This is a genomic window from Burkholderia pyrrocinia (assembly GCF_022809715.1).
GTDB classification, from domain to species: domain Bacteria; phylum Pseudomonadota; class Gammaproteobacteria; order Burkholderiales; family Burkholderiaceae; genus Burkholderia; species Burkholderia pyrrocinia_C.
The window spans coordinates 1249718-1475144 of record NZ_CP094460.1 but is presented as its reverse complement, the minus strand read 5'-3'; the positions used below and the strand labels follow the sequence as shown (position 1 = coordinate 1475144).

214 protein-coding genes, 1 tRNA gene and 3 pseudogenes are annotated in these 225427 nt (G+C 66.1%); 122 read left to right on the top strand and 96 right to left on the bottom strand.

Features of this window, described 5'->3' with window-relative positions; translation table 11 throughout:
- Positions 1-56: 56 nt before the first annotated feature.
- Positions 57-317: a hypothetical protein gene (locus MRS60_RS23545; protein WP_243566804.1), complete on the bottom strand. Its 261-nt coding sequence runs from the start codon at positions 315-317 to the stop codon at positions 57-59.
- Positions 318-615: 298 nt separating this feature from the next.
- On the opposite strand from MRS60_RS23545, the gene MRS60_RS23540 reads away from it, so the two are divergent.
- The 6 genes from MRS60_RS23540 (at position 616) to MRS60_RS23515 (ending at position 6341) form a co-directional block, all read left to right on the top strand.
- The gene (locus MRS60_RS23540) at positions 616-1569 is read left to right on the top strand and encodes a choline ABC transporter substrate-binding protein (protein ID WP_072441929.1); all 954 of its coding nucleotides are present in this window, start codon (positions 616-618) and stop codon (positions 1567-1569) included.
- Positions 1570-1648: 79 nt separating this feature from the next.
- Complete coding sequence (locus MRS60_RS23535; RefSeq protein ID WP_174417569.1) at positions 1649-2578, top strand: 3-keto-5-aminohexanoate cleavage protein; 930 nt, start codon at positions 1649-1651, stop codon at positions 2576-2578.
- An 84-nt stretch (positions 2579-2662) separates the two neighbouring features.
- Positions 2663-3628, top strand: a complete 966-nt coding sequence (locus MRS60_RS23530) for an L-carnitine dehydrogenase (RefSeq protein ID WP_243566803.1) — start codon at positions 2663-2665, stop codon at positions 3626-3628.
- A 10-nt stretch (positions 3629-3638) separates the two neighbouring features.
- The gene (locus MRS60_RS23525; protein ID WP_243566802.1) at positions 3639-4127 is read left to right on the top strand and encodes a thioesterase family protein; all 489 of its coding nucleotides are present in this window, start codon (positions 3639-3641) and stop codon (positions 4125-4127) included.
- Between the two features lie 29 nt (positions 4128-4156).
- Entirely contained in the window at positions 4157-5113 is a 957-nt protein-coding gene (locus MRS60_RS23520; protein ID WP_243566801.1) for an alpha/beta hydrolase, read from the top strand.
- Between the two features lie 22 nt (positions 5114-5135).
- The gene (locus tag MRS60_RS23515; protein ID WP_217591234.1) at positions 5136-6341 is read left to right on the top strand and encodes a TauD/TfdA family dioxygenase; all 1206 of its coding nucleotides are present in this window, start codon (positions 5136-5138) and stop codon (positions 6339-6341) included.
- Between the two features lie 200 nt (positions 6342-6541).
- On the opposite strand, the gene MRS60_RS23510 is transcribed toward MRS60_RS23515, so the two are convergent.
- The 3 genes from MRS60_RS23510 to MRS60_RS23500 form a co-directional block, all read right to left on the bottom strand.
- A complete protein-coding gene (locus tag MRS60_RS23510; RefSeq protein ID WP_034180712.1) occupies positions 6542-6844 on the bottom strand; it encodes a DUF4148 domain-containing protein in 303 nt (100 codons plus the stop codon).
- A gap of 214 nt (positions 6845-7058) precedes the next feature.
- Positions 7059-8045, bottom strand: a complete 987-nt coding sequence (locus MRS60_RS23505; protein WP_243566800.1) for an oxidoreductase — start codon at positions 8043-8045, stop codon at positions 7059-7061.
- Between the two features lie 167 nt (positions 8046-8212).
- Positions 8213-8503, bottom strand: coding sequence for a DUF3331 domain-containing protein (locus tag MRS60_RS23500; protein ID WP_034180711.1), 291 nt, complete (start codon positions 8501-8503; stop codon positions 8213-8215).
- Between the two features lie 665 nt (positions 8504-9168).
- Between MRS60_RS23500 and MRS60_RS23495 the strand changes: the two genes are divergently transcribed.
- The 9 genes from MRS60_RS23495 to MRS60_RS23455 all read left to right on the top strand — a co-directional run bounded on the left by MRS60_RS23495 (position 9169) and on the right by MRS60_RS23455 (position 18420).
- Positions 9169-9933, top strand: a complete 765-nt coding sequence (locus MRS60_RS23495; protein ID WP_105391675.1) for an SDR family oxidoreductase — start codon at positions 9169-9171, stop codon at positions 9931-9933.
- A gap of 71 nt (positions 9934-10004) precedes the next feature.
- Complete coding sequence (locus MRS60_RS23490; protein ID WP_065501325.1) at positions 10005-10847, top strand: ureidoglycolate lyase; 843 nt, start codon at positions 10005-10007, stop codon at positions 10845-10847.
- A gap of 23 nt (positions 10848-10870) precedes the next feature.
- On the top strand, positions 10871-12148 hold the full coding sequence (locus tag MRS60_RS23485; protein WP_243566799.1) for an L-fuconate dehydratase: 1278 nt from the start codon (positions 10871-10873) through the stop codon (positions 12146-12148).
- A gap of 60 nt (positions 12149-12208) precedes the next feature.
- Positions 12209-12985, top strand: a complete 777-nt coding sequence (locus MRS60_RS23480; protein WP_034180707.1) for an SDR family oxidoreductase — start codon at positions 12209-12211, stop codon at positions 12983-12985.
- Between the two features lie 21 nt (positions 12986-13006).
- Complete coding sequence (locus tag MRS60_RS23475) at positions 13007-14545, top strand: sugar ABC transporter ATP-binding protein (protein WP_217591237.1); 1539 nt, start codon at positions 13007-13009, stop codon at positions 14543-14545.
- A 19-nt stretch (positions 14546-14564) separates the two neighbouring features.
- Positions 14565-15602 (top strand): ABC transporter permease, encoded by a 1038-nt coding sequence (locus MRS60_RS23470; protein WP_243566798.1) that lies wholly within the window; start codon positions 14565-14567, stop codon positions 15600-15602.
- Between the two features lie 70 nt (positions 15603-15672).
- Entirely contained in the window at positions 15673-16614 is a 942-nt protein-coding gene (locus MRS60_RS23465) for an ABC transporter substrate-binding protein (protein WP_243566797.1), read from the top strand.
- Between the two features lie 85 nt (positions 16615-16699).
- Positions 16700-17590: an amidohydrolase family protein gene (locus tag MRS60_RS23460; RefSeq protein WP_243566796.1), complete on the top strand. Its 891-nt coding sequence runs from the start codon at positions 16700-16702 to the stop codon at positions 17588-17590.
- Positions 17591-17658: 68 nt separating this feature from the next.
- Positions 17659-18420 (top strand): FadR/GntR family transcriptional regulator, encoded by a 762-nt coding sequence (locus tag MRS60_RS23455; protein ID WP_105391668.1) that lies wholly within the window; start codon positions 17659-17661, stop codon positions 18418-18420.
- A 31-nt stretch (positions 18421-18451) separates the two neighbouring features.
- Here the strand turns inward: MRS60_RS23455 and MRS60_RS23450 are convergent, their stop codons facing one another.
- Complete coding sequence (locus MRS60_RS23450) at positions 18452-19693, bottom strand: NAD(P)/FAD-dependent oxidoreductase (protein ID WP_243566795.1); 1242 nt, start codon at positions 19691-19693, stop codon at positions 18452-18454.
- A 149-nt stretch (positions 19694-19842) separates the two neighbouring features.
- Here MRS60_RS23450 and MRS60_RS23445 point away from each other — a divergent pair, with 149 nt between their 5' ends.
- The 13 genes from MRS60_RS23445 (at position 19843) to MRS60_RS23385 (ending at position 35559) form a co-directional block, all read left to right on the top strand.
- Positions 19843-20055 carry a hypothetical protein gene (locus tag MRS60_RS23445; RefSeq protein WP_217591240.1) on the top strand — a complete coding sequence of 71 codons (213 nt, stop codon included), beginning with the start codon at positions 19843-19845 and terminating at the stop codon, positions 20053-20055.
- Between the two features lie 525 nt (positions 20056-20580).
- The gene (locus MRS60_RS23440) at positions 20581-21279 is read left to right on the top strand and encodes a YfiR family protein (protein WP_243566794.1); all 699 of its coding nucleotides are present in this window, start codon (positions 20581-20583) and stop codon (positions 21277-21279) included.
- Positions 21276-22544, top strand: coding sequence for a diguanylate cyclase domain-containing protein (locus MRS60_RS23435; RefSeq protein WP_243566793.1), 1269 nt, complete (start codon positions 21276-21278; stop codon positions 22542-22544). Before MRS60_RS23440 ends, MRS60_RS23435 begins: the two co-directional genes overlap by 4 nt.
- 85 nt (positions 22545-22629) lie before the next feature.
- On the top strand, positions 22630-23139 hold the full coding sequence (locus tag MRS60_RS23430) for an OmpA family protein (RefSeq protein ID WP_034180698.1): 510 nt from the start codon (positions 22630-22632) through the stop codon (positions 23137-23139).
- Between the two features lie 346 nt (positions 23140-23485).
- The gene (gene tssF / locus MRS60_RS23425) at positions 23486-25360 is read left to right on the top strand and encodes a type VI secretion system baseplate subunit TssF (protein ID WP_243566792.1); all 1875 of its coding nucleotides are present in this window, start codon (positions 23486-23488) and stop codon (positions 25358-25360) included.
- 133 nt (positions 25361-25493) lie between these two features.
- Positions 25494-27632, top strand: coding sequence for a type VI secretion system Vgr family protein (locus tag MRS60_RS23420; protein WP_105391663.1), 2139 nt, complete (start codon positions 25494-25496; stop codon positions 27630-27632).
- A 17-nt stretch (positions 27633-27649) separates the two neighbouring features.
- Positions 27650-28108: a DcrB-related protein gene (locus tag MRS60_RS23415; RefSeq protein ID WP_175747174.1), complete on the top strand. Its 459-nt coding sequence runs from the start codon at positions 27650-27652 to the stop codon at positions 28106-28108.
- Positions 28105-32427, top strand: a complete 4323-nt coding sequence (locus MRS60_RS23410) for an RHS repeat-associated core domain-containing protein (protein ID WP_243566791.1) — start codon at positions 28105-28107, stop codon at positions 32425-32427. Before MRS60_RS23415 ends, MRS60_RS23410 begins: the two co-directional genes overlap by 4 nt.
- Positions 32424-33176: a macro domain-containing protein gene (locus MRS60_RS23405; RefSeq protein WP_243566790.1), complete on the top strand. Its 753-nt coding sequence runs from the start codon at positions 32424-32426 to the stop codon at positions 33174-33176. The genes MRS60_RS23410 and MRS60_RS23405 overlap by 4 nt, the downstream gene beginning before the upstream one ends.
- 98 nt (positions 33177-33274) lie before the next feature.
- Positions 33275-33580 carry a DUF7716 domain-containing protein gene (locus MRS60_RS23400; protein ID WP_432207849.1) on the top strand — a complete coding sequence of 102 codons (306 nt, stop codon included), beginning with the start codon at positions 33275-33277 and terminating at the stop codon, positions 33578-33580.
- A gap of 252 nt (positions 33581-33832) precedes the next feature.
- Complete coding sequence (locus MRS60_RS23395) at positions 33833-34381, top strand: SMI1/KNR4 family protein (RefSeq protein WP_226128047.1); 549 nt, start codon at positions 33833-33835, stop codon at positions 34379-34381.
- Between the two features lie 61 nt (positions 34382-34442).
- Positions 34443-34856, top strand: coding sequence for a hypothetical protein (locus tag MRS60_RS23390; RefSeq protein ID WP_175897671.1), 414 nt, complete (start codon positions 34443-34445; stop codon positions 34854-34856).
- A gap of 139 nt (positions 34857-34995) precedes the next feature.
- The gene (locus tag MRS60_RS23385) at positions 34996-35559 is read left to right on the top strand and encodes a hypothetical protein (RefSeq protein WP_243566788.1); all 564 of its coding nucleotides are present in this window, start codon (positions 34996-34998) and stop codon (positions 35557-35559) included.
- Between the two features lie 215 nt (positions 35560-35774).
- Here the strand turns inward: MRS60_RS23385 and MRS60_RS23380 are convergent, their stop codons facing one another.
- The 4 genes from MRS60_RS23380 to MRS60_RS23365 all read right to left on the bottom strand — a co-directional run bounded on the left by MRS60_RS23380 (position 35775) and on the right by MRS60_RS23365 (position 40410).
- Complete coding sequence (locus MRS60_RS23380) at positions 35775-37502, bottom strand: TIGR04141 family sporadically distributed protein (RefSeq protein WP_243566787.1); 1728 nt, start codon at positions 37500-37502, stop codon at positions 35775-35777.
- A gap of 319 nt (positions 37503-37821) precedes the next feature.
- On the bottom strand, positions 37822-38409 hold the full coding sequence (locus MRS60_RS23375; RefSeq protein ID WP_243566786.1) for an AAA family ATPase: 588 nt from the start codon (positions 38407-38409) through the stop codon (positions 37822-37824).
- Positions 38409-39017, bottom strand: a complete 609-nt coding sequence (locus tag MRS60_RS23370) for a 3'-5' exonuclease (RefSeq protein WP_226128111.1) — start codon at positions 39015-39017, stop codon at positions 38409-38411. Before MRS60_RS23370 ends, MRS60_RS23375 begins: the two co-directional genes overlap by 1 nt.
- Entirely contained in the window at positions 39010-40410 is a 1401-nt protein-coding gene (locus tag MRS60_RS23365) for a radical SAM protein (RefSeq protein ID WP_175897666.1), read from the bottom strand. The genes MRS60_RS23370 and MRS60_RS23365 overlap by 8 nt, the downstream gene beginning before the upstream one ends.
- A 1007-nt stretch (positions 40411-41417) precedes the next feature.
- On the opposite strand from MRS60_RS23365, the gene MRS60_RS23360 reads away from it, so the two are divergent.
- The gene (locus tag MRS60_RS23360) at positions 41418-41636 is read left to right on the top strand and encodes a type I toxin-antitoxin system SymE family toxin (RefSeq protein WP_243566785.1); all 219 of its coding nucleotides are present in this window, start codon (positions 41418-41420) and stop codon (positions 41634-41636) included.
- 84 nt (positions 41637-41720) lie between these two features.
- Here the strand turns inward: MRS60_RS23360 and MRS60_RS23355 are convergent, their stop codons facing one another.
- Entirely contained in the window at positions 41721-42344 is a 624-nt protein-coding gene (locus tag MRS60_RS23355; RefSeq protein WP_243566784.1) for a hypothetical protein, read from the bottom strand.
- Positions 42345-43148: 804 nt separating this feature from the next.
- On the opposite strand from MRS60_RS23355, the gene MRS60_RS23350 reads away from it, so the two are divergent.
- The 8 genes and pseudogenes from MRS60_RS23350 to MRS60_RS23315 form a co-directional block, all read left to right on the top strand.
- Complete coding sequence (locus MRS60_RS23350) at positions 43149-44267, top strand: branched-chain amino acid ABC transporter substrate-binding protein (protein ID WP_047902577.1); 1119 nt, start codon at positions 43149-43151, stop codon at positions 44265-44267.
- Positions 44268-44438: 171 nt separating this feature from the next.
- Positions 44439-45365 (top strand): high-affinity branched-chain amino acid ABC transporter permease LivH, encoded by a 927-nt coding sequence (gene livH / locus MRS60_RS23345; RefSeq protein WP_034181013.1) that lies wholly within the window; start codon positions 44439-44441, stop codon positions 45363-45365.
- Between the two features lie 11 nt (positions 45366-45376).
- Entirely contained in the window at positions 45377-46648 is a 1272-nt protein-coding gene (locus MRS60_RS23340; protein WP_243566783.1) for a high-affinity branched-chain amino acid ABC transporter permease LivM, read from the top strand.
- Positions 46645-47418, top strand: coding sequence for a high-affinity branched-chain amino acid ABC transporter ATP-binding protein LivG (gene livG, locus MRS60_RS23335; RefSeq protein WP_034180686.1), 774 nt, complete (start codon positions 46645-46647; stop codon positions 47416-47418). Before MRS60_RS23340 ends, livG begins: the two co-directional genes overlap by 4 nt.
- Entirely contained in the window at positions 47418-48119 is a 702-nt protein-coding gene (locus MRS60_RS23330) for an ABC transporter ATP-binding protein (protein ID WP_011694813.1), read from the top strand. Before livG ends, MRS60_RS23330 begins: the two co-directional genes overlap by 1 nt.
- A gap of 220 nt (positions 48120-48339) precedes the next feature.
- Complete coding sequence (locus MRS60_RS23325) at positions 48340-48939, top strand: nucleotidyltransferase domain-containing protein (RefSeq protein ID WP_034180684.1); 600 nt, start codon at positions 48340-48342, stop codon at positions 48937-48939.
- On the top strand, positions 48911-49357 hold the full coding sequence (locus tag MRS60_RS23320; protein ID WP_243566782.1) for a DNA-binding protein: 447 nt from the start codon (positions 48911-48913) through the stop codon (positions 49355-49357). The genes MRS60_RS23325 and MRS60_RS23320 overlap by 29 nt, the downstream gene beginning before the upstream one ends.
- Before the next feature lie 90 nt (positions 49358-49447).
- A pseudogene (locus MRS60_RS23315) lies at positions 49448-49690 on the top strand (branched-chain amino acid ABC transporter ATP-binding protein); the annotation flags it as partial.
- Positions 49691-49767: 77 nt separating this feature from the next.
- Here the strand turns inward: MRS60_RS23315 and MRS60_RS23310 are convergent.
- Positions 49768-50622 (bottom strand): LysR substrate-binding domain-containing protein, encoded by an 855-nt coding sequence (locus MRS60_RS23310; protein WP_347814848.1) that lies wholly within the window; start codon positions 50620-50622, stop codon positions 49768-49770.
- Between the two features lie 148 nt (positions 50623-50770).
- Between MRS60_RS23310 and MRS60_RS23300 the strand changes: the two genes are divergently transcribed.
- The 7 genes from MRS60_RS23300 to MRS60_RS23270 all read left to right on the top strand — a co-directional run bounded on the left by MRS60_RS23300 (position 50771) and on the right by MRS60_RS23270 (position 59145).
- Positions 50771-51694: a DMT family transporter gene (locus MRS60_RS23300; RefSeq protein WP_034180681.1), complete on the top strand. Its 924-nt coding sequence runs from the start codon at positions 50771-50773 to the stop codon at positions 51692-51694.
- Positions 51695-51759: 65 nt separating this feature from the next.
- Complete coding sequence (locus MRS60_RS23295) at positions 51760-52110, top strand: VOC family protein (protein ID WP_034180680.1); 351 nt, start codon at positions 51760-51762, stop codon at positions 52108-52110.
- A 116-nt stretch (positions 52111-52226) separates the two neighbouring features.
- A complete protein-coding gene (locus tag MRS60_RS23290; RefSeq protein WP_243566781.1) occupies positions 52227-54158 on the top strand; it encodes a clostripain-related cysteine peptidase in 1932 nt (643 codons plus the stop codon).
- Positions 54159-54309: 151 nt separating this feature from the next.
- Entirely contained in the window at positions 54310-55107 is a 798-nt protein-coding gene (locus MRS60_RS23285; protein WP_051983683.1) for an Lnb N-terminal periplasmic domain-containing protein, read from the top strand.
- A 50-nt stretch (positions 55108-55157) separates the two neighbouring features.
- Positions 55158-56534 (top strand): HdeD family acid-resistance protein, encoded by a 1377-nt coding sequence (locus tag MRS60_RS23280; protein ID WP_243566780.1) that lies wholly within the window; start codon positions 55158-55160, stop codon positions 56532-56534.
- Between the two features lie 719 nt (positions 56535-57253).
- Complete coding sequence (locus MRS60_RS23275) at positions 57254-58375, top strand: glycosyltransferase (protein WP_034181009.1); 1122 nt, start codon at positions 57254-57256, stop codon at positions 58373-58375.
- 35 nt (positions 58376-58410) lie between these two features.
- Positions 58411-59145, top strand: a complete 735-nt coding sequence (locus tag MRS60_RS23270) for a polysaccharide deacetylase family protein (protein ID WP_051983703.1) — start codon at positions 58411-58413, stop codon at positions 59143-59145.
- Positions 59146-59419: 274 nt separating this feature from the next.
- Here MRS60_RS23270 and MRS60_RS23265 read toward each other — a convergent pair whose 3' ends face one another.
- From MRS60_RS23265 to MRS60_RS23250, 4 genes are all read right to left on the bottom strand, one after another.
- Positions 59420-60745 (bottom strand): helix-turn-helix domain-containing protein, encoded by a 1326-nt coding sequence (locus tag MRS60_RS23265; protein WP_034180678.1) that lies wholly within the window; start codon positions 60743-60745, stop codon positions 59420-59422.
- Positions 60746-60888: 143 nt separating this feature from the next.
- Positions 60889-61296, bottom strand: coding sequence for a DUF2000 domain-containing protein (locus MRS60_RS23260; RefSeq protein WP_243566779.1), 408 nt, complete (start codon positions 61294-61296; stop codon positions 60889-60891).
- 44 nt (positions 61297-61340) lie between these two features.
- A complete protein-coding gene (locus tag MRS60_RS23255; RefSeq protein WP_131946043.1) occupies positions 61341-62198 on the bottom strand; it encodes an AraC family transcriptional regulator in 858 nt (285 codons plus the stop codon).
- Between the two features lie 154 nt (positions 62199-62352).
- Entirely contained in the window at positions 62353-63330 is a 978-nt protein-coding gene (locus MRS60_RS23250) for an AraC family transcriptional regulator (protein ID WP_243566778.1), read from the bottom strand.
- 41 nt (positions 63331-63371) lie between these two features.
- On the opposite strand from MRS60_RS23250, the gene MRS60_RS23245 reads away from it, so the two are divergent.
- Positions 63372-64121, top strand: coding sequence for an SDR family oxidoreductase (locus tag MRS60_RS23245; protein WP_243566777.1), 750 nt, complete (start codon positions 63372-63374; stop codon positions 64119-64121).
- 81 nt (positions 64122-64202) lie between these two features.
- Here MRS60_RS23245 and MRS60_RS23240 read toward each other — a convergent pair whose 3' ends face one another.
- Complete coding sequence (locus MRS60_RS23240) at positions 64203-65504, bottom strand: aspartate aminotransferase family protein (protein WP_243566776.1); 1302 nt, start codon at positions 65502-65504, stop codon at positions 64203-64205.
- Positions 65505-65583: 79 nt separating this feature from the next.
- Here MRS60_RS23240 and MRS60_RS23235 point away from each other — a divergent pair, with 79 nt between their 5' ends.
- Complete coding sequence (locus MRS60_RS23235) at positions 65584-66468, top strand: LysR family transcriptional regulator (RefSeq protein WP_243566775.1); 885 nt, start codon at positions 65584-65586, stop codon at positions 66466-66468.
- A gap of 86 nt (positions 66469-66554) precedes the next feature.
- On the opposite strand, the gene MRS60_RS23230 is transcribed toward MRS60_RS23235, so the two are convergent.
- Positions 66555-67463, bottom strand: a complete 909-nt coding sequence (locus MRS60_RS23230; RefSeq protein ID WP_034180671.1) for a LysR substrate-binding domain-containing protein — start codon at positions 67461-67463, stop codon at positions 66555-66557.
- 198 nt (positions 67464-67661) lie between these two features.
- Here MRS60_RS23230 and MRS60_RS23225 point away from each other — a divergent pair, with 198 nt between their 5' ends.
- The 5 genes from MRS60_RS23225 (at position 67662) to MRS60_RS23205 (ending at position 71787) form a co-directional block, all read left to right on the top strand.
- A complete protein-coding gene (locus tag MRS60_RS23225) occupies positions 67662-68321 on the top strand; it encodes an RraA family protein (protein ID WP_034180670.1) in 660 nt (219 codons plus the stop codon).
- A 29-nt stretch (positions 68322-68350) separates the two neighbouring features.
- A complete protein-coding gene (locus tag MRS60_RS23220; protein WP_034180669.1) occupies positions 68351-69031 on the top strand; it encodes an RraA family protein in 681 nt (226 codons plus the stop codon).
- Complete coding sequence (locus tag MRS60_RS23215; RefSeq protein WP_034180668.1) at positions 69031-69675, top strand: RraA family protein; 645 nt, start codon at positions 69031-69033, stop codon at positions 69673-69675. Before MRS60_RS23220 ends, MRS60_RS23215 begins: the two co-directional genes overlap by 1 nt.
- Positions 69672-70889: a pyridoxal phosphate-dependent aminotransferase gene (locus tag MRS60_RS23210; RefSeq protein WP_243566774.1), complete on the top strand. Its 1218-nt coding sequence runs from the start codon at positions 69672-69674 to the stop codon at positions 70887-70889. Before MRS60_RS23215 ends, MRS60_RS23210 begins: the two co-directional genes overlap by 4 nt.
- Before the next feature lie 91 nt (positions 70890-70980).
- A complete protein-coding gene (locus tag MRS60_RS23205) occupies positions 70981-71787 on the top strand; it encodes an alpha/beta fold hydrolase (protein ID WP_243566773.1) in 807 nt (268 codons plus the stop codon).
- 61 nt (positions 71788-71848) lie between these two features.
- On the opposite strand, the gene MRS60_RS23200 is transcribed toward MRS60_RS23205, so the two are convergent.
- The gene (locus MRS60_RS23200; RefSeq protein WP_034180665.1) at positions 71849-72763 is read right to left on the bottom strand and encodes a LysR family transcriptional regulator; all 915 of its coding nucleotides are present in this window, start codon (positions 72761-72763) and stop codon (positions 71849-71851) included.
- A gap of 185 nt (positions 72764-72948) precedes the next feature.
- Between MRS60_RS23200 and MRS60_RS23195 the strand changes: the two genes are divergently transcribed.
- The 4 genes from MRS60_RS23195 to MRS60_RS23180 are packed head-to-tail and all read left to right on the top strand — an operon-like array spanning position 72949 to position 77203.
- Positions 72949-74121 (top strand): CaiB/BaiF CoA transferase family protein, encoded by a 1173-nt coding sequence (locus MRS60_RS23195; protein WP_034180664.1) that lies wholly within the window; start codon positions 72949-72951, stop codon positions 74119-74121.
- Complete coding sequence (locus MRS60_RS23190; protein WP_034180663.1) at positions 74118-74957, top strand: FAS1-like dehydratase domain-containing protein; 840 nt, start codon at positions 74118-74120, stop codon at positions 74955-74957. The genes MRS60_RS23195 and MRS60_RS23190 overlap by 4 nt, the downstream gene beginning before the upstream one ends.
- A 51-nt stretch (positions 74958-75008) precedes the next feature.
- Entirely contained in the window at positions 75009-76340 is a 1332-nt protein-coding gene (locus tag MRS60_RS23185) for an MFS transporter (protein ID WP_051983681.1), read from the top strand.
- Positions 76341-76363: 23 nt separating this feature from the next.
- Entirely contained in the window at positions 76364-77203 is an 840-nt protein-coding gene (locus MRS60_RS23180) for an HpcH/HpaI aldolase/citrate lyase family protein (protein WP_243566772.1), read from the top strand.
- A 114-nt stretch (positions 77204-77317) separates the two neighbouring features.
- Here MRS60_RS23180 and MRS60_RS23175 read toward each other — a convergent pair whose 3' ends face one another.
- Complete coding sequence (locus MRS60_RS23175; protein ID WP_243566771.1) at positions 77318-78559, bottom strand: MFS transporter; 1242 nt, start codon at positions 78557-78559, stop codon at positions 77318-77320.
- A 139-nt stretch (positions 78560-78698) separates the two neighbouring features.
- Here MRS60_RS23175 and MRS60_RS23170 point away from each other — a divergent pair, with 139 nt between their 5' ends.
- Complete coding sequence (locus tag MRS60_RS23170; RefSeq protein WP_034180660.1) at positions 78699-79571, top strand: LysR family transcriptional regulator; 873 nt, start codon at positions 78699-78701, stop codon at positions 79569-79571.
- A gap of 171 nt (positions 79572-79742) precedes the next feature.
- Here the strand turns inward: MRS60_RS23170 and MRS60_RS23165 are convergent.
- Positions 79743-79827: transfer RNA gene (locus MRS60_RS23165), tRNA-Leu, on the bottom strand.
- Positions 79828-79973: 146 nt separating this feature from the next.
- On the opposite strand from MRS60_RS23165, the gene MRS60_RS23160 reads away from it, so the two are divergent.
- Positions 79974-81299 (top strand): leucine-rich repeat-containing protein kinase family protein, encoded by a 1326-nt coding sequence (locus tag MRS60_RS23160; RefSeq protein ID WP_105392217.1) that lies wholly within the window; start codon positions 79974-79976, stop codon positions 81297-81299.
- Between the two features lie 32 nt (positions 81300-81331).
- On the opposite strand, the gene MRS60_RS23155 is transcribed toward MRS60_RS23160, so the two are convergent.
- The 8 genes from MRS60_RS23155 to MRS60_RS23120 form a co-directional block, all read right to left on the bottom strand.
- Positions 81332-81961: a LysE family translocator gene (locus tag MRS60_RS23155; protein ID WP_034180655.1), complete on the bottom strand. Its 630-nt coding sequence runs from the start codon at positions 81959-81961 to the stop codon at positions 81332-81334.
- Positions 81962-82053: 92 nt separating this feature from the next.
- A complete protein-coding gene (locus tag MRS60_RS23150; protein ID WP_165948044.1) occupies positions 82054-82227 on the bottom strand; it encodes a hypothetical protein in 174 nt (57 codons plus the stop codon).
- 39 nt (positions 82228-82266) lie between these two features.
- The gene (locus MRS60_RS23145) at positions 82267-82713 is read right to left on the bottom strand and encodes a copper chaperone PCu(A)C (protein WP_034180653.1); all 447 of its coding nucleotides are present in this window, start codon (positions 82711-82713) and stop codon (positions 82267-82269) included.
- An 83-nt stretch (positions 82714-82796) separates the two neighbouring features.
- Positions 82797-83162 carry a copper homeostasis periplasmic binding protein CopC gene (copC, locus tag MRS60_RS23140; RefSeq protein WP_175747217.1) on the bottom strand — a complete coding sequence of 122 codons (366 nt, stop codon included), beginning with the start codon at positions 83160-83162 and terminating at the stop codon, positions 82797-82799.
- 256 nt (positions 83163-83418) lie between these two features.
- Positions 83419-83796, bottom strand: a complete 378-nt coding sequence (locus tag MRS60_RS23135) for a DUF2946 domain-containing protein (protein WP_034180651.1) — start codon at positions 83794-83796, stop codon at positions 83419-83421.
- A 92-nt stretch (positions 83797-83888) separates the two neighbouring features.
- A complete protein-coding gene (locus MRS60_RS23130; protein WP_034181004.1) occupies positions 83889-84383 on the bottom strand; it encodes an SRPBCC family protein in 495 nt (164 codons plus the stop codon).
- Positions 84384-84441: 58 nt separating this feature from the next.
- Complete coding sequence (locus tag MRS60_RS23125) at positions 84442-84744, bottom strand: 2Fe-2S iron-sulfur cluster-binding protein (RefSeq protein WP_034180650.1); 303 nt, start codon at positions 84742-84744, stop codon at positions 84442-84444.
- Between the two features lie 79 nt (positions 84745-84823).
- Positions 84824-86728 (bottom strand): sigma-54-dependent Fis family transcriptional regulator, encoded by a 1905-nt coding sequence (locus MRS60_RS23120; protein ID WP_243566770.1) that lies wholly within the window; start codon positions 86726-86728, stop codon positions 84824-84826.
- A gap of 298 nt (positions 86729-87026) precedes the next feature.
- Here MRS60_RS23120 and MRS60_RS23115 point away from each other — a divergent pair, with 298 nt between their 5' ends.
- Both MRS60_RS23115 and MRS60_RS23110 read left to right on the top strand, forming a co-directional pair.
- Positions 87027-87302 (top strand): DUF2964 family protein, encoded by a 276-nt coding sequence (locus MRS60_RS23115; RefSeq protein WP_235212474.1) that lies wholly within the window; start codon positions 87027-87029, stop codon positions 87300-87302.
- A 239-nt stretch (positions 87303-87541) separates the two neighbouring features.
- On the top strand, positions 87542-87829 hold the full coding sequence (locus MRS60_RS23110; protein ID WP_034180648.1) for a DUF1488 domain-containing protein: 288 nt from the start codon (positions 87542-87544) through the stop codon (positions 87827-87829).
- 152 nt (positions 87830-87981) lie between these two features.
- On the opposite strand, the gene MRS60_RS23105 is transcribed toward MRS60_RS23110, so the two are convergent.
- From MRS60_RS23105 to MRS60_RS23095, 3 genes are read right to left on the bottom strand one after another with little or no spacing between them, the layout of a single operon-like run.
- The gene (locus MRS60_RS23105; RefSeq protein WP_243566769.1) at positions 87982-88845 is read right to left on the bottom strand and encodes an MBL fold metallo-hydrolase; all 864 of its coding nucleotides are present in this window, start codon (positions 88843-88845) and stop codon (positions 87982-87984) included.
- 3 nt (positions 88846-88848) lie between these two features.
- Entirely contained in the window at positions 88849-89175 is a 327-nt protein-coding gene (locus tag MRS60_RS23100) for a hypothetical protein (RefSeq protein WP_243566768.1), read from the bottom strand.
- 13 nt (positions 89176-89188) lie between these two features.
- On the bottom strand, positions 89189-89728 hold the full coding sequence (locus tag MRS60_RS23095) for a sugar ABC transporter (protein WP_243566767.1): 540 nt from the start codon (positions 89726-89728) through the stop codon (positions 89189-89191).
- Positions 89729-89928: 200 nt separating this feature from the next.
- Between MRS60_RS23095 and MRS60_RS23090 the strand changes: the two genes are divergently transcribed.
- Positions 89929-90780, top strand: coding sequence for a LysR substrate-binding domain-containing protein (locus tag MRS60_RS23090; RefSeq protein WP_243566766.1), 852 nt, complete (start codon positions 89929-89931; stop codon positions 90778-90780).
- Between the two features lie 90 nt (positions 90781-90870).
- Here the strand turns inward: MRS60_RS23090 and MRS60_RS23085 are convergent, their stop codons facing one another.
- The gene (locus tag MRS60_RS23085; protein ID WP_034180643.1) at positions 90871-92172 is read right to left on the bottom strand and encodes an NCS2 family permease; all 1302 of its coding nucleotides are present in this window, start codon (positions 92170-92172) and stop codon (positions 90871-90873) included.
- A 770-nt stretch (positions 92173-92942) separates the two neighbouring features.
- Here MRS60_RS23085 and MRS60_RS23080 point away from each other — a divergent pair.
- Positions 92943-93221: a hypothetical protein gene (locus tag MRS60_RS23080; protein ID WP_072441829.1), complete on the top strand. Its 279-nt coding sequence runs from the start codon at positions 92943-92945 to the stop codon at positions 93219-93221.
- A 160-nt stretch (positions 93222-93381) separates the two neighbouring features.
- Here the strand turns inward: MRS60_RS23080 and MRS60_RS23075 are convergent, their stop codons facing one another.
- The 5 genes from MRS60_RS23075 to MRS60_RS23055 form a co-directional block, all read right to left on the bottom strand.
- Positions 93382-93756 carry a DUF2917 domain-containing protein gene (locus MRS60_RS23075; RefSeq protein ID WP_243566765.1) on the bottom strand — a complete coding sequence of 125 codons (375 nt, stop codon included), beginning with the start codon at positions 93754-93756 and terminating at the stop codon, positions 93382-93384.
- 250 nt (positions 93757-94006) lie between these two features.
- Positions 94007-94294 carry a hypothetical protein gene (locus tag MRS60_RS23070; protein WP_105392205.1) on the bottom strand — a complete coding sequence of 96 codons (288 nt, stop codon included), beginning with the start codon at positions 94292-94294 and terminating at the stop codon, positions 94007-94009.
- A gap of 78 nt (positions 94295-94372) precedes the next feature.
- The gene (locus MRS60_RS23065) at positions 94373-95278 is read right to left on the bottom strand and encodes a metal-dependent hydrolase (protein ID WP_243566764.1); all 906 of its coding nucleotides are present in this window, start codon (positions 95276-95278) and stop codon (positions 94373-94375) included.
- A gap of 34 nt (positions 95279-95312) precedes the next feature.
- On the bottom strand, positions 95313-97100 hold the full coding sequence (locus MRS60_RS23060) for an SDR family oxidoreductase (RefSeq protein WP_034180639.1): 1788 nt from the start codon (positions 97098-97100) through the stop codon (positions 95313-95315).
- Between the two features lie 45 nt (positions 97101-97145).
- On the bottom strand, positions 97146-98045 hold the full coding sequence (locus tag MRS60_RS23055) for a M24 family metallopeptidase (protein WP_217591107.1): 900 nt from the start codon (positions 98043-98045) through the stop codon (positions 97146-97148).
- Positions 98046-98661: 616 nt separating this feature from the next.
- Here MRS60_RS23055 and MRS60_RS23050 point away from each other — a divergent pair.
- The gene (locus MRS60_RS23050; protein ID WP_131946291.1) at positions 98662-99939 is read left to right on the top strand and encodes an HAD family hydrolase; all 1278 of its coding nucleotides are present in this window, start codon (positions 98662-98664) and stop codon (positions 99937-99939) included.
- A 90-nt stretch (positions 99940-100029) separates the two neighbouring features.
- On the opposite strand, the gene MRS60_RS23045 is transcribed toward MRS60_RS23050, so the two are convergent.
- From MRS60_RS23045 to MRS60_RS23035, 3 genes are all read right to left on the bottom strand, one after another.
- Positions 100030-100803, bottom strand: coding sequence for a slipin family protein (locus MRS60_RS23045; RefSeq protein WP_034180634.1), 774 nt, complete (start codon positions 100801-100803; stop codon positions 100030-100032).
- Positions 100800-102368, bottom strand: coding sequence for an NfeD family protein (locus tag MRS60_RS23040; protein ID WP_243566763.1), 1569 nt, complete (start codon positions 102366-102368; stop codon positions 100800-100802). Before MRS60_RS23040 ends, MRS60_RS23045 begins: the two co-directional genes overlap by 4 nt.
- 121 nt (positions 102369-102489) lie before the next feature.
- Entirely contained in the window at positions 102490-103524 is a 1035-nt protein-coding gene (locus MRS60_RS23035) for an AraC family transcriptional regulator (protein WP_243566762.1), read from the bottom strand.
- Between the two features lie 136 nt (positions 103525-103660).
- Between MRS60_RS23035 and MRS60_RS23030 the strand changes: the two genes are divergently transcribed.
- The 6 genes from MRS60_RS23030 to MRS60_RS23005 all read left to right on the top strand — a co-directional run bounded on the left by MRS60_RS23030 (position 103661) and on the right by MRS60_RS23005 (position 111156).
- A complete protein-coding gene (locus tag MRS60_RS23030; protein WP_131946287.1) occupies positions 103661-104794 on the top strand; it encodes an acyl-CoA dehydrogenase family protein in 1134 nt (377 codons plus the stop codon).
- A 166-nt stretch (positions 104795-104960) separates the two neighbouring features.
- Positions 104961-106667 (top strand): AMP-binding protein, encoded by a 1707-nt coding sequence (locus MRS60_RS23025; RefSeq protein ID WP_243566761.1) that lies wholly within the window; start codon positions 104961-104963, stop codon positions 106665-106667.
- Between the two features lie 114 nt (positions 106668-106781).
- Entirely contained in the window at positions 106782-108311 is a 1530-nt protein-coding gene (locus MRS60_RS23020; protein WP_034180630.1) for a CoA-acylating methylmalonate-semialdehyde dehydrogenase, read from the top strand.
- Positions 108312-108329: 18 nt separating this feature from the next.
- On the top strand, positions 108330-109232 hold the full coding sequence (mmsB, locus tag MRS60_RS23015; protein ID WP_175747241.1) for a 3-hydroxyisobutyrate dehydrogenase: 903 nt from the start codon (positions 108330-108332) through the stop codon (positions 109230-109232).
- Positions 109229-110020: an enoyl-CoA hydratase gene (locus MRS60_RS23010; protein ID WP_243566760.1), complete on the top strand. Its 792-nt coding sequence runs from the start codon at positions 109229-109231 to the stop codon at positions 110018-110020. The genes mmsB and MRS60_RS23010 overlap by 4 nt, the downstream gene beginning before the upstream one ends.
- Positions 110017-111156: an enoyl-CoA hydratase/isomerase family protein gene (locus MRS60_RS23005; RefSeq protein ID WP_034180627.1), complete on the top strand. Its 1140-nt coding sequence runs from the start codon at positions 110017-110019 to the stop codon at positions 111154-111156. Before MRS60_RS23010 ends, MRS60_RS23005 begins: the two co-directional genes overlap by 4 nt.
- A 31-nt stretch (positions 111157-111187) precedes the next feature.
- Here MRS60_RS23005 and MRS60_RS23000 read toward each other — a convergent pair whose 3' ends face one another.
- The gene (locus MRS60_RS23000; RefSeq protein ID WP_243566759.1) at positions 111188-112117 is read right to left on the bottom strand and encodes a LysR family transcriptional regulator; all 930 of its coding nucleotides are present in this window, start codon (positions 112115-112117) and stop codon (positions 111188-111190) included.
- 178 nt (positions 112118-112295) lie between these two features.
- On the opposite strand from MRS60_RS23000, the gene MRS60_RS22995 reads away from it, so the two are divergent.
- Complete coding sequence (locus MRS60_RS22995) at positions 112296-113834, top strand: MFS transporter (RefSeq protein ID WP_243566758.1); 1539 nt, start codon at positions 112296-112298, stop codon at positions 113832-113834.
- A gap of 104 nt (positions 113835-113938) precedes the next feature.
- Here MRS60_RS22995 and MRS60_RS22990 read toward each other — a convergent pair whose 3' ends face one another.
- From MRS60_RS22990 to MRS60_RS22965, 6 genes are all read right to left on the bottom strand, one after another.
- Positions 113939-115312, bottom strand: coding sequence for an efflux transporter outer membrane subunit (locus MRS60_RS22990; protein ID WP_243566757.1), 1374 nt, complete (start codon positions 115310-115312; stop codon positions 113939-113941).
- Positions 115313-115324: 12 nt separating this feature from the next.
- On the bottom strand, positions 115325-117355 hold the full coding sequence (locus MRS60_RS22985; protein ID WP_243566756.1) for a MacB family efflux pump subunit: 2031 nt from the start codon (positions 117353-117355) through the stop codon (positions 115325-115327).
- 2 nt (positions 117356-117357) lie between these two features.
- Positions 117358-118551 carry an efflux RND transporter periplasmic adaptor subunit gene (locus MRS60_RS22980; RefSeq protein ID WP_243566755.1) on the bottom strand — a complete coding sequence of 398 codons (1194 nt, stop codon included), beginning with the start codon at positions 118549-118551 and terminating at the stop codon, positions 117358-117360.
- Positions 118552-118837: 286 nt separating this feature from the next.
- The gene (locus tag MRS60_RS22975; protein WP_243566754.1) at positions 118838-119419 is read right to left on the bottom strand and encodes an HD domain-containing protein; all 582 of its coding nucleotides are present in this window, start codon (positions 119417-119419) and stop codon (positions 118838-118840) included.
- A 79-nt stretch (positions 119420-119498) separates the two neighbouring features.
- On the bottom strand, positions 119499-120056 hold the full coding sequence (locus MRS60_RS22970) for a helix-turn-helix domain-containing protein (RefSeq protein ID WP_243566753.1): 558 nt from the start codon (positions 120054-120056) through the stop codon (positions 119499-119501).
- An 81-nt stretch (positions 120057-120137) separates the two neighbouring features.
- The gene (locus MRS60_RS22965; protein WP_243566752.1) at positions 120138-120776 is read right to left on the bottom strand and encodes a hypothetical protein; all 639 of its coding nucleotides are present in this window, start codon (positions 120774-120776) and stop codon (positions 120138-120140) included.
- A 362-nt stretch (positions 120777-121138) separates the two neighbouring features.
- On the opposite strand from MRS60_RS22965, the gene MRS60_RS22960 reads away from it, so the two are divergent.
- The 3 genes from MRS60_RS22960 (at position 121139) to MRS60_RS22950 (ending at position 124187) form a co-directional block, all read left to right on the top strand.
- Entirely contained in the window at positions 121139-122542 is a 1404-nt protein-coding gene (locus MRS60_RS22960) for an HdeD family acid-resistance protein (protein WP_034180618.1), read from the top strand.
- A 94-nt stretch (positions 122543-122636) separates the two neighbouring features.
- Entirely contained in the window at positions 122637-123215 is a 579-nt protein-coding gene (locus tag MRS60_RS22955) for a hypothetical protein (RefSeq protein ID WP_243566751.1), read from the top strand.
- A gap of 240 nt (positions 123216-123455) precedes the next feature.
- Positions 123456-124187: a ribonuclease T2 gene (locus tag MRS60_RS22950; RefSeq protein WP_034180616.1), complete on the top strand. Its 732-nt coding sequence runs from the start codon at positions 123456-123458 to the stop codon at positions 124185-124187.
- Positions 124188-124430: 243 nt separating this feature from the next.
- Here MRS60_RS22950 and MRS60_RS22945 read toward each other — a convergent pair whose 3' ends face one another.
- Complete coding sequence (locus MRS60_RS22945) at positions 124431-125021, bottom strand: isochorismatase family cysteine hydrolase (RefSeq protein WP_243566750.1); 591 nt, start codon at positions 125019-125021, stop codon at positions 124431-124433.
- Between the two features lie 508 nt (positions 125022-125529).
- Between MRS60_RS22945 and MRS60_RS22940 the strand changes: the two genes are divergently transcribed.
- The 4 genes from MRS60_RS22940 (at position 125530) to MRS60_RS22925 (ending at position 130533) form a co-directional block, all read left to right on the top strand.
- Complete coding sequence (locus tag MRS60_RS22940; RefSeq protein WP_034180607.1) at positions 125530-126483, top strand: LysR family transcriptional regulator; 954 nt, start codon at positions 125530-125532, stop codon at positions 126481-126483.
- Between the two features lie 63 nt (positions 126484-126546).
- Entirely contained in the window at positions 126547-127956 is a 1410-nt protein-coding gene (gene tcuA, locus MRS60_RS22935) for an FAD-dependent tricarballylate dehydrogenase TcuA (protein ID WP_243566749.1), read from the top strand.
- Entirely contained in the window at positions 127943-129157 is a 1215-nt protein-coding gene (gene tcuB / locus MRS60_RS22930; RefSeq protein WP_279388976.1) for a tricarballylate utilization 4Fe-4S protein TcuB, read from the top strand. The genes tcuA and tcuB overlap by 14 nt, the downstream gene beginning before the upstream one ends.
- 56 nt (positions 129158-129213) lie before the next feature.
- Positions 129214-130533 (top strand): MFS transporter, encoded by a 1320-nt coding sequence (locus MRS60_RS22925; RefSeq protein ID WP_243566747.1) that lies wholly within the window; start codon positions 129214-129216, stop codon positions 130531-130533.
- Between the two features lie 63 nt (positions 130534-130596).
- On the opposite strand, the pseudogene MRS60_RS22920 reads toward MRS60_RS22925, so the two are convergent.
- Positions 130597-130689 (bottom strand): annotated as a pseudogene (locus MRS60_RS22920) (class II aldolase/adducin family protein); the annotation flags it as partial.
- A 508-nt stretch (positions 130690-131197) separates the two neighbouring features.
- On the opposite strand from MRS60_RS22920, the gene MRS60_RS22915 reads away from it, so the two are divergent.
- Positions 131198-131674 carry a DUF6678 family protein gene (locus MRS60_RS22915; protein WP_231944133.1) on the top strand — a complete coding sequence of 159 codons (477 nt, stop codon included), beginning with the start codon at positions 131198-131200 and terminating at the stop codon, positions 131672-131674.
- A 135-nt stretch (positions 131675-131809) separates the two neighbouring features.
- Here the strand turns inward: MRS60_RS22915 and MRS60_RS22910 are convergent, their stop codons facing one another.
- Complete coding sequence (locus MRS60_RS22910; RefSeq protein WP_034180602.1) at positions 131810-132724, bottom strand: glutaminase; 915 nt, start codon at positions 132722-132724, stop codon at positions 131810-131812.
- 220 nt (positions 132725-132944) lie between these two features.
- On the opposite strand from MRS60_RS22910, the gene MRS60_RS22905 reads away from it, so the two are divergent.
- Positions 132945-133655, top strand: coding sequence for a response regulator (locus tag MRS60_RS22905; RefSeq protein WP_243566746.1), 711 nt, complete (start codon positions 132945-132947; stop codon positions 133653-133655).
- A gap of 64 nt (positions 133656-133719) precedes the next feature.
- Positions 133720-134883: an ATP-binding protein gene (locus tag MRS60_RS22900; RefSeq protein WP_217587921.1), complete on the top strand. Its 1164-nt coding sequence runs from the start codon at positions 133720-133722 to the stop codon at positions 134881-134883.
- Positions 134884-134922: 39 nt separating this feature from the next.
- Here the strand turns inward: MRS60_RS22900 and MRS60_RS22895 are convergent, their stop codons facing one another.
- Positions 134923-137337, bottom strand: a complete 2415-nt coding sequence (locus tag MRS60_RS22895) for a patatin-like phospholipase family protein (RefSeq protein WP_105392180.1) — start codon at positions 137335-137337, stop codon at positions 134923-134925.
- Between the two features lie 268 nt (positions 137338-137605).
- On the opposite strand from MRS60_RS22895, the gene MRS60_RS22890 reads away from it, so the two are divergent.
- Both MRS60_RS22890 and MRS60_RS22885 read left to right on the top strand, forming a co-directional pair.
- Complete coding sequence (locus tag MRS60_RS22890) at positions 137606-138640, top strand: rod shape-determining protein (RefSeq protein ID WP_034180600.1); 1035 nt, start codon at positions 137606-137608, stop codon at positions 138638-138640.
- A gap of 240 nt (positions 138641-138880) precedes the next feature.
- Positions 138881-139540 carry a YdcF family protein gene (locus MRS60_RS22885; protein ID WP_034180599.1) on the top strand — a complete coding sequence of 220 codons (660 nt, stop codon included), beginning with the start codon at positions 138881-138883 and terminating at the stop codon, positions 139538-139540.
- A gap of 611 nt (positions 139541-140151) precedes the next feature.
- Here MRS60_RS22885 and MRS60_RS22880 read toward each other — a convergent pair.
- On the bottom strand, positions 140152-140385 hold the full coding sequence (locus MRS60_RS22880) for a hypothetical protein (protein ID WP_243566745.1): 234 nt from the start codon (positions 140383-140385) through the stop codon (positions 140152-140154).
- A gap of 13 nt (positions 140386-140398) precedes the next feature.
- On the opposite strand from MRS60_RS22880, the gene MRS60_RS22875 reads away from it, so the two are divergent.
- From MRS60_RS22875 to MRS60_RS22865, 3 genes are all read left to right on the top strand, one after another.
- Entirely contained in the window at positions 140399-145867 is a 5469-nt protein-coding gene (locus tag MRS60_RS22875; protein ID WP_243566744.1) for an autotransporter domain-containing protein, read from the top strand.
- Positions 145868-146047: 180 nt separating this feature from the next.
- Positions 146048-148270: an amylo-alpha-1,6-glucosidase gene (locus MRS60_RS22870; RefSeq protein ID WP_034180597.1), complete on the top strand. Its 2223-nt coding sequence runs from the start codon at positions 146048-146050 to the stop codon at positions 148268-148270.
- 96 nt (positions 148271-148366) lie between these two features.
- The gene (locus MRS60_RS22865; protein ID WP_034180596.1) at positions 148367-148618 is read left to right on the top strand and encodes a hypothetical protein; all 252 of its coding nucleotides are present in this window, start codon (positions 148367-148369) and stop codon (positions 148616-148618) included.
- 496 nt (positions 148619-149114) lie between these two features.
- Here the strand turns inward: MRS60_RS22865 and penR are convergent, their stop codons facing one another.
- Positions 149115-150005 carry a beta-lactamase transcriptional regulator PenR gene (penR, locus tag MRS60_RS22860; RefSeq protein WP_034180595.1) on the bottom strand — a complete coding sequence of 297 codons (891 nt, stop codon included), beginning with the start codon at positions 150003-150005 and terminating at the stop codon, positions 149115-149117.
- Positions 150006-150133: 128 nt separating this feature from the next.
- On the opposite strand from penR, the gene blaPEN-bcc reads away from it, so the two are divergent.
- Positions 150134-151054, top strand: a complete 921-nt coding sequence (gene blaPEN-bcc / locus MRS60_RS22855) for a PEN family class A beta-lactamase, Bcc-type (RefSeq protein ID WP_034180594.1) — start codon at positions 150134-150136, stop codon at positions 151052-151054.
- 465 nt (positions 151055-151519) lie between these two features.
- Here the strand turns inward: blaPEN-bcc and MRS60_RS22850 are convergent, their stop codons facing one another.
- Positions 151520-151720 (bottom strand): membrane protein, encoded by a 201-nt coding sequence (locus MRS60_RS22850; RefSeq protein ID WP_034180593.1) that lies wholly within the window; start codon positions 151718-151720, stop codon positions 151520-151522.
- Between MRS60_RS22850 and MRS60_RS22845 the strand changes: the two genes are divergently transcribed.
- On the top strand, positions 151719-152111 hold the full coding sequence (locus MRS60_RS22845) for a hypothetical protein (RefSeq protein WP_243566743.1): 393 nt from the start codon (positions 151719-151721) through the stop codon (positions 152109-152111). The genes MRS60_RS22850 and MRS60_RS22845 overlap by 2 nt on opposite strands.
- Positions 152112-152292: 181 nt before the next feature.
- On the opposite strand, the gene MRS60_RS22840 is transcribed toward MRS60_RS22845, so the two are convergent.
- The 4 genes from MRS60_RS22840 to MRS60_RS22825 all read right to left on the bottom strand — a co-directional run bounded on the left by MRS60_RS22840 (position 152293) and on the right by MRS60_RS22825 (position 155379).
- Entirely contained in the window at positions 152293-152661 is a 369-nt protein-coding gene (locus tag MRS60_RS22840) for an antibiotic biosynthesis monooxygenase family protein (RefSeq protein ID WP_034180591.1), read from the bottom strand.
- A 34-nt stretch (positions 152662-152695) separates the two neighbouring features.
- Complete coding sequence (locus tag MRS60_RS22835) at positions 152696-153142, bottom strand: MarR family winged helix-turn-helix transcriptional regulator (protein ID WP_034180590.1); 447 nt, start codon at positions 153140-153142, stop codon at positions 152696-152698.
- A 201-nt stretch (positions 153143-153343) separates the two neighbouring features.
- Positions 153344-154720, bottom strand: coding sequence for an ATP-binding protein (locus MRS60_RS22830; RefSeq protein WP_034180589.1), 1377 nt, complete (start codon positions 154718-154720; stop codon positions 153344-153346).
- Positions 154717-155379: a response regulator gene (locus tag MRS60_RS22825; RefSeq protein WP_105392178.1), complete on the bottom strand. Its 663-nt coding sequence runs from the start codon at positions 155377-155379 to the stop codon at positions 154717-154719. The genes MRS60_RS22830 and MRS60_RS22825 overlap by 4 nt, the downstream gene beginning before the upstream one ends.
- Before the next feature lie 232 nt (positions 155380-155611).
- On the opposite strand from MRS60_RS22825, the gene MRS60_RS22820 reads away from it, so the two are divergent.
- The 6 genes from MRS60_RS22820 to MRS60_RS22795 all read left to right on the top strand — a co-directional run bounded on the left by MRS60_RS22820 (position 155612) and on the right by MRS60_RS22795 (position 161718).
- Positions 155612-155965 carry a NirD/YgiW/YdeI family stress tolerance protein gene (locus MRS60_RS22820; protein WP_034180587.1) on the top strand — a complete coding sequence of 118 codons (354 nt, stop codon included), beginning with the start codon at positions 155612-155614 and terminating at the stop codon, positions 155963-155965.
- A 55-nt stretch (positions 155966-156020) separates the two neighbouring features.
- Entirely contained in the window at positions 156021-156881 is an 861-nt protein-coding gene (locus MRS60_RS22815; RefSeq protein ID WP_034180586.1) for a MurR/RpiR family transcriptional regulator, read from the top strand.
- Between the two features lie 231 nt (positions 156882-157112).
- Entirely contained in the window at positions 157113-158780 is a 1668-nt protein-coding gene (locus MRS60_RS22810; RefSeq protein WP_243566742.1) for an ankyrin repeat domain-containing protein, read from the top strand.
- A 179-nt stretch (positions 158781-158959) separates the two neighbouring features.
- Positions 158960-159808, top strand: coding sequence for an isocitrate lyase/PEP mutase family protein (locus tag MRS60_RS22805; protein ID WP_243566741.1), 849 nt, complete (start codon positions 158960-158962; stop codon positions 159806-159808).
- Between the two features lie 357 nt (positions 159809-160165).
- Positions 160166-160432, top strand: coding sequence for a YodC family protein (locus MRS60_RS22800; protein WP_034180583.1), 267 nt, complete (start codon positions 160166-160168; stop codon positions 160430-160432).
- Positions 160433-160542: 110 nt separating this feature from the next.
- Positions 160543-161718, top strand: coding sequence for a cytochrome P450 (locus MRS60_RS22795; protein WP_243566740.1), 1176 nt, complete (start codon positions 160543-160545; stop codon positions 161716-161718).
- Between the two features lie 15 nt (positions 161719-161733).
- Here MRS60_RS22795 and MRS60_RS22790 read toward each other — a convergent pair whose 3' ends face one another.
- Both MRS60_RS22790 and MRS60_RS22785 read right to left on the bottom strand, forming a co-directional pair.
- The gene (locus MRS60_RS22790; RefSeq protein ID WP_034180582.1) at positions 161734-162060 is read right to left on the bottom strand and encodes a superinfection immunity protein; all 327 of its coding nucleotides are present in this window, start codon (positions 162058-162060) and stop codon (positions 161734-161736) included.
- Positions 162061-162150: 90 nt separating this feature from the next.
- The gene (locus MRS60_RS22785; RefSeq protein WP_034180581.1) at positions 162151-162570 is read right to left on the bottom strand and encodes a rhodanese-like domain-containing protein; all 420 of its coding nucleotides are present in this window, start codon (positions 162568-162570) and stop codon (positions 162151-162153) included.
- Positions 162571-162684: 114 nt separating this feature from the next.
- Here MRS60_RS22785 and ftrA point away from each other — a divergent pair, with 114 nt between their 5' ends.
- Positions 162685-163647, top strand: a complete 963-nt coding sequence (gene ftrA / locus MRS60_RS22780; RefSeq protein WP_105391208.1) for a transcriptional regulator FtrA — start codon at positions 162685-162687, stop codon at positions 163645-163647.
- A gap of 24 nt (positions 163648-163671) precedes the next feature.
- On the opposite strand, the gene MRS60_RS22775 is transcribed toward ftrA, so the two are convergent.
- A complete protein-coding gene (locus MRS60_RS22775; protein WP_243566739.1) occupies positions 163672-164412 on the bottom strand; it encodes a DUF1460 domain-containing protein in 741 nt (246 codons plus the stop codon).
- A gap of 365 nt (positions 164413-164777) precedes the next feature.
- Between MRS60_RS22775 and MRS60_RS22770 the strand changes: the two genes are divergently transcribed.
- The 5 genes from MRS60_RS22770 to MRS60_RS22750 all read left to right on the top strand — a co-directional run bounded on the left by MRS60_RS22770 (position 164778) and on the right by MRS60_RS22750 (position 170129).
- Positions 164778-165896, top strand: a complete 1119-nt coding sequence (locus tag MRS60_RS22770) for an NAD(P)H-dependent flavin oxidoreductase (RefSeq protein ID WP_217587903.1) — start codon at positions 164778-164780, stop codon at positions 165894-165896.
- Positions 165897-165975: 79 nt separating this feature from the next.
- Positions 165976-167430, top strand: coding sequence for a M20 family metallopeptidase (locus tag MRS60_RS22765; RefSeq protein ID WP_105391205.1), 1455 nt, complete (start codon positions 165976-165978; stop codon positions 167428-167430).
- 61 nt (positions 167431-167491) lie between these two features.
- A complete protein-coding gene (locus tag MRS60_RS22760; RefSeq protein ID WP_034180577.1) occupies positions 167492-168601 on the top strand; it encodes a malate/lactate/ureidoglycolate dehydrogenase in 1110 nt (369 codons plus the stop codon).
- 16 nt (positions 168602-168617) lie between these two features.
- The gene (locus MRS60_RS22755; protein WP_243566738.1) at positions 168618-169157 is read left to right on the top strand and encodes a TfoX/Sxy family protein; all 540 of its coding nucleotides are present in this window, start codon (positions 168618-168620) and stop codon (positions 169155-169157) included.
- A 393-nt stretch (positions 169158-169550) separates the two neighbouring features.
- Positions 169551-170129: an NnrU family protein gene (locus tag MRS60_RS22750; protein ID WP_034180575.1), complete on the top strand. Its 579-nt coding sequence runs from the start codon at positions 169551-169553 to the stop codon at positions 170127-170129.
- 133 nt (positions 170130-170262) lie between these two features.
- On the opposite strand, the gene MRS60_RS22745 is transcribed toward MRS60_RS22750, so the two are convergent.
- On the bottom strand, positions 170263-171000 hold the full coding sequence (locus MRS60_RS22745) for a sulfite exporter TauE/SafE family protein (RefSeq protein ID WP_105391201.1): 738 nt from the start codon (positions 170998-171000) through the stop codon (positions 170263-170265).
- 294 nt (positions 171001-171294) lie between these two features.
- Here MRS60_RS22745 and MRS60_RS22740 point away from each other — a divergent pair, with 294 nt between their 5' ends.
- Positions 171295-171732 carry a hypothetical protein gene (locus MRS60_RS22740; protein WP_034180573.1) on the top strand — a complete coding sequence of 146 codons (438 nt, stop codon included), beginning with the start codon at positions 171295-171297 and terminating at the stop codon, positions 171730-171732.
- Between the two features lie 216 nt (positions 171733-171948).
- Here MRS60_RS22740 and MRS60_RS22735 read toward each other — a convergent pair whose 3' ends face one another.
- Genes MRS60_RS22735 through codB form a run of 3 tightly spaced genes read right to left on the bottom strand, consistent with a single transcriptional unit; the run spans position 171949 to position 175264 of the window.
- Positions 171949-172623, bottom strand: a complete 675-nt coding sequence (locus MRS60_RS22735; RefSeq protein ID WP_243566737.1) for a TetR/AcrR family transcriptional regulator — start codon at positions 172621-172623, stop codon at positions 171949-171951.
- A 46-nt stretch (positions 172624-172669) separates the two neighbouring features.
- A complete protein-coding gene (gene codA, locus MRS60_RS22730; protein WP_243566736.1) occupies positions 172670-173923 on the bottom strand; it encodes a cytosine deaminase in 1254 nt (417 codons plus the stop codon).
- Between the two features lie 45 nt (positions 173924-173968).
- Complete coding sequence (gene codB, locus MRS60_RS22725; protein WP_217587894.1) at positions 173969-175264, bottom strand: cytosine permease; 1296 nt, start codon at positions 175262-175264, stop codon at positions 173969-173971.
- A 782-nt stretch (positions 175265-176046) separates the two neighbouring features.
- On the opposite strand from codB, the gene MRS60_RS22720 reads away from it, so the two are divergent.
- The gene (locus MRS60_RS22720) at positions 176047-176961 is read left to right on the top strand and encodes a LysR family transcriptional regulator (protein ID WP_243566735.1); all 915 of its coding nucleotides are present in this window, start codon (positions 176047-176049) and stop codon (positions 176959-176961) included.
- Between the two features lie 322 nt (positions 176962-177283).
- Positions 177284-177490 (top strand): annotated as a pseudogene (locus MRS60_RS22715) (LuxR C-terminal-related transcriptional regulator); the annotation flags it as partial.
- A 41-nt stretch (positions 177491-177531) separates the two neighbouring features.
- Here MRS60_RS22715 and MRS60_RS22710 read toward each other — a convergent pair.
- Positions 177532-177972 carry an acyl-CoA thioesterase gene (locus MRS60_RS22710; RefSeq protein ID WP_034180568.1) on the bottom strand — a complete coding sequence of 147 codons (441 nt, stop codon included), beginning with the start codon at positions 177970-177972 and terminating at the stop codon, positions 177532-177534.
- Between the two features lie 207 nt (positions 177973-178179).
- Here MRS60_RS22710 and MRS60_RS22705 point away from each other — a divergent pair, with 207 nt between their 5' ends.
- From MRS60_RS22705 to MRS60_RS22685, 5 genes are read left to right on the top strand one after another with little or no spacing between them, the layout of a single operon-like run.
- The gene (locus MRS60_RS22705) at positions 178180-179286 is read left to right on the top strand and encodes a 3-deoxy-7-phosphoheptulonate synthase (RefSeq protein WP_175747280.1); all 1107 of its coding nucleotides are present in this window, start codon (positions 178180-178182) and stop codon (positions 179284-179286) included.
- 11 nt (positions 179287-179297) lie between these two features.
- Positions 179298-180557: an aromatic ring-hydroxylating oxygenase subunit alpha gene (locus MRS60_RS22700; RefSeq protein ID WP_034180567.1), complete on the top strand. Its 1260-nt coding sequence runs from the start codon at positions 179298-179300 to the stop codon at positions 180555-180557.
- Positions 180558-181085, top strand: coding sequence for an aromatic-ring-hydroxylating dioxygenase subunit beta (locus tag MRS60_RS22695; protein ID WP_105391194.1), 528 nt, complete (start codon positions 180558-180560; stop codon positions 181083-181085).
- A gap of 14 nt (positions 181086-181099) precedes the next feature.
- Positions 181100-181450, top strand: a complete 351-nt coding sequence (locus MRS60_RS22690) for a non-heme iron oxygenase ferredoxin subunit (protein WP_131948458.1) — start codon at positions 181100-181102, stop codon at positions 181448-181450.
- On the top strand, positions 181447-181758 hold the full coding sequence (locus MRS60_RS22685) for a DUF1330 domain-containing protein (RefSeq protein ID WP_034180566.1): 312 nt from the start codon (positions 181447-181449) through the stop codon (positions 181756-181758). The genes MRS60_RS22690 and MRS60_RS22685 overlap by 4 nt, the downstream gene beginning before the upstream one ends.
- Positions 181759-182038: 280 nt before the next feature.
- Here MRS60_RS22685 and MRS60_RS22680 read toward each other — a convergent pair whose 3' ends face one another.
- From MRS60_RS22680 to MRS60_RS22640, 9 genes are all read right to left on the bottom strand, one after another.
- Positions 182039-183577 (bottom strand): DHA2 family efflux MFS transporter permease subunit, encoded by a 1539-nt coding sequence (locus MRS60_RS22680; RefSeq protein ID WP_034180565.1) that lies wholly within the window; start codon positions 183575-183577, stop codon positions 182039-182041.
- 2 nt (positions 183578-183579) lie between these two features.
- A complete protein-coding gene (locus MRS60_RS22675; protein WP_217587892.1) occupies positions 183580-184779 on the bottom strand; it encodes an efflux RND transporter periplasmic adaptor subunit in 1200 nt (399 codons plus the stop codon).
- Positions 184776-186221: an efflux transporter outer membrane subunit gene (locus tag MRS60_RS22670; protein ID WP_175747285.1), complete on the bottom strand. Its 1446-nt coding sequence runs from the start codon at positions 186219-186221 to the stop codon at positions 184776-184778. Before MRS60_RS22670 ends, MRS60_RS22675 begins: the two co-directional genes overlap by 4 nt.
- Positions 186222-186373: 152 nt before the next feature.
- A complete protein-coding gene (locus MRS60_RS22665) occupies positions 186374-186898 on the bottom strand; it encodes a shikimate kinase (protein WP_207921126.1) in 525 nt (174 codons plus the stop codon).
- Positions 186895-187569 (bottom strand): hypothetical protein, encoded by a 675-nt coding sequence (locus MRS60_RS22660; protein ID WP_243566734.1) that lies wholly within the window; start codon positions 187567-187569, stop codon positions 186895-186897. Before MRS60_RS22660 ends, MRS60_RS22665 begins: the two co-directional genes overlap by 4 nt.
- Positions 187566-188705 (bottom strand): prephenate dehydratase, encoded by a 1140-nt coding sequence (gene pheA / locus MRS60_RS22655; RefSeq protein WP_034180562.1) that lies wholly within the window; start codon positions 188703-188705, stop codon positions 187566-187568. The genes MRS60_RS22660 and pheA overlap by 4 nt, the downstream gene beginning before the upstream one ends.
- Positions 188702-189721: an NAD(P)H-dependent flavin oxidoreductase gene (locus MRS60_RS22650; RefSeq protein ID WP_243566733.1), complete on the bottom strand. Its 1020-nt coding sequence runs from the start codon at positions 189719-189721 to the stop codon at positions 188702-188704. Before MRS60_RS22650 ends, pheA begins: the two co-directional genes overlap by 4 nt.
- Positions 189722-189738: 17 nt before the next feature.
- The gene (locus tag MRS60_RS22645; protein ID WP_034180561.1) at positions 189739-190143 is read right to left on the bottom strand and encodes a thioesterase family protein; all 405 of its coding nucleotides are present in this window, start codon (positions 190141-190143) and stop codon (positions 189739-189741) included.
- A gap of 36 nt (positions 190144-190179) precedes the next feature.
- Positions 190180-191328, bottom strand: coding sequence for an acyl-CoA dehydrogenase family protein (locus MRS60_RS22640; RefSeq protein WP_243566732.1), 1149 nt, complete (start codon positions 191326-191328; stop codon positions 190180-190182).
- A 591-nt stretch (positions 191329-191919) separates the two neighbouring features.
- Here MRS60_RS22640 and MRS60_RS22635 point away from each other — a divergent pair.
- The 3 genes from MRS60_RS22635 (at position 191920) to MRS60_RS22625 (ending at position 195282) form a co-directional block, all read left to right on the top strand.
- Complete coding sequence (locus MRS60_RS22635) at positions 191920-193209, top strand: NAD(P)/FAD-dependent oxidoreductase (RefSeq protein WP_243566731.1); 1290 nt, start codon at positions 191920-191922, stop codon at positions 193207-193209.
- 17 nt (positions 193210-193226) lie between these two features.
- On the top strand, positions 193227-193784 hold the full coding sequence (locus tag MRS60_RS22630; protein ID WP_034180557.1) for a helix-turn-helix domain-containing protein: 558 nt from the start codon (positions 193227-193229) through the stop codon (positions 193782-193784).
- A gap of 151 nt (positions 193785-193935) precedes the next feature.
- Positions 193936-195282 carry a glutamine synthetase family protein gene (locus tag MRS60_RS22625; protein ID WP_243566730.1) on the top strand — a complete coding sequence of 449 codons (1347 nt, stop codon included), beginning with the start codon at positions 193936-193938 and terminating at the stop codon, positions 195280-195282.
- 25 nt (positions 195283-195307) lie between these two features.
- On the opposite strand, the gene MRS60_RS22620 is transcribed toward MRS60_RS22625, so the two are convergent.
- From MRS60_RS22620 to MRS60_RS22600, 5 genes are all read right to left on the bottom strand, one after another.
- Entirely contained in the window at positions 195308-195835 is a 528-nt protein-coding gene (locus tag MRS60_RS22620) for a GNAT family N-acetyltransferase (RefSeq protein WP_243566729.1), read from the bottom strand.
- Between the two features lie 85 nt (positions 195836-195920).
- Positions 195921-196310 carry a lysozyme inhibitor LprI family protein gene (locus MRS60_RS22615; RefSeq protein ID WP_034180554.1) on the bottom strand — a complete coding sequence of 130 codons (390 nt, stop codon included), beginning with the start codon at positions 196308-196310 and terminating at the stop codon, positions 195921-195923.
- Between the two features lie 50 nt (positions 196311-196360).
- Positions 196361-197116: an N-acetylmuramoyl-L-alanine amidase family protein gene (locus tag MRS60_RS22610; RefSeq protein WP_243566728.1), complete on the bottom strand. Its 756-nt coding sequence runs from the start codon at positions 197114-197116 to the stop codon at positions 196361-196363.
- A 124-nt stretch (positions 197117-197240) separates the two neighbouring features.
- Positions 197241-198860: an NAD(P)-binding protein gene (locus MRS60_RS22605; RefSeq protein WP_243566727.1), complete on the bottom strand. Its 1620-nt coding sequence runs from the start codon at positions 198858-198860 to the stop codon at positions 197241-197243.
- Positions 198860-200374 carry a polyamine aminopropyltransferase gene (locus tag MRS60_RS22600; protein ID WP_243566726.1) on the bottom strand — a complete coding sequence of 505 codons (1515 nt, stop codon included), beginning with the start codon at positions 200372-200374 and terminating at the stop codon, positions 198860-198862. The genes MRS60_RS22605 and MRS60_RS22600 overlap by 1 nt, the downstream gene beginning before the upstream one ends.
- 121 nt (positions 200375-200495) lie before the next feature.
- Between MRS60_RS22600 and MRS60_RS22595 the strand changes: the two genes are divergently transcribed.
- The 5 genes from MRS60_RS22595 to speD are packed head-to-tail and all read left to right on the top strand — an operon-like array spanning position 200496 to position 204008.
- Positions 200496-200882 (top strand): DUF350 domain-containing protein, encoded by a 387-nt coding sequence (locus MRS60_RS22595; protein ID WP_034180550.1) that lies wholly within the window; start codon positions 200496-200498, stop codon positions 200880-200882.
- A 26-nt stretch (positions 200883-200908) separates the two neighbouring features.
- The gene (locus MRS60_RS22590; RefSeq protein ID WP_243566725.1) at positions 200909-201961 is read left to right on the top strand and encodes an SPFH domain-containing protein; all 1053 of its coding nucleotides are present in this window, start codon (positions 200909-200911) and stop codon (positions 201959-201961) included.
- Positions 201962-201970: 9 nt separating this feature from the next.
- A complete protein-coding gene (locus MRS60_RS22585) occupies positions 201971-203482 on the top strand; it encodes a DUF4178 domain-containing protein (protein ID WP_243566724.1) in 1512 nt (503 codons plus the stop codon).
- Positions 203479-203628, top strand: a complete 150-nt coding sequence (locus MRS60_RS22580; RefSeq protein WP_153489189.1) for a hypothetical protein — start codon at positions 203479-203481, stop codon at positions 203626-203628. Before MRS60_RS22585 ends, MRS60_RS22580 begins: the two co-directional genes overlap by 4 nt.
- On the top strand, positions 203625-204008 hold the full coding sequence (gene speD, locus MRS60_RS22575; protein ID WP_034180547.1) for an adenosylmethionine decarboxylase: 384 nt from the start codon (positions 203625-203627) through the stop codon (positions 204006-204008). The genes MRS60_RS22580 and speD overlap by 4 nt, the downstream gene beginning before the upstream one ends.
- A gap of 127 nt (positions 204009-204135) precedes the next feature.
- Here the strand turns inward: speD and MRS60_RS22570 are convergent, their stop codons facing one another.
- A complete protein-coding gene (locus MRS60_RS22570) occupies positions 204136-205023 on the bottom strand; it encodes a DUF4261 domain-containing protein (RefSeq protein WP_217587867.1) in 888 nt (295 codons plus the stop codon).
- Positions 205024-205221: 198 nt separating this feature from the next.
- Positions 205222-205674 carry a type II toxin-antitoxin system RatA family toxin gene (locus MRS60_RS22565; protein ID WP_243566723.1) on the bottom strand — a complete coding sequence of 151 codons (453 nt, stop codon included), beginning with the start codon at positions 205672-205674 and terminating at the stop codon, positions 205222-205224.
- 181 nt (positions 205675-205855) lie between these two features.
- Here MRS60_RS22565 and MRS60_RS22560 point away from each other — a divergent pair, with 181 nt between their 5' ends.
- Together MRS60_RS22560 and MRS60_RS22555 are read left to right on the top strand one after the other, a co-directional pair.
- Positions 205856-206896 carry a bifunctional nicotinamide-nucleotide adenylyltransferase/Nudix hydroxylase gene (locus MRS60_RS22560; protein ID WP_175747335.1) on the top strand — a complete coding sequence of 347 codons (1041 nt, stop codon included), beginning with the start codon at positions 205856-205858 and terminating at the stop codon, positions 206894-206896.
- Between the two features lie 74 nt (positions 206897-206970).
- Positions 206971-208404, top strand: coding sequence for a nicotinate phosphoribosyltransferase (locus MRS60_RS22555; protein WP_243566722.1), 1434 nt, complete (start codon positions 206971-206973; stop codon positions 208402-208404).
- 61 nt (positions 208405-208465) lie between these two features.
- Here the strand turns inward: MRS60_RS22555 and MRS60_RS22550 are convergent, their stop codons facing one another.
- Positions 208466-209332, bottom strand: coding sequence for an NAD(P)H-binding protein (locus tag MRS60_RS22550; protein WP_243566721.1), 867 nt, complete (start codon positions 209330-209332; stop codon positions 208466-208468).
- A 195-nt stretch (positions 209333-209527) separates the two neighbouring features.
- Here MRS60_RS22550 and MRS60_RS22545 point away from each other — a divergent pair, with 195 nt between their 5' ends.
- The gene (locus tag MRS60_RS22545) at positions 209528-210436 is read left to right on the top strand and encodes a LysR family transcriptional regulator (protein WP_243566720.1); all 909 of its coding nucleotides are present in this window, start codon (positions 209528-209530) and stop codon (positions 210434-210436) included.
- 15 nt (positions 210437-210451) lie between these two features.
- On the opposite strand, the gene MRS60_RS22540 is transcribed toward MRS60_RS22545, so the two are convergent.
- Entirely contained in the window at positions 210452-211918 is a 1467-nt protein-coding gene (locus MRS60_RS22540; protein WP_243566719.1) for a PLP-dependent aminotransferase family protein, read from the bottom strand.
- A 128-nt stretch (positions 211919-212046) separates the two neighbouring features.
- Between MRS60_RS22540 and MRS60_RS22535 the strand changes: the two genes are divergently transcribed.
- Positions 212047-212934, top strand: coding sequence for a DMT family transporter (locus MRS60_RS22535; protein ID WP_243566718.1), 888 nt, complete (start codon positions 212047-212049; stop codon positions 212932-212934).
- Positions 212935-212981: 47 nt separating this feature from the next.
- Here the strand turns inward: MRS60_RS22535 and MRS60_RS22530 are convergent, their stop codons facing one another.
- The 6 genes from MRS60_RS22530 to lysA all read right to left on the bottom strand — a co-directional run bounded on the left by MRS60_RS22530 (position 212982) and on the right by lysA (position 218823).
- On the bottom strand, positions 212982-213326 hold the full coding sequence (locus tag MRS60_RS22530) for a DUF3088 domain-containing protein (protein ID WP_243566717.1): 345 nt from the start codon (positions 213324-213326) through the stop codon (positions 212982-212984).
- A 76-nt stretch (positions 213327-213402) separates the two neighbouring features.
- The gene (metC, locus tag MRS60_RS22525) at positions 213403-214584 is read right to left on the bottom strand and encodes a cystathionine beta-lyase (RefSeq protein WP_243566716.1); all 1182 of its coding nucleotides are present in this window, start codon (positions 214582-214584) and stop codon (positions 213403-213405) included.
- A gap of 64 nt (positions 214585-214648) precedes the next feature.
- Positions 214649-215374, bottom strand: a complete 726-nt coding sequence (locus tag MRS60_RS22520; RefSeq protein WP_034180538.1) for an amino acid ABC transporter ATP-binding protein — start codon at positions 215372-215374, stop codon at positions 214649-214651.
- Between the two features lie 44 nt (positions 215375-215418).
- Positions 215419-216078, bottom strand: coding sequence for an amino acid ABC transporter permease (locus MRS60_RS22515; protein ID WP_131948438.1), 660 nt, complete (start codon positions 216076-216078; stop codon positions 215419-215421).
- Positions 216079-216145: 67 nt separating this feature from the next.
- Positions 216146-216946, bottom strand: a complete 801-nt coding sequence (locus MRS60_RS22510; RefSeq protein ID WP_243566715.1) for a transporter substrate-binding domain-containing protein — start codon at positions 216944-216946, stop codon at positions 216146-216148.
- Positions 216947-217584: 638 nt separating this feature from the next.
- A complete protein-coding gene (gene lysA, locus MRS60_RS22505; protein WP_034180535.1) occupies positions 217585-218823 on the bottom strand; it encodes a diaminopimelate decarboxylase in 1239 nt (412 codons plus the stop codon).
- Between the two features lie 109 nt (positions 218824-218932).
- Between lysA and MRS60_RS22500 the strand changes: the two genes are divergently transcribed.
- Both MRS60_RS22500 and MRS60_RS22495 read left to right on the top strand, forming a co-directional pair.
- The gene (locus MRS60_RS22500; protein WP_243566714.1) at positions 218933-219847 is read left to right on the top strand and encodes a LysR family transcriptional regulator; all 915 of its coding nucleotides are present in this window, start codon (positions 218933-218935) and stop codon (positions 219845-219847) included.
- Between the two features lie 56 nt (positions 219848-219903).
- Positions 219904-220503: a GNAT family N-acetyltransferase gene (locus tag MRS60_RS22495; RefSeq protein WP_243566713.1), complete on the top strand. Its 600-nt coding sequence runs from the start codon at positions 219904-219906 to the stop codon at positions 220501-220503.
- Between the two features lie 141 nt (positions 220504-220644).
- Here the strand turns inward: MRS60_RS22495 and MRS60_RS22490 are convergent, their stop codons facing one another.
- The 4 genes from MRS60_RS22490 to MRS60_RS22475 form a co-directional block, all read right to left on the bottom strand.
- Positions 220645-221223 carry a DUF4142 domain-containing protein gene (locus tag MRS60_RS22490; protein ID WP_243566712.1) on the bottom strand — a complete coding sequence of 193 codons (579 nt, stop codon included), beginning with the start codon at positions 221221-221223 and terminating at the stop codon, positions 220645-220647.
- Positions 221224-221614: 391 nt separating this feature from the next.
- The gene (locus MRS60_RS22485; protein ID WP_243566711.1) at positions 221615-222238 is read right to left on the bottom strand and encodes an HAD hydrolase-like protein; all 624 of its coding nucleotides are present in this window, start codon (positions 222236-222238) and stop codon (positions 221615-221617) included.
- 301 nt (positions 222239-222539) lie between these two features.
- Positions 222540-222806 carry a Txe/YoeB family addiction module toxin gene (locus tag MRS60_RS22480; RefSeq protein ID WP_034180530.1) on the bottom strand — a complete coding sequence of 89 codons (267 nt, stop codon included), beginning with the start codon at positions 222804-222806 and terminating at the stop codon, positions 222540-222542.
- Positions 222803-223063 (bottom strand): type II toxin-antitoxin system Phd/YefM family antitoxin, encoded by a 261-nt coding sequence (locus MRS60_RS22475; RefSeq protein ID WP_034180529.1) that lies wholly within the window; start codon positions 223061-223063, stop codon positions 222803-222805. Before MRS60_RS22475 ends, MRS60_RS22480 begins: the two co-directional genes overlap by 4 nt.
- Before the next feature lie 224 nt (positions 223064-223287).
- Here MRS60_RS22475 and MRS60_RS22470 point away from each other — a divergent pair, with 224 nt between their 5' ends.
- Entirely contained in the window at positions 223288-223731 is a 444-nt protein-coding gene (locus MRS60_RS22470) for a GNAT family N-acetyltransferase (protein WP_034180528.1), read from the top strand.
- 57 nt (positions 223732-223788) lie between these two features.
- Positions 223789-224007 (top strand): DUF1653 domain-containing protein, encoded by a 219-nt coding sequence (locus tag MRS60_RS22465; protein WP_006480837.1) that lies wholly within the window; start codon positions 223789-223791, stop codon positions 224005-224007.
- A 23-nt stretch (positions 224008-224030) separates the two neighbouring features.
- Here MRS60_RS22465 and atpC read toward each other — a convergent pair whose 3' ends face one another.
- Both atpC and atpG read right to left on the bottom strand, forming a co-directional pair.
- Entirely contained in the window at positions 224031-224489 is a 459-nt protein-coding gene (gene atpC, locus MRS60_RS22460; RefSeq protein WP_034180527.1) for an ATP synthase F1 subunit epsilon, read from the bottom strand.
- Between the two features lie 11 nt (positions 224490-224500).
- Positions 224501-225370: an ATP synthase F1 subunit gamma gene (gene atpG / locus MRS60_RS22455; RefSeq protein WP_034180526.1), complete on the bottom strand. Its 870-nt coding sequence runs from the start codon at positions 225368-225370 to the stop codon at positions 224501-224503.
- Positions 225371-225427 lie beyond the last annotated feature (57 nt).

Below are 225427 nucleotides of genomic sequence, written 5' to 3'. Positions count from 1 at the left end.
GCCGCCCGATGCGCTTTTGGGGATGTCTTATATAAGACATAAGACATAAATTTCTGTTATTTTTCAATGGGATACGTGGCGATTTTTGCGATGCAAAACAAGTTTTCAAGCGGCGAAAAAGAGATGCCGCGGGAATTCGACGTGGGTTCCGTAATGTGAAATAGCCTTTCGGCTGCTGGAGGAAGGGCAAGCACGATGGTTCGAGCAACGATGGCTCGCGGGATGATTGTGTAGCCGCCTGTTTCGACGAACGGACGGCTTTCCAACATGCGGCTCATCGCGCTGCGGAAGCCGCGAGGCTGACCTGTCCAATTCATCCGTGCGGCTCCAGCGCCCCGAGCCCGAAGCCGCATCGGTATCCCGCCGCTTCCGACAGAATCGAAAGCCTCGCGCCGCATGTGGACAAGCCGGTTTCTTCAAAAACACGCGCGAAAACCCCACCCATCAAGCCTCTACAAAAACCTAGTGGTTTCCACCCATAGTCGCAAATAGTCAAGAACAGGTCGCCGCCGGTCTTCTCGCGGCCAATATGGCTCGTTACTTTTACTCCCACGATGCAGGTCGGCGCACACCCGCGCACCGGCTGCCACGCGTCCCAACGGGAGGAACCGAACCATGAAGTCGACGAAGATCGCCGCGCTTGTCGCGGCCGTGCTGGCGACCGCCGCGTTCACGAACGCGGCGCGTGCCGAAACGGATGCCGCGACCTGCCGCACCGTGCGTTTCGCGGATATCGGCTGGACCGACATCACGTCGACCACGGCGCTCGCGTCGACCGTGTTCGAGGCGCTCGGCTACAAGCCGACCACGACGATCGCGTCGGTGCCGATCTCGTTCGCCGGCCTGAAGAGCAAGCAGCTCGACGTGTCGCTCGGCTACTGGTGGCCCGTGCAGCAGAAACAGCTCCAGCCGTTCCTCGACAGCAAGTCGATCAACGTCGTCGAAACGCCGAACCTGTCCGGCGCGAAGGCCACGCTCGCGGTGCCGAGCTACGAATACCAGGCCGGCCTGAAGACCTTCGAGGACATCGCGAAGCATCGCGCGGAACTCGACGGCAAGATCTACGGGATCGAGCCGGGCAGCAGCGCGAACGCGACGATCCAGAAGATGATCGACACGAACCAGTACGGGCTCGGCGGCTTCAAGCTGGTCGAATCGAGCGAGGCCGGGATGCTGGTGACGGTCGAGCGCGCGATCCGCGAGAAGAAATGGGTCGTATTTCTCGGCTGGGAGCCGCATCCGATGAACATCCAGCTCAGCATGAACTATCTGTCCGGCGGCGACGCGTCGTTCGGCCCGAACTACGGCGAAGCGCGCGTGTACACGCTGACGGCGCCCGACTTCATCGCGCGCTGCCCGAACGCGGGCAAGCTCGTCACGAACCTGCGCTTCTCGACGCAGCTCGAGAACCAGCTGATGCAGTCGGTGATGAACAAGACGAAGCCGGCCGACGCCGCGAAGGCCTACCTGAAGAAGAACCCGCAGGTGCTCGATCCGTGGCTCGCCGGCGTCAAGACGTTCGACGGCAAGGACGGCTTGCCGGCGGTCAAGGCGTATCTCGGCCTGTAATGGCCTGCACGTTGCACGACGCGTGCACCGATGAAACATCAGCAATGCGAAATAACCAGAGTCAAGCGAGGCAAACAGCATGAACCATGAAGTCATCGTGACCTGCGCCGTCACCGGCGCGGGCGATACGGTCGGCAAGCATCCGGCGATTCCGGTCACGCCGAAGGAGATCGCGGCCGCCGCGATCGAAGCCGCGAAGGCCGGTGCCACCGTCGCGCACTGCCACGTGCGCGACCCGCAGACGGGGCGCGGCAGCCGCGACCCGAACCTGTACCGCGAAGTGGTCGACCGCATCCGCTCGGCCGACGTCGACGTGATCATCAACCTGACGGCCGGCATGGGCGGCGATCTCGAGATCGGCCCGGGCGAAGACCCGATGCGTTTCGGCAAGGGCACCGATCTGGTCGGCGGCCTCACGCGACTCGCGCACGTCGAGGAGCTGCTGCCCGAGATCTGCACGCTCGACTGCGGCACGCTGAATTTCGGCGACGGCGACTACATCTACGTGTCGACGCCCGCGCAGTTGCGCGCCGGCGCGAAGCGCATCCAGGAGCTCGGCGTGAAGCCGGAGCTGGAGATCTTCGATACGGGCCATCTGTGGTTCGCGAAGCAGTTGCTGAAGGAAGGGCTGCTCGACGATCCGCCGCTGTTCCAGCTTTGCCTCGGCATTCCGTGGGGCGCGCCGGCCGATACGGGCACGATGAAGGCGATGGTCGACAACCTGCCGCCGGGCGCGCACTGGGCCGGCTTCGGGATCGGCCGCATGCAGATGCCGATGGTCGCGCAGGCGATGCTGCTCGGCGGCCACGTGCGCGTTGGCCTCGAAGACAACATCTGGCTCGACCGCGGCGTGCATGCGACCAACGGCACGCTCGTCGAGCGCGCACGCGAGATCGTCGAGCGGCTCGGCGGCCGCGTGCTGACGCCGGCCGAAGGCCGCCGCAAGCTCGGCTTGCCGGCGCGCGGCGAGCGTCCGCTCGAACGCCGCGCGATCGCCGAATTCGCGTGAGTTTTTTCGCTGACCGATACGACAGGGCGGCGCGCATGGGCGCGGCCGCCCACCGATTTCCCCTGATTCGAAGGATGCGTTGACATGGCTGTGAAGACCGACATCAAGACGTTCGCCGCCATCGGCACCGGCGTGATCGGCAGCGGGTGGATTTCCCGCGCGCTGGCCCACGGTTTGGACGTGGTTGTATGGGACCCCGCGCCGGGCGCGGAAGAGCGGCTGCGCGCGAACGTCGCTAATGCGTGGCCCGCGCTCGAACGCGTCGGCCTCGCGCCGGGCGCCGATCCCGCGCGGCTGCGGTTCGTGCCGACGATCGAAGCGTGCGTCGCCGATGCCGATTTCATCCAGGAAAGCGCGCCCGAGCGCGAGGCGTTGAAGCTCGAGCTGCACGAGCAGATCAGCCGCGCGGCGAAGCCCGACGCGATCATCGCGTCGTCGACATCGGGGCTGCTGCCGACGGATTTCTACGCGCGTGCGACGCATCCGGAGCGCTGCGTGGTCGGCCATCCGTTCAATCCGGTCTACCTGCTGCCGCTCGTCGAGGTGCTCGGCGGCGAGCGCACGTCGCCGGAAGCGGTCGAAGCGGCGATGCAGATCTATCGCAAGCTCGGCATGCGGCCGCTGCACGTGCGCAAGGAAGTGCCGGGCTTCATCGCGGACCGGCTGCTCGAAGCGCTGTGGCGCGAGGCGCTGCACCTGGTCAACGAAGGTGTCGCGACGACCGGCGAGATCGACGACGCGATCCGTTTCGGCGCGGGCATCCGCTGGTCGTTCATGGGCACGTTCCTGACCTACACGCTGGCGGGCGGCGACGCGGGCATGCGACACTTCATGCAGCAGTTCGGCCCTGCGCTCGAACTGCCGTGGACGAAGCTGGTCGCGCCGACGCTTACCGACGCGCTGATCGACAGCGTCGTCGAAGGCACGACCGAACAGCAGGGCACGCGCAGCATCAAGGAGCTCGAACGCTATCGCGACGAGTGCATCACCGAGGTGCTGAAGTCGATCGCCGCGGTGAAGGCGCGGCACGGGATGCGATTCGAGGACTAAAGGACAGGCGATGACGGGCGATACCCCGCTGACGATTTACCGCGACGTGGTGCGGCCCGAATGGGTCGACTACAACGGCCACCTGCGCGATGCGTTCTACCTGCTGATCTTCAGCTTCGCGACCGATGCGTTGCTGGATCGCATCGGGCTTGATGACGCCGCGCGTTGCGAGCGGGGCCGCTCGGTCTACACGCTCGAAGCGCACGTGAACTACCTGCACGAGATCAAGGAAGGCACGCAGGTGCGCGTCGATGCGCGCGTGCTCGCGCACGACGCGAAGCGGCTGCACCTGTATCTCGAACTGTTCGCGGATGGGCACGAGGACGCGGTATCGGCGAGCGAGCAGATGCTGCTGCACGTCGATACGCGCGACGGCGCGAAGTCGGCGCCGTTCGACGAAGACGTCGCCGCGCGCGTGGCCGAGCTTCATGCGTTGCAGCGCGATTGCGCGGCGCCTGCGTATGCGGGCCGCGTGATCGGGCTGCCGCCGCGCCGCTAGCGTCGATCTTCAAACGCGGAGCGCACGCGATGCTCGAACCGGAAATCGCGGCGTTCGTCGCAGCCGTCGACGCGTGGTATCCGGCCGACACGGCGGCGCGCTCGCCCGACGAGCAGCGCCGCCTCTACGACCGCTTCGCGGCCGAGTGGACACCGGCGGCCCTGCCGGCCGGCATCGTGCAGCAGGATGCCGTGTGGCACGCACCGGACGGACGCGCGATCGCGCTGCGGCGCTACACGGCCGCGCACGGCAAGCCGCGCGGCACGGTGCTGTTTTTTCATGGCGGCGGCTTCGTCGTCGGCTCGCTCGACAGTCACGCGCTGATCACCGCGCAACTGGCGGCCGACACGGGGCTCGACGTGATCGCGGTCGACTACCGGCTGGCGCCCGAACACCGCGCACCGGCTGCTCTTGAAGATTGCCTCGCCGTCACACGCGCCGCGCGCGATGCGCGCTGGCCGTTCGGGCCGTGCGCGTGGCCGCTGACGCTTGCGGGCGACAGCGCGGGCGGCATGCTCGCCGCGGCCGTCGCGACCGCGCTGCGCGATGCGGGCGAAGGCGGTATCGACGGTATCGCGCTCGTTTATCCGATGCTCGGGTTCGAACCGCAATCGCCCGCGCGCGAAACGGAAGCGCATGCGCCGATGCTGACGCTCGATGATGTCCATCGCTATCGCGCGCTGTATTGGGAAGGCGGCCTGTCCGACGCACTGACGGACGGCAACCCGCTGCTGCGCGCGTCGGTGCCGCTCGCGGCTTCGCGTTTCGATGGCCTGCCGCCCGTGCTCGCGATCGGCGCCGAGCACGATCCGCTGCGCGACGATGCGCGCGTGTACGTCGAACGGATTCGCGCGGCCGGCGGCACCGCGCGCTACTGGATGGGAGAGGGGCTGGTGCACGGCTGCTGGCGCGCGCTCGGGACGAGCCCGCAGGCGGCGCGGATGCACCGGACGGTCGGCGGGTTTCTGCTCGCACCACACGCGTAGCGGGCGTTTCCGGGAGGCAACGATGCAGGCAGCGCAACACCGTATCGAGGACTGGCGGACGTTTTCCGCCGACGCGGCCAACGCGGCCATTGCCGCGGTGGCAATCGGCGACGGAGCGGTGGACGTCGAGTGGAGCGACACGCGACGATCGCCGTTCCATTTCGACTGGCTGCGCGACAACTGCGCGTGTTCCGCGTGCGTGCATGCGGTCACACGCGAACAGGTGTTCGAGATCGCCGACGCGCGCGAGGATCTGTCGGCGCTCGCCGTGCACGTCGAAGCCGACGGCGCGCTGCATGTGGAGTGGAACGACGGGCATCGCAGCGCGTGGTCGCCGGGCTGGTTGCGCGCGCATGCATACGACGACGCGTCGCGCGCCGAGCGTCAGGCCGCGCACGGGCGGCACGTATGGGCCGGCGACGATGCGACGGCGATCGGCGTGTTCGCGTGGCGCGACGTGATGCAGGACGACGGCGCATTGCTCGCGTGGCTCGCCGCGTTGCAGCGCACCGGGTTGACGCTCGTCGAAGGCGTGCCGGCCGAGCGCGGCCGCGTCGACGAGATCGCGCGCCGCGTCGGCCTGATCCGCGAAAGCAATTTCGGTGTGCTGTTCGACGTCGAATCGAAGCCGCGCCCGGACAGCAATGCGTATACGTCGCTCAACCTGCCGCCGCACACCGACCTGCCGACGCGCGAGTTGCAGCCGGGCGTGCAGTTCCTGCATTGCCTCGCGAACGACGCGACGGGCGGCGACAGCGTATTCCTCGACGGGTTCGCGCTTGCGGATGCGCTGCGGCGCGAGCATCCGGCCGATTTCGAGCAGCTTGCGTCGACGCCGTTCGAGTTCTGGAACAAGAGTGCGAACAGCGACTACCGCTGTTCGGCACCGGTGATCGGGCTCGATGCGCGCGGCAACGTGACCGAGGTGCGTGTCGCGAACTTCCTGCGCGGGCCGCTCGATGCGCCGGCCGGATCGGTCACGGCCGTCTATCGCGCGTACCGGCGGTTTCTCGCGCTCGCGCGCGAGCCGCGCTTTCGCGTGCAGCGCCGGCTGCGGGCGGGCGACATGTGGGCGTTCGACAACCGGCGTGTGCTGCATGCGCGCACCGAGTTCGATCCGTCGACCGGCCGCCGGCATCTGCAGGGCTGCTATGTCGATCGCGACGAATTGCTGTCGCGGTGGCGCGTGTTGTCGCGGTCGGTGCCTGCCGCGGCCGTGCCGCGCTGACCGGCGGCGTACACGGCTTCATCTCGCACACATGCATGTGCAGACGAAAAAGCGCCCGGACGCAAAGCGTCCGGGCGAAGCCACCCGCTGCCGGGCGGCGGAGGTATGCGTTTCATAAAAATAAGACGAGCCCCGCGAAGGGGCTCGTCCGGATACGGCTTCATCGCGCGGCGCGCGGCGCCCGCCGGGGGCGCATCGGCTTACTGGCCGAAGAAGATCGAATCGCGTGCGTTCGACGACGCTGCGGCAGCCGGGGCGCCCGAGTGGACGAGCGGGGCCGGTTGCGCGCCGTAGCCGCTGGCGTCGGCGCCATGAACGCGCGCTTCGGCGCTCTGGATGTCGTTCGGGTAGTACGGGCTCGACACGCCCGGTTTGTAGCCGGCTTGTTCGAGCTGGACCAGTTCATTCTTCACTTGCGCGCGGGTCACGGTGCTTTGGGCGAATGCGCCGAACGAAGCGGACAGGGCGGCAGCGGCAACGACTGCGGAAACGAGCGATTTCATGATGACCTCCGGTGTTTTATTGAGTTCGCTGTCGACACCATGTCTTAAGCGATTGATCAAATCTTAGTCATCGGATGGTTGAGGGTAAACGCTGATTTTGACGATAAATTGTTTTCTGAGCGGTAACAATGGGGCGCCGAATCAGTCTTTCAACCGGCTTTCTTTTCGGTTGATGTAATAAGTATGAAGAATGTTGCGGATCGCGACGCGCGGTTCAGCGCGCTTCGGCCGCCGTGTCGAACGGCCGGCCCGGCGAACGCCCGGCCGGCGCGCCCGAGCTGAGGAAGCGCACGCCGGTCGCGGCTTCCGATGCTTCCCACAGCAGCGCAGCCGAAGCCACGTCGCGTGCCGCGCGCGGCACGCTCGCGGGCGCCGGCAGCCCGCGCGATTCGAACCAGCCGGACGGCCCGATATACGCACCGCCGGCGAGATCGGGTGAGGTCGCCGCGTGGATCGCGGGCAGCGCGCCCTGGTCGGCCGGTTGCGCGAGATAACGGTTCGCGGCACGCGTCAGCGCGGCGCGGGCGGGCGAACTGTCCATCGCCGGGCCCGCGAACTGCAGGTTGGTCGCCGCATAGCCGGGATGCGCGGCGACGCTGATCCCGGCGAACGCGGCGCGCTCGAAGCGGCGCTGCAGTTCGATCGCGAACACGAGGTTCGCGAGCTTGCTGTCGCAATAGGCGAGATAACGGTTGTAGCGATGCTCGGCGCGCAGGTCGTCGACGCGAATCCGGCCGCCGCGATTGAAGCCGCTCGACATCGTCACGACGCGTGCGCGTCGCGCGGCGCTCAGCGCGGGCAGCAAATGGCCGGTCAGCGCGAAATGGCCGAGGTGGTTGGTGCCGAACTGCATCTCGAAGCCGTCGCGCGTGTGCCGCAGCGGCAGGAACATCACGCCGGCGTTGTTGCAGAGGATGTCGACGCGGCCGTGGCGTTCGGACACGTCGGCCGCGAAGCGTTCGATCGACGCGAGATCGGCGAGGTCGAGCGCATCGACTTCGACGCGCGCATCGGGATGGAGCCGGCGGATCGCATCGACGGCCTGCGCGGCGCGTGCGGCGTCGCGGCAGCCCATCACGACGGTCGCGCCTTTTGCGGCCAGCGTTTCCGCGAGCTGCCAGCCGAGGCCGCTGTTGGCGCCGGTCACGACCGCGACCTTGCCGCCCTGCGCCGGGACGTGGCGCGCGCTCCATGCATGCATGTCTGCCTCCATCGGCGCGACCGGTCGGCCGCGGCACGTAATCGTTACATTGAGTGGTGTAACGATAGTGCGCGCGAGCGTGGCAGACAAGCGGGGGAATTAGACCGGCGCTTCTAGGGCCGGCGCGCGGCGTGGTGCAGCGGGCCGCGGTACGCGGCTGGCAGGATTTACCTGCCCCCGGCGAGGCCGAGCACTTCGGCGGCGGAGATCATCGCGGCCGCGTTCGCGGGTGCCGGGCGTTCGGCCGGGCGGAAGACTTCGTCGCCGCGATGGATGACCTGGCGCGACAATGCGCAGGTGCCGGTGCGTTGCGCGAAGCGGCGGCGCCAGCGCTGTTCGCCGTAGTGACAGCGGCCGGGTTCGACCCAGCGGACGACGAGCAGCGTATCGGACTGTTCGAGGATTTCGACGTGGACGTCGGGGGGATCGAGCACAGGCAGGGATTGGGAGGCCTTCATTTTGCCGTTTCCTAAAGCTCGTGCGGTTCGGTCGTGGCAGTGGATGTCACTACCCGATGGCGAATCCGTAGCGGGTTCCATGAGTGGTGCGCTAAATGTAAGCGTCTGTGACCGGAAAAAACATCCTGTCTGGCTCAAATTACCTTTTGCCGATTTAGAAACAATCCACGCTCATTTTTCTGGGGATCCACGGACAAAAACGCCCCGGACGAAAAGTCCGGGGCGGGAAATCGGCCCGCGCGCCGTGTCTGCTCGCCCAGACACGGAGTACATCGCCGGGGGACGGAGTGCCCGCAGGGATCGAACGCGGGCGGGGTGGCGATGTACCGGAAGCGCGGTCCGGCAACGCCATGATGGCGCGCGCATCCCGTTAAGACCCTGACGTGTACATGACTTTTTTGTCAGTTTGGCGCGGCAGCCGCGCCGCGCGTGCGCGAAAACCCGGCTGAGAGGCCCGCCGGCATTGGGTTTGAGCGAATCCGAAAGCGCGCAGCCATGGCCGGTCGAGCGCCGCATTCTTGTCCACCCGCCGGATTTGCCCGCTCGGGTAAATACTGAATCCCAAATTCGTGACAAACGGGCGATCACTTCCTATCATTGGTTGGACCTTTAGTCCTTTGTGCCAATCGGCCGACTGGTGGCCGGCTTTTCCGGGAGAAGCACTCATGAGATTGCAGGGCAAGCGTGCGCTGGTGACGGCGGCCGGGCAGGGCATCGGCCGCGCGACCGCGCTGCGGTTCGCAAGCGAGGGCGCCGATGTGCTGGCGACCGATATCAACGAAGCCGCGCTCGCGCGGCTCGCGGCCGACGCCGAACGCGCGGGCGGCCGGCTGACCACGCGGCGGCTCGACGTCACCGATGCGAACGACGTCGCCGCGCTCGCCGCGAGCGAACGCGCGTTCGACGTGCTGTTCAACTGCGCGGGCTACGTGCATCACGGCTCGATCCTCGACTGCGACGACGACGCGTGGGCGTTTTCGCTGAACCTGAACGTCACGTCGATGTACCGGCTGATCCGCACGCTGCTGCCCGCGATGCTCGCGGCGGGCGGCGCGTCGATCGTCAACATGTCGTCGGCCGCGTCGAGTGTGAAGGGCGTGCCGAACCGCTTCGTGTACGGCACCACCAAGGCGGCCGTGATCGGCCTGACCAAGGCGGTGGCCGCCGATTTCGTCGGTCAACGCATTCGTTGCAACGCGATCTGCCCCGGCACGGTCGAGTCGCCTTCGCTCGAGGCCCGTATTGCCGAGCAGGCGCGGACGCAGAACACGACCATCGACGCGGTGCGCGCCGCCTTTGTCGCGCGCCAGCCGATGGGGCGCGTCGGTACGGCGGACGAGATTGCCGCGCTGGCAACCTATCTGGCATCCGACGAGTCCGCATTTACCACCGGCGCCATTCACCTGATCGACGGCGGCTGGTCAAACTGACCGTGTCTAACCGACCGTGTCGAACTAACCGCGCCTTCCCATTCACGTTCCGTTTCCATTCAGACAACCCCATGAAACTGCTGAGATTTGGCGACAAACACCATGAAAAACCGGGCCTGCTCGATGCGCAGGGCCACATCCGCGACCTGTCCGGCGTGATCGACGACATCGCCGGTGACGCGCTGTCGCCGGCCTCGCTCGCGCGGCTGCGCGACATTCCGCCGTCGTCGCTGCCGCTCGTTGAAGGCACGCCGCGGCTCGGCGCGTGCGTCGGCCGCGTCGGCAAGTTCATCTGCATCGGGCTCAACTATTCCGATCACGCGGCCGAATCGGGGATGGAGGTGCCGAAGGAGCCCGTCGTGTTCGGCAAGTGGACGAGCGCGATCTCGGGGCCGAACGACGACGTCGAGATTCCGCGCGGCTCGGAAAAGACCGACTGGGAAGTCGAGCTCGGCGTGGTGATCGGCCGGGGCGGCCGCTATATCGACGAAGCCGACGCGCTGTCGCACGTTGCCGGCTACTGCGTCGTGAACGACGTGTCGGAGCGCGAATACCAGCTCGAACGCGGCGGCACGTGGGACAAGGGCAAGGGCAACGATACGTTCGGGCCGCTCGGCCCGTGGCTCGTGACGGCCGACGAAGTGCCCGATCCGCACGCGCTGCGGCTGTGGCTCGACGTCGACGGCCATCGCTACCAGAACGGCTCGACCGCGACGATGGTGTTCCGCGTGCCGCACCTGATCAGCTACCTGAGCCGCTTCATGAGCCTGCAGCCGGGCGACGTGATTTCCACCGGCACGCCGCCGGGCGTCGGCCTCGGGCAGAAACCGCCCGTCTATCTGCGCGCCGGGCAGGTGATCACGCTCGGCATCGACGGGCTCGGCGAGCAGCGCCAGCGCACCGTGCAGGCCTGATTTCCTTTAATGGACGGTTCGTCATGCCTATCATTCGATCGATGCGCGTCCTCGACGTGCGCTTTCCGACCTCGCAGCAGCTCGACGGCTCCGATGCGATGAATCCGGACCCCGATTATTCGGCGGCCTACGTCGTGCTCGAAACCGACCGCGACGGGCTCGAAGGTCACGGGCTCACGTTCACCATCGGGCGCGGCAACGAAATCTGCTGCGCGGCGATCGACGCGATGCGCCACCTCGTCGTCGGCCTCGACCTCGACTGGATCCGCGAGGACATGGGCCGCTTCTGGCGGCACGTCACGTCGGACAGCCAGTTGCGCTGGATCGGCCCCGACAAGGGCGCGATCCATCTGGCGACGGGTGCCGTCGTCAACGCGGTGTGGGATCTGTGGGCGAAGGCGGTGGGCAAGCCGCTGTGGCGGCTCGTCGCCGACATGAGCCCCGAGGAGCTGGTGCGCACGATCGACTTCCGCTACCTGACCGACTGCCTGACGCCGGACGAAGCGCTCGACCTGCTGCGCCGGCAGGCGCCCGGCAAGGCCGCGCGGATCGCGACGCTGGAGCGCGACGGCTACCCGTGCTACACGACGTCGGCCGGCTGGCTCGGCTACAGCGACGACAAGCTGCGCCGGCTGTGCCGCGAGGCCGTCGACGCGGGGTTCGACTACGTGAAGCTGAAGGTCGGCGCGAATCTCGAGGACGACATCCGCCGCGTGACGATTGCGCGCGAAGTGATCGGCCCGGATCGCAAGCTGATGATCGACGCGAACCAGGTGTGGGAAGTCGACGAGGCGATCGACTGGGTGCGCGAGCTCGCGTTCGCGCGGCCGTGGTTCATCGAGGAGCCGACGAGCCCCGACGACGTCGAAGGGCATCGCAAGATCCGCAAGGCGATCGCGCCCGTGCAGGTCGCGACCGGCGAGATGTGCCAGAACCGCGTGCTGTTCAAGCAGTTCATCGCGCGCGGCGCGATCGACGTCGTGCAGATCGACGCGTGCCGCCTCGGCGGCGTGAACGAGATTCTCGCGGTGATGCTGATGGCCGCGAAGTACGGGCTGCCGGTGTGCCCGCATGCGGGCGGCGTCGGGCTGTGCGAATACGTGCAGCACCTGTCGATGATCGACTACGTGTGCATTTCCGGCACGAAGGAAGGGCGCGTGACCGAATACGTCGATCACCTGCACGAGCATTTCGTCGAGCCGTGCGTGGTGCGCGGCGCGGCGTACATGCCGCCGACGGCGCCCGGTTTCTCGATCGAGATGAAGCCCGAATCGCTGGAGCAGTACCTGTTCCGCGGCTGAAGTACGGCGACGCACGACGTGCATCGTGCGCGGCGACAACATGAACGACGGAGACGCGAAGTGGATTTGAACCTGCAAGACAAGGTCGTGATCGTGACCGGCGGCGCCTCGGGCATCGGCGCCGCGATCTCGATGCGGCTCGCCGGCGAGGGCGCGATTCCGGTGGTGTTCGCGCGCCACACGCCCGACGACGCGTTCTGGCGCGAGCTTGTACGGAAGCAGCCGCGCGCCGAATGCGTGTCGGTCGAACTGCAGGACGACGCGCAATGCCGCGATGCGGTCGCGCAGACCGTCGCGCGCTTCGGCCGCATCGACGGCCTCGTCAACAACGCGGGCATCAACGACGGCATCGGCCTCGACGCCGGGCGCGACGCATTCGTCGCATCGCTCGAGCGCAACCTGATCCATTACTACGTGATGGCGCACTACTGCGTGCCGCACCTGAAGGCGGCGCGCGGCGCGATCGTCAACATCTCGTCGAAGACGGCCGTCACCGGGCAGGGCAACACGAGCGGCTATTGCGCGTCGAAGGGCGCGCAGCTCGCGTTGACGCGCGAATGGGCCGTCGCATTGCGCGACGACGGCGTGCGCGTGAACGCGGTGATCCCGGCCGAGGTGATGACGCCGCTTTACAAGAACTGGCTCGCCGGCTTTGACGATCCCGATGCGAAGCTTGCCGAAATCGCCGGCAAGGTGCCGCTCGGCAAGCGCTTCACGACGGCCGACGAGATCGCCGACACGACCGTGTTCCTGCTGTCGGATCGCGCATCGCACACGACGGGCCAGTGGTTGTTCGTCGATGGCGGCTATACGCATCTCGACCGTGCGATCGGCTGAATGCACCGGAACCCCGACCCCATGCAACCCGACCCGAACCTGAACGCCGCGCCGCCGCTGATTGCGTTGAGCGGCATCGGCAAGCGCTTTCCGGGCGTGCAGGCGCTCGACGACTGCCGTTTCGACCTGCATGCCGGCGAAGTGCATGCGCTGATGGGCGAGAACGGCGCCGGCAAGTCGACGCTGATGAAGATCCTCGCCGGCGTCTATCAGCGTGACGACGGCGAGATCCTGATGGAAGGCCGTGCGGTGGAGATCGCCGATCCGCGCACCGCGCAGGCGCTCGGGATCGGCATCATCCATCAGGAACTGAACCTGATGAACCACCTGAGCGTCGCGCAGAACATCTTCATCGGCCGCGAGCCGCGCGGCCGCTTCGGCGTGTTCGTCGACGAAGACAAATTGAACCGCGATGCGGCCGCGATCTTCCAGCGGATGCGGCTCGATCTCGACCCGCGCACGCCGGTCGGCAGGCTGACGGTCGCGAAGCAGCAGATGGTCGAGATCGCGAAGGCGCTGTCGTTCGACTCGCGCGTGCTGATCATGGACGAGCCGACCGCCGCGCTCAACAACGCGGAGATCGCCGAGCTGTTCCGCATCATCCGCGATTTGCGCGCGCACGGCGTCGGCATCGTCTACATCTCGCACAAGATGGACGAGCTGCGCCAGATCGCCGATCGAGTGACCGTGATGCGCGACGGCAAGTACGTCGCGACCGTGCCGATGGCGGAAACGTCGATGGACGCGATCATCGCGATGATGGTCGGCCGCCAGCTCGATACGGAGCACCGCACGCCGCCCGACACGTCCGCGAACGACGTCGCGCTCGAAGTGCGCGGGCTGTCGCGCGGCCGCGCGATCCGCGATGTCGGCTTCACGCTGCGGCGCGGCGAGATCCTCGGCTTCGCGGGCCTGATGGGCGCGGGCCGCACCGAGGTCGCGCGCGCGGTGTTCGGCGCGGACCCGGTCGACGCGGGCGAGATCCGCGTGCACGGCAAGACCGTGACGATCCGCACGCCGGCCGACGCGGTCGCGCATGGGATCGGCTACCTGTCCGAGGATCGCAAGCACTTCGGGCTCGCGGTCGGGATGGACGTGCAGAACAACATCGCGCTGTCGAGCATGCGCCGCTTCGTGCGCCGCGGCTTGTTTCTCGATGCGCGCAAGATGCGCGACACCGCGCAGGCGTACGTGCGGCAGCTCGCGATCCGCACGCCGTCGGTCGCGCAGCCCGCACGGCTGCTGTCGGGCGGCAACCAGCAGAAGATCGTGATTGCGAAGTGGCTGCTGCGCGACTGCGACATCCTGTTCTTCGACGAGCCGACGCGCGGCATCGACGTCGGCGCGAAAAGCGAGATCTACAAGCTGCTCGACGCGCTCGCCGCCGACGGCAAGGCGATCGTGATGATCTCGTCGGAACTGCCCGAGGTGCTGCGCATGAGCCACCGGATTCTCGTGATGTGCGAAGGCCGCGTCACCGGTGAATTGCGCGCGGCCGACGCCACGCAGGAAAAGATCATGCAGCTCGCGACGCAGCGCGAGTCGACCGTATTGTCCTGATTCAGACGCTTACCCGATCATGTCCAACGATACGCATCCCGTTCCGCCCCTCGCTTCCGGCGATACGCCGGCCGGCGCATCCGGCTTCCGCGCCCGCTTCTTCAACCCGACCGCGCGGCAGAAGCTGCTCGCGTTCGCGAGCCTCGTGCTGCTGATCGTGTTCTTCAGCATCGCGTCGCCGAACTTCCTCGAAGTCGACAACCTCGTCACGATCCTGCAGGCCACCGCCGTGAACGGCGTGCTGGCCGTCGCTTGTACCTACGTGATCATCACGTCGGGCATCGACCTGTCGGTCGGCACGCTGATGACGTTCTGCGCGGTGATGGCCGGCGTCGTGCTGACGAAGTGGGGGATGCCGCTGCCGCTCGGGATCCTGGCCGCACTGTGCTTCGGCGCGCTGTCCGGCTGCGTGTCGGGCTTCGTGATCGCGAAGATGAAGGTGCCGCCGTTCATCGCGACGCTCGGCATGATGATGCTGCTCAAGGGGCTGTCGCTCGTGATCTCCGGCACGCGGCCGATCTACTTCAACGACACGCCGGGCTTCACGTCGATCGCGCAGGATTCGCTGATCGGCAACCTGATTCCCGCGCTGCCGATTCCGAACGCGGTGCTGATCCTGTTTCTCGTCGCGGTCGGCGCATCGATCGTGCTGAACCGGACGATCTTCGGCCGCTACACGTTCGCGCTCGGCAGCAACGAGGAAGCGCTGCGGCTGTCCGGCGTGAACGTCGACGCGTGGAAGATCGCGGTCTACACGTTCAGCGGCGCGGTGTGCGGGATCGCCGGGCTTTTGATCGCGTCGCGGCTGAATTCCGCGCAGCCCGCGCTCGGACAGGGCTACGAGCTCGATGCGATCGCGGCCGTCGTGATCGGCGGCACGTCGCTGTCGGGCGGCGCGGGCAGCATCGTCGGCACCATCATCGGCGCGTTCATCATGAGCGTGCTGACCAACGGCCTGCGCATCATGTCGGTCGCGCAGGAATGGCAGACGGTCGTGACGGGCGTGATCATCATCCTCGCCGTCTACGTCGACATCCTGCGTCGGCGGCGCCGTTGACGCGCGCATGCATCCGCTTCACCGCCGGCATGGCCGGCATCCCAGCAGATACCAACCAAGGAGACGCGAAGTGATCAGGAGCAAGGTGTTGAACGCGATCGTCGGGCTGACGTTCGCCGCTGGCGTGACGGCCGGCGCGCAGGCGCAGGAAACCTACATCCCGCTGATCTCGAAGGGCTTCCAGCATCAGTTCTGGCAGGCCGTGAAATCGGGCGCGATGCAGGCCGCGAAGGACTACAAGGTGAAGGTGACGTTCGAAGGCCCCGAAACCGAGGCGATGGTCGACAAGCAGATCGACATGCTGTCCGCCGCGATCGCGAAGAAGCCGGCCGCGCTCGGCTTCGCGGCGCTCGACAGCAAGGCCGCGCTGCCGCTGCTGAAGAAGGCGCAGGCCGAGAAGATCCCGGTGATCGCGTTCGACTCGGGCGTCGACAGCGACATCCCGGTGACGACGGCCTCGACCAACAACAAGGCCGCCGCATCGCTCGCTGCCGACAAGCTCGCCGCGCTGATCGGCGACGAAGGCGAGGTGGCCGTGGTCGCGCACGACCAGACGAGCCGCACCGGCATCGACCGCCGCGACGGTTTTCTCGAACGGATGAAATCGGCGCACCCGAAGGTGAAGATCGTGACCGTGCAGTACGGCGAAGGCGACCAGTTGAAGTCGACCGAGGTGACGAAGTCGATCCTGCAGGGGTATCCGAAGCTCAAGGGGCTGTTCGGCACCAACGAAGGCTCGGCGATCGGCGTGGTCAACGGCGTGCGCGAGATGAAGCGCAAGGTCGTGATCGTCGGCTACGATTCCGGCAAGCAGCAGAAGGACGCGATCCGCAGCGGGCTGATGGCCGGCGCGATCACGCAGAACCCGGTCGGGATCGGCTACAAGACGGTCGAGGCGGCCGTGAAGGCGATCAAGGGCGAGAAGCTGCCGAAGGTCATCGATACCGGTTTCTATTGGTACGACAAGACCAATATCGACGATCCGAAGGTCGCGGCGGCGTTGTACGACTGATTGCCGTGTCATGGCGTCGCCGCACGCGGCGGGTAGCGTGTGCGGCGACGTGAGATGGCTTGCGGGAGCGGAACACGAGGACACCATGGGCGCAGTGCGAATCGATTCCCATCAGCACTTCTGGCGTTATCGCGCGGCCGACTATCCGTGGATCGGCGCCGGGATGGGCGTGCTCGCACGCGACTACTTGCCCGACGCGCTGTGGCCGCTGATGCATGCGCAGGCGATCGGCGCGTCGATCGCGGTGCAGGCGCGCGCGGGGCGTGACGAGACGGCGTTCCTGCTCGATCTCGCGCGCGACGACGCGCGCATCGCGGCGGTGGTCGGCTGGGAGGATCTCGGTGCGCCGCAGCTTGCCGATCGTGTCGCCGAATGGCGCAGCCCGAAGCTGCGCGGTTTTCGTCACCAGGTGCAGGACGAAGCCGACGTCGGCGCGTTCGTCGCGGATGCCGATTTCAATCGCGGCGTTGCGTGGCTGCAGGCGAACGGCTATGTGTACGACGTGCTCGTGTTCGAGCGCCAGTTGCCGGATGTGCGCGCATTCTGCGCACGGCACGACGCGCACTGGCTCGTGCTCGATCACGTCGGCAAGCCCGCGCTCGCCGAATTCGAGCGCGACGAAACCGCGCTGCCGCGCTGGCGCGCCGAGCTGCGCGAACTGGGCGCGCTGCCGCATGTCGCGTGCAAGCTGTCGGGGCTCGTGACCGAAGCCGACTGGCGGCGCGGCCTGCGCGCGCAGGACATCCGGCATATCGAGCAGTGTCTCGACGCGGCGCTCGATGCGTTCGGCCCGCAGCGGCTGATGTTCGGGTCGGACTGGCCTGTGTGCCTGCTCGCCGCGTCGTATGACGAAGTGGCGTCGATCGTCGAGCGCTGGGCCGAATCGCGGCTGTCGGCGGCCGAGCGCAACGCGCTGTGGGGCGGCACGGCCGCGCATTGTTATGCGGTGCCGGGCGACACGCAGCGCGGCATATAAAATAGGCGCGAACGGCCTGTGCGATTCGTCGGACCGTCCGCAACGCAACCGAAAACCTGCATCAACGTATGTCCATCCAGCCGATTCAGAACCGCCGCCTCTACCAGCAGATCGCCGACAAGCTCAGTGCGATGATCGAGTCCGGCGATTTTCCGCCGGGCAGCTATCTGCCGCCCGAGCGCGAACTGGCCGAGCAGTTCGGCGTGTCGCGCACGTCGGTGCGCGAGGCGCTGATCGCGCTCGAAGTAAGCGGGCTCGTCAGCGTGCGCGTCGGCGACGGCGTGAAGGTGCGCCATCCCGAAACGGCCGCCGCGCCCGAACCCGAACCCGATGCGAAGGCCGCGCCGTTCACGGTCGTCGAGATCGATCCCGAACTCGGCATCGCGCTCGACCTCGACACCGAAATCCCGCCGTTCGCGCTGTTGCAGGCGCGCCGGCTGATCGAGCCGGAAGCCGCGTCGCTCGCCGCGAAGCACGGCTCGGACGAGCAGATCGAAGGGATCCACGAAGCGTTCCTGCGCAACCAGGAAGACAACCGCAGCGGCTCGCTCACGCATCCGGGCGACCGGCTGTTTCATATCCGCATCGCGGAAGCGAGCGACAACCCCGCGTATGCGCTGATGATCAAGCAGTTGCTCGCGCACAAGTACGACCTGATGTTCCAGCGGCTGCAGTCGCTGTACATGCCGAACGACATGCCGCACCGGTCGGAACTGGAGCACCGCGCGATCCTCGACGCGATCCGCGCACGCGACCCGGAGGCCGCGCGCCGCGCGATGGCCGACCATCTCGACGAAGTGATCCGCATCTTCGGCCGCGCGCTCGACTGAGCGCGTGCGTTGATTTGCTACGCGTTCGGAATCAGAAGCGGTCGGCGCGATAGGGCGCCGGATCGGTGAAGGGCGTCTCGCCCGTCATCATCTCGGCCAGCAGCCGGCCGGTGACGGGGCCGAGCGTCAGCCCGTGATGGTTGTGCCCGAACGAGAACCACAGCCCGCGATGCGCGGGCGCGGGGCCGATCACCGGGCGCATGTCGGGCGTGCACGGCCGGAAGCCGAGCCACGGTTGCGGGTCGAGCCGCTCGCCGAAGCCGAACACGGGCCGCGCGACGCGTTCCGCGCGTTCGAGCTGCACGCCGGTCGGCGGTACGCCGCGCCGCGCGATCTCGACGCCGGTCGTCAGCCGCAGCCCGCGCCGCATCGGCGCGATCACGTAGCCGTATTCGCGATCGACGATCGGCGCCGACGGCACGCCGCGTGCCGACGGCGCGTAGTGCATGTGATAACCGCGCTTCTCGCGCAGCGGGATCTTGTAGCCGAACTTGCCGAACACCGTGTCGGACCACGGGCCGAGCGCGACGACGACGGCCGGCGCGGCGGCCATGCCGTCCTGCGTGCCGACCTGCCAGCCGGGCGACAGCGCGTCGAGGCTCGCGGCGTCGCCCGTCAGCAGCGTGCCGCCGCCTTGCACGAAGAGCTGCGCGTACGCTTTGACGAGCGCGGACGGATCGACGACGCTTTTCGGATCGAGCCAGTGCAGCGCGCCGCAGAAGCCGGGCGCGAGGCTCGGTTCGTGCGCGAGCAGCGCGGCGGCATCGAGCGGCGTGATGCCGAGCCCGTGGCGGCGCGCGGTGAGGCCGGCCTCGGCCACGCCGCGTTCGAAAGCGGCCGGCGTGCGGAACGCTTCGAGCCAGCCGCTCGCGCGCACGAGTTCCCCGGCACCGGCCCGCGCGATCAGCGCGTCGTGTTCGGCGATGCAGCGCTCGATCAGCGGCAGCATGTCGCGCGACGCTGCCGCGTGACGCAGCGGCGCCGATTCCCACCAGAACCGCGCGAGCCACGGCGCGAACGCGGGCAGCGACGCGCTGTGCCAGTAGAGATCGGTCGAGCGGTTCAGCGCATAGCGCATCAGCGTGAACGGGCTGCGCGGGAACGGATACGGTTCGACCGACGAGCGCTCGATCAGCCCCGCGTTGCCGAAGCTCGTGCCTTCGCCGGGCGCGCCGCGATCGACGAGGGCGACCTTGCGGCCGCGATCCTGCAGGTGCAGCGCGGCCGAGACGCCGACGATGCCGGCGCCGAGAACGATTACGTCGAAATCCATCGGTGGTGGTGAAAGACGGTTGGCGGTGCGCTCATCAACGGTGCGGTGTGCGCGCCCAGGTTGGAGATCGTTCGAACTGCAAGCATACTCGCGGCGGCGTGGGGGGCCAAGGGCAGGGTGCTACGCGACGGGATACGAGCGGGCGTTGCGTGGCGCCTGAGGATCGGCCCGGCGAAGCGGAACGGGAGGTTGCACCGGGGCCGGCATTCCACGGTCGTGTGATGATCGAGCGGTCGAAACAGGCCTGCGCGGCGGAGTTGAAGCGTTTCCGCGTGAACGGCAATGTCTGGATCGCGGCAGACGAGATGCGGACCGGCGTCGACGTGCCGATGACGTGGCGCGGAATTGCTGAACGCACCTAGCCATGCGCTTGCCGATCGGCCGGTGCGGAGGTGGGCCGGCGTCGTCGATCGTTTGCCGGCTGTCGCGCAGTTCTTCCGCAGCACGCACATGCGTCCGGCCGTCTTCGGGCGGGAGGGCGACGATACCATGCTGCTTTATCCCTATTCGATAGCGTGCGACGAGCTGAATTTCTTCATCGGTTATCCGCCGACAGGCGGTAACGCTTGGCACCCCGGATGTGCCGCAAAACGATCTGGCGTACCGCCGGGGAGCGTATGAAGTTTGAGCCGGCCGTGCGCCCAATCCGCTGATCAATTTGCCGACGTCGACACGCGATCGGCGTCGCGTATCACGTTCGCCCGCATCGTCGCGCACAGCGCCGATTCCGCATACTTTCCGACATTTCTCGCGGGTGTTTCCCACTGGTTGATCGCGCGGCTTTGTACCTAAGATGAAGGAATCATGCGCGTGATACGGAGCCATGCACGCGCATGACTGAAGGCAGAGGGCAACGCCGGGGGGCAACGCCAGCGGATGTTTCCATCATGGATGCGAGAGTGTGCGCGGCGGCTGCCAGTCTTGCGACTGCAACGACGCCAACGGGCGCGGCGGCGATCGCCGCGCGGACGACGTCCGGCCGGCCCGGCTGGGCCGCGTCGCTGCGTCATGCGCTGATCGCAATCGTTTGCGTTCTGGGTGCGGCATCCGTCGTGCTCGCCGGGGCTCCCGCCGATGCAGACGGTCCGGCCGACATCGTGCGTGCCGTCGCCACTGCAAGTCCCACCGATCCCGACATTTCGTCACACGACTCCGCCGTGCGTCAGGTCGTGCTCGGCATCATCAGCTTCACGCGCTGGCCGACGACACCCATTCGCCTGCATCTGTGCGTGACGGGCCGGCCCGACTACGCGCGCGGCCTGACCGACACGCTGCAGGCCGGCTCGACGCTGCTCGACGTGCAGCGCGTCCGCTCCGACGATCCGTCGCTCGGCATCGCCTGCGACGTCGTCTATCTCGGCACCCTGAGCGACGATGAGCGAACGCGAGTGAGAACCGCGGTGGCCGGCCATCCTGTGCTGACGATCGCGGAACACGATCCGTACTGCACCGCAGGCAGCATGTTCTGCCTCAATGTCGACGGCGAGCGCATCTCGTTCGACATCAATCTCGACGCCGTAGCGCGCAGCGGCGTGCGCGTACACCCGAACGTGCTCAATCTCGCGCGAAGGCCGGGGGCGCCATGATACGGTTCGCGCCTCATTTTCCCCATTCGCGCGTGTCGCGCCCGACGCTGCAAAGCGTATTGCGCCGCGCGCACCTGCGCCTCGCGTTCGTTGCCGTCGCGATGGCGGCCGTGTCGTTGATCGTCGTCGCCGTGATCGCGTTGCGTGCGTATGCCGGCAACAACCTGAACCTGTTGGCGCGCTCGCTCGGTTATACGGTCGAGGCGGCGCTCGTGTTCGGCGACCGCGTCGCGGCGAGCGAGGCGATCGGGATGATTGCCGGCGATGAGGACGTCGCGCAAGTGGTGGTCACGGACAGCAAGGGCCAACCGTTCGCGACGTGGCAGTTGCCCGCCGGAAACGGGCTCGCCCGGCTTGAGCGCGCCGTCGCCGACCTTGCGCTGCCCGGGCCCGTGACGGTTCCGGTGATGCACGACGGCATCGTCGTCGGCCACGTCGTCGTGCGCGGCCGCGGGCACCAGTTCTTCGGCTTCCTGCTCGGCGGCGTCGGCGGCATTCTCGGTTGCCTGGCGGTCAGCGTGTTCGGCGCATATGTCAGCTCGAAGCGTCTGCTGCGCAACATCGTTTCGCCGCTGCGCGCGCTGGCCGGCGTTGCGCATGCCGTGCGGCGCGAGCGTGCATTCGCGCAACGGGTCGAGCCCGCCGCGATCGCCGAGTTGAACCAGCTCGGTGACGACTTCAATGCGTTGCTCGACGAATTCGAAGACTGGCAGAACACGCTGCGCGATGAAAACGCGTCGCTCGAACACAAGGCGACGCACGATGCGCTCACGGGCCTGCCCAACCGCGTGCAGTTCGAGTCGCGCCTCGCGCTTGCGCTCTGCGAAGCCGCGGTGACGGGGCAGCGGGTCGGCATCCTGTATCTCGACTGCGACCGCTTCAAGGAGATCAACGATTGCCTCGGCCACGACGCCGGCGACGCGGTGCTGATCGGCATCGCGGCGCGGCTGCGCGCGCAGGTGCGCGAGGCCGATCTGGTCGCCCGCCTGGGCGGCGACGAATTTGCGGTGATGCTGGGGGCGGTGCGCGATGCGGGCAGCGTGTGCCGTGTCGCCGACGAGATATTGTCCGGCATGGTGCCGTCGATCGAGCTGTCCGACGGCCGCATGGTGGCCACCATGATGAGTGTCGGCATTGCGTTGTATCCCGACCACGCGTCGGACGCGAGCGGCCTGCTGCGCGCGGCGGATGCGGCGATGTACCGCGCCAAGCGTGCGCGGCCGGGGTCGTGGCAGTTGGCTGAAGGTGTTGCGGGACCGGTTTGATTGATCGCTTCGCGCTGCGGGCGAGGCCGCGGCAGCGGATTACAAAAAGCGCGCCCGACGCGGGCGCACTCGAAGGGGATGCGAAATGAACCACTCGTTTCCTGTGAGCATGGAGCGGATGTGCATCGGCAGCGCGCTGCTGCTGTGCATGCTGCTTGTGGGCTGCAAGACGCCGCCGCTTCATCGTGGGCTGACGCAGACGCAAGTCACGACGCTCAAGTCGGCCGGTTTCCACGAGACCGAACAGGGTTTCGAGTTCGGCTCGACCGGGCCGATCCTGTTCGATTTCGACCGCTATAACCTCAAGCCTGATGTGCGGCGGATCGTCGAAAGGATCGGGCGCACGCTCAGGTCGGCGGAGATTAACGGGGTGCGGGTTTATGGGTACTCGGATCGGGAGGGGGCGGACGATTACGACCTCGAGTTGTCCAGGCGGCGGGCTGAGGTCGTGGCGATCGAGCTTGTCGATGTCGGGCTGGATGCGAAGCGCATTGCGGTAGTCGGGAAAGGGAAGCGCGATCCGGTGGGGGATAACCGGACGCCGGCAGGGAGGGCACAGAATCGGCGGGCGGCGATTGTTGTTTCGCCGAGGTGAGGAGAGGGGCGTCGTGCGCGGGTATGTCGAGATGACGCGTGCTTTGCACGGCGACAAGCAAGCCGCTCAGCCTGTTCCTGAAAACACGGATACAGGAATGTCTCGGTGCGGTCAGTTGTAACTGTTTGCCATCATTGCCATGCAGGCACCTGAGCGTCTGCCCACAAGCAGCGGACCTTTATGTTCAAGGCTTATGGGACGGATCATTGGCTGAAGCTTGACTGGAGATCGGCGGCCGCTCAATAAATTCGAAACGAGATTATCAGTTGCCCGAATAGAATCGTTCCGCTCGTTTTCTTGAACTCCGCATCGCCACTTGGCGAACGCGGCGACGACCGGAACGTGTATGACCATCGATCCCAAGAATCTGCTTCCGCACTTCGAACGCGAGATGGCGCTGCTGCGTGGTTCAATGCAGACGTTCTCGCAGCGTTTTCCTAAAATCGCCGCTCGCCTGGCAATCACCGGCGAGCATTCCGAAGATCCGCACGTCGAACGTCTGTTGCAGTCGTTCGCATTGATGTCGTCGTCTCACGCCATTCGTCTCGAGGATGATGTGCCCGCGTTTACGCGTAGCCTTCTCGAGACGCTGCACGGTGCGTTCTTGCGCCCGTTTCCTTCCTGCGCGATTGCACAATTTCATGTCGACCGAACCAGCCAACAGACCGTGCCCCGCGTCATCCCGCGCGGCGAACACCTGGTTGCACCGGCCGATCGTGAAGTATTTCGCATGACGGATGAAGTCGCGATCGTGCCGCTGGCCGTTTCGGATGTGCGTTACACGACGTCGGCGATTGCGCCGCGCGATGCGGCGTTGCCGTCCGAAACGACCGGCTTGCTGACTGTCACGTTTGAGCTGACCTCGCCTGAAGCCACGTTCGCGATCGTGCCGGACAGGTTGCGTCTGCACTTCACCGGCGCGCGCGAGATCGTCGCGGCACTCACGGACGCCGTCCTGCTGTTTGCCGTACGCGGTTTCGCCGAGGCCGACGAATCCGGACGCTGGAAGCGTCTTCCGAACGCGGTATTCACGGCCGTCGGCCTCGAGCCGGCCGATGCGCTGCTCGATATGCCGCGTGACGACGCGCTCGGGCCTTTTCACCTGCTGATGGAGTACTGCGCCGTCCCGGAACGCTTCGATTTTGTCGAGCTGGATATGCGACCGCTCAAGCGGATCGCGGGCGGCAGTCGTCGCGTCGCGCTGCACCTGGCGATCGCCGGCGTGCATCCGGACTCCCATCGGGCGCAACGCCTGGCTGCCGCGACGGCTGAACATGTGCGCTTGTTCTGTACGCCCGTGATCAACCTTTTCCCGGACGACGCCGAGCCGATTGAGACTTATACCGGTTGTTCGTATTACCCGGTGAAATCGCTGGAACAGAAGAACGCGTCGCAGACGAACATCTGGTCGATCGACACGGTTCGCGAGACTTCCGACGCGGGTACGTCGCTGCTGCCGCCGTTCCAATCGTTGCAGCATGGGATGGGTGCCCACCTCGGGCTGTACTGGGTCGTGTTGCGCGACGAGGCTCGGCGGGCGCCGAAGAAGCCTGTCGATCCCAAGGACAAAAAGGCGGGCAAGACGCCGTCCCCGGACGAGATTGCAGACCTGCTCCGCGGCGTCGAACTGGCACTGATCGACCGGGACGGCCAACCTGCCGATCCCGGGCGTCGCAAACTGGCGATCCGGCTTTCCTGTACCCAGGGCGATCTGTCCGGGATGCAGGAGCGCGAGCTGGCGTTGCGCGCGGGCGATCCGGTGGGGACGATCGCGCTGTTGAACCGGCCGACCCGGAGCCGGCCGCCGGCTTTCCGCTATGGCGAGCTGTGGAATGTGTTGTCTTTGCTCGTGCCGCACGCGATTCGCCTCGACAAAGGCGGTCTGGCCCAACTGACGCAGCTCTGCGCCCGCTGGGCGGAATGCTCGGTCGACGCCGGGCGGCGCTTCGACGCGCTCGTGTCGTTGTCGACCGCACGCGTTCGGCGCTGGATGCCCGGCAAGCCGGCGTCGGCGTTCGTGCAGGGGCTCGAAGTGCGGTTGGTGGTCGATGAGCAGCGTTTCGCCGGGTTCAGTCTTGGCGGATTCGCGCACGTGATGGATCGGTTCTTCGCCCCCCACGTTCCTGTCACCAGTTTCGTGCAGATTGTGCTGTTTTCGGCACATACCGGCGCGCTGCTTCGCCGTGGGCAACCGTGCGCCGGCGTCCAGCCACTGGTCTAGGTTTTCGATTTTCGGGGCTCGAACGGAAACGTTTGCGGGTGCCTTTCGCGCGGTCGGATTTTGTCCTACATTATCGTGGCTTCGGGCCGGCCAGCCGGTCCACGGAACCTGAGATCACACGCAAGGAACAAGAATGAGTTTCGCTCCGAACGGGGGTATTCCCAATGGTTTGGGCGGCAGTGCGCTCGGCTCCTTGAGCGCGCTCGGCGGCCTGGCAGGCCCGGTCGCCTCGAGTGTTGCCGGGAGCCTCGGGCCGCTCGCGGGCCTCGCCGGGCACGTCGACACCGTCCAGCGTGCGATGCAGCTCGCACAGACCGGCTTTTCGCTGATGGACAAGACGCCCGGCGCGGTTGCCGAAGCGATCAACGGCGCTGCCAACCCCGCGCGCCTGACCCAGCTCAATCGCTACGTGACGCTCGATACGCCGCTCGGCCCGGATGTGCTGCTGGTCAGCGCCGCCGTCGTCGACGAGTACGTGAACCGCTTGCCGGAAATCCACCTCGACCTGCTGTCGCATCGCCACGACCTGCGCCCCGACGACCTGATCGGCCAGCAGGTCAAGATCCGGTTCGATCAGCAGGCGCGCCTGTCGACGCTCGAACGCGTCGTTGCATCGGGTGCCGGCGAGAACGACCGTTACTTCGACGGCTACGTCGCGTCGTTCGACCGCGCCGGCAATCCCGGGAATGTCACGCAGTACCACCTGACGGCGGTGCCGTGGTTCTGGTTCCTGACGCGCTCGACCGACTGCCGGATTTTCCAGAACAAGACCGCGCAGGACATCCTCACCGAGATTTTCCAGGAACACGGATTCTCCGACTTCGTGTTCGACATCCGGACGAGCCAGAAACCGCTCGAATACGTGGTGATGTACCAGGAGAGCTACTACAACTTCTGCGCGCGGTTGATGGAGCAGGAAGGGCTGGTCTGGACGCACCGCTACGAGAAGGACAAGCACATGCTCGTGATCGGCGACACGAATTTGCTGTTCCGTCCGATCGACGGCCTGGCAACTGTGCCGTTCGCCGCCACCGAGGCGAGTGAGGACAGCGGCATCGACCAGTTGCACGAAGGCCGGCGCTTTGGCGTCGGCAAGGTCACGTTCCGCGACTTCAATCATCAGAATCCGTCGTCGCCGCTGATGCTGGTGGAAGCCGGCCCGCAGAACCTCAAGCACGCGCGGCTCGACTCGACCGAGCGGTTCGAGCACCAGTCGCTGTACGACCACGGCGACGACGGCAACCGTTACGCGCGCTTTGCGATGGAGGCCGAGGAGGCGCAGGCCCATCGCTATACCGGCGGCGGCTACGCGTGGCGCATGACCACGGCCGGCGCCGTCAACGTGGCGAATCACCCGGTGCTCGAGAACAACCAGGAATACGTGATCCTGCACGTGCGTCACGAGGCGGTAAACGACTACACGCAGCACAGCGCAAAACTGCCGTACCGCAACAGCTTCGCGTTGCTGCCGAAGAAGATTCCGTACCGTGCGCCGCGCGGCACGCCGAAACCGGTGATTCACGGTACGCAGTCGGCGATCGTCGTCGGTCCGAAGGGCGAGGAAATCTACACCAACGGGAGCGCGGTGAAGGTGCACTTCCCGTGGGACCGGCGCGGCAAGAAGGACGGCTCCGACTCGATGTGGGTGCGCGTGTCGCAACCGTGGGCGGGCGATGGCTGGGGCGCGGCCGCGATTCCGCGGATCAAGCAGGAAGTGCTCGTGGCGTTCAATCAGGGCGATCCGGATAACCCGGTGATCGTGGGCCGCGTGTTCAACGGCGAGCAAGGCAACCCGTACCACGGTGCGGCCGGCCAGACGATGGGGATCAAGAGCCAGACGCACAAGGGGCAGGGGTCGAACGAGATCCGCATGACCGACACGAACGGCATGCAGGAATTCTTCATGCACGCGCAGAAGGACATGAACACCGTGGTCGAGAACAACGAGACGCACAAGGTGCTGGGGCCGATGCGTACCGTGCTGGTGGCGACGGGCAGCGAAGAAAAGCAGATTCCGCAGGGCAACCTGACCGAGACGATTTCCGAGAAGCGCAGTACCACCGCAACCACGGTCGAAGTGACGACGCCTGCCAAGGATGGCGGCGGCGGCACGCAGGTCTACGTGGCCGAGCGCGGCATCCTGCTGAAGGTGCAGGACAGCTCGATCTCGCTCGCGCCCGAAGGCATTCGCCTCGAGCACAAGGGCTCAGTGATCCTGATGACCGACGACGGCGTGATGGTCAACGGCCAGCGCATCGATCTCAACAAATAACACGAACAAAACCAGCCATGCACTACGCAATCCACGAAGGCACCTTCGAACTGCCGGACGCGGCGCTCGACCGCACCGTCAACATCCTCGTGATGAACGCCGGCCCCGGCGGCCTCAACCTCGTGATCGCCCGTGGGCGGCTGCGCGACGGGGAAGATATCGATGCGTTCGTCGCGCGCGAATGGGAAGTGGCGTCGCGCGATGCCAGGATGCTCACCGAGAAGGCGCGCCGGCCGGTGACGGTGGCGGGCCGTTCGGGCATCCAGATCGATTCCACGCACGAGCGGGATGGCCGGCTCTGGCATCAGGTGCAGACCATGTTCCCGTCGGACGACGCCGGCCGCGTGCTCGTGATGACGCTGACCAGCGCGGCACCGCTGACCGACGAGCAGCAGGCGATCGCCGACCGTATGCTCGCCAGTTTTCAGCCGCGCGCGGCGCGACCGACCCTGCTCGGACCGGGTGACGCGTCGTGAGCGCGGAAAACTTCGCGGCCGCGCGCTTCGAAGATCCGATCCAGCACACGTCGTTTCTGGGTGAGCTTGTCGGCACGGTCGGGTCGGTGGTCGGCGGTGCCATCGTCGGTGCATTGGTGGCGGAGGCGATGGAGGGGCTGGTGTTCGCCGGCCTCGCTGCGCTCGAGATCGGCACGGCAGGGTTGGCGACGCCGCTCGTGATTGCGATCGGCGTGGGGGTGGCGGTCGGCTCGGGCGCGCTGATGGAAGCGAGCGGGATGAACGAGGCCATCGACGACGGCGCGAAGGCGCTAGCCAATTCGATCGTGCCGCCCGAGATCAAAGGCAAGATCGCGAGCGGGTCGGGGAACGTTTACGTCAACAACAAGCCGGCGGCGCGGGCGGCGAAGCCGGGGGATCTCGATACCGTCGCGTGTACGGATCATCCTGGGCCGCAGATGATCGCCGATGGGTCGGGGAGCGTTTATATCAACGATCATCCGGCCGCGCGCGTCGGCGACAAGACGACTTGCGACGGGACGATCGCCGAAGGTTCCGATAACGTTTTCATCGGCGGCGGCACCCAGCGGGTGCGGGACGTGAAGTCGGCTTCCCGGCTCGGATGGCTGGGGGCGGCGCTTGGGATTGCGCTGGCGGTTTGCGGCCGCGGGAAGATGAGCTGGGGGCAGTTTCTGAAAGGCAAGCTGCCTTGCCTCGCGATCAATTTTGCGGCGGGTGCCTTCGGTACGTGGCTCGGCAGTTTGGCGAGGCCGTCGGCCGGCCACCCGGTCAACGTCATTACCGGCGGCAAGATTCTCGATGGCACGGACGATACCGATTTCGCATTGCCCGGGCCGCTGCCGATCGTGTGGCGACGTTTTTACAGCAGTCACGATGATCGTGCTGACAGCCTGTTCGGGCCGGGATGGAGCGTGCCGATCAGCGTTGAGCTGAGACTCGCGCGTGAGCATGGCGCGGTCACGTCGATTACGTATTGGGATGAGCAGGGGCGCGACATCGTGTTCCCGGCGGTGCCGCCGGGCGAGAGCCATTTCAGCGTTCCCGAAGGCATTTACCTGATCTGTACGGCCGGCGGCCACTACGTGGTTGAGACGGTCGACGGTTTGTATCGCGATTTCGGCCGTGCTCGCAGCGATGCGGACAGCGAGGTGCTCAAGCTGTGGCGTCTCGAGGATCGCAACGGTAACTGGATCGAGGTGGAGCAAGAGGCGGCCGATGAGGTTGTGCGGCCGGGCCGGCTGCATGACAGCGCTGGTCGCTTGCTGACGCTGGTCTACGATAAATCGCAGCCGCGACGCATTGCCACGATCGAGCTGACTCGTGGTGTGGACGGTGAGCAACCCGACACGCTGGTGCGTTACGCGTACAACGATGCCGGCGAGTTGGTGGCCGTTACTGATCGCAGTGGCCACACCGGGCGGCGCTTCGCTTATGAGCGTGGGCTGATGGTTCAGCACACTTTACGCGGCGGCTTGCAGTGCTTTTATGCGTGGCAAGGTATCGGCCGCGACGCGCGTGTCGTGCGCCACTGGACCGACGACGGTGAGGCGTACACGTTCGACGCGGACCTTGCGCAGCGTACGGTGACGATCACCGACCAGATCGGTCGCGTTACGCACTGGACGTGGAACGAGGATCAGCAGCCGACGAGCCATACGGATGCCGAAGGCCATGTTTGGCAATTCGAGTGGAACGCGATGCGGCAGTTGGTCAGTACGACCGATCCGGCCGGGCATACGACCCGCTTCGAATATGACGAGCGGGGGCGTCAGACTCAGCGCATAGATGCACTGGGTCAGGTTGAGCGTACCGAATGGAACGCGTACTACGACCTGCCGGTCGCGGAAACCGATCCGGCCAATTCGCGCTGGATCTACCGCTACGACGATCGCGGCAACTTGACGATGACGCGCGATCCGGCGGGATCTGCGACTGAGTATCACCGGGACGAGCGTGGGTTGGTGCACACGATTCGCGATGCACGTGGGGGGTACAAGTTCCTCGAATGGAATGGCCGTGCACAGCTGACCTCGTACACGGATTGTTCCGGCAAGGTCACGCGGTTTGCGTATGACGCACGTGGCGGACTCGCGCGCGTGACCGATGCGGCGGGACAGGCCACCGTGTATGAAACGGATGCGATGGGGCGTGTTACGGGGATCGGGACGGCCGATGGCGCCCGGCAGACGTTTCGTTACGACGCAGCCGGGCGTCTCGTCGAAGTTGTCGATGCGAATCAACGCAGCACGCGCTATGAAATCAATGCGCGGGGGCTGCTGCTGTCGCGTACTGATGCGGCTGATCGTGTCGTGCGGTTCGGTTACGACGATGCGTTCAGGCTGGCGAGTTTGACCAATGAGAACCGTGAGTCTTATCGCTTCCGTTACGACCGACGTGATCTTCTGAGCGAAGAGGTTGGGCTGGACGGTAGCGTCCGCTCGTACGAGTACGATGTTCGTGGACAGGGCATCGCGCTTAGAGAGGGGAAACGTCAGACCACCTACGAGCGCGACGCGCTCGGGCGGCTGACGGCCAAGGCATCCGGGCGCGAGCGTTGCGAATACCTGTACGACAAGGCTAGCCGAATCACGTCCGGTGAGTTGCATACGCTCACTGCGCGCGGCCCGTCGCTGAAGAATCGCGTCAACCTGAAATACGACGCGCGTGGCGAGGTGCTGGAGGAATACACCCCGACCGGCTGGCTCGCGCACACTTACGACGAGCTTGGCAATCGCGTCAGCACCACGATTTCCGGCGAGCGCACGATCGACTGGCTGCATTACGGCTCCGGTCACGTGCACCAGATCCGTGTTGACGGTGCGGCGATCACCGACATCGAACGCGACGACCTGCATCGAGAAGTGCTGCGCACGCAGGGCCGACTGACCAGCCAATTTGGATATGACGCGGTCGGCCGCCGCGCGCGATTTGCCGCACAGCGTGGCGCCGCAGTGGAGGCGCTGCTTGCCAAGCAGTGGCAATACGATGCGGCCGGTGATGTGATCCAGAAGCGCGACCAGCGCTACGGCACGACCAGCTATCGCTACGATCCGACCGGGCGCATCGAGCAGGCGATGGGGCCGGGGTTGCCGTCCGAGGTATTCCGTTGGGATGCGGCTGCGAACCTTGTATCGAGCGATCATCCGGGCGGCTATGTCGAGCACAACCGACTCAAGATGTTCGAAGACAAGCGCTTCGAATACGACGCGTATGGGCGGCTTGTTCGCAAGCTGAGCGGTCACGGGCCCGCCAAGGAACTGGTCCTTGAATACGACGATTGGAACCAACTGAAGACCGTCGTGACGAAGGACCGCCTTGGCATATCGACGACGCATTTCGAATACGACGCGTTCGGTCGCCGGATTCGTAAGCTCAATGGCGGGTACGCGAGTACGGATTTCCTGTGGGATGGCATGCGGCTCGTGCAGGAGACGTATCACGACCGTCAGGGCGAGGAAGCACTGACGTACTTGTACGAGTCCAACGGCTACGTGCCGCTTGCGAGGATCGACCACGGCAAGGCGGCCAACGATGGCAACGCAAGGGATGCTGTCTACTATTTCCACAACGACGTATCGGGGTTGCCGGAGGAACTGACCAACGCGGACGGCGAGTTGATCTGGCAGGCCCGCTACAAGGTGTGGGGCAACGCGGTGCAGGAGGAGTGGAATGCTCGGGCGCCGCTGCGGTCGACGCCGTCTTGGGGGGAAACGCTGGTAGTCGCGCCTACGTCTGCTGACATGCCGCGACCGCAGAACCTGCGCTTCCAGGGGCAGTATCTGGACCGCGAGACCGGGCTGCACTACAACACCTTTCGGTATTACGATCCGGACATTGGACGATTCATCAATCAGGATCCGATTGGGCTGGTGGGTGGAACGAACCTCTATCGGTACGCGCCCAACCCTGTCTCGTGGATTGATCCGTGGGGACTGACCGGCGACGACATAACAACGCTTTATCACTACACAACGCAGGATGGCTTAGAGGGCATTACGAGTAGCGGTCATTTGAATGCATCACAGGGTCCCGTACATGCAAGATTTGGAGATGGTCAGTATTTCACGGATATATCCCCCGATATGATTGGTGGTAGGACTATGGCAGACGCCGCCGGAACTGGAAAGATGTCGCTAGGACAGCTTGCGGCAAATATTTACGGTGATGCCCGAAAGCTTAATAGCATCACGCATTATGTTGAAGTAGATGTTACAGGCTTGGATGTCAAGGAGCCCCGCCCTGGAACTTTCTTGGTTGAAGGGAAAGGGCCACTTGATATTTCGAATCGCATAAAAAGAAGCGGATCAAGTTGCTCATGAAAAAAGAGTATTTTCACTCCAAGACAGAATTTCCGTGCGGCTCCGGAGAGATTTATACGGAATTTATCGACGGCGTCGCGACGCGTCAGATCAGCCATCCTGATAATGGGATTGCCTACACATCCTCATCCGTACAAGATTGGAATTCTGATGTGGGCTTTTTGCTCTTTGATGGAATGAAGGGCGAACTCGACATTTCTCCAGATGACGAAATTAAAAAGGAAGATTTCGAGCATGCCTGGAAGGCTGCCGTGGGCAATCCTCCGCAAGAGCAAGCGATCATCTACGGAGTTGGGGACGCAGCTGTACCACAACAAAATTCAACCCTTATAGCTCATGTGGTAAATAATCGCGGCAAGTGGGGGCGTGGCTTTGTCGTTTCCCTCGGCAAAAAATACACCGTCGCGCGGGATAGTTATCTCGACCTGTTCCGAGGTGAACAACGACCTCCACTCGGAATGGTTCAATTTCTATCTGTAGATGACGAAAATAGAATATATGTCGCAAACATGGTTTCTCAAGACGGGATTCGCAAGAATAGCCGGGATATTACTCAATACGTCTCGTACCCCGATCTCAGGAATTGCCTCAATCAAATTTGCGAATTTGCTTTGGCCAATCGACTTTCGGTGCAAATGCCCATGATCGGTGCCGGGCTTGGTGGTGGAAATTGGGAAATTATTTCAGAAGAAATCACTGAGGTTTTTTCGTACTATAAATTGACTTGCAAAGTTCTTAGACTTTCATAGTCAATCTCCGTTATGCCCTTGGGGCAGGACTGGAATCGCTGGTCAGATTTCCGTTGATTTGAGAGGTTTTCACGAAAACTTATAACTTAATCCAGGACTTGCTTAACGATCTAGATGGTCTTGATTGGGACTCGGCTCTTTTTATTAATCAGAGCGCTTGGGTGGCTGATCCATGGCATGCGAAGATCCTCGTGCTTGAAGGGGATGACGAACTCGAAGATGTTGCTCCAGGAACGCATTTGCCAAAAATTGCGAAGGATAGAGGTATGCGGCAGCTATTCGACATGGAGACTTTTCGAGAAATAGTTAATTTCGAGCGGAAGCGCAATCCAGTTGCGGATGTGAAGGATGTTATATGTGCAATTAACTACTATCGTGAAAAAGATGATTTCTACAGCCCGTAGGGATGGCTAAAATTTGATATTTATTTGTCGGCGGGCATTGTTTTAAAAATAATCAGATTTCCCGTTGATGGCGGGGTGTGCGTGGCGTCATGAGAGATATTGTGGTCGGGCGATTGGGGTGGGAGTGTATAGTTGGTGACGCGAGGCTAATGCTAAGAAACTTACCCGCGCGCTGGATTGGTTGGGCAACTTGACAATCAATTGTGTGCGAGGTTCGAACCCGAAAGTGTAGTTGCTGTTGGGAAGAAAGCAATGCTCAGGGACAGAAAGGTCACGTTTGAAGGAGGGGCGATGGAGGTTGGAAAATTCGCAAACTGTGCCTCGGGAATCAGTGTTGTTGATTTTGAAAATGTCGAAAAAGACCTGGGATACACATTGCCGGTGGCATTTCGCGTGCAGTATCTGGCAAGTAACGGAGGAAATCCTGTCAATGCCCTGTTCAAAAATGAAGATTGTGGTGAGCCTCTCGAGGTCGTCGGGTTTTATCCGATAAAATACAACACTTCAGCTTACGAAACGAAAGATTCATTGCTCCTTGAGCACTATAGAGTGATGTTCGGTCGAGGCGTAATCCCAGCTAATTTACTTCCATTTGCCCATGACCCGGGCGGAAACTTCTTTTGTATTGATATGAGTGATGGGGAAGTTGTCTTTTATGCTACTGATGCTCTCGATCCGGATTTGAGTGCAGAAGAGAATCACGCGGCAGTTCAGATCGTCCTGGCGAGTTCGTTTGAATCGTTCATGAACCAGTTGAGCGGAGATGCTAATTTTGACTCGAGTGAATGGCCGGAAGATTAACTAGGTTCGACCGAAAAATTGCAAATGCTTGTGATGAAGGGATTGTGATGAAGGGATTGTGATGAAGGTCACGATACATTCCGTAGGGGTTGATTTTGTCTATGATGTATTGAATACAAATGCCGTCACCTTCAAATTGAAGGGCGGATATCTCTCGATTCAGACTTGCGTTTACCTCGAAGACGACGAGAGACTGAATGAGCCGACGATAGAGTTGAATGACCAGGGAAGTTCGCAATGCGGCGGGTTGGTGCAGATTGTTATTTTCCCACGCGAGATGCAACTGGAGTTTCATGAAAATGCTCGATTTCTCGGTAAATATTCCTTCGTATCAATTCTCCTTGACGAATTTGTCGATGTAAGGCTGGTGGATTTCTTTGTTAATCATTTGTTCCTCGGCGGTATCGTGATGTATGGCGGTGATTTCGATTCCTCGAAAAAAGTGATTCAAATCAGAAAGAGAGATTATCTTTGATGTGATATAAGAGGATTATTATCAGTATTTTTTCAAATGGGGCGGGGCTGCTTGGTAAGGAGCTTTGCAGGTTGAGTTCCAATGGGGCGTCCCCGGTATCTATTGTCGGTCGCGCATCGACGAGGCCAAGGGATGTTAAATGACTACAGTCACTGAGCATAAAGAAAATTTGGCCCGGGAACTCGCCACGCTCGACTCAGCAGGTCAACTGAAATTTGCCGCGTGGTGCTGCTTCGCACTCGCTGGAGAAAGGTCAATATTTGACTTTCTGTCTCGTTATTCCGATTTGTCGGCATCAGACATTCGTGCGCGAATCATCAAAGGACTTGATGGTGTTTGGGAAGGGGGTGAGGCAGGGGCTGATTTCTCGGACTTGAATATTCGCGAGTGGGATGTAGATGAAATCAGTATGAGTGATGATGCAGCCGCCCAAGGAGCATTGGATCTATTGGCCGCACTGTCTTTTCTTTCTGCTTGGGTTCGTACTCACTCGACGGCCGATCTCGCAAGCTGTGCGGAGCAGGTTACCAATAGAATTGACTATCTGGAGGCGTTCGAAATTCTTTTGGCTGACATAAAATTCCCTGTTGAACAGGAAATTCTTGCACAAGCAGAATTTATTGATGATCTTCAGTGTGGGAGGGTTGGTGTGGGCGATAAAGCAGAATACCACGAACGATTATTACGTCTTGGCCGTTCATAAATCATGAAATCGAGGGCGGGTTACCCGTGGGACACGATCGGTTTGCAGAGCGAGCTGAGAGGCCGCCTTTCCGCGACGTGCACTTTCTGTGGGGAAAGGCGAGTCCTTGCCGGCGGCGCATTCGTCAAGCCAGCGCCTCTGGGCGGCAAGCAGTAACGGTCTGAACTCTAACGCGGCGATCAGGCGGAATTGTCTGAGTCGGTCGGTTTAGTGCTTCAGGCTTGAGATGCCGCCGGAGGCCTCGGTCGCCGATCTGGCGTCTGCACCAACTGGGCTAATGCGGGCGCCGCGGCTCGCGCCCGGCGCGATGGCTTACAGGATGCTGTGCTGGCGAACTCTGGATCGATAGCGATTCTCGCGATGGCGACGCCGAAGCCCAAGGCGATGAGGCTGGCGATTGCATTCTTCAATGTCACTTTCGAGAAAAACGGCAAAGCCTGGGGAAGATTTTTCGTTGTTACGATGGCGTAGACGATCCGATAATCGCTCGCATTGGGCCGGGCGGTGGGATCGCGAAGCTTGATTCCAGCCGGAAGCTGTTCATTCAGCTTCGCCCGGAAGACTTCGTCCGCGACGAAGGCTTCGGCTGCTACACTGCCTTGCGCGAACAGGTGGCTCAGGGTCGCCGAGTTCTTGTAGACTTTCACATGGATCAGGTCACGTCCATTTCGGACAAGGTCGCAAAATTCGATCTTGTCGTAAGCACCTCCGAATTGAACCGTCTTTCGATCAAGCAGTTCATAGCCGGTGGAATCGGAAGCCACGCTCGCGTTGTATGCAGTTTCACTATCGTGCTTAAAGGCTGGCATTTCTATTGTGTCAACTTCAAGCTTTGAGAGCTGCCCTTCCACCCGTTGAATAAAGCTTTGTTTGACCTGATGCCAATCGCCGTTGCGGAGAATGTATGTTTCGGGGCCGCTCGCGATTTCGGCATACAAGCAGCGATAGGCCGACCATTTGCGCAAGGGTGCGAAATGTTCGTCAATCGGGTATATGACGCGACTTCGCAGTGCTGCAGCGGTGAGTTCTTCACCTGCGTCAACCATGTATTCAATCAACTGATGCAATTGAAGCGTCTTGTGAACCAGAGTTCGCTCGCGTAAATCGAACGAGTAGCCAATCTGCGATTCCCAATCGACGATTTCTGGTTCGCCGAGCCACACGTTGTCGGGAAGGTCGTCCATTTGCAGCAGCTCCGTTAGCTCCATGTCGAGTATTTCCAGCGTGTCGCTGTCCTTGACACGTCGCAGATCTTCGATCCATGAAAATCGCTCAGGCACCCCGCTGCTGTAGCGGCGCAGCGCTTCGGTCAGCACCTTTGGCAAGTCGTTGAACGTGATCTCTGGCGCAATCGTCAAAGCGTCGCGACCGGTGATGTGGCTTCCGAACAAGGGTTCGGTCGACGCCCCGGTGATTGCATAGACCAGATCGGTTTCCGTGTTGATAAGCAAATCGAAGATGTCGACGTCCTTTGGGCTCTGACTTCTCATATTCAAGGGATTCGACGCGTAGCTCGATTTGTCCAAGCTCTTCAACTTGTCTGGATCGATCGAGCCGAGCGCCACACGGAGGCCAAAGTCACGCACGACGAAGTCAAGCTCAAGCAGATGGAAGCCCGTCCCGAATGTAAGGACGAAAACCGCGCTTTCTGCCCGAAAAATCAGTGCTGCACCTTCTGAGCGCCTGCCTTCGAACAGATCTTCTGGTACTTCTTGATTCGCTATTAAGAAATTCGCCCAAGCGGGTTTCGTTGGCGGCGGGCCGTCCTTGACATACAGGCGAGCACTTCCCGACGAGATTTTCAAATCGACAGGTCTCTTTGCTTTGCCGGTTTCGATTATCTGTTCGTCGCGTAGTGCCGAGTCCTTGATTAGGTAAATGGTCAAGTGTTCGCTTTTGGTTTGATACTCTCTCATCGCTGCCCCCGCCGCCCGTGAGGTCATGATTTTTAGCCAAACGTCAAGTTCTGTTGTGGCATGTCAGCGGATTTTGTACCTTTTATTTTTGGAGTCAATACAGTCATCCACAGGAAGGAAGAACGTCCAAAGAGCGATCGATAGACACCACAACTACGCCGTCCTCCTTGAGATAAGCCTAGTCGCGTTCTGAGTAAGAGGTGTGTATTGCCCCGTATCAATGTTGCATACATCAACTCCATGTGATTGCTCCCCATGCGCGCTTTGTCGTAATCCCAATTTCTTTTCCGCTCACATATTTGTATGCTGCCTCTATGATCGCTAGGACTAGCGATCCATACTGTGACTACGCGTTGACTCTTTTAATGGCTGACCTCGAAATCTTGTCCAAAAAATCTTCTACAAGACGCTGCGACTCCGGCGCCTCAGGGTTGTGCGTCGGAATGCCTAACTCCTTCAGCGAACGAGCTATATGCTCGTCGGCTGCTGCCCGGAAAGCTTGATCTGGGTCACGACCATCGCCCAACGGGATCGTTTTGTCGAGTTCTGTCTTGAAGAGCATCGCGTAACGCGATGAATGCAATCCGACGAGCGTGTACAGATAGTTCCGCTCCGCCGCGGTGATAGTGCGACGTGTTGATACAAGTGCGGCCTCAAGATAGCCAATCGCATCTGATGCCGGGCGATCTACGAGAATCAAATCACACTTCAGTTCATGCTCTAGCTCGCTCGAAATAACTGACGCGATGATCCAAAGCGTGCTTTCGAAGGTATGGTCGCGCAAGATGGGAAATCCGGCAGCTTGACAGCGCGTCGCGACATCGCCCACCCTCGCCACGTGAAGCCCGCGGCGTTCCGCCTGTTCGCGCACTTTCTCGAAAAACGTTGATTTTCCCGTCGAGTGTGTACCCGTAATGCCGATCATCTGCGCCATTAGAATAGGTCCTGTTGCTGATTGTTGATGAATTCAGGCGTCTCGATAGCTGCAATGTCGACGAGCTTCCTGAGCGTAGCTCGCCTTGAAGCCTCGAGTGTTTTGATCAAGTCGAGGAACAAATAGGCCGTTGCGCGTGCGTCGCCGGACGCTCGGTGAAAAGTGCTTGAGTGAATGTCGATTTGCCGCTCCGATACGAGAGATGACAAAGCGTAAGATCGAGCACTGGGATGCACTGCGCGAGCTAATTTGAGCGTGTCCAGGACGAGGACTGGGTGCCAGTTCGGGATGGCCTTCTTCAGAAGTTCAACGTCCACGCGCACGTTGTGACCGATCACGATTTTAGAGCCCAAAGCCGCAAACACTTGTTCCGCGACATCGGACAGGCTTGGCTGCCCCGCCAGCATCTCATTTTTGATACCGTGGAACGCGGTCGCCTGGGCCGTCACGGGTTTTTGGGGGCGAACAAGCCACTCATCGTGCTGAGGCATAAGCTCACCGGCACTGATATGAAATATCGCGAGCTCGATGATCTCTTGGGGCGTCTCGCCGTTTCCCTCTACATCAACGACAGCGAAATCCCACTGGGTCCATTGCGTATCAAGCATTTCCACCGTCACTCGTCTGCAATCGTTTCTGGAACACTAAGGGCCTTTCTTCAACCAGCCCCGCCTGATATTGCTGCATTTCTGCAAGCTTGATTTGTTGAAGCAACGACCGACGGGCCTCATCGTCTAGGAAACTCAGTTGCTGCTCAAACATCGCTGCTTTCATATTTGCTAGCTCGAGGCTCAGACGCGACAGCCGATACTCCTTGGTTTTATCGTCGATCTGGTCAGCATGGTGCTCAGCTGGCGTACCGGGCCTTGCCGAGAAAGGGATAGCGACGTTGATATGTAAGTTTAGTGCTCGAGCGAGCTTCAATGTTTGCTGAAAGTCGTTCTCGGTTTCGCCGGGAAACCCGACCATCCAGTTGCAGTAGAACACGACGTCAGTGGTGTTCCGGAAGGTTGCATACGCGTCCGAAATCTTCGACAAATCCGGATTGCGGTTCATGGCTCTAAGTATCTTCTCAGAACCACTTTGAAGTGACACGTAGAGAAGATCGATGTTTCCTGAGTCGCAGAGACTCTTCAGAAGCTCGGCGTTCTTCATGAACGGCTTTGGCTCGATGTATCGGATCGACAGACGCATCTGAGGACTGAGCGCCACCAGCGCTTGCAACAGGTCGGCAAACCTTGGTCCGGTTCCCTCTGCGCCATAGTTCCCTACTTCGTCACCTACGAGAATCAGTCGTTTGACGCCACGGTCGAGTGCGGCAGATGCTTTTCTCAGGATGTCGTCGATGGGTACCGACTCAAAATCACCTCTTCCCCGTGGAATGCTGCAGAACGAACAACGGAACAGGCAGCTTCGCGTCACTGTGATGAGTTCGGCCGACTCCTCCTCGTGGTAGAAAACGAACCCCTTCGTTGTACGTCTGTACAAACTCGCCAGCGCGGTTCCATGCTCACGATCCAGTTGTTCGAGTCGTGCGAGCACCTCGGCCTTCGCGGTTCCGACTCGTCGCCGCATTTGAGTCAATCCGTTGTCCACGTTGCCTTCGAAATCGTGCGCCGTATCCTGAGAAATGTCTCGATCGAGTGCTCGAAAGTCTTGGCCGGTGCGGTTGCGTAGGATGTCCGCGTGCGACTGAAAGTTGATAGGACGGCTCGCGATAGCCGCGCTTACAACGTCGGCACTTACGTTTGCGATACAGCCTGTCACTGTGATCTTTGCATCTGACGCCCGTGAACTGATCTGGCGAATCTGGCTTATGGCGTCATCCACCCAAGTGGATCGTACAGAGCACCCGGAAAAAATCACTTCATCGGCAAGCTCAGGCTGATCAACGATGACGAAGCCATCGCGTTCGAGCCCTACTTTTAGTACGTTAAGATCGTAGCTCGAATTTAAACAAGAATTATGCGCCAGGAAAACTCGGCGCCCGGTGTGGTTCATTTGGTCTCACATCGCCCCGCGTAGCGGGCACATTATCTTTTGCGCGACGGCATGTCGAAATCCAATGCGTTGCACAAACTTTTAGTGAATTCTTGAGAGGACCAAACCCTGCGCTGCGTCCTCAACGAAGTCTTCTAAAATGCCACTGCCTAGCTTTTAAAGCAATAGTCAGTTGAATGTGACGAGTCGTTGCCGATTGCTTCGAGCATATGCACCAAGACGAACTGCCATTCGAGGCCGCGTTTTGGAGTCAAAGGCACACGAGTACGGGTGCACCACGAAGGCGGGTCTGGGTAAACACGGGTATGGCGGACAACAACAGGACAGCTAGGAATAAGGCCTGCCAATGCCAGTGCAGTACCCTGGCTGTCGCCAGTACATATCAGCGCAATCGCAACGACAGCGCTATTCTTCTATCCCCGTAAACCGAAGAGATATCTTGCCATGGCAGGGGGGCACAACTACACATGTCGTCTGCAGCAGCAAGAGGATGACCGTCCGGTCGCCGCCTCATAGGGGACTTGTTTGTGCGGCACAAACGGGTCGATATAGGTCAGAGCGAGATGCTGAGGCCGGACATCATCCGCAAGCAATTTCCGGTGTCCCCGCACGACAACAAAGATTGAGCAGACTCATACAGTTCGTCCGTTCCAATCGAACTGTGTCGAAGCGTCAAATTCTGGTCAATTGCTTACTGTGACGGATCGACGTTCGCCATCACCTCTCGCAATGGCCGTGTGATTGACCTCAATGTCTGCCTATAACCACCGGCTAACGTGTGCCCAAGCAAAGAACACTGTCTAATAGGCAATGTCCAGCCGATGTTGATCGCGCGCGCGGATGGATACGTCGCACGTCCTGAACCACACGTCGAACCCTCATTTCCATCGACCCACCAACAAAGGAGGAATCCGAACCATAAAAACGCCGCAGTAAACGAGCGCGGGCCGCAAGTGCTACCAACACTCACGACCCGCTAACCACAGCCAACTAAGCAGGAGTTGCCCATGGCTAAGCCGAATCATAAAGCACGACCACCGAAGACGGAACGTTTCGTAACGATCCAGGAAATGTGGGGTACGCCGAAAACCGACCTCAAGCCGGAGAAGTTCTTCCCGTACATGAAGATTGGTGGAATGTGGCTGATCAGCGATGCGTGTTTTGTCCCGGGCCGAAAGGCGCGAATCGATATTGAGCCTGGCCGGCTGATCATCACGCAGTTGTAAAAGGCATCGCCGCGAGATGCGGCCGCGCTGCGCGAAGTCGCGCAGCGCGCCGGGTAGGGTGCTGCTACCAGCCGCCCCAACGCATCACCAGGCGATATTGCAAGACGACCGCGACGTCCTCGCACCGCCGGTAGCCGTGCAATGCGTGCCCGCGCCGTTGTCATAGAACGTGCGCGTCTCCGGTTGCGGCACCGACGGGTCGAACGGATTCGGCGTACCGTGCGGACCGCGCGCGGCATCGTACGGCCGCGTCGGCGCATACGAGCCGCCGCCGCCAGCTGGCCGCGAGCCGTTATCTCGCAGGTACTCGTTCCAGTTTTGCTCGCGCTGTTCATATCCAGGCAACGCGCGGCCAAGACTATCGCTGCCACCTGCGCCGAGCGCGACGCGATTCGGGGGCAATACCAAATCGGGTTCGTGCTCCGACGAAGGCGGCGGTGCCACAAGCCTATCGCCCGACACACGCAACGGCCGCGTATCAGGCGTATCGAACGGACTACGCTCCACGGGCGCAGCGTACTGCACGCGGCGACGGTTCATACGTGCCGCATGCCCATCATCGCGAACAGCAGCACGCCGCTCCGAACGAAACACATTTGCCCCTGCCGACCGCTCGACGAGCGTATCGTGCCCCGCAGCATCGGCAGCGGAAACAGAAAGCGCACACGCAAACGCGGCGGCAGAAGACAAGCGAAAAGGATGATTCATCGGCGATCCCAATCAGGTGATGTGCATTGAGCAAAAACGGCAGATCACTGGCTGGCGAGACTGAACGACGGACGGGCGTCGAAGCGGCCCTGAGGCGACGGCGAGGCGCGGCGGGCGCGACTCGCAGGAAGGCTGGCTGGATTGCAGAGGCGAATTCGTATTATTTCACACAAATATCAAATAGCTTTCTAAGTCGCCTGAAATGTCGGCAAACAGAAGGATTTACCGCCCACGCCGAGCGCCCCTTGTTGGTGCTTCCCCTTCAAATCGTCAGCTGATTGATTTTCAGCGATCGGACCCTTAGTAGGCCAAACACGCTCCACGAACAATCCAACATCGCCGAACACCATGCCCAGCAAGGCAACCACCCAAACTAACCCCCGCCAGCGCAACCCGATTGCACCGAAAGCAAACGTTCTCGCCCCCACTCGGTTGCCCTCCGGTCGCCACCCCATCCCTACGTGTTTTCCCTCAGTCGACCGGCATTTTTGACAGACAATTTAAAAACGCCCATATAATTTCGGCTGCCTTGCCAACAGCTGTCGGACCATCCCTCCGATCAAGCGATTTGGCAAGCGGGGCAGGCGAAACGCTTGCGCAATGCAAGACGCATCACGATGTCTTTCCGAACCAGACGTCCCCTCCGGGGACTGCAAGAGCCGGGCCCCGCTACGCAACATTCCGCCGGAGTTCCGTCTTCTATGTGTCTCGGGCGTGTCCCATGTCCTCGCCCCGGGTGCTGTTCGATTGCGCAAGTCATGCCGCCTTTGCCCGTATGACTAAACAACATCGAGGAGCTCCCAGATGACGCTGTCCCGTCTTACGTCCATTTCCGTCGCCGCCGTGCTGTTCGCCGCGGGCGCCGCCGCCGCGCAAGCGGAAACCGTGAAGATCGCCATCGCTGGTCCGATGAGCGGCTCGGTCGCCCAATATGGCGACATGGTGAAGGCCGGCGCGCTGACCGCGATCGAGCAGATCAACGCGGCAGGCGGTGCGGGCGGCAACAAGTTCGAAGTCGTGCTGATGGACGACGCCTGCGAACCGAAGCAGGCCGTCGCCGTCGCGAACAAGATCGTCAGCCAGAAGATCAAGTACGTGATCGGCCACGTGTGCTCGGGGTCGACGATCCCCGCATCCGACATCTACGAGAACGAAGGCATCGTGATGGTCACGCCGTCGGCCACCGCGCCGCAGCTGACCGAAGGCAAGAAGCGCCACTTCATCTTCCGCACGATCGGCCGCGACGACCAGCAAGGCCCGGCCGCCGCGCACTTCATCATCAACAACGTGAAGCCGAAGAAGGTCGCGGTGCTGCACGACAAGCAGTCGTACGGCCAGGGCATCGCGTCGTCGGTGAAGAAGGATCTCGAAGCCGCGAAGATCCCGGTCGTGCTGTTCGAAGGCATCAACGCCGGCGATTCGGACTACTCGGCGATCATCACGAAGCTGAAGTCGCAAGGCGTCGATTTCGTCTACTTCGGCGGCTACCACCCGGAAATGGGTCTGCTGATGCGCCAGGCGCGCGAGCAGGGCGTGAAGGCAACGTTCATGGGCCCTGAAGGCGTGGGCAACAAGGACGTGACGGCGATCGCCGGCCCGGCTTCGGAAGGCATGCTCGTCACGCTGCCGGCAGACTTCTCGGCCGACCCGGCCAACGCGGCGCTCGTGAAGGCGTTCGCGGACAAGAAGCGCGACCCGAACGGCCCGTTCCAGATGCCGTCGTACGCAGCGGTGAAGATCATCGCCGACGCGATCGCGGGCGCGAAGACGACCGATCCGACCAAGGTCGCCGCGTACATGCACAAGACGACGTTCGACACGCCGATCGGCAAGGTGTCGTATGACGCACAGGGCGACCTGAAGGCGTTCAAGTTCGTCGTGTACACGTGGCACAAGGACGCGACGAAGACCGCCGCCAAGTAATACGGAGTACCCGCCCCGCGCACCCGCTCTGCCCGTCACCCGGGCGGAGCGCGTGCGCATTCGGCCGTTCCGCGGCCAACGGGCGGCCCGAGACGACACCGTGCGTTGCGCGCGGCCGCAGCCGTGATCCGGCGCGGCACGCGACGCGGCGCCAACGGGAGCTTCCCGCACATGACTGACTTCTTTCCGCAATTCGCCCAGCAGCTGGTCAACGGCCTGACGCTGGGTGCGATCTATGCGCTGATCGCCATCGGCTATTCGATGGTCTACGGCATCATCGGCATGATCAACTTCGCCCACGGCGAGATCTACATGATCGGCGCGTACGTGGGCCTCGTGACCCTGACCGCCATCGGCATCTCCGCCGGCTATCCGCTGCCGCTCGTGCTCGGCGCCGCACTGATCGTGTCGGTGATCGTCACGGGCCTGTACGGCTTCGCGGTCGAGCGCGTCGCGTATCGGCCGCTGCGCGGCGGCCCGCGCCTCGTGCCGCTGATCTCCGCGATCGGCATGTCGATCTTCCTGCAGAACTACGTGCAGATCGGCCAGGGCGCGCGCGACGTGTCCGTGCCGGTGCTGATCTCCGGCGCGTTCGAGATTCATCTCGGCGGCGACTTCGACGTGACCGTTCCATATGCGCGTCTGCTGATCGTCTGCGTGACGATCGTGCTGATGATCGCGCTCACGCTGTTCATCTCGCATTCGCGGATGGGCCGTGCGTGCCGCGCGTGCGCCGAGGACATGAAGATGGCGAACCTGCTCGGCATCGACACGAACCGCGTGATCTCGTTCACGTTCGTGCTCGGCGCGATGCTGGCCGCCGTCGGCGGCGTGCTGATCGGGCTGACGATCGGCAAGCTGAATCCGTATATCGGCTTCGTCGCGGGCATCAAGGCGTTCACCGCCGCGGTGCTCGGCGGGATCGGCAGCATCCCGGGCGCGATGCTCGGCGGCGTGCTGCTCGGCCTCGCAGAAACCTTCGCCGCAGGCTACATGCCGGCCGAGTACAAGGACGTCGTTGCGTTCGGCCTGCTCGTGCTGATCCTGCTGTTCCGCCCGACCGGCCTGCTCGGCAAGTCGGACATCGAAAAGGTTTGACGGAGACGCAGATGAGTACAGTCATTTCCGTTCGCCGCCCGGCCGCCGACGCTTCGTTCGGCCAGGCGCTGAAAAATGCCACGGCCGCCGCGTTCCTGACGGCGATCCTCACGATCCCGGTGCTCGGCCTGCAGCTGAAGCTCGACGGCTATCAGGTCGTGCTCACGCCGCACTGGCGGCCGGTGTGGATCGCGGTCGCGGCCGTGTTCCTGTTCCAGTTGTTCAAGCCGTGGCTCGTGCGCGCGAAATCGGCGGTGAAGCTGCCTGCGATGCCCGCGATGGGCGCGCAGCAGCAGCGCGTGGTCGTGTGGGTGCTGCTCGCGGTCGGGCTCGTGTGGCCGTTCTTCGGTTCGCGCGGCGCGGTGGACGTCGCGACGCTCGCGCTGATCTACGTGATCCTCGGCCTCGGGCTGAACATCGTGGTCGGTTTCGCAGGGCTGCTCGATCTCGGTTATGTCGGGTTCTACGCGGTCGGCGGCTATACGTACGCGATGCTGAACCAGTATTTCGGGCTGTCGTTCTGGGAGTGCCTGCCGCTCGCCGCGATCGCGGCGGCGACGTTCGGCTTCCTGCTCGGCTTCCCGGTGCTGCGGCTGCGCGGCGACTATCTCGCGATCGTCACGCTCGGCTTCGGCGAAATCATCCGCCTGCTCGCGAACAACCTGACGAGCCTCACGGGCGGCCCGGACGGCATCTCGGGCATCGCGAAGCCGACGGTGTTCGGCTTCGAGATGGCGCGCTCGGCGAGCGTCGAAGGCGCGAAGACCTTCCATGAGCTGATCGGGCTGGAATACAGCGGCGAGCACATGGTGATCTTCCTGTACCTGATCGCGCTGCTGCTGGTCGGCTTCACGCTGTTCGTGACGAGCCGTCTGATCCGCATGCCGATGGGCCGTGCGTGGGAAGCGCTGCGCGACGACGAGATCGCGTGCCGTTCGCTGGGCCTGAACCCGACGCGCATCAAGCTGTCGGCGTTCACGCTCGGCGCATCGTTCGCGGGTATCGGCGGCGCGTTCTTCGCGGCGCGCCAGGGCCTCGTGAATCCCGAATCGTTCACCTTCATCGAATCGGCGCTGATCCTCGCGATCGTCGTGCTCGGCGGGATGGGCTCGCAGCTCGGCGTGATTCTCGCGGCGATCCTGCTGACCGTGCTGCCGGAAGTCGCGCGCGGCTTCGCCGAGTACCGGATGCTGATCTTCGGTCTGGTGATGGTGTTGATGATGATGTGGCGTCCGCAGGGCCTGCTGCCCGCGAGCCGTCCCCACGTGGAGCTGCCCCAATGAGCGCGAATGCAGAACTGTTGAAGGTCGCCGGGCTGCAGATGCGCTTCGGCGGGTTGCTCGCGGTGGACGGCATCGATTTCGACGTGCGCCGCGACGAGGTGTTCGCGATCATCGGGCCGAACGGCGCGGGCAAGACCACGGTGTTCAACTGCGTCGGCGGCTTCTACAAGCCGACCGGCGGCGACGTCGTGCTCGACGGCCACCCGATCGCGGGGCTGCCGAGCCACAAGATCGCGGTGAAGGGCCTGGTGCGCACGTTCCAGAACATTCGCCTGTTCAAGTCGCTGACGGTCGTCGAGAACCTGCTCGTCGCGCAGCATCGCAAGGTGAAGGCGGGGTTGCTGCCAGGCCTGTTCTCGACGCCCGCGTATCGCCGCGCCGAGAAGGAAGCGCTCGAACGCGCGGCCGTGTGGCTCGAACGGATGGGGCTGAAGTCGGTCGCCAACCGGCCGGCCGGCACGCTGTCGTACGGGCACCAGCGGCGTCTCGAGATCGCGCGTTGCATGATCACCGAGCCGCGTCTGCTGATGCTCGACGAGCCGGCGGCCGGCCTCAACCCGCAGGAAAAGATCGAACTGCAGCATCTGATCGACAAGCTGCGCCGCGAGTTCGGCGTGTCGGTGCTGCTGATCGAACACGACATGAGCCTCGTGATGGGCGTGTCGGACCGCATCCTCGTGATGGAGCACGGCCGGCCGATCGTGATCGGCACGCCGGAAGCGGTCCGCAACGACCCGCGCGTGATCAAGGCGTATCTGGGGGAAGAGTGATGCTGAAGCTGGAACAGGTCCATACGCACTACGGCGCGGTCGAGGCGCTCGCGGGCGTGTCGATCGAGGTGAACAAGGGCGAGATCGTCACGCTGATCGGCAGCAACGGCGCCGGCAAGACGACGCTGATGATGACCGTGTGCGGCACGCCGCGCGCATCGTCGGGCCGCGTGCTGTTCGAGGGCAACGACATCACCGCGATGTCGACGCACCAGATCATGCGGCAGGGGATGGCGATTTCGCCGGAAGGGCGGCGCGTGTTTCCGAGCCTGACGGTGCTCGAGAACCTGAAGATGGGCGGGTTCTTCGCGAGCCGTCACGAGATCGACGACGGCATCGAGCACGTGTTCAAGCTGTTTCCGCGCTTGAAGGAACGTGCGACGCAGCGGGCCGGCACGATGTCGGGCGGCGAGCAGCAGATGCTGGCGATCGGCCGTGCGCTGATGAGCAAGCCGCGTCTGCTGTTGCTCGATGAACCGACGCTCGGCCTCGCGCCGCTCGTGATCGCGCAGATCTTCGACATCATCCGGACGATTCGCGACGAAGGCGTTACGGTGTTCCTCGTCGAGCAGAATGCGAACAAGGCGCTGGGCGTGGCCGATCGCGGGTATGTGCTCGAAACGGGGCGCGTGGTGCTTGCCGATACGGGCGCGAATTTGCTTGCTAATGATCGGATCAAGCAGGCTTATCTCGGCGGTTGATGGTCGATGCCGCCGGCCTGCAACGGGCCGGCGGCGGTGCTGATCTGATTGGCGTGGTCTTCTTCTTGTGACGCTTTGGAATACAGGTTTGCAGCGATTGTGTAGCCGATCTAGCTTCGATCGTAGCCGAATCGGCTACATTTAAATGCCGATCCGGACCGACAAGAACATTCGGCGGGACGATATCTCGTAGCCAATTCGGCTACAATCGTAGCCAATCATGCTACGATCCATTGCCTCGACCCTATTTAGCGACTACCGGCGCCGTGTGCTGGGCCTGCTCCTGTTGCGGCCTGATCAGGCGTTACACGTACGCGAAATTGCCCGTTTGACGGGCACAACCCCCGGTACCCTGCACAAGGAACTGAGCAAACTGGCCGAAGCCGGCATCTTGAGCCGGGATCGACAGGGAAATCAGGTTGTTTATCGCGCCAATCGAAGCTGTCCGATCTATGAGGAGCTGGCTTCGATCATGCGAAAGACCTCGGGCATGGGTGACGTGCTGGCTGAAGCACTGCTGCCTTGCGCCGAGCAAATCGCCGTGGCGTTCGTGTTCGGCTCGGTCGCGCGCGGTCAGGAGACGGCGGACAGCGATGTCGACGTGATGGTGATCGGTTCGGTCGGGTTCGCAGCGGTGGTAGGGATGCTTTACGATGCTCAAGCGACATTGGGGCGGGATATCAATCCCCAGGTACTGTCGCCCGACGAGTTTCGTGCCGGTGTCGACAGGCAAGACGCATTCTTGCGGGACGTGCTTGGAAAACCCAAGATCTTCTTGATCGGTAGCGACGATGACCTTGCAGAACTTACTCGGCGTTAGCCTCGATGCGGTCCAGCCGGACCGGGAACAAGCGATGCGGCTATTCGCTGCCGCGGAGCGAAATCTGGCGGATGCGCAACTTGCGGGATTGAGCAACGAAAACCGCTTTGACGCGGCCTATAAGGCGATCATGCAACTCGCGATGCTGGCGTTGCACGCGAATGGCTTTCGCACGATGACGAGCCGACCGGGACATCACCAGACAGCGATCCAGACGCTCCCGCAGACGATCGGGCTGCCGGTCGCTCGCGTGATCGTGCTCGACGCGCTGCGCAAGCAGCGCAATCTGTCGGATTATTCCGGAGACGTGGTTCAAACGTCTGCTGTAAATGAGTGTTTTGCCAGTGCGACGGCGCTTATGACCGACGTGAAGGCGTGGTTGACGACGAACAAACGCGAGTTGCTGGAAGCGCAATAAATAGCCGCTGCCGTTTTGAAGGGCCAACGCAAGACCGACTCAATTCGGATTCGCCGCCCCTTCACCAACTCGTCGATCGTCCACGGATGGCTACTGCTGCTCGATGAACCGACGCCCGGCCTCGCGCCGCTCGTGATCGCGCAGATCTTCGACATCATCCGGACGATCCGCGACGAAGGCGTAACGGTGTTCCTGGTCGAGCAGAACGCGAACAAGGCACTCGGCGTGGCCGATCGCGGCTACGTGCTTGAAACAGGGCGCGTGGTGCTCGCCGATACGGGCGCGAATCTGCTCGCGAACGACCGGATCACTCAGGCGTATCTCGGCGGTTGACGGTCGATGCCGCCGGCCCGCAACGGGCCGGCGGCGCTTTCGCCTTCACGTATCCAGGGCCGTTCCAGGGCTTGTTTTCATGGTCCGATCCTGAACGTGCTTTTCAACACGTCGCGCAGATGCAGCGCGGCGCAATTGCTGTCGTCCGTGAGGATGGTGATCAGGTGCGGTGGGAGATCGGGGAGCGCGATTCCCGCGATGTTGCTCGTCAGGTTGCCGGACAGGCGCTCGTGCTCGATGAGGCCGATCGCGAGGCCGCTGGCGATGCAGGCTTCGACCGCAGGCGAACTCGCGCTCTCGAGCAGCAGCCGATACGCGATCCGGTGCTTCTTCAACGCGGCCAGCGCGGTGTCGCGGTACGGGCATCCCTGCGACGGCACCGCAATCGGCAGTGGCGCAGCCGGGTTGAACCGGAAGGTTCGCGCGGCCACCCAGACCGGATGGATCCTGCCGAGCAGTTCACCGTGCGGCAGCGCCTTCGGCACCACGGCGATCGTGATGTCCAGTTGGCCGCGCGCGAACAGCTGTTGCAGTTCCTCGCTGGAGCGCGCTTCGACCGTCAGTTCGAGCAACGGCCGGTCGGCGGCAAAGCGCGGCAGGAACTCGGCCATGAAGTGCGCCGCGTAGGAATCGGGGATGCCGAGCCGCAGCTTGCCGGTCAGCATCTGCGGCGACAGCGATTCGACGAGCCGGTCGTGGCTCAACAGGAATTCCGTGGTGTCGCTCAGCAGTTTATGGCCGTAGTGCGTGAGCTCGACCGCCTGATTGTTTCGCGTAAACAAGCGCTGCGCGACCATCTCTTCCAGCTTCTGAATCTGGGCCGTGACGGCGGAAGGGCTGCGGTTCACGGCGGCGGCGGCGTCCTTGAAGCGGCCGAGCTTCGCAACGGCATGGAAGGTACGCAGCAGATCAATGTCGAGCGTGCGCGGCATGGTTTCGAATTCCTGAATCAGTAATTCATGTAATGTCGTTTGACCAAATTATTGGGGATCCCTATCCTCGGGTCAACCGACAGGAAAACCGATCGCCGTGGCGTCCGCCCGAGGGGCGATTCATGTCGATGCCCGAGAACCGTCGCCCATGCAGCTATTCCTGATCCAGCTTGTTTTCGTGTTGTCGTGGAGTTCCGGCTTCATCGGCGCCAAGCTCGGCGCTCAGACGGCTGGCGCGTTCAACCTGCTGTTCTGGCGTTTCCTGCTCGTGACGCTGTGCCTGGCGATCGTCCTCAACCGGCAGCTCGGGCGCCTGACGCTGGAGAAAGTCCGCTATCACGCGGTGATCGGCTTCCTCTCGCAGTTCCTGTACCTGAGCTGCGTCTACGTGGCCATTCAGCATGGCCTGCCGCCGGGCATCGCGGCGGTCGTCGCCGCGTTGCAGCCGCTCATCACGGCGGCGATGACGACGCTGGAAGGCAGCGAGCGCAGCGGGGCGCGACAGTGGGCCGGGCTCGTCGTCGGATTCGTCGGCGTCGGCATCGTGATCGGCGGGCAATACGCGCTGCCGACCGAGTCGGTCGGTATCGTCATGTACATCCTGCCGCTGGTTTCCGCGCTGGGGCTGTCGGTCGCGACGATCTACCAGCGGCGGCGCGCGCTGACGGCCGCATGCAGCAACGAGGACGGGTTGTTTCTGCCGCTGTTCGTGCAAGGGGGCGTCAGCCTGGTCCTGTTCGCGGCGTGCGGGATCGTCACGGGCGACCTGCACGTGCCGACCCAGCCGAATGTCTGGGTGTCCGTGGTGTGGTTGACGGTATTCTCGACCTTCATGGCGTACCTGACGTTGTGGGCGCTGCTCAAGCGCATGCCCGCGACGCGCGTGGCGATCCTCGTCTATCTCGAACCGCCCGTGACGCTGACCTGGGCTGCGTGGATGTTCGGCGACAGCATCCAGGTGGCGACTTACGTCGGCATCGTGGTCGTCGCGATCGGCGTGTGGCTGGCCAGCAAGCAAGGCGATCGAACCGCCCGGGCCCGGTGCGCGGAAATGGAAGCGGCCGGGCGTTGAGCCGCTGGTTGCGCGGGCGGTTCCGGTGTAGCTTCGCGAGACGGCCCGGCTCGCGGAGGAACCCGATGAAAGTCAAACGGATCGTCGCCAATATCGACACGCGGTCGATCGACGACGCCAGGTGCTTTTACCAGCAGATTTTCGGCCTCGACCTGCTGATGGATCACGGCTGGATCGCGACGTACGGCAATGCCGAGCCGATGAGCGTGCAGATCAGCTTCGCGTCGCAGGGCGGGTCCGGGACGCCGACGCCCGACCTGTCGATCGAGGTCGACGATCTCGATGAAGCGCTCGCGCGTGTTCGTTCAGCTGGTATTCCCGTCGAATACGGCCCTGCCGACGAGCCGTGGGGCGTGCGGCGTTTCTATGTGCGCGATCCGTTCGGCAAGCTCGTGAATGTGCTGGTGCATCGCTGATGCTTCGCACGGCGTGCATTTCAAAATATTCCGATATTTTTATGAAAGAGGCGTTGGAGTAAATGATTTAATCTCCCCCCCCGATAATTCGCCGAAATGGAAGACCCGAGGGGAAAATGAAAATCATACTGAGAGGGGGGCGCCGGCATTTGTTGTCCATCGTCGGCAGTTTTCTGATTGTTTTCCTGGGTGCATGCGGCGGCGGGGGCGACGACATCGATTCGTCGGCGTCTGCCGATCGTACGTTGCTGGTCTATATGGTCGAGTCCGATTTAGCCAGCGACGCGCAGAAAAGTCTGGACGCGATGACCAAGGCGACTTTCGGCACTCGGCTGAACCTTGTGGTGACGACGGGGGCAGGACGCGACGTGGTAGACGGAGTCGACTGGTCGCACACCCAGCGCTGGTTCATCGGGAACGGGCAGAAAACCAAGCTCGCCGATCTCGGGCAGCAGGACATGACGAAACCGGATACCTTGCGCGACTTCCTGGTGTGGGGCATCCGGAACTATCCGGCCAAACGTTATGCGGTCGTTTTGAATGACCACGGTGGCGGGTATCGGGGATTTGGATTTGTGGGGGAGTCGGCACACCTGTCGCTCACGGATCTTGTTTCGGCATTTGACGGTGCGAAAAATGCTACAGGTGCAAGTTTCGACCTGATTGGCTTCGACGCCTGCCTGATGGCCAGCGTCGAGGTGGCCGCGGCGTTGCAGCCTTATGGCCGTTATCTCGCCGCCTCTGAAGATCTCGAGTATGGTGGTTGGGATTACGAGAGCATTCTCTCGGGCCTTGCAAATACTCCCGATCTGGACGGACTGGCACTTGGGACACTGATTGCCGATACGTACTCCAAGTCACCCGACAGGAGTTCGGACTTCACCTTTTCGGTAACGGATTTGCAGCAGATACCGCCTCTTGTCGCTGCGCTCAACAACTTCGGCTCCGAACTGAAGTCCGGAAATTACCCTGTCGCCCAGATGGCGAAAATCAGATCCGAAGCTCAATCGTTTTCGACAGACTGGATGCGCGATACGGACGTCGTGGATCTTGTGCAATTGTCTAAAGGGATGACAAACGGTCTGAAGCCGGCCATGGTTACCAGTGATGCAGTTATCGCACCGCTTGTCAAACGTGCCGCTATCTACCAGGTTGCCGGCGCCGCGCGCAAGGACACGGGCGGGTTGAATATCTTCATGCCGGCGGGTTCGATCTATCAGCCCGGTTATCTGAAAGAGTATGCCTCGCTGAAACAATGGATGGGTGGGTATCAGGATTTTGTCAGCCAGTACGCGGAAGCATTGACGCTGAACTTGGACGTTGCGATTGGTCTGACCGAGCCTATCATCGATAACGGAGTGGCATCTTCTTTTGTTACGTTCCCGCAATTTTGGAACAACAAAAATCCGCTTGCTTTCATCTCGTATCAAGATGGAAACAATACGAAGTATGCGATGCGATCGATCGATGCGGCATTGCCGGCCGTGATTGATGATGTCAACATCGATCCATCATCAATATTGATGGTCAAATGGAATCTTGATGACAGGATTTATGCAATTTCACGAGTTCCGGTGTCGTTAATTCCGACGACAACTCCTGATTCAGGAGGCGCTGGAAAATATGTGATTCCTGTCATGAGATTGAAAAAAGGGTTGCAGAGAAAAATTGAAGAAAGCGACTATGAGGCGGGATTTTTGCTGGTTGATAAAAATGTGGAAAGTGGCAGGTTGACGATAACGCATTATGTGACGAGTCTCGGCGGGGCAGTTGGGCATGCCACTCCCGTTAGCGAATTGGGCGGCGACTGGACGATATATCCAAGTTATTGGACTGGCGCTTCGTGGTGGAGGAACGACAGTCAATCGATTGATTCAGCCGCGAACCAGTGGTACCTCGATGAAATTTCCGTGCCCGCGAAGAGCTATGTATTGTCATTTGCAGTAGCAGACTTCGCTAATCGCCTGCATGTTTCCGAATCCGTTTCTGTTTCGACTCCACTTGCGGGGCTGGCTCGGACGCAAGCACGCGTTTCGGCATTGCATTGAGTGATCGAGCCGGCGATCCATTTGAATTTCGCGCTGCCGAGCGCTGGTCATGTGGATTCGCGCCGCTTCCCGATTCGTGCCGGGTTGGCCCGCACGGCGCGATGCTTGAACCGTGACGGTCACGACGATTGAACAGGGTGACGTTATCGACATGAACCGATTGTCATCGCTGATCCGGGCCAGGCGCGCGGCGCCGGTCTGGGTCCCCGAATACGAACGCGCCGCCCGCGTCGAATGGCGCGGAACGCGCGTCACCGTACGCGATGTGCGCGATTTCGCGTATCGCACGCGCGATGACTGCGCGCCGGCCTATTACGACGCGACCTACACGCTCGCCGCGGTGCAAACCGTCGATCTCGTCGTGTCGCGCTGGACCGCGGAGGCGATCGCGCACGCGTTCGTCAGTTTCGGTTTCGACGACGGCCGTCATCTGGCGATCTCGATCGAGACGCGGCGGCGGCGTGGGCAACGCTATTCGCCGTATCGCGGGTTCCTGCCGCTGTACGACCTCGCGTATGTCGTCGCCGACGAGCGGGATCTGATCGGCGTGCGGACGGACGTGCGCAAGGAGCGCGTCTACCTGTTCCGTGCGGCTGTCGAGCGTGCGACCGCGCGGGCGCTGTTCGTCGACTATCTGCACCGCGTTCATGCGCTCGAGCGGGATCCGGAGTTCTACAACACGTTGTTCAACAACTGCACGACGAACATCCTTCGACATATCCGGGCCATCGCGCCCGACGTTCGCTATAGCTGGAAAGTTCTGCTGAGCGGTTATGCAGACCGGTATGGGCACGATCTCGGATTGCTCGACGGCTCGATGCCGTTCGATGCGCTGAAGGCGCGCAGCCTGATCCTTCGTCCGTCGGATGCGATGATCGGCCGGGATTATTCGGCGGCGATTCGCGCGTCGCTGCCGTTCGCGCAGCCGCACGACGCATCACGCGCATGACGCGAAACGCTTGAGTGACGCCGGCGCAGCCCGGCACGATGGAAGGAAGCATGGTCAGACTCGTGTTGCTTTTACTGGGCGTCGACTATCTGCGCACGCGTGCCCGCGCAATCTTCTGGATCGGCGTCGCCTGGGCGGTCGCGGGGCTCGTCGTTTTTGTCGACGCGCTCGACGGTGCGATGCATTTCCCGATCGTGCTGTTCGCGTGGCTCTTTCTCGTGGAGGGGCTCGCGACGCTCGCCGTCGCATGGACAGGCGTCGGTGGACAACGCGTGTTGCGCTACGTGAAGGGCACGGCGGTCGTGGTGGCATCGGTACTGATCTTCGCTGGGCATCACCACGGCAACTTCATCCTGTCGATGATCTTCGGCACGCTGTTCCTCGTCGACGGCCTGCTTCAATGCGTGTCCGCGTGGCTTGTGCGCTACCGCCGATGGCGGGTCGCCTTCGCCTGGGGCAGCGTCGAAATGCTGATCGCGCTGTTCTTCTACCAGCCGTACCCGACGCATTACGCGGGGACGCTGCCGTATTGCCTCGGGTTGTTCCTGGTCTTCGGCGGAACCAACCTGATGTCGCTTGCGTTGCGCGCGCGGCAACTCGTTCGCAATCCTGCACTGAACCGCTCGCGGCAGTCCGCGCTGTGGCCAGACGCGGGGCCGGCGGACGTTGCGCGTCGCTTCGACCGCACCGAGTGGGACGGCCCGCCGGCCGACCACGAGCGCGCGCTGACGGTTCATGTGTGGACGCCGACCGGATCGTCGAAGGCGCCGGCGCAGCATCATCCGATCGTCGATCGATATATCGCGGCTGTCGATGTCAACGGAACGATCTCGACCGGGCACGCGGCGCTCGAATCGCCGGAGGGCATCTATATCAGTCTCTATCCGGGCGTCGAGATCGACCGGTCACCGGACGAATTCGGCCGCATCCTGCGCGCGACCCGCGAAAACGATGTGCCGGGAATTTTCCAGCCGGATTACACGACGGAATCGAAGGCATGGTGTCCGTCGACGGTGCGCGTCCGGATCCGCAATTACGATCCGGCGAAACTGGCGGCATTCTGGGAACGCTATCGAGCGGACACGACTTACAACCTCACGCACCGGAACTGCTCGAGCACGGTCGCGCATGCGCTGGAAGCCGCGATAGACGGCGCGGTCGGCCGGCTTCGCGGTGATCGTGCGGGCTGGGGGAGTTTCGTGCGCGTACTCGTGACGCCGGAATTGTGGGTCGCGGCGCAGATCCGCAAGCGCGCGACCACGATGGCGTGGACGCCGGGTCTCACGCTCGACTATGCACGTGCACTCAGCATGCTTGCCGATCCCCGGCCATTCGCGTGGTGGCAAGCCGCGAGACTGGCGGCAGGCCGGCTGACGCGGCAGCGTCGCACGTGGCGCGTCGAGGATGCGAAGGCATCGCGTGGATGAGTGCCGGATAGGTCCGGTCGCCGATTTCATCCGCCGCACTCCTCCGATGTCCGCACCTCGCGTGTTGGCGCGCCGGACCCGAAGCCGGGTTGTCCGTGCGGGCTTTTTCCGGAAAATCCGAAACCCGTTCTCGCGGGAACGTGAAAGCGTCACGTCCGGGCGCTTGTTTTCCTTACGTAATTGCATCGGCTGATAGTGCGGGCCGGATTTCGTTTCAAATCAAATCGATCTCGTCAAAATGGTGTCGATTTCATAAGTGATGTCATATGAGAATCATATTCGTTTTGAAATATGCCGCTATTGGTCGGGATGCTGCTGTCGTGTGTTTCCACTCCCTGTTTATGGTCGATTGCAGCCAGATAGCTTGATTTACTGATGGCAATGGCAGTCTGATTTCCACTATTCATTCTTGTGGTTATTTAATTGGCGCAATCTGCCGACGCGTCGTGCCATTTTCCTGTTTCAAGATATTCGGTGAATATCTTGAAAGCAGCATCCTTTCAAATTAAATACAATTGTTTCGATAAGAGATTTTATTATCCGGGCTGCCTCGGGGCGCAATTGTCCGGATTCCCGGGAAAATCGCTGCCGGATTTTCCATTGATTGACTGGAGCCATTGCGAGCTCGATATACATGGCTGGAAGAACGGAATGCAAGTCTGAATCGGGAGATTCGGGGAAGAGGGCGCGCGTGCGTTGACCGTCAAATGAAAGAAGACATGAGAATCCTGTACACCAATTTTCACGGTGGCAACGGCGGAGGCCACGACACCTACATTCGCAATCTCGCTGTCGGAATGAGTCGCCGGCATCGGGTCACGGTCGCGTCTCCGGCGGGAAGCCGTCTGTCGCGGTTGGTGTGCACGGAGCCCGGGATTGCCGTCGTCGACCTGCAGTTCAAGCCGAAGTGGCGCGAATTCCTGCCCGAGCTCGCGCGATTGCGCAGCCTGATTACCCGCTCGCGGTTCGATATCGTGCACGTGAACGGATCCGCGGATCACCGGCAGGTCATGCTCGCGCTGCTTGGCTGCCGCCTGCGGCCCGCGATCGTCTTCACGAAACACAACACCTATGCGGCCGACAGCATGGGCAACTTCCTGCGCGCGCGGCTTGCCACGGATCGGACGATCGCGGTCAGCGACTACGTGCGACTGATGCTCGAGCGGCAATCGCCGTACGGCGACATCACGGTCGTCAAGCACGGCGTGAGCACGGCCACGCATGCATTGACGCCGGACGAAGTCAGGTGCAGCAGGATCGCGTGCTTCGGCGACGCGGCAGACGACGTGATCGTGCTCGGCAGTGTCGCGGGAACGGCACCGCACAAGGGCTGGAGCGATCTGATCGATGCGCTCGCGCGATTGCCGGACTCGGTGCGCGGCAGGTTCCGCGTGCTGCTCGCCGGGGATTGGCCGACGCCGGTGCAGCGCGCCTATGTCGAACGTAGTGGCGTCGATTCGCTGGTTGCGTTTGTCGGGCCGACCGATTGCACGCGCGACACGCTTGCGATGACGGATGTGTCGTTCGTGCTGTCGTACCACGAGAGTCTTTCGTATGCGTGCCGGGAAGCGATGGCGATGGGGTGTCCGGTGATCGTGACGGACGTCGGCGGATTGCCGGAAAACGTCGACGACCGCATCGACGGCTGGATCGTGCCGCCGCGGGCCCCCGACGCGATCGCCGCGATCCTGTGCGGAATCGCCGAACGGCCCGAGCTCGTTCGGTCGATGGGGCGTGCGGCGCGACTCAAGAGCGAGCGCGAGTTCTGCTTCGCGAGATTCATCGAGGAAACGAAGTCCGTGTACCAGGATTCGATCCGGCAACCGGCCGTCACGTCATGAGCGCGACGCCGATTCGACAAACCGGCACCGACGGCATGCCCGACGTCGCGGCCCGCCCGTCGGTGCGGGCCGAGACGTGTCCGATCCTGATGTATCACCAGATCCGGGCGTTACCCGCGAAGACGGACGTGTTGCGCAGTCTGAGCGTCGCGCCGCACGCGTTTCGCCGACAGATGCGGCTGCTGAAGGCGCTGGGCTATCGCGGTGTGTCGGTTGCGGAGCTGCAGCAACGCTGGCTGCGCGAGCCGCGCGCCCGACTGTTCGGTATCACGTTCGACGACGGATTCCGCAACGTGATCGAACATGCGATGCCGGTGCTCGGCGAGCTCGGTTTTACCGCGACCTGTTATTTCGTGTCCGGCAAGCTCGGCGGCAGCAACGACTGGGATCGCGATCTCGCCACCCGCGAGGCGGCGCTGATGGACCGCGACGCGATGCTCGAATGGCTTGCGCACGGGCACGAGGTCGGCGCGCACACGATCGATCACGTCGCGCTGCCCGATGTACCGGCGTCGGACGCTTGGCGGCAGATTTCGCACTCGAAGCAGCAACTCGAAGTCGTGACGGGGCGGCCCGTCGTGTCGTTCTGTTATCCGTACGGATCGTGGAACGCGAACGTGCGTCGGCTTGTCGTCGATGCGGGATTCCGGAACGCGACGACGACCGTGCGCGGGCATGCGAGCGAGCGCGATGATCCGTTCCAGTTGCCGCGCATCGCGGTATCGGGCGAGCGGGGCCTCGTGCGCTTTCTCGGACGATTCTTTCGATGACGCCCGGCGCGTTTCCCGGGCGACCTGAGCGGGGCGATTGTCGTCTATCGGGCTGTCGGCGAGGATCGCGTGCCGCAAGCCACGATCGTCGGTGACCGGACGACCGGGAGCGAACAATGAAGGGCATAGACCGCCGCGGAGGCGTGCTCGCCGCGATCGTGATCGGCGCAACGGCGCTACTCGTCGCAGAACTGATCGACATCGTTTCGCTGCTGGTCGACGCGACCTGATACGCGTGTCGGCGATTGCGGTCGTGCAACCTGATGCTGGCCGATCAATGCGGCGATTTCGACCGAGACACCCGGAGCTGGTGCGGCGTGACGCCGAAATGCTTCTTCATGGTCGTTGTCAGATGGCTTTGGGAGCCGAATCCGCATTCGAGCGCGATCGCCACGATACTGGTCGATGTGTCCTGCAGAAGCTTCCGGGCCCGTTCGAGACGGCGTTCGATGACGTACTGGATCGGCGTGCGCGCGAAGCATGCCTTGAACGCTGCAATCGTTGCCGCTTCGCCGAGCCCGACGAACCGCGCGAGGTCGGAGAGGTCGATCGACTGGTCCAGCCGTGCATCGATGAACTGGTTGATGGTGCGTTTGCACAACGCATCGCGCAAGGGCAGTGACGGATATGCGCGGCCCATGCCGTTCGGGTTGCGTCGATAGGTCGCATCGGGCAGTTCGCCGAAACGCAACCGGTATGCGTAAGCGAAGCGCTTCGACAACGAGAAGCCGTACTGGCCAAGCGTGGCGGAGAATGACAGATCCTGGGCACCGCGCAGCGCACCGTTGACCGCTTGCATGCGCGCCTCGTAGAACAGTTCCCGGACTGGCTTGCCGGTCGAGCGCACGATGCCGCTTTCGAGTTCGCTGGCCGGGCAGTCGAGCGCGAGCGCGACGGCGCTCAGTGTTTTCCAGCGCATCGGGTCGGCCCGGATCAACACGATCGCGGAATGGGTCAGCCGGTCGGTGGCATAGCGCTCGCGCGTGAGCAACGCGCTGTAGTTGCTGGGATGGCCGGTCACCAGAATCTTGAGCATGTGCTCGAACAGCGAATCAATCGCCGTGTCTGGCATCGGCGCCATGCTCGTCATCTGATACAGGCAGTGCGTGGCAATCTTCCACTCCGACGCGACATGCGCATCCAGCGGGCGCAGCGCGAAGCGGATCGGATGAGTCAGTTCCCTCCCGGTCCATCGATCGAGAAAGCTGCCGAGCCGCTCTGCGCTGACGACGATCGAGCGATGTCCGAAGCCGTCGCGGCCGGATTCGGTTTTTGCGATGCCGACGGACGAAGTCGGCACAACGTCGTCGATCGTGCAGATCGTCTTGTCGTGACCGCTTGTGCGTTGCGCGCTGCCGTGCGTGCCCAGTACGAAGAGATAGTTGGAGCGGACTTCCTCGGTCTCGAAGCTGAACGGCGCGCGGCTGTCGAAATCGTAGATGCCGACGTCGTTCCAGGTCCGCCCGACGATGCTGACGTCGTTCGCGGTGGCGCTGCGCGGCATGAAACGATTGCCGGAATAAATGTTGCCGATGTATTCGGACACTTCCTCGGCACTTCTGCTGTGAAAGCAGCGGGTGCGAACGTTGTCATCGCGCATTCGAGGCCCTCTCTCAGTCGCCGTCCATCCAGATCGTTGTGTATGCAGTGATGGCGAGTGCGCCGCCGCCGGCCTCGATTATCGGGACTTCCGATCGTCCGCGCCACCGGTTCTTCGTATTCGGGGCTGCGGGCAATGCGCGTTCACGCATGCAACGCCAGCCCCTTCACCGCCTTGTCCACGGCCTTCTTCGGCCCGTGCAGCGCCAACCCGACCAGATCGAGATTTGTCGCATCCTCGGCGCGAAACACCTCGCGGTTGGCCGCATCGTGCCCGGTCGAAAACATCGCGCGCACGTAAGGCACGATCGTGAGTTCGCGCGACAGCGCCTGCCGGTGCGCGGCCTGCAGACCGTTCAAATCCGCCGCGAACACCAGCATCGGCTGGCCGAGCATCCGGCTGTAGCGACGCCCTGCCGCATCCTCGTAAGGCTCGCCGAGCGCCTCGGGCGCGCCGGCCGCGACGCCCGTCGCGAGAAACGCGACGACATTGAGTTTCTGCCACGCCGCGAGATCGTCGCGCACGATCAGTGCCACTTTCGTATCGAACATGCTTGCTCCTCTTTGGAGCACTCATGATCGGATGCCGCGCGCGATCAGTCTGGAACGTTTGTGCACATTTGCCGGTAGGCGGCCGGCGTGATCCGGTACGCGCGGCGAAACCAGCGGCCCAGATGGCTCTGGTCGGCGAAGCCGACGTCCGCGGCCGCCTGCGCGGGCGTGCGGCCGGCCGCCAGCAGCCGGCGCGCGGCGCGCAGCCGCAAGCGCACCAGATACGCGTGCGGCGACGTGCCGAACGCTCGCTGGAACAACCGCGTCAGCCGGAACCGGTCGATCCCGGCGACGCTGGCGAGTTCGTCGAGCCCGAGGTTGCCGTCCATCTGCGCATGCAGCAGATCGCGCACGCGCGCGATCGCGGGCGGCACGATGCCGCTTTCCAGCGCGAGCGGGCCGCGCAGTTCGCCGCCGAGCCGCGTCAGCAGGCGGTCGAGCGTCTGGTCGCGCGCGAGCCGGCCTTCATTGCCGTGGATCGCGAGAAACGCCTGCCGGATCGCGTCGACGAGGCCGCGGTCGTCGACGAGCGTATGGCCGAACGTGGCCTCGACGCCGCCCAGGCCCGGCAAATCCAGCCGGCGCGCCGCGCGCTCGACCCATGCTTGCGGCAGGTACAGCATCCCGTAGGTGAAGCCGCTCGCCTCGGGCGCATGGCCGTCGTGCATCGCGCCCGGCTCGATCAGGATCGCGCGGCCCGGCACGCTCGTATGCAGCGACCGGTGGCACTGGAATTGCTGCACGCCCTGTTCGGTGAAGCCGACCAGCATGTCGTCGTGATCGTGCGCGTCGTATGCATGGCCGTTGAAATGCGCATGCAGGCTTTCGATGCCGGTTTCCTGATCGCGGCGCGCGACGAGCCAGTGGTCGGTCGTGCCGATGTCCTTTGCCGTTGTCGTCATCGGATGCCTCGCGCGTCGTCGTTGCGTGTCCGGTAGTGTACGCAGGTCGCGTGATGGCGGTGGCAGGCACGGGCCATACGTTCGGCGATCGCACGGGAAGCGGGGCGGAACCCCGGCGCGTATCGCGATACGCGCAGTGGTGTGCGTGCGCGGTTCATTCCTCGCTCACCACCGCCTGCTCGTCACGCGCGTACTGCGCCGGCGGCCGGCCGACATGCCGCGTGAACGCGACGCTGAACGTGCTCGCGGAACTGTAGCCGACGCGCCCCGCGATCTCGGCGATGCGGCCTTCGTTGCGGCGGAGCAGGTCCTTCGCGAGCGCCATCCGCCACGTAAGCAGGTATTCCATCGGCGCGACGCCGACCGCGCGGCTGAAGCGTTCGAAGAAGGTCGAGCGCGACAGCGCCGCTTCCTTCGCGAGCTCGACGACCGTCCACGGATGCGCGGGGCGTTCGTGCATCCGGCGGATCGCGGCCGCGAGTCGATTGTCGGCGAGCCCGCGTACGAGGCCGGGCGACGCGTTCGTGCCGGCCGTGAACCGCAGCGCCTCGATCAGCAGCACTTCCAGCAGGCGCGCCAGCACGATCTCGCGCGCAGGCCGCTGTGCACGCGATTCGTCGCGCACCAGTTGCACGAGCGTGGTCAGCCGCGGTTCGCCGCGCACGTGCACGAATTGCGGCAGCAGCGACACCAGCAGCGCCGCATCCGGCGAACCGAAGCTGCAGTTGCCGGCCATCATCCGCGTGTCGACCGGGTTGCCCGAATCGCCGATCCGGTATTCGCCGTTGTCGAGTGCGACCGGCGGCGCGGTTTCGACGCCCGGCGGCGGCGGTTCGAGGCTGGACATCGCGACGCCGTAGGCCGCCGGAATCAGCACGAAATCGCCGGGCAGCAGCTCGATCGGCGCGTGCCCGTCGATCGCGATCCGGCACCCGCCGTCGAGGATCGCGCAATAGAACGGCTCGCCGGCGACCGTGCGGTTGATCGACCACGGGCTCGCACCGTGAACGGACTTGGAGTACCGCGCGCCCGGTTGCAGCAGGGTCACGACTTCGGTCAACGGGTCGATCATCGCCGGACGCTCGCAAAAGAAAATCGGATTTTCGATTGTAGCGAATACGGATCCGGCCATCTATCGTACGGACAGGTGCCCAACACAACCCAGGAGTTCGCATGAAGACCGTACTGATCACCGGCTGTTCCTCCGGCTTCGGCCTCGAGATTGCCCGCCATTTCCTGGCTCGCGACTGGCAGGTCGTCGCGACGATGCGCACGCCGCGCGAGGACGTACTGCCGCCGGCGGAACGCCTGCGCGTGCTGGCGCTCGACGTGACGAACGCGGACAGCATCCGCGCCGCGATCGACGCGGCCGGTACGATCGACGTGCTCGTCAACAACGCGGGCTTCGGCGCGGCCGCGCCGGCCGAGCTCACGCCGCTCGACACGGTGCGTGCGCTGTTCGAGACCAACACGATCGGCACGATCGCGGTCACGCAGGCCGTGTTGCCGCAGTTTCGCCGGCGCGGGGCCGGCGTGGTCGTGAACGTCACGTCGAGCGTCACGCTGAAGGTGCTGCCGCTGGTCGGCGCGTATCGCGCCAGCAAGGCGGCGGTCAATGCGTTCACCGAATCGATGGCGGTCGAACTCGAACCGTTCGGCGTGCGCGCGCATCTCGTGCTGCCGGGCCGAGCGCCCGACACGCGCTTCGGCGACAACGCGCGTACGCACATGCACGGCTTCGAACACGACGCGTATGCGGAATTCGTCGGGAAGGCCGTTGCGCGCATGCTCGATGCGTCGGGGCCGATCACTCGTGCGCAGGACGTTGCCGAAGCGGTGTGGCGCGCGGCGACCGATCCGTCGAGCCCGATGCACATTCCGGCAGGCGCCGACGCCGAAGCGTGGGCGGCGCAAGCGCGCTGATCGATCGGGAATCCGTCGCGCCGGTCGGTCGAACCGGCGCGATGGATTGCGCGATGCGGGGAAGGGCGTTACCGCGTGCCGTTACAGCGCGCGTTCGATCGCCTGTCCGAGCAGCGACAGGCCGAGATCGATCTCTTCGTCGCTGACTGTCAGCGGCGGCGCGATCCGGAACACGCCGCCCATGCCCGGCAACTGCACGATGTTCATGCTGAGCCCGAGGTTCATGCACTCGCGCGTGATTTTCGCGCCGAGCCCGTCCGCCGGTTCTTTCGTCCGGCGATCCTTGACGATCTCGACGCCGAGCAGCAGCCCGCGTCCGCGCACGTCGCCGATGCAGTCGAACCGTTCCATCAGGTCGAGCAGGCCGCGCCTGAGCCGGTCGCCCATCGCGTTCGCGCGGGCGACGAGCCCGTCGCGCTGCACGACGTCCAGCACGCGCAGGCCGACGGCCGCGGGCAGCGGGTCGGACACGTGCGTCGTATAGAACAGGTAGCCGAGCTCGTGCGCGCGTTCCTCGATCGCCGCGGACGTCACGATGGCGGCCAGCGGCAGCCCGGCGCCGAGCGTCTTCGACAGCGTCAGGATGTCGGGCGTCACGCCATCGCGCTGGCACGCGAACATCGTGCCGGTGCGCCCGACACCCGTCTGCGCCTCGTCGAGGATCAGCAGCATCCCGCGTTCCTCGCACTTGCGCTTGAGCGCCGCCATATAGCCTTCCGGCAGTTCGATGATCCCGCCCGAACTGAGGATCGGCTCCGCGATGAATGCGGCGAGATTGCCGCTCGACTGGCGGTCGATCAGGTCGAACGCGTAGTCGAGTTCGGCGAGATAGTCGTAGGCGCCGTCGCGCTCGAAGCGCGGCCGGTACGTGAACGGCGCCGGAATCGCGAACGAGCCGACGGCGGCCGGGCCGACACCCTTGCGGCCGGCGCTGTACGTGGCCGATGCGGCCGCGCCCGTCATCCCGTGCCATGACTGCGCGAAGCCGACGATCTCGTACTTGCCGGTGACGAGCTTCGCCATCCGGATCGCCGCCTCGTTCGATTCCGCGCCGGTGCTGAGCAGCAGTGCGCGGTCGAGCCCGTCGGGCGTGATGTCGGCGAGGCGCGTCGCGAGCTCGACGACCGGCCGCGACAGCATCCCGCTGAACAGATGATCGAGCTTGCCCGCGTATTCTCCGATGACGGAGACGATCTCCGGATGGCAGTGGCCGAGCACCGCGCTCATCTGCCCCGACGTGAAATCGAGGATCGCGCGGCCGTCCGCGTCGTAGACGAAGCTGCCTTTCGCGCGCTCGATGATCATCGGCTCGAACGTGCCGCCGTAGCGGATCAGGTGCTGCCTGGCATTGCGCCAGAAGGTTGCGTCGTCGTTCAGGGACATCGGGCTTCTCCGGGCAAAGGGGGCAGGGATCGCTTGCAGTCTAGGCGCGCGTCTGGTTTGATGGAAACGAATAGTTCTTATGCAAGGTAGAAAAGGAGCTAATACCTTGGGACTCTCGCTCGAAATCGACCTGCTGCGTTCGTTCGTCGTGATCGCCGAGGTGCGAGCGCTCAGCCGCGCGGCGGCGCGCGTCGGGCGCACGCAGTCCGCGCTCAGCCAGCAGATGAAGCGGCTCGAGGATATCGTCGACCAGCCGCTGTTCCAGCGCACCGGCCGCGGCGTGGTGCTGACCCACCCGGGCGAGCGGCTGCTCGTGCATGCGCAGCGCATCCTGCGGCTGCACGACGAGGCAATGGCCGACCTGTGCGGTACTGGGCTGTCGGGGACGATCCGGTTCGGGTGCCCGGACGATTACGCGGAGGTGTTTCTACCGTCGCTGCTGCGACAGTTTTCGAGCCAGCATCCGCAGGCGATCGTCGAAATCGTGTGCGGGCCGACGCCGCGGCTGCTCGAACAGCTCGAGAAACGCGCGGTCGATCTCGCGATGATTTCGCTGCCGGAGGATGGGGAGAACGACGACATCATTCGCCGCGAGCAACTGGTCTGGATCGGCTACCCGGGGCTCGAACCCGCGCATTTCGATCCGCTGCCGCTCGCGCTTTCCGATCGCGATACGCTCGATCACATCGCGGCTTGCGAAGCGTTGCATCGCGCCGGCCGCGATTACCGCGTCGCGTATGCGAGCAGCAGTCTCGCGGGGCTGATCGCGCTGGTGCGCTCGGGGCAGGCGTTCGCGGTGATGACGCAGACGGCCGTGCCGGCCGACCTGGCGATCGTCAACGGCGATCCGCGATTGCCGCCGTTGCCGGCCGTGGGCATTACGCTGAGGTTCGACCGGAAACGGCCGTCGCATCTGACGACGGCGTTTGCCGAGCATATCCGCGCGGTGTTGCCGTTGCTGTGACGGGTGGGGGATATCGACGCGAACGCGCAAACCGGATGCAGATCGTTCTGCCGGTCGGTGGGTGCCGTCGCCAGTCGAAACCTGATTCACGCGCGCACGGGCTTTTTCAGCATCGCGAGCACTTCATCAACCATCGGATGATGGCGTTGGGTGTTCCATACGGCTGCTGCCGTCACGACCATGACCTTTTCCTTCAGCGGGCGAACGACCACGTTCTCCGGCGCCAGCTTGCGCATTGCAGCAGGCACGAGCGCCACGCCCTGACCACAACCGACGTACGCAATTTGCGAAGTCACCGATCGAACTTCATGCACGACGCGCGGCGTCAGGCCATGCGTGCGGCAGACCGACATCAGCATGTCGAAGTAGACGGGGCTGACTTGCCGCGCCGACATGATCAGTTGTTCGCCCATCAGCGATCGGAGCCGTACCCTGGGCATCGCCGCAAGAGGATGTTCCTTCGGTAGCGCCACGGCGAGGCGATCCTCCGCGAGCGGCAGCGTCGCGATGCCGTTTGCCACTTCGCCGTCGACGCGCACGAACGCGAGATCGAGCTCGCCGGCCTCCAGTGCGGGAATCGCGTCGACACTGTCGATCTCGTTGACGAACACGGTCAAATCCGGGTGCGCGTGCTTGAGCGCATCCAGCAGCGGCGGAACCGTATCGAGCATCGCGGACGTGATCGCGCCCACGTGCAGCACGCCCGACTGACCGGCCGCGACCTCGCGCACCACGCGTTGCAGCCGCTCGGCCTGCCCCGCGAATTGCCTGACGGCCGGCAGGATCGCGGCACCCGCGGGGCTGAGCTGCGTGCCCTGTCGCGAGCGATAGAACAACTGCATCTTCAGCGATTGTTCCAGCACCTTGATCTGTTCGGTCAGCGGCGGTTGCGACATGTTCAGCCGCTTCGCCGCCCGTCCGAAATGCTGCTCCTCGGCGACGGCGAGAAACATCCAGAGCTGCCGGATCAGCCGGTAGTCGATCGTATTGCTCATGGCGGGTGCGTCCAGGGTGGAATGATGCCGATGCCGTCACCGGAGCAGCCTCCGTGACGACGCATTGTCGCCGCTGCCAGCCGGCGACGGCGCGCTTTCCGTATTCCTGAAATCGTATCAGGCAGATACGAAATACGAAATTTACATACCACGCTGCCGAGGCGACGATGGCCCCACTTGTCAACGGGGATCAGCGTGATGAACCAGCCTTCCTTACTCGACCGCCTTGCCGCGCTCGACACGAACACCGTGTCGGATGCGCTCGACTTTCTGGGCCTGCCCGGTGCGACGGTCGGTTTGCGCCCGCTGTGGGCCTGCCCGAAGATCGTCGGGCGGGCCAGCACCATTCAGCTCGGTCCGAAGGCGGGTGCCGGGCCGACCGTGCATCTCATTTCGCCGGTCGTCGACGCGGTTGTCACGGACGACCGCGTGCTCGTGATCGCCGGCGGCGCGGACGGCATTTCCTGCTGGGGCGACATCCTGGCCAACGCGGCGACCGCCAGGCGGATCCGCGGCTCGGTGATCGACGGATCGAGCCGCGACATCGAAGGCAGCGAATCGATCGGCTACCCGGTTTACGGACGCGGCATCACGATGATCAGCGCGCGCAACCGTGTGGTACAGGTCGATTCCGGCACGCCGGTACAGATGGCCGGCGTGACCGTGCATCAGGACGATTACGTGATCGCCGACCGCTGCGGAACGGTCTTTGTGCCGGCGATGCGCATCGAGGACGTACTTGATCTCGGCGAGCGTATCGCGAAGCGGCAGGACGGCATGGTGGCCGCCGTGCGCGCCGGCCGCCCGGTCGCGGAAGTGATGCACGACAAGGAATTCGAAGCGATTGCGGCGCGCTGAGCGCCGATCATTTACCTGGAGTACTGGATATGACGAATCCGCGCAAGGCTCGAGCGGAAGACCGGGAACTGGTCGCGCTGTTCGCGGGCCTCGATACGCCCGGTGTGTCGGACGCGATGGACAAGCTGGTTCTGCACGGGCAGGCACTGGGTGTCATGCCGCTGACCGATTATCCGCACGTCGTCGTCGGCCCCGCGTTCACGGTCAGGTACGTGCCGGCCGGCGTGCCGCCCGGTACCGTCGGCGATTTCATCGACGACGTTGCGGAAGGCGATGTCGTCGTGATCGATAACGACGGTCGCACCGACTGCACCGTATGGGGCGACATCATGACCCAGTACGCGGGGCTGCGCGGCATCGCGGGCACCGTGATCGACGGCGTGTGCCGCGACGTGAACAAGGCGCTGCGCGACAACTACCCGTTGTTCACGGCCGGGCGTTTCATGCGTACCGGCAAGGATCGCGTGCAGGTCGAAGCGGTGAACGCCACCGTCGGGATCGGCACCGTGCGCGTGGCGGCGCGCGACATCGTCGTCGCGGATGCCAACGGCGTCGTCATCGTGCCGCGCGGCCGTGCGCGCGAAGTGGCCGAAGTCGCTCGGCAGATCGAAGGAACCGAATCGCGTATTCGCGAACAGCTCGCACTCGGCAAGACGCTCGGCGAAGCGCGCGCCGCGCTCGGCTACCACACGCTGCAAAGGAAAGCCTGATGTCCACGATCAACACCTATGGCGCGGACCTGCTCGACCAGGCTCGCGCGCTCGGGACCTCGACGCTTTACGAGGCGTCGGGTCTCACGACCAGTTCGGTCGATCCCGCCATTCGCACGGTATGGTCGGGCGCGTCGGTCGCCGGGCCGGCCTATCCGCTCGAATGTTCGCCGGGCGACAACCTGTCGATCCACATCGCGATGGAGCAGGTGCCGCGCGGCAGCGTGCTCGTCGTATCGACCGGCGGCTTCGTGTCGGGCTATTGGGGCGAAGTATTGACGGTGGCGGCCGAGGCGGCCGGCGTCGCGGGGCTGGTGATCGACGGCGGCGTGCGCGACATCGCGGCGCTGGTTGTGCGGCGCTTTCCGGTATTCACGCGCGGCATATCGATGCGCGGCACGATCAAGGCGAGCGCGCCTTCGGTCGGGCAGCCGCTCAGCTTTGCCGGCACGCCGGTGGCGGCCGGCGATCTGGTCGTCGCGGACGATGACGGCGTCCTCGTGATCCCGATGGCCCATGTCGAACGGACGCTGACCCAAGGGCAGGCGCGCGCCGACAAGGAAGCGCGGATGATGGACGCGTTGCGCGCAGGCCGCAGCACGCTGGACCTGATGGGCCTGACGAACTGGCGGGCCGCGCGATGAACGCACCGATCGACACGCTGAACCGCTTCCTGGCCGCGGCACGCCCGTCGGCCACCTACAAGGTGATGGACCGCGTGGCCGCACGGCGTGCCAGCGGTGCCGCGGTGATCTCGCTGAGCGCCGGCGAGCCGGACTTCGATACGCCCGAGCACGTGCGCGAGGCCGGCATCACGGCGATCCGTGCCGGCCACACGCGCTATACGCAGGTGGCTGGGCTGCGCGCGTTGCGTGAAGCGATTGCCGACAAGTTCCGTCGCGAGAACGGGCTCGACGTGGACTGGCGCGACACGCTCGTCTGCAGCGGCGGCAAGCAGGTGATCTTCAATGCGCTGGCCGCGACCCTGAACGAAGGCGACGAAGTCATCGTTCCGGCGCCGTACTGGGTCAGCTATCCGGAGATCGTGCAGCTTTGCGGCGGCCGATCCGTTGCTGTCGCCTGCGGTGCGGAAAGCGGCTTCAAGCTCACGCCGGACGCGCTGCAAGCGGCGATCACGCCGCGCACGCGCTGGCTGATCCTGAACTCGCCGTCCAATCCGACGGGTGCGGTATACAGCCGCGCGGAACTGCAGGCGCTTGCCGACGTTCTGCTCGCGCATCCGCATGTGCTGGTGCTGTCCGACGATATCTATGAGCACTTGATTTTCGACGGCATCGAATTTTTCACGATCGCGCAGGTCGAGCCGCGCCTGCGCGAACGCGTGCTGACGATGAACGGCGTGTCCAAGGCCTATGCGATGACGGGCTGGCGCATCGGTTTCGGTACCGGGCCGCGCTGGCTGATCGATGCGATGGAGAAGCTTCAGGGGCAGCAGACGTCCGGTGCGTCGACGATTTCGCAGCACGCCGCATTGGCCGCGCTGACCGGGCCGCAGGATTTCATCGTGCACTCCCGCGCTGCATTCCAGCGCCGTCGCGATCTCGTCGTCGAACAGCTCAACCAGGCGCCGGGATTGCGGTGCGACGTCCCGCAGGGCGCGTTCTATGCGTTCGCGTCGTGCGCAGCGCTGATCGGCAAGACGACACGTGCGGGCGTGCGACTCGAAAGCGACGAAGACGTGGTGAACGCATTGCTCGACGAAGCAGGCGTCGCCACCGTGCACGGCAGTGCTTTCGGACTGGGTCCGTACATCCGGATCGCTTATGCGCTGGACGACCCGTCGTTGCAACGCGCGTGCACGGCGGTCCAGGACTTCTGCCGGACGCTGGCGGGCTGAACGTCGTTGTCCGGTTCCGGCAGTCCCGCCTCGGTCGGCGCATGTCGCGCCGAGGCGCGCGCTATGCCACCTCTACTCGGGAATCGACTGGATGACTGACGAATTTTCCCCGTCGCGGTTTTCGTTCGCCGTCGACAACACCGCACTGGACGTTTCGGCCATTTATCGCGGCGGCCACAAGACGCCGATCGTGTTCCTCCACGGCTTCGGTTCGACGAAGGAAGACTACGCGGATATCGTGCGCCACCGCACATTCGACGATCGGCCCTTCGTCGCTTATGACGCGCCGGGTTGCGGGGAAACGCGATGCGCGGACCTGTCGAAGATCTCGATCCCGTTTCTCGTCGAAACGGCGTTGAACGTGATCGACCGGATGGGCTTCGAGCGATTCCATCTGGTCGGTCATTCGATGGGCGGGCTGACGGCGCTGATGCTCGCGCACCGGTATCCGGAGCGCGTGCTGAGCTTCGTCGACATCGAAGGGAACATTGCCCCCGAGGATTGTTTCCTGAGCCGCCAGATCGCCGACCATCCGCGCGATAGCGCAGACCGCTTCCTCGACGATTTCATCGAGCGAACCCGTCGCGCGCCGGCCTATGCGAGCGCGCTGTATTCGGCCAGCCTGCGTCACAAGGTGCGGGCCGACGCCGTCGGCGGGATCTTCCGTTCGATGGTCGATCTGTCCGACCACGGCGACCTGATGCGCAAATTCCTCGGGCTGCCGTTTCCGCGGATGTTCATGTACGGCGAGCAGAACGCGTCGCTTTCGTACTTGAGCGCTATCGAGGCGCAGGGTGTCGTGCTGTCCGAAATTCCGGATTGCGGGCATTTCCCGATGTATTCGAACCCGGTATTGATGTGGAAAGCCATCGCCGAATTCCATGCGCCCGGCGGTTGACGCGGTGCGTCGAGGCGGGCGGCGGACAGTAAGCGCGAGCGTTCGGACCGCATGCAGTCCGCTATGGGGCCGGCGCGACGATCGAGTCGTGTCGCGTGTCGCAGAGGATCTCGACGAGTTTGTCGCGGTAGATATTCTTGTCGCCCGGATTGCGCGGTACGCAGACCCGCAGGTCCCGTTGCGACCAGGGTTCTTCGAGTTCGACGATGGCGAACTGTTCATGATCGCCCGGTTCGATGGCCGTTCGCGGCACGATGCCGATGCCGGCGCCGGATGCGACCAGTCGGGAGATCGCGCGATACCCGGAAACCTGGACGCGAACGTCCAGGCGTCCGCCGAGCGCCGCGGCGTGATTCATCAGGAACGTATGCAGTGCCGCGCCCGATTGCAGACTGATGAACGGATGACCAAGGCATTGACGAAAGCCGACCGACGGCTGCGCCGCGAGCGGATGTTTGATCGGCGTGAGCAGGACGAGCTGGTCTTTCCGATAGGGTAGGAACGCCAGCGCTGGATGCTCGGTCTCGAGTGCGACCACGCCGACTTCCGCGCGACCGGCAACGACCGCGGCCACGATGTCGTGACTCGTGCGCTCTTCCAGCGTGATCCGGACATTCGGATAGGCCGCGAAGAAGCGCGCGAGGTCGCCTGGCAGATGGGTGCTGATTGCGTTGTTGTTCGCGAAAACCGTTACGTGTCCCGACATGCCGAGCGAGAAAGGCCGCAAATCGGCATGCATCTGTTCGAGCTGGGCCAGACATCGTCCCGCGTGCTCGCGAAACACGCGACCTGCCGGCGTCAGCGTGACGCCTCTTGCCTGGCGAGTCAGCAGCGTGACGCCGAGCGTTTCTTCGAGGTTCTTCATCCGCAAGCTGGCGGACGATGCGGCCAGATGGCATCGCTCTGCGCCACGCGACACGTTTTCTTCCTCCGCGATCGCCAGAAACACCTTCAGGTCAGTCAGGTCGTATGTCATACCATTCGAAGAATTCGAAAATACACGTGGAAAAAGCATAGCATCGACGAAATAAAGGGCGTTGTGCTGACGGATGAAGCCAGAGGTTTCGTCAAATTCGAACGGATCGTTCGTAAAAGCTCGCTGTATCCGTTCCGCCCGTTCATCGATACTCGACCTTGCAAACTGGCAAGGAGGAGACACGAATGAACGGGATCAGGAACGATGCATCGGCGAGCCGGCCGCTCGAGGGGCTCGTCGTCGTCGCGATCGAGCAGGCACTGGCCGCACCGCTGTGCACGGGCCGGCTCGCCGAAATGGGCGCACGCGTGATCAAGGTCGAGCGCGCGGAGGGCGACTTCGCACGCGGCTACGACGATGCGGCCAACGGGCAGGCGTCGTATTTCGTGTGGACCAACCGCGGCAAGGAGTCCATCGTGCTGGACTTCAAGAATACGGAGGATGCCGAACTGCTGCATCGCATGCTCGCCGGCGCCGACGTGTTCGTCCAGAATCTCGCGCCGGGTGCGCTGGCCCGGGCCGGCTTCGGCAGCGATTCCCTGCGCGAGCGTTACCCGCGTCTGATTACGTGCGATATCAGCGGCTACGGCACCGATAACGAAGCGAGCAATCTGAAAGCGTACGACCTGCTCGTCCAATGCGAAAGCGGCCTTGCCGGCATCAGCGGCGCGCCGGACGCTTGCGGGCGCATCGGCGTATCGATCTGCGACATCGGCGCGGGCATGAACGCGACCATCGCCGTCCTGTCGGCGCTGGCGCTGCGCGAGCGGACCGGGCGCGGATCGGGGGTGTCGGTGTCGTTGTTCGACGGTGCCGCGGACTGGATGTCGATTCCCTATCTGCACGAGGTTTACGGGAAGGGCGCGCCGAAGCGCCTGGGTCTCAAGCACCCGTCGATCGCGCCGTACGGCGCATTCACCACGCGCGATGCGAACGATATCGTGATCAGCATCCAGAACGAGCGCGAGTGGCAGCAATTCTGCGTGCGTTTCATGCGGCGGCCGGAGCTCGGCACCGACCCGCGCTTCGCATCGAACACGGAACGCGTCCGCCATCGCGAAGCGCTCGACCGGATCATCGCGGACGCGTTTGCGACGATCGACGTCGACGAAGCGCTGGCGCGTCTCGCGGATTCGAACACGGCCTACGGTCAGGTGCGATCGGTTGCACAGATGGCGCGGCATCCGGCGCTGCGGACCTGGCCAATGGCAGTCGGCGGCGGCGCATTGCAGATGATCGCCCCCGCGGTGCAGGCGCCGTGGGATGCCGGGCATTTCGCGTCCGCGCCCGGGCTCGGCGAGCACAGCGAGCTGCTGCGGGCCGAATTTTCCATGGCACGCCTGGGGGTGGTCGCATGAGCACGGTCGACATTGGACATCTGCGCGAGTGGGTGGGCAAATCCCGAACCGATCACGACATTCTGTCGTCTCGCCACGCACGCTTGATGGCGGCGACGCTTGGGTGGCCTCAGTCCGATCTCGTCGAAGGTGCGGCGTTGCCCCCGCTGTGGCACTGGTTGTACTTCCTTAGTGGCGAGCCGCCGATCGCGCTGGGCCGTGACGGACATCCGGCACGCGGCGGCTTCCTGCCGCCGGTGACGTTGCCTAATCGCATGTGGGCGGGAGGGCAACTCGAATTCCATGCCCCCGCGCCGCTCGATGCCCGCGTCGAAAAGCGGTCCACGGTGGTGTCGGTCGACCACAAGCAGGGACGCAGCGGCGAGCTCGTGTTCGTGAAGGTGCTGCACGAGTTGCTGCACGAAGGTAACCGGGTGCTCACCGAGTATCACGACATCGTCTACAAGGGCGCGACGGGCGCCGGTTCCGCGGCGGCCAATGTCGAGATGCCGGTCGCGCAGCGCAGCCGCCGGATCGAGCCGGATTCCACGATGCTGTTTCGCTATTCGGCGCTGACGTTCAACGGACACCGCATTCATTACGACGCCGATTATTGCCGCGAAGTCGAAGGCTATCCGAACCTCGTGATTCATGGCCCGCTGAATGCGACATGGCTTGCGGCGTTCGCGGAGGAGGTGAGCGGCAGACCCGTTAAAGCATTCGGCTATCGCGGCCTGAAGCCGTCGATTCTCGGCAACGCGCTGACCCTCAACGCCGCGAACGACGGCGATCGGCTCGTGCTGTGGGTTGCGTTACCGGACGGCAGCGTGTCGATGCGCGCCGAAGCCACTTTCTGAGTCGCCCGGCTTACGACGCGATTCGATTCAAAAAAAATCAGGAGACAGACGATGCAACAGCAATCCATCCCGTATACATCGCCGTCGGGCGACGTCGGCGCAGCTCGCCGCATCGAGCGCAGGGCCGCGCTCGCGAGCGTCATCGGCACGACGATCGAATGGTACGACTTCTTCATCTACGGTACCGCCGCGGCGCTCGTGTTCCCGAAGCTGTTTTTCGCGCACGGCAGTGCCGACGGCTTGATGGCGTCGTTTGCAACGATCTTCGTCGGATTCGTTTCGCGTCCGCTCGGCGGGGCGCTGTTCGGTCACATGGGCGATCGAGTAGGGCGGAAGTCCACGCTCGTCGCCACCCTGAGCCTGATGGGCATCGCGACACTCGCCGTGGGTTTGTTGCCGACAGCGGAGACGCTCGGTCCGCTCGCGGCCTGGTTGCTCGTGGCGCTACGCTTTCTGCAGGGTATCGGCGTCGGCGGCGAGTGGGGCGGCGCGGTGCTGCTGTCGATGGAGTCGCATACCGGCAAGCGGCGCGGCTTCATGGCATCCCTGCCCAATATCGGCGTGCCGCTCGGTCTGGTGGTCTCGGTGATCGTGTGGAGCGCATGCAGCCATTGGTCCGGCGATGCGCTGCTCGACTATGGCTGGCGGATTCCGTTCCTCGCGAGCGGTGTACTGCTGCTCGTCGGCCTGCTGATCCGGTTTGGCGTGCCGGAGACGCCGGATTTCATCGAGGCGAACAAGCAAGCGGATCGATCGAAGGGACCGCTCGGGGAGGCGATCCGGACGGAGTGGCGCGCGATCCTGTTGTCGGCGCTGATTCGGCCGAGCGAGCAGACCGCCTTCTACATGCTGACGACGTTCGCGGTGTTGTACGGGTCGAAGAACCTTGCACTCGGGAAAGAATTCATTCTCAATGCAGTGCTGATCGCGGCAGTCGTCGCCTGCTTCGCGTTGCCGTTCTTCGGCTACATCGCCGATCGCATCGGCCGGGCCAGAACCTATACGGCGGGCGCGATCTGCATGATGCTTTTCGCGTTCCCGTACTTTGCGATGCTCAATACGCGGCTTCCCGCAGCGGTGGTCGCGGGGACGGTCATCATCATGGTGGTTCACGCTTCGATGTACGGATCCCAGGCGTCGTTCATCGCGGAGTCGTTCCCTGCACATATCCGCTATAGCGGAGCCTCGCTGGGCTATCAAGGCGCTTCGATCATCGCGGGAGGCCCCGCGCCGATGATCTCTCTCTGGCTCTACGAGACGTTCCACACGGTCTACGCGGTCGCAGGCTACCTGGCCTTCATGTCGTTCGTGAGCGCCGTGGCGGCACTCTATCTGGGGCGGAGCAACGCGCAAGGCAGCGTTGGCGGTTCGTCATTGAAATAAGTATCCGGATACAGGAATCGGAAATGTCATCCTCATCGGTATGGACTCCTCAGTCTTATCTGTTTGTCCCGGGAAATAGGTCGGAACGGTTTCCGGGCGCCCTGTCGAGCGGTGCCGACGCGGTCATCGTCGATCTCGAGGACGCGGTCGAACCCGCTGCGAAGGACGTCGCGCGAGAGAACGTCGCCGCGTGGGCGTCGCGCAGTCGCCCGGTCCTGGTGCGTGTCAACGGGCGAGGAACGCCATGGTTCGAGCACGACGCGATGATCGGCGCGCTGGACGGCATCGCCGGGATAGTCGTGCCGAAGGCCGAGGGGCCGGATGACATTGTCGAGGTCGTGAGAAGGGCCCGGCGCCGGATCCCGATTTTCCCGTTGATCGAAACCGCTCGCGGAATGTGGTCGGCGCTGGAAATCGCGAAGGCGCCGTGTGTCGCGCGATTGATGTTCGGCACGCTGGATTTCATTGCCGATATGGGTACCGATGACCCCGGCGCAGCGCTGAATCCGTACCGCACGCAACTCGCATTGGTGTCGCGTGTGGCGGAAATCGAATCGCCGGTCGACGGCGTGACAGCGGATATCCACGATACGGATCGACTGAGCGCCGACACGCGAAACGGGAAGCAGCACGGCTTCGGCGCGAAGCTTTGCATTCATCCGAAGCAGATCGCGGCCGTGCATGCCTGTTACGGGCCCGGCGATCACGAACTCGACTGGGCTGCCCGGGTCATGGACGCTGTGTCGCGCGAAAACGGCGCGGTCATCACCATCGACGGGAAGATGATCGACCGTCCTGTCGTGCTGCGCGCACAGCGACTGCTGGCGCTCGGGTCGTACCGCCAGCAGTCGTGTCCGGAATGAACGATGCTTGCCGTGCCGGACGCGCCCGTTCGTCGAACCCGGCTCCGGCACCTGTTCGACGCGGGTCCGACAACTGCCCGCACATTGCAGTGCCCGCCGCGCCCGCAACGTCCTTTACGCGCGTGCCAATCGCCGTGCAGCCAGCAACCCGAGAGCGAGCAGCACCGCGACATACGCGGCGACGCTCGCCCACGCGCCGTGTTGCCAGAACGACCCGCCGACCGAACCGAGCACGCTCGACCCGAGATAGTACGCAAGCAGGTACAGCGATGCGGCGTGCCCCTTCGCGGATCCCGCGAGCTGGCCGACCCAGCCGCTCGCGACCGCATGGGCGACGAAGAAGCCGATCGTGACGAGCACGATGCCGACGACGATCGCGACGAGCGAGTGCGACAGCGTCAGCGCGAGGCCCGCCGCGAATACGAGAATGCCGCTGACAAGCACCGGTGCGCGCCCGACACGGTCGGCGAGCGCGCCGGCGCTCGATGACGACACCATCCCGAACAGGTAGGCGCCGAAGATCAGGCCGCACTGGGTCGAGCTCAGGTTGAAAGGGGCCGCGGTGAGCCGGAACCCTGCGTAGTTGTAGATCGTCACGAACGCGCCCATCACCAGGAAGCCGATCGCGAACACGAACGGCAGCCGCGCGTGACGCAGTTGCGCGTTCCACAGCCGCAAATGGTGGCGCAGCGTCAGATCGGTGCGCTTCACGAAGCGTCGCGATTGCGGCAGCAGCATCACGAAGGCAACTGCCGCGACGAGATCGACGACGCCGATCGTCAGCATCGCCGTCCGCCACGAGAAGTGCTCTTCCAGTGCGCTCATGCCGATCCGGCCGACCATGCCGCCGAACGCGGTGCCGCCGACATAGAGCCCCATCGAGAAACCGAGCCCGTCGGACGCGATTTCTTCGGCGAGATAGGCCATCGCGACCGCCGGGACGCCGCCCAGCGCGAAACCTTCGAGCGCACGCCAGACCAGCAGCAGGTTCCAGTTGGGCGACAGCGCGGCGAGCACATTGAACAGTGCGGCCAACGTCATCGACGCGAACATCAGCCCGCGTCGTCCGACGCGTTCGGACAGTGCGCCGGCGCACAAAATCGAGACCGCCAGCATCCCGGTCGACAGCGACAACGACAGCGAACTCGATGCCGCGCCCAGCCCGAACTCCCGTGCGAACGCGGGAAGCAGCGGCTGGACGCAGTACAGCAGCGAGAAGGTGGAAAAGCCGGCGAGGAAGAGCGCCAGCGCGATGCGCTTGTACGCGGCCGAGCGCGGGGAAACGCCGGCAGGTAGCGCATCGGGCGCGGCGTTCTGCGTTCCGGGCATGGATCGGGAAATCGAGGGGGAGGACATGGGTGCACTCGATGTGCGTTGGAATGCCTGAATTCTTGCGCACCGTCATGTATATGTCCAATATATGAAAGAAACCGTAGCGATATGTTTAACCACTGGCTGACGAGCCAGCCCGGCTCACCGCGAGGTCACGTAGCGAATGGAACTCAGGCATCTCCGATACTTTCTGGCCGTGGCGGCCACGTCGAATTTCACCAAGGCTGCCGAAACGCTCGGCATCGGTCAGCCGCCGTTGAGCCAGCAGATCAAGGCGCTCGAGAGCGAACTCGGCGTGGAGCTGTTCAAGCGGACCGCGCGCGGCGCCGAGCTGACGCTGGCGGGCGAGGTCTTCGCGGAAGAGGCGCGCCGCGTGCTCGACGATGCCGAGCGTGCAGCACGGGCGGCAAGGCGGGCTGCGCGCGGGGAAACCGGCCATCTGCGGGTCGGCTTCACCGGGACGGCGGCGTTCAATTCGAAAGTGTCGGATCTGATTCGCCGCTTTCGGGAGGCGTTTCCGGATGCGGAGCTGACGTTGCAGGAAGCGACCTCGGGCGTCTTGCTGGACGAGCTGGATGCCGGGCGCCTCGACGTCGCGATCGTGCGGCCGGAACGCCGTGTCGCCGCGACGTTGCGGGTGACCGACTGGGACGAGGAGCCGATGTATGTCGCGCTGCCCGTCGCGCATCGGCTGGCGCAGCGTCGGCGCATCGATCTGGCCGAGCTGGCCGACGAGTCGTTCGTGCAAGTGCCTCGGGAGGCCGGCAGCGCGCTGTTCGACGACATCGTCGCCGCATGCAATGCCGCAGGATTCGAGCCGCGGATGGCGCAACCCGCGCCGCAGATCGCGTCCGCGGTGACGCTGGTCGCGGCCGGACTGGGCGTGTCGGTCGTGCCGAAGGCGATTACGCAGGTGCAGGTCGCCGGGGTCGTCTATCGGCCGTTCGCGGGTAATGCGCTGCGTGCAAGGCTGGCCATTGCGTCGCGATGCGACGAGCCGTCGGCGGTCGTTCGCAATTTTCTGTTGCTGGCGTAGCGGGGTGTGCCGAGGTGCTTGGGGCAGATCCGTCCCGCGTTGAATTTCCCGGTGCGCGCCGGGCTTGCATCGGCATCGTGTCGTCGAGCGCGATAAAAACAAAAAACCCGCGAGGCCATGCGCTGTCGCGGGTTTTTGAAAATGCTCGAAACGCGGAGAAACCGCATCATCTGGTGCCGACGGCGAGACTCGAACTCGCACAGCTTTCGCCACTACCCCCTCAAGATAGCGTGTCTACCAATTTCACCACGTCGGCACTGCACTGCAAGGGGCGCAATTCTAGCGTCACATTGCGCGTTTGTGAAGGGGGTATGACACGGTTGCGGTGTGCGAGAAAGCGATCCCGGTAGAATTCGGGCGATCGGTCCGACGATCATCGCAACCGCAACCCGTTTTCTCCCAGTGACCACCACTCTCGAACAACTGCAGGCCGGACAACTGTCGGGCGCCCGGCAACTCAAGCTCGCGTGCGGGCTGACCGAATTTCCGCGCGAGATTTTCGATCTGGCCGACACGCTCGAAGTGCTCGACCTGTCCGGCAATGCGCTCGCCGCGCTGCCCGACGACCTGTCGCGGCTGCACCGCCTGCGCATCCTGTTCGCGTCGGGCAACCGCTTCACCGCCTTCCCCGAGGTGCTCGGCGCGTGTGCGCAGCTCGACATGATCGGCTTCAAGGCGAACCGGATTCGCACGGTGCCGCACGGATCGCTGCCGCGCGCGCTGCGCTGGCTGATCCTCACCGACAACGAAATCGATGCACTGCCCGCCGAGATCGGCGGCTGCTCGCGATTGCAGAAGCTGATGCTCGCGGGCAACCGGCTGCGCGCGCTGCCTGCCGAAATGGCCGCATGCCGTGCGCTCGAACTGGTGCGCCTGTCGGCGAACCGGCTGGACGAACTGCCCGACTGGTTGCCGCGCCTGCCGCGCCTTGCGTGGCTCGCATACTCAGGCAATCCGTTCAGCGCCGCGCCGGAAGCCGCGGCGTCGGCCGGGCCGGAGGTCGCGGACGTCGACTGGGCGTCGCTCTCGTGCGAGCAGAAGCTGGGCGAAGGCGCGTCGGGCGTCATTTACCGCGCGCAATGGCGTGCGGACGGTCATGCGCCGCGCGCGGTCGCGGTCAAGCTGTTCAAGGGCGCGGTGACGAGCGACGGGCTGCCCGACTGTGAAATGGCCGCGTGCCTGCACGCCGGCCGCCACCCGAACGTGATCCCGGTGATCGGCAAGGTGCGCGGTCATCCGGACGGCACGCACGGCCTCGTGATGGAACTGGTCGATCCGGCGCTCGCGAACCTGGCCGGGCCGCCGAGCTTCGCAACCTGCACGCGCGACGTGTATGCGGCCGACGCGCGATTCGAGCCGGAAGAGGCCGTGCGGATCGCACACGGCATCGCGTCGGCCGCACGCCATCTGCACGCGCGCGGCATCATGCACGGCGACCTGTATGCGCACAACATCCTGCACGACGGCGAGGGCGGCGCGCTGCTGGGCGACTTCGGTGCGGCATCGTTCTACGACACGAGCGATGCACGGCATGGCACCCGGCTCGAACGGCTGGAGGTCCGTGCGTTCGGCCATCTGCTCGGCGAACTGCTCGCGCATTGCGCGCCGCGCCCATGGAGCGGGGCGAGTGACCTGGCAGCGCTCGCTGCGGCTTGCGTGAGCGAGGACATCGACACCCGGCCGTCGTTCGACGGGATCGTCGACGCGCTGGCCGCGTGGAAGGTCTGACGGGGAGGGGCTGCCCGCCGTGCGTGCGCTTGTTAAACCTGCCGTGCAGTCAGCAGCTTGATCCCGAGCCCGACGAACAGCAGCCCGCTGGCGCGCTTGAGCGCGCGCACCGCGCGGCTCATGCCGAAGCCGCGATGGAACCGGCGCACGCCGGCCGAATAGACGCTGTGAACGACCACGACGGTGCACGCGATCGTCGTGTACATCACGACGAACTGCAGCGCGAGCGGGCGGTCGTGCACGATGAACTGCGGCATGAACGCCGACAGGAAGATCATCGTCTTCGGATTGCTGCCCGACACGAACAGCGCTTCGCGGAACAGCTTCCCGCGGTCGGGCACGGCGCTCTCCGCTGCGCCGGTCGAAGCGGCGGCCTTGCGGTCGCCGCGCAGTTGCCGGACGCCCAGCACCATCAGGTACGCGGCGCCGACGACCTTCATCGCGACGAACAGCGGCGGCATCGCGGCGAGCACCGCGCCGACGCCGAGCGCGACCAGCAGCACGACCACGCCCTGCGCGACGAGGTTGCCCGCGATCGTCGCGGCGGTGCCGTGCGTGCCGTAGCGCACCGTGTTGCGGATGACGAGCAGCACGTTGGGCCCCGGCGACAGCGTCGTGGCGAGATAGGCTGCGGCAAACAGCATCCAGGTCTGAATGGACATGCGTCGCTCCGGGAGGCGGTTCCGGCGGGAGGGGTGAAGCGATGATGCCACGCCAAAATAGTTCAGGCACCCGCCGGAACCGGCGCGGTGCGTCAGCGCGCGTCGCGCATGCAGTACGCGGGGATCGACGGCGGCGTATCGATCGCGGCGGGCCGCGTCATCCACGCGATCCACGCGGCCCATAACCCGCAGGCGATCAGCACGGCGACATTCAGCGGCGTCCGGTAGCGGACGATCAGGTCGGCCAGCGGCAGGCGGTTCTTCATGTTCGTCTCCATCGGTAGTTGCGCATGCAACGTTACTGATTACTGGCCGGTATACGACGGTGCCTTCGCGTCGCAGGTCACGGACACCGTCGAGCCGTCCGCGAAATGCAGCCGGAACGGCACCTTCGCGCCGGGCGCGACGGGCTGGCGCGGTTGCTCGAGCATCACGTGATAGCTCTTCGGCTTGAACGTCACGGTGCCGTGCGCGGGCACCACGACCGCGTCGACATGAACCATCTTCGCGGTGCTGCCGTTCGTCTGCGTTTCATGCACCATCGCCATCCCGTACGCGGGGGTGTCGATGCCTGTCAGGCTGGCGGGCGCATCGCCGTCGTTCTTCAGCGTGAAGTAACCGGACGACGGCACCGTCGCCGGCATCGCGCGGATCCAGCAGTTGTCGGCCTGCACGACCGGTGCGGCGAACGTGGCGGGGGCTTGCAGCGCCAGCAGCGCGAAGAGCAGGCCGGTCGGAATCGTGCGTTTCATCGTTTGTTCTCCTTATCGGGTGTGCTGCATGGGGCATCGACGGCAATGCGATCGGCGCGTCATGCCGAAGCGCATCGCGTGCATCACTTCAGCGTGAACGTGTAGCGGCCTTTCGTGCGATGGCCGTCGCTGGCTACGGCGATCCACGCGACCGTATACGTGCCGGCCGTCAGGCTGGCCAGCGCGACGTGCATCCGTTTCCGGTTGCCGGCGTCGACGGCCGATTTCCCGTCGGCGACCGACTGCCCGTGGCTGTCGGTGACGGCGATCGAGCTGAAGGACGGCTCGAGCGCTTCGCTGAAATCGATCGTCACCGCGTGCGGCGCGCTCGAAAGCGTGGCGCCGGCGGCCGGTTCCTGCGTCTTCGGGAGCGCGTGGGCCTGGGCGGCCTGGATGACGACGAAGCCGAGTGCGGCGAGTGCGCCGCGAACGAAAGGGGTGGTTTTCATGGCTGGTTGTGCGAGTGGCGAATCGGATGGACACACGGATTCGACGGACGGATGCGCGAGCGGGATCGCAGCGGCACCGATGCCGGCTGCGGTCGGCGCGACAGTACGCACCGGAAGCGGCCGACCGCACGCACGGCACGACGCCGCGCGCTACACGGTGACGCATGATCGTCCTTCGAAACGTGACACGTCACGCACGCCGGTGGCGTGCGCGGACCGCGCGATGCGCTACGGCATCACGCGTGACGACGACGGTTCAGGACGCGAGCGGAGGGGCGCGCGGCTGCGCGGCCGTGAGCGGCAGCGCGCGGCGCAGGCTGTCGAAGCGGGTCGCTTCGCGGTGCTGGATGACGCGCACATTGGCCGCGAACGTCTGTTCGGGCGCGGGCAGTGCGGGCGTATGGGCAAGCAGGCTGCAGTAGCCGCATGCCTGGAGGTGAGCCTGCAGGCTCTTCGACGACGAATCGGCGGAGCGGTCGCCGGTGGTCGGCGCGGCCGTGCAGTAGCCGGCCAGCAGCGCATCGACACGGCCTTGCGTCGTCAGCGCCTGCGAGATCGTCGGCGCGAGCGCCGTCATCAGGATGGCGAGCATCCCGATCAGACTGCCGATCTTCCGGAGACGACGACTCAGCATGCGATGCGCGGCGGCGTATGGGCGAGGATGGAGCGGATTATGCCACGCACGTCGATTCGCATGTCGGCAGCGGCGTGCGGCATCGCGGCGCGTTATGCGTGCTTCGCCAGATATTTCGTGATCAGCATCATCTGCGCGGCCCAGCCCTGATCGTTCATCTCGCGCGCCTTCGCGCGACGCGCCTCGATCAACTGGTCGAAACCCGTTTCGGTGACCGTCAGCAGCGTGCCGCCGGCCTGTGGGGCAAGCGTGAACGTGACGAGTGTCATCGGCTCGGACGTGTAATCGAAGTTCGGATCGATCGCGAACGGATGCCAGCGAAACGAGAACAGTTGCTTCGGCTCGATGCGGTCGACGACGATTTCGAACACAGTGCCCGCATAGGGCTCCTGTGCCTTGGCGATGTCGTCGTCGACGCGCGTCGGCGTGATGCGGCCGAACAGCGGCTGGTCGGCCGCGAACGGCCCGTCGAACGTGACGCCGAACCAGTGGCCGAATTCCCCGGAATTGCTGACGGCTTCCCAGGCGCGGTCGGGCGATGCCGCGAGCAGGGTCTGCTTTTCGATGCGATCGGTTTGCTGGGTCATCACGTTCTCCATGCAGGATCAACCGTTGCAGGACGGCGCGCGCGACCGTGCGCCGCGTCTAGTCGAGCATGACCGCGTCGGGCACGTCGAGCACGAGGTCGGACGTCGCGACGGCCACGCACGGCAGCGTATAGCCGTCGGCCTTTTCCTCGCGGCTCAACCCCGGCCATTCGATCGTATAGCGTACGCTGCCGCTGACGATCCGGCAAAGGCAGCTTCGGCACGTGCCGTTGCGGCACGAGCGCGGCAGCGACACGCGCGCGAATGCGGCGGCCTCGAGCAGCGTCAGCGAGTCGGGCGCATCGAAGGTCGTGCCGAGCGGCTCGATGCGCACGAGAGGAGGGTGTTCCGGGGTGGTCATGGCTGAAGCGGGCGGCGGTCGGGCAACGCGCCAAGCATACCCGAAGCCGCCTGCGGCCGGCGCCCGCCGGCCGCGGGCATCAGTGCCGGCGCAGGTACCGGTACACGGTATTGCGCGCGAGGCCGAGCTCGCGCGCAGCCGCCGACACGTTGCCGCCGTGCCGCGCGAGCACCGCGTCGATCACCGCGGCCTGATGGCTTTGCAGCGTCGTTCCTTCGCGCGGGTCGGCCGGTGCGGTCGCGGCCGCCGCAGCGGGTGCCGGCGTCGCATCGTCGCAGTCGAGCCAGAAATCGTCGGGCAAATGCGCGAGCGTGATTTCGGCTTCGTCTTCGGCGAGCATGCCGGCCGTGCGCAGCACGTTGGTCATCTGCCGCAGGTTGCCGGGCCAGCGGTGGCGCGTGAACGCGTCGAGCACGTCGGCCGCGATGCGGCGCGGCATCGGCTCGCTGCGGGCGAGCCGCGCGAGAATCCGGTCGACGAGCGCGGGCAGGTCGGTACGCGCGGCGAGCGCCGGCAGCGTGACCGCGAGCCCGTTGATCCGGTAGAACAGGTCTTCGCGGAACGTGCCTTCGGCGATCATCGAGCGCAGGTCGCGATGGGTCGCGCAGACCACGCGCACGTCGACCGGCACCGCGCGCGCGCCGCCGAGCGGCATCACCGCGCGTTCCTGCAGCACGCGCATCAGCCTGACCTGCTGCGCGAGCGGCATGTCGCCGATCTCGTCGAGAAACAGCGTGCCGCCGTCGGCCTGCGCGATCTTGCCGGGGCTGCCGCGCTTGCGCGCGCCCGTGAACGCGCCGTCCTCATAGCCGAACAGTTCGGCCTCGATCAGCGAATCGGGCAGTGCCGCGCAGTTGACCGCGACGAACGGGCCGTCCGCGCGCGGCGAGGCCTGGTGCAGTGCGCGGGCGAGCCATTCCTTGCCGGTGCCGGTCTGGCCGAGGATCAGCAGCGGCAGGTCGCGCCCGCGGATCTTCGCGACGCGTTCGAGCACGGCGGCCATGCGCGCGTCGCCGGTGTCGAGCGTCGCGAACGTGATCGCGTCGGGGTCCGGCGTGCGCACGCGCGCGGCCGGTGCGGGCGGCGTGACGGCGACGGTCGCGCGCTGCGCTTCCGCGAATTCGCAGCGCGCGAGTACGCGTACGCCGGTCGACAGCGTGAGACGGAACGTCGTGCCGGGCGCGCGCGCCGCCTGCTGCGCGAGCTGGCCGAAGCGCATGCCGAACAGCGCGTCGCAGCCTTGGTGCTGCAATGCATCGAACGGTGCGCCGAGCTGGAATTGTGCGCTGCGGTTCGCGGCGATCAGCCCGCCGTCGGGGCCGAACGCGACGAGCCCCGCGAACAGCGAGTCGACGCAATCCTCGTGCGCGTGAAAGCGCAGCCGCAACGCTTCCGCACACTGGTTCGCGAACAGGTGGTTTTCGATCAGCTGCGCGGACATCCGCACGAGCGCGAGCGTATGCGGGCTCGAGCCGCGCGGGTCGCCGCTGACGTCGAGCGTGCCGAGCGTGCGGCCGAACGGATCGAAGATCGGCGCGCACGAGCAGGTGAGGATGTGATTGGCGCGCAGGAAGTGTTCGGCGCCGTGCACCGCGACGGCCTGGCCCGATGCGAGCGCGGTGCCGATCGCGTTGGTGCCGCGCGCGCCTTCGGCCCACGACACGCCGGTGCACAGCGCGACGCGGTTGGCTTTCTCGATGAAGTCCGCGTCGCCGATGCTGTGCAGGATCACGCCGTCGGCGTCGGTCAGCAGCACGAGGCTTTGCGTATCGGCGATTTGCGCGTGGAGGTTCTCCATCACCGGGCGGGCGTGCGAGAACAGTGCGTGATTCGTATCGAGCAGTTCGCGCAGCGCGGTGTGCGACAGCGCCGAGAAATCGGGGCGCTCGTGCGCGCGCAGGCCGACCGCGGTCGAACGCGCATGCGCCTGCGCGAGCAGGTCGGTGCGACCCGCGGTGGCGGGCAGCACGAAGGGTTGCGGCATGACTTGTCTCCTGTCGACCAGAGTTGGCGCTTCAGCGCTTACTCTGGTCCCATGCTTCGCGGTCGGCCTCGGTCAGCGCTTCAGCGCTTACTCGGGCCCCATGCTCCTCGATCGGCCAATCCCGTGCCGCGGTACTTGCCGAAGCCATATCGCCGAAACCCTCTGCGGAATCCACGTTTCGCTTGCGGCGCACCATCGGGCACGAAGGCCGACCATCCGGGTACGCATCATCATACAAGCGCCACGTGCGATATGCGACCGCGAACAAAATCCACTTGCTTTTAAATGGCCGCATGCAATGATGGAAATGGAACACGCACGCGCCGTGTTCCGCATCGCAACATGCATGCGACGCGACATGCATCCGTTCGGGAGACGCATCATGGTTCGGACGGAACTGAGAGTCGTGCTGGCGGCCATCGCCACCTTCATCATGCTGGGCGGCATAGCCGTGGCGATCCACGGGTTGCTGTTCGATCTGACCGATGCGGTGCGATACGGGGCGGCCGCGATTGCGGTGGGCGTCACGACGGCCGCGATCGCGCTCAACGTCTGGCCCACCGATCCGCACTGATGCCCGTTTCCGAAACGGTGCCGGATGCCGCGCTGATCTGATGAAATGCGCGTCGGAACGACGCATGCCGGAAAATTTGTCTCCTGCGCGAAACCGTCTAAAGTGGAAAGCAACCAGCAGGCATTGTCCGCGCCATACCCCGCGGACGGTGCTTCCGCTGGCGAGCCCGCGTAGATTTCGTCCGGCCGGTAGCGGACGACGGACGCGGTCATTCGTGTTCTACCGGTCGAGGCGGCTTCATGCAGATCCATTTCACGAACGAGAAGCCTGAATATTCGGGGCGCGACCTGATGCTTGGGTTCACGGCGCTGGTCAATGGCGAGCGCGTCCAATGCCAGATCACTGCCGAGGCGCTGGAAGACCACTTCGGCGCGGCATCGCCGCGCTTCGAGGACATGGTCGGCGCATTCGACCAGCACCGCGATCGCATCGAGGCGGCCGCACGGCGCCTGCTGTCGGAGACGCGCGCGCAATGCGTGACGCTGCGCAGCGGTTATGTGCGCTTCTACGAGGCGAACTGGCGCTGAGCCGGACGACCGGACAGCGACTGAGCGGGCGCCGAATACCGGCGCCCGTGTCGTATCGGCGCATGCTCGTTCGACCGCACGCTGACGCCGCCTGATGCGCGGCCGATCCGATCGTCGTGCGGCGCGATGGCGTGCCCGTTGTTCCGTTTCGCTCAGTCCGCCCCGGTGAGCGCATACGCGCCACCTGTTTCGCCGTTCGTTCGCGCGATGCGTGCGAAGCCGGCTTCGGCGAGGTGCATTCCCGCAATCAGCAGGTTGTCCGAAGCGGCCTCGGCGAGTGTTGCCGCGCGCGTCGCAAACGCCTGCGACGGATCGTGATCGAACGCGATCGAGACGTCCGGGCGAGCCACCTGAATCGGCGCGAAATGCACGAGATCGCCCCAGATCAGCAGGCGCTCGCCACGCGATTCGACGCGGTAGCCTGTGTGGCCGGGCGTATGCCCCGGCAGCGGCACGGCTGCGATGCCGGGCAGCACGTCGCCTGCTTCGATGGTGCGCAGCTTCGCCCGATAGACGTCGAAAGTGTGCCGCGCGATCCGGAAGTTGACGCGAGCCCGCTCGTTCGCGCGATCGTACGATTCATCGTCCAGCCAGAACGCGCGTTCCCGTTCGTGAATGACCACCTCCGCATCCGGAAAGGCCGGCTGCCCGCTCGCGTCGAGCAGGCCGCCGATGTGGTCGGGATGCGCGTGCGTCAGCAGGATCGTGTCGATGTCGCGCGTATCGATGCCGGCTCGCGACAGCGACGGAATCAGGTGGCCGCCCCAGTTCCGGATGCCGCCGGTGCCGGCATCGACAAGCACGGTGCGGCCGTTCCCGCGTATCACGTAACAGTTGATGTTCACGCTGGACGGCGTGTGGATGCCTGCCCGGTGCATGATGCCGGTCGCGTCGTCGAGCGCGATGTTCGAAAGCAAGTCGAGGCCGGCCGTCAGCGTGCCGTCGCTTATCGCGGTGACCGAGAAATCGCCGATCCGGCGGCACGGGAACGGGAAGCAGGGAAGTGGTTCGCTCATGGATCAATGTCGGGCGTGAAGGTGGATCGTGTCGTAGCCGAAGCAGCGGATGCGTGCGACGAATCCGGTGTGGCGGAGAATTTCGCGATCCAGCTCGGTCATGAATCGGTCCATTAACTCAGTGGTGCGAAATGATTCGAGGCGATAGCGGATCTCCGCGCTGACGGGATGTCCGCAGCCGTGCCTGACCGGGACATGAACGACATGGACCGTGCCGGGTGCAGCCCGCAACACGTCGGTGCAGAGGGTCGCGCAGGCCGACGAGAGCGCGTCGAGTGCGGCGTTCGACGGCATGCTCGCCTCGGGGATGAAAATCGTGACGCCGGGCATGACAGGGCTCCCGTCAGCGTGCGGCCGCCGACGCCGGCGCGCCGACGAGCTGGTCGCCCATCGGCGCGTAGAGCCGGATCGCGGTGTCGGACGGCTCGGACGCGAGCCGCGCCTGATCGTGCGTCAGGACGGCCAGCCAGCGATGGGCCGGCTGGCGGTCCAGCGCGATCGCATGAATCGCGCTGGCTGCGATGCCGGCTCGCGCGAATGGGGCCGCGTCGTCGCACACGGCCAGCCACTGATGGCCGGACACGGTCGGCGCGGGTGCTGCGCCGTCGTACACGTTGCGTCTCCACTCGACGATATGCGGCTGCCAGCGCGCGAAATTGCCGCCGCCCTTGTCGCGATACTCGGCCGACGTCAGCACGTCGGGGCTGTCGATCGTGTGAAGCGCGAGGTAGACGGGGCCGTCGCCGCCGAGGGCGCGAAAGCGTTGCGACGTGCGGAAGCCGGATACGGAGATCAGCGCCGGAAGTTTGATCCGGCTGTAGAAATCGTTCCACTCGGCTTCGGTGGCACGGTCGGCGAAGCTGCATTCAACGGCATAGATCATCACGCCTCCACGGGGAGCAAGCGGCCTTCGGGATTGATCGCCGCTCGACTGGTTGAGTTTTTGTCATGATAATCAGGCGCTGTAGTGGCGAAAAACGACAATTCGTCACTATTCATTGATATTTGATCAAGCTTTGACCGACGACCGTCGGACCGGGAGCAATCGTGACGCGACGCAGGATTCCGAGCAATTCGGCATTGATGGCATTCGAGGCCGCGGCGCGGCACGGCAGCTTCGCGCGCGCCGCCGACGAACTGGCGTTGACGGAAGGCGCGATCAGCCGGCAGATCGGCCGGCTGGAGACGTTTCTCGGCGTGACGCTGTTCGAGCGTGTCGGCAACCGCGTTCGGGTTGCACCGAACGGCGCGCGCTATGCGGCGCAGGTTCGCGAAGTGCTGGACCGGCTCGAGCGCGACAGCCAGTACATGATGGGGCAGCCCGGCGACGGCGGCAGCGTCGATATCGCCGTGACGCCGACGTTTGCGACGCGCTGGCTGATTCCGCGGCTCAAGCGGTTCCAGGCGCAGCATCCGAACATCACGGTGCATTTCGCGGATCGCGCGGATCCGTTCGTGCTGGCCGGCAGCGGATTCGACGCAGCGATTCACTTCGAGCATCCTGCCTGGGCCGGCATGCATACGTACCGGCTATGCGAGGAGGTGCTGGTGCCGGTCTGCCACCCGTCGCTGCTCGCGGGCGGGCATCCGGACGCGTTGCTGGGCACGCTGCCGCGCCTTCACAAGCGCCAGACGCCCGACGCGTGGTCGGCGTACGTGCAGGAGACGGGGTTGCCGGTGAGCAATCCGGCCGCCGGCGCGCGCTACGATCTTTACTCGATGCTGATCGCGGCGGCCCAGGCCGGGCTCGGCGTTGCGCTGGTGCCGCGGCTGTATGTCGATACCGAGATTACGCAAGGGTTGCTCGCCGCGCCCTGGCCGGACGGTCGGGGCGTGGTAAAGCGCTTCTGTCTCGTGCTGCCCGAAGCGCTGGATCTTGGCGACGGGCCGCTGCAGACCTTTGCGCGCTGGGTGCTGGGGGAGGCGGGTACATGACGCGGCGTCGTCCGCGCCGGGCGCATTCGCAAACAAAAACGCCACCCGAAGGTGGCGTTTCTCATTGAGCATCGCGCCGAAGCGCATCCGTCATTCGCTGCCGAGATAGAAGTAGCGGAACAGGAACACGGCCGCGATGATCCACACGATCGGCTTGACCGAGCGGGCCTGGCCCGTCAGCAGCTTGAGGCCGCCGTATGCGATGAAGCCGAACGCGACGCCGTTCGCGATCGAGTACGTGAACGGCATCAGCAGCGCGGTCAGCGCGGCCGGCACGGCTTCCGTCGCATCGTCCCAGGGCACGTCGACCATCTCGCGCAGCATCAGGCACGACACGTACAGCAGCGCAGGAGCCGTCGCATAGCCCGGCACGACACCGGCGAGCGGCGCGATGAACAGGCACGCGAGGAACAGCACCGCGACGGTGATCGCCGTCATGCCCGTGCGGCCGCCGGCCTGCACGCCCGATGCGCTCTCGATATACGCGGTGGTCGACGACGTGCCGAGCACCGAGCCCGCGACGATCGCCGTGCTGTCGGCGAGCAGCGCCTTGTTCAGGCGGTTCATCTTGCCTTCGACGAGCAGGCCCGCGCGGTTCGCGACGCCCATCAGCGTGCCCGTCGCGTCGAACAGCTCGACGAGGAAGAACACCAGGATCACGTTGATGATGCCGGTCGACAGCGCGGCGCCGATGTCGAGCTTGAACAGCGTCGCGTCGATCGACGGCGGCGCGGAGAACACGCCGTGGAACTGGTTGTCGCCGAAGAAAAACGACAGGATCGTGACGCCGATGATGCCGATCAGGATCGCACCGCGCACGCGCAGGTGGTCGAGCGTGACGATCGTGAAGAAGCCGACGATCGCGAGGATCGTGTCGTGCTTGTGCAGGTCGCCGAGCGTGACGAGCGTGGCCGGGCTGCCGACGATCACGCCCGACGTCTTCAGCGAGATGATGCCGAGGAACAGGCCGATGCCGGCGGTGATCGAAATCCGCAGCGATTTCGGAATGCCGTTGACGATCGCCTCGCGCACGCGGAACAGCGTGACGAGCAGGAACAGGCAGCCGGAGATGAACACCGCGCCGAGCGCGGCCTGCCACGTGAATCCCATGCCCTTGACGACCGTGTACGCGAAATACGCGTTCAGGCCCATGCCCGGCGCACATGCGATCGGGTAGTTCGCATACAGCCCCATGATGATCGAAGCCAGCGCCGCGACGAGGCAGGTCGCGACGAACACGGATTCCTTCGGCATGCCGGCGTCGCCGAGGATCGCGGGGTTGACGAAGATGATGTAGGCCATCGTCAGGAACGTGGTGACGCCCGCGAGTATTTCGGTGCGGAAGTCGGTGCCGGCTTCAGCGAAGCCGAAATACCGCTTGATGGATTCCATTAGGGCGTTTCTCCGGTCGGGTTGTCGTGTTGCTTGTTGTGCCGAATTGTTGTAAAGGCAGCGGCCGGCTTAATGTAACCAGCCACTATTGCCCGGCTATCGGCGGATTGTAATAGCGCGGATAGCTCGGACGATATAGTTGGAGGGCACGATCGACTGCCTGCGTGCGACGGTCTGGCAGCCCGGCCGCGCGACGAAGGCGCGCATTTTACCGGTTCGGGCGGAACGGGCAGGCGGAAAGGGTAAAAACGGGAGCGTGACGAACAGGCGGGGGCCGGCCGATGCATGCGCAACGGCACGTCGGCCACATTGCGCGCGGCCGGTACGCGATGACATTCGACTGAAACGGAGCGCACGCATGCTGCACGAATACGGTGCAGGCATGACGTGCACGATGACGTGCGCGCGGACGCGCGTGCATGGCCGATGCGAGAGCGCAGCGGCGTGCAGCAGCCATGCGTCAGTCCGGGCAGTCGCAGATAACGAGCTATCCTGCGCCGAAGCCGTCCCGCCCGCAACTGTCATTTCGCGATGCGTGGGCGACTGTGGTTTCTGTGTAAAAGATTGCAAGACCCCATCGCATAAACCGGCAAGTCTTTCTAGGATAGATACACCGCGCATGCACACGCCGGCCGGTAATTGCCGACGCGGGGGAGTCGCAGTCCGTGCAGGCCAGGCGGTGAATGGCGGTCAAGGCCGTTGCGCGTTTGGGCAGGCACGGCCGATTGCGATTGCCCGATGCGGGTTCGTCCGTAATCACGGAGGTCAGCATGTTGAACTGGATCAGCCGTTGGGCGATGCGACACGCCCCCACGCCGGAAAAAACCGCTGCGTCGATGCTCGTGACGGCGCGCATGGAACTGTTCACTGCGGAACAGCGCGTCATCGATGCGAAATTACAGGCGGATTACTGGCGTACACGTGTGTCATTCCTCGAAGAGGTGCAGAAGCAGGGCATCGATCCGTGGGTGACCTCGCAGGCTGCGCTACGCCCCGAGCTCGATTCAACTCCCCGAAGCACGGGCCCGCGTCTCGCCGCCAGCACCTGATGCACCTGCTGCATCCGATAGCTGCGCACGGCGCGCGATCGCTCGCAGCACGCATTGGCGTGCCGCGTCATTCGATGCGCACCTGCGGCGGTTAGCGCCGCAGGTGCGTCTGTTTCCGGTCGCGGCCGTTCCGCGTCTCGCGTGCGTGACGGCGCGTCAATCATCCACTCCTTCTCCATACCCCGACGAGCAAACGTTGCACTTGCGCGAGCGTGCGTCTGAAGCGCTCGCCGCGCCGCACGTAGGCGGTCGTGATCGACGCTTCGGCCGATCGGTCGGCATCGGTGCTGAGCCAGATGCGGTCGCCGCGTGCGATGCGCAGCACGTCGCAGGGCTGCACCCAGTAGTCGTCGACGCTCGGCGGGCGCGTGATCCACAGCGCCGCGCCGTGTGCGCGGATTTCCGCGTCTTGCGGCGCGCGCCAGGTCATCGTCGTGCGCGCCGCGACCGCGAAACGGATCACGACGGTCGGTAATGCGATCGTGCCGGCGCGGCGCCGGTCGGGACGGTCAAACAGCTGGCTTGCCTGGTCCATCGTCTTCTCCATTCAGTGAGCCGGACGGATGACGCGCACCAGAACAAAAAGGCCTCATCCGTTTCCGGCGAGGCCTTGTGTGACATGCGGTACTGCTCGATTGCTAACGCACAAGCGCCTCCCGTGATCCATTCTTTCGAATGTTCACCGGGCAATGATTCGCGATGGCGATGAGCTTGAACGTAGGCATGCGAACGAGTGTGTCGTGGCAGCGCGGCGCTGTCAACGACATTTTCGAGAGGCGTGGCGGTTACGCGTCGCGTTGCGCGAGACCGTTCACGAGCAGTTCGGACAGCAGGCCCGTCATCCCTTCGGGATGCGTGGCCGCGCGCGCCTTCAGCTGCTCGACGAGCTCGGCGTTGAGCTTGCACGCAAACGGCACGAGCCCTTGTTCCTGGTCGAGCTTGCGCTGCGCGCGGCGGTCGAGCTTTGCCGCGTCTTCGGCGCCCTTGCCGAAACGGGCGGCGCCCGACTGCTTCATCGCGTGCGTCAGCTTGAGCGCCTTGTTCTTTTCTAGATCGGTTTTCTTCATGGCCATCGCGGCACCTCCGGGAAATGAAGCCGCGATTGTACGCATTTCGGCGGGCGCCGCCCGCCGCGCCCGCCGGAAACCCGGTTACGCGCCTTTCGTGGTGCCCCAGTTGCCGCCGTGCGCGGCTGCCTGCGCGGCCGGCGAGCGCGCGAGGTATTCGAGCGCCTGCTCGGTCGAGCCTTCGTGATGCGGCGTATAGCCCGGCTTGAAATAGCGCAGCGCCGCGCCGATCACCTTCCAGAACGACGGCAGGTGCCCGCGCCGCGAGCCCTGCCACCACGCGAGCACGAAGCCCGGGTAGCGGCCGGCCACCGGGTCGCGTCTGTACATGAACTTCGCGCCGGTCGTGATGTAGTAGAGCAGCAGCAGGATCACGAACGCCATGTGCGCGCAGCGCTCCGGATAGGTGCCGCCCAGGTGCCGGTAGATGTCGAACGCGACGGTGCGGTGCTCGACTTCCTCCGCGCCGTGCCAGCGCAGCAGGTCGACCATCGTCGGGTCTGCCTTGCCTTCGTCGAGCGCGTGCGCGTTGAGCACCCAGTTGCCGAGATAGCCGAAGAAATGCTCGAGCGACGCGATCACCGCGAGCTGCTGCCGCAGCCAGAAACGCGTATGGCCGATCTTCAGCCCGAGCGGCTGTTCGCCGAGCGCGCGCGTGAACAGCCGGTTGAGCTTCTGCGTGAACGGCTTCGTGTCGATCCCGTGTCGGTCGTAGTAGTGCTTGAGCACGCCGCCGTGCGAACGCGAATGCACGGCTTCCTGCCGCAGGAAGCCTTCGGCCTCGTCGCGCAGGCGTGTATCGGTGATCAGCGGCAGCGCCTTGTTGTACACGCGGCAGAACCACAGTTCGCCTTCCGGGAACAGCAGGTTCAGCGTGTTGATGATGTGGGTGCTGCCCGGATCGTTCGGCACCCAGGTGATCGGCGTGTCGCTGAAGTCGAACTTCACGTGCCGGGCCTTGATCTTGTGGTAGTCGGCGGTAGCGGTCATTTGCGTCTGTCTCCCTGTGCGGCGTCGTGCGCCGTCAATGCGATGCCATGCTGACGCGGGCGATCATCCGGCCGAGCCACGGCATGAAGCGGCCGACCAGGCGCATCGCGTGCGCCTCGCCGCCGACCGCAACGACGGGGCGGTTGCGCAGCACGCCGTCGACCATCGCCTGCGCGACGGTCTCGGGTTTCAGGCCGCGCATCTGGTACAGCTTCGTCGCGCGCTTGCGCAGCCGCGCTTCGTCCTGCGCGTTGGCGCCCGCGTATTGCGTCGACGCCATGATTCCGGTTTCCGCGAAACCGGGGCACACGGCCGTCACGCCGATGCCCTTTTCCGCGAGTTCCGCGCGCATGCATTCGCTGAGCATCAGCACGGCGGCCTTGGTCGTCGCGTACGCGGGCAGGTCGCGCGACGGCCCGAACGCGGCGGCCGACGCGGTGTTGACGATGTGGCCGCCGGTGCCGCGCGCGGCCATCTGCTGCGCGAACAGCCGCGAGCCGTGGATCACGCCCCACAGGTTCACGTGCAGGATGCGCTCCCAGTGCCGCGTGCTCGTGTCGAGGATGCCGCCGGCCATGCCGATGCCCGCGTTGTTGATCACGACGTCCGCGCCGCCGAGTTCGCTGCCGACCCATGCCGCGAGCGCTTCCATCTCGTCGGCGGACCCGACGTCGACGCGCTTCGCATGCGCCTGCGCGCCGGTCAGCCCGATCAGCAGCGCGGTGCGCTCGGCGCTCGCGATATCGATGTCGCAGGCGACGACCGTCGCGCCTTCGCGGGCGAATGCGAGCGCCGCGCAGCGGCCGATGCCGCTGCCCGCGCCGGTGACGACTGCGACCTTGCCGCTGAAGCGCCCGCTCGTTGCGCGGCGGCGTGCATTCGCGAGCGCGGGCGGTTCGTGGCCCGATTCGACCGCGTCGATCAGTTGCCCGGCGAGATCCGCGAAGCGCGCGGGATCGGCGAGCGGCAGCCAGTGGCCGGCCGCAACCTCGCGCCGGTAGTACTGCGGTACCCAGCGCGACAGGTTCTCGGACAGCGCGGGGCTCACGTACTTGTCGCCGAGCGGCACGATCGTCTGCACGGGCGCATGCGCGTAGCGTTCGCGCGGCGCGAACAGGCAGCGGATGAAGTTCGCGCGATAGAGGCGCACGCCGTGCGCGCCGTCGTCGGCCTGCGTCGCGCGCGGCGCGGCGGGCGTCTTTTCGAGGCGGCGCAGCAGGCGCGGCCATGCGCGGCCGAGCCACAGCCGCCAGCCGAGCTCGGGGATGAACGGCAGGTGGAACAGGTACACGTACCACGACCGCACGAGCTGGCCGCCCAGCTTGGCCAGCGACGCGGGCGTCGGGCGCAGCACGCGTTCGCGCAGCCAGAAGCCGACGTGGTCGAGGCACGGCCCCGAGCACGACGTGTACGACGCGATGCGGCCGGAAAGGCGCGGATCGGTGACGAATTCCCAGCCCTGGATCGAGCCCCAGTCGTGCGCGATCAGGTGTACCGCGCGGCCGGGGCAGAGCGCATCGATCACCGCGACGAAGTCGTCGGTCAGCTTCGCGAGGTGGTAGTCGGCCGTGCGCTTCGGCACGCCGGACAGTCCCGCGCCGCGCACGTCGTATGCGATCACGTAGTGCTTGCGCGCGAGCAGCGGCGCGACGTGCCGCCAGACGCTGCTGTCGTCGGGATAACCGTGCACGAGCACGACCGGCGAACGGGCCGGGTCGCCCCAGGTCTTGACCGCGAGCGTCAGGTCGCCCGAGGCGACCGCCGTCTCGTTATGAACCGATTCGAACAGGGCCAGCGGCGCTTCGTCGGAAAGAGGCTGCATCGTGAGTCCGTCGTTCAGGGATTCGGGAGGAAAGGCGCGGGCACGTCAGGCGGCGGCCGGCACGGTCGCGGCGGCCTGCGCGCGTTCGGCCTGGCGGCGCTGCCAGCGGCGCACGTGCGGCAGGTCTTCGTCGAGCCAGTACGCATCGTCTTCGGTGATCACGAGCAGCTCTTCGAATTTCGCGCCGACGCCGGCGAAGCCGAGATGCGGCTCGACGGCCCACAGGCCCGGCACGGGCGCGTGCTCGGAGCGGCGGTCGATCGACCACAGCGGCGACCAGCCTTGCTGCTTCGCCGCGCGGCCCTGGTCGAGCAGCAGGTTGCGCGTCGCGTTCAGCCCGAAACGCGCGACGAAGCGCGGCTTCGACAGCTTGTGGATCTTCGCGACGCGATGCGCGAGCACCTTGAACGGATAGGCCTTGTGGCGCGGCTCGACGCCCTGGCGGCGGCACAGCGCGTCGACTTCCTGCGCGACCTCGGCCATCGATCGGCGCGCCTTCACGAGCCGCACGATCATGTCGCGATGGTCCATCAGGTCGTCCTGCAGCTGTTCGAGGATCGGGTTCTCGCCGAGGCAGTGCGCGTAGCCGACGTCGGCCACGATGCCGTCGAGCACGGGCGCGACGTCGAGGATCACCGGCATGTCGGTTTCGAGCTGCCGGTTGCTCGGGAAGAACGCGAGATTGAAGCCGCCCATGTGCTTGAGGCCCGAGAAACCCTCGAACGCGGTGCGGTCGCCGAACCACGCGAACGGCTTGTGCAGCCAGTCGTGCACGCCGTTGTCCTGCAGCCATTCGGTCAGCAGGCGCGCGGCCTCCTTTTCGGTGATGCCGGGGTAGAGCATCGCACCGACGGTTTCGACGCAGCGGTAGGCAAGCTGCTGGACCGCGCGGAATTGCGGCAGCTCGTCGAGGTGGACTTCCGGCAGCGGGTGGTGGTCGGCCATGATGCGTCTCCATATGTCGGCCGGAGCGGGCGCTTCAGCGCTTGTCGACCGGTGTTGGTGCTTCTGCACTGACTCCGGTCCCGCGCAACGCGCGCTCCGGTCCGGTGCAAAGCGGGGTGCTGATCCGGAATGCATCCGCCGGTGGTCCGGTCGCGAATTATTCAGTCAGCATTTAATGTGCCATTGATTGATGTAACGATGATAGCCGGTTCGGCGTGGCGCGCCAGCCCCCGGGAGTGAGGACTTGTCCTAATGAAGGGCCGAAATGGAGGGGAGACTCTAGGTTTCCGGAGGTTGGGGCCGGATGGCCGCCGGCGCGCGCGCGGACGGATCGGGGGCGCCGGCCGGAGGTTGTCACGAGCGGCTCCGGCGCCGGTGGGGATGGCTGCGCGTGCTGCCGCCTTGGCGACGGCACGGCATGTGACGACCCGGCAGGTCGCACCGGATCAATTCCCCGTCGCGTCTTGGCGAGACGCCGTCATATTGTCGAAATAATTTCGTCACATCATCCGCCCCCAGTTCGGAGCCGTCCCGGCTTCGCTGCGTCGATGAGCCGCCGGTGCGCCGCGCGGGATAGCGACCGAAACCGATTCGACACCCCACGGAGAGAGAGACCATGCAACGCCGCAAGTTCATGAATACCCTTGCCGCGGCGACCGCCGCGACGTCGCTGCTGCTCAAGGCCGGCACGGCCGACGCGAAGAGCGCCACCGCGCCGGATGCGCTGGACCCGGGCCGCTGGTCGCCGTTCAACGCCGCGCGCCTGCAGGCGGTGCTCGACCGGCATGGCGTCGCGAGCGCGCGCTACGACGCAAAGCGCCGCCCGTACGCGGTGTTCGACTGGGACAACACGTGCATCATGAACGACTGCGAAGAGGCGTTGCTGATGTACCAGATCAACCATCTGCAGTACAAGCTGACGCCGGACGAATTCGTCGACGTGATGTGGAAGGACGTGCCGAAGGGCGCATTCGCGAAGGACTACACGACGGTGGACGGCAAGCCGGTGACGATGGAGGACCTCGCCGCCGACGTCGAATCCGACTATCGCTGGCTCTACGCGAACTACCAGGGCTTCGGCGGCAGCAAGAGCCTCGACGAGATTCGCGAGACCGATCAGTTCAAGGATTTCCGCGCGAAGCTGTACTACATGTACGACGCGATCTGCGATACGCATCCGCTCGAGATCGGCTACAAGTGGATCATCTACTTCTACAAGAACATGACGACCGCCGAGCTGCAGGCGATGGCGCAAGCGTCGAACAACTACGGCATCGGCGACGCGCTGCGCAAGGTGAAGTATGAAAGCCCGAAGACGCTGCCGGGCAAGGCGGGCGTCGTCGCCGCGACGCATTTCCACGGTATCCGCATTCACGAGGAGATCCGCGCGGTGATGCATACGCTGCGCGCGAACGGCATCGACGTGTACGTGAGCACCGCATCGATCGACGATGTCGTGCGCGTGTTCGCCGGCCACCCGAACTACGGCTACGGCGTGCCGCCGGAGAACGTGATCGGCCTGCGTCTCGACATGCGCGACGGCAAGTACGTCAGCCACTACCCGGACGGCTGGCACTTCAACTACGGCCCGGGCAAGACGGTGGGCATCCGCAACGTGCTCGAATCGAAGAAGGGCTACGGCCCGCTGCTGGTGTTCGGCGATAGCGACGGCGACGCGTGGATGCTGCGCGACTTCAAGGACACCGCGGCCGGCGTGATCGTCAACCGGATGAAGAAGGGCGAGATCGGCGCGGACAGCAAGCTCGCGGCCGAGCAGATCGGCAAGCCGGACGCACGCTTCCTGCTGCAGGGCCGCGACGAGCACACGGGCCTGATGATCCCGGACGAGAAGTCGATCAAGTACGGCAAGACCGAGCGCAAGCTGCTGGCCTGACGTATGCACCGTACGCCGGGCGCCGGGCCGTCGCGGCCCTGCGTCCGGCGGGATCGACGGCCGCGTCGCGCGGGCCGGGAAACGCGCGTGTCAGCGCTCGTGCGGCTTGCCCAGCCGCTCCAGCATCGCCCCCAGAAAATCGACCGGCAGCGGAAACACGATCGTCGAGTTCTTGTCCGCCGCGATCGTCGTCAGCGTCTGCAGATAGCGCAGCTGCATCGCCTGCGGCTCCTGCGCGAGCCGCTGCGCGGCCTGCAGCAGCTTCTCCGATGCCTGCAATTCGCCTTCCGCATGAATCACCTTCGCGCGCCGCTCGCGCTCGGCCTCGGCCTGCCGCGCGATTGCGCGCACCATCGTCTCGTTCAGGTCGACGTGCTTGATCTCGACCGTCGATACCTTGATCCCCCACGCATCGGTCTGCGCGTCGAGCGTCTTCTGGATGTCGGCATTCAGTTGTTCGCGCTCGGCCAGCAGCGCATCGAGCTCGTGCTTGCCGAGCACCGAGCGCAGCGTCGTCTGCGAGAGCTGGCTCGTCGCGTCGAAGAAGCGCGCGACCTGGATCACGGCCTTCTCCGGATCGACGACGCGGAAATACACCACCGCATTCACCTTCACCGACACGTTGTCGCGCGTGATCACGTCCTGCGGCGGCACGTCGAACACGACGGTGCGCAGGTCGATCCGCACGACCTGCTGGACGATCGGGATGATCAGCACGAGCCCCGGGCCCTTCACTTTCCAGAACCGGCCGAGCATGAACACCACGCCGCGCTCGTACTCGCGGAAGATGCGGATCGACGACGCGACGAGCACCACGACGAAGACGATCAGGACGCTGCTGAAGCCGAAGGTGTAGCCCATCATGTTGGTTCTCCGTGGTGTTGTTGTTCCTGAACCGGCACGTCGTAGAGCGGTGAGACGGTGAGCAGCAATCCCTGGCGGCCGGTGACGCGCACGCGGCAGCCCGCGGCGAGCGGCACGCTGCTCGCGACGCGCCAGCGCTCGCCATGCACGCGCGCCCAGCCCGCGGCCGATGGCGCGGGGCCGGCCGCGCCGTACGGCTGGTCGGCGCACAGGCCGTCGTCGAGCACTTCGCCGATGCTGCCGACCATCGCCTCGGCGCCCGTCACGACCGGCCGCCGCCGTGCGCTCAGCGCAACGCTCGACACGCCCGCGACGAGCAGCCCGCCGCCGAGCGCGAGGCTCGCGATCACGGGCCACGGAATCCCGTAGCCGGGCACTTCGGTATCGATCAGCATCAGCGCGCCGATCGTGAACGACACGATTCCGCCGAAACCGAGCACGCCGAAGGTCGGCAGGAACGCTTCGGCCACCAGGCAGCCGAGACCGAGCAGCACGAGGCCGAGACCCGCATAGCTGATCGGCAGCAACTGCATCGCGAACAGCCCGATCAGCAGGCAGATCGTGCCGGCGACGCCCGGCAGCACGAAGCCGGGGTTCGCGAATTCGAAGAAGAGGCCGTAGATGCCGATCGTCAGCAGGATCAGCGCGACATTCGGATCGGTGATGATCGACAGGAAGCGGCTGCGCCAGTCGGGTAGGACCACGACGAGCGGCGCATGCGCGGTCGCGAGCCGCAGCGTGCCGGCGGTGGTCGTCGCGCTGTGGCCGTCGAGCTGGCGCGCGAGGTCGGCCGGATCCTGCGCGATCAGGTCGACGACGTGCTGCGCGCGCGCCTCGGTCGCCGACAGGCTGACGGCCTCGCGCACCGCGCGCTCGGCCCATTCGGCATTGCGCCCGCGCAACTGCGCGAGGCCGCGGATGTAGGCGGCGGAGTCCTGCATCGCCTTGCGGATTTCGGTCGATTGCGTGTCGGTCGGCAGCGAGGCCGGCAACGTGCCCGAGGCTCCCGATGCACCCGGCGTCCCGGCCGGCGGTGCTCGCGGCGCAGCGGGGTTGGTGCCCGGCGCCGGCGTGGCGCCGCCGATGCCGAACTGCACGGGAGACGCCGCGCCGAGATTGGTGCCGGGCGCCATCGCCGCGAAGTGGCTCGCATAGACGATGTAGGTGCCCGCGCTCGCGGCGCGCGCGCCGCCCGGCGCGACGAATGCGGCGACCGGCACCGGCGAGCCGAGGATGGCCTTGATGATCTGCCGCATCGACGTGTCGAGGCCGCCCGGCGTGTCGAGCTGCAGGATCGCGAGCGGCGCGTGCTCGCGTGCGGCGCGATCGAGCGAGCGAACGATGAAGTCGGCGCTGGCCGGCCCGATCGCGCCGTTGATGGGGATCACGACGACCGGGCGCGCGGCTGCGGGTGCAGCGGCGGGCAGCGCTGCGGCGACGGCCGCACATACGACGAGCAGCGCCGCGAACAGCGCGGCGCGCGCGACCCGCGCGGGCAGCGGGTGAAGGGGGCGGTCGTCTGGCGCGGCAGGCGCCGGCGGCGGCCCGTGACGGTGGAGGCGCATCGGGGCGTCCGGGCGGTGCACATTCGCACGCCGTCCGGCTCGCGGAAAGGGCGTTGGCCCGATGCTTAAAGATTAGGCGGTTTCGGCGCAAAGCGCGAAGCCGGGGCCGCGCCGGCCGGATTCAGCCCGCGCCGCCGCCCCGCGCGAGCACTTCGTCGCGATAGTCGGCCGGACTGCGCCCGCTCCATTTGCGGAACGCGCGGTAGAACGCGCTCGGTTCCGCGAAGCCGGTCGCGGCCGCGACGTCGGCGATCGTGCGCGCGGGGTCGGCCAGCGCCTCGAACGCGAGATCGCGCCGCAGCGCGTCCTTGATCGACTGGTACGCATGGCCTTCCTGGTGCAGCTTGCGGCGCAGCGTGGCCTCGGCCACGTGCAGCCGCGCGGCCATCCCGCCCGCGCCCGGCCACGCGGCGGGCGGCATCCCGCGCAGCACCGCGCGCACCCGCTGCGCGAGCGCGTTCGGGTTGCGGTACTTGACGATGAAGCTCGCCGGCGCGTTGCGCAGGAACGTCTTCAGCGTCTTCGCGTTCTGCACGACCGGCAGCGTTGCGAATTCGGGATCGAAATCGACATACGAATCGGGTTCGTTGAAACGCATGTCGTCGCAGAACATCGACGGGTATTCGTGATCGGCGGGCGGCGTGTCGCAGCGGAAGCTCGCATGCAGCAGCGGGATGCGCCGCCCGATCAGCCAGCAGGTCAGCCCGTAGACGATGATGAAATAGGTCGCGTACGTGAACATCGCGGGCGTCGCGCCGTTGTTGCGGTGCACGAAGCGTAGCCGCACGCGCTGCGGGTTCGCGTCGAGTTCCGCATGCAGGTCGTCGAGCACGCAGTGCATGAAATTCACCGCGCGCGCCATTGCATGCAGCCCGTCGCGCGCGGACAGCGCGGCCTGGCTCATCGCGATGAAGCTGCCGCTGCGCATCGGGTGGCGATCCTGCCCGAAAAACTCGTCGTCGAGCGCGCGCGCGATCGCGTTCCACAGCGCGCCGTATTGCTGCGCGGATACACGTGCGCGCGGCTGCCCGAGCAGCGCGGGCGCGATGCCGGCCTGCGCGAGCAGCGGCTCGGCCGTGACGCCGCGCCGGGTCGCGAGCGCGACGCTGTAAGCGACGAGGCTGATCGCGACGGTTCCCTTGTCTTCCTGCTTCATCGTGCCGCCGGTGTGGCAAAAACGCTCAGTGTAAATGAGCGACGCGAGCATCGAACAGTCGCGCGCGCTTGCCTACACTTGTTGCATCGAAACGCAAGGACGGTCGCGCCCGGCGGCCGCGGGAGACAGCAGCACCATGGACGAGCTTTACACCGAAGACCAGCGGATGATCCGCGACGCCGCACGCGCTTTCGCCACCGAGATGCTGGCGCCGAACGCCGCGCAGTGGGACCACGATGCGCAGTTGCCCGACGCCGTCGTCGCGCAGCTCGGCGAACTCGGCCTGCTCGGGATGATCGTGCCGCAGGAGCTGGGCGGCTCGTATACGGACTACGTCGCGTATGCGCTGGCGATGGAGGAAATCGCCGCCGGCGACGCCGCGTGCGCGACGCTGATGAGCGTGCACAACTCGGTCGGCTGCGGCCCGATCCTCGGCTTCGGCACGCCGGCGCAGAAAGAGCGCTGGCTGGCCGACATGGCGTCCGGCCGCGTGATCGGCGCGTTCTGCCTGACCGAGCCGCAGGCCGGTTCCGAGGCGCACAACCTGCGCACGCGCGCGGAGCTGCGCGACGGCAAATGGGTGCTGAACGGCGCGAAGCAGTTCGTGACCAACGGCAAGCGCGCGGGTGTCGCGATCGTTTTTGCCATGACCGACCCGGAAGCCGGCAAGCGCGGCATTTCCGCGTTCCTGGTGCCGACCGACACGCCGGGCTTCATCGTCGGCAAGCCCGAGAAGAAGATGGGTATCCGCGCATCGGATACGTGCCCGATCACGTTCGAGAACTGCGCGATTCCGGAAGAGAACCTGCTCGGCAATCGCGGCGAAGGGCTGAAAATCGCGCTGTCGAATCTCGAGGGCGGCCGGATCGGCATCGCCGCGCAGGCGCTCGGCATCGCGCGCGCCGCGTTCGACAAGGCGCGCCGTTATGCGGGCGAGCGCGTGCAGTTCGGCAAGCCGATCGCCGAGCATCAGGCGATCCAGCAGAAGCTCGCCGACATGGCCACGCAGATCAACGCCGCGCGCCTGCTCGTGCATCACGCGGCGAAGCTGCGCACGGCCGGGCTGCCGTGCCTGTCGGAAGCGTCGCAGGCGAAGCTGTTCGCATCCGAGATGGCCGAGCGCGTGTGCTCGGACGCGATCCAGATCCACGGCGGCTACGGCTACCTGGTCGATTACGAAGTCGAGCGTCATTATCGCGACGCGCGCATCACGCAGATTTACGAAGGCACCAGCGAAGTGCAACGGATGGTGATCGCGCGGCAGCTTTGAGTCGCGGCGGTCGCGCCGACAGAACGGAAGCATCACGCAGGGCACGAGGGCAGCGCGGTGAACGCGGCACGCAACGACGTGACCGTGCGCCGTGCAAAACGGAATCGGGCATGGGCATGCTGCGCATGCGCCGGTTGACCGCGAGGCATGGAGACTGGAGGAAACGATGACGGTACAGGCATTCCTGGACGCACGCGACTTTCTGCTGCGCCATCGCACCGACTACGAAACCGCGTACCGCGATTTCGAGTGGCCGGTGCTCGATGCGTTCAACTGGGCGCTCGACTACTTCGACCCGATGGCGCGCGGCAACGACCGTCCCGCGCTGTGGATCGTCGACGCGGCGACCGGCACGGGCGATCCGTATTCGTTCGCGCAGATGTCCGAGCGTTCGTCGCGGATCGCGAACTGGCTGCGCTCGATAGGCGTCGTGCGCGGCGATCGCATCCTGCTGATGCTGCCGAACCGTGTCGAACTGTGGGACGCGATGCTCGCCGCGATGAAGCTCGGCGCGATCGTGCTGCCCGCCACCACGCAACTGTCGGCCGACGACGTGCGCGACCGCGTGCAGATCGGCGGCGCGAAATACGTGATCGTCGACGAGAACGAAACCGCGAAATTCGAACAGCCCGACCTCGGCCTCGCGCAGAAGATCGTCGCCGGCGCGCCGCGCGCGGGCTGGCTCGCGATGAACGACGGCTACGCGGCGAGCGCCGCGTTCGAGCCGGACGCCGTCACGCACGCAAACGATCCGATGCTGCTGTATTTCACGTCGGGCACGACGTCGAAGCCGAAGCTCGTCGAGCATACGCACCGCACCTATCCGGTCGGCCATCTGTCGACGATGTACTGGGTCGGCCTGCAGCCGGGCGACATCCACTGGAACATCAGCTCGCCGGGCTGGGCGAAGCACGCGTGGAGCTGCTTTTTCGCGCCGTGGAATGCGCAGGCGTGCGTGTTCGCATTCAACTACGCGCGCTTCGAGCCGAAGGTCGTGCTCGATGCGCTGGTCAAATACCAGGTGACGACGCTGTGCGCGCCGCCGACCGTATGGCGGATGCTCGTGCAGCAGCCGCTCGCGTCGTTCGACGTGAAGCTGCGCGAGATCGTCGGCGCGGGCGAGCCGCTGAATCCCGAGATCATCGAACGCGTGAAGAAGGCGTGGGGCATCACGATCCGCGACGGCTACGGCCAGACCGAGACGACCTGCCTGATCGGCAACTCGCCGGGCCAGCCGGTCGTCGCGGGCTCGATGGGCCGGCCGCTGCCAGGCTACCGGATCACGCTGCTCGATCCGGACGGCGCGCCCGTGACCGAAGGCGAGGTCGCACTGCCGATCGGCCCGGACGTCGCGCGCCCGGTCGGGCTGATGAACGGCTATGCGAACAACCCCGACGCGACGGCCTATGCGATGCGCGACGGCCATTACCGCACGTCGGACATCGCGATGCGCGGCGACGACGGTTATTACGTGTATATCGGCCGCGCGGACGACGTGTTCAAGTCGTCCGACTACCGGTTGAGCCCGTTCGAACTCGAGAGCGTACTGATCGAGCATCCGGCGATCGCCGAGGCGGCGGTCGTGCCGAGCCCCGACCCCGTGCGGCTGTCGGTACCGAAGACCTTCATCACGCTGCGGCAGGGCTACGAGGAAAGCCCCGCGCTCGCGCTGGAAATCTTCCGCTTCTCGCGCGAGAAGCTCGCGCCGTACAAGCGCATTCGCCGCCTGCAGTTTGCGGAGCTGCCGAAGACGATCTCGGGGAAGATCCGCCGCGTCGAGCTGCGCCGCCGCGAGATCGAGCGCGGCGACGACGCGGCCGCGCGAATGCCGGGCGAATACTGGGAAGAAGATTTCGCCGCCGAACTGAAATGAAATGACCGACCGCGGGCCGCGCGCGCCGCATTCCGCGGCCGCCGCCCGCAGCCGAATTGAACCGGCCGCGCGGCGGGATTGCGCTTCGCGGCCCTCTGCAAGGAGAAACGATCGATGAACGCGAATCCGACGCCCCGGACGGGGCAAGACGTGCCGACGGTCAAGCTGCTGATCGACGGCGCCTTCGTCGAGTCCGCCACGAAAGAGTGGCGCGACATCGTCAACCCGGCGACGCAGCAGGTGCTCGCGCGCGTGCCGTTCGCGACCGTCGAGGAAGTCGACGCGGCCGTGCAGGCAGCGCACGCCGCGTATGCGACGTGGAAGAACACGCCGATCGCCGCGCGCATGCGCATCATGCTGAAGTTCCAGGATCTCGTGCGTACCAACCAGCAGCGCATCGCGAAGACGCTGACGGCCGAGCAGGGCAAGACGATTCCCGATGCCGAAGGCGACATCTTCCGCGGCCTCGAAGTGGTCGAGCATGCCTGTTCGATCGGCTCGCTGCAGCTCGGCGAATTCGCGGAGAACGTCGCGGGCGGCGTCGACACGTACACGCTGCGCCAGCCGCTCGGCGTGTGCGCGGGCATCACGCCGTTCAACTTCCCCGCGATGATTCCGCTGTGGATGTTCCCGATGGCGATCGTCTGCGGCAACACGTTCGTGCTGAAGCCGTCGGAGCAGGACCCGATGTCGACGATGGAACTCGTCCAGCTCGCGATCGAGGCCGGCGTACCGAAAGGTGTCCTGAACGTCGTGCATGGCGGCAAGGAAGTCGTCGATGCGATCTGTACGCATCCGCTCGTGAAGGCGATCTCGTTCGTCGGCTCGACGGTGGTCGGCACGCACGTGTACAACCTCGGCAGCGCGCACGGCAAGCGCGTGCAGTCGATGATGGGCGCGAAGAATCACGCGGTGGTGTTGCCCGATGCGAACCGCGAGCAGACGATCAATGCGCTCGTCGGCGCCGGCTTCGGCGCGGCGGGGCAGCGCTGCATGGCGACGTCGGTCGCGGTGCTGGTCGGCGAAACGCGCGACTGGCTGCCCGATCTCGTTGCGAAGGCGAAGCTTCTGAAGGTGAATGCGGGCGCGGAAGCCGGCACCGACGTCGGCCCGGTCGTGTCGAAGGCTGCGAAGGAACGCATCCTGTCGCTGATCGAAGCGGGCGTGAACGAAGGCGCGAAGCTCGAGCTCGACGGCCGGGGCGTGACGGTACCCGGCTATGAAAGCGGCAACTTCATCGGCCCGACGATCTTCTCGGGCGTGAATACCGACATGTCGATCTACACGCATGAAATTTTCGGCCCGGTGCTCGTCGTGCTCGAAGCCGACACGCTCGACGAAGCGATCGCGCTCGTCAACCGCAACCCGATGGGCAACGGCGTCGGGTTGTTCACGCAAAGCGGCGCGGCCGCGCGCAGGTTCCAGAGCGAAATCGACGTCGGCCAGGTCGGCATCAACATCCCGATTCCGGTGCCCGTGCCGTTCTTCAGCTTCACCGGTTCGCGCGGCTCGAAGCTCGGCGATCTCGGTCCGTACGGCAAGCAGGTCGTGCAGTTCTACACGCAGACGAAGACGGTCACCGCGCGCTGGTTCGACGACGACACGACGGCCGGCCCGGTGAATACGACGATTCGGCTGCATTGAGCGGCGGAGGACACGACCATGAAAATCGGATTTATCGGCCTCGGCCACATGGGTGCGCCGATGGCGCTGAACCTGTTGAAGACAGGCCACGAAGTGCATGCGTTCGACCTGAGCGCCGATGCATTGCGCGCGCTGCAGGACGCCGGCGCGCAGGTTGCCTCGTCGCCGCGCGACGCTGCGTCGGGCGCGACGTTCGTGATCACGATGCTGCCCGCCGCGCCGCACGTGCGTTCGGTGCTGTCCGGCGAGAACGGCGTGCTGGCCGGCCTCGACGCGGGCGCGACCGTGATCGATTCGAGCACGATCGACCCGGCGAGCGCGCAGGCATTCGGCGCGCTGGTGCGCGAGCACGGCGGCGCGTTCGTCGATGCGCCGGTATCGGGCGGCACCGGCGGCGCGGCGGCCGGCACGCTGACCTTCATGGTCGGCGGCAGCGATGCCGATTTCGAGCGCGTGAAACCCGTGCTCGCCGGCATGGGCAAGAACATCGTCCACTGCGGCGCGACGGGCATGGGGCAGGTCGCGAAGGTCTGCAACAACCTCGTGCTCGGCATCTCGATGGCGGCCGTGTCGGAGGCGATGTCGCTCGGCGTCGCGCTCGGCATCGACCCGAAGGTGCTGGCCGGCATCGTCAACACGTCGACGGGCCGCTGCTGGAGCTCGGACACGTATAACCCGTATCCGGGCGTGATCGACACCGCGCCGTCGTCGCGTGGCTACTCGGGCGGCTTCGGCACCGACCTGATGCTGAAGGATCTCGGCCTCGCGAACGACGCGGCGAAGCAGGCGCGCCAACCCGTCTATCTCGGCGCGCTCGCGCAGCAGCTGTACCAGACGATGAGCAGCCGCGGCGACGGGCAGCTCGATTTCTCGGCGGTGATCCGCCTGTACCAACCGGCCACGAAGAAGGACGCGACATGATCGAACTGGACTACGTCGACGACGGCGCGATCGCGTGCGCGACGCTCAAGCGTCCGCCCGCGAACGCCTTTACCGACGACGGGCTGCAGCAACTGCAGGAAACCGTCGCCGAACTGAATGCGAACCCGCGCGTGCGCGCGCTGGTGATCACCGGCGACGGCCCGAAGTTCTTCAGCGCGGGCGCCGACCTCAACACGTTCGCCGACGGCGACCGCGCGGTCGCGCGCGCGATGGCGTCGCGTTTCGGCGCGGCGTTCGAGGCGCTGCACGATGCGCGCGTCGTGACGATCGCGGCGATCAACGGTTATGCGATGGGCGGCGGCTTGGAATGCGCGCTCGCGTGCGACCTGCGGATCGCCGAGGCGCATGCGCAGATGGCGTTGCCCGAGCCGTCGGTCGGCCTGCTGCCGTGCGGGCTCGGCACGCAGACGCTGCCCTGGCTCGTCGGCGAAGGCTGGGCGAAGAAGATCATCCTGACCGGCGCACGCGTCGACGCGGCGACGGCGCTCAAGATCGGCCTCGTCGAAGACGTGGTGGAAAGCGGCGCCGCCCGCGACGCGGCGCTGGCATTGGCGCGCAACGTCGCGCGGCAAAGCCCGCACGCGGTTGCATACAGCAAGGAGCTGATCGGCCTCGCGCGCCGCGGCGTGCCGCGCAGCGCGGCGCTCGCGGTCGAGCGCGAACGCTTCGTCGACCTGTTCGACACGAACGATCCGCGCGAAGGCGTGGCCGCGTTTCTCGGCAAGCGCGCGCCGCAATGGCACACCGATGGAGAGCCGCAACGATGAGCACGCCGGTCACGAATCACGACGCGTTCGCGGAAGCCGCGCCCGAGGTGCTGTTCCGCGTGGTGAACCGCGTGGCGCTGATCACGCTGAACCGTCCGGCCGCGCTCAACGCGCTGTCGTACGCGATGATCGGCGAGCTGGCCGCGCTTTTCGAGCGCTGCCGTCACGACGACCAGATCGTCGCGGTCGTGCTGCGCGGCGCGGGCGAGAAGGGCTTCTGCGCGGGCGGCGACGTGCGCGCGCTGTACCGGATGGTGGCGCAGCGCGACACCTGGCTGCCGTTCTTCGTCGACGAATACCGGCTCGACCATGCGATCCACACGTTCCCGAAGCCGGTGGTCGCGCTGATGGACGGCGTGACGATGGGCGGCGGCATGGGCCTCGCGCAAGGCGCGGCGCTGCGCGTCGCGACCGAGCGCAGCAAGATCGCGATGCCGGAAACGCGCATCGGCCTCGTGCCCGATGTCGGCGCGACGCATTTCCTGTCGCGCATGCCGGTCGAACTCGAACTGTACGTGGGGCTGACCGGCGCGATGCTGTCGGGCGCCGACGCGCTGACCGCGAAGCTCGCGGACCTGTGCGTGCCGTCGGCGTGGCTCGACACGTTCGAGACGCGCATCGAAAGCGTCAAGTGGGACGGCGACGTGCTGCCGGCGCTGCGCAAGGTGTTCGAACCGCCGTGCAACGTCGTGCCGCATGCGGCGCTCGACAGCCAGATGCCGTGGATCGTCCGTCACTTCGACAAGCGTTCGACCGTCGAGCGGATCGTCGCGACGCTGACGCAGGAGTTCGCACGCGACGAGCTGACGCGCGAGCATCGTCAATGGCTGCAGGCGACGCTCGATGCGCTCGCCGGCCATTCGCCGACGATGCTGCAGGTGACGCGCGAAGTGCTGCTGCGCGGCCGGCAGATGACGCTTGCCGAATCGTTCCGGATGGAGCTCGGCATCGTCGCGCGCGCGATCGAGGAAGGCGACTTCTGCGAAGGCGTGCGCGCGCATCTCGTCGACAAGGATCGCAAGCCGCGCTGGGCGCCCGCATCGCTCGTCGAGGTGCGTGCCGAACGCGTGCGGCATTTCCTGACGTCGCCGTGGAAGCTGTTCGCGCATCCGCTCGCCGATCTCGGCGTGGCGTGATGCACCCGACGCGCCGTGCGGCGCGTCGGTTTCATTTCATCGCAGTGAACTCATCCCGGCGCTCGATCATCGGCGGAATCGCCTGTGCGAGCGCGTCGATCACGCAGCGCGTCTTGCGCGGCAGGTAGCGCGTCTTCGGCCAGATCGCATGAATGTCGCCTTCGCAGACGAAGCAGCGATCGAGCACGACCGCCATTTCGCCGCGCTTCACGTAGTAGTCGAGCAGCCAGCTCGGCAGCCATGCGATCCCGAACCCCGATGCGCCGGCCGCCGCGATCGCCTGCACGTCGTCGAAACTCAGCTGGTGCTGCATGTCGACGCGCACCGTCGAGCCGTCCGGCGCGCGCAGGTCCCACGGCTGCGGCACGCCCGAGCGTGAATACGCGATGGTCCGGTGGTGCTTCAGATCGTCGAGCGACTTCGGCATTCCGTAGCGCGCGAGATACGACGGCGCCGCGCCGAGGCTGCCGTATTGCGTGCCGAGCCGGCGCACCGCGAGGCTCGTGCTGTCCGCGAGCGTGCCGATCCGCACCGCGAGATCGATGCCTTCCTCGACGAGATCGACGAAGCGGTCGGTGATCGACACGTCGATCCGCAGATGCGGATAGGTGCGCGCGAGGTCGAGCACGATCGGCGTCACGTAGTGATGCCCGAACGCGAGCGGCACGCTCAGCCGCAGCTTGCCGCGCGCCTCGTTGCGGCCGCAGTCGAGATCGGCTTCCGCCGCTTCCAGTTCCGCGAGCGCGCGCACGCAGCGGTCGTAGTACGCCTGGCCGTCGTCGGTCAGGCTCTGGCTGCGCGTCGTGCGCTGCAACAGCCGTGCGCCGAGCCGCTTCTCGAGCCGCGCGACCGCCTTGCCGACGGCCGAGCGCGTCATGTCGAGCCGCTCCGCGGCGAGCGCGAAGCTGCCCGATTCCACCACCTGGACGAAGGTCGTCACGCCGTCGAGTCTGTCGGTCATGGCAGGGTGTGCTGATTGAGTCCTGTGATTCCCCAGTTCGGAGAAATGGGTGCGTCAATGGGGATCGAAATTCTCACTATAGTGCCGATTCCCGTTCAGCGCGCGTCGCCGGCCGCGCGCGGCGAACCCCTCTCACCTGGAGGCGCGCGGCCTGTTGCCGGGCCGCCGCGCAATACGCATGACGCTATCCGACTCCCGCAGGAATGCGGTCGCGCTCGCGGCCGTCTGTCTCACGTCGCTGATGTTCGGCCTCGAAATCTCGAGCGTGCCGGTGATCCTGCCGACGCTCGAACACGTGCTGCATGGCGATTTCAACGGCATGCAGTGGATCATGAACGCGTACACGATCGCGTGTACGACGGTGCTGATGGCGGCCGGCACGCTCGCGGACCGGTTCGGCCGCAAGCGCGTGTACGTGATCGGCACCGTGCTGTTCGGCGCGACGTCGCTGCTGTGCGGGCTCGCGCCGAACGTGCCGGTGCTCGTCGCGGGCCGGCTGCTGCAGGGTGCGAGCGGCGGCGCGATGCTGATCTGCCAGATCGCCGTGCTGTCGCATCAGTTCCGCGAGGGCCGCGAGCGCAGCCGTGCGTTCGGGATCTGGGGGATCGTGTTCGGCATCGGGCTCGGCTTCGGGCCGATCGTCGGCGGCGCGATCGTCGCGCTGGCGAGTTGGCCGTGGGTGTTCCTCGTCCATGCGCCGCTCGCGGCCGTCGCGCTCGCGCTGATCGGCGGGGCAGTGCAGGAGTCGCGCGATCCGCATGCGGGCACGCTCGACGTCGCGGGCATCGTCACGCTGTCGCTCGCGGTGCTCGGCCTCGCGTTCTACATCACGCAGAGCGCGGAGCTCGGGCTCACGAGCGCCGCCGGCCTCGGCGTGCTCGGCGCGACCGTGCTGGCGCTCGTGGGTTTCTTCGTCGCGGAACGCGCCAGCGCGCGGCCGATGTTCGATTTCTCCGTGTTCCGGATTCGCGCGTTCACCGGCGCGATCTTCGGTTCGATGGGGATGAACTTCAGCTTCTGGCCGTTCATGATCTACCTGCCGATCTGGTTCCAGGTCGCGCTCGGCTACGACAGCGTGACGGCCGGCCTCGCGCTGCTCGCATACACGCTGCCGACGCTGGTCGTGCCGCCGTTCGGCGAACGGCTCGCGCTGCGCTACGGGCCGGGCGTCGTGATCCCGGGCGGCCTGTTCACGATCGCGGCCGGCTTCGCGCTGATGCGGGTCGGCAGCGCGGCCGAACACGCGAGCTGGCTCACGATGCTGCCCGGCTGCGTGATCGCCGGCATCGGGCTCGGGCTCACGAACACGCCGGTCACCAACACGACGACGGGCGCGGTGCCGAGTTCGCGGGCCGGGATGGCATCGGGCATCGACATGAGCGCGCGGATGATCTCGCTCGCGCTGAACATCGCGACGATGGGCTTCGTGCTGGTCGCGGGGATCGTCGCGAGCCTGAAGGACGGTGCTGCGGGCGCGATCGGCGATGCGGCGCTGCGCCGGCTCGCACAGGAGATCGCGTCGGGCCGCACCGACGGGCTGCAGCAGATCGCACCGGCGCTCGCGCAGGCCGACCCGAGCGGCGCGGCGCTGCACGCGGCGCTCGTGCACGGGTTCGGCTGGGTGATGGTATACGGCGCGGCGGGCGTGGCCGTGCTCGCGACCGCGAGCGCGGTGGCGTTCGCGCCGGCGCGGCGCAGGGCGGCCGTGTGCGAGTGATACGGCCGGCCCGTTCCGCGAGCGCGGTGGCATTCGCGCCGGCGCGACGCAGGGCCGCCGTGTGCGAATGACGCGGCGTGCCTATTGCGGCGTTTGTACGCCGGTCAGGACGTGCCGCCGCCGAGCGCGCGATACAGCGTCATCTGGTTGTTGAGCCGGTTCAGCCGCGTCAGCTCGTCGGCGCTTTGCGCGTCGCGCAGCCGCTGCTGCTGGTCGAGCCACGGCTGCACGGCGGTGGCGCCGGCCGCGAATCGGGCGGCGGCAAGCTGCTCGGCGCGCTGCGCCTGGGCCAGCGACAGCGCGCGCTGTTCGGCCTCGCGTTCGAGCTGCACGCGCGCCGACAGCGCATTCTCGACTTCCGCGAGCGCCGTGTAGAGCCGCTGACGGAACCCGACCACCGCTTCCTCGTACTGCGACTTCGACACCTTGATCTGCAGTTGCATCGTGTTCCACTGGATGAACGGCAGTGCAAGGCCGAGCCCGAGCGTGCCGACCGGATTCGTCAGCACGCGCTCGAGGCTCGTGCTCGTCGTGCCGGCGCTGCCGGTCAGCGTGAAGGTCGGGTAGAAGCTCGTGCGCGTCGCGTCGACCTGCGCGAGCGATTCGCGCAGCCGGAATTCCGCCGCGCGCAGGTCGGGGCGCCGGCCGAGCAGGCTGGCCGGCAGGCCGGCGGCTACTTCCGGCGGCGGCGCGTCGGGCAGCGCCGACGGTTCGGCCGCGAGCTGCTGCGGCGGCCGGTCGAACAGCAGCGCGAGCGCGTGGCGCTTCTCGGTGCGTTGCTGGATCAGCTGCGTCTGCGCGGCGCGTTGCGCGGACAGGCTCTGTTCGGCCTGCGCGAGATCGAGCCCCGACACGGCGCCGGCCGCATGCCGCGACCGGACGACCGCGAGCGTGCGCACCGCATACGCGATGTTCGCGTCGCCGAGCGCGATCTGCCGGTTCAGATAACCGATCTGCCAGTACAGCGACGCCGTCGTGCCGATCAGCGACAGCCGCGCGGCTTCGAGATCGGCGGCAGTTGCGTCGGCTTCCCAGTGCGCGGCATCGCGCAGCGCGGCCAGTCGGCCCCACAGGTCGATTTCATAGCTGAGCGAACCGTTGATGCCGCTCGACCGGCTCGTCCGGTGCGTATCGAGCGTGCGCGACACGGCGCCGTTCGCGCCGAGCGATACGGCGGGCGTCAGGTTCGTGTCGACGAGCCCGGCCTGCAGTTGCGCGCGGTACACGCGAATCGCCGCGACCGCGAGGTCGTTGTTGGCGCGCAGCGCGTCGTCGATCAGCGCGTCGAGTTGCGGATCGCCGAAGCTGCGCCACCAGTCGCGCGTGGTGGCCGGCGCGCCGGCCGCGACCGGCGCGGCCCAGTTCGCGGGCATCGCGACGGCCGGCAGCGGCGCGTGGCGCGCGGATGTGCAGCCGGCCAGCAGCGCGGCCGCGCATGCGAATGCGCCGAGGCGGCGAAGCGGTGACGAATGCGTCATGACAGGGCTCCGTCAGTCGCGCGCGAGCGCATCGATCGGATCGAGCCGCGACGCGTTGCGCGCGGGCATGAAACCGAATATCACGCCGGTCAGCGTCGAGCAGACGAACGCCGTCACGATCGCGCCGACGGAGAACACCATCTTCCATTGCGTGACGAACATCGAGAACACCGCGCCGAGCCCGAACGACAGCACGATGCCGATCGTGCCGCCGAGCAGGCAGACGAGCACGGCCTCGACGAGGAACTGCTGCAGGATGTCGGACTGGCGCGCGCCGACCGCCATCCGGATGCCGATTTCGCGCGTACGCTCGGTGACCGACACGAGCATGATGTTCATCACGCCGATCCCGCCGACGACGAGCGAGATCACCGCGATCAGCGACAGCAGCAGCGTCAGCGACTGGCCGGTTTTCTCGACGGTCTTGACCACGCTGTCCATGTTGTAGGTGAAGAAGTCCTTGCGGCCGTGGCGCTGGATCATCAGCTTCTCGAGGCTTTTCTCGGCGGCGGCGCTCGGCTGCCCGTCGCGCACGCGCACGGTGATGCTGTCGAGATGGCGCTGGCCGAACAGGCGCCCGCTCGCCGTCGTGTACGGCACCCATACGTTCAGGCTCTTCACGCTGCCGAACGCGCTCTTCTTGTCGGCCGTGACGCCGATCACGACGCACGGCACGTTGTCGACCAGGATCGCTTCGCCGACCGGATTGCGCGTCGCGCCGAACAGCTTGCGGCGCGTGTTCTGGTCGATCACGGCCACCTGCGCCTGGCGGCGCACCGCATCCTCGTCGAACGCGACGCCCAGCGCGAAACGCATCCCGCGCGCCTGGAAGAAGCGGTCGCCGACGCCGCTCACGAGCGCGTTGACGTCGATGTTGCGGTAGCGCAGCAGCAGCGTGCGCGACGTTTCGGGCGTCGCGCTGTCGACGTACGGCTGCTCGGCGAGCGCGGCGACATCGGCGGGCACGAGCGTCTGGATCGCGTCCGCGCGGCTGTCGCCCCAGTCGGTGCCCGGATAGACGTTGATCGTGTTCGTGCCGATGCTGCCGATCTCGTCGAGCATGTAGCGCTTCGCGCCTTCGCCGATCGCGACGATCGACACGACCGACGTGATGCCGATGATGATGCCGAGCATCGTCAGCAGCGTGCGCAGCCGGTGCGACACGAGCGCGATCCACGCCATCCGGCACGCTTCGGCGAAGCGGCCGCTGCCGGCCGCGAAGCGGCGCGCGCGCGTGTCGGTATCGGCGTGGGCGTCGGCGGGCGGCCCGTCGTCGTGCCGATCGTGCGCGGACGGCTCGCCGGCCGTCGCTTCGGCCGCGTCGACGAAGGCTTCCGCGAGCGCTTCCGCATAGTGGCGATTCCGCCGGTCGGCGACGATTGCGCCGTCGCTGATCTCGATGATGCGCCGCGCATGGCGCGCGACGTCCTTGTCGTGCGTGACGATGACGATCGTATGGCCGAGCGCGTTCAGCTCGTGCAGGATGCGGATCACGTCCTGGCCGCTTTTCGTGTCGAGCGCGCCGGTCGGTTCGTCGGCGAGGATCACCTGGCCGCCGTTCATCAGCGCGCGCGCAATGCTCACGCGCTGCTGCTGGCCGCCGGACAGTTGCCCGGGCCGGTGGTGCGCGCGATCCGCGAGCCCGAGGCGCGCGAGCAGCCCGCGGGCGCGTTCGTGCCGCTCCGCGCGCGTGGTGCCCGCGTAGATCGCCGGCATTTCGAGGTTCGCGGCCGCGTCGACGTGCGGTAGCAGGTGATAGCGCTGGAACACGAAACCGAAGTGCTCGCGGCGCAACTGCGCGAGTTCGTCGCTGTCGAGCATGTGCGTGTCGCGTCCGCCGACCGTGTAGGTGCCTTCGCTCGGATGATCGAGGCAGCCGAGGATGTTCATCAGCGTCGACTTGCCGGAACCCGACGCGCCGACGATCGCGACGATCTCGCCCGCGTCGATCGACAGGTTGACGTTGTTCAGGACGACGACATCCTTGTCGCCGGCCGGAAAGCGCCGCGTGACGCTCGAGAGTTTCAGCAGGGGCCGGCTCATCGTCACACCACGTCCGCCAGCGGCGCGTGCTCGTCCGCGGCGGCTTCGCCGATCACGACGCGCTCGCCGTCCTTCAGGCCGGCCAGCACCTCGACGCGTACGTTGTTGTTGATGCCGATGCGGATGTTGCGCGTTGCCGTGCTGCCGTCGGCGCGCAGCACGCGGACCGCATAGGTGCCGTCCTTGCGCTTCTCGCCGAGCGCGGCGGCCGGGATGCTGAGCGCGTTGCGCGCGCTGCCGAGCACGATGCTGACCTGCGCGGTCATCGAGATGCGCAGCCGATGCTCGGGATTCGGCACTTCGAACAGCGCGTTGTAGAACACCGCGGCGTTCGGTTTCGTGCCGCCGCCCGTGCCGCCGCCGAGCGTGCTCTGAGCGTCGGCGAAGTTCTGCGGCGCCGGCTCGATCGCGCGCAGCCTGCCGTAGTGGCGCTTGTCCGGTTCGCCGAGGATCGTGAAATACGCGGTCTGGCCGGCGCTCACGCGGATCACGTCGGCTTCCGACACCTGCGCCTTCACGGTCATCGTGTCGAGATCGGCAAGCTTCAGGATCACCGGCGCCTGCTGCTGCGCGATCACGGTCTGGCCTTCCTGCGTGACGATCGCGACGACCTCGCCATCGATCGGCGCGACGATGCGCGTGTAGCCGAGGTTGGCCTGAGCGGTCTCGATCTGGATGCGGGCCGAGCGGATCTGCGCGGCGAGCGACGCGAGCGTCGCGCGCTGCACGTCGAGCGTCGCACGCGCGGCCTCGAACGACTCGCGCGACGTCGCGTCGTCGGGCAGCATCGCCTGCTGGCGCCGGAAGGCGAGTTCCGCCTGCGTCAGTTGCGCGGCGGTCGATTGATGCTGCGCGCGCAGGCTTTCTTCGCTCGCGCGCGCCTGGCGCAGCGCGTTTTCGGAGATCACGGGATCGATCTCGGCGAGCCACTGGCCCTTCGCGACCTTGTTGCCGAGCTTCACCTTCAGCGACTTCAACTGCCCCGACACTTGCGCGCCGACGTCGACCTGCTTGAACGCCTGCAGCGCGCCGGTCGCGAGCACCGCGTTCTCGAGATCGCCGCGCGTGACGGGTGCGGACAGGTACTGCGGATGCTTGTCGGGCGCGAATACCATTAACGAGACGCCGGTGACGATCGCGACGACGGCGATGATGGCCAGCACGATGCGCCGGCGGCGATGGGGCTTCTGAGTCATGAGAATGCGGCGAGGGTGAAGCGATGCCGGCGATGCGTGCGGCCGGGCGGGACGATCCGGTCGGCGTCGCATGCCGGGCGTGTTGCCCGCGACGGCATCCGCGTACGCATCGCGCGGGCGTGCCGAGTCGAATCAGGCGCTCATGGTAAGCGAGGATTTCGCGACAAATCGTGTGGAAATTGTGCTGAATTGTGCGAGCGCCGTGCCGGAGCGGGGGCCGGGCGATGCGTCATTGTTGCGATCTGTGAAAAGGGGCGAGCGGTGCCGCGCGCCCGATTCCGCGAGCTTATGCGCGCGACCCGCCTGCGTCGATCCGGCGTTGCGTGTCGGCGTCGACGATGTCGCGGATCGCGCTGAACAGCGGCGTGGCATCGGTATAGCGCCGGCCGTAGCCGAGATTGAACGCGTAGTCGAAATCGGGCGGATTGCTGCCCTGGTTGTGCTGCAGGATCGTCTCGAGCTTGTCGAGCGCCTTCGCCGCGCGGGCTTCCGGCGACGCCGCTGCCTCGTATTCATCCCACAGCGTGACGATCTCGTCGCGCAGCGTGCGATCGAGCGACGCTGTCAGCGTCAGCAGGTCGTCGCGTTCGTGCGCGCTTTTGTCGGGGTGCGCGGCCTGCACGATCGCGGGAATGTCGCCGTGCAGCGCCTCGCCGAGATCGTGGACGACGCACAGTTTCAGCAGCTTCAGCGTATCGATGCCGGGCAGTGCGTCGGCGAACACGAGCGCCATCAGGCACAGCCGCCAGCTATGCTCGGCCGTGCTTTCCGCGCGCCCGGCCGACGTGTGGCCGCTGCGCAGCACGTCCTTCAGGCGTTCGGCTTCGCGCAGGAAATCGAGCCGCGCGTGGATCGTGTCGGGGTTCATGGTCGGCGTCCTTGCGATGAGTCTTCGAGCGTAAGGTGGCCAGGCGAGGTTCGTCCACGCATGAAATATGCGCGGTGCGCTAACGCGTTTCCACCAGCCGCGCAGCCGAACCGTCCGACAGCGTCATCCGCGTCCACCGGCACCTGCTGCCGCGAATCGGCACGACGCGCGACGCATTCGCGCCGGTGTCGAATTCGACGCTCGGCGGCCCCGCGCGGTCGTGCCAGCCGAGCGTGTCGAGCGCGGCTTCCATGCGGACGATTTCAGGCGTCGCGTAGCGCCACAGCGACGTGCCGAGCAGCATCGAAAGCGGCTGCGAGAACTCGGCCGCGCGCGCCGGCGAACTGGCGAGCAGGCGGTGCGTGAGGTCGCACACCAGATGCATGCGGCCCGCGCTGCCCGCGATGAGCCGCGCGAGCGCGTGGTCGCCCGCGGAATCGAGGCGCGCGGCGAGCAGCCGCTCGGCCGTCGCGCGCTCGTCGGGCGACATCTGCTGGATGCAGGCTTCCCAACGGGAGATCGTCGATTGCGCGACGCCGAACAGTTCCGCGGCGTGGCTTTGCTTCACGCGGTGCAGCGCGCGCCAGCGCTTGAGCTGCGGGCCGAGCGGTGGCGTGTGAAGCGGTGAGGCGGCCATGACGATGCTCCGGTTGCGGTCGTTGTGTGCGCTCGCGTGCGCGGGTTGCTGCCGCCGGCGCTGCAGGGGCGCCGCGCGCCTTTACATGATCCGGATGCCGCCGTTTGCCTGGATCGCGATGGCCGCGAACGGCACGAGCACGATGCCGCCCAGCACAAGCACGCCGTCGGCGGCAACCGTGATCGGCGTGGCGAGAATCCGCAGACCCATGCCGACAACGGATGGCGACTCCTTGATGTAAACCGAGTACGGCCGGTTGAACGGCTGCGCGGCCGCCTTGTCTTGCGCGGCGAAGCCTTCCGTCGAATAGCGCTTGCCGTCGATGTAGCCTTCGAGCACGAGGCCGGCCGGCGCAGTGGTGAATCCGTCGGTTGCTGCTGCCTGTCGATCGTCTTCCGACGCGTCCTTCGGCAACACGATCCGGTAGTGGCCGGTGACGCCGCCGCCGCTCGCATGAAAGCCGGCAAACGTCGTGCGCAGTGATTTCCGGTAGCCGGACTGCAGTACCGGCCGCAATTGGGCCGGCAGATCGAAGATGTAGTGGTAGCGCGTGCCGAGGACGACCAGCTTCTTGCCGTCCTCGGTGATCATGAATCCGGACACTTCTTCGCTGTATGCGTCGTCCTTGTACAGCTTCGGCGTGAAACAGCCCGACAGCGCGACGCTGCTCGCGGCGATGCCGGCGGCCAGCAGGCGCCGGCGCGTGATCGATATGCTCATTCTTGTTGTCCCGTCTGGTGCGGTTCGGTTCAGTGGCTTTCGCCCTCGGAAGCAGGATTCTGGCGCATCCGCCGCGTGTTGTCGAACGGGAAATCTGCCATGGCAGCGTTGTCGATCGCACCGCATCCGGCGGAGCGCCGGGACGCCCGGGCCCGCCGAAAACGTTTTCGGCAGGCTTTCACCTGACTCCGCCATATCTTATTATTCGGCCAGAGCGGCGTGCGCCGGCCGCCATCGGTCATGTCGACAGCATGACGCGCCGGCAACGATTGCCGCGTTCCGACAGGCGCGTCGCACAACGCACGGTCGACAAGACAGGAAACGCGAGGCCGCGCGTTTCCCAAAAATGACACGAGGGCGCGATGGTACGACTGATCTTGCTGCTGCTGGGCATCGAATATCTGCGAACCCGCTGGCGCGGGCTGACCGTGCTTGGCTGGCTGTGGGTCGTCGCGGGCGTCGTCATCTTCGTCGACGCGCTCGACGGCGCGCTGCATTTCCCGATCGAGCTGTTTGCGTGGCTGTTCCTGATCGAGGGGCTCGCGACGCTCGCGGTGGCCGGCAGCGGCGTCGGCGGGCAGCGCATCCTGCGCTACGTGAAAGGCATCGTGGTCGTGGCGGCCGCGGGGCTCGTGTTCGCCGGGCATCACCATGGCCACTTCCTGCTGTCGATGATCTTCGGCACGCTGTTCCTCGTCGACGGGCTGCTGCAGTGCACGTCCGCATGGATGGTCCGCTACCGCCGCTGGAACGTCGCGTTCGCGTGGGGTGTCGTCGAGATCCTGCTGGCGATCTTCTTCTTCCAGCCGTACCCGACGCACTACGTGGGCACCGTGCCGTACTGCCTCGGCCTGCTGCTGATCTTCGGCGGGATGCACATGCTGAGCCTCGCCGCGCGCGTGCGGCGGCTCACGCGCAATCCCGCGTTCGCGACGTCGCCCGCACCGGCACTCGCGCCCGACCTCGACGATGCGCGCGGCCAGCCGAGTTTCGCGCAGTCCGAATGGGACGGCCCGCCGGCCGACGGCGAGCGCGCGCTCACCGTGCACGTATGGACGCCGACCGGCACGTCGAAGGCCGAAGCGCAGCGCTATCCGGTGATCGACCGCTATATCGCGGCAGTGGACGTCAACGGCGTGATCTCGACCGGGCACGCGGCGCTGGAGTCGCCGGAGGGCATCTATATCAGCCTGTATCCGGGCGTCGAAATCGATCGTTCTCCGGACGAATTCACGCGCATCCTGCGCGCCACGCGCGAAAACGACGTGCCGGGCCTGTTCCAGCCCGACTACGCGACCGAGTCGAAGGCGTGGTGCCCGTCGACCGTGCGCGTGCGCATCCGCAACTACGATCCGGCGAAGCTCGACGCATTCTGGTCCGCATACCGGCAGAACGTGACGTACAACCTCACGCACCGCAATTGCTCGAGCACCGTGTCGAACGCGCTCGAGGCCGCGCTCGACGGCGCGGTGTGGCGGCTCAAGGGCGCGCGGGCCGGGTGGGGCGCGTTCGTGCGGCTGCTGCTCACGCCCGAGCTGTGGGTCGCCGCGCAGATCCGCAAGCGCGCGGTGACGATGGCTTGGACGCCCGGCCTCACGCTCGACTATGCACGCGCGCTCAGCATGCTCGCCGACCCGCGGCCGTTCGCGTGGTGGAAGGTCGCACGCTCGGCGGTGAAGGCGATCGTGGCGTCGCGCCGCGCGTGGCGCGAGCAGGACAGCGCGGCGCTGTCGTCCGGCGGATCGGAGGCTGCGTCGATGAAGTGATCGCGTGGCGCCGGACAAGGGCCCGGCGCCGCAGGAGCCGCGACCGTGCGGCCCGGCGAGGTTGCCCGCCATCAGAACCCACAGACGAACGACGATGAACAAGACGAGCGCTTTCCGCATCCTGATTCCCGCTGCGCTGGCGCTGGCAAGCGCTGGCCTCGCGCAGGCGAGCACGGACGAAGTGCCGCGCATGAGCAACGACGTGTACCGGGTTTCGGTGTCGTTCTGCTCGAAAGTCGCGGCCGCCGAGAAGATCGAGTGCCAGGGCGACATGATCGCCTCGGGCAGCCGGATCGTCGCGGCGATGGGCGGGCTGCCGCCGGCGTCCGCCACGTCCATCGACGAAGGCGCGCGCAGCAAGCTGCCGGAGGCGGAGCGCAACGGGCTCGCACCGGTCGAGCCGGGTGCGATCGACAAGGACGACGACGCGGCCGGCCTCGCCGGCATGGTGCGTCTGTGCGATGTGTACGAATCCGGGCCGGCGTCGCGCGCACGGCATCACGCGGCGCTGAAGCAGCAGGCGCCGGATGCCGCGCCGCGCGTCGAGGCGTTGCTGGCGGATGCGTCGACGGCGGCGCGCCGGCGCGTCAGCATCGGCGTGTGGCAGATTCTCGTGCTCGAAGGTCCCGAATCGGTTGCGCGCGCATGCAAGCAGCTGGGGGCTGGATCGTGAGCAACGGCGTGCGGCGGCCGGAGTCGCGGCACGCGTCGGCCGTGTGCGATATCGGGAAGGCCGCGCCCGTGCCTGCTTTTCTCGATGGTTCCACGCGACGTGACGGTGCGTGCCCGCGCCACCGCACATAATTCGTCCACCTTCACATTCGTGCCACGTTGCGGCAGCAACAATCGCGGGCAGACATTCGACAATCTTGCGGCGCATCCCGCGACCGCAACCCTTTTCCGAGGAAACGCCATGCTCAAGACGCTCGCCCGCGCCGTTGCCGCACTCGCCGTCGCTTCCGCTTCACTGCACGCCACCGCGCAGACCAGCTACGACTACCTGTTGCTCGCCGCGTCGTGGGAGCCCGGCTTCTGCGCGTCGCACGACACGCCCGAATGCACGAACCTCGCCGGCTCGTATGCGGCGACGAGCCTGTCGCTGCATGGCCTGTGGCCGAACCGGTACGACGGCAACCAGCCGTTCTACTGCGGCGTGCCGCAGAACGACGTCGACCTCGACAACGCGCACCAGTGGTGCAGCATGGATGCCTACCCGATCAGCAGCGCGACCCGCAACACGCTGTCGACGTACATGCCGGGTGTTGCGTCGTGCCTCGACAAGCATGAATGGTTCAAGCACGGCACCTGTTCGAATTCGGCGTCGCCCGATGCGTACTGGAACCAGGCGTCCGGCATGATCAGCCGGCTCGGCAACACGTCGTTCAATGCGTACCTGCAGGCGAACGCAGGCAAGACGGTCACGCGTAACCAGTTGCTGTCCGCGTTCGAAGGCGCGTTCGGCAGCAATACGCGCAGCGCGGTGTCGCTGAAGTGCACGAAGACGAATGGCGTCAGCTATTTTACGGAAGCGTGGATCGCGGTGAAGACGAATGCGACCACGCAGTTCCCGAGCGCCGCGTCGCTCGTGACGGATGGCAATACGCAGGGCACGTGTCCGACGTCGGGGGTTTATATCGCGAAGTAAGAGGGAAGGCGGTCGACGTGCGTGATATCGCGCACGTCGTCGCCCGTTGCGGTTTCGACGGGATGACTGACCACGCAGCAGCCGGGCCGGTTCCGGCGCGTCGAGTGGGTGCTCGTGGTCGTCGATCGTGTCTGGCAGCGCATGTCGCGACACCGCCCCATGAGACATCCGCGACGCGCTGCTGGTCGGCGGTCGGTACCGTTCCCGCCAGCAGCGCGCTCTACGTGACGAACAATCGGTCCGTTAGCCGAGCAGCCGCAACGCATCCGCAAGCGCCAGCACCGTCGTGCGCGATTCGAACGCGGTGGAGAACAGATGCTCGTGGACGATCGGGTCCGGGTCGTAGCAGCAGTCCTTGACCGTATACAGGCGGAAGTCCGCGTCGCTCGCATGCGCGATCGACGACAGCATCACGCCAGTCGACGCGATGCCGACCATGATCAGCGAATCGACGCCTTGCGCGACCAGCCGTGCCTGCAGATCGGTGCCGAAGAACACGCTCGCGCGATGCGCGACGATCAGCGGTTCGTCGGGCTGTCGCGCAAGCTCCGGGCACGTGTCGTCGTCGACGAACAAGCCGAGCTGTTTGATGCCTTGGCCGTTCTTGTTGCGCGGGCTGACTTCCGGATAACCGGGGCTGAACCGGAGATTGGCGAACCAGACGCCGATGCCGCCGGCCCGCGCCGCGTCGCACAGCCGGCGCGTATTGGCGAGCAATTCGGGGGCGACCGACGGAAAGAGTCCGAGGATGTCGGTCTGGTAATGCATGACGAGCAGCGCGGTTTGAGACGGCACGATGGCCGTTGCGTGATCCGATGTGTTTTCCTGATTCATGACTGACGGCCCTCGATCATTGTTGGTTTTACCGCTGCATTTCTCGGTATCTGCGAATGCGTGCATCAGCATAGCAGCGGTCGCCGTCGCGCGAGTTCCGACTGGCGATCGATCCGCCGTGCGTTGACCGGGCTTGTCGAACCATCGCGTCACAGCCCGAGCGGCATCTGAAGCGTTCTGCTTCGCCTCTCGTGGAAGCTGGCGTTTCGCGCCTCAAAAGATCGACCGTCCCGAATAGGTCGTCAACCACTCCAGCGCCAACGTGCTGGAACTCCGGCAATATAAACTGACATGTAATCCGTCCTGCACTGACCGCGCGCAAGTGCCACGCCTCTCTCGATGACCGAATTCGGCTGCGGATTCAACCCGAGCCGTTGGAAGGTCATTCGAGAGTCCGTTTTCGCGCCGGTCGCAGACGCTATAGGGGACGCGTTGTGGCGCCTATGCCGAGGATTGTCCGACGACGTTCTGTCAAAATATCCGCCTAATCCTTCTGACCGGTCACGGAATGGAACTCAGACAGCTACGCTATTTTCTCAGCGTCGTGGAACACGGAAGCATGGGCAAGGCAGCGCTGGAACTCGGCGTGGTGACCTCGGCATTGAGTCAGCAGATCAGCCGTCTCGAAGGCGAACTGTCCACGCGTCTGCTGCAACGCACCTCGGGCGGCGTCGTTCCGACCGACGCAGGTCTGGCGTTCTGGCGTCAGGCGCAACTCGCGCTGCGTCATATCGACGATGCAGCGCTCGCTGCACGCTCAGCACGTCTTTCGGGCCATGTCAGCGTCGGCATGGCGCCGAGCACGGCGAGCGTGCTAGGTGTCGCATTCATGCAGGCCATGCGCTCGCGCTATCCCGATGTGCGGCTGCACATGGTCGAAAGTCTCTCCGGCTATCTTGCGTCCATGCTGAGTGCGCGTCAGATCGATCTCGCCGTGCTGTTCCGTGAGGAGTCCGCGCAACGCTGGAGCGTGCTGCCGCTGCTGGACGAGCGGCTGTTCCTGATCGGCATGGGCGATCTCGATGGCATGCCGACGAGCGCATCCGTCCGGCTGAAAAATCTCGGCAGGCTTCCGCTCATTCTTCCCAGCGGCACGCACGGGCTGCGTTCGCTGCTGCTATCAGCGTTCAGGCGCGCCGAATACGAGCCGAACATCGTCGCCGAAGTCGATGGCCTTGCGCTCCTGATGGACTTCGTTCGCACCGGCATCGGCGCGACGATACAGCCGGGCGCGGCGCTCGCAAGGCCCGAGAATGTGATACTGACGAGCGTGCCCGTCGCGGAGAAATACGCCACGCGGCCCAACATGCTTGCCAGCATCTCCGACGACGAACTGTCTCCCGCCGGTCTCGCTGCGCGCGTGGTGCTCGCCGATGTCGCCCGTCAACTGGTGCGGGAAGGCCGTTGGCCTGGTGCGCGGCTGCGGGAGCCTCCGCCTTCACAAAAAGTGAAGACCCCTTGACGGCTGGCTGGTAGCGACGCGGGCACGAGACCTTTACGATTTGTCCAAAAGGAGACAAGTCTGATGGTCGATGTGCTCGTAATCGGAGGAGGCAATGCCGCGCTGTGTGCCGCATTGATGGCGCGCGAAGCGGGCGCCTCGGTCCTGCTTCTCGAATCCGCGCCGCGCGAATGGCGCGGCGGCAACTCGCAACACACGCGCAATCTGCGCTGCATGCACGATGCGCCGCAAGACGTTCTCGTCGATGCCTATCCGGAAGAGGAATTCTGGCAGGACCTGTTGAAAGTCACCGGCGGCATCACGAATGAGCATCTCGCACGCCTGACGATCCGCGCGTCGTCGTCGTGCCGGCCGTGGATGCAGAAGCACGGGGTGCGCTTCCAGCCGCCGCTGTCCGGCGCGCTGCACGTGGCACGCACCAACGCATTCTTCATGGGCGGCGGCAAGGCACTCATCAACGCGTATTACCGCAGCGCCGAAGCGCTCGGCGTCGATATCCGCTATGAAACGCCCGTCGATTCGCTTGAACTCGACGGCAGTCTCTTCATCGCGGCGCGCAGCGGCAGCCAGCGCTTCGAGGCGCGCGCCTGCGTGCTAGCGGCGGGCGGCTTTGAATCAAATCGCGAATGGCTGCGCGAAGCGTGGGGGCAAAACGAGCGCGGCGAGTGGCCCGCTGACAACTTCCTGATTCGCGGCACGCGCTTCAACAAGGGCGTGCTCATCAAGCATATGACCGACGCCGGTGCGGACATGATCGGCGACCCGTCGCAGTCGCACTGCGTCGCCATCGATGCACGCGCGCCGCTGTATGACGGCGGCATCTGCACGCGCATCGACTGCGTGTCGCTGGGCGTCGTGGTGAATCGTGACGCCGAGCGCTTCTACGACGAAGGCGAGGATTTCTGGCCGAAGCGCTATGCAATCTGGGGACGGCTCGTTGCGCATCAGCCGGGGCAGATCGGCTATTCGATCATCGACTCGAGGGCAATCGGCCGCTTCATGCCGCCGGTGTTTCCGGGCGAAAAGGCCGACACGCTGCCGGAACTCGCGCGCAAGCTCGGCCTGCCGGAAGCGCGCTTCATGGAAACGCTCACGCGCTATAACGATTCATGCCGCGACGGCACCTTCGACCACACCGCGCTTGACGACTGCAACACCGAAGGCCTCGCGCCGCCCAAAACGCACTGGGCGCGCCGCATCGAGACGCCGCCGTTCTACGGTTATGCGTTGCGGCCAGGCATCACGTTCACGTATCTCGGACTAAAGACCAATGACCGCGCGCAGGTGCACTTCGGCGGCAAAGCCAGTGAGAACCTGTTCGTGGCCGGCGAAATGATGGCTGGCAACGTGCTCGGTAAGGGCTATACAGCGGGCGTCGGCATGTCGATCGGCACGGCCTTCGGGCGCATTGCCGGGACGCAGGCCGCGCGCGCCGCACTCAAAACAACGGAGGCAACCAGTGCAGCAGTCTGACCCGCTCGCGCCCGAACGCACGCGCACGGTGTTATCGGTCGATACGAAAAAAACTTCACACGGCAGCACGGCGCGCGTGATCCCCATTGTGGCGATGAGCGCCGGCGAAACCGAAGTGGCACGGCAGATGCAGATCTGCAACGCCTGCCGCTACTGCGAAGGCTTTTGCGCCGTGTTCCCGGCCATGACGCGCCGCCTGGAATTCGGCAAGGCGGACGTCAACTATCTGGCGAATCTCTGCCACAACTGCGGCGCGTGCTATCACGCGTGCCAATACGCGCCGCCGCACGAGTTCGGCGTGAACGTGCCGAAAGCGATGGCCGAAGTCCGGCTCGAAACCTACACCGAATACGCGTTTCCCGCGTCGTTCGGTGCGCTGTACAAGCACAACGGCCTGACTGTGTCGGTTGCACTGGCGGCCGGACTCGCGCTGTTTCTGCTGCTCGGTACTGCATTGCACGGCGGCTTGTCGGGCGATGTCGCACCAGCGGACTTCTACTCGATCTTCCCGCACAACCTGCTCGCGGCGATGTTCGGCATCGTTTTCCTGTTCGCCATTCTCGCGCTCGGTATGGGCGTCACGCGCTTCTGGCGCGACGTGTCGGCAGGAACGGCGAGCGCGAGCGCGCCGGCCGTCGCGGAAGCGGCCAGGAACGCGCTGACGCTCAAGTACCTGGACGGCGGCCACGGCGACGGCTGCAACGAAGAGAACGATGCCTTCACGCTGGCGCGGCGCCGTTTCCATCACCTGACGTTCTACGGCTTCATGCTGTGCTTTGCGGCAACCGCAGTCGCGACGCTCTATCACTATGCATTCGGTCTGGAAGCGCCGTATCCGTTTCTGAGCGTGCCGGTGCTACTGGGAACGGTGGGCGGCATCGGACTGATTGCGGGGCCGGCGGGACTGCTGTGGCTGAACCTGAAACGCGTTCCGGAGCGGGGCGATACCCGTCAGCGTCCGATGGACCGCGGCTTCATCGCGCTCCTGCTGCTGACGAGCGCATCCGGTCTCGCGCTGCTCGCGCTCCGCACGACCTCGGCGATGCCGTCGCTGCTCGCGATTCATCTCGGCATCGTGATGGCGCTGTTCGCCACGCTGCCTTACGGCAAGTTCGCGCATGGCATCTTTCGCTCGGCGGCGTTGCTCAAATCGTCGATAGAAAAGCGGCAACGCAACACACTGAGCCTCAGTTCGGATTAGCAGTCACTAGGGCGCCTTGGGGCGCCCATCACTATAGACAAGAACCAGGAGACGAAATGAACCGCACAGAATCGATCGCCGCTACGCCCGGCGTTTCGCCCATGACGAGGGCCGCCGCCGTGTTGCGCGTGACCAGCGGCAATTTCATCGAACAGTTCGATTTCTTTCTGTTCGGCTTCTACGCGACATCGATCTCGAAGATCTTTTTCCCGTCCACCAGCGAGTTCGCCTCGCTGATGCTCACCTTCGCCGTGTTCGGCGCGGGCTTTCTGATGCGTCCGCTCGGCGCAGTCTTTCTCGGCGCGTATATCGACAAGGTCGGACGGCGCACCGGGCTGATCGTTACGCTGTCGATCATGGCGAGCGGCACTATTCTGATTGCCTGCGTGCCGGGGTACGCGACCATCGGCCTGCTCGCGCCAGCGCTCGTGCTGCTCGGGCGTCTGTTGCAGGGCTTCTCGGCGGGCGCGGAACTTGGCGGCGTGTCTGTCTATCTCGCGGAAATGGCGACGCCCGATAACAAGGGCTTTTACACGAGTTGGCAGTCGGCGAGCCAGCAGGTCGCTATCGTCGTAGCGGCGGCCATCGGTTACGCGCTGAACCAGTGGCTGTCCGCGCAGCAGATCAATGCATGGGGCTGGCGCGTGCCGTTTTTCATCGGCTGCGCGATCGTGCCGTTCCTGTTCATGCTGCGCCGTTCGCTGCAGGAGACCGCAGCGTTCGAAGCGCGGCGGCATCATCCGCAGGCGCGCGAGATTTTTGCGATGCTGCTCGGCAACTGGCGCACCGTCATCGGCGGCATGCTGCTGACGGCGATGACCACCACCACCTTCTATCTCATCACCGTCTATACGCCGACCTTCGGGAAGTCGGTGCTGAAGCTGTCCACCTCCGACAGCCTGATGGTGACGCTGCTCGTGGCTGCATCGAATTTCGTCTGGCTGCCGATCGGCGGCGCGATCTCCGACCGCATCGGCCGCAAGCCGCTGCTGCTCGCCATTTCCGTGCTGGCGATCTTTACGGCTTATCCGGCGCTGTCCTGGCTCGCCGATGCACCGAGCTTCGCGCGCATGCTGATCGTTCTGCTGTGGTTCTCGTTCTTCTTCGGCATGTATAACGGCGCGATGGTCGCCGCACTCACCGAAGTGATGCCGGTCGAAGTGCGCGTCGCGGGCTTCTCGCTGGCGTTCAGTCTCGCGACGGCGCTGTTCGGCGGCTTTACGCCTGCGGTATCGACGTATCTGATTCAGGTCCTGCATGACAAGGCCGCACCAGGCTACTGGCTGAGCTTCGCTGCGCTCTGCGGCTTGTGCGCGACGCTCAGGCTGTACCGTCGCCGCGCGGGCAGCAACGCGTCGTCGGCATCGCCGGCCTGATAGCGATTGCATCGGCGCGTTTACGTAACCCCGGCTTCGCACAGGGCTTTCGCTTTTCCAGCGGCGACAAGAAGGGTCGATGCGGTCCAGCTTGCGCAGCAACGCAGGCCACTCCATCTTGCCGTAAGAGCGGCGCGTCTGCGGCTGATAGCTCATGTGCCCGGCGCGCAGATTATGGGTTGAAGGCCTATTCGACTGACCGACGAGTGGGCTTGCCGGGAATTTTTCATCTGCATGTCGGCAAACGATCATCGGAACGTGCGGCTGGCATTGGCCGCATTTATCGATCACCTGTTGACGGGCTGATTTTACCGGCTCACATGCCAATGGCTGAGCGCTTTCATCAATTCGTTGCATCGACGGGTTGAATCCGCAGTCGATTGCTGCCGATGGCCGAATTCCCCATTGAGCGCGCCGGCGCGCGCCGATATTCACCAGCCGCCGTTGCGCCAGATGAGTCGCGCTTAACTTCGCCCCTTCAAAAAATCGACCTCCCCGTATACGTCGTCAACCACTCCAACGCCAACGTGCTGGTACTCCGGCAATATAAACTGATATGTAATTCCTCCGGCACAGACCGAGCCAGCAAGTGCTACACCGCCTTCGACGACAGGGTTCGGCCAGTTTTGGTCACTCGACCTCAGTGCTTGGATCGTCGACAATCATGCGAAAGCGCATCGCATCCCGCGTGACTGAAACAGGTGAGTACATGCAGTCTGATCTTCCTATGGCTGATGCCGTGCCACGTGGTATCGACAAGGCAAAAATTCTATTCCAGGTGCGCAACAAGTTTGCCGGGGCACTGGCCAATGACACAAAATGGAACGAGCTGATTTCTTTCATGCGCGGTCTGGACGGATGGCGACCTTCTTACCGTTCAAAATGGATCAACGGCCATGTGTCGGGGTGGGATGTCGAGTGGTTCTATCACCTGCCGTTTCCATTCGTGGGGGTCGAGTGGATTGATATCGGGTTACATGAGCAGGCTTCGCTCAGGCACGAGGTCATCGATCACTCAGTGCTTGTTTTGAGTAAGCTCGCGGAAATAGGCTTCGAATTTGAGGCGAAAGGTGACGTTGCCAGAGTCTGGGGCTATGCCCCGAAGTCTTATGAAGACTTTCCGCCAAAAGCATTGCTCTGACCGACTCGGCGCCAGTCAGAAGCGATGCAGATCGGAGTGCGAGAATTTTCGGCGGCTCGAGCTTGCTCGTCCGACTTGGTAAAAATTTCTCGGGCAAGACTGTGCTTAGGGACTTGAGCGTCTTGCTTCGCCGCCTCAAAAAATCGACCTTCCCGTATAAGTCGTCAACCACTCCAGCGCCAACGTCCCCGCCAGCGAATTCCCATTAGCATCGAGCCCCGGCGCCCACACGCACACGGCCATCTCCCCAGGCAGCACCGCCACGATCCCGCCGCCGACGCCGCTTTTCGCGGGCAGCCCGACGCGATACACGAAATCGCCGGCCGCATCGTAGGTGCCGCAGGTCAGCATCAGCGCCGACAGCCGCTTCGCGGAACTCGAATCGACGATCCGCTCGCCGGTCACCGGCGCGACGCCGCCGTTCGCGAGGAACAGCGCGGCGCGCGCCAGCTCGACGCAGTTCATCGTGATCGCGCACTGGCGGCAATACGCGTCGATCACCGTGTCGGGCGGCATCTGCATGTTGCCGAAGCTCGCCATGAAGTGCGCCATCGCGCGGTTGCGCTCCGCGTGCTGCAGCTCCGACAGCGCGACGCGCGAATCGTAGTCGATATCGGTCGCGCCGATCAGCCGCCGCACGAATTCGACGAGCGCCGTCTCGGCCTTCACGAAGCGGCGGCACAGCACGTCGGTGACGACCAGCGCGCCGGCATTGATGAACGGATTGCGCGGCTTGCCGCGCTCGCTTTCGAGCTGCACCAGCGAATTGAACGCGGTGCCGGACGGCTCGCGGCCGACCCGCTCCCACAGCGCATCGCCCAGCAACTGGAACGCGAGCGTGCACGCGAACAGCTTCGAGATACTTTGGATCGAGAAGCGCTCGTGCGCGTCGCCGACCGTGTAAACGTTTCCGTCGAGCGTCACGACGGCCATCCCGAACTTGTCGGCAGGGATTTTCGCGAGTTCGGGAATATAGTCGGCTACCCGTCCCTGGCCAATCCAGGGGGCGAGTTCGGTGTGGATGCGATCGAGGATGGTCTGGTAATTCATCACGTCAGGCAGGGTAGATGCGTGGCCCGGATTCCGGCGAGCCCGTATGGAACCGTCCCGGCGCCGATTCGTCAAGCGTGGCCGGCATCGCGCCCTTATTTTCAAGACCGGCAAACGGGCAAGCGGCGGGCGCAGTATCATGCGGTACGTTTCGGCCGATGGCCGGCGTCCGGCATCGGCCGGCGCCGCCGCGGCTACCCCGATGACCCGACCGCTGCCCATGTCTTTTCGCATCCTGCTCGTCGAAGACGACACCCGCCTGTCCACGCTGATCGCCGGCTACCTGCGCAAGAACGACTATGAAGTCGACACTGTGCTGCATGGTGACGCCGCGGTGCCGGCGATCCTGTCCATTCGCCCCGATCTCGTCATTCTCGATGTGAACCTGCCGGGCAAGGACGGCTTCGAGATCTGCCGCGAGGCGCGCAAGCAGTACGACGGCGTGATCATCATGGTGACGGCGCGCGACGAGCCGTTCGACGAGCTGCTCGGCCTGGAATTCGGCGCGGACGACTACGTGCACAAGCCGGTCGAACCGCGCATCCTGCTCGCGCGGATCAAGGCGCAGCTTCGCCGCGCGCCCGCACGCACGGTCGAGAGCGTCGCGTCGCAGCCCGAACGCTATGCATTCGGCAAGTTCTCGATCGACCGCACCGACCGCAGTGTCGTGCTGCCCGACGGCAGCACGCCCGATCTGACGTCGGCCGAATTCGACCTGCTGTGGGCGCTCGTGTGCCATGCGGGCGAGGTCGTCAGCCGCGACGACCTGATGCTGCAGTTGCGCGGCGTCGAATTCGACGGCCTTGATCGTACGATCGACGGGCGCATCTCGAAGCTGCGCCGCAAGCTGCGCGACGACGCGAGCAACCCGCAGCGGATCAAGACTATCCGCAGCAAGGGTTACCAATTCAGCAAGCACGCGTGGGAATGACGCCGCCGTCAGGCGACGCCGTCACGTTCCGCGCCAGCAATCCGCCCGCCAGCCGGGAGCCGCGATGATCCGACGAACCCGTTCGCACGCCGATGCACCGCCGTTGTCGACGCTGCGCTATGTCAAATGGCGCTGGCTGCATTTCCGTCGCGCGTGGACCGATACGCGCGCCGACCGCATTCCGAGCTGGTCGCGCCTTTACGTGCGCACCTACCTGCATCTGCTCGGCCTCGTGCTGCTGACCGCGCTCGTGCCGGCGCTCGCGCTGTGCGTCGAATTGTCGCCGCAGGTGGTGTGGCATGCGTTCGACGCGCTGCCGGGCGATATCTGGATCGTGCTCGCGTTCGTGTTCGCGGCGCCCGCGCTCGCCGCGTACCGGTGGATGCGGCCGGTCTGGTCGGATCTCGTGATGGTGCGCGAACGCGCGATCGACTTCACCGGCGGGCGCTTCAACACGCGTGCGCGCGAATCGCACAGCGTGATCATCGGCCCGCTCGCGCGGACGCTGAACGCGCTCGCGATGCGGATGGAGCGGCTGATCGCCGCGCAGCGCGATCTCACGAACGGCATCTCGCACGAGCTGCGCACGCCGCTCGCACGCGTGCGCTTTGCGCTGGAGATGCTGCGCGAGCCCGCTTCTGCCGCGGAATACCAGGGCGCGCTCGAGAGCATCGCGCAGGACGTGACCGAGCTCGAGGAATTGATCGACATGAGCCTCACGTTCGCGCGGCTCGAATACAGCTCGCTGCAGTCGAACCTCGAGATGACTGCGCCCGTCGCGTGGTTCGAGCACCAGGTCAACGACGCGCAGCTGCTGTATCCGGAGTGCACGATCGAGTCGCGCGTCGCGCTCGAGTCGAACCTGCGCGTGAAGATGGACCGGCGGCTGATGTCGTACGCGATGCGCAACCTGCTGCGCAACGCGAGCAAGTATGCGCAATCGCGGATCGTCGTCGGCATCGCGATGGAGCACGGCAACATCGGGATCTTCGTCGAGGACGACGGCCCCGGCGTGCCGGAGCAGGAGCGCGAACGGATCTTCGACGCGTTCGTGCGGCTCGACCGCCGCACCGGCGGCTACGGGCTCGGCCTGTCGATCACGCGGCAGGTGCTCCATGCACACAACGGCCGGATCGCAGTCGTCGATCCGGTGGAGCTCGGCGGCGCGCGCTTCGAGATCAGCTGGCCGATCGGCACGGCGCGCGCCGCGGCCGGCCCGTCGTCCTGACGGCGGGCGCAACAGGCCGTTTCGCGCGACGCGGGCGCATCAGTACGTGCGGCCGAGCTGCAGGTAGAAGTTGCGGCGGCCGCCGGGCGCGAGCGCAACGCCGATGTAGACGGGCCCGAACGCGGTCGACAGGCTCGTGAAGAACGTATAGCTCTGCTTGAGCGCGCCGCCGCCGATCTGCTGGCCGCTCGACCAGACATTGCCGACTTCCGCGCTGGCGCCCACCGACAGCGCCTTGACCGGCGACGCGTTGAACGTCATCAACTGATTCATGTAGGTGATCTGGCCGTACGCGAGCTCGTTGCCGTTCAACTGGTCGGCCGCATAGGCGGACAGATGCTGGAAGCCGCCGAGCGTGAAGTTGAAGGCATTGATCAGGTTGGTGCCGCCGATGCTCTTGCCGCCTTCGATCGTCGCGCTGACGCTGTGCCGGCCGAACTGCTGCGCAATCATCGCCTTGCCGTAGATCTCGGTGTAAGGCGCGTCATTGATCCCGTCGTCGAACTCCTGTGCCGATCCTCCGTTGCGCGATACCAGCGAGCGTTCGACGCGCAGTTCGGTGAAATAGCCCTTGCGCGGGAACATCGGATCGTCGAGCTGGTCGATGACGAGCCGCGCACGCGCGGTCAGCGCCCGCGACGTGAAGCTCGGCCACAGCAGCGCCTGGCTGTTGCCGTCGTCGAACGGCAGGTTGTAGGTCGGCGAGCCGTGCCCGGTCACGTAACCTAGACCGATCCGGAAATCGCCGAGCCGCGCGATCGGCAGGCCGAGATCGAGCCCGGCGCGCGCGGTCTGCATCAGGTACTGCGTGACCTTCACGTCGCCGGTGTTGTCGTACAGGTTCGCGTAGCGGCGCTGGTATTCGGCGTAGGGCGCGACATAGACGCCGTACGCCATCGGCAGCGGCTGGCGCAATTCGACGCGCGCCGACTGCAGGTCGCTGCCGATCGTCGTATCCGCGCGGAACTCGAGGCCCGATTCGGTGAGCCAGGGCCGCCGGTAGCCGACATGCAGGCGGAAGCCGCCCTCGTCGGTCGAACTGCTCGACATGCCCAGGCCGAACAGCAGGAAATTCGGCCCCCAGTATTTCTCGCGCGCATTGATCTCGAGCACGTTGTCGTTGCCGTGGCTCACGACCTGCTGGGTGACGCTCTCGAAATTGCCGCCGGTCGTCAGCCCGAGCAGATCCTGGCTGACGGACTGCGGATCGTAGAGGTCGCCGGGCTTCACGTGCAGCGCATCGCTGACGACGCGCTTCGGCACGCCGCCGCTCGTCTTGATCTCGATGCGCGTGATCCGGACCGGCGGCGGCAGCGGCTGCGCATGCGCGGAGCGGTAGGCGGCGTATTCGTCGGGGGGCAGCGCGTAGCGCTTCAGGCGCGGCAGCGCGGCGGTTGCCGCCGCTTCGCCGGCGGAGATGGCCTGGCGCGCGTTCTGGAAATCGGTGAAGCCGAGCGAGCCGAGCTCGGGCGTGAGCAGCACGTCGTTCGCGGTGATCTGCCGGCGCTGGGCCGACACGTTCTGGCGAATCAGGATACCGACCATCTGCTGCATCACGTCGGCGGGCGACGCGAGCGCGTCGAGCGGGCGCAGCTGCGAGCCGATGTCGACGGCGATCACGACGTTCGCGCCCATCTGCCGTGCGGTGTCGACCGGCAGGTTGCTGACGAGGCCGCCGTCCACCAGTGCGCGGCCGTTGATCTCGGCCGGCGCGAACAGGCCGGGCATCGCCATGCTCGCGCGGATCGCGAGCGGCAGCGAGCCGTGGTCGAGCACGACCATCTGGCCCGTCTGCAGGTCGGTCGCGACCGCGCGGTACGGAATCGGCAGCCGATCGAACGGCTGGTTGGTCGGCACGGAGGCGGTCCAGTCGGCGAGCAGCGCCTGCAGCCGGTTGCCCTGCACGAGGCCGACCGGCGCCTTCACGCCGCTTTTGCCGAAGCCGAGCGTCAGGCCGTTGATGTACAGGCGTTCGTCTTCCCGGCTGGTTTGCGGCAGGTCCGCGCGGTCCGTCACGTCGAACGCGATATCCGCGAGGTTGACCTCCGACAGGCGCTTCTGCATGTCGTCGGCGGCCATCCCGCTCGCGTACAGGCCGCCGACCACCGCGCCCATGCTGGTGCCCGCGATGCAGTCGACCGGGATGCGGTTTTCCTCGAGCACCTTCAGCACGCCGAGGTGCGCGTAGCCGCGCGCGCCGCCGCCGGACAGCACGAGGCCGATCGACGGGCGGCCGGCCGGGCCGCCGTCGGCCGTGCAGTCGTGCGTGGCGGCGGGCGTCGCAGCGGGCGTTGCGGCGGAGGCAGCGGCCACCGGCGTGCCGGCCGCAGCGGGGGCGGGCGCGGTGGCGGTGGCCGGCAGCGGCTGCGCGGCGACCGTGCAGCACCAGAAGGCGACGAGCGTCGTGCAGAGCGGGCGCACCCGCGCCCAGCGGGAGGAAACGTTCGCTGTCATTGAGGAAATACCTGGCGTGATCGGGCGTCTGAAGCCTGCCGGGAGCAGGCAAGACCGAGAGATTACCGTGTTTTACAGGCGCAACGCGAGAGACCGTTTCGGAGTCCGACACCCTCGAAGTACTGGTTTCGGCAATTTCGTCGCGAAATAATCATCGGAATTGGCTAAAGTATCGGCACGATTTGCCGCTAACTTCATGATGGGGCGGCAGGCGCGCCGCGGGGATGCGGCGGGGCCGTCCCGGCCCGATCGTTCAAAAAGGCTTGATATGTCGACACCGCTGTTCGGAAAGTTGTTTGCGCAACCCGTTGCGATCGACCCTGGGACGGCGAGTACGCAGATCTATACGCACGAGCGCGGCGTGGTGCTGAACCAGCCGTCGGTCATCTGCTTCCGCAAGGCCGGTGCGAACGACGCGCGGCCGACGCTCGAGGCCGTCGGCGAGCGTGCGAAGGCGCTGCTTGGCCGCGAACCGGGGCATCTCGAAGCCGTGCGGCCGATGCGGCACGGCGTGATCGCCGACGCGCACGCGGCCGAACAGATGATCCGCAGCTTCATCGACATGTCGCGCACGCGTTCGCGCTTCGGCCGCCGCGTCGAGGTCACGCTGTGCGTGCCGTCCGATGCGACGGCCGTCGAGCGCCGCGCGATCCGCGAGGCCGCATTCGCGGCCGGCGTATCGGAGGTCGAACTGATCGAGGAATCGCTGGCTGCCGGGCTCGGCGCGGGCCTGCCGGTGACCGAGCCGGTCGGCTCGATGGTCATCGACATCGGCGGCGGGACGACCGAAGTCGCGGTGATCGCGCTCGGCGGCATCGTCTACCGCGAAGCGATCCGCGTCGGCGGCAGCCAGTTCGACGCGGCGATCGTGAACCATGTCCGCAACCTGTACGGCGTGCTGCTCGGCGAGCAGACGGCCGAGCACGTGAAGAAGACGATCGGCTCGGCCACCAGCGCGGTGCCGCGCACGACGACGCGCGCGGTCGGGCGCAGCATCAGCGACGGCCTGCCGCGCTCGGTCGAGCTGTCCAACCACGACGTCGCGGACGCGCTGGCCGCGCCGCTCAAGCAGGTGATCGGCGCGGTGAAGTCGGTGCTGGAAAACGCGCCGGCCGAGCTCGTGACCGACATCGCGAATCGCGGCGTGGTGCTGACGGGCGGCGGCGCGCTGCTCGCGGATCTCGAACGCCTGCTGTACGACGAGACGGGGGTGATCGCACGGATCGCCGACGAGCCGGCCACCTGCGCGGTGCGTGGCGCAGGCGAGGCGATGGGGCGGTTGGCGATGTGTCCGGCCGATTGACGCGGTTCGATTCGGGCCGGGCCGGGCATCGCTGCGCAACGCAGCCATTCACATTCTTTCGATCTCCGTAGCGCCGGCCCGCCCGCCAGCGCAAAGCGAGTCGGTCTTCTTTCCAGCAGGTCGGTAACGGCCCGGCATCGGCCGGCAGCGTGGACACGCGCGAGCGCGCCGTGCTAGCGTTACGCGCCCATGCCGGGCCGGGCCGGCCGATACGCCCGACGACCTGAGAGACCGAAAACCTTGAATTACCAAACCAAACGGGGCTTTGCGGCCCGGGCGGGCCGCCTGCTGGCCGTCGTCGCATGCATCTGGGTTGCCGCGGCCGTCGCGCTCGTCGCGTACGGGATGCGGATGCCGAGCGAGCCGGCCGACGTCGCCGTGATCTTCGGCAACGCGCTCGACGACACGGGCGCGCCGAAGCCCGTGCTCGCGGCCCGGCTCGACGTCGGCGTGCGCTGCTACCGCACGGGGCAGTGCCCGGCGTTTCTGGTCAGCGGCGCGATCGACGGCCCCGGGCTGAACGAGGCGACGGCCATGCGCGACTATCTCGTGGCGCGCGGCGTGCCGGCCGACCGGATCGCCGTCGACGACCAGGGCGACAACACGCTCGCGACCGCCCAGCACACGCTTGCGTACCTGCAGGCGCACCGCCTGTCGCGCGTGCTGATCGTCAGTCAGTACTACCATCTTGCGCGGGCGCGCCTTGCGTTCGAGCGCGTCGGCATCGCGCGGGCGAACATCTCCGCCGCGTATCCGCGCCGCTTCCAGTTGCGCGACGTCTATTCGAGCTGGCGCGAGGTGCCGGCCTACGCAGTATATGCAGTGCGTCTGTGGGCGAATCCCGACGCGCGGCCGGTCTCGTTCCGGCCGATGCTTTACCTGATGAGCCTGTTTTCATAAGACGGCGCACGGGGGCAAACGCGTCCGGCGCCTGATTTTCTCCTTCCTTCGGGCTTCCTGCCGTTTCACGCCGGATGCGGCGTTGTTTCCATTGTTTTCTCGCCGGCCGCACGGATGTCATCGGTGCCGGACAGGCGATAACGATTCGCGTTTCAGCTTTGATGCAAGACGGAAATCGAAACGATTTGGCCGATTGCATGCAAGTCCGTTTTTTATCTGTTGTTAAACGGACGCTGATTATCGGTATCGGCGATTCGCCGGCATGGAAATGCTGCGCCGCAAAATTCGTACGCGTTGAATTGAAGCCGCATATTAGCGTTTTTACGGATGCTGCGATTCCGGTGTTTTTGCGAAAAATCAAAATAAACAGGCGAAAAACATGCGGAGAACCGCAGAAAGCATGTGGCGGCGGGTAAAAAATACATCCATCTTGGCCCTGATCCGATGGGTAAACATCGACTGGAAAATGGCGTGAGTTTGATATAGCCTTGTCTGACAAAAAGCAGGGAAGTAATCAAATCAACCAAAAATTCGCTGCAGAGAAACAGGGGCCGCCATCATGTCATTCGACTAGTTTCGCGTCCGCAACCCGGGGCTGATTAAAAACTTATTCATGAATATGCCGACGTCGCATTGCGACCGCCGGTGTGCACGCCTTTATTCGCGATTTTCTGCTGCGTGCCGTCAGGTGCAGCCGCAATACCAAAACCAATATTGAGGGAAAGCATGAATCTTGCGCGTTCGAAAAAAGCCGGCGAGCCGTTTCCGAGACTGCTGTTGCCGACGGGTGTTTTCCTGGCGCTGTCCGGCGCCGGCGTCGTTCCCGCCCATGCGACCTGCAGCACGGCAGGCACCACGGTGACCTGTTCCGGCGTTGCGAACCCGCTGGCTCCCAGTTACGCGAACAGCGCGAACAACCTGAACGCGACGGTCAACCCCGGCGCGAGCGTCGGCGTGCTGCTCGGCGTCGGCGGCACGGCGATGTCGCTGACCGGCAACAACAACACGCTGACCAACAACGGCACGATCGATCCTTCCGCGCTCGGCTCGGGGCTCGGCGTGCTGTCGAGCGGCGCGGTCGTCGGCAATGCGTCGGCGAGCGCGAGCACCACCGTCGTCAACAACGGCACGATGAACGGCTCGACGGGGGTGGCGATCAGCGGCGTGACGGGCATGGCGCTGTCGGTCCAGAACGGCACGGGCGGCACGTCGCACATCACGAACACCGGCACGATCGGGTCCAACCCGCTGGTCGGCGCGACCCTCGTCGGCGCGGACGCGCCCGTGGTTGCCGCATATGGCGGCGGCACGGTCAATATGAGCAACAGCGGAACGATCAACGGCCGCGTATCGTTCGGCACGAACGGCACGCCCGGGCAGGGCAATACGTTCACCAACTCCGGCACGATCAACGGCGGCGTGTCGATGGGCGCGAACAGCACCAACACGTTCAATGCCGTGACCGGCTCGTCGGTCAACACGGCGGGCGGAACCGGCGGCGCGTTCAACATCACGGTCGGTCCGAACACGCTCAACGTGGCGGCGACCGGTATCGTCGACGGCGGCGCGGGCGGCAACAACACGCTCAATCTGCAGCAGGGCGCCACCCCGAACGGTACGATCGCGGTCAACAACTACATCAACTTCAACCACCTCGACGTCAACAGCGGCAACTGGGCGATCAACGGTGCATCCACCGCGCAGGATGCGACGCTGAACGGCGGTGTCGCGATCATCGGCGACAACGCGTCGCTCGGCACCGGCACCATCACGGCCAATGGCGGCGCGCTGCAGGCGGGCACGGCAGGGCTCAACGTCGCCAACGGCGTGACGCTCAATGCCGGCGGGCTGACGGTGCAGGGCGCGACCGGGCTCACGCTGTCGGGTACGGTGACGGGCACCGGCGCGCTGACGAAGAACGACGGCGGCACGCTGACGCTGTCCGGTGCGAGCACGTACTCGGGCGGCACGAACCTGAACGGCGGCGGTTTGGTCGTCGGCAACAATACGTCGCTGGGCACGGGCGCGCTGAACGTCAACACGAACGCGTCGCTCGACACGAGCGCAAACGTGACGCTCAACAACGTGGTCAATCTCGCCACCGGCACGACGCTGACGATCGGCGGCAGCAACGATCTCGGGCTGGCCGGCACGATCGGCGGAGCCGGCGGCCTCGTGAAGAACGGCGCGGCGATCACCACGCTGACCGGCGCGAATACGTATACCGGCGGCACGACGATCAACAGCGGGACGCTCGCGCTGGGCGCGGGCGGTAGCCTGGCGGCGACGGGCACGGTCAACCTGGCCGGCGCGGGCGCGACGTTCGACGTGAGCAGCGCATCGGGCGCGCAGACGATCGGCTCGCTGGCCGGCGCGGCCGGCACGAACGTGAACCTCGGCGGCAATTCGCTGACGCTCAACGGCAGCGCCAATGCGACCTATGCCGGCACGATCGGCGGGGCGGGCAGCGTGACGCTGTCAGGCGCCGGCACGCAAACGCTGACGGGCACGAACACGTATACGGGCGGCACGAACCTGAATGGCGGCAACCTCGCCGTCGGCAGCAATACGTCGCTCGGCATCGGCGCGGTGAACGTGAACGGTTCGTCGACGCTCGATGCGACCGCCAACGTGTCGCTCACGAACGACGTCAATATCGCGACGGGCACGACGCTGACGCTCGTCGGCAACAACGGTGTCGGCCTGAGCGGCGTGATCGCCGGCGGCGGCGGGCTCGTGAAGAACGGCGCGGCGGCGGTGACGCTGTCCGGCGCGAACACCTATACGGGCGGCACGACGCTGAACGCCGGCGGCCTGGTGCTCGGCAACGGCTCGGCGCTCGGCACCGGCGCGCTGACCGTCGGCGGCGCGGCGACGCTCGATACGACCACGAGCCTGACGGTCGGCAACGCAATCGATCTCGGAACGGCCACTACGCTGACGCTCGGCGGCAGCAACGCCCTCGGGTTGAGCGGTGCGATTTCCGGTGCGGGCAGCCTCGTGAAGGACGGCGCGGCGACCACCACGCTGACGGGCGCGAACACGTATACGGGCGGCACGACGATCAACGCGGGCACGCTGGCGATCGGCGCGGGCGGCAGTCTCGCGGCAACGGGCACGGTGAATCTCGCCAACGCCGGTGCGGCGCTCGACATCAGCACGGGCGGCGCGCAGGCGATCGGTGCGCTGTCGGGCGTGGCGGGCACGAACGTGAGCCTCGGCGGCAACGTGCTGACGCTCGGCGGCACGGCCAGCGGCACCTTCAGCGGCGCGATCTCCGGCACCGGCGGCCTGACGCTGGCCGGCACCGGCACGCAGACGCTGAACGGCGCGAGCACCTATACGGGCGGCACGAACCTGAACAGCGGCGGCCTCGTGCTCGGCAACGCAGCGGCGCTCGGCACCGGCGCGCTGAACGTCGGCGGCGCGGCGACGCTCGATACGACCACGAACCTGACGCTCGCCAACGCCGTCAATCTCGCCGGCACCGGCTCGACGCTGACACTCGGCGGCAGCAACGCTCTCGGGCTGGCCGGCTCGATCGGCGGCGCCGGCAGCCTCGTGAAGAACGGCACGACGACGACGACGCTGACCGGCGCAAACACGTACTCGGGCATCACGACGATCAACAGCGGCACGCTCGCGCTCGGCGCGGGCGGCAGCTTCGCGTCGACCGGCGCGGTGAACCTGGCCGGCGCGGGCGCGGCGCTCGACCTGAGCGGTGCAACGGGTGCGCAGTCGCTCGGCGCGTTGTCGGGCGTCGCGGGAACGAACATCAGCCTTGGGGGCAACGCACTGACGCTCGGCGGGACCGCCAGCGGCACGTTCAGCGGGACGATCGGCGGCGCGGGCAGCGTGACGCTGGCCGGCACCGGCACGCAGACGCTGAACAGTGCGAATACCTATACCGGCGGCACGAACCTGAACAGCGGCAGCGTCGTGCTCGGCAACGCCGCGGCACTCGGCACCGGCGCGCTGAACGTCGGCGGCGCGGCGACGCTCGATACGAACGCGAGCCTGACGGTGAGCAACGGGGTCAATCTCGGCACGGGTGCGGCGCTCACGCTGGGCGGCAGCAACGCGCTCGGGCTGAGCGGTGCGATTTCCGGCGCGGGCGCACTTGTGAAGAACGGCGCGGCGACCACGACGCTGACCGCTGCGAACACCTACACCGGCGGCACGACGATCAACGCGGGCACGCTGGCGCTCGGCGCGGGCGGCAGCCTCGCGTCGACGGGCGCGGTGAACCTGGCCGGCGCGGGCGCGACGTTCGACGTGAGCGGTGCGGCGGGCGCGCAGACGATCGGCGCGCTGGCCGGCGCGGCCGGCACGAACGTGAATCTCGGCGCGAATGCGCTGACGCTGAACGGTGCCGGCACCGCATTCGGCGGCACGATCGGCGGCACGGGCGGCGTCACGGTGGCGAGCGGCACGCAGGTGCTGACCGGCAGCAACACGTATACGGGCGGCACCACGATCGCGGCCGGCGGCACGCTGCAACTCGGCAACGGCGGCACGTCGGGCAGCATCGCCGGCAACGTCGTCGACAACGGCGCGCTGGTGTTCAATCAGTCCGGCAGCGTGACGGTTGCAAGCGTGCTGTCCGGCACCGGTTCGCTGACGCAGGCCGGCAGCGGGCAACTGACGCTGACGGGCACGAATACGCTGAGCGGCCCGACCACCGTCAGCGCCGGCACGCTCGCCGTCAACGGTTCGCTCGCCCAATCGGCCGTGACCGTGCAGAACGGCGCGACGCTGACGGGCACCGGCACGATCGGCGGCCTCGTGGTGCAGGGCGGCGCGACGGCCGCCGCGTCGCAGCCGGGCGCGGCACTGAACGTGGCCGGCAACGTCACGTTCCAGCCGGGTTCGACGTTCCAGGTCGCGGCCACGCCGCAGCAAAGCGGCAGCGTCGCCGCGACGGGCACGGCGACGCTGAACGGCGGCACCGTGCAGGTGCTCGCGAACCAGACCGGCTATCAGCCGGGCACCACCTACACGATCCTCACCGCCTCGTCGGGCGTGCAGGGCGCATTCAGCCAGGTGACGGCGAACTACGCGTTCCTAATGCCGACGCTCAGCTACGATCCGGATCACGTGTACCTGCAACTGGTCGGGAACGGCACCGCGCTGCCCGACGTCGCGACGACGCCGAACCAGCGCGCGGTCGCGACCGCGCTCGGCGGGCTCGGCGCCGGCAACCCGCTGTACGACGCGGTCCTGACGACCGACGCGGGCACCGCGCGCCGCGCATACGGGCTGCTCGACGGCGAACTGCACGCGAGCCTGAAGAGCATGCTGCTGCTCGACAGCCGTTATGTGCGCGACGCGGTGACCGATCGGGTCCGCCAGGGTCTCGCGCCCGGATCGGGCCCGCTCGCCGCGCTGTCTTCGGGCGGTGCCGCGCTGTGCGGCGACAACACGGCCGGCGCGGTCGACCCGACGCTGCCGCCGGAACGCCGGATCGGTTCGCGCGACGGCTGCTACGGCGGTACGCCATACCAGCCGGTCGTCTGGGGGCAGGCGTTCGGCGGCCGCAGCCGGCTTGCCGGCGATGGCAACGCATCGACGATCAAGCGCAGCATGACGGGCTTCATCGCCGGTGCCGACATGGCGTTCAACGACAAGTGGCGCGCGGGCCTGGCCGCGGGCGTCACGCACGGCTCGCTCGACAACGACCAGAGTTCGTCGGCGTCGGTGAACAGCTACTACCTGTCGCTGTACGGCGGTGCGCAGTACGGTGCGCTCGGCGTGCGCGGCGGCGCGTCGTACACGTGGTACCGGATCAACAGCGACCGTAATCCGGGCTTCGCGGGCTTCTCCGATCACGACTCGGCCGGTTACAACGCGAATTCGGCGCAGGTGTTCGGCGAAGTCGGCTACGCGCTGCCGGTCGGGCCCGTCGCGATCGAACCGTTCGCGGGCATCGCGTACGTGAACCTGCATACCGACGGCTATACGGAAAGCGGCGGCGCGGCAGCGCTGCGCGCCGGCGGCGAGACGACCCACGTCGGCTTCTCGACGCTCGGCCTGCGCGCGGCGTCGCAGCTCGGCTCGATCGCGAGCGGCACGTTCACCGCGCGCGGGACGGTCGGCTGGCGCCACGCGTTCGGCAACGTGCGGCCGTCGTCGACGTTCGCGTTCGCGAACGGCGGCACGTCGTTCCAGGTGTCGGGCGTGCCGATTGCTCGCGACAGCGCAGTGCTCGAGGCCGGCATCGACGCGAACATCACGAAGCGCCTGACGCTCGGCCTCACGTACAGCGGCCAGTACGGCAGCGGCGTGCGCGACAACGCGGTGCTGGGCAACATCCTGTGGAAGTTCTGACCGGCGCGTAATACGCCCACGTCGGCGCCGGCCTCGGCGCTAGCCCGCGACGCCATGCGGTGACGGAAACGTCGCATGGCGTCGCGGCCGTTTCGTCGCTGCGCGCGTCCCCCGTTCTGGCCTATCCTGTGCGAAACACGCGACGCGCGCCGCGCGTTGCGCCTCGACACAGGAGCATCGATGCCGAATCACGCCGAAGCCACGACGACGCAGGCGCCGCAAGTCGCGCCTGTTGCCCCGACCCCAGCGTCAGGCCCTGCATTCATCGCACCCGAAGCCGATCCGCAGGCGCTCGCGCGCGGCAACCAGTACGTGCTGAAATCCGGCGACGCATTCGTGGTCGGCGATGCGCTCGGCGACATCGGCGGCCACGACGACGGCCTGTTCGTCGACGACATGCGCGTGCTGTCGAAATGGCGCCTGACGTTCGGCGGCCGCGCGCCGTCGCTGCTGTCGGGCGCGACGAGCGCCGACAACGCATCGTTTACCGCACACCTGACCAACCGCCCGCTGCCGCCGCTCGGCGGCAAGGAGACGCCGGAGGGCGTGATCCATATCGAACGGATGCGCGTGCTCGCGGGCGACATACTGTACGAAGCGCTGACGCTGACGAACTACGGCGCGAGCGAAGCCGAGGTGCCGCTGTCGCTGTCGTTCGCGGCCGATTTCAAGGACATGTTCGAGGTGCGCGGCACGCAGCGCCCGAAGCGCGGCACGGTGGCTGCGCCGCGCGTCGATGCGGGCGCGGTGCGGCTGCGCTACGACGGCCTCGACGGCGTCGAGCGCAACGTGACCGTGCATTTCTCGCCGGCGCCCGACGCACTGTCGGTCGATCGCGCCGACTACACGCTGACGATCGCCGCGCAGGCGTGCGTGTCGATCTACCTGACCGTCGACGCGACGCTCGGCCCGGCGCACATCGAAGGGCCCGGGTGCGGCCGCGTCGCGCTGCGCACCGCGCTGGTCGGCGTGCACCGCGAGATGCGCGCGCGGCGCGAGTCGATGGCGCGCGTGAACACCGGCAATCCGCTGTTCGACGCATGGCTCGACCGTTCGCTCGCGGATCTCGGGCTGCTCACGACGCAGCTCGACACGGGGCCGTACCCGTATGCGGGCATTCCGTGGTTCTCGACGCCGTTCGGCCGCGACGCGGTGATCACGTCGCTGCAGATGCTGTGGCTGCAGCCGTCGCTCGCACGCGGCGTGCTGCGTTTCCTGGCCGAGCATCAGGCGCGCGAAACGTCCGCGTTCCGCGACGCGGAGCCCGGCAAGATCATGCACGAGTTCCGCCGCAGCGAGATGGCCGCGACGGGCGAGGTGCCGTTCGCGCTGTACTACGGCGGCGTCGACACGACTCCGCTGTTCATCGTGCTGGCCGGCGCGTATGTCGAACGCACCGGCGACGATGCGCTGATCGACGAGCTGTGGCCCGCGCTCGAGCGCGCCGCGCAATGGGTGATCGACAAGTGCGACCGCAATCCTTACGGACTGCTCGATTATCAGCGCACGTCGGAGCGCGGCCTCGCGAACCAGGGCTGGAAGGACAGTCACGATTCGGTGTTTCATGAGGACGGCCGCTTCCCGGACGGGCCGATCGCGCTCGTCGAAGTGCAGGCCTATGCGTGCGCGGCGCTCGATGCGATGTCGGCATGCTCGCACCGGCGCGGCCACGCGGCCGACGCCACGCGCTACGCGCTGCGCGCGAAGGCGCTGCGCGAGCAGGTCGACGCGCTGTTCTGGATGCCGGAAGGCGATTTCTACGGGATCGCGCTCGACGGTCATGGCGACCTGTGCCGCGTGTTCGCATCGAACGCGGGCCACCTGCTCGCGTTCGGCCTGCCCGACGCCGAGCGCGGCGCGGCGGTCGCCGGCGTGCTCGGCTCGACGCTGTTCCAGACGGGCTGGGGCATCCGCACGCTGGCGGCCGGCCAGCCGCGCTTCAACCCGATGGCGTATCACAACGGCTCGGTGTGGCCGCACGACAATGCGCTGATCGCACGCGGCCTCGCGCGCTACGGCGACAAGACGGCTGCGGTGAACCTGCTGCGCGCGCTGTTCGAGGCGGCGGTGAGCTTCGAGATGCGGCTGCCCGAGCTGTTCTGCGGGTTCCCGCGCCGGCGCGGCGAACCGCCGACCGCGTATCCGGTTGCGTGCCTGCCGCAGGCGTGGGCGGCCGGTGCGCCGTTCATGATGCTGCAGGCGTGCCTCGGCGTGAGCATCGATGCATCGCGCCACGAGGTGCGCGTCGAGCGCCCGACGCTGCCGGAAGGTGTCGACTGGCTGCGGATCGATGCGCTGCGCGTCGGCGACGAAACCGTGTCGCTGACGTTCCGCCGCGTCGACGGCCATGTCGTCGCGTCGGCCGAGCAGCCGGGCCGCGTGAAGGTGGTCGCGGTGCTGTAGTGCGGCGACGTGCAAACGTTGCGCGATGTCGCGCCACGTTTGCACGCAGCGGCATAGAATCGTGACATGACCCTTGAACGATGGCGGAGGTAAACGATGACGACCGACAACCGGCCCGACGACGGTGAACAGAAGCTCGAGAATCTGGAGGCGGCGGTCGACCACCTGCACAAGTCGATCGAATCGCAGAGCATCGCGGTCGGCGCGGCGAAGGGCATCCTGTTCAGCCTGATCGAAACGCTCGGCGCACTGATCGGCGATCCCGACCTGCCCGAGCATGCGCGTTCGGGTTACGAGGCGCTGCGCGACAAGGCGAGCGAATTGCGCGGCGGGCTCGACCGGCATTGACGCGCGGATTGCGCCGGCGCCCGCCGCACGGGCGGCGCCGGCGCTGCCCGATTCTGCAGACGAAGCACAAATTCCCTTGCGCTCAATGAGTTAGGCGGCCGATGCGCAGGATATCCACAAGCTTGCCAACACAATCTGTGGAGAACCGGCCGAGGGCACGGCACGCGCCCGGCGTGCGGTTCGAATGACCTTGCGCTGCCGCATCCTTGACCCGTCAAGGTCCGTAAATCGAATCCCCTTGTGTATCAATATGTTACGCATCTGGTCTGGCGGATATCCACAGGCTTGCCAACAAAATCTGTGGACAACTCGCGATCGATTGCGTCGCACTGGTTGAGGATCCGGCCTGAACGCGATCGGCCTGCGAGGCCCGCGCGCATGGGCTGCCCGATGTCTGCGTAGGCACGGTAATTCGTGCGCGATCAAGGGCTTAGGTCCCGGGTACCCAGGATATCCACATCCTTGCCAACACTTTCTGTGGACAAGCGCGGCCGCGTTACGCGGCCGGTGCCGTGTCGGCCGCTTCGGCCGCGATCCAGTCGCGAAAGAGCGTCATCGCGGGCGTGAGCGGTTTCGACTTCAGCGACGTGAGCCAGTAGCCGCCCGCGCGCACGTCGATGTCGAGCGGTCGCGCGAGCAGGCCGAGCTGCAGTTCGCGCGCGAACATGCAGGCCGGCGCGAGCGCGACGCCCGCGCCCTGCATCGCGGCCTCGACCATCAGCCGCGACGAATCGAACACCGGCCCGTTGACCGCCCACGGTTCGAGCTGCGCGGCGTCGAACCAGCCGAGCCATTCGTCGGTGCGGTACGAGCGCAGCAGCGTTTCATTCGCGAGATCGGCCGGCTGCGCGAGGCGCCGCGCGATTTCCGGCGCGCACAGCGCGGTGAGCGGCGCATCGAGCAGGCGCTCGTTGCGCGTCGCCGGCCAGTTGCCTTCACCGAAACGGATCGCGAAGTCGAGGCCCTCGGCGGCGAGGTCGACGACGTTGTTGTTGGTCCGCAGCCGCAGCTCGACGAACGGGTGCGTATCGCCGAACTGCTTCAGCCGTGGCATTAGCCAGCCTATGGCAAAGGTGCCGACGACACCGAGCGTCAGCACCTCGTGGAAACGCCCGCCGTCGAACTGCTTGAGCACCGTCTCGATGCGGCTGAACGCATCGCTCAGCACGGGCAGTAGAGCGCGCCCCTCGTCGGTGAGCCCGAGGCCGCGCGGCAGCCGCGTGAACAGCGTGCAGCCGAGCCGTTCCTCGAGCGAACGCACCTGCTGGCTGACCGCGGCCTGGGTCACGCTCAGCTCGAGGCCGGCGCGCGTGAAGTTCAGGTGGCGCGCGGACGATTCGAACGCGCGCAGCGCATTGAGCGGAAGATGAGGGCGGAGCTTAGTCATAAGATTTTCTTTTGTCAGCGCTCAATTATCGTTGCTTGTCAGGCAACCGTAAAGTCCCGATAGTGCTGTCTCGGCGGCCGGCCGTTTTCAACACCATTTCGCGTCCATTCCATCACGAGACAACCGACATGACCTACTCATCGAAACGTCGAACCCTGTTGCTGGCCGCCGCGACGGCGCCGCTCGCCCTGACCGTCGCGGCGTGCGCGTCGTCGCAGGCCGCTGCGCCGAACGAGGCTGCGACGCCGGACGTCGCAGCCGCTGCCGCCGCGGCGGCGCTTGCCCATCTCGAACGCGACGCGGGCGGCCGTCTCGGCGTGTGCGCGATCGACACCGCGAGCGGCCGGCGCGTGGCGCATCGCGCCGCCGAACGCTTCCCGTTCTGCAGCACGTTCAAGGCGATGCTGAGTGCGGCGGTGCTTGCGCAGAGCGTTGCGCGTCCGGGATTGCTGCAACAACGCGTGACGTACGGAAAGGCCGATCTCGTCAACTATTCGCCGGTGACGGAGAAGCATGTCGGCGCGGGCATGACGGTTGCCGAACTGTGCGAGGCCACGATCCAGTACAGCGACAACTCGGCCGCGAACCTGTTGATGAAGCTGATCGGCGGCCCGTCGGCGGTGACTGCATATGCTCGCTCGATCGGCGACGACACGTTCCGGCTCGATCGATGGGAGACCGAACTGAATACCGCACTGCCGGGCGACCTGCGCGACACGACGACGCCGGCCGCGATGGCCGCGAGCATGCGCGTGCTGACGCTCGGCGATGCGCTGCCGGCCGCGCAGCGTGCGCAGCTCGTCACGTGGCTGCGCGGCAACAAGGTCGGCGACAAGCGGATCCGCGCGGGCGTGCCGGCCGGGTGGACGGTCGGCGACAAGACGGGCACCGGCGACTACGGGACGACGAATGATGCGGGCGTCGTGTGGGCGCCGTCGCGTGCGCCGATCGTGCTGGCCGTGTACTACACGCAGGCGCGTGCCGATGCGCGGGCGAAGGACGATGTGATCGCCGACGTCGCGCGCGTCGTGGTTGCGGCATTCGGTTGAGCAGGGCGGTGCGGCGTGCGCGACGGGATGCGCTTGCAGGCCGTGCCGCAGTCGTGACCCGTGCGACCAAACGTTGTGCGATCAACGACTTAGCTCGCGCATGCTCAGGATATCCACATGCTTGCCAACAAAAATTGTGGACAAGCTCGCGGGCGGTCGCGTTCGTCGTGACGCGTTTGAAGCGGCGCGGACAAAGTCTTACGGATCAAGCGGTTGGCCGTGGTATGCGCAGGCTATCCACACGCTTGCCAACAAAATCTGTGGACAAGCGGGTACGCCGGCGCGGCAGGCTGCCCGTCACGCGTCGAGGCGATGCGCGAGCGGCGATTTGCCGGCCGCGTGCCGCATTCGAAGCGGCGCGGACAAAGTCTTACGGATCAAGCGCTTGGTCGCGGTATGCGCAGGCTATCCACATGCTTGCCAACAAAATCTGTGGACAAGCCCGAGCGTCCGCCGTCGCGGCGTTCAGCCTTGCCGATCGTCGACGGCGGGCCAGCGCGCGAACGCGAACACCCACAACATGATGAAGTTCAGGACCGGGACGAACATCGCCAGGATCCACCAGCCCGAATGCCCGGTGCGCCGGACGATGCGGACATACGGATAGACGACGACAGCGACGAGCACGAGCGAGACGAGCAACTGCCACGCGGTGAAGTGTTCCATGGCCTTCCTCGGAGTGATGTGTCGTGGTGTGCGCCGGCGGAACGGCCGGCACGTTGCGCCGACGCGCGAAGCCGGCGATGCGCGGCCGCGTGCGGCTCGCGTGATAGTGACGCGCGGCGGGCGCGAGCGTCAAGGCGCGGGCGGCGCGCCGCCGTCGCGCCGGATCATTCCGTATTCGCGCATGCTCGCGCCGCATGTTGCCGAAACGCTGACGCGGCGCATGAACCTGAGGCGGATCAACGGGTTAGCGCGCGCGTGCGCAAGATATCCACAAGCTTGCCAACAAAATCTGTGGGTAAGTGGCGCGGCGCATGGCCGGCACGCGTGTGGCGACCGCGACGTGCATCGCCGTGGCGTCGTGATGCGAAGTGCGGCGATGCGATGCGCGTGAAGGTCATTGCACGCGCCTCGTCTGCATCACGCGTGCCAAAGTCCATCGGATCAAGGGTTTAGCGCTGCGGTGCGCAGGATATCCACAAGCTTGCCAACATTTTCTGTGGAGAACTGCGCGTTCGCGATCGGCGGGCACGACACCAACCTATGCCACGTGTTGCCTCGATTCGCGCGGGAACTCACGCAGTGCAAATACCGGCCACGCCGACTTTCTGGAACAGGTGCGGGCTGGCGACGGCGGACGACGGATAGGCCGAGAGCTTGGCGACGAACTCGGGATGCGTGAAGGCCGCACGAAACGCGTGCGTCGATTCCCAGATCGCGTAGTTCAGGTAAGTCGGACTGTCGCCGAGCGCGCGATGAAGCTGGGTCGAGATGAATCCCGGCTGCCGCTTCATGAATTCGGCGTCGTCCTTCCACACGGCCAGAAAGTCCGCTTCGTCCGCGGGATCCAGCGTGAACACGTTGACGAGGACGACGGGCTCCGCGTCGATGGCGATCTGTTGCTGGATCGGAAATGCCGGATCCATCGGCTTGAACTGAGGCATGGGAACTCCTGAGGGGCGTGCGGCAATCGTGCGGTTACGCTTGGCCATCCTGGTCATGCGCGACGGACATCGCCGACAGCACGCGAATCGCCGCATCCAGGTCAGTTGAACTGAAGTCGCCGGCAATGTCGCGAACGTGCTGTTGCCATTGCCCGACCACGGCCTGATAGGCCGCGTCGCCGCGAGGGGTCAGCGCATACAGCGGCGAGCGCTTGTGCGCCGGGTTCGGCAGCGACCGGACCAGCCCTTCGTCGACCAGCACGTTGATCTGTTTCAGCACGGCCTGCCGGGTGATACCCATCGCGTCGGCGATCTGCGGGATGTTCGGGGCTTCCGGCGCCATCGAGATCGCGCCGAGCACTTGCCAGCGCGCACTGGTCAAGCCGTGCGGCCCGGCAAAGGCGTTGCCCCATTCGATCAGCAGACCGTTCAAGCGGAATACGGATAGCGCGACGGCGGTCAACTTTTCGGATTTCGTCATATTCGATCCGCGTGATGAATTGACAACTACTTTACGTAATAGACAACTGGTTGTCAAATTTGCGTGTATTTGCAACCGCATGGCGCATTTGCCGCGCACGCGTGATAATCCCTTTCCGATCAATGGCTTGGTGCCGTTAATGGAAGGTTGTCCACAAGCTTGCCAACATAATCTGTGGAAAAGCCGCCTGTCACGCACGCATCAGACTGGTGCAGGGAAGCGCACCGTGACAGTCAGCCCGCGCCCGCCGCGCGTGGTGCCGAGTGCGACCGTCGCGCGATGCTGTTCGGCGATCCGCTTGACGATCGACAGCCCGAGCCCGCTGCCCGACGACGTGACGGCCTGCGCACCCTCGCCGCGATAGAAACGTTCCCACACGTCGGTGCGCTCGGCTTCCGGGATCCCGGGGCCGTCGTCGGCGACTTCGAGCACGGGCGTCGTGCCGTCGATGCGCGCGGAAACATCGACGCGCGCGCCGTCGCCCGCATAGCGGATCGCGTTGTCGACGAGGTTGTTCAGCAGCACGCGCAGCGTGTCGATATTGCCCGCGGCCATCACGGGCGTTGCGACGATCGCGCCGAGATCGATCCGGTGCGCGTCGGCGACGCGCGCGCGGTCCGCGACCACCGACCGGCACAACGCGGCGAGATCGACGGGCGCTGACGCGGACGTGGCCGCTTGCGCATCGGGTTCGAGGCGCGCGAGCGTCAGCAGCTGTTCGGCGAGGTGGCCGAGGCGCGTCGTACCCGCATGGATCTGCGCGAGAATGCGCTCGCGCTCGTCGTCGGTCGCCGCGCGCCGCAGCAATTGCGACTGAATCGACAGCCCCATGATCGGCGTGCGCAACTCGTGCGCGGCATCGGCGATGAAGTGCCGCTGCAGCGTGAACGAGCGGTCGAGCCGCGCGAGCAGGTCGTTGATCGCTTCGGCGAGCGGCCGGACCTCGTTCGGCATCGATGCGACATCGACGGGTTCGAGATTGTTCGCATTCCTGCGTTTAAGGCCGGATGCGATCGTGCGCAGCGGCCGCAGTCCCGCGCCGATGCCGAACCACAGGCCGATCGCCAGCACCGGCAACATCGAGAACACCGGCCACAGCAGGTGCACGGCGATGCCTGCGATCGCTTCCCACCGCGCATGACGCGCCTGCGCGAGCCGGATCGTCGTGCCGCCGCGCTCGGTCACATAGGTGCGCCACGGCTGACCGCCGACGTCGATGCTCGCGATGCCCGTCTGCGCGGGCGGCGGCAGCTTCGAATCGCGGTCGGTCGAATACATGAGCGTGCCGTTGCGCCAGACCTGCAGCAGCACGGCATCGGGATCGCTGGCCTCGAAGCCGTGCTTGCCGTTGGCGCGGTTGCTGAACGACAGCTCGCCGTTCGGGCCGACGACGATCTGCTTCGACATGCTGCGCATCTGGTCGTCGAGCAGGTCGTCGAGTTCGCGCAGCGCGCCCCAGTAGGTGCCCGCGCTCGCGACCAGGCCGATCACGCACGCGGCCGGCAGCAGCCACATCAGCAGGCGCCGCCGCAGCGACGCGCTGCGCCAGCGCTCGATCGCGCGTTGCACGCGCATCATGCGCCGTCGCCGATCCGGTAGCCGACGCCGCGCACCGTGCGGATCATGTCGTGGCCGAGCTTCTTGCGCAGGTTGTGGATATGCACCTGCACCGCGTTGCTTTCGATTTCCTCGCCCCAGCTGTACAGCCGCTCCTCGAACTGCTCGCGCGAAATCACCGCGCCCGGCTCGCGCATCAGCTCGTGCAGCAGCACGAACTCCTTCGGCGACAGCGACACTTCTTCGTCGTCGAGCCAGACGAGGTGCTTGACGGGATCGAGCCGCAGCGGGCCGATTGCGAGCGTCGTCTGCGCACGGCCCGCATGGCGGCGGTTGACCGCGCGGATGCGGGCGAGCAGTTCGTCGAGCGCGAACGGCTTGACGAGATAGTCGTCCGCGCCGCTGTCGAGGCCGGCGATGCGGTCCGGCACGCCGTCGCGTGCGGTGATGATGATCGCGGGCAGGGTTTCGTCGCGGCGGCGCAGCGCGGCGAGCACCGACAGGCCGTCGCGGTTCGGCAGCCCGAGATCGAGCAGCAGCAGGCCGTAGCCGGTCGAGCGCAGCGCGAGCGACGCGGCGTCGCCGTCCTTCACCCAGTCGACCGCGAAGCCTTCCTGTTTGAGGCCCTGTTCGAGCCCGCTGCCGATCAGCGGATCGTCCTCGACGAGCAGTACGCGCATGAATTCGTGTCTCTTCAGCAGGGCGCCGCGGCGCCCGGGGTTCCCATGATAAGCGCACGCATCTTAGGCCGAGCTTAAATGCGGGCGGCGTGCGTCGGGCTTTCGACCCCGCCCGATGCGGCACCGTGTCGCCTCGGCGCGACCTTCAGGTTTGCTTAATCTTACGGTCCGTAATCTGGTGCCGTCGCGTTCAACGGGGCGCGGCATCACATCGAAGAAGAGGACCGACATCATGAAACAACTGGCCAGAATCCTGACGGTCGCGCTCGCCACGCTGCCTGCCGCCGTCTACGCGCAATACACGGGACCGTCCGCGCTGACCACGACGACCGTGAAGGAACTGCTTGCGAACGGCAAGGACGATCAGCACGTGCAATTGCAGGGCCGTATCGTCAAGCATGCCGGCGGCGAGGATTACGAGTTCGCCGACGCGACCGGCACGATCCGCGTCGAGATCGACAACAAGCTGTGGGCGGCCGGGCAGCCCGTCAGCGACAAGAGCGAAGTGAAGCTGACCGGCGAATTCGAGCGCAAGTGGTCGGGCAAGGTGAAGGTCGACGCCGACCACGTCGAAGTGCTGCGCTGACCGGTGCGCGCGGGGCCGGTGATACCATGAACGACCGGTTCCCGTTCCCACCAAGATGGCCGCCAATTTCGACGAACTCGCGTCCCGGATCCGGGCGCAATTTTCCGAGCTGAGCCCGCAATTCCAGGCGGGCGCCGCATTCCTGCTCGATCATCCCGACGAGGTCGCCACCGCGTCGATGCGCAAGGTCGCGCAGCGTGCGCAGGTGCAGCCTGCGTCGCTCGTGCGGCTCGCGCAGCAATTCGGTTTCCCCGGCTGGAACGAGTTGCGCGACCTGTGCGTCGCGCGCGTGCGCACGCGCCCCGAGCCGCTCACGCAGCGTGCGCGCTCGCTCGTGCGGCCCGACGCGAAGGCATCGCTCGCGCACGACCTGCTCGCCGCGCAGCAGCACAACCTGTCGGTCACCGCCGCGCAGAACGAGCACGCGCTCGCGGATGCGGCCAAACTGATCCGCAAGGCGTCGCACGTGCATGTCGCGGGGTTCCGCTCGTGTTATCCGGTCGCGTTCGGATTCGTGTACGGCTACCGGCTGTTTCGTCCGACCGTGTCGCTGCTCAACGGCGTCGCCGGTTCGCTCGAAATGGAGCTGCGGACGATCGCGAAGCAGAGCGTGACCGTGGTCGTCAGCTTCGCGCCGTATTCGGCGGAAGCGACGCGCGTCGCGCAGGCCGCGAAGGCGCAGGGCAGCCGGATCGTCGCGATCACCGACAGCGCGGTGTCGCCGATCGCGCTGCATGCGGACGCGCAACTGATCTTCACGCACGACAGCCCGTCGTTCTTCCCGTCGCTGGTGGCCGCGCATGCGATGGCCGAGGCGCTGGTCGCGCAGTTGCTCGCGCTCGAAGGCAGCGATGCGATCGCCGCGCTCGAGCGCACCGAAGCGGAGTTGCATGCGAAGGGCGCTTACGTCGTCTGACGCGGCACGTGCGGCTTCGGTAGCGGGCTGAGCGGCCGTACGGCCGCACGCAGGCGCTGCGCCACGGTTGACGATGTTGCCGGCTGTCGCCTAGCATGGCGAACAGCGATGCAGGTCGCTTCCGGGTCCGCGGAAAGGGTTGAACCCACCTGTCGCAGCAAATCCAGTCTTCTCCTGTCCTTTGTGCTGGCGGTATTGCGGACCTTCGGCCATTTCTGCACGAGGATCCGCATGAACAAGCTGCCTCCCAAGGCCCATCCCGATCATCTGAAAAAGCAGGCCAAGGAATTGTTGCGCCTGTACCGGCAGGGCGACGCGCAGGCTGTCGTACGCTTTGTCCGGTTTCTCCCGGCCGCCGCGAACCGAACGCACGACGAAGCGCTCGCGCTCGGGCTGCGCCTGCACGACGCGCAGTCGTGCATTGCGCGCGAGTACGGCTTCGCGTCGTGGGCCGATCTCGGTGCGTTCGTCGAAACGCAGGCGCTCACGCAGCAACGGCGGTCGCTGCTGATACGGCGCTGGCTTGACCTGGCATACGGCGGCGACGTGACCGGCGGCTTCGACGCGGCCCGGCCGCGCGTCGCCGCGCAACTGCTGCACGACCAGCCCGATCTGGTTTCGGAAGATCGGACTGTCGCGTGCGCGGCGGGAGATCTCGACGCCGTAAAGGCGGCCTTGGCCGCAGATCCCGGATGGATCGCGCGCGCCGGCGGCGCGCTGAATCTGCCGCCGCTGATCGCCGTCACACATTCGCGGCTCGGGCAGATGCCCGAGTTCGCCGTCAGGCTGCGCGAATGCGCGCGTCATCTGCTCGATGCGGGCGCCGATCCGGACCAGCGGATCGGCAACCGGTTTCCGCCGGCCTCGCTCGCCGCGCCCGACGAGTCGGGCCCGCTGTCGGCGCTGTATGGTGCCGCGGGCGTCAATCGCGATCCGGTTCTCACGGCCATGCTGCTGGAAGCGGGCGCCGACCCGAACGACGGCGAATCGCTGTATCACTCGCTGGAGAACCCGGCATGCACGCGCCTGCTGCTCGAACACGGCGCGCGGGTGGGCGGGACGAATGCGTTGCGGCGCGCGCTCGACATGCGCGATGCGACCGCGCTCGAATTGCTGCTCGCGCATGGCGGCGACCCGAACGAACCGGCCGGAGAGGGGCCGACGAAGATGTGGGGCGCGCCGTTGTTGCGGGCGATTGCGGTGCGCTGCTCGGCGCGCCATGTTGCCGCGCTGCTGGCGGCCGGTGCCGATCCCGGCGCGCGGACCGCGGCCGGCGTCAGTGCGTACCGGCTCGCCATGCAGACCGGGTTGCCCGACGTCGCAGCGTTGTTGCGCGCGGCCGGCGCGGAGGAGACGCTCGGCGCGGAAGACGCGTTCGTGGCGGCCTGCGCGCGCGCCGACGCCGACGCCGCGCGGCGGATCCAGGCGCGGCATCCAGACTTGCCCGGTGCGCTGCCCGAAGACCGGCTGCGGCTGCTGCCGGACGCCGCCGCGTGGGGCTCGAGCGACGCGGTGAAGGTCATGGTCGAACTGGGGTGGCCGGTGGCCGCGCGCGGCGGCGACTGGAGCGCGAGCGCGCTGAATCACGCAGTGTTTCGCGGCGACGCGAACCTGCTGGCGTTCCTGCTCGCGCACGGCGCAAGCTGGCGCGAGACGCACGGGTTCGGGAGCGACGCGCTCGGCACGTTGTCGTGGGCTTCCGTCAACGAACCGGCGGATGTCGGCCTTCCCGACTGGGAAGCGTGCGCGCGCGTGCTGATCGCATACGGTGTGCCGCAAGCGGTGCGCGACCCGTCGAATCAGGACGGCGTACTGATCGACGGTCGCGCGATGCAGTTCTCCGAGGCCGTCGCCGACGTGTTGCTCGGCATCGACGGCGGGCAGTCCGCCGCGACATGAACGAAGGCGGGCGGGCAGCGGGTGGGCTTGAGCGACTGCCCACCCGCTGCCGCCGGCCGCCGGCGCGCATCCTGCGTCGCCGACTTTTCCCTGTCGCACGGCGACATTTCGGCCATCGCTGAAACGTCGCGCGCACGGCCGGCGTAAGCTCACCCGTCAACACCTTCCGAGAGTCCGCGATGACCCGTTCCGACCTGCAAGCCCGCCAAGCCGAAATTTTCCGCGCGCTGCATACGCGCCCCGGCGCCTTCATCATCCCGAACCCGTGGGACGCCGGCACCGCCCGCCTGCTCGCGATGGCCGGTTTCGAGGCGCTCGCCACCACGAGTGCCGGCTACGCGTTTTCGAAAGGGCAGCCCGACAACGCGATCGACCGCGACGCGATGCTCGATCACATCGCCGATCTCGTCGCCGCGGGCGGTCTGCCGGTGAGCGCCGATCTCGAGAACGGTTTCGGCGACGCGCCCGACACGGTGGCCGAAACGATCCGGCTGGCGGCCGAGGCCGGCGCGGTCGGCGGCTCGATCGAGGATGCGACGGGCCGCGCCGATGCGCCGATCTACGCGCACGACGCGGCGGTCGAGCGCATCGCGGCGGCCGTCGACGCGGCGCGCGCGCTGCCGTTCCCGTTCACGCTGACCGCGCGTTGCGAAAACTACCTGCACGGCCGTCGCGACCTCGCCGACACGATCGCGCGGCTCGTCGCCTATCGCGACGCGGGCGCCGACGTGCTGTATGCGCCGGGCATCACCGACGCCGCCGAGATCGCGGCGGTGACGCAGGCGGTCGGCGCGCCCGTCAACGTCGTGATGGGGCTGCAGGGCGGGTTGCTGAGCCTCGACGAGCTGGCGGCGCTCGGCGTGAAGCGCGTCAGCGTCGGCGGCGCGCTGGCGCGGGCCGCGCTCGGCGCGTTCCTGCGCGCCGCGACGGAAATGGCGCGCGACGGCACGTTCACGTTCACCCAGGCGGCCGTGCCGGGGCGCGATATCAATCGCTGGTTTGCGGCGCCCGATAATTCGCCGGTTTAATTCGGGGAATGATCACCAATAAAACGTGGGATCGTTTCCAGTCGAAGCATTGATTGACAATAATCAACCGATTTCGCGTCGGGTTTAAACGCCGATGACGACGCGAAAACCATCGTTTATTCTCCGCATTCCGCCGGTTCGACCGGATTCGGCGCGCAAGCCGCGCCGAATCTGGCGGTCAGCCTTCCGCCGCGCGCGCCGATGCCGCGCATTGTTGCATTTTTCCGATCAGCGAATTTTCGTACGCGGGAGTTGCCGGTTATTTTTTTGATTGTTAATCTGCGGCATATTCAAATGACCGGTTGTGCGGGCCGCCGGGAATATCAATATATTCAATATATAAAAATCGAGAGAGCGATGACGATCCGAGAAAATCAGCGCGTCAGGTTTCGCGTCGGCGATGTCGTGACGCTGAAAACGGGCGGGCCGCGCATGACCGTCACTTATGCCGGGCCGGTCGTGTTCGACGACGCCGACTGGGTCATCTGCCAGTGGTTCGACGAACACGGCGAGTTCCGGCAGGAAATGTTCCATCACGACACGGTGGTGCCCGAGCCGCGCGCGATTTCGGCCGGGCGCGTCCGGATGCGCATGCAGTCGCAACGCTACCGGTCGGCTGCCTGAAGCCGGCCTGCCGTTGCGATGCTGCAATGCATGCGATACGCAGCGCCGGCGCGACGACATTTCACGCAAACCCGAAACATGCGGCAGCGCGCTGCGCCGATACTGCTCGCATGAACCCGAACCCGACCGATCCCATTGCCGCGGTGACGCACCGCGATCCCTATCCCTACTATGCGGCGCTCGTCGACGGGCCGCCGCTCGCGTTCGACGCCGCGCTCGGCCTGTGGGTCGCGAGCCGCGCAGCGGCCGTGACGGCCGTGCTCGGCCATCCGGCCTGCCGCGTGCGTCCGCTGGACGCGCCCGTGCCGCCTGCGTTGCGCGGCACGACGGCCGGCACGCTGTTCGGCGAGCTGGTGCGCATGAACGACGGCGCGTTGCGGCACGACGTGCCGAAGCAGGCGCTGCGCACGGCGTTCGCGCCGATCGACACCGGCGCGCTGCGCGCCCGCGCCGCGCAGCTTGCCGCGCGGCGGCTGCCGGCGCCGGGCGATGCCGACGCGCTGAATGCGTGGTGCATGACGGTGCCCGTCTGCGCGGTTGCCGATCTGCTCGGCTTCGACGAGACGCAGCTCGACGACATCGCGGCCCGGGTCGTCGACTTCGTCGCGGCGCTGTCGCCGCTGTCGGACGCGGCCGCGCTGGCCCGTGCGAGCGACGGCGCGCGGCAACTGCTCGAGCGGATGACCGAGCGCGTCGCGCAGACGCACGCGCACGACGGCACGCTCGTCGCTGCGGTGCAGCAGGCGGCCCGCGCGTCGGGCTGGCAGGCGAGCGGCGCGCTGGTCGCGAATCTGGTCGGGTTGCTGTCGCAGACCTGCGAGGCGACGGCCGCGTGGCTCGGCAACACGCTGGCGGCATGGAACGGGGAAGCGGAAACCGCGCGCGACGCGCCGGACGACGCCGCGCTCGACGCTTTCGTTGCAGAAGTCGGGCGCTTCGATGCGCCGGTGCAGAACACGCGCCGCTTCGTCGCGTCGCGCACGACGATCGAAGGCGTGACCGTCGAAGCCGGCGACGCGATCCTCGTCGTGCTCGCCGCGGCGAACCGCGACCCGGCCGCGCATCGCGACCCGCACCGGCTGATGCCGGGCCGCGCCGCCGGGCCGAATTTCGGCTTCGGCACGGGGCCGCATGGGTGTCCGGGCGAGCGGATCGCACGGGCGGTGACGGCGGGGGCGTTCGCGGCGTGGTTGCGCGCGGGCGGCTGGCCGCCGCGCGACGGGCTGACGTGGAATTACCGCGCGTCGACCAACGTCAGAATGCCGATGTTCGACGCGGCACGGTGAAGGGGAAAGAGGGACTTAACGGCAGCCTTGCTTCTCCGCCCATTGCTCCTGGGCGGCGACGCGGCGCTGCACGCGTTCGACGAGGCCGGTCGAGAAGGTCCGCATGCTGATGCCGCGGCGCTTCGCGAGGATCGTTTGCGCGACATCGGTGCGCGGGTTCGGCTGGCACGCCCAGTACAGCGTCATCAGCCAGCCGATGCCGGTCCACCCGAACAGCGCGTTGAACATCGCGATCGTCAGCTTGTCGTGCCGGCCGCGCCGGTCGGCAATGACGGCCGGCAGGAAATAGAGCGCGATCGCGACGACCGAACCGGCCACTTGAATCAGGACTGCATCATTCATTGTGCTGCTCCGTCCGAACTGCAATGGGGCCGATTGTCGCGCTTTTTCCGTTTGTGTGCCGGCAATTGATTGTTGCGTTTTTAATAACGATCAGCGGGCTTCGGCGTCCGCCGGCTGCAGTTCGTTGCTCAACGCGAAACCTTCGTCGAGCCAGCCCGTCACGCCGCCGATCATCAGCTTGACGGGGCGGCCGAGGCGCGCGAGTTCGATCGCCGCGCGCGCGGCGCCGTTGCAGTGCGGGCCCGCGCAGTAGACGACGAACAGCGTGTCGGCCGGATAGCCGGCGAGCTTGCCCGCGACGATCTTGCGACGCGGCAGGTTGCGCGCGCCGGGCACGTGGCCGGCGGCGAACTGGTCGGGGCCGCGCACGTCGAGCAGCACGAAATCGGGCGCGCCGGACGCGAGCGCGTCGTGCACGTCCCAGCAATCGGTCTCGAATCGCAGCGATGCCTCGAAATGCGCGAGGGCGGCGGGGCTGTCGGCGGCGGGCACGTCGGTGACGAAGGACATGGGCAGGCTCTCCTGGATGAACGGGCGCGGAATGCGCCGGGATGGAGGGCAGTATCGCGGTTCGGCGCGGTTCGCGGCAGTGGCGCGATCGACAAGTTCCGGTAACATCGCGCCATGCACAATCATCTCGTCGTCGCGCTCGCCTACGATCGCCTCTGCACGTTCGAATTCGGCTGCGTGGTCGAACTGTTCGCGCTCGAACGCCCCGAACTCGGGGTCGACTGGTATCGCTTCGCGGTGTGCGCGAGCGAGCCGGGGCCGGTGCGCGCGGCGGGCGGCATCACGGTCGCCGCGCCGTACCGGCTCGCGACACTCGATCGCGCGGATACCATCGTGATTCCCGGCTGGCGCGATTCCGAAGAACTGCCGCCGGAGCCGCTGCTGAAGAAGCTGCGGGCCGCGCATCGGCGCGGCGCGCGGCTCTGTTCGATCTGTTCGGGCGTGTTCGTGCTGGCGGCGGCCGGCGTGCTCGACGGGCTCACCGTGACGACGCACTGGCGTTACGCGCAGCGCCTGCAGGCGCGTTACCCGGCGCTGCGCGTGAATCCCGATGCGCTGTACGTCGACGAAGGGCAGATCGTCACGTCGGCTGGGTCGGCGGCCGGGCTCGACATGCTGCTGCATCTGGTGCGCCGCGATCACGGCGGCGCCATCGCGAACCGTGTCGCGCAACGCCTCGTGCTGCCGCCGCATCGCGACGGCGGGCAGGCGCAGTTCGTGCCGCGTCCGGTCGCGCCGGGCGGCAGCGACCGGCTCGCGAAGCTGATCGACTGGATGCGCGCGCACGCGGCCGAGCCGCATACGCTCGCGTCGCTTGCCGCGCAGGCTGCGATGAGCACGCGCACGCTGCAGCGTCAGTTCGCGGACGCGACGGGGATGTCGCCGCTCGCGTGGCTGATCCGCGAACGCGTGAACGTCGCGAAGGACATGCTCGAAGCGCAACCCGCGCTGCCGCTCGCGCAGGTCGCGGCGCGTGCGGGGTTCGGCTCCGAGGAATCGTTGCGCCGGCATTTCCGGCGCGTCGCGGCGACGAGCCCGGCCGCGTACCGGCGCGGAATGGATCGCGGCGGAAGATAGCAGGCGCCGGGTCGATGCCGTCGCTCACGCGCGCGGCCTGAGCACGACGATGCCGGGCGTGTTCTTCACGTACTCGACAAAAGGCGAATCGACGACTTTCATGTTGGCCTTTTTCGACGACGCATTGCGCAGCATCGGCCCGTCGGGCGTGTCGATGAAGAAGCCGACGTGCGTGACGTCGAGGCCATCGGCCTTCGCGTAGATGCCGATGTAGTCGCCGGTCCGGAGCCGGCTGACGACATAGTCGTCGACGAATTCGCTCGGGATATGGCCGATGTCCCGGCTGACGACCGGCAACCCCGGCAGGTATGCGCCGCCGTCGGCTTTCCTGTTGAGCTGCTTCGTGACCGTGACGGCATGCACGCTGATCGTGGCGGTCACGTCGTCGGCCAGCACCTGCGGCCGGTAGGCCCAGTCGGTGAAGAAATGGCGGCGATGCGTGAAGCTGATGTCGCCGTTCACGTAGCGCGTCGGCACGAGGCGGCTCGCGTAGTCGGCTTTCGTCGTCGCCTTTCTCGCGGCTTCGACGTAGTCGAGGTAGGTATAGCAATCGAGCCCGCTGAAGTCGATCACCAGTTGTTCCGGCATCGTCGACGAGCCCTTCAGCATGCCGCCTCGATAAGGCGTGCCAAGAAATTCGCGCGACAAGGCTTCGATGAGCGGGCCGGTGCCGCTGTTCGGCTGCGCGGCGCGTATCGCCAGCAACGCGTCGAGCTTGCCGGAGGTCTCCGGATTCAGGTTCGCCAGCGCGGCTTGTTGCTGCACCGTCGTTGCATCCGGCGGCGGTGACGACGAGACGGACCCACCGCCGTCGCAGCCGGCCAATGCAAGTGCGACGACGAGCGGCAAGCATTTTCTGAAGTTCGTTTCAATCGACATAAGCGGGTTCGGGTTGGAAGTTTCAATCCATCGTCAAAGGTGGGTGAAGATCGATCCGGCCGGCTCGTCAGGCATTCGATGACGGACAGACATCGCGGGACGTGGCTTGCGGTGGACGATATTGAATAGACGAGCGAACCTCAAGAAATCTCAACGAAATCTGAATCAACGAGATGGCGATGGCGGCGCATCGCGTTCATGGTCGTTCGCGTATCATCGTTGCTTCCGTTACTCCCGTTCCGGTTCCCGCCATGACTTCTGCCGCCGCCGTTGCCGGCCACGACACACGCGTCGCATCGGGTGCGCCGCTGCCTTCCCGCCTGCCGTTAATTCAGGCGCCGATGGTCGGGTCCTTCAGCCCGCTCGCGATCGCGGTGTGCGAAGCCGGCGGGCTCGGTTCGCTGGCATGCGCGGCGCTCGGCCCGCAGCAGTTGCGCGAGGAGATCGCGGCGATCCGGGCGCGCACGCCCGCGCCGTTCAACGTGAACTTCTTCTGCCATACGCCGCCGGCGCCCGACGCGGAGGTCGACGCGCGCTGGCGCGCATCGCTCGCCGGCTACTACGCGGAAGCCGGGCTCGATCCGGCCGACGTGAAGGGCGGCCCCGGCCGCGCGCCGTTCGACGATGCGATGTGCGCGGTCGTCGAGGAGTTGCGGCCGGCCGTCGTGAGCTTCCATTTCGGGCTGCCGGACGACATGCTGCTCGACCGCGTGCGGCGCACCGGCGCGCGGGTCGTTTCGTCCGCAACGACCGTCGAGGAAGCGCGCTGGCTCGATGCGCGCGGCGTCGACGCGATCGTCGCGCAGGGCGCGGAGGCCGGCGGCCATCGCGGGATGTTCCTGACCGACGACATCCACGCGCAACCGGGCCTGTTCGCGTTGCTGCCGCAGATCGTCGATGCGGTGCGCGCGCCGGTGATCGCGGCCGGCGCGATCGCCGACGGGCGCGGCATCGCGGCCGCGTTCGCGCTCGGCGCGCGTGCGGTGCAGATCGGCACCGGCTACCTGCTGACACCGCAGGCCGGCCGCTCGGCGCAGCATCGCGCGGCGGTGCGTGCGGCGCGCGACGACGGTACGCGCGTGACCAACCTGTATACGGGCCGCCCCGCGCGCGGGCTGCTGACGCGCTTCATGCGCGAGCAGGGGCCGATGAGCGCGCTCGCACCCGCGTTCCCGCTTGCGACGGCCGCGGTCGATCCGCTGCGCGGTGCGTTCGAGCGGCAGGGCCGCGACGATTTCTCGCTGCTGTGGTCGGGCGAGGCCGCGGCGCTCGCGCGCGAAGAGGATGCCGGCGAACTGACGCGGCGCCTGTGGGACGACGCGCTGGCCTGCGCGGCGGGGCTGCGCGACGCGTTCCCGCAGGCGGTCTGAACGCACGCGGAAGGGGCGCGGACGGCGGATCAACGGCGTATGATCTGGATTTTCGTCAGCCCGATCCAGGCCCCCCATCATGACCTCCGTCGACACTACCCCCGTCCTCGACCATGACAAGCTCGTTACCTTCATCGAGCGCAAGTGGAACGATGAAATCCTCCACGCACTGACCGACTACATCGCGATCCCCGCGAAGAGCCCCGCGTTCGATCCCGACTGGGAGAAGCGCGGTTATCTCGAGCGCGTCGTCACCGATGCCGCGCAGTGGGCCGAACGCCAGCCCGTGAAGGGCCTGAAGCTCGAAATCGTGCGCCTGCCCGGCCGCACGCCGGTGATCTTCTTCGAATCGCCGGCCACGCGCCCGGGCAGCACCGACACGATCCTGCTGTACGGCCATCTCGACAAGCAGCCCGAATTCGACGGCTGGCGCGCGGACCTCGGCCCGTGGACGCCGAAGTTCGAGAACGGCAAGCTTTACGGCCGCGGCGGCGCGGACGACGGTTATGCGATCTACGCGAGCCTCGCGGCGCTCGGCGCGCTCGACGAGCAGGGCATCGAGCGGCCGCGCTGCGTCGGCCTGATCGAGACCTGCGAGGAATCGGGCAGCTACGACCTGCTGCCGTACGTCGACGCGCTGCGCGACCGGCTCGGCCAGGTGTCGCTCGTGGTGTGTCTCGATTCGGGCGCCGGCAACTACGACCAGATGTGGCTCACCACGTCGCTGCGCGGGCTCGTGTCCGGCGACCTGCAGGTCGAGGTGCTGGAAGAAGGCATCCATTCGGGCGTCTACGGCGGCATCGCGCCGTCGAGCTTCCGCGTGATGCGCCAGTTGTTCGAGCGTCTCGAGGACGCGAAGAACGGCAACCTGCTGCCTGGCGTGTTCCATTGCGAGATCCCGTCGAGCCGCGTGCGCGAAGCCGACGCGGCCGCCGCGATCCTCGGCGATGCAGTATGGAAGGGGCTGCCGTGGGCGTGCGGTGCGGACGGCAAGCCGGTGCTGCCGACCACGACCGATCCGCGCGAGGCGCTGCTGAATTCGACGTGGCGTCCGTCGCTGTCGGTGACGGGCGCGGCCGGCATGCCGGCGCTCGCCGATGCGGGCAACGTGCTGCGTCCGCGCACCGCGTTCAAGCTGTCGCTGCGCCTGCCGCCGCTCGTCGATGCCGCGCAGGCCGTGCAGCAGCTGAAGGAACTGCTCGAACTCGATCCGCCGTACAACGCGAAGGTCACGTTCAAGCCGGACGCGGGCGCCGCGACGGGCTGGAGCGCGCCGGATCTCGCGCCGTGGCTCGCGTCGTCGCTCGACGCCGCGTCGCGCCGCCATTTCGGCGCGGACTGCGCGTACATGGGCCTCGGCGGCACGATCCCGCTGATGAACGTGCTGCAGGACGGCTTCCCGTCCGCGCAGTTCATGGTGTGCGGCGTGCTCGGGCCGAAGTCGAACGCGCACGGGCCGAACGAGTTCCTGCACGTGCCGTACGCGAAGAAGCTGACCGCGGCGGTTGCCGACGTGATCGCGACCGCGCGCTGATCGTCGCGGCCGTTCGACGTCCCGATTGCCCAACCCGATCCGACCTGACGGAGCCTTGCCGATGACCGCACTGCCGACGCCCGACACCGAACCGCTGCGCATGCGCGCCGAACCGCTGCACGCATTCGTCGCGGCACTCTGGGAACGGGCCGGCAGCAGCGAGCGCGAAGCGCGGCTCGTCGCCGATCACCTGATCGGCGCGAATCTCGCGGGCCACGATTCGCACGGGATCGGGATGATCCCGAACTACGTCGCGTCGTGGCGGGAAGGGCAGTTGCAGTTGAACGGGCACGCGTCGATCGTCCGCGACGGCGGCGCGGTGCTGACGATCGACGGCGGTCGCGGGTTCGGCCAGGTGATCGCGTTCGAGGCGATGGTCGAGGGGATCGAGCGCGCGCGGCGCATGGGCATCTGCGCGATCGGGCTGCGCGACGTGCATCACCTCGGCCGCATCGGGCACTGGGCCGAGCAGTGCGCGCGCTCGGGGCTCGTGTCGTTCCATTTCGTCAACGTGCCGGGCGACCTGCTGGTCGCGCCGCTGCACGGCACCGACCCGCGCTTCGGCACGAACCCGTTCTGCGCCGCGTATCCGCGTGCGGGCCGGCCGCCGCTGCTGCTCGATTTTGCGACGAGCGCGATCGCGTACGGCAAGACGCGCGTCGCACACAACCAGGGCAAGCGCGTGCCGGCCGGGTCGCTGATCGACCATCGCGGCCAGCCGACCGACGATCCGGCCGTGATGCACGAGCAGCCGTTCGGCGCGCTGCTGCCGTTCGGGCTGCACAAGGGCTATGCGCTCGCGGCGATGTGCGAGATCTTCGGCGGCGCGCTCGTCGGCGGGCATACGACGTACGGCGACACGCTGCAGAAAACGAGCGCGATCGTGAACGGGATGCTGTCGGTGCTGATCGATCCGAAAGCGTTCGACGCGGCCGATGCCGAGCGCGAAGCCGATGCGTTCGTCGCATGGGCGAAGGCGTCGCCGCAGACGGGCGATGTGCCGGTGCAGGTGCCCGGCGAGCCGGAGGAGGCGAGCCGCGCCGCGCGCGGCGCCGGCGGCATTCCGGTCGATCGCGCGACGTGGCGGCAGATTCGCAGCAGTGCGGCGGCAGTCGGTTTCGATGACGCGGCGCTCGATGCGTGGACGCAGCGCTGTATCGGCGCCGCTTGATGGACAAGGGCGGCCGATGAGCTGGCAGGCGGACAAGGCGCACGGCGAGGAGATCGCGTACCAGATCGCGAGCCTCGGCCATATCGAAGTCACGCGGTTTTTCAGCGGCGCCGCGCTGCGGCTCGACGGCGTGATGTTCGGCTTCCTGGCGCGCGGGTCGCTGTTCCTGCGTGTCGACGACGTGAACCGTCCGGCATTCGTCGCGGCGGGGATGGGGCCGTTCTCGTATTCGGGACGCACGCGCACCATCGCGCTCGAGGGCTACTACGAGACGCCGGCCGACGTGCTCGAGGATGCGGGCGCGCTGTTCGACTGGTGTCGCGGCGCGTATCGCGCGGCGCTGCTGGCGGGGCCGCCGAAGCGCAAGGCGAGGGCGGCGCAGAAGACAGCGCCGAAACCGGCATCGAAGGCGGCGCCGAAAGCGTCGCCGAAATCCGCGCCAAAATCGACGACGGGGCAGAAATCGAAGCCGGCATCGAAACGGACTGCAAAGCCGTCTCCCGAAACGGCGCCCAAATTGGCTTCGAAATCGTCATCGACACGTAAGAAATCCTAGTGCCGACCACGCGAAGCAACGGCTTCGTGATTTCTGTTCTCCTTTCTTTCTCACCACTCGGTCGCCGGGCGATTCGCGCGTCGCGCAGCGGCTGCCGTACGCTCGCCTGCATCGTCGCCTCCGCGCCAATGCGTCGAATATCGACACAGCAGGGGGCATCGACGGTAAACGTGAGGGTATCGGGGCGGCCGCAGATCGGACGCACGAGAGCGTAAGGCTTGCCGCACCGCACATTCTGCATGCTTCACAACGGCGGCCCCGGCGTTTATGATCGGCGCGGATCGCGCTCATGCCCGGCGCGACCCGCGCCGGCCTCGCCGCCGGCTCCGCGAACGGCGCATCGTACGCCGCGCGGGACGCTCCCCCACTCATCATTCCAGACGGAGACAGCCGATGCTCGTCCTGATTCTCGGTTTAGCGATCTTCCTCGGTGTGCACTCGATCCGGATCGTCGCCGACGGCTGGCGCTCCGCGATGATCGCGCGAATCGGCGAGAAAGGCTGGAAGGCCGGCTATGCGGTCGCGTCGATCGTCGGCTTCGTGCTGATCGTCCGCGGTTACGGAATCGCGCGCGAGGGCGCGGCGCTGCTGTGGGTGTCGCCCGTCGGCGTGCGCCACCTCACCGGCATGCTGACCGCAGTCGCGTTCGTGCTGATCGCCGCGTCGTATGTGCCTGCGAACCGCATCAAGACGCTCGTCGGGCATCCGATGCTGGCCGGCGTGATGGTCTGGGCGGTTGCGCACCTGCTCATGAACGGCACGGTGCACGCGGTCGTGCTGTTCGGCGCGTTCTTCGTGTGGGCGCTCGTCGATTTCGTCGTGTCGCGTACGCGCGATCGTCGCGACGGCGTTCGTTATCCGGCCGGCAAGCTGTCGGGCGACGCGGTGACGATCGTGGCCGGGCTCGTCGCGTGGGCCGTGTTCGCGCTGTTCCTGCATGGCCTGCTGATCGGCGTGCGGCCGTTCGGCTGAACGCGCACGCCGGGTCAGACCGGCAGCCATGGCAGGAAATCATGGAGGATCGCGCCGTGCAGCATCGCTTGGTGCCGGGCCGCCGGCGTTGAACCGGAATGACTGCCGCAGCGGCGGCAACGGTGTGCGTGTATCAGATCGGTTTGACGAACAACCCGACGGTGAGCAACGCGCCGATGCAGACGATCCCGATCCGCAGCACGCGTTCGTTCACGCGATGCAGCGCCCACGTGCCGAGCAGCCCGCCGACGATCGCGCCGCCGCCGAGCGCGAGTGCCGCGCCCCAGTGCAGCTGCGGCGACGTCACGAACAGCACGACGGCCGATGCGTTCATCACGCCCGCGAGCGCGTTCTTCGTCGACATCGCGTGACGCGGCGACAGGCCGGCCATCGTCAGCGTGGCCATCATCAGGAAGCCGAGGCCGCCGCCGAAGTAGCCGCCGTAGATCGCGATCATGAACTGCGAGATCGCGGCGGGGACGGTACCGAGGTGTGCGGTGCCTTCGCTCGGCTTGCGGAAAAAGCTGCCCCACGCGAACACGATCGTCGCGAACAGCACGAGCCACGGCACGAGGCGCGAGAAGATCGACGAAGGCGTCTTCAGCAACAGCAGCCCACCGAGCGCGCCGCCGACCACGCTGATCGCGAACAGCGCGCGAAACGACAGCTTGCCGGCGCCGCGCACCATGTTTCGGCTCGCCCAGCCCGTCGTGACCTGCGCGGGAAACAGCGCGACCGTCGACGTGATGTTTGCCGCGAGCGGCGACATGCCCGACACGATCAGCGCGGGCAGCGTGATGAACGAGCCGCCGCCCGCGAGGGTGTTCTGCAGGCCGGCCCAGAGGCCGGCGAGGATGACGAGGGCGAGCATCGGTGCGGGAACGGGGAGGTGGCTGGGCTCGCTTGCCGGAGGTGGGCAGGCGCGGCGGACGCACGATGGTAATGCAGGATCGCGGGCGCGGGAAGGAAGAACGCGCCGGGATAATCCGGGGAGCCGATGCGGAACGTCCGTCGCGTCGTGGCGCGGGCGAACGTGCCGGCCGGATTCGGCTCGGCGGCGGTTCCTGCCAGGCGAACGCCCGATTTAACGCTTTATCACGATGGGCTTACCTGAAAGATGCTAAATTCGCCCACCGATATCTCAGAAATTGGAAAGGGCAGACAGATGCTGAAGAAATTGGCCGGGATGGCAGTGGTGGTCGGTGTGACGGCGGTGGCGTCGCTGCCTGCCGTGGCAGGCGACACGAACAATGCACTGGGCGGCGCGCTGGGTGGCGTCGCGGGCGCGGCGGTCGGCAACGCGGTCGGCGGAAGCACGGGCGCGATCATCGGCGGCGCCGTGGGCGGTGGCGCAGGCGGTGCGGTGACGTCGAACAAACGCGAACGCACGGGCGCCGTCGTCGGCGGCGCACTGGGCGGTGGCGCAGGTGCCGCCGCGGGCAACGCGATGGGCGGCACGGCCGGCAGCCTCGTCGGCGCCGCGGTGGGCGGCGGCGCGGGTGCGGCGCTGGGCGGCCACGTGTCGCGCAACAACTCGCGTTCCAACGACTACTACCGCGGCAACAAGCACAAGAACAAGAAGCGCTACAAGCACGACGACTGATCGGCGGGTCTCCGTCGAGCAGCAGTGGGGCGAGCGCACGACGGCGAAGCGCACATCGTCGCGACGTCGTTCCGCGCTTCCCCGACGAGCGCACGACGGCGAAGCGCATATCGTCGCGATGTCGTCCCGCACCTCCCCGGCGAATGCTGATCCTGCCGGGTAGCCGGGCACGCCTCCGTGATCGCCGCGCATGTGGCGACGGAGGCGGTCAAGCGGTCATTCCTTCGTTCCGTCTTCGGTTATCAGCGCGTTGAGCACCAGGCCCGAGATGGTACGGTAAGCCGCGTCGAAATCGTCGCTTCCCAGCGTGCGCTTGCCGAGCACCAGCAGCATCTGGGGAGCGAAATCCGCATACGCCTGCGTGGCGGCCCAGATCAGGAAGAACAGGTGCTCCGTTTCGACCTGCCTGACCTTGCCTGCGTCGATCCAGCGTTCGAGCACCCGGATGTCGTCGCGCAACACCGGAATCAGTTGCTTGCGGATTTCCTTTCCGTAGGTCTTTGCGCCGCCGATGATCTCCAGCGCAAAAACCCGCGATCCATGCGGGCGATTTCTGGAGAATTCCAGTTTGGCCCGGATATAGGCCGACATCGCTTCCGCGGGCTCGCGATCGGGCGCCGCAAACTCCCGCATCCTGCCCAGCCAGTCGCGCAATACGTCGTCCAGCACGCGTTTGTAGAGCGCCAGCTTCGTGGGGAAGTAGTACATCAGGTTCTGCTTCGACAAGCCGACGGCCGCCGCGATCGTCGCAACGGAACTCCCGTCGAAGCCGTACGTGGAAAACGATTCCTCGGCAGCGGCGAGAATGGCCGCCTCGAGCGTGTCGCGCAGCGCTTCCCGCCGGCCGTGGGGCCGGCCGGGCGTTCCTGCAGTCGGCCCGGACGGGTTCATCGCTTTTCTTCCACCAGCTTGTCGGACCGGCGTCGTCGTTGCCCGCTCAACGCGTGCCCGCTTCAGGATAGGTGATGCGTTCAGGCGCGCGCTGCATGATGACCTTCCCGGCGCGGAGCGACATTCGCACCTTTGCCTGTTTGCGGATCACTTCATAGTCGCAATCCGCGTCGAGGATCAGCAGATTGGCCGGCCGCCCGACGGCGATGCCATAACGATCGCCCAGCGACATCGCATGTGCGCTGTGCTCGGTGACGAAGTCGAGGCATCGCTGCAGGTCGTCATAACCGAGCATGTGACACACGTGCAGGCCGACGTCGAGGATGCGCAGGATGTTGCCGTTGCCGACGGGATACCACGGATCCTTGATCGAATCCTGTCCGAAGCACACGTTGATGCCGGCGCGATCGAGTTCCGCCACCCGCGTAATGCCGCGTCGTTTCGGGTAGGTGTCGAAACGCCCCTGCAGGTGGATGCTTTCGGTCGGACACGAAACAAAATGAATCCCCGACCGCTTCAGCAAGCGGAACAGCTTCGAGCAATAAGCGTTGTCGTAGGAACCCATCGCGGTCGTGTGGCTGGCGGTGACGCGCGCGCCCATCCCGCGACCCCGCGCTTCCTCGGCGAGCACTTCCAGGAAGCGCGAATGCGGATCGTCGGTCTCGTCGCAATGGACATCGACCAGGCAGCCCTTGCGTTCCGCGAGATCCATCAGGAACTTGATGGAACTCACGCCCTGATCGCGGGTGTTCTCGAAATGCGGAATGCCGCCGACGACGTCGGCGCCCATTTCGATCGCGCGCTCCATCAGCGCACGTCCGTTCTCGAACGATTCGATGCCTTCCTGGGGGAACGCGACGATCTGCAGGTCGATCAGATCGCGCGCCTCGTCCCTGACCTCGAGCATTGCCTTCAATGCGGCAAGCGTGTGATCGGTGACGTCCACATGCGTGCGCACGTGCTGGATGCCGTTGTCGCGCAGCATTCCGATCGTGGTGTGGGCGCGGGCTTTCGTATCGTCATGCGTGATGGTGGCCTTGCGCTGGCCCCACCGCTCGATGCCTTCGAACAGCGTGCCGCTCATGTTCCACTCGGGCTCGCCGGCGGTCAGCGTCGCATCCAGATGGATATGCGGCTCGACCAGCGGCGGGATGACGAGATTGCTGCCTGCATCGATGACGTCGTCTCCTTGCGGCGTCAGCGGCGACGGCTGGAGGTCGATGCCGCGAATCGTGCCCGCATCGATGTCTATCGTGAAGAGGCCGCTATGGCCGCGCAATCTGGCGTTGACGATTTTCATGAGGATTCCTTTTGTTCGTGGGGGCCGGGCGGGCGTGAAGCGAAATCATTCACCCTGGACGGACGGTTCGCGGGAGAACGCACGGGAAATCTGCAGCAGCGCGATGTAGGCGGCGGCGGACGCCGCGATGCCGACGATCGGCGCGATCCACGGCGACGTATAGGCGAGTATGGCGCCGATCGCATACGCGGCCAGACCGACCAGATTGAAGCGCGGCAGGCGGGCGGCGGCAAGCGACGGGTATTGCCCGCGATGGCGATACCAGTAGTCCGCCATGATCACGCCGCCGACGGGAGGAATGATCGAGCCGAGCAGCACCAGGAACGGAATCAGCAACTCGTACATCCCGCCGACCGCGAGCACGATGCCGATCGCCGCGCCCACCAGTACGAGCGTGCGGCGCCGTTCGGTGCGCAGCAGATGGCATCCGGCGGCCGCCACGTTGTACATCGTCGGCCCCTGGATGGTCCAGAGATTGAGGCACAGCATCACGACCGCTGCGATCGACAGGCCTTGCAGCATCATCACCTCGACGATGTCGGCTTGCTGATAGACGATGGCACAGTATGCGCCCGCGACGATCATCAGGCCGTTGCCCGCGAAGAATCCGATCATGCTTGCCCACACGGCGCTGCGAGCGCTGCGTGCGAGGCGCGTCCAGTTGGTTGCCTGGGTGGCGCCGCTGGCAAAGGTGCCGATGACCATCGTCACGGCCGCCGAGAACTGCATCGGATGAGACGGCACGACGTGCGTGAGGCCGGCCCAGCCGCCGATATCGCGGGTGGCGATCCACATCGACGTCATCAGAAGCACGAACATCAACGGCACGGAGACGCGCGACAGCACATCCATGCCGCGATAGCCGATGATGGCCGTGATCGAAAATCCGAAACCGAAGACGATCATCAACGGCGTGGTAGCGGAGGCCGGCCACCCCAGCAGCTTGACCAATACGATGGCCACCGTTGCGGTTCCCCATGCATACCAGCCGAGTTCCGCGAAGCCCAGCAGGAAATCGGACAGCTTGCTGCCGATTTCCCCGAAGCAGAATCGCCCCATCAGCACGGCATTCAGGCCGCTGCGGGCGGCAATCAGCGCGAGCGACGCCGCATAGGCGGCGAGCAACAGGTTTCCGATCACGGCGATCTGGATCATGCCGACGACGTCGAAGGCGACGCCGATCTTGCCGCCGGCAAACATCGTTCCGGTGAAGAACGTGAAACTCAACAACACCATCGTGATGGACAGGAATCCGGTGCGTTTCTCGGGCGGGACTTCGCTTAGCGAGAATTCTCCGTGATCCGATTCGTCCGTCGGGCGTGAATCCTGGTTCGTGGGCATCTGGGCTCCCGTCAGCGATTGGGTTGGGTCCGAAAGGGTTTGCGAGGGCGATGTGTGGACAGGCGACGCTCTGTTTCAGCGCGTCATTCTCTCCGGCCAAAATTTTTACGAGCGTAAAAATTTTGGGCGGGCGGATGGGGCGAAACATCACCGGACTGAGTGAAATGCCGATCGAGTCGCGAAAGGGGCATGCCGGACAATCAAGCGGGTTTTCTCGGATCGCGGGAAGACCTGCACGAATCGCCCGATCGCGATTTGTTTCGTGAAACGTATGCGCGCCAAAGCGGAATATCGGTGTGAAAGTCAATAGAAGAGTCTAAAAGTTCTGTAATTCGATCCCGGTGCGCGGAAGCCGTGCCGGCGGGCCCGGCCGCGCAGCGCCTGGTGAGGCTCTCGCGGGCTTTGCTGCGGCGGGCTTTGCTTCACCGGCCGGCTCGCGTGCGCGATGCGCGGGTCGACGCAATCGAATCGGTTTGTTTTATTGTTCATTCGCGCGCATCGTTTCATTTAAACCGGATATGCCGTGCATCCAGTTGCGATTTATTGCAGCGCGGTGCACAATCGTTCACAAGTGCAATAAATCCGCAGCGGATTTTCTCAGCGGCACGAATACTCCCCGCCATTCACTGCACGCCATTTCGGCGGGCGCACGATCGTGCGTCAGGCTCGGCGGCGCGACTGCCGATTTCCGGTACATCGCGAATCACGGAGCACATACGCCCGAGGCACGATGCCGTTGGCCCATCGGCCGGCCGGTCCCGACAGTACAGCATGGGCGCAACATGGCGACTTCCATCGACCTCAATCTTCTCGTCGTTCTGGACGCGTTGCTGTCCGAGAACAGCGTCGTGGGCGCGGCCAACGCGCTCGGCCTGAGTCCGTCCGCACTCAGCCGCTCGCTTGCGCGGCTGCGGGTGATGACGGGCGACCCGTTGCTGGTGCGGGCAGGGCGCGATCTCGTCCCGACCCCGCGCGCGCTCGAGTTGCGCGACAGGGTGCATGCGCTCGTCATGGAGGCGCATTCGGTCATGTGCCCGTGCGAACGGGTCGACATGAGTACGCTCAAGCGCACGTTCTCGATTCGCGCGAACGAGGCGTTCGTCGAGACGTTCGCGCCGGCGCTGCTCGAACACGCGTCGCGCACCGCGCCCGACGTGCGGCTGCGCTTCGCGCCCAAACCCAACAAGCATGTCGATGCGCTGCGCAACGGCGACATCGATCTCGAAGTCGGCGTGATCGGCCAGGCCGGCCCGGAGCTGCGCGTGCAGGCGCTGTTTCGCGACCGCTTCATCGGCGTGGTTCGCGCGGATCATCCGCTGGCGACCGGCGAAATCACGCCGCAACGCTTCGCGTCGTTTCCGCAAGTGGGCGTGTCGCGCCGCGGGCAGTTCAACGGCCCGATCGATACGCTGCTCGATTCCCTCGGCATCGCACGCTCGGTGACCACCGTCGTGTCGAGCTTCCCGACCGCGCTGTCGCTCGCGCGCAGCTCGGACTTCGTCGCCAGCGTGCCGGAGCGGCAGACCGAGCGGTCCCGCGTCGGCATGTACAGCTTTACGCTGCCGCTGCCGATCGCGGACCTGACCGTCTCGCAGATCTGGCACCCGCGTTTCGATCGCGACCCCGCGCATCGCTGGCTGCGCGATTGCGTGCGCAGTATCTGCGCGCCGCGCGTTGCCGATGCGATCGTCCGCTAGCCGCGCGGTCGCTTCGATGTGACGCGCCATGCAACCCTGGTGGCGTGCGTCAACGTCATTGATATATTGCGTTTCGTGCATCTTCCGAAGCGTAAATCGATTCGGTATGCTCGATTCCGTTCGGACAACACTGGAGATAATGGGCAGGGCAATTTTCGCTTTTGAATTCGCCGAACATTCGTGACGCCTTTAAATAATAAATATCCAATCCGAGGGGTATGTGAATTGAGGTGAACATTGGAAATCGTGAATCTGACATATTGGCGTCTTATTCTGGATGGGGATACGAATGGTTCAGTTTGCAGCGAATATAGCGACTCCCGCGGATGTCACGTTGAGTATGCGCGAATGCGAGGTATTGCGATGGGCGGCGGAAGGGAAGACCGCGTATGAGATCGGCGTCATTCTCGGCTTGACCGAGCGCACGATCAATTTCCATATTTCGAGATCGATTGTGAAGCTCAACGCGTCCAACAAGACCAATGCGGTCGTGAAAGCCGTGTTGATGGGCCTGATCGTGTTTGCATGAACGGCACCGGGGCGTCCGTCCGTGGACCCCCGGTTGCGGCATCAGATCGCGCCCTGGAACGACAGCACGCGCGTCCTGAACTCTTCCGGCACCGGCACCGTGGTCTTGCTGCCGTAGTCGAACATCACGTGCGTGGACAAGGCCCGCGCAACCACCGCATGATCGTCGGCCGAATCCCCGGCGTCGGCCTGCCCGTCGCGCACCATCAGGTATTCCAGTTCGAAGCTCTTCGAGCCGAAGCGCGTGACGCTGCTGCGGACCGTGATCGTATCGCCGTACTGCGCGGGCTTCAGATATTCGCACGAGGTCTTGACCATGATGTGCGGCAGCTTTTCCGAATAGGGCAGCTCGAGCAGATCGTGCATGTAGGTCAGGTACGCGTGCTGCAGATAATCGTAATAGACGGGGCTGCTCACATGGCCCATCGCGTCCGTTTCCCGATACTTCACGTCGATTCGGGTTTCAAAATATTTTCTTGTCATTACCAGGCTCCTTGGCAGAACGGCGGGTGAGAACGGGTTTGTGCAGGAGTTAAGTTAGACGCGATCCGCATATCGGAATACTGTCGGAAATCACAGATATCCACTATGTGAAATGCTTCTGAGATAAATGACAGTATCACCGGGGATTTGGCCGCGCTCTAATTGCCTCCGTAAATCGGCATCCGATCAGCGAGAGTGGAGCGTTAAATGGAAAAATCCGTTGGGGCAGCGTTGACGCAAGGCGTGGCGGTGATCAGTGCGCAGCGGTTGCGCGCCGAATTGCCGTGCGATCCCGGCCTGGCACGGTCGATCGGCGATGTGCGGCGCGCATTGGCGCGCATCATCGCGGGCGAGGACGACCGGCTTGCGCTGATCGTCGGCCCGTGTTCGATCCATGACGCGGAGGCCGCGCTGGCGTTCGCGCGCCGGCTCGCGCCGCTGCGCGAGCGGTACGCCGATGTGCTCGAGATCGTGATGCGCGTCTATTTCGAAAAGCCGCGCACCACGGTCGGCTGGAAAGGGCTCCTGAACGACCCGTATCTCGACGGCAGTTTCCGGATCGAGGACGGCCTGCGCGTCGCGCGCAAGGTGCTGCTCGGCATCAATGCGCTGGGCCTGCCGGCCGCGACCGAATTTCTCGATCCGATGACCGCGCCGTATCTCGACGACCTCGTGTCCTGGGGCGCGATCGGCGCGCGGACGACCGAATCGCAGATCCATCGCCAGGCGGCATCGGGGCTCGACCTGCCGGTCGGCTTCAAGAACGGCACCGACGGCAACGTGAAGGTCGCGATCGACGCGATCCGCGCGTCGCGCGTGTCGCACAGTTACCTGAGGTCGTCCGTCTCCGGCAGCGTGGAAATCGCGACCACGCGCGGCAATCCCGACACGCATATCGTGCTGCGCGGCGGCAAGACCCCGAACTACGACGCCGCCAGCGTCGCGGCCGCCTGCGCCGCGCTGCGCGACGCGCATCTTCCTCCGTATGTCGTGATCGACGCGAGCCATGGCAACAGCGGCAAGCAGACGCGCGCGCAGATCGACGTGTGCGGCAACCTCGCCGCGCAACTGCATCGCGGGGAGCGCGCGATCGTGGGCGTGATGATCGAGTCGTTCCTCGTCGAGGGGCGGCAGGACCTGGTGCCGGGCACGCCGCCGGTGTTCGGCCAAAGCATTACCGACGCATGTCTCGGCTGGGATCACACGGCCGAGCTCGTCGAGCAGTTGGCTGCCGCGGCGGTTGCGCGGCGGCGTTCGCCAGCCGGCTTCATCGCGCACGGCGCCGCCGTCGCGATGCAGGCCGCTTCTTACTGAAAGGAGCTCTCTTGAACTCACCCATCGACATCGCCCGCGCGCTCGACTGGAAAGGCGACGGCGCCAGCCGCACGCCATACGAGGCGTACACGAGTGAAGCGCTGTACCAGCGCGAACTCGAGCGCCTGTTCTACGCGAATCACTGGTGCTACATCGGCCTCGAAGCCGAAGTGCCGTCTCCCGGCGATTTCCAGCGCACGGAAGTCGGCGAGCGATCCGTCGTGATGACGCGCACGGAGGACGGCGAAATCGTCGTCTTCGAAAACGCGTGCGCGCACCGCGGCATGCAGTTCTGCCGCGAGCGCTCGGGGACAGCGAAGGATTTCCACTGCCCGTATCACCAGTGGAACTACGACCTGAAGGGCAACCTGATCGGTGTGCCGTTCCGGCGCGGCGTGCGTCAGGGCGGCACGATCAACGGCGGCATGCCGGCGGATTTCGATCCGGGCAAGCACGCGCTGCGGCGCCTGCGCGTGTCGACGCGCGGCGGTGCCGTGTTCGCGTCATTCGACGAGAACGTCGAATCGTTCGAGGATTTCCTCGGCCCGCGCATCCTGCCTTACTACGATCGCCTGTTCCACGGCCCGAAGCTGACCGTGCTCGGCTACACGCGGCAGCGCGTGCCGAGCAACTGGAAGCTGATGGTCGAGAACATCAAGGATCCGTATCACGCGGGGCTGCTGCATACCTGGTTCGTCAACTTCGGCCTGTGGCGCGCGGACAATCCCGCCAGGCTCGTGACCGATGCGCATCACCGGCACGGCGCGATGGTGTCGATCCGCAGCGGCGGCGGCGGCGGCGAGGTGACCCACAACGTGACGAGCTTCAAGGAGCGCATGACGCTGCACGACGACCGCTTCCTCGATGTCGTGCACGAACCGTGGTGGGGCGATCCGACCGTCGTGATGCTGACGCTGATGCCGAGCGTCATCATCCAGCAGCAGGTCAATGCGCTGTCGACGCGTCGCATCCGGCCGATCGGCCCGGGCGTGTTCGACTACGTGTGGACGCATTTCGGTTTCGAGACCGACACCGAGGAGATGACGCGGCGTCGTCTGCGCCAGGCCAATCTGTTCGGGCCGGCCGGTTTCGTGTCGGCGGACGACGGCGAGGTCATCGAATGCGTGCAGCAGAGCTTCGAGCAGATCCAGCACGGCAACGTCTACAACGAACTCGGCGGCCGGCAGATCGACGAGCAAACCGACCATATGGTCAGCGAAACGCTGGTGCGCGGCATGTACCAGTACTGGCGCCAAGTGATGGAGGCCTGAATGAGCACGATCACGACACGAACGGACCGGCTGGCCGCCGTGCCCCACGCGAGCGGCGCGAGCTTCGAGGATTTCTACGCGCTCGTCCAGCTCAACGCGCGGTATGCGGCCGTGCTCGACGGCGGCGACTGGGATGCGTGGCCGGAATTCTTCGTCGAGCAATGCAGGTACACGGTGGTGCCGCGCGAGAACCACGAGCGCAGCCTGCCGCTCGCGGTGATGGATTTCGAGAGCAAGGGCATGCTGAAGGACCGCGTCTACGGGATCAAGGAGACGCTGTTCTTCGACCCGTACTACCAGCGCCACGTGATAGGGCTGCCGCTCGTCACGTATCTCGACGACACGGCGATCGAGGCGGAGACGAACTATGCGGTGCTGCGCACGAAGACCGAGCAGATGAGCGACGTGTACAACACGGGGCGCTATCTGGACCGGATCGTGCGCACGCCGCAGGGGCTGCGTTTCGAGTCGCGCATCTGCGTCTACGACAGCGAGATGATTCCGAACTCGCTGATTTATCCGATCTGAACGAGGTGCCGAAAGTGACTACGGAATGGATCGATGCGGTCGCGCCGGAAGCGGTGCGCACCGACGGAATACTCGGCGTCCGGGTGGGCGGCCGCGACATCGCGCTGTATGCGGTCGGCGACGAGATCTTCGCGACCGAGAACCAGTGCACGCACGGCGACGCACGCCTGAGCGACGGTTTCCTGCTCGACGACGAGATCGAGTGCCCGCTGCATCAGGGGCGCTTCAGCGTGCGGACCGGCATCGCGCTGTGCGCGCCGCTGACGACGTGCGTGCGCACCTATCCGGTGAAGATCGAGAACGGCCGCGTGTTCGTGCAGCTCGCGCCGGCCGATGCGGCGGCGCAGGCGGAGGTGCGGTCATGAGCGCGTACGTGGTGTTCGATATCGACGTGCACGACGTCGACGCATACCAGGCGTACCGCCGGCTCGGCGCGCCGACGGTGGCCGCGTACGGCGGGCGCTTCCTGGTGCGCGGCGCCGAAGTCGAGACGCTGGAAGGAGACTGGGCGCCGAAGCGCGTCGTTGTGCTCGAATTCGAGTCGGCGGAGCGTGCCCGCGAGTGGTATCGGTCGGAGGGCTATCAGGCCGCGAAGCGGTTGCGCGAGCCGGCCGCGCGGACGCTCGGCATCCTCGCCGACGGATACGTGCCGGCCGCCGGCGATCCACGTTAAGCAGTGCAGGCGAAGGGGCTCCGCGCCGTGTCGATCGGCGCGGAGCCCCTTTTTCATTTGGGGTGCCGTCGAGCGCGACCGGCACAATCGATTCATCGGCGATGGCGATGCGATCCGGCAGATGTTTTCGCCGCCTTTCGGCGGCCCGGTTACCCGGTCGGTCGCGCCCGTCGGGCGAGGCGGGTTCCGGATATTTCCCCTCGCACGTTTTCACACATGCCGTTGCCCGGCGCACGCAGCGGCTGTGCATGCGCGGGCGTGCTTTGCCGTCAGGAACGCATCACGCATGGCGGTAGCGGATCGACCAGACCGTCAGCAGCGTCGCGCCGAACAGCAGCAGGCAGCCGAACGAGAAGTCGTTCAGCGCGAGCATGTGCGCTTCGACGTCGATCGCATGCGAGACCGATGCGAGCGCGCCGGACGGTGACAGCCCCGCGTGGTCGAGCCGCGCGAACCAGTCGCCGGACGCGAAATCGTACGGCGTGATGTGGTCGACGAGATAGGTGTTGTGTACGCGGGAGCGGCGCTCGAAGTAGGTCGGCGCAACCGACGTCGCGACGCTGGTGCCGATCCGCCGCAGCGCGTTCTGCAGCCCGGATGCCGCGGGCAGCCGCTCGCGGGGCAGCCCGGCGAGCGACAGCGACACGAGCGGCGTGATGAAGAACGCGGTGGCGGCGCCCATCAGCAGCGAATTGGCGGCGATGTCGCCGACCGTCACGTCGCTGTTGAAGTGCATGCGCCAGAACGACGCGGCGCCCCAGCCGACGAGCGCGACGGTCGCGAGCAGGCGCGGGTCGGTGCGGCCCTGGAAGCGGCCGAGCAGCGGCGCGATCACGATCCCCGCGAGACCGAGCGGCGCGGTGGCGATGCCGGCCCAGGTGGCCGTGTATCCCTGCTGCGTCTGCAGCCACAGCGGCACGAGCACCAGCGCGCCGAAGTAGAGCCCGAAGCCGACCGTGATCGCGAGCGTGCTCGTCGTGAAGTTGCGGTCCGCGAACAGCCGCAGGTCGACGATCGGATGGCTGTCGGTCAGCTCCCAGAGGATCAGCGCGACGAACGACACGACGCCGACGACCGCCAGCATGCGGATTTCGTCGGAGGCGAACCAGTCGAGGTTCTGGCCGCGATCGAGCAGCAGCTGGAACGAACCGAACGCGGCGGTGAGCAGCAGCAGCCCGACGACGTCGACCGGCAGCCGCCGCGTCGCGTTGTCGCGTCCCGCCAGCAGCCGCGCGAGCACGCCCAGCACGAGCACGCCCGGCGGCACGTTCACGTAGAAGATGTACGGCCAGCTCAGGTTGTCGGTGATCCAGCCGCCGGCGATCGGCCCGAGCACCGGCGCGACGAACGTCGTGGTCTGCCACACGGCCAGTGCAACGTGGCGGCGCGTCGACGGGAACACCGCGAGCAGCAGCGCCTGGGACAGCGCGGTGATCGGGCCCGACGCGGCGCCCTGAAGCGCGCGAAACAGCAGCAGCGACTCGAAGTTCGGCGCCATCCCGCACAGGATCGACGTGAGCACGAACAGCAGCACCGACACGCGGAACAGCCGCACCTGGCCGAAGCGCTGCGTGAGCCAGCCGGTGAGCGGCAGCGTGATCGCGAGCGGCGTCGCGAACGAGGTCAGCATCCACGTGCCCATGTCCGGTGCGACGCCGAGATCGCCCGCGATGGTCGGGACGGCGACGTTCGCGATCGTCAGGTCGAGCGTCTGCATGAAATTCGCGACGCTGACCGCGATCGCGACGAGCGCCAGCGGCATGCCGGCGAGCGGCTCCAGCGGCAGTTTCGGCGCCGCGTTCCGGGCGAAGAAGCGCATCGTCAGGCTCCCGGTGCGAGCGGGCGCGCGCCGCTGTTCGCGCGAATCGTCTCGGCGACGAGCGCATCGCCCGCTGCGTCGTCGTCGCGATAGATCGACGTGGCGTCGATCGACCGGCGCGCTTCGGGCGCACGGGCGGGCGGCGACGCCGATGCGGTGCCGGGGCCGTGATCGACCGGCACCGATGCCGTCATCGACAGGCCGATGCGCAGCGGGTGCGTGCGCAGCTCGGCGGGATCGAGCGCGATCCGGACCGGCACGCGCTGGACCACCTTGATCCAGTTGCCGGTCGCGTTCTGCGCGGGCACGGCCGCGAAGGCGGCGCCGGTGCCGGCTTCGAGCCCGACGACGCGCCCGTGGAACACCACGTCGCTGCCGTACAGGTCCGAGAACAGGTCGACCGGCTGCCCGGCGCGCATGCCGCGCAGTTGCGATTCCTTGAAGTTGGCTTCGACCCACACGTGATCGAGCGGCACGAGCGCCAGCGACGGCGTTCCGGGCGAGACGTGCTGGCCGACCTGCACGACCCGGCGCGTGACGAGCCCGCCGAGCGGCGCGCGTATTTCGGTGCGGCGCAGCGCGAGCGCCGCGCTGCGGACCCGGGACGCCGCCGCGCGCACGAGCGGATTCGTGTCGATCGACGTGCCGTCGGTGCGCGCGAGCGTCGCGTCGTACGCGGCCTGCTGCGCGTTCAGCGCGGCTGCCGCGCCGTCCATCGCATCCCGCGCATGGCGAAGATCCTCGCGCGACACGCCGCCGTCTTGCGCGAGGCTCAGCCGGCGCTGCAGGTCGTCGTTCGCCTTGGACCATTCGGTGCGCCGCACCCGGATCTGCGCTTCTTCGCGCACCGCGTCCGCATGCGCGGTGCGGTATTGGCGCACCGCGTGCGCGAGTTGCGCGACCGCTTCGTCCAGCGCGAGCCGGGCATCGGTCTTGTCGACGCTGAACAGCAGGTCGCCCGGACGGACCCAGTCGGCGTTCTGCACGCGCACCGCGTCGACGGTGCCGCCGATCTGCGGCGAGATCTGCACGACGTCGCCGGACACGTACGCATCGTCGGTCGTCTCGGTGCCGCGCGTGGTGGCCCACGCGACGGCGGCGAGGCCGGCCGCGCCGGCGAGCGCGATGAAGAACCAGCGGAAGTAGCGCCGTCGCGCGCGTTGCAGCGACGGCTCGGCGGCGGGGGATTCAGGACGGTTCATTGCGTGACTCCAGTGGAAGTGGTGCCGCCGAGCGCGGCGATCAGGCGGGCATGCTCGATCGCGAACGACGCATCCGCACGCGCGACCGACGCGCGATCGTCGAGCAGGCGGCCTTGCGCGAGCAGGACGTCGAGGTAGCCGGAAATGCCTTTCCGGTAGCGCTGCGTCTCGATGTCGTAGGTCTGTTGCGCACGCGCCAGCGCTTCGCGCTGAAGCGCGCGCTGCCGGCCGAGCGTATCGATCTGGACGAGGGTGTCGCTGACCTGCGCGAGCGCGTTGACGACCGTGTCGTCGTACACCGCGACGGCGGTGTTGTAGGCGGCGGTTTGCGCGCGCAGGCCGGCGCGCAGGCGGCCGCCCTCGAAAATCGGCAGCGTGATTGCGGGGCCCGCGCCGAACGTGCCGCTGTTGCCGTGGAACAGCGCGCGGAAGCCGAAGCTCTGCACGCCGGCGAAGGCCAGCAGGTTGACGTCCGGATAGAACGCGGCGCGCGCCGCATCGATGTTCGCCGCTTCGGCCTCGACCCGGTAGCGGGCGGCCAGCACGTCCGGCCGGCGGCCGATCAGCGCCGCGGGCAGGACGGCCGGCATCGGCAGCCCGGCCGCCGGCGGCGCGACAGGCTTCAACGCATCGGCGTAACCGGGCCCCCGGCCGACGAGCGCGGCGAGCCGGTGGCGCAGCCGGGCCGACTCGGCCGCATGCGTGTTGATGTCGGCCTGCGCGTGCGGGATGGGTTCGCTCGCCCTGAGCACGGCGACCTGCATGTCGAGACCGGCATCGGCGCGTTGCGACGTGAGGCGGAGCAGATAGCTGTGCTGCTGCAGCGTATCGCGCGCGATCGCGAGCAGTTGCTGTTCGAGCGCGAGCTGCAGATAGGTTTCGACGATCGCCGCTTGCAGCGACACGGTGGCCGCGTGCTCGAGCGCGCGCTGCTGGTCCGCGCGCAGCGCGGCGGCGCGCGCCAGCGCGTGCTGCCGGCCGGCGATGTCGAGATCCCACGACGCGCCGAGGAGCGCCTGCGCGTCGACCTGCCAGTGCCCGGCCGCGGGCGGCGGCGTCCGGTAGCTGCCCGGCAGGCGGGTCGGCACTGCGCTCGCCGTCGCGCCCAGCTGCGGCAGCAGCGCGGCGCTTTCGACGTCGGTGTCGGCCAGCGCCTGCGCGACGCGTTCGCGCTGCGCCTGCAGCGTCGGTGCGCCGGCCAGCGCATCGTCGACGAGACGATCCAGCTGGGCATCGCCGAACGCGCTCCACCAGCGTGCGGCGATCGTCGGCGCGCCGGCGCCGGCGGAGCGGATCGCGGCACCCGCATCGAGCTGCTCGACGGGGGTGATCCGGGCCGCCGGGCGTTGCGGGCCGAACGGGGCGCAGCCGGCGAGCGCGAGCGCGGCGAGCGCGGGAACCAGGCGGCGGGCGCCGCGCGCTCGGTCGATGAGGAAGGGCATGGTCGGTTTCCTGTGACGCGATGGCGAACGATTTATATCTAAAAATATATCTTTAGATATTATTTGACGATCGGCAACTGTCAGAAATGGCAGTCGGCCGAATCGGCCGGCACCGTTGAAACCGCTGAAGGGGACGGATAAGGTCGCGCGGGTTACGCCATCGCGAGCGCGTCGAGCGCTGCCGCGAGCGTTTGGGCGACGGACTGGCCCGACGTGTCGATGCGGCAGTGCGCGCAGGCGTGGTACAGCGATTCGCGCGCGTCGTGCAGCGCGGCGAGCGCCGCGCGCGGGTCGGCGACGTTCAGCAGCGGGCGGGACGCGTCGTCGCGCGTGCGGTGCCACAGGGTGTCGAGATCGCTCGCGAGATGGATCACGAAACAGCGCTGGCCGAGCCGGTCGCGCGTATCGGCTCGCAGCACGGCGCCGCCGCCGGTCGCGAGCACGAGCGCCGGCCCGCGCGTCAGCGCGTCGATGACGTCGGCTTCGCGCGCGCGGAAGTCGCCTGCATGGAATTGCGCCGCGACGGGCGCGCCGAAGCGGCGTTCGAGTTCGCGGTCGGCGTCGACGAACGGCAGCGCGAGCGCGCGGGCCAGTGCGCTGCCGAGGGTCGTCTTGCCGGCGCCGGGCATGCCGACGAGCGCGATGCGCGTCGGGCCGGCCTGCGGGCGCGGGCTCACAGGCGGCTCCGCAGCGACGGGGCACGGCGCGTCACGGCGGCGATGCGCTGCATCCGGACGTAATTGGCGAGCGGGTCCAGCGCATCGGTGACGAAGGTGTGAGGCGCGCCTGGGGCCGTGTCCAGCGCGATGCCGGCGACCACGAGCGAGCCGTCGCACAGTGCGTCGGTGAATGCGCCGATCCGGGCGCCAAGCGCCGGCGACGCAGCGCCGAGATCGGCAACGACGCGGCGCGAGCGCGGCCAGTCGACCGGCTCGGCCGCGCGTGCCGGCCAGCGCGCCAGCAGGCCGCTGGGCAGCGGCGTCGCGGCCCGTGCAGTGGACGTTTCGAGTACCCGCCAGGTCAGCGGCGCGACGGGCAGGCACGCGCGCCAGCGGCTATAGGCGGACGCCGCGGTGTCGCCGATCGCCACCGCCGGAAGCTGGAGCCGCGCGCAGCGCCGCAGCAGGCACGCGGTGTCGGCGGCATCCGGCGTGCCGCGCACGAACGGCAGCAGCTCCAGTTCGTCGTCGTATTCGGCGCGCAGCGCGCGCAGCCATCGCCCGGCGGCGAGTGGCAGGCAGCCCGCCGCGGCGATGCCGCACAGCACGAGCAGGCGATCGTCGCGACCGTCGCGAATCGCGAGCAGCCGGGCGGCGACGCGGGACGAAGCAGGCGCCGTCGTCATCATGCGGCCGGGCCGTCGGCGTGCCCGTCCGTCTCGCCCGCGGCACGCGGATAGGCGCCGAGGACGCGCAGTTCGGAAGCGGCGAGCGCGATTTCGTCGAGCGCCGCGCGCACGTTCGGATCGAGCGGGTGTCCGCCGAAGTCGATGCAGTACCGGTACGCATGGCCGGCCGCCCGTGCCGGGCGCACATCGACCCACAGCAGCGGTGCGCGGTGGTGGGCGAGCGCATCGAATATGCGCGCGAGCGCGTCGGGTGCATCGGTCGGCCGCAGCACGATGCTCGTGCGGTCCTGGCCGGTCGGGGCGGGCGTCTGGCCGCCGACGATCACGAAGCGCGTGCGGTTGTCCGGGTGATCCTGGATCGCGCGGGATACGATTCGCAGTCCGTAAAGAGCGGCTGCCGGTTCGCCGGCGATCGCCGCGCAGTCATACAGGTGCGCGGCCTCGCGCGCGGCCACCGCGTTGCTGGATACCGGGATGCGGCGCAGGCCGGGCGCATGCGCGTCGAGCCACGCGCGGCATTGCGCGAGCGCCTGCGGATGGCCGACCACGCTGTCGACGCCGGCGAGCGATCCGCTGGCGCTCAGCAGGCAGTGCGCGACCGGCAGTTCGATCTCGCCCGTGACGGGCGCCGCTTGCGCGATCAGCAGGTCGAGCGTGCGGGTCACGCTGCCTTCGGAGGAATTCTCGACCGGCACGACCGCGCATTCCGCGTCGCCGCGCGCGAGCGCTTCGAATACCGCGTCGATCGTTTCGTGCGCCTGCCCGCGGGCGAATTCGCCGAAGTGGCGCAGCATTGCGGCTTCGGTGTAGGTGCCCGACGGGCCGAGGAACGCGACCGACGGCAGCGACTGCGCGTCGCGGCTCGCGCGGAACAGCGTCTGCCAGATGGCTCTCAGGTCGCGGTCGCGCAGCCCCCACGGCGCGCGCGTGCACAGCTCGGCGACGATCGACGCTTCGCGGGCCGGCTGCCGCACCGCGAGCCCCGCATGCCGCTTGAGATGGCCGATTTCGGTCGCGTGAACGATGCGCTGGCCGATCAGCGCGAGAAGCTCGTCGTCGATCACGTCGATCTGCGCGCGGCGGCGCGCGATCGCATCGTCGACGGACGGCGGGGCGGCAAGCTCGGAAGGCGTCATGGCGTTTCGATCCGTGAAGTCGAGGAAACGGACGGGCGGCGTGCGGCGACGTGCGCGGCCGCGCCCGATTGCACGCGCGCGACGGCGCGGTCGTATTCGGCTTCGAGCCGCTCGACGATCTCGGCGACGCTGAGCACCGCGTCCATCGCGCCGACGCCCTGGCCGGCCCCCCAGATGTCGCGCCACTGCTTCGTGCCGCCATCCGGCGAGAAATCGAGCTGCGCGCCGTCGACCCGCGCGAGACGGCGCACGTCGAGCCCGGCCGCTTCGATGCTCTGGCGCAGGTAGTTGCCATGGACGCCGGTGAACGCATCGGTGTAGATGATGTCGGCCGCATTGGCTTCGACGATCGTGTCCTTGTATCGCTGCACCACGTTCGCTTCGTGCGACGCCAGGAAGCGCGTACCGATATACGCGAAGTCGGCGCCGAGCGCGCGCGCGGCGGCTATCGCGTCGCCCGTCGCGATCGCGCCGGACAGCGCGAGGAAGCCGTCGTAGAAGCGCCGCACTTCGGCGACCAGTGCGAACGGCGACAGCGTGCCGGCATGGCCGCCCGCACCCGCCGCGACGAGAACGAGGCCGTCGACGCCGGCCTCCAGCGCCTTCTGCGCGTGCCGCACCGTCGTGACGTCGTGCAGTACGATCCCGCCGTACGCGTGGATCGCATCGACGACGTCGCGCGACGGCGCGCGCAGGCTCGTGATCATCAGCGGCACGCGCCGGTCGATGCAGATGCGCAGGTCCTGTTCGACGCGCGGATTCGACGGATGGCAGATGTGATTGACCGCATACGGGCCGACCGGCGCGTCGGGATGGGCGTCCCGGTACGCGCGCAGCGTGCCGTCGATGGTGTCGATCCAGTCGCCGAGCTGCGCGCTGGGCCGCGCGTTGAGCGCCGGAAATGCGCCGACGATCCCGCTCTTGCACTGGGCGAGCACCATCTCGGGATAGCTCGCGATCAGCATCGGAGACGCAATCACCGGCAGCCGGAGACCCTGCAGAGGAAGCGGAATCATGGTCGGGCTCCGGCTCGTCAGCGCGCGAGCGCCGCGCTGTCGCGCCGCTCGTCGAGGCGGCGGTGGAAGCCGTCGCGGCTGACGGCGCAGCGCGTATGCACGCCTTCGCCGACGACGCCCACCGCGTCGCGCACCTCGACCCGGTACGTCATCATGCGGCCGTCGACCTCGATCAGTTCGGCGTCGATCGTCACGTCCCATTCGGGCGGCGTCGGCGCGAGATGCTTGATCTCGAAGTTGTAGCCCACCGTCATCTGCCCGGCCGGCAGCAGATGGTCGGTCGCCTGCATGCAGGTCTGTTCGATGAAGATGATCATGATCGGGCTCGCGAGCGCGTGCGCTTCGCCTCCCCATTGATCGGCGAGCGAAATCGTGTCGACGCGGTGGGTGGCGCGGGCACGCAGGCCAGTCTGGATAGTCAAGGGCAGCTCCTGAAGGGGTGATGGAGGGGTGAGCGGTTACGCCGTGCGCGCCGTGGCGGCCGCGCGTCGTTGCATCTGGCTGAAGATGTTCCGGTAATGCATTTCCTCGGTGCCGCCGGCCGAGCCCATCGCGAGCGCGTCGGCGACGAAGGTGGCGAGCGGGCCGCGCCGGTAGCCGTCGCTGCCGTGAATCGCAAGCAGGTGCAGCGCGGCCTGCGCGAGATCGCGCGCGCCTGCGAGCTTCGCGATCGAGCAGTTCGCGAGCGCCTCGGGACGTTGCCCGACGAGTTGATCGAGCGCTGCGCGCGCCGTCCAGCGCGTGCGTTCGATGCCGACCTGGACGTCGACCAGCCGGCGCTGCACGTGCTGGTGGGTGTCCAGCGCGACACCGAGCGTCTTGCGGGCGCCGGCGCGCGCGAGCGCGTCGGCGAGGAACGGCTGGGTGACGTTCGCGCACAGCAGGCCGAACAGCGCGCGATTCATCGATGCGATGTCCATCAGCAGGCGCAGCCCATCGCCGGGCGCGCCGAGCAGTTCGTCGGCGTCGACGTGCACGCCGGACAGCGCGAGATCGCCGATCGGAAGATCCGCGACGCCGAGCGTCGCCTGCGGGGCGCTGCGCCGCACGCCCGCGCGTTCGGGATCGATCAGCACCAGCGCGGTGGCCGGCTTGCCGTCGCCGGTCAGGGTCGCGACGATCATCATCAGGCGCGCTTCGGGTGCGTGGCTGATGTTGTACTTGTGGCCGTCGAGCCGGTAGTGGTCGCCGTCGCGCACGAGGCTGGTTTCGAGCGCGCGCACTTCGGTGCCGGTGCCTTTCTCCGAGATCGCCGTGGCGCCGATCGCGCCGGACAGCAGCGGCGGCAGATGCCGCGCGCGCTGCGCGTCGGAACCGTACGCGACGATTGCGCGAATCAGCGTCGCCTGATTGGCGAGCGCCATCGCGAAGCCGACGGAGCGCTGCGCCGCGGCGACTGCTTCGAATGCATCGACGAAGTCGTGCCACGTGCGCCCCGAACCGCCGAGTTCGCGCGGTACGGGCAGGCGCCACAGTCCCGCGTCGGACAATGCATCCCATGCATCGCGATGGAACGCACCGGAAGGGGCGGACCGTGCATGGCGTTCGGCGATGTCCCGGTACGTGGCGGTCGTCGTGGGCTGTGCTTCGCTGGCAGTGAGAGTCATGTCGGTGAGCGAGACCTTGCATGGATCGTGTCGCCAATCTAATGAAAAGCCCCCGGACGAGAAACTGTCAGTTATTGCACTTCGAGGCGGTGCGCAGCGGCGGATGATTCGAGCGTAATCGGCGATGCGACGGGCGGCGGGGGCGCGATTGCCGAACGTGATCGTGACGCCCGTCGCGCACATCGGCGCGAGCGGTTGATGTCGGACGACAGCCGGACGATGGCGGTCACGCCGTGCCGTCGGCGGTGGCGTCATGGCGCTTCGATGACGGGAGATGATCGCGCGCCGGTCGGTGAAAGATCTGCCGCGCGTCGATCGTGATGGCGACGCGATGTCGGGTTGCCGACGCTTCGTCGTTCAGGTCGAGTCGATTGATTTCGCATTGCAGATCATTCGGATGACGTGCGATGCGCTCGCGTCGGATTCCCGGTGCTCGTCGGTGGAGCGTGCGACAAATGATTGGTCATACGATTCGGAAGGCCCGATTCCGTCGCTCCGACGATCGACGAAATCATGTTCCGCCTTGCTCTCGTGAAATTGTCGTGCTAGTTTTTCATGAAATTTCTAGGCGAAAATTTCACGGGAGTCCGCATGTTCGTGCAGTCCGACCGTCACGTCGCAAGCTACTACGCCGGCACCTACCCGGCGCCGATTCCGCGTCGTCCGGAACTGGACGAGCGTATCGACGCCGACGTGCTCGTCGTCGGCGCGGGCTTCAGCGGGCTGCATACGGCGTTGCGCCTTGCGCTCGCCGGCAAGCGCGTCGTCGTGCTCGAAGCGAGCCGTGTCGCGTGGGCCGCGTCGGGCCGCAACGGCGGGCAGGCGCTGCTCGGCTGGTCGTGCGACATGCAGCCGCTCGAGGATTCGCTCGGCCGCGACGGCGCGCGCCTGCTGTGGGACAGCATGCGCTGGGCGGCGGCCGAGGTGCGCGAACTGCCGGAGCGGCACGGTTTCGACATCGACTACCGGCCCGGCAGCCTGTGGGCCGCGGTGCGGCCGCGTCGCGTCGCGATGCTCGCGCAGGCCCGCGACGAAGCGGCCGAGCGCTGGGGCTACGACCGGCTGCGCGTGATCGGGCGTGACGAGATGCCCGAATGGATCGGCGGCACGCGTTATCTCGCCGCGCTCCACGATCCGGAGGCCGGCCACCTGAATCCGCTGAAATTCGCGCTCGGCCTCGCGCAGACGATCGAGCGCGCGGGCGGCCGCATCTTCGAGCAGAGCCGCGTGCTCGACTGCCGCGAGACGGCCGGCGGCCACATCGCCCGCACGGTGCGCGGCGAAGTGCGCGCGGACGTGCTCGTGCTTGCCTGTAATGCATACGTCGACCGGCTCGATCGCGATCTGGCGCGCCGGCTGCTGCCGGTCGGCACGTACCAGGTCGCGACCGCGCCGCTCGCGGCCGACGTCGCGCGTTCGCTGCTGCCGCAGAACAGTTGCGTGATCGACAACCAGTTCGTGCCCGACTACTTCCGGCTGAGCCCCGACAACCGGCTGCTGTTCGGCGGCGGCTGCACGTATCTCGGCGGCATCCCGGCCGATATCGCGGCGGCGACGCGTCCGCACCTCGAACGCGTGTTCCCGCAACTGGCCGGCGTGCCGCTCGATTACGCGTGGGGCGGCCACATCGACATCAGCATGCGCCGCACGCCGGACATCGGCCGCCACGGGCAGCGTTTCTGGCTGCAGGGCTTCTCGGGGCACGGCGTGCTGCCGACGCTCGCGGGTGCGCGCGCGGTCGCCGACGCCGTGCTCGGCGACGAGCGCCTGCTCGCGCAATACCAGCGCATTCGCAACCCGCGCTTCCCCGGCGGCGACCGGCTCGCCGCGCCGCTGGAGGCGCTCGGCAAGGCCTGGTACCGTTTGCGCGACACCGTCTGACCGTTTCGGAACTCATCATGAACGAACAGGAAGAGATAGAAAGTCTGGCGATCCTGATCCGCGACCTGCGCAAGCATCGCAAGGTCACGCTGAACGACCTCGCCGAGCGGATCGGCCGCTCGGTCGGCTTTCTGTCGCAGGTCGAGCGCGGGCTGTCGCGTCCGACGGTCGCGGATCTGACCGCGATCGGCGAGGCGCTCGGCGTGCCGACCACGTATTTCTACAGCCTGAGCAAGCCGCGCAGCGTGCCGTGGGTCACGCGGCCCGACGAGCGGCGTACCGTGTATTACGCGGCCGGCATTACCGACATCCTGGTGTCGCCGAACATGCGCTCGCGCTTTTCGGTTCTCGAAAGCCATCTCGCGCCGGGCGCGAGCAGCGGCGAGCGGCCCGTCGACGACAGTGACGAGCAGGGTGGCTTCGTGCTCGAAGGAGAACTGACGATCTGGATCGACGGCGACGACACGCCCGTCACGCTCGGCCCGAACGATGCGTTCCAGCTGCCCGCGCACAAGCGGTTCCGTTATGCCAACCTGACCGACGCGCCGACGCGCGTGATCTGGGTGTTCACCTGAGTCGTCGGCGGGGCGGGCGGTGTCGCAGGCCGCCGCGCCTCGCAGCATGTTTGCAGTACTGATTTAAAGCGGCATGCGTTGTCCCGTGTGTCGCATGAATCCGGTTCGCCGCGCCGCGGCACCGCCATACAAGACATGGAAAGGATGAGACATGGATGACGTCGTTCCCGCGCTGGTCGGTGAAGTCCGCGCATTCCGGCAGGCGCACCCCGAGATTCGTTATGTCGACCTGATCTGCCTCGACCTGCCCGGGCACTTCTATGGCAAGCGCTACCCGATCGATGCGCTCGAGAAGGTCGCGTCGGGCTCGCTGCTGAAGCTGCCGCAGAACTGCGTGCTGCTCGGCACGCAAGGCGGCCTCTACAAGATCGGCGACTACTGCTTCAACGACGGCGACCCCGACGCGCCGCGCCGCCTGATCCCCGGCACGCTGAAGCCCGTGCGCTGGGAGCGGCAGCCGCTCGCGCAGATGCTGATCAGCTCCGACGGCACCGATGCGCCGATCGAGTTCGAGCCGCGCGAGGTGCTCGCGCGCGTGCTGCGGCGCTTCGCGGCGCGCGGCATCCGGCCGGTCGTCGCGTTCGAGCTCGAGTTCTACCTGTTCGCCGCGCAGCTCGCGGAAGGGATGCCGCAGTACCCGCGCGATCGCCTGAGCGACGACCGCGACGATCAGCCGAACATGCATATCGAGCGCCTGTCGCGCTTCTCCGACGTGCTGCACGAGATGGTCGAGGCCGCGTGCGAACAGGGCGTCGATGCGACGGTGATCACCGCCGAGCTCGGGCCGGGCCAGTTCGAGATCAATTTCGGTCATACCGACGACGGGCTGCGCGCGGCCGACTGGTCGGCGCTGTTCTGCCGCAGCACGCGCGGCGTCGCGTTGCAGCACGGCTATCGCGCGAGCTTCATGGGCAAGCCCTACCTGCATGCGCCGGGCAGCGGGATGCACGTTCACGTGAGCCTGTACGACGACGCGGGGCGCAACCTGCTCGCGGCGGACGGGGAGCGGCCGCTGCGGCATGCGGTGGCCGGATGCCTCGCGCTGTTGCCGCATTGCATGCCCGTGTTCGCGCCGAATCACAACGCGTTCCGGCGCTACGGATCGATGGTGAACGCGGCGAGCCGCGCAAGCTGGGGTTTCGAGGATCGCGATGCGTGCATCCGGATTCCCGAGTCGGATGCGCGCAACCTGCGGATCGAACACCGGCTCGCGAGCGCGGACGCGAATCCGTATCTGGTGCTCGCGGCGATCCTCGCCGGGATGGAGCACGGGCTCGATGCACGGATCGAACCGATCGCGCCGCTCAACGAGGATCGCGGCAGCGGGATCGATTTTCCGAAGGAGATGCTGTCGGCCGTCGCGGCGATGCAGGATCATCCGGCCGTGCGCGAACGGCTCGGCAGCGAGTTCGTGATGGTGTACTGCGAGAACAAGCGGCAGGAGGAACTGGATTTTCGTAATGAAATCGGCGCGCGGGAGTATCGGTGGTTTTTGTGATTGCCGCGCGCGTCGAAGAAGCAAACTACGGCAGTGCGCGCCAATAGCGCACTTCCTCGATCGGCATACCGTCGATCTCGAACGTGTTGATGTCGTCTTCGGCGACAAAGCCCTCGCGTTCATAGAACGCTCTTGCACGACGGTTTTCGACGAGTACCCAGAGCGACACCCATGCATGGCCCGCGTCATGCAGCGATCGGCATGCATGCTCGACCAGCGCCGCGCCGATGCCTTGCCCGCAATGCGACGGGTGCAGATAGATCGCTTCGATTTCTCCCCACGCGCGATCCTTGTCGGTGTCGCGCGTCGGACCATAGGCGATCCAGCCTGCCGCGTCATTGCCCGTGAATGCGAGCGCGACGCGCGGGCGGCCGGCGTCGAGCGCACAGCGCCAGAAGGCCGTGCGTTTTTCGACCGACAAGCCGGCGAGGAACGGGGCCGGCATGATATCCGTGTAGGTTGCCTGCCACGACGCGACGTGGATGTCGGCAATGGTTGCGGCATCGGCGGACGTGGCAGCGCGGATGTCGATCGTTGTCGTATTCGGTGTCATGCGTGTTCCGCCTGATCGAACGATTCTCGATGCGCAGCGCATGCCGTGCCGCGAACCGCTTCGCGACACGGCACTTGCGAAGCGCTTACTCGCCGAGCTTCGACGCCACGCACCCCGTGCTCGTGCATTCACGCTCGCGCTCGCGCAGGAACGACAGTCGCGACTGCGTCATGTCGTTCGCGCACTGGATATCCACGAGGTAGCTGTTGTTGCGCGTCTCGCTGCACTGGGCATCGCGTTGCTTGAGCCACGCGAGCTGGCCGGCCTTCAGCGTGGCCTGCTGGTCGCCGCTCAGTTGCTTGCGCAGACGGCCGTACTCGTCATTCAGATCGCGATCGGACTGCGAGAACTGCGTGCTGGTGCAGTACACCTGGTCGAACGCGCTGCGCGGCTTCCCGCAGCCGGCCGCGTGCGCGGCGAACGGAACGGCGAGCGCGAGCAGCGCGCAGGATGCGAACAGATTCTTCTTTTTCATTGTGATGCTCCTGACTGGGTGAAAACCGTTGAGCCCGATGGGCGATATCGTCACTTCGGCGCCGTGCATGCGTCGATCCCGCCCGCGATCGCGGCGGACAGGCGCTGGATCGTCCCGCGTTGCGCGAGCCGCGCTTCCTCGTCGGGATTGACGATCACGCCGGCCTCGACGAGCACGGCCGGAATCGGCGCGGTGCGCAGCACGACGAGATCGTCGAAGCGGTGGATGCCGAGTTGCGGGTCGATCAGCGGGCGATTCTCGCCGCGGATCGACTGAGCGTGATACAGCGACGGCCGTTCGCCTGCCGCGACCAGTCGTTCGCCGATCGCTTTGGCGCAGCGCAGGCTTTCCGCGTAGTGCGGATTGCGCTCCGACACGAACACCGAGAAGCCGCGGAATTCGCGCTGCCGGCCGGCGTCGATGAATTGCTGCTGCATCGAGTCGTGATGGATCGACACGAACAGGTTCGCGTCGGGCGCCTGCGTCGAACGCTGGTCGAGCGCGATCTCGCGGCCGTCGGCCGACGTGCGCCGCACGCGGTCGCCGTGCGCGGCGAGCTTTTCCGCAACTGCGGCGGACAGATCGAGGTTGTACAGGTATTCGACTCGGCCGCTCGCGCCGGTGGAACCCGGGTGAGCCGGCGTATGGCCGGTGTCGACGACGATGTAGCGCGAGGATGCGGGTTCGGTGCCTGCGGTGTCGGCCGCATGCAGCGCCGGCGGCGCGCCGAGCAGCGGGGCGCACGCGAGCACGCGCACGGCGGCGCGCACGAACGGGCGAAGGCGTCGGATGGTTCGGTTCGTCATTGTTGTTGTCGAGGAGGGCATGCGGCGCGTCGCACGGCGCGGCACCGTCGGCCTGCTCAATGCAGTCGGAATGTCGCGCGATTATAGCGGGTGATGGCGGCGCCGCAATGACGAATGGCGACCGTCAGGCAAGCACGCGCCGGGCCGCGAGCACGCCCCAGTACGATGCTTCCTCGAACAGCGATAGCCCGGACAGGTCAGCGTGCGCGAACACGACGAGGCCGTCGGCGTCGCGCAGCGCGAGCAGCCCCGGCCGGCTCAGGAAGCCGACGTCGGGTGTCGCCATCGCGTGGCCGCGCACGGTGATCTCGAGCGCCGTCGCGTGTTTCCACAGCTCGCGCCCGTAGACAGCCTGCAGGTCGATCGCCGCCTGTTCGCGCAACGCGTCGGGCTTCGCCTGCGCGAGCCAGCGGCGCGTATCGTCCGGCGCTTGCGTGCTCAACGCCTGATATGCGGAGAACACCGAGCGCGTCGGCGGCGACATCCGGATCAATTGGTGCGTCGACACGACATAACCGAGCCCCGTGCCGTCGTAGACGACGTTGTCCCACGCGAGCGGCACGCCGGCTTCCTCGGCAGGCATGCCGTCGAGCAGGAAGTTGGACACGAGCCACGGCGCGCGCGGCGGCAGGTCGCGCGCGGGTTCGAAACCGTACGCGGAAAGCTGCGGAAACACGCGCGCGGCGACGAACAGCGGCATCGCGCATACGACGCGCCGCGCCTTCAGCGTGAACGTCGACAGCGCGCCGTCGTCGCCGATGCGCGCGCACAGCACGTCGACGCCGCCCGCGCGTTCGGTCGCGCGCACCGCGAAGCCGTCCCGCGACCACGCATTCGAGCCGGTGCGTGCGGTGATCGAATCGGCCAGCTTCGTCACCATCGTGTGCAGCCCGTCGGGCCAGGTCAGCACCGCGCCGTCGCTCGCGTCGCCTGCGTGGCCGCCGCGCGACGAGAAGTAGTGCAGCCCCGCCCATGCGGACACGGCCTCGTATCCTGCACCGTAGTCGTCGCGGCAGCAGTAGTTCAGGTACCAGTGCAGCGCCTTCGCGGTGTAGCCCTCGTCGAGCAGCCACTGGCGGAACGAGCGCCGATCGAGCGCGCGCCAGCGCGGGTCGCGCGACGATTCCGCGATCGGGATGCAGAACACCTTGCGGCCGTCGGCACCGCGCGCGGTGCGCAGCCCGTCCGTGTACGCGAAGAAGCGCGCCTGCTGCGCGAGTTCGTCGGTGCCGAGGCCGGCCGTCGGCACGATGCCGTCCTGCCACTGCCCGGCGATGAAAAGCCGTTCGTCGGGCGCGTGCACGAGCGCACGCTCGTCGTACATGGGGCGCGCGGACAGCGGTGCGGATTCGATCACGCCGAGATCGGCGAGCATGTCGCGCAGATGCGCAGATTCGAGCGACGGCAGCGGCAGGTAGTGCGCGCCTTTCGGATAACCGAGATCGCCGAAGCGGCCGCCGGCCGCATTGCCGCCGAATTCGGGGCCCGCGAGCACCGCGAAGCGCTTGTGGCCCGCGCGTGCGAGCTGCCATGCGCACGACAGCCCGGCCGCGCCGGCGCCGAGGATCGCGACGTCGGTTTCGATCGTGCCGGACGGCGGCGGCAGCGCAGCATGGTCGCGCAGCGCATGGCCTTCGCGCATGCCGGGATAGCCGACGCGCGGCGTCGTCTCGATCCAGCCGGTGCGGCCGCATGCGGCGAGCGACGCGGCCGCCGACGCGACCAGGAACGTGCGGCGGTCCATCAGCGCAGCACGTGCTTCCAGTCGTCGTCGAAGCGGCGCACGAGCGGCTGGTCGTTGAGTTCGTTCGGCGACATCGGCAGCGCCGCCATGTCGGCCGGGAAGTGGAACATCTCGGCGGCCGTCTGCGCGTCGAGCCAGCGCGTCGGCACCGAGTAGTGCGCCGGCACCGTGAAATCGCGGCGCTTGCCGGCGATCACGAAACCCCAGTCGCCGAACGACGGCACGTAGCAGTGGTACGGCCACGTGTTGAGCCCGGCTTCGTGCAGCGTCGCGATGATGGTCCAGTACGCGTGCGGCGCGAAATACGGCGACGTCGACTGGATCACCGCGTAGCCGTTTTCCGACAGGTGGCGCGCGAGCAGCCGGAACACCGGCACCGAATACAGGCGGCCGAGCCCGAAGTTGGTCGGATCGGGAAAGTCGACGACGATCGCGTCGTACACGTCGGCGTTCGATTCGAGCCAGCGCACTGCGTCGTCGTTGATCACCTGCACGCGCGGATCCTTCAGCGCGCCCTGGTTCAGCTTGACGAGCGGCGCGGACGTCGAGAACAGCTTCGTCATCGCGGGATCGAGATCGACGAGCGTGATCTGTTCGAGGTTGCGGTGCTTGAGCAGTTCGCGCACCGCGAGGCCGTCGCCGCCGCCGAGCACGAGCACGCGCTTCGCCCACGGCAGCGCGTCGATCGTTGGGTGGATCAGCGCTTCGTGATAACGATGCTCGTCGCGCGACGAGAACTGCAGGTTGCCGTTCAGGTACAGCCGCATGTCGTCGTGCCATTGCGTGAGCACGATGCGCTGGTAGGGCGTCGTTTCCGAATAGATCGTCTCGTCGCCGTACACGCCGTGTTCGGCCCAGTGCGTGATGCGGTCAGACAGCGCGAAGCCGGCGACGAGCAGCCCGATCACGAGCGCCGCGCGCATCAGCTTGCCGCGCACGTTGCGGATCTCGTCGCGGAACAGGTGCGTCGTCCACAGCGCGACGAATGCGTTCAGGATCCCGAACAGGAAGCTCGTGCGCAGCAGGCCGAGACGCGGCGCGAGCACGAGCGGGAAGATCAGCGACACGGCGAGCGAGCCGAGATAGTCGAAGGTCAGCACTTCGCTGACGGTATGGCGGAACGCCTGGCGCCGCTGCTGGAATGCGCGCATCACGAGCGGGATCTCCATCCCGATCAGCAGGCCGAGCGCGAGCACCAGCGCATAGAGCGCCGCGCGGAACGGCGCGGCGAGCCACGCGAACACCGCGAACAGCAGCGCGGCCGACACGCCGCCGAGCAGGCCGACGAGCAGCTCGATGTCGACGAAGCGGTCGAGCACGTCGTCGTCCTCGACGAACTTCGCGAGCCACGAGCCGATCCCCATCGCGAACAGGTAGCAGCCGATCACCGACGAGAACTGCAGGATCGAATCGCCGAGCAGGTAGCTCGACAGCGCGCTGCTGATCAGTTCGTAGCCGAGCCCGCACGACGCGAGCACCAGGATCGACAGGACGAGCGCACGCTTATGCAGCATGGTGCGTCCGTTGTGCAGCGGTCGGCAATGTGGATATACTGGCGCGGATTTTCGTGGGTCGGCCATTGACGGGCCGGCCGGCGACGGGGCGGCGAACCGAGCACAAAATCCGAGGGAAAGAATGAATAGTGCCTATCTTTATGCGGTTCATTTACTGTCGGCGTTCGTGCTGCTTCTCGTGTTCGCGGCAGTGTACCTGAAGGTCACCCCGTTCGACGAACTGGCGCTGATCCGCGACGGCAACGCCGCCGCGACGCTGTCGTTCGGCGGCGCGCTGATCGGTTTCTGCCTGACGCTCGCGTCCAGCATCGCGCACAACTCGACGCTCGGCGCAGTCGTGATCTGGGCCGTCGGCGCGATGATCGTGCAACTGATCACCTATGCGGCGCTGACGCGCCTGATACCCGGCATGAATCATGCGATCGAGGATCGCAACGTCGCGATGGGCGGCCTGATGGGCACCGCGTCGCTCGTCGTCGGCATCATCAATGCCGCCTGCCTGACCTGACGCGCCACGCGTCCGAGGAGACCGACATGAGTCTGGGTTCATTCATCCGCAAGCAGTTCATCGACGTCCTGCAATGGACGGAAGACACCGACGGCGTGCTGGCCTGGCGCTATCCGATGGAAGACCAGGAAATCCAGTACGGCGGCAAGCTGACCGTGCGCGAAACGCAGGTCGCGATCTTCGTGAACGAAGGCAAGATCGCCGACGTGTTCCAGCCGGGGCTGTACACGCTGGAAACGAACACGCTGCCGGTGCTCACGTACCTGAAGAACTGGGACAAATTCTTTCAGTCGCCTTTCAAGTCGGACGTCTATTTCTTCAGCACGCGGCTGCAGCTCGGCCGGCGCTGGGGCACCGCGCAGCCGGTGACGATTCGCGACCGCGAATTCGGCTTCGTGCAGGTGCGCGCATTCGGCATCTACTCGTACCGGATCGTCGACGCGGCCGCGTTCCACCGCGAGGTCAGCGGCACGCGCGCGCAGTACACGGTCGACGATCTCGAGCAGCAATTGCGCAACCTGGTCGTGACCGCGATGAGCACGACGTTCGGCTCGGCCGACGTGCCGTTCGTCGACATGGCCGCGAACCAGTCGCTGCTGTCGCAGCGCATCGCCGAGGCGCTGGTGCCGGTGTTTACGCGCTACGGCCTGGCGCTCGATGCATTCGCGGTCGAGAGCGTGTCGCTGCCGGCCGAGCTGCAGAAGGCGCTCGACCTGCGGATCGGCGCGGGGATGGCCGGCGATCTCGCGCGCGCCACGCAATACCAGACCGCGCAGGCGATTCCGCTGGCCGCGCAGAATCCGGGCGGCATCGCCGGTATCGGCGCGGGGCTCGCCGCGGGCGCGGCGATCGGGCAGGCGATGGCCGGCCAGATCGCGGGCGCCACGCAACCGGCGCCGGCCGCACCGCCTGCTCCCGTCGCAGCGCCGGTGGCTGCCGCTCAGCCGGCCGCGCCGGCCGACGGCACCGATTACGTGCAGCGGCTCGAACAGTTGAAGGCGCTGTTCGACAAGGGCCTCGTGACCGAAGACGAATATTCGCGCGCGAAGGCCGAGATCCTCGCGAAGCTCACGCGGTAAGCGTCGCGCATGTTCAGTACTTCGTGCCCCCAGTGCGGCGCGCCGGTCGAGTTTCGCTCGGCGGCGGCGGTGATGGCCGTCTGCGCGTTCTGCCGCAGCACGCTGCTCAAGCGCGGCACCGACGTCGAGCGCATCGGCGAGCTTGCCACGGTGCTCGACGATGCGTCGCCGATCCAGATCGGCACGGCCGGCCGCTACGGCAAGCGCACGTTCACGGTGCTCGGGCGCATCCAGATGACCTACGACGCCGGCGCGTGGAGCGAATGGTATGTCGTGTTCGACGACGGCGCATTCGGCTGGTTGTCGGATGCATCGGGCCAGTACGCGGTCACGGTGCGCGAGCCCGACGATGCGTCCGGCGGCGCGTGGCCCGCATTCGGCACGCTCGAACCGGGCATGCGGATCGACCACGGCGGCCGCGCGTATCTCGTGTCCGACGTGCGCACCGCGCGCTGCACGGGCGGCGACGGCGAGCTGCCGTTCCGCGTCGATGCCGGCTGGGAGGCGCGCGTCGTCGATCTGCGGACTGGCAACGCGTTCGCGACCTACGATTATTCGGATGCCGATTCGAACGGCGGGAGCCCGGCCGTCTATTCGGGCGAGGCGCTGGAATTCGATGCGCTCGCGTTCACGGGGCTGCGCGATACGGAAGCCGATACGCGCGAGAAGCGCGGCGCGGAGATGGTGCCGTTCGCGTGCCCGAGCTGCGGCGCACCGCTGTCGTATGCGCCGAACGTGGCCGATTACGTGGTGTGCGGCAGTTGTCACGCGGGCGTGCAGTGCACGGCCGAGCAGCAGACCGTGTTCGCGGCGCAGCGCAAGCTCGAATCGGTGAAGGGCGCACTGGAGCTCGGCGCGATCGGCACGTTCGACGGCGTGAAGTACACGGTGATCGGCATGATGCGCTGCCGCGTGCCGGGCGACGACGAGACGTGGGACGAATACCTGCTGCTGAACCCGAAGCGCGGTTTCCTGTGGCTCGTGCAGAGCGAAGGGCGCTGGGAGCGCGTGCAGGTGCTCGATCATTGGCCGACGATCGGCAGCGAGTCCGACGTGACCGACGGCGGCAAGACCTACCGCCTGCGCGAGGAATATGAATCGGAGGTCGTCTACGTGGTCGGTGCGTTCAACTGGCGCGTGCAGGTAGGCGATCGCACGTCGATCATCGACTACGGCTGGCAGAAGGACAAGCTGACGCGCGAGCGCAGCGCTGCGGAGATCGTGTGGTCGCGTGCGCGGCCGCTGTCGGGCAGCGCGCTCGCCGAACGCTTCGGCACGCCGGCGCTCGCGACGGCCGCGGCCGCAACGGGCGCCGCCGCGTCGACGGGCCTGTTCGGCGGCAAAGGCCCGCACAGTTTCGCGCCGCTGCCGTGGGTGTTCAGCGCGCTGCTCGTGATCTTCAACATGGGCTCGCTGTTCTCGTTCAGCAGCCGCTCCGTCTACGTGCTGGTCGGCCTGATGGTGCTGTGGCTGCCTGAATGGCTGTGGAAGGGCTTTGCATCGGACGGGGGCAACTCGTGATCCGGTACATCCTCTACGGCGTCTATGGCCTGATCGTCGTCACGCTGTTCAGTTGCGCGTCGATCGGCGGCAGCGGTTCGGGCGGTGGCGGCTGGGGCAGTTCGTCGGCGCGCAGCGGCTACTCGTCGTACGGGTCGCACAAATGACCGCACGCGACGGGATTGCACCGCCGAGCGCGACGCTCGGCTCGCATGTGCTGGCCGACCTGGCCGGTATCGATGCGGCGCTGCTGCGCGACGCCGCACGGCTCGAAGCGATCCTCACCGAAGCGGCGCAACAGGCAGGCGCGCGCGTGATCGGCGCGCACTTCCATCATTTCGGCGGCGAGCATGGCGTGACGGGCGTCGTGCTGCTCGCCGAATCGCACATCACGATCCATACGTGGCCCGAGCATCGCTTCGCGGCCGTCGATGCGTTCATGTGCGGCGCGGCGCGTGCGGCCGATGCGGTCGATGCGATCGCCGCCGCGCTCGGCGCGCAGGCGCAGGCCCGGCAGCAGGTGGCGCGCGGCGCTGCATCGACCTGAGCGGGCATTTAACGAGGACGTGTCCTCATCGGGTTGGAGCAGTGGCTGCTACGCAGCCGTCACGTAGTGCCGCGGCGCGCGCGGTTCGAGAAGCTTCGAGCCCGCGCGCCGCACGATCGCGTCGCAATCAGCGATTGATCTGGTCCGCCGAGATCAGTTCGGCCACCAGCACCTGCGCTGGCCCCTGCAGGTAATACTCGTGTTCGAGCGGTTCCCGCAGCTTCATGAACGTTTCCGAACCGACCTGCATCGTTTCGCCCGCATGCATGCGCGCACCGCTTTCCAGCAGGTAGTGCATCACGTTGTTGAAGATGCCCGAATAGCGTTCGCCTTCGTGATGGCCTTCCGTGAGCGCCGCAAAATCGGGCAGGCCGAACACGTCGGCGCCATAGGTGCGCATCCACACGCCTTCGACGCCTTCGACCTCGTATTTCACGAAGCCGCAGAAGAACAGGTTCAACGGGATCCCGCGCAGCACTTCGAGGCTTTCTGCGCCGAGTTCCTTCGCATCGAAGACACCGGCCGGCAGCGACGTGTGTGCGTGTTCGTTCAGCACCGCGAGGCCGTTCTGTTCGGCCAGCGCGCCGGCGACGGCCGCCAGCGCGACATACTGGTCGAGCGGATCGGGTTCATGTCCGGCGTAGTAGAGGATCACGTGGCTGCGGCTCGCGCGCACCTGCTGCTTCAGGTCCTGCCCGTAGTGGGCGGGCGCGACGCATGCTTCCAGCGCGTCGGACGGATAGGGCGCATCGAAGCCGACCAGCCGGACGACGTGGTTGCCCCAGCCGGCGAGCCCGAATACCTGCTCCAGCGTGGGCTCGGTTTCGACACGCGCGTGCTTCATGCTCGGATGGTACGCACGCAGCGCGGCCGTCAGCGAAGCGATATCGACTTGCAGCGGCCCGTCGAAGACGACCGTCACGCTCAGCGGATGCTCGACGTCGGACGCAGCGACCAGTGCGGCGGGGTTTTCGGGTTCTTCCTTGCGGCCAAAGAATCGGGATATCAGGCTCATTGGATTGTGTTTGTATCGATGCCGTTTCAGGGAGGAGTGCCCTGTTCTCTCGGTCAGGGCTCGCCGTCAGGGTGACGGCCGCCCGTAGTTTCCCCGGGTTCGGCGAATCTGGCAAATACCCGATGAAGCGGCCATGGCGGGTTCGAACGTATCCGGAGGGAGACGGCGCAGACACGCCGGACCGCACGGCAGTGCGTATCAGCGCGGCAGCGCTTCCGCTTCGGCCCAGCGCTTGAACGAATCGAGACGCCGGCGCGTCTGCACGAGATAGAACGCGCCGATCAGCGGTTCGAGCAGCCAGCGCAGCCAGGACGGCTGAGCGCGGAAGTTGTACGTGAACTTCACTTCGGTCGAACCCGGTGTGTGTTCGGTGAAGTTCCAGCTGCCGCTGAAGCGTTCGAGCACCTTCGGCCCGTCGACCATTTCGACGGCAGCGACCTGCGGCGGGCGGTACGAGATGTAGCGCGACACCATCGTCGCGCCCGACTGGCTGCGGCAGAACGCGTCGACGCCGACGTCGGCCGTCGTTTCGTCGAGCAGATAGGCGTCGGTGAGGAAGCTGTCCCACACGAGCCGCCGCGCGTAATCCTGCGACCACGTGAAGAGGCGTCTGCGATCGACGCCGACGGTCCGGCTGACTGAGATCCTCATGATGGCGGGCGCAATGGTGCGGATTGGGATGAAATCGAGTGTACCCCGCCAATACCGCGCATTTCGTCAGACTTGGTCAAGTCGAGCGTGTGCTCGATTGACGCACTCCGGGATTTCACCTAGGATTCATTCCAACCCTTCGGGAAAGACCCGAAGCGTTTCAATCTCTTGAGGGAGCCTCATGAGTACGCAACAGAACCGGCGCTTCGACGCGCTCGTTTTCATTGGTCGTTTCCAGCCTCCGCATCGTGGTCACCTGAACGTGCTGAAGTCGGCACTGAGCCGGGCCGAGCGCGTGTGCGTGCTGATCGGGTCGACCGACAAGCCCCGCACCATCAAGGATCCGTTCTCGTTCGACGAGCGCCGCCAGATGCTGGCTTCGCTGTTCGACGCGTCCGAGCGCGACCGCGTGACGATCGCGCCGTTGCAGGATTCGACGTACAACGACGGCGACTGGGTGCGCTGGGTGCAGGACGCCGTCGCGTCCGCGCTCGGCGACGTCGCGCAGCGCAAGGTCGGGCTGATCGGCCATGAGAAGGACGCCACGTCGTATTACCTGCGGATGTTCCCGCAATGGGAGCTCGTCGACGTCGATGCGACCGAAGACATTTCCGCCACCGAGATCCGCGACCAGTATTTCGCAGAACGCACCAACAGCTTCGTGCAGTGGGCCGTGCCGGAACCCGTGTTCGGCTGGCTCGAGCGTTTTCGCACGCAGCCGGAATTCGCGCAACTGAAGTCGGAAGCCGAATTCATCGCCGCGTATCGCAAGGCATGGGCGGCCGCGCCGTATCCCGTCACGTTCGTGACGGTCGACGCGGTGGTCGTGCACTCGGGTCATATCCTGCTCGTGCGCCGCCGCAGCGAACCGGGCCGCGGCCTGTGGGCACTGCCGGGCGGGTTCGTGAACCAGGACGAGCGGCTCGATGCGGCGTGCATTCGCGAGCTGCGCGAGGAAACCGGCCTGAAGCTGCCGGAGCCCGTGCTGCGCGGCTCGATCAAGGATCGCCAGGTGTTCGATCACCCGACCCGCTCGCTGCGCGGCCGCACGATCACGCACGCGTGCCTGTTCAATTTCCCGACCGGCGAGCTGCCGCGCGTGAAGGGCAGCGACGACGCCGACAAGGCGCGCTGGGTGCCGCTCAACGAATTCGCGCAGATGCGCAACGTGATGTTCGAGGATCACTTCGACATCGCGTATCACTTCCTGGGGAAGCTGTGATCCGCTGATTCCCCGCATTCCGGTCCGCCGCGACAGACGCGGCGGCACTTCAACGGCCTAGAGGAGCTCTAGCCATGCAAAACGATCCCGGCGGCTTTGCCGCGGTTCTCGCCAATCCGATCCTCAACACGGATTCGTACAAGGCTTCCCACTTCCTGCAATATCCGCCCGACGCGTCGGCGATGTTCTCGTACGTCGAATCGCGCGGCGGCCGCTACGACCGCACGCTGTTCTTCGGCCTGCAGATGCTGCTGAAGGAATATCTGTGCAAGCCGGTCACGCACGCGATGATCGACGATGCGCGCGATTTCTTCACGGTGCACGGCGTGCCGTTCAACGAAGCAGGGTGGCGCTACATCGTCGAACGCTACGACGGCTATCTGCCCGTGAAGATCCGCGCGGTGCCGGAGGGTTCGGTCGTGCCGGTGCACAACGTGCTGATGACCGTCGAATGCGACGATCCGCAGGTGTTCTGGCTCGCGTCGTATCTCGAGACGATGCTGTTGCGCGTCTGGTATCCGGTGACGGTCGCGACGCGAAGCTGGCACCTGCGGCAGACGATCCGCCGTTTCCTCGAAAGGACCGACGACGATCTCGCGCAACTGCCGTTCAAGCTGCACGACTTCGGCGCGCGCGGCGTGTCGAGCGCAGAGTCGGCCGCGATCGGCGGTGCAGCGCACCTCGTGAACTTCATGGGCTCGGATACGGTGCTCGGCGTGCTGGCCGCGAACCGCTTCTATCGCGAGCCGATGGCGGCGTACTCGGTGCCGGCGGCCGAGCACAGCACGATCACGTCGTGGGGGAGGGAAGGCGAGGCCGATGCGTACCGGAACATGATCCGCCGCTTCGGGCTGCCTGGCGCGATCGTGTCGGTCGTGTCGGACTCCTACGATCTGTTCGCCGCGCTCGATCTGTGGGGCGGCGAACTGCGGCAGGCCGTGATCGATTCTGGCGCGACGCTCGTCGTGCGTCCCGATTCGGGCGACCCCGTGAAGATCGTGATGCAGACCGTGCGCGCGCTCGACGCGTCGTTCGGCTCGACCTTGAACGGCAAGGGGCGGCGCGTGCTGAACCGCGTGCGCGTGATCCAGGGCGATGGTGTCGACGAGTTGTCGATCGACGCGATTCTTTCCGCACTCGACGACGCGGGTTATGCGGCCGGCAATGTCGTGTTCGGCATGGGCGGCGCATTGCTGCAGCAGGTGAACCGCGATACGCAGCGCTTCGCGATGAAGTGCTCGGCGATCCGGCGCGATGGCGTGTGGCACGACGTCCGCAAGGATCCGGTCACCGATCAGGGTAAGCGCTCGAAGAAGGGGCGGCTCACGCTGCTGCGCAATCGCCGCACCGGAGAGTATCGGACGACGACACTGCCCGTTGCGTGGGACGATCGGGCGCTGGAAGGCGAATGGGACGAGGCGCTCGAAACGGTGTTCGATACGGGGCGGTTGCTGGTCGATACGACGTTTGCCGAGGTGCGGGCGAGGGCGCACGCGGGGGAGGTTTGAGGTAGGCCACAGACAGGCACGAACGGGGCGGCGGTGCGCGATGCGGCCGCCCCGTTCGTGCTCAGGCGGCGCGGGTGACGAGCGTGCGAAGCACGGCGTCCACCTCGATTTCCCCTTTCAATACATCCGCGCGTGCCGACGCGAAATCGATCCAGCCTTCGTTGAAGCCGTCGAGCATGCACATGCGCGGTTCCGGGTAACGCATCCGCTGCGCATCGAACAGGGCTGCCCATGTGTCGCGCGGTACGGCTTCGGCGTGGACGGCGTGCCCGAGCACGCGAGCGAACGCGGCCGCAAGGTCGTTCGGGCTGACACGACGAGGCCCTTCGAGCTCGACAATGCGTGCGCCGATCCATTCTTCCTGGAGCAGCGCGGCGGCTACGCGGCCGACGTCTTCGGTGGCGACCATCGGCACCGGTCTGTCGAGCGGCTGGAGAAAGCTGCGGATGACACCGGCGTCGCGTGCCGTCGCGAAGTCCCATGCGGCGTTTTCGAGGAACCACGCGGGGCGCAGAAACGCGACGGGCATCGGCAGGTCGCCGAACGCCTGCTCGATCATCGTCAATTGCGTCAGCAGGTTCGTCCGCGTCGCCTGGGCGCCGATCGTCGAAAGGCAGACGACCTTGCGCGGCCGCGCGGCTCGCAACGCTGCGCCGACTGCGTCGATCACCGCGCGTGTTTCGGGAAATCCCGGGGAGGGATCGAAGCACGGCGGCAGCAGGACGAACACGCCGGCCGAGTTCGAGAAAGCCGTCGTCAGTGCGGCGGTGTCGGTCATGTCAGCGAGTGCAACGTCGCAGTTGCGTGCGGCCCAGGGCGCGGCGCGATCCGCAGTGCGCGCGACGGCCCGCACGCGCTGGCCAGATGCGAGCAGCGTCCGGGCGAGTGCGCCGCCGACCTGTCCGGTGATGCCGGTAATGGCGTACATGGTTCGAAATCCTCATCGAAAATTGAACGGGCGAGCGCCGGAGCGGCCGGGCGGCAGATCTGCCTGTCGTATTCAGCATGCCGCCGGTTGGGGGTTGCCGTCGCGATGCATCGGGTTGCATGATAGGGAACGGCGATTCCTGATGGAATCGAATCCATGTCATTTGATTGGTGATTTTTTGTCATGAGCGAAATCATGAGCATCGACGGGCGGATTCTGGCGAACGTGGGCGTGCTGGCCGCGATCGTCGAGGGCGGCAGCTTCGCGCGCGCGGCCGATGCACTCGGCATGTCGCCGTCCGGTGTCAGCCGGGCCGTGGGCCGGCTGGAGGCGCGTGTCGGCGTGCGGCTGCTCGATCGCACGACGCGGTCGGTGACGCTGACTGACGAAGGGCGGCGCCTGTACGAAGACATCGGCCCGCTACTCGCCGGCATCGGCGACGCGGTCACGCTCGCCGCCGGCTCGGTCGCCGCCGTACGTGGCAGGTTGCGCGTGAATGTCGACGCCTATTTTTCGCGACGGGTACTGGCACCGCATCTCCCCGCGTTTCTTGCGCGCTATCCCGATCTGTCGTTGGAACTCTCTGCACGCGAGCAACTCGGCGATCTGGTCGCCGAAGGATTCGATATCGCGGTGCGGTTTGGCGAACCGCCGTCATCGTCGCTGGTGGCGCGCAAACTTCTGGACACGCGTGCGGTGACGGTCGCCGCGCCCGCGTACGTGAAACGGCACGGGCGCCCTGAGACGCCGGTCGATCTTGTCGGCCATGCATGTATCCAGATGCGCAACACGCTGACCGGCGAGCCGCTCGAATGGGTCTATCAGCTTGGCCGCAAGCGCGTGCCGGTGAAGACGGCCGGCAGGCTGCTCGTCAACGACGCCGGCACGATGCTCGGCGCATGCCTGGCCGGTGCAGGCATCGCACGCTTCAAGGCGAGCGGGGTAGCGGGGCTGATCGAGCAGGGGCGGCTCGTCGAGCTGCTCGCGGATTGGCGCGGTGAGGCGTTCCCGCTGTTTGCGTACTATCCGTCGCGTCACCTGCCACCCGCCAAGGTACGGGCGTTCATCGATTTCGTGGCCGAGATCGTGGCGATCGGTAGTTAGCGCGATCGCCCGCGATCACGGCTCACCGGTGAGCGCGTGCCTTCCGGCATCCGTCTGCATGCTTGTCCGCGCCGCCTCCATCGCGCGCGCAAGCGCATCGAACACCGCCGGCCCCTTGCAGCGCGACACGTTGAAGCGCAGGTACGACGTCGCGCTGCGCGACACGCTGAACACGTTGCCCGGCGCCAGCACGACGTCGCGGTCAAGCGCGTGGCGCGCGACGCGCGCGGCGTCGAGCCCGTCGGGCAGTTGCGCCCACACGAACAGGCCGCCGCGCGGCTCCGTCCAGATTCCGAGCCCCGCGCGCGAGAGGCGCCGGATCGTCTCGCCCATCGCGTCAGCAAGACGCGCGCGCAGGCTGTCGAGGTGACGCCGGTACGTGCCGTCGATCAGCAGCCGGTGCACGACGTTCGCGCCGATCTGCGCGTTGCCGAACGACGTCGCGAGCTTCAGGTCGACGAGCGCCTCGATCCATTCCGGGCGTGCGGCGACGTAGCCGCAGCGGATCGCGGCCGACAGCGTCTTCGAGAAGCTGCCGATCGACACGACGCGCGACAGCCCGTCGAATGCCGCGAGGCGCGGCGCGGGCGCGCTCTCGAAATCCGCGAAGATGTCGTCCTCGACGATCAGCAAGTCGTGCTCGGCCGCGAGCGTCAGCAGCCGGTGCGCGACGGGCGGCGCGAGCGTCGCGCCGGTCGGGTTGTGCAGCGCCGCGTTGGTGATGTACAGGCGCGGCCGGTGCTCGGCGAGCACCTGTTCGAAGCGCACGAGATCGGGCCCGTTCGGCGTGTACGGGACGCTGACGATCCGCGCGCGATGCGCGCGCAGCAGCGCCTGGAAGTTGAAGTAGCACGGATCGTCGAGCACGACCGTGTCGCCCGGCTCCAGCAGCAGGCGACATACGAGGTCGAGCGCGTGCGTGCCGCCGTCGGTCAGCATGATCTGCGCGGGTTCCGCGTGGACGCCGTGCTGCGCGAGCCGCCACGCGAGCTGCTGACGCAGCGCGGGCAGGCCGAGCGGCGTCGCGTAGTCGGTCAGCGCATCGGATTCGTCGCGCGACACGGCGCGCAGCGCGCGGCGCAGGCTCTCGTCGGGCAGCCACGACGACGGCAGCCAGCCGCAGCCGGGTTTCACCGTCGTCGGCGCCGCCTCCAGCGACTGGCGCGACAGCCACAGCGGATCGAGTTCGCGGTCGAGGCGCGGGCCGAGATCGGCGAGCGCGAGCGGCGGCGCGTGGCCCGACACGTAGAAGCCCGAGCCGCGCCGCGCGACGAGCACGCCTTCGCTCGCGAGCCGCTCGTATGCATCGACGACCGTCGATTTCGACACGCCGAGCGCGTCGGCCATCATCCGGATCGACGGCACGCGCGCGCCGGGCATCAGCGCGCGGCTCGCGATCCGCGCGCGCAACGTATCCATCACGGTTTCGACGCGCGTGCGCGACGGCGCGGGCGGAACGGGAATCGGGGCGGAATGGCTCATGGCGAAGAGGTGAACTGTACGGCCGGTTGTCCAGTACAGTTTGTCCGGATTGTATTGGGGTGTAGCTTACGCGTTTTTCGCGGGCGGCGGATCATCGTTCATCCACCTTTCCCCGTTCAGGATTTCCCGTGCAAAAGACAACCGACGGATGGCTCAGCGGCCTGCTGGGCGTGATCATCTTCAGTGGCTCGCTGCCTGCGACGCGTGTCGCGGTGCAGGGGCTCGACCCGCTGTTCCTCACGTTCGCGCGCGCGACGATCGCCGGCGCGCTCGGCCTGCTGCTGCTCGTCGTGCTGAAGCAGAAGCGGCCGTCGCGGGCCGAGGCCGTGTCGCTGGCGATCGTCGCACTCGGGGTCGTGGTCGGTTTCCCGTTGCTGACGGCGCTTGCGCTGAAGCACGTGACGTCCGCGCATGCGATCGTGTTCGTCGGGCTGCTGCCGCTCGCGACCGCGCTGTTCGGCGTGTGGCGCGGCGGCGAACGGCCGCGGCTGCCGTTCTGGATCTTCTCGATCGTCGGCAGCGGCGCGGTGGCCGCGTTTGCGCTGCGCAACGGCGGCCAGGCGTCGGTGGTCGGCGATGCGCTGATGCTGGCCGCGATCGTCGCGTGCGGGCTCGGCTACGCGGAAGGCGCGCGCCTGTCGCGCGATCTCGGCGGCTGGCAGGTGATCTCGTGGGCGCTCGTGCTGTCGCTGCCGCTGATGCTGCCGCTCACGTGGCTTACGTGGCCCGCGTCGTTCGACGGTGTCGATGCCGCCGCGTTGTGGGGGCTCGCGTATGTGTCGCTGTTCAGCATGCTGATCGGCTTCGTGTTCTGGTATCGCGGGCTCGCGCTCGGCGGGATCGCGGGCGTCGGCCAGTTGCAACTGCTGCAGCCGTTCTTCGGTTTCCTGCTGGCCGCCGGGCTGCTGCGCGAGACGGTGCCGCCGGCGATGGTCGTCGTGACGGTCGTCGTGGTCGGCTGCGTGGCCGGCGCGAAGTACTTCTCGAAAATGGCGCCGGTGCAGCGCGCGGGGTGACGCGCATTCCATTCCGTGCCGTCGAGCGGCGGCACGGAACGGCGTGCTTACGCGACGTGCGCTACGCCATACTGCGAAGACAGATACCGCCGGATATCGGCCGGCGAATCGATGAAGCGCCGGCCGTTGTGCTCGCGAATCGCGAGTGCGCCGTCCTCCGGCGCTTGCCCGTCGCCGAGCACGAGCACGGGGGCCGACTGGTTGTCCGCGCCGATCAGCGCGACGATCGGCTGGCGCGGCCGCGGCGCGTCGATGTATTCGACGTCGACGGCGTCGCGAAGCTGCGGGTAGAAGCTCAGCAACCCTTCGACGGAAACGGAATCGCCGCAGTAGAACGGACCTTCGGAGTCCTTGAAAAAACCGGGGCGAAGAATGAACAGCGTGTCTTTCATGATTGTCTCGCTATGAGAGAGGGACGAACGTTGAAGAAAACGTGATGCGGGGCGGCGTGTACTACGTCGCCGGACTTCAGGCTTCCGCGAGCGCGACGGCGCGCATCCTCGCGAAACCGGCAGCGAGGTCGGCGATCATGTCGTCGGGATGCTCGAGCCCCGCGTGAATCCGCAGCAGCGGGCCGGCCGCCGCCCATTGCGTGGCGGTGCGATGGCGCGACGGATTGGACGGGACGATCAGGCTTTCGAAGCCGCCCCAGCTATACCCCATGCCGAAGCACGTCATTCCGTCGAGCAGCGCGCGCACCGCATCGTCGGGCTGCGGATGCAGCACGATGCCGAACAGCCCGCACGCGCCGGTGAAGTCGCGCTGCCACAGCGCATGGCCGGGGTCGCCGGGCCGCGCCGGATACAGGATCTGCGCGACTTCCGGCTGTTGTGCGAGCCATTCGGTCAGCACGTGCGCGTTGCGCTGGTGCCGCTCGAGCCGGACCGACAGCGTGCGCAAGCCGCGCAGCGCGAGATACGCGTCGTCGCCGCTGACGGTCATCCCGAGTTGCCGGTAGAAGCGCGTGACCTTCGGCGCAAGCGCCTCGGTCGTCAGGATCGCACCCATCAGCACGTCGGAGTGTCCCGCGATGTATTTCGTGGCGGCATGAATCGACACGTCGACGCCATGCGAAAACGACCGGAAATTCAGCGGCGTGCCCCAGGTGTTGTCGAGCAGCACGACCGCGCCGTGCCGGTGCGCGACGCGGCTGATGGCCGGGATGTCCTGCATTTCGAAGGTCAGCGAACCCGGCGATTCGGCAAATACCGCGCGCGTGTTCGGCCGCATCAGCGATGCGATGCCGGCGCCGATCGCCGGATCGTAGTACGTCGTCTCGATGCCGAGGCGCGCGAGCGTCTCGTCGCAGAACGAGCGGGTCGGGTCGTACACGGAATCGGCCATCAGCAGATGGTCGCCGGGGTTCAGCACAGCGAGCAACGCGGTCGTGATCGCGCTGAGGCCGCTCGGCGTGAGCAGCGCGGCGTGCGCGCCTTCGAGACGCGCGAGCGCCTTCTCGAGCGCGCGCGTGGTCGGGCTGCCGTGACGCCCATACGCGAGCGGCGTGCCGCGCACCGCGTCGAGCGCGTCGGTGTCGTGAAAGAGCAGCGTCGACTGGCGGTACACGGGCGGGTTCACGGGCGAACCGGGCTGGCCGTGCGAGCGGCCTTCGTGGGCGAGTACGGTGTCGGTCGAATGCAGGTGGTTCAAGGTGTCGTCCTTTGAGGGGCAATCAATCAGTCAATCGAAGCGGTGCGAGGCAGTCGCCGCGCGGTCAATGCAGGATCTTGTCGAGGAAGTCGCGTGCGCGTTCGGAGCGCGGCGCGGCGAAGAACCTGTCGCTGGCCGCATCCTCGACCACCGCGCCCTGATCCATGAAGATCACGCGATGCGCGACCTTCCGCGCGAAGCCCATTTCATGTGTGACGCATACCATCGTCATGCCGTCGCGCGCGAGCTCGACCATCACGTCGAGCACTTCGTTGATCATCTCGGGGTCGAGCGCCGAGGTCGGTTCGTCGAACAGCATCGCGACCGGGTTCATCGACAGTGCGCGCGCGATCGCGACGCGCTGCTGCTGCCCGCCTGACAACTGCCCCGGATACTTGTGCGCATGCGCCTTAAGGCCGACGCGATCGAGCAGCTTCATGCCGTTCTCGACGGCCTCGTCCTTGCGGCGGCCGAGCACCTTGATCTGCGCGAGCGTCAGGTTCTCGGTGATCGACAGGTGCGGAAACAGCTCGAAGTGCTGGAACACCATGCCGACGCGGGCGCGCAATTGCGCGAGTTTCGCGCCGGGATCGCCGAGCCGCGTGCCGTCGACGGTGATGCTGCCTTTCTGGAACGGCTCGAGACCGTTGATCGTCTTGATCAGTGTCGACTTGCCGGAGCCCGACGGCCCGCACACGACGACCACTTCGCCTTTCGAGACCGCCGCGCTGCATGCCGAGAGGACCTGATGCTTGCCATACCATTTCGATACGTTGTCGAGCGTAATCATGTTCTGTCCGTCGTTGAGGTTCGGGATGAAGGTCCGGCACGCGCTCAATGCGTGGACGGCAGCGCGAGGCGCGTCTCGACACGGCCCTGAAGCCGCGTGAGCAGCGTGCTCAGCACCCAGTAGATCGCGGCGGCGGCGAGATAGAGCGGCAGCGGCTGGAACGTCGCGGCAATCACTTCCTGCGTCGAGCGCAGCAATTCGGTGACGGTGATCACCGAGACCAGCGACGTGTCCTTGATCAGGCTGATCAGCGTGTTGCCGAGGCTGGGCACCGCGAGGCGCAGCGCTTGCGGGCAGACGATGTAGCGCAGCGTCTGCACGTGCGTGAGGCCGAGGCTGTGCGCGGCCGCCCATTGCCCGCGGCCGATGCCGAGGATCGCGCCGCGCATGCTCTCCGACAGATAGGCGCCCGCGTTGAGCGTCAGCGTGAAGATGCCGGCCGTCGTCGGATCGAGCGTGATGCCGAGATCGGGCAGCCCGTAGTAGACGACGAACATCTGCACGAGCAGCGGCGTGCCGCGCATCAGGCTGACGTAGCCCTGCGCGAGCCCCGCTGCGAGCCGGTTGCTGCCGATGCGCATGATCGCGATCACGAGCCCGACGACGAGGCCGAGCGCCATTGACGCCACCGCGAACTTCAGCGTGAGCACGGCGCCCTTGACCATCACTGGCAGCGTATGAACGACCAGATCGAGTGCTTCCATCACGTGTCTCCTGATTGTGTGCCGGACGGCCCGCGCGTTCGTGCGCGCGGGCTCGGGGCGGGCTGCGTTATTGCGTCACCGGCTTGGTCGTGTCCGTGCCGAACCACTGCATCGAGATCTTCTTCAGCGTGCCGTCCTGTTGCAGCGACGCGACCGCATCGTCGATCGCCTTCGCGAATTTCGGATTGCCCTTGCGGAACGGGATGCCCATCCGGTCCTCGCCGCCCGCGAGCACGGAGCCGGGGCGCAGCGGCAGGTGCGAGTTCTTGATCAGGTAGCTGAGCATCAGGCGATCGTTGACCGCCGCGTCGATTCGACCGGCCGCGAGGTCGCGCAGGTTTTCCGGCGTGCCCGGATACACCTGCAGGTCGATCGCGGGCACGGTCTTGACGAGATCGACGTAGTTGCTGCCCATCGTCACGCCGACCTTCTTGCCCTTCAGTTCGTCGAGCGACTTGAACGCGCGCGTGTCGTTCTGCCGTTGCAGCAGTTGCGCGGACGAATACACGTACGGTACGCTGAAGTCGAGCGCCTGCTGGCGCGACGGCGTGATCGCGACCTGGTTGACGATCACGTCGAACTTGCCGGCCTGCAGGCCGGCGAGAATCCCGCTCCATTCGGTCGTGACGAACTGCGGCTTCACGCCGAGGCGTGCAGCGACGGCCTTCGCGATGTCGACGTCGAAGCCTTCGAGCTGGCCGTCGGCATTGCGGTAGTCGAACGGCGGGTAGGTGCCTTCCAGCGCGATCTTCAGGACTCCGGCCTGTTTGACGGTGTCGAGCAGGTCCGCCGCGTGCGACGTCGTAGCCGCGATGCAGAGGAGGGCGGCGGCGATGCCTTGCTTGAGCGTCGGGGTGAAGGGCTCCATGGTTGTCTCCGTGGTTGTTGTCGAAAATTCAGGGTGTGCGAAGTCGCGGCGACGGGCGTCGTCGCCGTGAGCTGGAAATCGATGCGGCGTGTGGCGGCGCGAGTCGTTAGCCGCCGTGCGTGATGCCGTGCGTTACGGCATGCGTTCGCGCGCGCTGGTGGATCGGCGCGAATGCGGATGAAGGCGCGAGAAGCGCGAGCGGTCGCAGCGTGACGCGTGAGCGGGCCGCGCGGCACACGTGTCGAACGTGTTCCGGTGCGCGGCGAAGAGTTCAAGCATGTTGTTCATGATTGCCCGTGCGGCTTTGCGAGAGTGGTGGACCGGGTGCATCGACGATGCGTATCCGGCGACAAGAATGCTGTGCGACTGAGGGCAATCTTAGGTTTGTCAAAAAGGAAAGTGTTTCCAAAGATGCACGCACTTTCTACGTGCCATGGAATGTTTTTCTCCGCATGCGAAAGGTGGCGTAAGCGATCTGCTGCGGTTGCGCGTGATGCGAGGCATCAGGTGCTACGGTGCGGTCGTGCGGTTGCTCCGGGCCGCGACCGGGCGAACCTGCAGCACGCCGAAAAGCAAAACGGCCGGGCTTGCCGGTAGCGGCAAGCCTGGCCGTTGGCCTTCGTCACGCCGAAAGCGCGTTACTCGAACGTCTCGAGCGCGAGCAGTTCGCCGATCGTCTGCCGGCGGCGGATCAGCCGCGGCGCGCCGCGATCGACGAGCACTTCCGGCGCGAGCGGCCGGCTGTTGTAGTTCGAGGACATCGACGCGCCGTACGCGCCTGCGTCGTGCAGGAACAGCAGGTCGCCGATCTGCGGCTGCGCCAGCTTGCGGTGCGTGACCACGCCGCCCGCGTCCTGCGTGAACACGTCGCCCGATTCGCACAGCGGCCCCGCGATCGCGAGGTCGACGAGCGGCCGGCCGGCCGGCAGCGCGCCGTCGTGCGTGTGCACGGATACCGCGTGGTAGCTGCCGTACATCGACGGGCGCATCAGGTCGTTGAAGCCCGCGTCGATCAGCACGAAATCGTGCTTCGGCCGGCGGTTGACGGCCTGCACTTCGGTGACGAGCGTGCCGGCTTCGGCGACGAGGAAGCGGCCCGGTTCGATCTCGATGCGCACCGCGTGGCCGAGATGCCGTTCGATCCGCTTGCGCGCGGCGTCCCACTGGCTGAAGTAGTGACCGACGTCGACACGCGGCTCGCCGTCGCGATACGGAATCGACAGGCCGCCGCCGGCCGAGATCGCGTCGATGTCATGGCCGAGCGACGTGACGAGATCGACCATCGCATCGCACACCTGCGACAGGTGGCCGTAGTCGACGCCCGAGCCGATGTGCATGTGGATGCCGACGAGCTTCAGCCCATACTGGCGCACGATCTCGATCGCGCGCGGCACGTCGTCGATCCAGATGCCGTGCTTGCTTTGCGGGCCGCCGGTGTTGGTCTTGTTGCTGTGGCCGTGGCCGAAACCGGGGTTGACGCGCAGCCACACGCGGTGGCCCGGCGCGTGCTCGCCGATGCGCGCGAGCATGTCGAGCGAACCCGCGTTCACGGTCACGCCGTGCTTCAGTACGGCCGCGAGCGTCGGGCGGTCGATCAGGTCGGCCGTGAACACGACGCCTTCCGGCTCGCCTGCCGGACTGAACCCGGCCGCAAGGCTGCGCTCGATCTCGCCGAGCGACACGGCATCGACGCACGCGCCTTCCTCGCGCATCAGCTTCAGGATATGGACGTTCGAATTCGCCTTCTGCGCGTAGCGGATCACGTCGAACTGGCGCAGTTGGGCGATGCGGTCGCGGATGACGTCGGCGTCGTACACCCACAGCGGGGTGCCGTATTGCTGCGCGAGCGTCGCGAGCTGGCGGGAATCGAGGGACATGGCGGATGAATCGTGTCGAATGAACGGATAGCGTGGATGATGCGCCTGTTCGGCTATACAGTAAAATGCCTGTTATTCGACATTCGATTCATTCCTGATATAGCAGATCATGCTTACGCACCGCCATATCGAGGTCTTTCGCGCGCTGATGGTCACCGGCAGCACGACGCGCGCGGCCGAGATGCTCTATACGTCGCAACCGACGATCAGCCGCGAACTCGCGCGGATGGAGCAGGTCGTCGGCTTCGCGCTGTTCGAGCGCGCGCACGGCCGGCTGCGGCCGACGATGGCCGCGCTCACGCTGTTCGACGACGTGCGGCTTGCGTATGTGGGGCTCGAGCGCGTCGCGGCGACGGCCGCGCGCCTGCGCGAGTTTCGCGACGGCCAGCTTTCGGTGATCGCGCTGCCGGCGTTCTCGCACGCGATCCTGCCCGGCGCATGCCGGCGCTTTCACGCGGATCATGCGGGCGTCAGCGTGTCGGTCGCGACGCAGGAGTCGCCGGTGCTCGAGGAGTGGCTGACCGCGCAGCGGTACGACCTCGGGCTGACCGAGCACGACGTCGCGCCGGCCGGCACGCTGCTTACGCCGCTGCTCGAAGTCGACGAAGTGTGCGTGCTGCCCGACGGCCATCCGCTGCTCGCGCAGGACGCGATCGATCTGCTGGATCTCGCCGATCGCCCGTTCGTGAGCCTGTCGCTGAACGATCCTTATCGCATCCTGATCGACGAGGCGTTTGCGCAGTTGGGCGTCGCGCCGCGCTCGGTGGTCGACACACCGTCGGCCGTGTCGGTGTGCGCGTTCGTGCGGCAGGGGCTCGGCGCCGCGATCGTCAATCCGCTGACTGCGCTCGATTTCGTCGGGCGTGACCTGCACGTGCGGCCGCTCACGCGGTCGTTTCCGTATCGGGTCAGCATGATCGTGCCCGAGCACCGGCCGAAGAACCTGCTCGTCGATGCGTTTGCCGACGCGCTGCGCGGCGAGGCGAAGGCGATCCGTCGCCGGCTTGCCGCGCTTCTCGACTAGCGGCGCCGTATGATGGCCGTTTCGCCGCCATCGTCCTCACTTTCCGGAACCTTGTCATGACCGATGCTTCGCTTTCCATCGAACCACCGACCCTCATCGGCGAGCGCGTCGAACTGCGGCCGCTCGAAGCATCCGACCGGCAGGTGCTGCTCGATGCCGCCGCGGACGGCCGGTTGTGGAACCTGAAGGTCACGGTCGTGCCGGGCGCGGAGACGATCGACGCGTATATCGACACGGCATTGCAGGGGCGCGCGGCCGGCACCGTGATGCCGTTTGCGATCGTCGATCGCGCATCGGGCCGCGTGATCGGCAGCACGCGCTTCTGGAAGATCGATCGCAAGAATCGCAAGCTCGAGATCGGCCATACGTGGCTGAGCGAATCGGCGCAGCGCACGCGCGCGAATACCGAAGCGAAGTGGCTGTTGCTGACCTACGCGTTCGACACGCTGCACTGCGTGCGCGTGCAGTTCACGACCGACGAGCTGAACGAGAAATCGCGCGCGGCGATTCTGCGGCTCGGCGCGAAGCAGGAGGGGATCGTGCGTCACGAACGAATCATGCCGGACGGCCGCAAGCGCAATTCGGTGCGCTTCAGCATCATCGACGAAGAATGGCCGGACGTGCGCGCGCGGTTGATGGCGAAGCTCGCGACGTAACGCATGACGCGTGACGAGGGACGTGCAGCGCGCGCGTTCGCGGATCGTCTGGTCAGGCGTGCATCGCGCAGCCGGCTGGGGAGGCGGCTGCGCGATGACAGGGGAAGCGGTGCGCCGCGCACGACGCGCGGCGCTGCATCGTTACTGCGCCGATGCGAGGTGGTGACGCTCCGCGAGTTTCTGCGCGTCCGCGTAGTGCTTCTGCAGGATCGGCAGCGACTGGCGTGCGACTTCCTTCAGCTTCGTGTCGCGGCCCGACGCGATTTCGGCCTGGAAAGCCGAGATCGTCTTCTGCTGGCCGGCGAGCGCGACCTGCTCGATATACGCCTTGTCGAACTCGGCGCCGCGCAGGCTCTTGATGCTGTTCAGCACGGTCGTGTCGGGGTCGTTGGCCGGCACGTCGACGCCGCGCGGGCTTGCGGCGCGCATCGCCTGGATGATCTTTTCATCGTCGGCCGACACACGTTGCGCGAAAGCCTTGACCTGGCTGTCCGACGTGCGCGCATCGGCGATGCGTGCCGCGTCGTGCTGCGTCGACACGGTCTTCGTACCGTCCGTGATGAAGGCCTGGTCGGCTTCGTGGATGCGCGGCGCGGCAGCGGCCGGCGCGGCGGGCGCTGCGGGCGCCGGTTGCGCGGTTTGCGCGGTCGCGGTCACGGCGACGAGAAGCAGGCCGGCGGCAGACAAGGCAAGGCGCGAGATGTGGGGAAAGCGGTTCATGGGACCTCCTTTCGATCGGGGCTCTGGTTAAAAATACGGATGACGTGATCCGTAGCTGTGCGAGAGACCGGGCGCGCCCGGGCCGGATTCGACCGCCGCTCTGCCGCGGCGCCGGTCGAAGTGTTTCCCGGCCCGACTGATTCTAGGAGAGCGCTCGGGTAGCAGGTGCAACCGCGCTGTGGTTTGTGTAACGGTTGGTAAGACCCATCGATGGGCAGGTGCGCGTACCGGTATTGCGTACCTGGTGCACGCGTGGCGGCGGCAATTTTTGCGCATGCGCGGCGTGCGGGATGCACGTGCGTGTCATCTGCATTTCATCGTCGTGCTGCTGTTGCCTTGTCGTGTGCGTCGAGCGACGTGACGACTTGCGCGTGCGATGCGCTTGAACGTGTCACACGCGATCGAGCAGTGCATCGAGGCGCGGCAGCAACGGCGTCGCGCAATGCGCCTGCAATGCGTCGGGTGCGGTGTAGCCCCACGCGACACCCTGGAATGCGATGTGCGCGCGTCGTGCGGCGTCGGCATCGCGGATTTCGTCGCCGACATACAGCACTTCGTCGGCGCGCACGCCGGCCTCGCGAACGAGCGCGCGCAGACGCCGCGCCTTGCCGAACAGCGGAATGCCGCACGCGAAGGTGTCGACGCGGCTGCTGGCACGCGGGCCGAGCCGGTCACGCACGATTTCCTCGGTATTCGACGTGGCGATCGCGATGCGGATGCCGCGCGCGGCGAGCGCGTCGAACGTTTCGTCGACGCCGGGAAACAGCATCACTTGCGCGACGCGCGGCTTCATCAGGCGGCGCATGTCGATCGTCACGCGCGGCACTTTCCACATCGGCACGTCGAGCGCACGGATGATGTCGCGCGCCGACATGCCGCGCAGCGCCGGGCGCAGCTCGGGCGTGGCGTCGCGAAAGCCGTGCAGGCGCGACGCTTCCGACAGCGCCGCGAGAAAGCTGTCGAGCGAATCGGCGAGCGTGCCGTCGAAGTCGAATGCGATGAGGCGATAGGACATGACGCGATGTGACGGGTTTATTGAGCAGGCGACATTGTCACCGAATCGAGGCCCGTCGCCTGCACGGTCGCGCATCTGGTGTCACCTTCCGGTCGGTCGTCGGGAACATGCGCGGTTGTAGAAGGCCGGCACGGGCTACATCATCCACCGAAGTGCGTGTGCGGATAAGCGGGCGAGTGCAGCGAGCGTTGCCGTCTGGCGCGCGCCGCACGAAAACCCGGCCGCTTCCGCTGAAGCGTTGCAAGGCCTGCCGGGCGCTGCCGGCGCCGTGAGGCGGAGAGGGTAGTGCTCCGGAGGGGAGCTACTCGTAGTGATAGCGACAGGACACGATGCTGATCTGAAGGTCGTCAGCCTCGTAGACCAGGCGGTTCGTGTCGTCGATACGGCGCGACCAGAAGCCGGAGAGATTGGCCTTCAAAGGCTCGGGTTTGCCGATGCCTTCGAACGGCGTTCGCTGGGCTTCGCGAATGAGCTGGTTGATGCGCTTGAGCGTCTTGCGATCCTGCCCCTGCCAATAGACATAGTCGTCCCACGCGTCGGAAGTAACGAGCACGCGGCGTACGCTCATTCACCATCCTCGGCGAGCTTGTGTACTTTCGCCTTGCCCTTGCGCAGTTGCGCGATCGAACGTTCGAGATGGGCGACGTTGGCCGGCGAGCGCAGCAAGTGAACCGTCTCCATCAGGCTGTCGTAGTAGTCCTGCGACATGATGACGGCGTTCGGTGCATCGCGGCGCGTGATGAGCGTCACGTCCGCATCGTCGACAACCTGGTCGATGACGGTCTTCAGATTGCCGCGGGCATCCGAAAAATGAATCGTGCGCATGATTTGCCTCACTTGTACATATAACCGTACAAGTATGGCACGATTGATAAATATGTACGGGTTGCTGTACAAGTTTCCCGGTGAGTGTATGTGGTTGCGCGCCACAGTCCGGCAAGAGGATTCTCGCCTGTCGTGCCGCAGCGGTGTGGTGGTGCCGCTTGTAGCCCGCCGCACAGCGCGGTATCGTCGATGCTCCGCCTCCCGCCCCCCACCGGAGAACAGACGTGCCCGCAGCCACCCCCGCCACGCTGAGATTTTCCACCGACAAGCGCGAACTCGACATCGACGCGATCTTCGACTTCCTGCATCGCGATGCATACTGGTCGCAGGGCATTCCGCGCGACGTGGTCGAGCGTGCGATCGAGGGTTCGCTGTGTTTCGGTGCGTATGTCGGCGACCGGCTTGTCGGGTTCGCGCGGCTCGTCACCGATCACGCGACGTTCGCGTATCTGTGCGACGTGTTCGTGCTGCCGGCCGAACGCGGCAACGGCTACGGCCGCGCGCTTATCGATCACGTATTCGCGCAGGAGATGGTGCAGCGCCTGCGTCGCATCATGCTCGTGACGACCGACGCGCACGAACTGTACCGGCCGGTCGGCTTCGGGCCGTCCGCGAATCCCGAGCGGCTGATGGAGATCCGCCGTCCCGACATCTATACGAAACGCTGACGCGCGGCGCAGCGCATACAATACGCGCTTTCCGTTTTTGCCGAAGAGAAGCCCATCATGACCGAACAGGAAGCCGAACAACTCGCGACGCATCGCCACTACAAGGGTGGTTTGTACCGTTATATCGGCGTCGCCCGCCATTCCGAAACCGAGGAATCGGTGGTCGTGTACGAGCATCTGTGGCCGCATGCGCGCGGCCTGTGGGTGCGGCCGGAAGCGATGTTCAACGGCAATCTCGAAGACGGCACGCCGCGTTTTCGCAAGCTGCGCGACTGAGCGGGCAACACCGGCGCCGGCACCTAGCCTGCGCCGCCCGGGTTGTCGTGCGACGCCTGTTGCCGCAGCGCCATCGTGAAGAAGCGCCGGATTTCATCCATCAGTTCCGCGCGGGCCGACGCGAAATCGAACGCGCGCCGGTTTTCGTGCGCGTAGCGCCGGCGCCAGTCGTCGGCCGCATGCCGCGCCTCGCGTGCGCGCAGATCGTCGAGTTCGGGCGTGCGCAGCGCGTGATCGGCGATCAGCGTCACGCCGTCGCGGCCGACCTCCAGCACGCCGCCCGCGACGAGCAGGCGACGATGCTCGCCGGTCGGCGCGTCGACGAGCGTCACGACGCCGGGCCGGATCCGCGTGAGCAGCGGCGCGTGGTGCGGATAGATCCCCAGTTCCCCGCTTTCGCCCGGGACGACGACGAAATGTGCGTCGCCGGCATACAGCACCGCTTCCACGCTCAGGATGTCGAGCCTCATCGACGTCGTCATGCGCGCCCCCTTCAGACCGCCGCCGCGCCGGCGACGATTTCGCACAGCTCGGTGGTGATCTGCGCCTGCCGCGTCTTCTGGTACAGGTGCCGCAGTTCGCGCAGCACGCGGTCGGCGTTGTCCGTCGCGGTCTGCATGCTGAACATCCGCGCGCATTGTTCGCACGCATAGTTTTCGACGACCGCCTGATAGAGCGTTGCCTCGACGTAGCGCAGCAGCAAGGTATCCACGACCGGTTTGGGCGCGGGCTCGTAAAGATAGTCGGATGCCGCCGCGCCGTCGGCCGGCGCGCCGGTGTCGATCTTCGCGATCGGCAGCATCGCATCGATACGCGGCTCGTACGCGAGCGGGCTCGTCAGCCGGTTGTAGGCGACGTGCACTTCGTCGAGCTCGCCGTTGACGAACGCGGTCAGCGGCACGAGCAGCGCGCCGAGCAACTGGTCGAAGTGCGGCTCGGCGGCCAGGCCGCTCGCGCGCGCCGTGATGGTTGCGCCGTGGCGCATCAGCGGCGCGATGCCGCGCGCACCGATCACGCTCAGTTCGCACGCGACGCCGGCCCGGTCCCAGCGTTCGAGCGCATCCACGCATGCGACGAGCAACCGCGCATTGAGCGGGCCGCACAGCCCGCGATCGGTGCTGACGACGATCAGGCCGACGCGGCGTACGGGATCGCGTCGCGCCATCAGCGCCGACACGTGGTCGGGCCGGTCGCGCAGCACGCGTTCGGCCATCGCCCCGATGCGCGCCGCATACGGGCGGAACTCGCGGGCGCGTCGCTGCGCGTTCGCCATCTTGGTGCGCGCCATCATTTCCATCGCCTTGGTGATCGTGCGCGTGGACGACGTACTGGCGATCTTCGAGCGGATTTCGCGTATGTGCATGTCAGGGGGGCGCCGCGGCCATCCGGATGTCATCGTGTGGTTTCATGCTATCGGGAC

What these genes read in the sequence shown, in the direction of transcription:
- MRS60_RS23545 (WP_243566804.1), bottom strand. Translation starts at nt 317, where the DNA reads ATGAATTGGACAGGTCAGCCTCGCGGCTTCCGCAGCGCGATGAGCCGC.
- MRS60_RS23540 (WP_072441929.1), top strand. Translation starts at nt 616, where the DNA reads ATGAAGTCGACGAAGATCGCCGCGCTTGTCGCGGCCGTGCTGGCGACC.
- MRS60_RS23535 (WP_174417569.1), top strand. Translation starts at nt 1,649, where the DNA reads ATGAACCATGAAGTCATCGTGACCTGCGCCGTCACCGGCGCGGGCGAT.
- MRS60_RS23530 (WP_243566803.1), top strand. Translation starts at nt 2,663, where the DNA reads ATGGCTGTGAAGACCGACATCAAGACGTTCGCCGCCATCGGCACCGGC.
- MRS60_RS23525 (WP_243566802.1), top strand. Translation starts at nt 3,639, where the DNA reads ATGACGGGCGATACCCCGCTGACGATTTACCGCGACGTGGTGCGGCCC.
- MRS60_RS23520 (WP_243566801.1), top strand. Translation starts at nt 4,157, where the DNA reads ATGCTCGAACCGGAAATCGCGGCGTTCGTCGCAGCCGTCGACGCGTGG.
- MRS60_RS23515 (WP_217591234.1), top strand. Translation starts at nt 5,136, where the DNA reads ATGCAGGCAGCGCAACACCGTATCGAGGACTGGCGGACGTTTTCCGCC.
- MRS60_RS23510 (WP_034180712.1), bottom strand. Translation starts at nt 6,844, where the DNA reads ATGAAATCGCTCGTTTCCGCAGTCGTTGCCGCTGCCGCCCTGTCCGCT.
- MRS60_RS23505 (WP_243566800.1), bottom strand. Translation starts at nt 8,045, where the DNA reads ATGCATGCATGGAGCGCGCGCCACGTCCCGGCGCAGGGCGGCAAGGTC.
- MRS60_RS23500 (WP_034180711.1), bottom strand. Translation starts at nt 8,503, where the DNA reads ATGAAGGCCTCCCAATCCCTGCCTGTGCTCGATCCCCCCGACGTCCAC.
- MRS60_RS23495 (WP_105391675.1), top strand. Translation starts at nt 9,169, where the DNA reads ATGAGATTGCAGGGCAAGCGTGCGCTGGTGACGGCGGCCGGGCAGGGC.
- MRS60_RS23490 (WP_065501325.1), top strand. Translation starts at nt 10,005, where the DNA reads ATGAAACTGCTGAGATTTGGCGACAAACACCATGAAAAACCGGGCCTG.
- MRS60_RS23485 (WP_243566799.1), top strand. Translation starts at nt 10,871, where the DNA reads ATGCCTATCATTCGATCGATGCGCGTCCTCGACGTGCGCTTTCCGACC.
- MRS60_RS23475 (WP_217591237.1), top strand. Translation starts at nt 13,007, where the DNA reads ATGCAACCCGACCCGAACCTGAACGCCGCGCCGCCGCTGATTGCGTTG.
- MRS60_RS23470 (WP_243566798.1), top strand. Translation starts at nt 14,565, where the DNA reads ATGTCCAACGATACGCATCCCGTTCCGCCCCTCGCTTCCGGCGATACG.
- MRS60_RS23460 (WP_243566796.1), top strand. Translation starts at nt 16,700, where the DNA reads ATGGGCGCAGTGCGAATCGATTCCCATCAGCACTTCTGGCGTTATCGC.
- MRS60_RS23455 (WP_105391668.1), top strand. Translation starts at nt 17,659, where the DNA reads ATGTCCATCCAGCCGATTCAGAACCGCCGCCTCTACCAGCAGATCGCC.
- MRS60_RS23450 (WP_243566795.1), bottom strand. Translation starts at nt 19,693, where the DNA reads ATGGATTTCGACGTAATCGTTCTCGGCGCCGGCATCGTCGGCGTCTCG.
- MRS60_RS23440 (WP_243566794.1), top strand. Translation starts at nt 20,581, where the DNA reads ATGGATGCGAGAGTGTGCGCGGCGGCTGCCAGTCTTGCGACTGCAACG.
- MRS60_RS23435 (WP_243566793.1), top strand. Translation starts at nt 21,276, where the DNA reads ATGATACGGTTCGCGCCTCATTTTCCCCATTCGCGCGTGTCGCGCCCG.
- MRS60_RS23430 (WP_034180698.1), top strand. Translation starts at nt 22,630, where the DNA reads ATGAACCACTCGTTTCCTGTGAGCATGGAGCGGATGTGCATCGGCAGC.
- tssF (WP_243566792.1), top strand. Translation starts at nt 23,486, where the DNA reads ATGACCATCGATCCCAAGAATCTGCTTCCGCACTTCGAACGCGAGATG.
- MRS60_RS23420 (WP_105391663.1), top strand. Translation starts at nt 25,494, where the DNA reads ATGAGTTTCGCTCCGAACGGGGGTATTCCCAATGGTTTGGGCGGCAGT.
- MRS60_RS23415 (WP_175747174.1), top strand. Translation starts at nt 27,650, where the DNA reads ATGCACTACGCAATCCACGAAGGCACCTTCGAACTGCCGGACGCGGCG.
- MRS60_RS23405 (WP_243566790.1), top strand. Translation starts at nt 32,424, where the DNA reads ATGAAAAAAGAGTATTTTCACTCCAAGACAGAATTTCCGTGCGGCTCC.
- MRS60_RS23395 (WP_226128047.1), top strand. Translation starts at nt 33,833, where the DNA reads ATGCTCAGGGACAGAAAGGTCACGTTTGAAGGAGGGGCGATGGAGGTT.
- MRS60_RS23390 (WP_175897671.1), top strand. Translation starts at nt 34,443, where the DNA reads ATGAAGGTCACGATACATTCCGTAGGGGTTGATTTTGTCTATGATGTA.
- MRS60_RS23385 (WP_243566788.1), top strand. Translation starts at nt 34,996, where the DNA reads ATGACTACAGTCACTGAGCATAAAGAAAATTTGGCCCGGGAACTCGCC.
- MRS60_RS23380 (WP_243566787.1), bottom strand. Translation starts at nt 37,502, where the DNA reads ATGACCTCACGGGCGGCGGGGGCAGCGATGAGAGAGTATCAAACCAAA.
- MRS60_RS23375 (WP_243566786.1), bottom strand. Translation starts at nt 38,409, where the DNA reads ATGGCGCAGATGATCGGCATTACGGGTACACACTCGACGGGAAAATCA.
- MRS60_RS23370 (WP_226128111.1), bottom strand. Translation starts at nt 39,017, where the DNA reads ATGCTTGATACGCAATGGACCCAGTGGGATTTCGCTGTCGTTGATGTA.
- MRS60_RS23365 (WP_175897666.1), bottom strand. Translation starts at nt 40,410, where the DNA reads ATGAACCACACCGGGCGCCGAGTTTTCCTGGCGCATAATTCTTGTTTA.
- MRS60_RS23360 (WP_243566785.1), top strand. Translation starts at nt 41,418, where the DNA reads ATGGCTAAGCCGAATCATAAAGCACGACCACCGAAGACGGAACGTTTC.
- MRS60_RS23355 (WP_243566784.1), bottom strand. Translation starts at nt 42,344, where the DNA reads ATGAATCATCCTTTTCGCTTGTCTTCTGCCGCCGCGTTTGCGTGTGCG.
- MRS60_RS23350 (WP_047902577.1), top strand. Translation starts at nt 43,149, where the DNA reads ATGACGCTGTCCCGTCTTACGTCCATTTCCGTCGCCGCCGTGCTGTTC.
- livH (WP_034181013.1), top strand. Translation starts at nt 44,439, where the DNA reads ATGACTGACTTCTTTCCGCAATTCGCCCAGCAGCTGGTCAACGGCCTG.
- MRS60_RS23340 (WP_243566783.1), top strand. Translation starts at nt 45,377, where the DNA reads ATGAGTACAGTCATTTCCGTTCGCCGCCCGGCCGCCGACGCTTCGTTC.
- livG (WP_034180686.1), top strand. Translation starts at nt 46,645, where the DNA reads ATGAGCGCGAATGCAGAACTGTTGAAGGTCGCCGGGCTGCAGATGCGC.
- MRS60_RS23330 (WP_011694813.1), top strand. Translation starts at nt 47,418, where the DNA reads ATGCTGAAGCTGGAACAGGTCCATACGCACTACGGCGCGGTCGAGGCG.
- MRS60_RS23325 (WP_034180684.1), top strand. Translation starts at nt 48,340, where the DNA reads ATGCTACGATCCATTGCCTCGACCCTATTTAGCGACTACCGGCGCCGT.
- MRS60_RS23320 (WP_243566782.1), top strand. Translation starts at nt 48,911, where the DNA reads ATGACCTTGCAGAACTTACTCGGCGTTAGCCTCGATGCGGTCCAGCCG.
- MRS60_RS23310 (WP_347814848.1), bottom strand. Translation starts at nt 50,622, where the DNA reads ATGCCGCGCACGCTCGACATTGATCTGCTGCGTACCTTCCATGCCGTT.
- MRS60_RS23300 (WP_034180681.1), top strand. Translation starts at nt 50,771, where the DNA reads ATGCAGCTATTCCTGATCCAGCTTGTTTTCGTGTTGTCGTGGAGTTCC.
- MRS60_RS23295 (WP_034180680.1), top strand. Translation starts at nt 51,760, where the DNA reads ATGAAAGTCAAACGGATCGTCGCCAATATCGACACGCGGTCGATCGAC.
- MRS60_RS23290 (WP_243566781.1), top strand. Translation starts at nt 52,227, where the DNA reads ATGAAAATCATACTGAGAGGGGGGCGCCGGCATTTGTTGTCCATCGTC.
- MRS60_RS23285 (WP_051983683.1), top strand. Translation starts at nt 54,310, where the DNA reads ATGAACCGATTGTCATCGCTGATCCGGGCCAGGCGCGCGGCGCCGGTC.
- MRS60_RS23280 (WP_243566780.1), top strand. Translation starts at nt 55,158, where the DNA reads ATGGTCAGACTCGTGTTGCTTTTACTGGGCGTCGACTATCTGCGCACG.
- MRS60_RS23275 (WP_034181009.1), top strand. Translation starts at nt 57,254, where the DNA reads ATGAGAATCCTGTACACCAATTTTCACGGTGGCAACGGCGGAGGCCAC.
- MRS60_RS23270 (WP_051983703.1), top strand. Translation starts at nt 58,411, where the DNA reads ATGCCCGACGTCGCGGCCCGCCCGTCGGTGCGGGCCGAGACGTGTCCG.
- MRS60_RS23265 (WP_034180678.1), bottom strand. Translation starts at nt 60,745, where the DNA reads ATGCGCGATGACAACGTTCGCACCCGCTGCTTTCACAGCAGAAGTGCC.
- MRS60_RS23260 (WP_243566779.1), bottom strand. Translation starts at nt 61,296, where the DNA reads ATGTTCGATACGAAAGTGGCACTGATCGTGCGCGACGATCTCGCGGCG.
- MRS60_RS23255 (WP_131946043.1), bottom strand. Translation starts at nt 62,198, where the DNA reads ATGACGACAACGGCAAAGGACATCGGCACGACCGACCACTGGCTCGTC.
- MRS60_RS23250 (WP_243566778.1), bottom strand. Translation starts at nt 63,330, where the DNA reads ATGGCCGGATCCGTATTCGCTACAATCGAAAATCCGATTTTCTTTTGC.
- MRS60_RS23245 (WP_243566777.1), top strand. Translation starts at nt 63,372, where the DNA reads ATGAAGACCGTACTGATCACCGGCTGTTCCTCCGGCTTCGGCCTCGAG.
- MRS60_RS23240 (WP_243566776.1), bottom strand. Translation starts at nt 65,504, where the DNA reads ATGTCCCTGAACGACGACGCAACCTTCTGGCGCAATGCCAGGCAGCAC.
- MRS60_RS23235 (WP_243566775.1), top strand. Translation starts at nt 65,584, where the DNA reads ATGCAAGGTAGAAAAGGAGCTAATACCTTGGGACTCTCGCTCGAAATC.
- MRS60_RS23230 (WP_034180671.1), bottom strand. Translation starts at nt 67,463, where the DNA reads ATGAGCAATACGATCGACTACCGGCTGATCCGGCAGCTCTGGATGTTT.
- MRS60_RS23225 (WP_034180670.1), top strand. Translation starts at nt 67,662, where the DNA reads ATGAACCAGCCTTCCTTACTCGACCGCCTTGCCGCGCTCGACACGAAC.
- MRS60_RS23220 (WP_034180669.1), top strand. Translation starts at nt 68,351, where the DNA reads ATGACGAATCCGCGCAAGGCTCGAGCGGAAGACCGGGAACTGGTCGCG.
- MRS60_RS23215 (WP_034180668.1), top strand. Translation starts at nt 69,031, where the DNA reads ATGTCCACGATCAACACCTATGGCGCGGACCTGCTCGACCAGGCTCGC.
- MRS60_RS23210 (WP_243566774.1), top strand. Translation starts at nt 69,672, where the DNA reads ATGAACGCACCGATCGACACGCTGAACCGCTTCCTGGCCGCGGCACGC.
- MRS60_RS23205 (WP_243566773.1), top strand. Translation starts at nt 70,981, where the DNA reads ATGACTGACGAATTTTCCCCGTCGCGGTTTTCGTTCGCCGTCGACAAC.
- MRS60_RS23200 (WP_034180665.1), bottom strand. Translation starts at nt 72,763, where the DNA reads ATGACATACGACCTGACTGACCTGAAGGTGTTTCTGGCGATCGCGGAG.
- MRS60_RS23195 (WP_034180664.1), top strand. Translation starts at nt 72,949, where the DNA reads ATGAACGGGATCAGGAACGATGCATCGGCGAGCCGGCCGCTCGAGGGG.
- MRS60_RS23190 (WP_034180663.1), top strand. Translation starts at nt 74,118, where the DNA reads ATGAGCACGGTCGACATTGGACATCTGCGCGAGTGGGTGGGCAAATCC.
- MRS60_RS23185 (WP_051983681.1), top strand. Translation starts at nt 75,009, where the DNA reads ATGCAACAGCAATCCATCCCGTATACATCGCCGTCGGGCGACGTCGGC.
- MRS60_RS23180 (WP_243566772.1), top strand. Translation starts at nt 76,364, where the DNA reads ATGTCATCCTCATCGGTATGGACTCCTCAGTCTTATCTGTTTGTCCCG.
- MRS60_RS23175 (WP_243566771.1), bottom strand. Translation starts at nt 78,559, where the DNA reads ATGTCCTCCCCCTCGATTTCCCGATCCATGCCCGGAACGCAGAACGCC.
- MRS60_RS23170 (WP_034180660.1), top strand. Translation starts at nt 78,699, where the DNA reads ATGGAACTCAGGCATCTCCGATACTTTCTGGCCGTGGCGGCCACGTCG.
- MRS60_RS23155 (WP_034180655.1), bottom strand. Translation starts at nt 81,961, where the DNA reads ATGTCCATTCAGACCTGGATGCTGTTTGCCGCAGCCTATCTCGCCACG.
- MRS60_RS23150 (WP_165948044.1), bottom strand. Translation starts at nt 82,227, where the DNA reads ATGAAGAACCGCCTGCCGCTGGCCGACCTGATCGTCCGCTACCGGACG.
- MRS60_RS23145 (WP_034180653.1), bottom strand. Translation starts at nt 82,713, where the DNA reads ATGAAACGCACGATTCCGACCGGCCTGCTCTTCGCGCTGCTGGCGCTG.
- copC (WP_175747217.1), bottom strand. Translation starts at nt 83,162, where the DNA reads ATGAAAACCACCCCTTTCGTTCGCGGCGCACTCGCCGCACTCGGCTTC.
- MRS60_RS23135 (WP_034180651.1), bottom strand. Translation starts at nt 83,796, where the DNA reads ATGCTGAGTCGTCGTCTCCGGAAGATCGGCAGTCTGATCGGGATGCTC.
- MRS60_RS23130 (WP_034181004.1), bottom strand. Translation starts at nt 84,383, where the DNA reads ATGACCCAGCAAACCGATCGCATCGAAAAGCAGACCCTGCTCGCGGCA.
- MRS60_RS23125 (WP_034180650.1), bottom strand. Translation starts at nt 84,744, where the DNA reads ATGACCACCCCGGAACACCCTCCTCTCGTGCGCATCGAGCCGCTCGGC.
- MRS60_RS23120 (WP_243566770.1), bottom strand. Translation starts at nt 86,728, where the DNA reads ATGCCGCAACCCTTCGTGCTGCCCGCCACCGCGGGTCGCACCGACCTG.
- MRS60_RS23115 (WP_235212474.1), top strand. Translation starts at nt 87,027, where the DNA reads ATGATGGAAATGGAACACGCACGCGCCGTGTTCCGCATCGCAACATGC.
- MRS60_RS23110 (WP_034180648.1), top strand. Translation starts at nt 87,542, where the DNA reads ATGCAGATCCATTTCACGAACGAGAAGCCTGAATATTCGGGGCGCGAC.
- MRS60_RS23105 (WP_243566769.1), bottom strand. Translation starts at nt 88,845, where the DNA reads ATGAGCGAACCACTTCCCTGCTTCCCGTTCCCGTGCCGCCGGATCGGC.
- MRS60_RS23100 (WP_243566768.1), bottom strand. Translation starts at nt 89,175, where the DNA reads ATGCCCGGCGTCACGATTTTCATCCCCGAGGCGAGCATGCCGTCGAAC.
- MRS60_RS23095 (WP_243566767.1), bottom strand. Translation starts at nt 89,728, where the DNA reads ATGATCTATGCCGTTGAATGCAGCTTCGCCGACCGTGCCACCGAAGCC.
- MRS60_RS23090 (WP_243566766.1), top strand. Translation starts at nt 89,929, where the DNA reads ATGGCATTCGAGGCCGCGGCGCGGCACGGCAGCTTCGCGCGCGCCGCC.
- MRS60_RS23085 (WP_034180643.1), bottom strand. Translation starts at nt 92,172, where the DNA reads ATGGAATCCATCAAGCGGTATTTCGGCTTCGCTGAAGCCGGCACCGAC.
- MRS60_RS23080 (WP_072441829.1), top strand. Translation starts at nt 92,943, where the DNA reads ATGTTGAACTGGATCAGCCGTTGGGCGATGCGACACGCCCCCACGCCG.
- MRS60_RS23075 (WP_243566765.1), bottom strand. Translation starts at nt 93,756, where the DNA reads ATGGACCAGGCAAGCCAGCTGTTTGACCGTCCCGACCGGCGCCGCGCC.
- MRS60_RS23070 (WP_105392205.1), bottom strand. Translation starts at nt 94,294, where the DNA reads ATGGCCATGAAGAAAACCGATCTAGAAAAGAACAAGGCGCTCAAGCTG.
- MRS60_RS23065 (WP_243566764.1), bottom strand. Translation starts at nt 95,278, where the DNA reads ATGACCGCTACCGCCGACTACCACAAGATCAAGGCCCGGCACGTGAAG.
- MRS60_RS23060 (WP_034180639.1), bottom strand. Translation starts at nt 97,100, where the DNA reads ATGCAGCCTCTTTCCGACGAAGCGCCGCTGGCCCTGTTCGAATCGGTT.
- MRS60_RS23055 (WP_217591107.1), bottom strand. Translation starts at nt 98,045, where the DNA reads ATGGCCGACCACCACCCGCTGCCGGAAGTCCACCTCGACGAGCTGCCG.
- MRS60_RS23050 (WP_131946291.1), top strand. Translation starts at nt 98,662, where the DNA reads ATGCAACGCCGCAAGTTCATGAATACCCTTGCCGCGGCGACCGCCGCG.
- MRS60_RS23045 (WP_034180634.1), bottom strand. Translation starts at nt 100,803, where the DNA reads ATGATGGGCTACACCTTCGGCTTCAGCAGCGTCCTGATCGTCTTCGTC.
- MRS60_RS23040 (WP_243566763.1), bottom strand. Translation starts at nt 102,368, where the DNA reads ATGCGCCTCCACCGTCACGGGCCGCCGCCGGCGCCTGCCGCGCCAGAC.
- MRS60_RS23035 (WP_243566762.1), bottom strand. Translation starts at nt 103,524, where the DNA reads ATGAAGCAGGAAGACAAGGGAACCGTCGCGATCAGCCTCGTCGCTTAC.
- MRS60_RS23030 (WP_131946287.1), top strand. Translation starts at nt 103,661, where the DNA reads ATGGACGAGCTTTACACCGAAGACCAGCGGATGATCCGCGACGCCGCA.
- MRS60_RS23025 (WP_243566761.1), top strand. Translation starts at nt 104,961, where the DNA reads ATGACGGTACAGGCATTCCTGGACGCACGCGACTTTCTGCTGCGCCAT.
- MRS60_RS23020 (WP_034180630.1), top strand. Translation starts at nt 106,782, where the DNA reads ATGAACGCGAATCCGACGCCCCGGACGGGGCAAGACGTGCCGACGGTC.
- mmsB (WP_175747241.1), top strand. Translation starts at nt 108,330, where the DNA reads ATGAAAATCGGATTTATCGGCCTCGGCCACATGGGTGCGCCGATGGCG.
- MRS60_RS23010 (WP_243566760.1), top strand. Translation starts at nt 109,229, where the DNA reads ATGATCGAACTGGACTACGTCGACGACGGCGCGATCGCGTGCGCGACG.
- MRS60_RS23005 (WP_034180627.1), top strand. Translation starts at nt 110,017, where the DNA reads ATGAGCACGCCGGTCACGAATCACGACGCGTTCGCGGAAGCCGCGCCC.
- MRS60_RS23000 (WP_243566759.1), bottom strand. Translation starts at nt 112,117, where the DNA reads ATGACCGACAGACTCGACGGCGTGACGACCTTCGTCCAGGTGGTGGAA.
- MRS60_RS22995 (WP_243566758.1), top strand. Translation starts at nt 112,296, where the DNA reads ATGACGCTATCCGACTCCCGCAGGAATGCGGTCGCGCTCGCGGCCGTC.
- MRS60_RS22990 (WP_243566757.1), bottom strand. Translation starts at nt 115,312, where the DNA reads ATGACGCATTCGTCACCGCTTCGCCGCCTCGGCGCATTCGCATGCGCG.
- MRS60_RS22985 (WP_243566756.1), bottom strand. Translation starts at nt 117,355, where the DNA reads ATGAGCCGGCCCCTGCTGAAACTCTCGAGCGTCACGCGGCGCTTTCCG.
- MRS60_RS22980 (WP_243566755.1), bottom strand. Translation starts at nt 118,551, where the DNA reads ATGACTCAGAAGCCCCATCGCCGCCGGCGCATCGTGCTGGCCATCATC.
- MRS60_RS22975 (WP_243566754.1), bottom strand. Translation starts at nt 119,419, where the DNA reads ATGAACCCCGACACGATCCACGCGCGGCTCGATTTCCTGCGCGAAGCC.
- MRS60_RS22970 (WP_243566753.1), bottom strand. Translation starts at nt 120,056, where the DNA reads ATGGCCGCCTCACCGCTTCACACGCCACCGCTCGGCCCGCAGCTCAAG.
- MRS60_RS22965 (WP_243566752.1), bottom strand. Translation starts at nt 120,776, where the DNA reads ATGAGCATATCGATCACGCGCCGGCGCCTGCTGGCCGCCGGCATCGCC.
- MRS60_RS22960 (WP_034180618.1), top strand. Translation starts at nt 121,139, where the DNA reads ATGGTACGACTGATCTTGCTGCTGCTGGGCATCGAATATCTGCGAACC.
- MRS60_RS22955 (WP_243566751.1), top strand. Translation starts at nt 122,637, where the DNA reads ATGAACAAGACGAGCGCTTTCCGCATCCTGATTCCCGCTGCGCTGGCG.
- MRS60_RS22950 (WP_034180616.1), top strand. Translation starts at nt 123,456, where the DNA reads ATGCTCAAGACGCTCGCCCGCGCCGTTGCCGCACTCGCCGTCGCTTCC.
- MRS60_RS22945 (WP_243566750.1), bottom strand. Translation starts at nt 125,021, where the DNA reads ATGAATCAGGAAAACACATCGGATCACGCAACGGCCATCGTGCCGTCT.
- MRS60_RS22940 (WP_034180607.1), top strand. Translation starts at nt 125,530, where the DNA reads ATGGAACTCAGACAGCTACGCTATTTTCTCAGCGTCGTGGAACACGGA.
- tcuA (WP_243566749.1), top strand. Translation starts at nt 126,547, where the DNA reads ATGGTCGATGTGCTCGTAATCGGAGGAGGCAATGCCGCGCTGTGTGCC.
- MRS60_RS22925 (WP_243566747.1), top strand. Translation starts at nt 129,214, where the DNA reads ATGAACCGCACAGAATCGATCGCCGCTACGCCCGGCGTTTCGCCCATG.
- MRS60_RS22915 (WP_231944133.1), top strand. Translation starts at nt 131,198, where the DNA reads ATGCGAAAGCGCATCGCATCCCGCGTGACTGAAACAGGTGAGTACATG.
- MRS60_RS22910 (WP_034180602.1), bottom strand. Translation starts at nt 132,724, where the DNA reads ATGAATTACCAGACCATCCTCGATCGCATCCACACCGAACTCGCCCCC.
- MRS60_RS22905 (WP_243566746.1), top strand. Translation starts at nt 132,945, where the DNA reads ATGTCTTTTCGCATCCTGCTCGTCGAAGACGACACCCGCCTGTCCACG.
- MRS60_RS22900 (WP_217587921.1), top strand. Translation starts at nt 133,720, where the DNA reads ATGATCCGACGAACCCGTTCGCACGCCGATGCACCGCCGTTGTCGACG.
- MRS60_RS22895 (WP_105392180.1), bottom strand. Translation starts at nt 137,337, where the DNA reads ATGACAGCGAACGTTTCCTCCCGCTGGGCGCGGGTGCGCCCGCTCTGC.
- MRS60_RS22890 (WP_034180600.1), top strand. Translation starts at nt 137,606, where the DNA reads ATGTCGACACCGCTGTTCGGAAAGTTGTTTGCGCAACCCGTTGCGATC.
- MRS60_RS22870 (WP_034180597.1), top strand. Translation starts at nt 146,048, where the DNA reads ATGCCGAATCACGCCGAAGCCACGACGACGCAGGCGCCGCAAGTCGCG.
- MRS60_RS22865 (WP_034180596.1), top strand. Translation starts at nt 148,367, where the DNA reads ATGACGACCGACAACCGGCCCGACGACGGTGAACAGAAGCTCGAGAAT.
- penR (WP_034180595.1), bottom strand. Translation starts at nt 150,005, where the DNA reads ATGACTAAGCTCCGCCCTCATCTTCCGCTCAATGCGCTGCGCGCGTTC.
- blaPEN-bcc (WP_034180594.1), top strand. Translation starts at nt 150,134, where the DNA reads ATGACCTACTCATCGAAACGTCGAACCCTGTTGCTGGCCGCCGCGACG.
- MRS60_RS22845 (WP_243566743.1), top strand. Translation starts at nt 151,719, where the DNA reads ATGGCCTTCCTCGGAGTGATGTGTCGTGGTGTGCGCCGGCGGAACGGC.
- MRS60_RS22850 (WP_034180593.1), bottom strand. Translation starts at nt 151,720, where the DNA reads ATGGAACACTTCACCGCGTGGCAGTTGCTCGTCTCGCTCGTGCTCGTC.
- MRS60_RS22840 (WP_034180591.1), bottom strand. Translation starts at nt 152,661, where the DNA reads ATGCCTCAGTTCAAGCCGATGGATCCGGCATTTCCGATCCAGCAACAG.
- MRS60_RS22835 (WP_034180590.1), bottom strand. Translation starts at nt 153,142, where the DNA reads ATGACGAAATCCGAAAAGTTGACCGCCGTCGCGCTATCCGTATTCCGC.
- MRS60_RS22830 (WP_034180589.1), bottom strand. Translation starts at nt 154,720, where the DNA reads ATGATGCGCGTGCAACGCGCGATCGAGCGCTGGCGCAGCGCGTCGCTG.
- MRS60_RS22825 (WP_105392178.1), bottom strand. Translation starts at nt 155,379, where the DNA reads ATGCGCGTACTGCTCGTCGAGGACGATCCGCTGATCGGCAGCGGGCTC.
- MRS60_RS22820 (WP_034180587.1), top strand. Translation starts at nt 155,612, where the DNA reads ATGAAACAACTGGCCAGAATCCTGACGGTCGCGCTCGCCACGCTGCCT.
- MRS60_RS22815 (WP_034180586.1), top strand. Translation starts at nt 156,021, where the DNA reads ATGGCCGCCAATTTCGACGAACTCGCGTCCCGGATCCGGGCGCAATTT.
- MRS60_RS22810 (WP_243566742.1), top strand. Translation starts at nt 157,113, where the DNA reads ATGAACAAGCTGCCTCCCAAGGCCCATCCCGATCATCTGAAAAAGCAG.
- MRS60_RS22805 (WP_243566741.1), top strand. Translation starts at nt 158,960, where the DNA reads ATGACCCGTTCCGACCTGCAAGCCCGCCAAGCCGAAATTTTCCGCGCG.
- MRS60_RS22800 (WP_034180583.1), top strand. Translation starts at nt 160,166, where the DNA reads ATGACGATCCGAGAAAATCAGCGCGTCAGGTTTCGCGTCGGCGATGTC.
- MRS60_RS22795 (WP_243566740.1), top strand. Translation starts at nt 160,543, where the DNA reads ATGAACCCGAACCCGACCGATCCCATTGCCGCGGTGACGCACCGCGAT.
- MRS60_RS22790 (WP_034180582.1), bottom strand. Translation starts at nt 162,060, where the DNA reads ATGAATGATGCAGTCCTGATTCAAGTGGCCGGTTCGGTCGTCGCGATC.
- MRS60_RS22785 (WP_034180581.1), bottom strand. Translation starts at nt 162,570, where the DNA reads ATGTCCTTCGTCACCGACGTGCCCGCCGCCGACAGCCCCGCCGCCCTC.
- ftrA (WP_105391208.1), top strand. Translation starts at nt 162,685, where the DNA reads ATGCACAATCATCTCGTCGTCGCGCTCGCCTACGATCGCCTCTGCACG.
- MRS60_RS22770 (WP_217587903.1), top strand. Translation starts at nt 164,778, where the DNA reads ATGACTTCTGCCGCCGCCGTTGCCGGCCACGACACACGCGTCGCATCG.
- MRS60_RS22765 (WP_105391205.1), top strand. Translation starts at nt 165,976, where the DNA reads ATGACCTCCGTCGACACTACCCCCGTCCTCGACCATGACAAGCTCGTT.
- MRS60_RS22760 (WP_034180577.1), top strand. Translation starts at nt 167,492, where the DNA reads ATGACCGCACTGCCGACGCCCGACACCGAACCGCTGCGCATGCGCGCC.
- MRS60_RS22755 (WP_243566738.1), top strand. Translation starts at nt 168,618, where the DNA reads ATGAGCTGGCAGGCGGACAAGGCGCACGGCGAGGAGATCGCGTACCAG.
- MRS60_RS22750 (WP_034180575.1), top strand. Translation starts at nt 169,551, where the DNA reads ATGCTCGTCCTGATTCTCGGTTTAGCGATCTTCCTCGGTGTGCACTCG.
- MRS60_RS22745 (WP_105391201.1), bottom strand. Translation starts at nt 171,000, where the DNA reads ATGCTCGCCCTCGTCATCCTCGCCGGCCTCTGGGCCGGCCTGCAGAAC.
- MRS60_RS22740 (WP_034180573.1), top strand. Translation starts at nt 171,295, where the DNA reads ATGCTGAAGAAATTGGCCGGGATGGCAGTGGTGGTCGGTGTGACGGCG.
- MRS60_RS22735 (WP_243566737.1), bottom strand. Translation starts at nt 172,623, where the DNA reads ATGAACCCGTCCGGGCCGACTGCAGGAACGCCCGGCCGGCCCCACGGC.
- codA (WP_243566736.1), bottom strand. Translation starts at nt 173,923, where the DNA reads ATGAAAATCGTCAACGCCAGATTGCGCGGCCATAGCGGCCTCTTCACG.
- codB (WP_217587894.1), bottom strand. Translation starts at nt 175,264, where the DNA reads ATGCCCACGAACCAGGATTCACGCCCGACGGACGAATCGGATCACGGA.
- MRS60_RS22720 (WP_243566735.1), top strand. Translation starts at nt 176,047, where the DNA reads ATGGCGACTTCCATCGACCTCAATCTTCTCGTCGTTCTGGACGCGTTG.
- MRS60_RS22710 (WP_034180568.1), bottom strand. Translation starts at nt 177,972, where the DNA reads ATGACAAGAAAATATTTTGAAACCCGAATCGACGTGAAGTATCGGGAA.
- MRS60_RS22705 (WP_175747280.1), top strand. Translation starts at nt 178,180, where the DNA reads ATGGAAAAATCCGTTGGGGCAGCGTTGACGCAAGGCGTGGCGGTGATC.
- MRS60_RS22695 (WP_105391194.1), top strand. Translation starts at nt 180,558, where the DNA reads ATGAGCACGATCACGACACGAACGGACCGGCTGGCCGCCGTGCCCCAC.
- MRS60_RS22685 (WP_034180566.1), top strand. Translation starts at nt 181,447, where the DNA reads ATGAGCGCGTACGTGGTGTTCGATATCGACGTGCACGACGTCGACGCA.
- MRS60_RS22680 (WP_034180565.1), bottom strand. Translation starts at nt 183,577, where the DNA reads ATGCGCTTCTTCGCCCGGAACGCGGCGCCGAAACTGCCGCTGGAGCCG.
- MRS60_RS22675 (WP_217587892.1), bottom strand. Translation starts at nt 184,779, where the DNA reads ATGAACCGTCCTGAATCCCCCGCCGCCGAGCCGTCGCTGCAACGCGCG.
- MRS60_RS22670 (WP_175747285.1), bottom strand. Translation starts at nt 186,221, where the DNA reads ATGCCCTTCCTCATCGACCGAGCGCGCGGCGCCCGCCGCCTGGTTCCC.
- MRS60_RS22660 (WP_243566734.1), bottom strand. Translation starts at nt 187,569, where the DNA reads ATGATGACGACGGCGCCTGCTTCGTCCCGCGTCGCCGCCCGGCTGCTC.
- pheA (WP_034180562.1), bottom strand. Translation starts at nt 188,705, where the DNA reads ATGACGCCTTCCGAGCTTGCCGCCCCGCCGTCCGTCGACGATGCGATC.
- MRS60_RS22650 (WP_243566733.1), bottom strand. Translation starts at nt 189,721, where the DNA reads ATGATTCCGCTTCCTCTGCAGGGTCTCCGGCTGCCGGTGATTGCGTCT.
- MRS60_RS22640 (WP_243566732.1), bottom strand. Translation starts at nt 191,328, where the DNA reads ATGACTCTCACTGCCAGCGAAGCACAGCCCACGACGACCGCCACGTAC.
- MRS60_RS22635 (WP_243566731.1), top strand. Translation starts at nt 191,920, where the DNA reads ATGTTCGTGCAGTCCGACCGTCACGTCGCAAGCTACTACGCCGGCACC.
- MRS60_RS22630 (WP_034180557.1), top strand. Translation starts at nt 193,227, where the DNA reads ATGAACGAACAGGAAGAGATAGAAAGTCTGGCGATCCTGATCCGCGAC.
- MRS60_RS22625 (WP_243566730.1), top strand. Translation starts at nt 193,936, where the DNA reads ATGGATGACGTCGTTCCCGCGCTGGTCGGTGAAGTCCGCGCATTCCGG.
- MRS60_RS22620 (WP_243566729.1), bottom strand. Translation starts at nt 195,835, where the DNA reads ATGACACCGAATACGACAACGATCGACATCCGCGCTGCCACGTCCGCC.
- MRS60_RS22615 (WP_034180554.1), bottom strand. Translation starts at nt 196,310, where the DNA reads ATGAAAAAGAAGAATCTGTTCGCATCCTGCGCGCTGCTCGCGCTCGCC.
- MRS60_RS22610 (WP_243566728.1), bottom strand. Translation starts at nt 197,116, where the DNA reads ATGACGAACCGAACCATCCGACGCCTTCGCCCGTTCGTGCGCGCCGCC.
- MRS60_RS22605 (WP_243566727.1), bottom strand. Translation starts at nt 198,860, where the DNA reads ATGGACCGCCGCACGTTCCTGGTCGCGTCGGCGGCCGCGTCGCTCGCC.
- MRS60_RS22600 (WP_243566726.1), bottom strand. Translation starts at nt 200,374, where the DNA reads ATGCTGCATAAGCGTGCGCTCGTCCTGTCGATCCTGGTGCTCGCGTCG.
- MRS60_RS22595 (WP_034180550.1), top strand. Translation starts at nt 200,496, where the DNA reads ATGAATAGTGCCTATCTTTATGCGGTTCATTTACTGTCGGCGTTCGTG.
- MRS60_RS22590 (WP_243566725.1), top strand. Translation starts at nt 200,909, where the DNA reads ATGAGTCTGGGTTCATTCATCCGCAAGCAGTTCATCGACGTCCTGCAA.
- MRS60_RS22585 (WP_243566724.1), top strand. Translation starts at nt 201,971, where the DNA reads ATGTTCAGTACTTCGTGCCCCCAGTGCGGCGCGCCGGTCGAGTTTCGC.
- speD (WP_034180547.1), top strand. Translation starts at nt 203,625, where the DNA reads ATGACCGCACGCGACGGGATTGCACCGCCGAGCGCGACGCTCGGCTCG.
- MRS60_RS22570 (WP_217587867.1), bottom strand. Translation starts at nt 205,023, where the DNA reads ATGAGCCTGATATCCCGATTCTTTGGCCGCAAGGAAGAACCCGAAAAC.
- MRS60_RS22565 (WP_243566723.1), bottom strand. Translation starts at nt 205,674, where the DNA reads ATGAGGATCTCAGTCAGCCGGACCGTCGGCGTCGATCGCAGACGCCTC.
- MRS60_RS22560 (WP_175747335.1), top strand. Translation starts at nt 205,856, where the DNA reads ATGAGTACGCAACAGAACCGGCGCTTCGACGCGCTCGTTTTCATTGGT.
- MRS60_RS22555 (WP_243566722.1), top strand. Translation starts at nt 206,971, where the DNA reads ATGCAAAACGATCCCGGCGGCTTTGCCGCGGTTCTCGCCAATCCGATC.
- MRS60_RS22550 (WP_243566721.1), bottom strand. Translation starts at nt 209,332, where the DNA reads ATGTACGCCATTACCGGCATCACCGGACAGGTCGGCGGCGCACTCGCC.
- MRS60_RS22545 (WP_243566720.1), top strand. Translation starts at nt 209,528, where the DNA reads ATGAGCATCGACGGGCGGATTCTGGCGAACGTGGGCGTGCTGGCCGCG.
- MRS60_RS22540 (WP_243566719.1), bottom strand. Translation starts at nt 211,918, where the DNA reads ATGAGCCATTCCGCCCCGATTCCCGTTCCGCCCGCGCCGTCGCGCACG.
- MRS60_RS22530 (WP_243566717.1), bottom strand. Translation starts at nt 213,326, where the DNA reads ATGAAAGACACGCTGTTCATTCTTCGCCCCGGTTTTTTCAAGGACTCC.
- MRS60_RS22520 (WP_034180538.1), bottom strand. Translation starts at nt 215,374, where the DNA reads ATGATTACGCTCGACAACGTATCGAAATGGTATGGCAAGCATCAGGTC.
- MRS60_RS22515 (WP_131948438.1), bottom strand. Translation starts at nt 216,078, where the DNA reads ATGGAAGCACTCGATCTGGTCGTTCATACGCTGCCAGTGATGGTCAAG.
- MRS60_RS22510 (WP_243566715.1), bottom strand. Translation starts at nt 216,946, where the DNA reads ATGGAGCCCTTCACCCCGACGCTCAAGCAAGGCATCGCCGCCGCCCTC.
- lysA (WP_034180535.1), bottom strand. Translation starts at nt 218,823, where the DNA reads ATGTCCCTCGATTCCCGCCAGCTCGCGACGCTCGCGCAGCAATACGGC.
- MRS60_RS22500 (WP_243566714.1), top strand. Translation starts at nt 218,933, where the DNA reads ATGCTTACGCACCGCCATATCGAGGTCTTTCGCGCGCTGATGGTCACC.
- MRS60_RS22495 (WP_243566713.1), top strand. Translation starts at nt 219,904, where the DNA reads ATGACCGATGCTTCGCTTTCCATCGAACCACCGACCCTCATCGGCGAG.
- MRS60_RS22490 (WP_243566712.1), bottom strand. Translation starts at nt 221,223, where the DNA reads ATGAACCGCTTTCCCCACATCTCGCGCCTTGCCTTGTCTGCCGCCGGC.
- MRS60_RS22485 (WP_243566711.1), bottom strand. Translation starts at nt 222,238, where the DNA reads ATGTCCTATCGCCTCATCGCATTCGACTTCGACGGCACGCTCGCCGAT.
- MRS60_RS22480 (WP_034180530.1), bottom strand. Translation starts at nt 222,806, where the DNA reads ATGAGCGTACGCCGCGTGCTCGTTACTTCCGACGCGTGGGACGACTAT.
- MRS60_RS22475 (WP_034180529.1), bottom strand. Translation starts at nt 223,063, where the DNA reads ATGCGCACGATTCATTTTTCGGATGCCCGCGGCAATCTGAAGACCGTC.
- MRS60_RS22465 (WP_006480837.1), top strand. Translation starts at nt 223,789, where the DNA reads ATGACCGAACAGGAAGCCGAACAACTCGCGACGCATCGCCACTACAAG.
- atpC (WP_034180527.1), bottom strand. Translation starts at nt 224,489, where the DNA reads ATGACGACGTCGATGAGGCTCGACATCCTGAGCGTGGAAGCGGTGCTG.
- atpG (WP_034180526.1), bottom strand. Translation starts at nt 225,370, where the DNA reads ATGCACATACGCGAAATCCGCTCGAAGATCGCCAGTACGTCGTCCACG.